Consider the following 230,686-nt stretch of genomic DNA (forward strand, 5'->3'; position numbering starts at 1 on the left):
CTGCGGCTGTGTTGCTCGCCATTTGTAATAACTGGAACGGGGTATTCCTGTAATCGATAATAGGCGTGTAATGCTATGCGAGCAGCGCAATTCGTCTATGATATCGTAGTTCTCCCGTTGGCTCAGCGCTTCTCCTTTACTAGATTTGGATACCGCTTTTTTAAATAATCCACCTGTGCTTGAAGGTAGTCACGTTCTTCTTCTACACTGCTAAAGGCAGTACGGGGACGTCCTTTCATTGGATTCGGAACATTGTTTTTTCGCTCATCGAACGCTTCCCCGTTTTTCCACTTTTTCACCCACACCTTCAGTTGTGAACAGTTTCGAATTCCTTCGCGTTCAGCTACCACTTTATAACTTGAAGACCCTTCGACATAGGATCTAACCGCATTCAATTTAAATTCTTCGGTATACGTCTGAAATGTTTGTCCTTTTTTTGCCATAAAAATATCCCCTCCAAGTGTCACTTGAAAAAACCCTCATGATAACATGAAGGTTTTTTCAAGTGTCTACTTAAAGGGGATAATACCATGATTAGCGGCTTTTTGTTATCCATGGAAGTGGACGCGTAGTCTATTTCATTGGAGTGTTATTAGAGCTTTGCACAGAACGTACACGATTGACCAAATAAATGCCGACCGATACAAACAACAATGCAGCCAGATTCTTCAGTTCCAGAATCGTTTCCCCCAGGAATAATGCTGATAATAAAGCTCCAAACACAGGGATTAGAAAGTTATAAACAGACACTCTTCCGACCTTGTTGTACTTGAGAAGCATATTCCATAGACAAAATGCGACGGATGACAGTAAGGCCAAGTAGATCAAGTTACTGGTGGATTCCAAGGTGAAATGAGTAACCCGACCGCCGAGTGATAGACCTAACAGCGTAAGTACCAGTCCCCCAACCAACAGGCTGACGCCTGTTATGATCAGAACATCGATCGTAGCGGTGAGACGTTTTGCATAGAGGGCTGTAACGGAAAAAACAAGTGCTGCTATAATCACGAACCCTTCACCTGTGAATGAAAAGGAAAAAGCAAGCAGATCCGTATGGAAGTTTACGATGATTACGCCAACGAATCCGAGCAAGCAGCCAACGATTTTATTTCTGCTTAATTTGTCGTTTTTATAGATGAAATGGGCCAGAACAACACTGAAAAAGGTTGTCGTTGCGTTCATAATGGAGCCTTTGACACCCGTCGTATTGGCTACGCCAACGTAGAAAAACATATATTGCAAACCGGTTTGCAATATACCTAACATGATGAGACCTGTCCACTGAGGTCTGGTTAATTGGAGCTTCTGTTTTCTAACGATACGAGACAGGAGCAAGAGCAGCAAGCCCGCCAGTGTAAATCGATATCCTGCAAATACATACTTGGAAGCAATATCTTCCGGCAGAATGTTAAATGCGATATATCCAAGTTTGATGGATGGGTACGCACTTCCCCATAATAAGCAACACAGGCTTGCCACGAGCATGACAAAAATGGGATCACTAAATTTACTCGGTTTCTCAAGGGTATTTCTCTCTATCACTTTCGATCTTCTCCTCACATTTCATGCACATATGTATGTATGAATCTATTAATATCCTCCCTGACCATATCACATATCGCCAATGTTTTGTAATGAAAATTAATGATATTCCCGGTAGGAAAAAAAAATGAAGCCTTTGCGCAATATTTCATAGGAGATTGCTGATTTTTATGTTGATCTGGGTGCCATCGCTCTGAGTTTTAATCGAGTGGTGGCTTCTTTACGTCTATGAAGTATCGACCTCCCTTACAGGTGAAATCTATGATATAGATGGATTCCACTGCACATTCATATATACTTGGAGAAATTTCCAGATTGAAAACGCTTGTCAAACAGAAAAGAATATGATAATTTAATGTCTGTAACCGGTTACACATAGAGGAGAGCAACTTATGACAACAATTAAAGATGTAGCTCAACTGGCTGGCGTATCTGTTGCCACCGTATCCAGGGTCATTAACGATAGAGGTTATGTTCATGCGGACACACGCAAGAAAGTGGAAGATGCCGTGAAGGCACTTAACTTTTCGCCGAATGAAGTGGCCCGCTCATTATATAAGCGCAAGTCCAAACTGATTGGCCTGTTGTTGCCGGATATCGCCAACCCTTACTTTCCACAATTGGCCCGCGGCGTAGAGGACCGGATGCAGGAACAGGATTACAGACTGATATTCGGAAATAGTGATGAGGATGAACGGAAGGAGCAGGATTACATCCAGACGTTTATCCAGAACAACGTGGTCGGTGTGATCTCTTCAACGAACTATCCTCATTCTTCAATATATGAAAAACTGAAGATTCCCGTTGTGTTTCTGGATAGAACATCATTGGATCGTCCATCCGTGTATGCGGATGGCAGGGAAGGTGGAAGACTAGCTGCAAGGGAGATCATCAAACGCGGCAGTCGCCGGATCACAGTTATGCAGGGACCGTCACAGATCAGACCCGCTCAAGATCGTTTTGAAGGAGCGATTGAAGTCATCCGTGATGCTGGGTTAGACTACAAGGTAATCCAGACGACCTCATTTTCAATTAACGAGGCAGGTGTATGGGCTGAAGAATTATTCAGAAAGTATGCGGACACAGACGGGGTCATTGCCAGCAACGACATCGCAGCCATGGCCGTACTGCATGAGGCATCACGAATCGGAAGAAAGGTTCCTGATGACGTACAAGTGATTGGTTTCGATGACATTCCGATGAGCAGACTGTTATCGCCGGCATTGTCCACCATCCATCAGCCAGCATACGAGATGGGAAGAGAAGCGGCGGGATTACTTATCCAGCTTGTGGAACAAGCTGCAATAGAGAATAAAAACATACAGTTGCCCGTAAGCTTCATCGAACGGGGCACTACGAGAAAGGTGAGATCAGATGGCTAAAATATGTGTAATAGGAAGCAGTTCGATGGATCTGGTTGTTACTTCGTCAAGACGGCCGGGAGCGGGGGAAACCGTTCTTGGCGATAGCTTCAAAACGGTTCCTGGTGGCAAAGGAGCCAATCAGGCTGTTGCTGCTGCACGACTGGGTGCCGAGGTTGCGATGATCGGCCGGGTAGGCGACGATGTTTTTGGCAAAGATATTTTAGAGAACTTTAGAACAAATGCTGTAAATACGCAAAATGTGAAACCGGTTACACATTTAGAAAGTGGAACGGCTCATATCATTCTGGCAGAAGGTGATAATAGTATCGTAGTGGTTGAAGCGGCCAATCGAGAAGTCACTCCTGCATATGTCGATGAAGCAGCTGAAGTGATCCGCGATGCAGATATCGTACTAATTCAGCAGGAAATTCCGGAGGAAACGGTTGTGCATGTAAGTACATTATGTGCAGAATTCGGAACACCGCTGCTGCTTAATCCCGCACCGGCGAGAACATTACCGCAAGAAGTGATCGACAATGCAGCATATATCACGCCGAACGAGCATGAATGCGAGATTTTATTTCAGGGTATGAGTCCTGCACAGGCGTTGCGTCAATATCCAAACAAGTTGTTCATCACGGAGGGCAGTAAAGGTGTACGTTACTTTGATGGTACTGAGGAAATTTTAGTCCCAACTTATAAAGTTGAGGCTGTCGATACTACTGGGGCAGGGGATACGTTCAACGCCGCATTTGCAGTTGCTTTGGCTGAAGGAAAAGCATTGCAAGAGAGTATACGCTTCGCCAATCGGGCTGCATCGTTGTCCGTCACCAAGTTCGGAGCGCAGGGCGGCATGCCGACGCGTGATGAAGTAGAGGAGAGCTTGTAATGAAAAGAAATGGCATGTTGAATAGTCACATTTCCAAGATTTTGTCTGACTTGGGCCATACGGACATGATTGCGATTGCGGATGCAGGTCTGCCGGTACCGGACGGGGTAGTCAAAATCGATCTGGCTCTCAAACTGGGAACACCAAGTTTTCGCGAAGTGGTGGAAGCGATCACTGAAGATATGATCATTGAGAAAGTCATTGTGGCTGAAGAGATTTGCGAAGGCAATCCCGTAGCTATGCAATTCATCACAGAGAAATTCGGGGTAGAAGCAATTGATGCTTCCGTCAGCCATGAACAATTCAAAGCATTAACTCGGCAGGTGAAAGCGGTCATCCGCACAGGTGAAGCCACACCCTATGCCAATTGCATTTTACAATCGGGAGTCCATTTCGGTTAAAAGGAGGTTGCGTAATGCACATTCAGATGCAAGACATTCATAAAGCGTTTGGAACGAATCAGGTGCTGAGCGGAGTGGATTTTGAACTAAAGGATGGTGAAGTTCATGCCCTGATGGGGGAGAATGGAGCCGGCAAATCCACACTGATGAATATTCTGATTGGTCTTCATCAGCGTGATCAGGGAACCATTACCATAGACGGAGAAGAAAACTATTTTGCAAGTCCGAAGGAAGCCGAGAAACTGGGTCTCACATTCATACATCAGGAGCTGAATGTATGGCCTGAAATGACGGTGCTGGATAATCTCTTTATTGGTAAGGAACTGACATCATCGTTCGGATTGCTCAATACAAGACAAATGAAAGCGCTTGCCAAAGAACAGTTCGCCAAGCTTTCCGTAGACATACCACTGGAACGTCCTGCGGGAGAGTGCTCTGTCGGGCAGCAACAGATGATCGAGATTGCCAAAGCGCTAATGACAGATGCCAAGGTCATCATTATGGATGAGCCAACAGCAGCACTTACGGAGCGTGAGATCCAGAAGCTGTTTGGTGTAATCAGCTCGCTGAAGAAGGAAGGCGTATCCATCGTCTATATTTCTCACCGAATGGAGGAGATATTCACGATCTGTGACCGGATTACCATCATGCGTGACGGAAGAACGGTAGACACACAAGCTATTCCGCAGACAAGCTTTGATGAAGTGGTGCGGAAAATGGTAGGTCGTGAACTTACCGAGCGTTATCCTGTCCGGAATCCTTCTTATGGTGAAGTTGTCCTCGAAGTAAGGAATGCAAGTAGCAAAGGTCTATTCGAGAATATTAACTTCACCGTGAGAGCGGGGGAAATACTCGGTTTTTCAGGACTGATGGGTTCTGGACGAACAGAGATCATGAGAACCATCTTTGGTTTGGATACGTTGGATAGCGGTGAAATCTTCATCCGCGGCAAAAAAGCGAACATTCGTAAACCGGCAGATGCAGTGAAACATGGAATCGGGTTTATTACAGAAGACCGCAAGGATGAAGGGCTGGTATTAGACTTCTCTATTCGCGAGAATATGGCGTTGCCAAATCTGTTCAGTTTCTCAAGCAAAGGTTTCATCTCAACTTCAAAAGAACAAGACTTCGTAGATACACTGATTAAACGTCTACAGATCAAAACGCAATCCTCCGAGACGGCGGCAAGGAATCTATCCGGGGGTAACCAGCAGAAGGTGGTTATCGCGAAATGGGTTGGTATCGGACCAAGCGTACTTATCCTGGATGAACCTACCCGCGGAGTGGATGTCGGGGCGAAGCGCGAAATCTATGAATTGATGAATGAACTGACTGACCGCGGCGTTGCAATCATCATGGTATCGTCGGAGCTGCCTGAAGTGCTTGGCATGAGCGACCGGATCGCGGTTGTGCATGAGGGACACATCAGTGGCGAGGTTGCAAGGGAAGTAGCAACACAAGAACACATTATGACATTGGCCACAGGGGGACAGTGATATGACAACAATGCAGGAAAACAAAACGGCTAAAAGCGGATTCCGTTTCTCAAACGTGATACAAAAATTGGGACCGCTGCTTGGCTTAATCATTCTTATTCTCATCGTATCGGTGTTGAATCCAAGTTTCTTGGAACCGCTCAATATCTTGAATTTATTGCGTCAAGTCTCGATTAATGCGCTGATTGCCTTTGGTATGACGTTTGTTATCCTGACGGGTGGAATTGATCTGTCGGTCGGCTCAATCCTGGCTTTATCCAGTGCTTTTGTAGCAAACATGATGTTGTCTGGTCTCGATCCGATCTTGTCCATCATTATTGGTGTAGCACTCGGTGGTGTCATGGGTATGGTGAACGGACTGATGATTACCAAAGGTAAAATGGCTCCGTTTATCGCTACATTGGCTACCATGACCATATTCAGGGGACTGACATTGGTGTACACCAATGGTAATCCAATTACAGGGCTCGGGGATAACCTGTTGTTCCAACTGTTTGGCCGCGGTTACCTGCTGGGCATTCCGGTACCTGCAATCACGATGCTGATTACCTTCATGATTCTGTGGATTGTTTTGCATAAAACGGCTTTTGGTCGTAAAACGTACGCCATCGGCGGTAATGAGAAAGCTTCCATTATCTCGGGTATCAAAGTTAATCGCGTGAAAATTATGATCTACTCCCTGACAGGTATGCTCGCTGCTCTGGCAGGTGCAATTCTGACATCGCGTTTGAATTCAGCGCAACCAACGGCAGGTACATCCTACGAGCTGGATGCAATCGCAGCAGTTGTATTGGGTGGTACAAGTCTTGCTGGAGGACGCGGACGCATCGTTGGTACACTGATCGGTGTTCTGATTATCGGCGTGTTGAATAATGGATTGAACTTGCTTGAAGTAAACTCATTTTATCAAATGGTTGTAAAAGGTATCGTCATTGCCATTGCCGTCCTGCTGGACCGCAAAAAAACAGCATAAGGAGAGAAGCGAATATGAAAAAGTGGACTGTAACACTCATAAGTATGCTGATGATCATCGTTCTGGCCGGGTGCTCTCTGGAGCCACCGGAATGGGCGAAACCTAACCCAAACAAAAGTAACGGACAGAAGAAAATAGGTTTGTCGATATCTACACTAAACAATCCATTCTTTGTATCACTGAAGGATGGGGTCATGGCTGAAGCCAAAAAACAGGGAATACAGGTCATCGTGGTGGATGCGCAGAACGATTCGGCCAAACAAACCAATGATGTGGATGATCTCATTCAGCAAGGTGTTAGTGCACTTCTGATTAACCCCGCGGACTCTGCAGCGATCTCCACAGCGGTTCAATCCGCTAATAGTGTGGGCATTCCTGTGATCACGCTGGATCGCTCCGCAGATAAAGGCGAAGTGGCGGCACTAGTGGCATCGGATAACGTTAAAGGTGGACGCATGGCAGCTGAATACTTTGTTGAACAACTTGGTGAGGGAGCAAAAGTCATTGAACTTGAGGGTGTACCTGGCGCTTCCGCAACAAGAGAACGGGGTAAAGGTTTCCACGAAGTGGCTGACAAGCAACTCGATGTGGTTTCCAAACAATCTGCTGATTTCGATCGGTCCAAAGGATTAAATGTCATGGAGAATCTGCTTCAGGGTAATCCTGACGTGCAGGCAGTATTTGCCCATAATGATGAGATGGCACTTGGTGCAATTGAAGCGATTCAAAGCTCAGGTAAAGACATTCCGGTCATCGGATTCGACGGCAATGATGATGCAATCAAATCCATTCAGGATGGGAAATTGACGGCAACAGTCGCTCAGCAGCCTATACTGATTGGCCAACTGGCGCTGCAAGCAGCTCTGGATGTATTAAGTGGCAAGCAGGTGGAGTCATCGATTCCTGCTGAATTGAAGCTGGTAACCAAGGAAAATGTGAACGAGTAAATCATCATAAAACATGTATCTTCTTGGACATGAACATAGAACTAAACCAAGCCGCTAATTTAGCGGCTTTTTTCATTTTGGAAGAAGCGTGTGGGCATCACATCAATCAGATTATTGAAAAGCATATTACAGAGGTGCCCCAATTGAATAATGTCCACTTTGTCGTTTTGGACTGCTCAAAAAGAGCATTTTTGGATATGTATATCCAATCCATGCGTTGCTATACTAGCATGACGTTCCACACAGTCTTCACAATACATAAGGAGGAGCTAATCTCAATTATTCATTCCCGTTTGGAATAGAAAGAAGGTGGCTGACATGAAACATATAGTAGAAGAAAATCTTCAAACTGTAAGACAGCAGATGGCATTGGCCTGCCAGGCTTCAGGTCGCAACATCGAGGACATCAAGTTGTTGCTCGCGACCAAAACGGTACCGCTTGAGAAATTACAAATAGCTATTCAAGCAGGTGAGGTCCTGTTTGGAGAAAACAAAGCTCAAGAACTCCGAGACAAATTCCCACTCATGGAACAAAGCAAGCAGGTGGAATGGCATTTTATCGGACATCTGCAAACAAATAAAGTAAAGGACGTTGTTAAATATGTTACTCTCATCCATTCCGTAGATCGTCTGAAACTGGGTCAAGCGTTACATAACCAGCTTCTCAAAGAGAATAAGACCTTAGATATTCTTGTGCAAATTAATACGTCCTACGAAGAAAGTAAATTTGGTGCCTCTCCAGAAACAGCCGTTGAGCTTGTAGAACAGTTGTCTCAATTCGAGACATTGAATGTGAAAGGTTTAATGACGATTGGAAAACTGAATGCGACAAACGAAGAAACACGACATTGTTTTCGATTGTTAAATCAGATCCGTACGCAGATTAAAGAGAAAATTATTCCACGCGTAGAAATGGATATTTTATCGATGGGTATGTCTGGAGACTTCCAAGTCGCCATTGAAGAAGGAGCTACAATGATACGTGTAGGAACAAGTGTATTTGGTCAACGCTACTTACCGGACGAGTATTACTGGAATGAAAACACACGCATCGATGATTAAGTGAGAGGTAGTGTTAAATATGAAGACAGCATCCCCTTCGTTACGTGGCCGTGATTTGATATCGCCGGTGATCGCCGCTTTAATATCCGTAATTGTTAATTACGGGGGTACGTTTATCCTTGTTTTTCAAGCTGCAAAAGTGGCTGGTTTAAGCCCGGAAATGACTGCTTCCTGGATTTGGTCCATCTCGATTGGGGTAGGAGTAACAGGAATTTGGCTCAGTTATCGATATAAGGAACCGATTATTACAGCCTGGTCTACACCGGGTGTGGCGTTTCTCGTTTCAGCATTAGCGGTAACCCCTTATCCAGAAGCAATTGGCGCTTACATGATTTCAGCAGTCGGATTTATTATTTTAGGTTTGTCAGGCATGTTTGAACGTTTCGTTCGACTTATTCCCCCAGGCATCGCTTCCGGATTGTTAGCTGGTATTTTACTACAGTTTGGTATTTCGGCCTTTGGAGGGGCGAAGGTAGATCCTTTGCTTGTGATTGTACTGTTTGCAGGCTATATCGTGCTAAGAAGGTTTACTTCTCGTTACGCCATTGTTGGCATATTGGCAATCGGTTTGATTTATTTGATATGTATGGGGAAAACAGACTTCAGTACGATCCAATTGGCTGTCGCATCGCCTGTATTTGTTGTTCCGGCATTTTCGTTAAATGCTTTACTTGGCGTTGCGCTACCGCTGTTCATTATTACCTTGACAGGGCAGTATATGCCCGGAATGCTTGTTCTGCGTAATGATGGATTCAAGACAAGTGCCAATCCTATTTTGGCTGTAACAGGTTTGGGTTCGCTTCTTGCAGCCCCATTCGGATCACATGCTTTTAATGTGGCAGCTATTACAGCAGCGATTTGTACAGGAAAGGATGCACATGAGGATTCAACCAAACGTTATATTGCAGGTATTGCTTGTGGTGTTTTTTATATTTTTGTCGGCATTTTTGGCGTAACATTGGCTGCTCTGTTTTTGATTCTTCCTGCTACCTTTATTGCAACACTAGCGGGATTGGCCTTACTTGGAACCATCGGTGGCAGTCTTGCCAATGCATTAACGGACCCTAAGGGACGTGAAACTGCATTGATTACGTTTTTGGCGACAGCGGCGAATGTGACTTTGCTTGGTGTGGGTGGTGCATTTTGGGGACTGTTTGCAGGAATGATGGCACATCTACTGATGAATAGTAAATTTCCCAAAAAACAAATTGGAACGAATAAATAACCGTAATATTGAGAGGAAGATGTTCATGAAACATTTGGAGAAGCAAGATAAAGTAATAGGAATGGCTGTCCAGCAAGAGCTTGGAAGGCAGCGGGATACGATAGAACTGATTGCATCAGAGAATTTTGTGAGTCAAGCTGTGATGGAAGCAACAGGTTCGGTGTTGACCAATAAATATGCAGAGGGGTATCCGGGCAGAAGATATTATGGCGGATGTGAGCATGTCGATACAGTCGAAGAGATAGCAAATAGCCGCCTTAAAGCCCTTTTTGGCGCTGAACATGCGAATGTGCAGCCTCACTCCGGTTCTCAGGCCAACATGGCAGTATATTTTGCCTCGGTTGAGATTGGTGACACAATACTTGGCATGAATTTATCCCAAGGAGGTCATCTAACACACGGAAGCCTTGTTAATTTTTCAGGTAGGTTTTACAATTTTGTTTCATATGGTGTCGATGCACAGACGGGCCGCATTGACTTTGACGAAGTACGTAAACTTGCTTATAAGCATCGTCCACGCATGATTGTTGCAGGTGGAAGTGCATACCCGCGGACCATTGAGTTTGAATTATTTGCCCAGATTGCCGCCGAAGTGGGAGCTCTTTTCTTTGTAGATATGGCGCATATAGCAGGAATTGTTGCGGCAGGTTTGCATCCTAACCCCGTACCACTTGCCCATTTTGTTTCAACTACCACACACAAGACCTTACGAGGACCACGAGGGGGAGCCATTTTGTGTCGGGAGTCCTGGGCAAAGGCGATCGACAAAGCTGTATTCCCGGGGACTCAGGGCGGGCCATTCATGCACGTTATCGCGGGGAAAGCAGTGGCATTAGGCGAGGCATTGCAATCCGAGTTCACAACATATATTGAAGGTGTTCTGAATAACGCCAACGTATTGGCAGAAACTTTAACGAATGAAGGACTCACCCTTGTATCGGGTGGGACAGATAATCACATCGTGTTGGTTGACTTACGAACTATGGGCCTTACAGGCAAAGAAGCCGAAGCTTTACTGGATGAAGTAGGGATTACCGCGAATAAAAATGCAATCCCTCACGATACTGCAAGCCCGTTGATCACGAGCGGTATTCGTTTTGGAACGCCGGCTATGACGTCCAGAGGACTGGGAGCCAGGGAAATGAAAGAAATTGCTCAGCTGATAGGGCTTGCTTTTAAAAATCCAAAGAACTCGGATGTAAAAAATCAAATATTAGGTAGTGTCCGCGAAATTACTTCGCAATTCCCTTTATATGAAGGGCTTAAATAGCTCAACAGCAGACACAAATAGAGCCTGCAATTGTTCCTGATGGCTAACAATTGCAGGCTCTTTGATTTTCCATGCCTATATTGAAACTTACTTTTTTGACGAAGAGATATACCTCAATTGAGATATAGGAGACGCCCTAGTAGGCTATACCTACACGAGACTGTACATACTCATCAGACATTAATTGCTGATAAGCAAACTCCGCAGTATCGATTACAGATATAGAAGTTCCACCGTCAGGCAAATAGTCGCGCTCAACCCGGTACTTACCGAGAGATTCTCCATCAAATAAGTAGGTAGGACACACGATGGTCCATTCTAACTTTGAAGCTTTGAGAATGTTGTACATCTCCAGATGCTCTTCAGCTGCTCGCGTGGACTTACGTTTAGACTCAGGGGATTGAAAACGAAGCAAGCCAGGATCCGTTCGACTTTCCAATATTCCTGCGGTACCAATGGTAATGATTCTTTTGATACGCTCCTGAGCCATAGCCTCAACGATATGTCCCATGGATTGCGATAATGTAGTCGTTCCATCGGTACTTAAGGAACTAACAACGAGATCCACACCCTGTATGGCATGATGAATATCCTCTTTGACTAAAGCGTTTCCTTGATGCAGAACGAAATTGTCATTGTTGATTTGTACCTTTTCCAGGCTTCTAACCAGTGCAGTTACATGATGATTGGAACGTAGGGCATTGGAGACGAAATGACCTCCAACCCGTCCGGTGGCTCCTAACACTAAAATTTTCATTACAAAAAACATCCTTTCGAATCCGATTGGAGAGCATGTTCTCCATCATAATACAATCTTTGCAAGCCGATGTATGCCTTCCTCAATCTGCTCCTCATCCACTTTTGCAAAACCTAATATCCATCCTTTTCGATGACTCTCCAAGCAATATCTACTAAGCGGATACACGCGTACACCTTGATCAAGGGCGGCATTCGTCAGCGCTTCTTCGTCAAATGACGTTTCAGATTCTAGAAGCATATGTAATCCCGTTTCCACACCACTTAATGTAAATCGCGAGCCTAGGCCAGAAGCAACAATGGCTTTGGTCATGACTTCGTGTCTGCGTCGATATATGTTCCGAACTCTTCTCATATGGCGCATAAAATGACCACGCTCAATAAAATGAGTTAGCGTTAATTGTTCCATAATCGGCAGATGACGATAGGTTAATTCATGAACTTGAGTAAGGCGATCGATGGCTATTTTGGGGCCGATGATAGCCGATAGACGAATGCCTGGTGCAACCATTTTGGAAAAACTCATCATATAAAGCGTATTCTGAGGTTGCTGACTGAATATAGTTGGAAGCGGATCTCCACGGTACCTAAATTCGCTATCGTAGTCATCCTCAACAATCCAATATCGATGATGAGCTGCCAAGTGCATCAATTGTTGCCTGCGAGGCTCCGACATAATAACGCCAACTGCGCATTGATGAGAAGGTGTGACAAATACGAGTTTCGTCTGTGGGTGAATATGATCTACACATAATCCATACTCATCGACTGGAACGGGATCGACTTGCATCCGGCGGTATTTCATCGCCATCCAAGCAGCAGGGAAGCCGGGATCTTCTACGGAAACTCTGTCTCCCTCACTTAAAAGTGCCTGGGCAATTAAATCAATGCTATGTTGTGCACCTGAGGTTAACAAGATTTGATCAACATCGATATGAATGCCTCGTTCAAGTGACAAATAACGCTGAATCTGTTCTCTTAACGCCAGTAAACCTCTGGCATCGCCATAAGCCCAAAGATCCAGATTGGGTTCAGTGGAAGCTTGCAAAAAGGATTGCCTCCAGGCTTTTGTAAAACTCTCATCTAAATAAGGCTCGTGGGGATTAAAATCAATTTCTATTTTGCGATTGTCCCTATTGCCAAACCAACTATGCAGATGACCAATCGATTCGTTCAGTGCAGGCAGTTCGGGCGGAATAGGCCCTTGCATCGTGACGCCTTCTGATGAATGAGGTGCATATGTCCAATCACTAACCCTTGTACCGGCCCGACGGGAAGTTACCGTATACCCTCGACTGAATAATTCCTCGTACACAATCTGTATGGTTGACCGTGAAACACCAATTAATTGAGCAAGTTCGCGTGATGGAAGCAGCAATTCGCCTGGTTGCCATTTCCCGGTTGTGATATTATGAATCGCTTGATCCAAAAGTTGCTGCCAGATCGGGCGATGGTCATTCCGATTAACTTTTAGCATTGCTTCAACTCCATTACTCATGCTGAATTATGGATTGCATTTATTTATGTACTTGGTCATGTTATTGGCACTCCATTGATTGATATACCATTATAGCAAAAGTTTAATTTGCAAACAAAACAAAGCTGGACTACAGCGATTTTTACTGTGTGTCCAACCTATTTGGGTTGATCCTGCTTGGTTCATACTCGATTCATATTCAAGCCACAGACAGTTCATCTTCTTCGGTTACACTACGGGAGTACGAACACAGAGATTTCTAATCCATAGACTAGACAGGAGAAGATGAGATTGACACGAAAGAAACGAACGTCTATCGCCGCCATAACTTTGGTGTTTGCAATGATGTCCCCAATGTCGGCCATGGCCACACCCGCTACCAGTAACGGTAGTAGCCCTACGTATGATCTAACTAAAAAGGCAGTAAGCGCAAAGGCCAAGGTACTCACTGAATCATACGCTACGACAAGTGTGCAGTACGCACTGATGGATGAGGGCGAGATTGTGATCTCCGGTCAGGCAGGCAAAAATGATCTGAAAAACAATATTCCCCTTTCTTCAGACACCATGTATGGCATAGGTTCAACCAGCAAGATGATGCTCACAACCGCCGTAATGAAGCTAGTGGACCAAGGCAAAATCGATCTTGATGAGCCTGTCGTGAAGTATATTTCAGATTTTAAAATGAAAGACAAGCGTTACCAACAGATTACACCACGTATGCTACTGAATCATTCATCCGGACTTCTCGGAACGTCAAGTAACAGTGCAATACTGTTTGGAGATAATGATACCTATGCGCATGATACGTTACTGGAACAATTGGCGACGCAACATCTGAAGGCCGATCCTGGCGCATACTCGGTGTATAGTAATGACGGTTTTACATTAGCTGAAATTTTGGTTGAGCGGGTCAGCGGCATGAGCTTCACAACTTTCATGCACCGGTACATAACCGAACCTCTTGGTATGGCGCATACCAAAACACCGCAAGATATTGTGGACTTTAGCCAGATGGCAGCAACATACGCCCCTTCGCATGAGGAACAACTCCCGTTAGAGACTACAAATATGATTGCCTCGGGAGGCATCTATTCCACCGCTGAAGATCTGGTTCAGTTCTCGAAAATCTTTACAGGTGAGGTTGAAGGTGTTCTTTCGGAGGAGTCCGTAGAGGCCATGGAGCAAGAAGAATACAAGAGAGGCATGTGGCCGGAAGAAGGCGATTCGTCTATTGGTTACGGCCTCGGCTGGGACAGCGTGAACTTGTTTCCTTTTAATGATTACGGCATCCAGGCAGTAAGCAAAGGTGGCAATACAATAACCTATCATTCCTCCTTAATTGTGTTACCGGATTATAATATGGCTGCTGCCGTAACCTCTTCGGGTGGTCATAGCTCAACGGATCAATTGCTGGCAACTGAGCTGTTGCTTGGTGCGCTTGAGCAGAAGAATATCATTCCTGAGCGTAAACCGGAGAAGTCACATGATGCACCAGTGAAAACAAACATGCCGAAGGAACTTACACAGCACACAGGCATGTACGCGGGTGGGGCAAACATGTTAATGAAGATGGACGTAACAGATGATGGGCAATTAACGCTATCTAATCTGTCGTCTCCTAACAGTCCTGATCAGACCTATACGTACACCGCTGATGGCTCATTTGTTAATGATGCGGCTACGGAAAAGCTGAAGTTCGTTCAGGAAATCAACGGGAACACATATTTGTGGTCTCGCTCGTATCAGTCTGTTCCTGGGCTTGGGCAAGTTGCTTCCTCTGAATATAAGGCAGAAAAGCTTGAAACCAATGAATTGTCGGAAGAAGTAAAGGCCGCATGGCTGAAACGGGAAGGCAAAGCCTACGTGTTGGTCAATGAAAAATACACATCAACACTGTACAACGCAGCGATGCCGATGATTCCCATTCATACTTTTAATGAGCTACCGGGTTATGTCTACACGAATAAAATCGTTGGAGCTAACCAAGCTGTGAACCAATTGCAAATTCCTGGATTAGCAGGGCGTGACACGATGGAGTTTAATTTCTATGAGGAAAATGGCGTGGAATATGTTACAGCTGGAGGCAACGTTTATGCTGCTCAAGACGTCATCAAACCGATCTATGCAGGAAAACAATCGAAGACAACGATTCAGGCGAATGGTCATGCCACATGGTATTCGATTCCAGCATCAGCTGCAGGTAAGAAAATGAAGGTCAAGATGTCTGCAAACAGCGCATTTGCTGTATATAACCAAGCTGGCATAGGCATTAATCATACAGTGGTCAGTGGACAAAACGAAATTGTGTTGCCTGAGAACGGAACTATTGTATTCGCGGGTGAAGCTGGTTCGAAGTTCGAGATTGTATTGACAACCAGAGCAAATTAATAGATTATAAAAAACTGTACAATAAAAAGTCGCGGAAATCGCGGCTTTTTTTGAGTCTTAAATTTTAAATAATACGTTTTAAAGTAAATGTACCTTTTTTCAGATTCACAATGTAATATTGGGTTTCGCGAAGCTTACCTAAAGGGTAAGTATTAAAAGGGCTTTTACTGGTTGGAAAAAATGATGGAGGAAAATGTTGCAAGTGTAAAGGCAAAGCATTGATTGTTAATATACAGTAAATAATAACAATCAAATGGGCAGAAGATCGACAAAAAGCATAACCGTAATACCGATTCCAAAGAAAATAATGATTATTCGGACAATACCGAGACGGGGAGGACACATGAAAACAACGAAGATCTCATTTTTTATACTTTCACTGATGCTGCTCCTGGTGAGCGGTCTATCAGGATGGGTAGGGAACGCTGCTGCAGCGTCCGATTCCGGTAAAACCTATGTTATCGGAACTGATGTCACATTTGCTCCATTCGAATATGAAGATGAGAATGGTGATTTTGTTGGTATCGACATGGATTTGCTGGATGCCATTGCCAAAGATCAAAATTTCAAGTATCAAATCAAATCCCTGGGATTTAACGCAGCTGTACAGGCACTTGAGGCGAATCAAGTCGATGGTGTAATCGCAGGGATGAGTATTACGGATGAGCGAAAAGCAAAATTTGACTTCTCAGAGCCATATTATGATTCAGGCGTTGTTATGGGGATTAGTTCCAATAATGATACCATTAAAAGTTACGAAGATCTTCGTGGTAAAAAGGTGGCTGTAAAAACGGGAACAGAAGGGTACAGCTTTGCTGAGTCCATCGCCTCAAAATATGGCTTTACCGTTGTCCCATTCGATGAATCATATCAAATGTATGATGATGTGAAGACCGGTAATTCGGTGGCCTGTTTTGAAGATGAACCCGTTCTAAGGTATGGGGTAAAGCAGAATAATGGTTTAAAAATCGTTACTGCCAAAGAAGACGGGGCTTCCTACGGATTTGCGGTAAGTAAGGGTAAAAATCAGGAACTCCTGGAGATGTTCAATGCTGGTCTTGTGAATATCAAAGCTAACGGTGAGTACAAGCGCATTATCGAAGAATATGTTGGAGAGAATGCCCAAGTCGCAAATCTGGGGCGTTGGGAACTAATTCAGAAATCTCTTCCTGCACTTTTTAAAGGTCTGGGAAAAACACTTTTATACACGATTGTGTCCCTGTTCTTCGCGTTTATCATCGGTCTGATTTTCGGATTTATGAAGGTGGGACAGAACAAATTCCTTCGTGGTGTTGCCACCGTATTTGTGGATATCTTCCGCGGTATTCCGCTGATTGTCCTGGCATTCTTTATCTATTTCGGGATTCCACAGGCGATGGGCTTCACGATGCCATTGTTCCTGGCGGCCATTCTGACACTTAGTCTGAATGCAGGGGCGTACGTAACCGAGATTATCCGAGGCGGGATTCAATCGATTGATCGTGGTCAGATGGAAGCTGCCCGTTCATTGGGCCTTCCTTATCGCAAAGCGATGATAAAGATCGTTATTCCGCAGGCGGTACGTGTTATGATTCCTTCTTTCATTAACCAGATGGTTATCACGTTGAAGGATACGTCAATCTTGTCCGTTATTGGTCTCGTAGAGTTGACACAATCGGGTAAAATTGTTATTGCAAGAACGTTCTCCTCTTTTGACATTTGGTTAACGGTTGCGGTTATGTATCTGATTGTTATCATCACATTGACCAAAATTGCTGATTATCTGGAGGTGAAGGTTCGTCGTGGCTAAAATAAAAGTTGAAGGTTTGAAGAAAAGTTTCGGCTCGAATCAGGTCCTAAAGGGAATTGATGTGGCGGTCAACGAAGGAGAAGTTGTCTGTGTCATCGGGCCTTCCGGTTCGGGAAAAAGTACATTCTTGCGCTGTATCAACCAATTGGAAGATATCACAGCTGGTCGAGTTATTGTAGATAATCAGGATCTCAATGATCCTAAAACCAACATTAATAAAGCGCGTGAAAATATTGGCATGGTATTTCAACATTTTAACTTATTCCCTCATTTTAACGTATTGAAAAATATAATGTTTGCGCCAAGAGAATTAGGGGTTTTAAACGCAGAAGAGGCTCGAAAAACAGGTCTTAGCCTTCTGGATCGTGTCGGGTTGTCTGATAAAGCGGCTAGTTTTCCCAGTCAACTCTCGGGGGGGCAAAAACAACGGGTTGCTATCGCTCGTGCGCTTGCTATGAACCCGGATGTGATGTTATTTGATGAACCGACTTCGGCGCTTGACCCAGAGATGGTAGGCGAAGTTCTGGGTGTAATGAAAGATCTTGCGAGCGAGGGTATGACGATGATCATTGTTACCCATGAGATGGGTTTTGCCCGTGAAGTAGCTGATCGTGTGATCTTCATGGACGGGGGTTATATTGTCGAGCAGGGCACTCCTGAAGAGATATTTGGAAATCCGAAGAATGAACGGACGATCAGCTTTTTGGAGAAGGTACTCTAGAACTGAATCGAGAATGAACACATTAAAAGTCGCTATTTGAGCGGCTTTTTTTGTTATATTTATGAGGTGATTTAATAGAAAGTCCGATCAAACTAAGCCTAGAAAGCGAGGTCAGTACTCCATGGGAAATGTGTCACAAGAAGATCAACTGCAATCCATCAAAGCTTTTCAATCAACCATCCGAAAATCGGAAAATGCCTTAGTGAATATGACTCAGAAAAGTAATAACACGACATTGCTACAGAAACGTCTCCAAGCTCTATACATCGGCCTAGCAGTTCTGGAAAAACACTGGAACCAGAAGCCTCATCAATACTCCAAGGAAGATATAACAGAAGCCGGCCTTGTCTTGATTGGATTGTTTCCATCCCTTGAGAACATGTATGCCAAGTCCAAAGAAGGTAGCCCGCAAAAGACTCTTCTGGAAAGAAGAATTAAAGCATTTCATCTGGCCGTTCAAGCCATGGATACATACTGAAATGCTTATGCAATGCATTTTTAATGACTTGAAATGAGAGAGAGGTCTGTCTAATGAACGACAGACCTCTCTTTTTCTTTGGCAAGCCTAGGAAAACTGATAGAGACGCACACCATGCGCAGGTACAGTAGTAACTAAGGAATTCTCTGTTAATTGAGCTGCTTCTTGGCTCCACAATTCGGTGCCTTCGGTAATGCTGGACAATCCAACCTCATCAATGGACAGATCCACAGGTAGAGTTTTCTCACCGATGTTAAATACAGCGACGTAAGAGGAGCCATCCGCATGCTGGGCAGTCCACACAATAAGATCGTCTTTGCGTAAGGCTTCTCTGGCTCCGTAACTCTCGCGATGCATTCGCAGAACCTCACGATTGGTCAACAGGGATAGTGTCCAGTCATCGTTATCTCGCAGTTCACCACCAAAGATGAGCGGGGAACGGAAGATGCTCCACAGTGACATCATCGTCAACTGCTCGTCAGGTGTGAACCGAGTCCAGCGATCTGCTCCACCACCGTCCACAGAACGGATACCGATATGACCCAAAGGCAACATATCACAGTCTGGCCAGCAGCCTGCTTGGGGAACGCCCTGCCACGTCCGGCAGCGGTCGAACATATCCAATAACAGCGGCCACAGATCCCAGAAATCGTCCGTGACACGCCACATGTTGGCATGTTCAGCCAAGAATTCTGAGTATTCCACCGGAGCAGGGCCAGGAGAGAGACTTAGTACCATGGGCCGACCAGAGCGCTCAATCGCTTTGGATATCATTGCGATCTCTGGCTGATGGGTGTCATAGAGCCTTGAAGCAGCAATATCGTCTACCTTGACCAAGTCAACGCCCCATTGTGCATACAGTTCAAACAGCGAATCGTAGTAGTCCTGAGCACCTTCTTTTGAGCTATCGACACCATACATATCTGTATTCCACGGACAGATGGAATTCGGATGAGCAATATCGCGCGCAGTGGCGGTTGTGCCCAGGATCGGAGTAGCGGCATGTGCAGCTTGACGTGGAATACCGCGCATGATGTGAATGCCAAATTGCAGCCCAAGACTATGAACGTAGTCGGCTAATGGCTTAAATCCCTGTCCACCTGCAGCGGAGGGAAACCGATTCTCGGCAGGCATAAGCCGCGAATATTCATCCATGATGAGTGGAACGAACGGACGATATTGCGAAGAATTGGCCAAAGGCTCGTACCATTGAATGTCGACCGTAATGTAACTCCAGCCGAAGTCTTTAAGATGTTCTGCCATGTACTCGGCGTTGCCACGAATTTCGTCTTCCGTAACGGCCGCGCCGTAACAATCCCAGCTGTTCCAGCCAAGCGGTGGAGTTGATGCTGCAAGCGTATGATTCATGGGAATGCTCCTTTATGGATTAATTATTGCTCTCGCTCAATTCATCATAATAAAGGATTTTATTAATATCTACAGTAATGTTGAGTGTGGAATAGCAAAATATTGCGGTTAGTCGAAGAACAATTTACGGTACACAAGGCTTTCTCCGCCACTACGAAATTCACCTGGCGTAACGCCGGTTATGCTGCGAAAGGCTTTGATAAAATAACTTCCGCTGGAATACCCGACTTGCTCGGCGATGACTTCAATGCTAAGCGTAGTTCCGCGCAGCAGTTCCATTGCTTTTTCTGTACGTACACGAGTCAGATAAGCACCTGGGGTCAAACCTGTACTGGAGGAAAAGCGACGTATAAAGTGATATTTGGAAAGGGAAACATGCTCCGCAAGGTGATCGATACTGATCATTTTGGAGTAGTTGTTTTCTATGTATTCAACGGCTATTTGAATGTTTTCAGACCAATTCTCCCTGTTGCGCAATGTCGTTTTCTGTAATCGAGTCAACTCTGTCATGAACTGATATACGCTGGATGATGCGATCAGAGGATCAGTGATTCTGCCTGCTGCCGCATCTGTCACGATCATCCGCAACAGTCGAACGGGTGTACAATCAGCGGGTAAATAGGGCACTTCTCCAGCTTCCCGAAGAAATTTTCGCCAATGGGGCAGAATAAGAGTGGGCCTGAACAGCAGGAACAGAAACTCCCAAGGTTCTTTTGATGCTGAATGGTAGTAATAGCGATGTGGCCCTGGAATTTCGGCCAAAAAAGCTTGTCCTGCGGTAACATGATGAATGCGATTATTCGACTCAAACACACCTTCACCCGAGATTGTATATTGGAATAACAAGAGAGGCCCGTCCGAACGTTCGAGTCCGTCCCAATGATAAGAAGGATCGGTTATTGAATCACATCCTGCCGCATACAGTACACACAGTTGGAGCTCCTTGTCTTCCGCGAATCGAAACCCATAGGTTCCTCTAGGGATATTCATGTCAGCTCTCCTTGTTGCCCTGAATTTTGCACATTTATGCATTATACCAATACATTGGTTGCTCCTCGATCTTATCAAAACAAAGCTTGTTTGCCATATGTAATGATTCAATGTTATCGGCGTGACAGCACCAGTTCGGTACTAATCCTTTGTTTATACACTCTTCAATGAACCGAACGCCGACAGCTGTAGCCAATCCCTGCATCTTATGTTCCTCAAGTGTGATGATATCGATCTCCGCATAACCACCACCTACATATGGGGAAGAGCAGACGCTAACAATTTCACTATCTCGAGTAATAAAATGCGCAATACCATTAGCAATAAAGTGCGGTACAGAGTCCCATACAATTGAATAGTAGGAGTAAAAATCCTTAATGTACTTCGTTGCGATGGATGGATTTAATTCTACGAGTTTAAAGTGTTTACCTAAAGTGAGAGTATCTCCTTGGTATCTCTCGGTAAACTTCATCTTATTGAACGAAAAATATGTGCGTTTGATTTTCTTTGCGTTCGGTAATTCATAGTTATCAAGTAAATCGATCCAATCTTCCGAAAATAGTGCCAGTGCATAAAAATCTATTATATGATTCTTTTTGTTTATTAAAAATCGAATGACGTCATCATTAAATTTTGGATTGCTAGCCGTCCCCAGTAGACAGTAAAAACCACCACAGCTTGTGATCAGGGCTGAAGTTATGTTGTGCTTGTTGTTTACGTATACAGTTCCTTGTTGTTTTTGCTCAAGTACGGAATACACAAATACAGCTTTATTCTTGATCTCTATGAGAAGAGGAAGTATCAAGTGAATCTCTTGCCATGTTAGAATTTCCAAAACTACACCTTCCTTTGCGCTTATCATGCTTATATAAGGTAGAATTTCTCGTCTCGAGCAGAATGCATAAAGCGATTGATCAATTAAAGATGTAAACTAACCACTAATACATAATCAGTTCAGTTTTACTGCGCTCCGTGAATGAAAATATCTACTAGCTTCTGGCCTAGCGAAAAGTTGGAACCATATTTATGCAGGTTATCTTCCCGATTACCCATTAACATCAATGTCGAGAAGGTCTCTGCCAGGAAAAATGGATCGTCCGTTCGCAGTCTGTTTTTATCCATTGCCCGTTGGAAATGGGAGGCTAACACTTCGTGAATCTGATGCTCCGCGTTGCGTATATCCTGAATTTGAGCTGGTTCAAGAAAAGGCTCAGCTTCTCTGAGCATGGTTTCAATCTCCGCATGTGGATTGCCCAGTCTGGCCTCTGCCAATCGCACAAGCCCCGACTCCAGATTCTCGGCCTGATCAAGGATATGCGAGGTTAAACGGCTCACATTGTGTAACATCGTTGTAAAGGCAACCTTAAAAAGCTCTGGTTTGCTGGTGAAATGATAATAAATGGTTGGTTTTGATACACTACATGTTTTGCCAATCTGCTGAAGCGTGACTGTTTCGTAGCCATACTCCATGAATAACTGTGAAGCAGTTTGAATAATGGTTTGCTGAATTGAGATATCGTCGTTGCCATGTTTGGGTCTTCCAGGCAATCGTTTGGGTGATTTTTCTGTCATTGAACTTCCCTCCATGAATATTTTATGACAAATAACGATAGTAAGCAAAATCATCTTGTAATTATATTTACCGGTAAGTATAATTATGAGAGTTAAAAAAGACATATCATTATCCTCATACTAAGGTGGTTTTAAGGTTGAAAACAGCACAACGTACTAACAAATGGAAGAAAATAATTATGTGGACCATCTTGTCCATTGTTATCATCGTGGCCGGCGTTTACGTATATCTCAAATCGGTTACGTATAGTCCGACTGAGCGAGCTGAAACGGCGATGACAAGTGATGCTCAGGTTATTGTCGCCAAGATTAAGGACGGTTACCGATTTGAACCCGTGGGTACAGAGATAACCAAACCGAATATTATTTTTTATCCAGGTGGTCTGGTTGAACCTGAAAGTTATTCTCCACTTGCCAGAGAAATGGCAGAACAGGGTCACCGCGTATATATCGCGAACATGCCAATAAACTTGGCGATTTTCGGTCAGAACAAGGCTGATTCCTTTATCGAGGAACATCCTGACGAAGCGTTTGTAATTGGTGGCCATTCGTTGGGAGGGTCATTTGCATCACGGTATGCTGCGGAGCACAATGAGAAGTTGGAAGGCGTCTTTTTCTTGGCTTCTTATGCAGATGAAGGAGGGAGCGTGAAGAATACGGACTTGTCTATCTTACAGATTACAGGTTCGGATGACGGAGTGCTTAACTGGGAAGACTGGGAGAACTCCAAAGCAAATCTTCCGGAAGACACGACATATGTGAGTATTGAGGGTGGAAATCACGGCCAATTTGGCTCATACGGCATGCAAAAAGGAGATAATCAACCTGCCATTACGGAAGATAAGCAGTTGGAAGAGGTTGTTGTAGCCCTAGAGAACTGGATGGGTACATTAAATTAAACTATTAAATGAATGTGTTGAATGGTAATGATCGTCGTACGATTAAAGTCGCTATTTTAGCGGCTTTTTTTGTTGTAGAATAAAAATAATGCTTCAATGGAGCAAGGCAACAGCTTTAATTGATTGAATTTCAACTCCATAATAGGCTTACAGAATTGCTTTAATTACCACAAATCGTTAACATTAGAAGCATTGTCATCGAAATAGCACCAAAACGGAAGACAGCAAGAGCAAGAACATCAAAAGGAGAAAAGATTATGTTTTTCAGAAAATTTGCTTACACGTTAGTGATCATCCTCGCTGCATTATTGTTCTCAGGTTGTACGTCAGAGTCTTTGCGTGATCTCGGATCACCTCAAGTTTCGGAGGATATGGGATTTGATGAGGTTGCCAATTATATCTCGGAACACAATGAACTCCCACCAAATTACATTACCAAGAAAGAGGCCAGAGATCTGGGATGGGAACCAAGCGAAGGTAACCTGCGAGAAGTTGCTCCAGGCAAAAGCATCGGCGGCGACGTGTTCAGGAACCGGGAAGGATTACTCCCCAACAAAAAAGGCCGGATCTGGTACGAAGCCGATATAAATTACTCTGGAGGACGGCGCGGAAGCGACCGAATTCTATACTCCAATGACGGTCTAATCTACCAGACGACAGATCATTACAAGTCATTTGAACAGTTAAAATAAATGGAGGAAATGATATGAGCATCATTCAGATTAACGGAAACGACTTTCACAGCAAGGAAGAGTTTCATCAAATTTTGCAGAACCAGCTGGAGTTAGACGAGAGCTATGGAGGCAATTTGGACGCTCTATGGGATGTCTTGACTGGGGCTGTAAGCATGCCGATTACTTTTCAATGGATTGGGTTCGAGAAAAGCAAAGAGATTCTTGGAGAGTACGCTGATCAAGTCATGGAATTGTTGCGGGAAGTTGAAGCAGAAATCCAAGGATTTACGTTGGAATTATATTATTGAAAAGTAGTTTGGCTTTATGAGGCGATGGGCAACTATCGCTTTTTTGGTCTTCACATTTTTACTGAGACACATGTCTATATCATGCTATTTTCATGGCTTAATAATCAAGGTTGGGGTGATTAGACTTCCTTATACTTTAAACATGGAATAGGGTAGGCAGGGTTGTAGTCGTTTACTAACGGTTGAATATGTAAGCGTATACTATTTCAAAGCGAACCATCGTATTGTCTGGATTGGTTATTACAACTAACATCATTTAGGGGGCAAAAAAATAATGAGAGCCGTATCAAAAGTGCTAGGAGCATGTCTCGTAACAAGTGTTATGTTAGTTTCCGCCGGTTGCGGAAATGCTGCAGAGAATTCCGAATCAAATACGAGTGACCCCAACAGCCCAATCACATTTACCTTCTTCGGCGCAGATGCAAGTCCCAACTGGAACAAAATGCAGGATGCTGTAGGGAAAAAAATTACGGAAGAAACCGGTGTAAGCATCGATGCAGAATTCGATATTTCAAGCGGAGGCGGAAACGACCGCATTTCCCTGATGGCTGCCAGCGGCGATTATCCGGATTTGATTTTCCCCAAAGGTAACTTGACCAGACTCGTTGATGCCGGGGCAATGATTGATCTGACGGATCTGATCGAAGAACACGCCCCCAACTTGAAAAAGATCTACGGTGAGCACTTCAATCGGTTGAAATACAGTAATGACGACCCTTCAATCTATTGGATTCCAACGAATGGTGCGATTGATCAGGTCAGCTTTGATGCGACGAATGGTACTGCCATTCAACATCGTGTAGTCAAGGAACTCGGGTATCCTGAGATCAAAACCTTAAACGATTTCGAAAAAGTGCTACGTGAATATTACGAGAAACATCCGACCACAGATGATGGCCAACCCACAATTCCGCTGACGCTTAGTGCAGATGGATGGCGACGAATGATCACGGTTACTGATCCTGCTGTCATGTCTACTGGAGGACCTGGAGATGGTGAATATTTCATCAATCCGGATACCTACGAAGCTGTTCTGCATTACAAACGTCCCGAGGAGAAGGAATATTTCCGGTGGTTGAACAAGATGTACAATGAAGGATTGCTGGACAAGGACAGTTTTGTTCAGAAGGATGACCAGTATAAGTCCAAAATCGCCAGTGGTCGCGTGTTATCCTTGCTCGACCCAAGCTGGGGATTCAGTGATGCGGAAAATGCTTTGAAAAGTGCAGGAAAAGATGATATGACCTACGGATTCTATCCGGTAACGCTAGATGACAGTTTTCAGCGGAAAGACTTCCAGAATATCGGCTTTGATGGTTATGGCATTGGTATAACGGTAGATTGTGAAGATCCTGTCCGTGCCATCAAATTTTTGGATTGGATGTCTTCTGAAGAAGGGCAAGTATTGAGAAACTGGGGCGTTGAAGGCGAGCAATATAATGTGGAAGACGGTGTTCGCACCATCCCGGCCGATGTACAGGAACGTAAAAACAAAGACAATAACACATTCACCAAAGAAACCGGAGTAGGCTTGTATTACATTTTTGGTGCTCACTATGGGGATGGTGTCAAAGATTCAACAGATAACTACTATACAACGAATTATCCTGAACAGATTCAGCAAAGTTATTCCGATGAGGAGAAAGAAGCTTTGAAAGGTTATGGCATCACCACATGGAAGGACTTGTTCCCTTCCGAAGAGGAGTTTCCGGTGAAAGAGTGGGGCGCTGCATACAATATGCCGATTCCTTCGGATAGCGGGGATTATAACGTTGTGTATCAGAAAACGCAGGATATTATTCAGAAACGGATCGCCGAAGCGATTACCTCCTCTCCGAGTGCCTTTGAAGGCATATATGACAATATGATTACCGAACTTGACAATGCAGGTGCAGTAGCCATGGAACAGCAGTATACGGAGTGGATTAAAGATCGCGTTCGATTGTGGACGGGTAAAGAGATCAATTAACTGGCGTATAATTACAATAAAATTGTTTGCAGATCCGAAGTATATCCAAAACTAAAAAACATCGAGCCATGTTGGATGGTTTGATGTTTTTTAGTTTACATTGAATGAGCTCATCATTATCTTGGCATTGCTTCAATTGCATCACGTCTTTGTTTGATATATCTACCAGGGGAGATGCCGACCATTTTGGTGAAACTGCGAATAAAATTGGCATAGTCACTAAAGCCCGATTGAAAGCATGCATCCGTAATACTCATTCCTTCAGACAGGTGAAATTTGGCCCGTTCAATACGACGACCCAAAATGTAGGAACGGATGGTCAATCCAGTATGCTTTTTGAACTGGCGGCTGATATAAGTACTGTTCATGTAGAACACTTCGGTAAGTTTGCGAAGCGTAATATCTTGATTTAGATGTGTTTCAATATAATCCATGGTTTCACGAACCAGTTCAGGCATAATGTCATTGGGAACAAAGGAATTGTTATGAAACCAGACGTTAATCATGACCAACAATTGGGCTACGGCTGCATTTATTTTGATATCGGTGCCATAAGCATCGGAAGCAAGCAATCCTTCCAGTTCGTTCGTACATTGCAGCATCTGCTTCAAGTTATAGTCGTCTAAATGTACGATGTTGCCTGTTCCTTTGGGGCGATGATCAAAACATGACGATAGATTGGTTGATGGTGTGGAAAGCTGAAACAGATATGTTTTTTTGAGATTGATTGTAATTCGCTCATACTCAGATTCATCCAGAATAAAGGCTCGGTGCATCTCCTCGGGTGACATCACAAGCAGATCACCAGGCTGTACATGGTAACATCGATTATCTACATAAAAGTGAACGTTGCCACGAAGAAACAGGTAGATCTCGTATGCATTATGGCGATGATAGATCGTTTCCAGCTTATACGTCGTTACGCTATGTAGATATAAGAGCTCAGGCTGGATGGGATCATAAAAACACTCAGAGGATCCACTCATGAAGTACCTCCCGTCATTTCACGCAATAAATAGAGCGGTTAACGCAATGAAATTGTACTCAGCTTACCTTAAAATGTAATCATCCTATCATGATACCTTTTGTATTGCAAACGCTTTCTCGGAAAAAGGCATAACTAAAAACAATTATAGGGGGATTCTTTTGATGAATCATCATTCTACACCACAAGCTGGTGAGCAAAAGCAAGATCAAGCTGCCAATCTGGAGCGTATTCCAGGGGAGATTGGAAAGCTTCGTCCCAACGGTAACCCTCTGGTGGCCCACAAATTCGGAGCCGATCCCTATGCTTTGGTATTTAACAATCGAGTCTACTTATATATGACTAGTGATAAGCTGGAATATGATAAGGACGGTCTTCCTCAGAAAAACAGCTACAGTTCAATCAACCGGATTACGGTCATTTCTTCGGATGACTTAATCAACTGGACCGATCATGGGGAGATCAGAGTTGCTGGACCTCAAGGCGCAGCAACATGGGCTTCGCAATCCTGGGCCCCGGCAGCTGCTCATCGAATCTTGGATGGCAAGGACTGTTTCTTTCTTTATTTCGCCAACAATGCCAGTGGAATAGGTGTACTGTCTGCACCCACACCTGTAGGTCCGTGGATAGACCCTATAGGAAAAGCACTTATTACAAGAGAGACTCCGGGAGTGGAGGAAGTAACCTGGCTATTCGATCCGGCTGTCATTGTAGATGATGATCATCAGGCCTACATTTATTTTGGTGGTGGTATTCCCCAGGGGAAAGCAGAAAGACCGGATACGGCAAGAGTTATGCGATTGGGAGACGATATGATCAGCGTTGTTGGCAAAGCGAAGGTTATTCAGGCGCCTTATATGTTTGAAGATTCAGGGATACATAAATATAATAATAGTTACTACTTTACGTATTGTTCCAATTTTATTGAGGGTGATCGGCCAGAGGGCAGCCCACCACCTGGTGAGATTGCATATATGACCAGTGTTCAGCCAATGGGGCCATGGACATATCAGGGTACGCTACTCCAGAATCCAGGACACTTTTTTGATATTGGCGGCAACAATCACCATGCTATATTTCAACTATCGGATCAGTGGTACATTGCCTATCATGCCCAGACATTATGCCAAGCCATGAATATCCCCGAAGGTTACCGTTCAACACATCTGAATCGAGTCGAGCATGATGAGGCCACGGGTAAGATCAAGAAGGTACAGGCAGATTATCAGGGCGTAGATCAAATCAAATGCTTCGATCCCTATGGGCGGGTAAGCGGATCGACGATTGGATGGAGTAGCGAAGTATCAACAGAGCAATATCCTGACTCTGGTGAGATGTCTGCATCAGATTCGAATACGATTTCCGCTAAACTGCAAAATGACAGCTGGATAGCTATATCGAAGGTGGACTTTGAAAGTGAAGGACTCACAACCTTCACAGCAACGATTGCGAATCAAGCAACCGAAGGTACGTTGGAACTTCGACTTGAACGTGCAGACGGACCGTTAATTGGTGAAATCATTGTTCCGCCTGCGACAGAATCTCTTCAATGGATGGAACTAACAACTAATGTTACGGGTGCGAAAGGTGTGCAAGACTTGTATATTAAGCTTAAAAGTTCAACAGACAGCTCAATCATCCTTTTGAGAGAATGGAAGTTTAACAGAAAAAAATGAGGTGTAAATGAAGCATGTATCCGAATCCGATTATTTGGGCCGATTACCCGGATCTTGACGTTATTCGTGTAGAGGACACATATTATATGGTCAGTACAACCATGCACATGATGCCGGGATGTGTCATCCTGCGCTCATATGACCTGATCCATTGGGAAGTAGCCACATATGTATACGACACATTGGACGATACACCTGCCCAACGGCTGATGGATGGTCATCACGTTTATAGTAAAGGCATGTGGGCTGCATCACTCCGCTATCATCAAGGGATGTTCTATGTGATCTTTGTTGCGAATGATACCCGTAAGACATACTTGTATACGTCGACCTCCATCTCGGGAGTGTGGAAGAAGCAGATCGTGGAAGGGTTTTATCATGATTGCTCCATATTTTTTGACGATGATGAACGAGTCTATCTCGTATACGGTAATACCGAGATCTATCTGACCGAATTAAGCTCTGATCTGTCCGGGCCCAAACCTGGTGGAGTGCATCGCTTGATTGTAAAAGACGAGCAGCCTCATCACCTTGGTTATGAAGGGGCACATTTTTACAAGATCAATGGTAAATATATTGTGTTCCTGATTCATATCACGAAAGCTTCCGGACGGAGAACACAGGCGTTTTATATGGCAGACTCTCTGGAAGATGTCTTCACTGGTGGAGAAGTATTTAATGACGATATGGATTATTTCAATTCAGGTGTTGCTCAGGGCGGTATCGTGGATACGCCGGATGGAGACTGGTATGCAATGCTGTTTCAGGATCATGGGGCTGTTGGCCGGGTTCCTGTTTTGGTTCCGCTACACTTTGATCAAGGTATACCGGTCTTTGCAAGCAAAGCGCCGAAGCAGATTAATATCCCAAGCACGAGACCAGAGCACCGTTATAACCCGTTAGTGGGTAGCGACAGTTTCAATTATGAACCCGAAGAAGATGGAAACATCCGCCTCCGTGATTTTTGGCAATGGAATCATACACCTAATCATGAACTTTGGTCCGTTACAGAGAAACCGGGAGTGTATCGTGTTCGAACGGGACAGATCAGCCCAAATCTGACGTTTGCGGTCAACACACTAACCCAGCGTTCAATGGGGCCCGCTTGCGAAGTAATAGTTACGCTTGACGGCAGTCGTCTGAATGATGGGGATTATGCCGGGTTGTGCTTTTTGATCGGTTCGTACGGTATGATCGCTCTCACGAAGCAGGATAGCAAGTTTTACTTGGTCATGCATGCCAGAGATAGTGAGGATTCCACCATATTTGGCAATCTGATCGACCAGAAGCCAGCCACTGAACATGAACGTATCCCGGTATCAGATCCAGTAGTTAAACTAAAAGCATTCGGAAATTTTGAGAACAATCTGGATGAGTGCTCTTTTGCCTATTTCGATGGGGTTGAATGGAGAGATATAGGGATTGTCCACAAAATGATATATAAACTGGATCATTTTATGGGTTGCCGAACGGGGTTGTTTGTATATTCAACTGAAATAGCTGGAGGAACAGCTGACTTTTCGAATTTCGAATATCGCGTAATTAATCCTGATGAGAAACAATGAAAATACGTAAAAGCCGCCCAACGGCGGCTTTTCGTATTCAATGAGTACAAGTTGTTGTACAATGATATGGATTAAAGTTGACAGAGAGAAGAGAGTTGTTCAAACCGAACTGGGGGCATGTCGTCATGTATAAGAGATGTCTGGACATAACAAGATGGACCTTCATTCTGTTCCTTGCTGTATCCATACCAGCAGGTCATACCGAAGGTAATACCAAACAACATCATCCGCAGCAAGATGGGCAGCAGATTCAACTTCCCGCTACGTTTGAGAGGTATTCTCCTCCCATCGTGGTCTCTTTTGTCAGGGAAACTGGAGATGACCTTGAGCGCATGATTAGTCAGTTACCTGGTGAGACGATACTGGATAATCGCTGGACTCGTTTGTACGAAAAAGAGCTAGGTATTCAAATTCACTATGACTGGACTGCTAATGGGGATGTATACAATCAGAAGTTGGGTGTATCCCTTGCTGCAGGACGTTTTCCAGATGTAGTGAAAGTTAATCCATATCAACTTAGACAACTGAGCAACGCTGGAATGATCGAAGATTTAACCCATGTGTACCAAGAGTATGCTTCCCCACTTACAAAGAGTATATTGGAGGCGGAGGGAAGAGGCGCATTTGATGCGGCAACCATTGATGGCAAACTCATGGCTATTCCCGAATCATCTTCCTCCATTGAGACAGCGCAGTACCTGTGGATTAGAACCGACTGGTTGGAGCAACTGGGGCTACGGCCGCCTGAAACGCTGGAAGAGCTTCTTCAGGTTTCGAAAGCGTTTACAGAGGGGGACCCCGACGGGAACGGAGAGCATGATACGTACGGACTTGCGCTAACGAACCATCTATGGGATCCAGTTATGGGAGCTGCAGGGTTCATGTCCGGCTACGGTGCCTACCCTAATATATGGGTTAAAGATGCAGAAGGAAACCTCACTTATGGAGGTATACAGCCTGAAGTTCGGGAGGCTCTGAAAGTACTGCAAACGTTGTATCGTGAAGGCCAACTTGATCCGGATTTCGCTTATAAAAGTGGAAACAAGGCGTTTCGTCTAGTTCAAGATGGAAAAATAGGGATGCTTTACGGCGAACAGTGGACATCCTTTATGCTTCAGAGCACCCGTGATACAGATACAGATATAGATGTAGAATGGCAGGCATATCCGATTGTTGCCAAGTCGGACCGGAGCCTGTTCGTACCGCTACGTTCCAACACTGGGCAATACTTTGCTGTAAAAAAGGGATTCTCTAATCCGGAAGTTGTTGTAAAGCTCATGAATCTGCATCTGGACATCAACTGGGGGGATCAGGCACAGTATGAAACATACTATAATGACGACTCCCGTGCTGTGTGGATGCTTTCACCGGTAACTCCTTTTCCCGGTAATAAAAATATAGATGCATACAAACAAATTCGGGATGCCAGAAGTACAGGAGACTTCTCGGCTCTGCAGAATGAAGCTCTCGCCATTCACAAACGCATTGTGGCCTATGAATTGGAAGATGTAGAGAGCGGCTGGGGCTGGAAACAAACCTATGGGCCTTCGGGTGCTTTTAGCATTGCAGATTCTTACGAGAAGAACGGCCAACTTCTCTATGATCAATTCACGGGTGGAATTACGGACACAATGGTTGATCGACAAATTATTCTTCGGGATCTTCAGCTTGAAGCCTATATGAACATTATTCTAGGCAGGTCGATAGATGAGTTTGATCAATTCGTTGAGAACTGGCGCAAGCTGGGGGGAGATCAGATCACATCGGAGGTTAACGCGTGGTTTCGCACCAGCAAGCCAAAGGAGCACTAATGTTCACTTTATTCATACAAGGAACCCACTCAGCCTTTGGCATTGGAGGTGAATGCATTGATCAAGATCCCTGCTAAATCATGGTTTAACAGTATATTTGCGCGATTAATAATCACCTATCTGGTATTTGTGCTTCCCCTTATTCTTCTTGGCGTGTATCTGTATCATTGGAGTTATGACAATGCAAGCCAGGAGATATCGTTGTCAACGGAAAGACGGTTGAACCAATATGTGGTGGAATTGAACAGAGAGATAGAATGGATGGAATTACAGCAGTTTGATATCGTTGAGGATCGAAAACTCAATCGTCTGGCGATTCTCTGGGACATGATGGATCAGGTTGAGCGGCGTGATACATTAAATTACCTGACTGAACGACTCGCTTCATTCAAGAATAGCACTGCTTATATCAAAAACGTTCATGTACATATCCCTTCTGTTGGCAAGAGTATATCCGCGATCCAAGGCATCGATGATTTCGATAAAAGTTCATATCTATATTTCAGTTCAGGCATGCAAGGAAAAGGTACACGTTTCACGGTGAAAGAGGACGCCTTGAACTTAAGTGCCGTCAGGCTGACAGGTACGAGAGGAGAACCCCCGCTTTTTGTCATTCAGGTGGAGCTGGATACATACCATTTTCAGAATGAACTCACACGGCTTAATTTGTACCCGGAGAGTTCAACTTTTCTGATTGAGGACAAAACGGGGCATGCCATCACAGATAAACATCAAGCTAGTGTTATTCTCGCGAATTACCGTGAGCACAGTGTAAAGGGTACACTTGATGGCTTTCGGATGAAGGTGGGTGACACCATGTACCATGTTAGTCAGTTGCATATGGACTCCCTGGGCTTATCCGTAGCTACATATCTACCCGAGGCAATTGTTACCAAGCCACTTAGCAAGTTCTATCATTGGGCTTGGCTGTTTGCAATTACATCATTTGTTGCCATCACGGCATATCTCTATTCAAGTTACAAGTTGATTCATATCCCGTTGCTGTTGTTGGTGAAAAGATTCAAAAAAATGGAGGGAGGCATGCTTGATGTCCCCATTGCGCATAACCGAAAGGATGAATTCGGCTTCCTCTATACCCGTTTCAATCTAATGATTGAAAATCTTCAATCCCTTATCGATCGAGATTTTAAGAAAACATTGATGATGCAGCGGGCCGAGTTGAAACAGCTTCAATCGCAGATTAATCCTCATTTTCTGTACAATAGCTTCTTTATTCTGAATTCACTGGCAAGGACAGGAGAAACCGAACGTATAGAGCAATTTACGAACATGCTTGGTGAGTATTTCAGGTTCATTACCCGGAATGAAACAGATCATGTGAAGTTGAAAGTGGAAGTTGAGCATTCACGAATCTATACAGAGATTCAACAATTACGATTCTCCAGACGAATCAAAGTTGATTTTGGGTCACTACCTACTGAGATGGAACATATTAAAGTTCCCAGACTCATTATTCAACCTATTATTGAGAATGCCTACGAACACAGCCTTGAAAAGAATACGGACTCCGGTCTTCTAATTATTGGGTTTAATATGGAAGGTGCATATGCCGAGATCACCGTAGAGGATAATGGAAATGAGCTGGAAGAGCAACACATTCAAACTCTTCAACAACGCTTGCATAAGGACGGAGGTACAGACGAAATGACCGCGTTAATAAATATTCATCGACGTCTGGTCCTGACGTATGGAGAAGGAAGTGGGCTTTTTCTATCCAGAAGTGAACTGCAAGGGTTAAAAGTCACAATTCGAATCCAGTGGAAAGAGGGGGAAAACGAATGTATCGACTTTTGATTGTAGATGACGAGGAGATTATTACGGATAGTCTCTATGAAACGTTCGCCAGACATATACCCGAACAGCTTGATGTATGTAAGGCCTACTCTGCAACAGAAGCATTGTCCTGGATGCAACGTTCGAGAATTGACATTGTTCTAACGGACATCCGTATGCCGGGTATGAGTGGGTTGGAACTGACAGAGCGGATTCAAGCCAGTTGGCCGAATTGTCGCGTCATTTTTCTGACAGGACATAGCGATTTTGATTATGCATATCAAGCTTTTCAGATGGCTAATGTGCGTTATTTGCTCAAAACGGAAGGTTATGACAAGGTGATGTCTGTTGTAGAAGATGTGATGGAAGAGATCCGGCAAAGTCACAGCATGGTTGAGTTGTTGGAACATTCTCATAAAGTTAATTCGCAGCTTGCACTGATACAGCAAAAAGAGTATTTACGGAAGTTACTTCAAGACTGTACAGCGGTTATAGATTCTACTATGCATATGCAGGACGAATTATCCAAACGAGATATAAGATTACAGATCAACTCGCCTGTTTATCTAATACTGGGTCGGTTCAATAATCTGCCAGAAAAAGGTTCGGACCTCACACAAGTTCAAGAATCTGTGCGCATTATCGGCTCTTCTCTGATGAATGAGCGTACAGTGTGCGCAAGTGTAACGGACCATTATGGGGATACGATCTGGCTGCTTCAGCCGAAGCAGGAGGAAGAGATGACAAATGATAAACTTGTGCGATTTCTAGAAGGTACACTGGAACTGGTACAGGAAGCATGCATGGTATCACTCGGCGTATCCATTGCTTTTTCATTAAGTAGTCGAAGCTGCAATTGGTCCGAGTTAACCAAACAATATGAACGTCTGAGATTACTCCAGTGGATGAAAATTGGGGATGGTGTATCCATGGTACTCACGGATCATCGTAATGATCTCTCATCTGATGTACCCAAAGAATCCATGCGGATCTCAAACCGGATCGAGATTATGTCAGGATATTTGGAAACGGGAAGAATTCAGCCATTTTACGATATATTTGAGGAGCTTGCAGGCGAACTGCTGCAAGAGGATATTACGATGGAACGTGCCATGGAGACATACTACAATCTGGCCTTATTATTGCATTCAACGATCAATCGTTGGGGTCTTCAACAGAAGATCCCGGATCAACGAAGCTTGCTGCACTTAGGGGAGTATACATGCATGAAGGATGCAGTACAATTTCTATATCGTGCTGCCGATGAATTAGTACGCTACAAAAGATCAAATGAACAGGAACGTGCTAATGTTGTCATTCATTCCTTATGCAGTTACGTCAAGGAGAACCTGGAGAAAGATCTCTCTCTGGTGAGACTGGCAGAACTCCATCATTTTAATCCATCCTATCTGTCGCGATTCTTTAAGCAGGAAATGGGAATAAACGTGTCAGAGTTCATTGACGACTGCCGAATACGGAAAGCCAAAGAATTGCTTCAGAACACAAATCTTATGGTGCGTGAGGTCGCACTTCAAGTGGGGTACGAAGCTGCCCATTCATTTACCCGACTTTTTAAGAAAATAACGGGAATGACTCCCCAAGAATACCGGGAATCCCTTTTGGTACGTCAACGGTGAATACTCTGGAATTGACCAAACCCAAATAACCACAAAAAAACGCAGGAAGAAGAATACATCCTGCGTTTTTTTGTGGTTATTATCTAATTGATAAACAAACCGATTCGGCAATTCAGCTTTAGGCCGTGTGGATTTTTTGTCTTCTATAAGCATTTGGACTCGATCCGGCATACGCTTTGAACTTTTTATAGAACCAGTCAATATCCTTATAGCCTACCTCAATAGCAATCTCATATATTCGCAAATTCGTGGAAGACAACAACTGCTGTGCCTTTTCCATACGTTGCTGGAGCATATAATCATTGAAAGACATCTTCTCTTCCAGCTTGAACTTCTGTCCAAGGTACGCACAGTTAAAATGAAGCATGTCAGAGATCTTCTTCAGCGTGATTTCATCACTCAGATGATCCCGTACATAGGCCTTAACGATACGAATAACATGACTGGAGTGCATGGGTTTACCATTCATTTGAACGGGTGTTTTGAAAAACGACGACGTTTTGTGTGCCGGGTCGGTTTCAAGATGGGATCTAAGTCCATGCAGACTGTTAAGTAAAGAAGAAGGACTAACAGGATACGGGAGATAATCATTTACCTGATACGTCAGGGCTTTGCGTACGAACCTGAAGTGATCTCTTCCACCCATCAGGAGGATAGGTATCTGACTTTTTTTTCGAATGTCGTTGCATAACCAGAGCCCCGCGGTATCAAACCTCTCTGTATGTACCATAACAAGGGAAAAGTCTCGTTCTGACAATGCGGTCAAAGCCTCGGCCGATGAGAACACACAATTTGCGATAGTATATTGAGCTTTGCTCCGTAGCAACATCTGTTGCAACTCTCCGCACAAACGACGGCTGAAATCCACAAGTAAAATATCATACATGAAGCAATACCTCACCTTCTGCTGAATTGTAATGCGCTAGATTAACTGAAATTTGACTTAATTTCATTATGGTAATAAAAGAAAGCGCATACAATGTGCATATTTTTGTAGACAGTGCATTTCTTTACCAATTAAAACCTATAATGCAATTTGCTTGAGCAAAATTACGAAAATCTATATTCAGCCCGGGTAAACATCTGTATTCTGGCAGGTTGTTTGCGCTTTCATTTGGACGATACACTGTGATAGCAAACGACAATCAGGGGGGAAGACGATGAGAAAACACAAGTTCATGCTACTGAGCCTGGTATTTGCGGTCTTGTTGGTGATTGCTGCATGCAGTTCTGCACCTACCGCTCAACCCGAGCCGGAAAAGACCACACCACAGGAGGAACAAAAACCCGCGGAAACCGAACCCAAGAATGAAAACTCCACGCCAGAAATGGATTTTGACATGGGCGGCAGAACCATCAAGGTTGTTGCTTGGTGGGACATGGAAATACAGGGGAACAACCCGGACAACATTCAACGCCTTGAGAATCTCGAAGCGCTGAAGAAAAAACACAACTTTAATATTGAATATGTTTCCATCGATTTTGGTGAATATCAGGAAAAAGTAGTTGCTTCCCTGATGGCCGGTGAACCGCTTGGCGATCTGGTGAGACTGGGCAAAAACTATGCCATTCCGGCATTGACCAAACAGGATCTGTTATGGCCGGTGGATGATTATATTAAAAACGACAAGGTATTCAACCAGAAAACAACCAAGGAATACATGCAGTATGAAGGCAAAGGTTACGGCTTTACCGAGGACCAGTCCTCGTTTATCAACGGAATTTTCTATAATCGCACACTCATGCAAGAGCTCGGCTTGAAGCCACTTCAGGAGTATGTAGATGCCGATGAATGGAACTGGGATACGTTCATCAGTGTTGCCAAGCAAGCGAACAAGGATCGAAACAATGATGGCAAGCTGGACACTTGGGGACTCGCTCAAACAGGCTTGCTGGAACCGATTCTGTATTCCAACGAGGCTTCTTTAACCAAAGAGGATAAGCAAAACCTGGAAGATCCAAAAACAAAAGAAGCGTTGAACTTCCTGTCCAAACTGGCTACCGAGAAGGTCGGCAGAGCTTCTGAGGGCGGCGATTGGACAGAGCCATCCACGTTCTTCCGTCAAGGCAACACCTTGATGTATTCAGGTGCCATGTACGAAGTCGAAGGTATTATGACGGATATGCAGGATTACGATATTGGTTTTGTACCGTTTCCAAAAGGTCCAAGTGCAACAGCGTATCACTCCGGTGAGTCACGTTACCAAGCTATAACGATTCCAAAAGCGGTAGAGAATCCGGAACAACTGATGTACATCTGGGAGAAAATTAATGAGATCGAATCGATCTATGAGTATCCGGGACAATCCACACTGGAGACACATCTGACCGATGAAGCGGATATCAACAACGCCAGAGAGGTTGCGGAAGGTATGTTGGTTCTCGACCATAACACATTCCCGTCCTTGCCGTTCTGGGATTTTGATGGGGAACTCAAAGAAGGGGTATCCGTATCTACGCTGATCGAGAAATACAAGGCTCCTTTCCAGGCTGCGATTGATGAGGTTTACAAATAAGTATCACGTTACACGGGCAGAACGCACCAGTGAAGGTGCGGTCTGTCCGGGTTAGTCAATCGTCCAGTTCTCTCAACGCTTACAGGAAAGGGGATACATTCAAACATGCGGTCACGTAAGAAAAAGGGACTAATCCTGGTGCTTGTCCTGGCCTTGGTGCTCTCCATATGGACACTATATCCATCGCGGGATCGTAATCCGGGAACGGTACATGCGCTTGAGGACTTTGAGGCGGTATCGGGAACCGAGGATTCATTCAGTTATGAGCATTATCTGACTGCTCATGACAATACGGCCAAACCGGATGAAATTGTACGCATCGAAGGCGAATCTTATGTTCAGGCAGAGGATGGGGAATTTGAGGTTGTGCAAGGGTACGCCGGATTAGACGGAAATGCCGTAATTACGCCGGAAACTGGAACCATTCGCTGGGATGTTCCCGTTCAAGTGAGCGGTTTGTACAACATTCGCATTCACTATTATCCCGTAGAAGGTAAAAGCTCCGGGATCGAACGCAGGCTTGAGCTTAACGGTAAGGTCCCGTTCAGAGGGGCCGATATTCTTCTGTTTGACAGGGTATGGGGGAATCGTGAGGATAACGTCCGGCAGGACGATCGTGGCAACGAGCTTAGACCCAGACAAGTGGAACAGCCCGAATGGCAGTTGACTTCCTTCAAGGACAGCGCAGGGTACTTTGAGGAACCGTTTCAGTTTTATTTTGAAAAAGGCAGTCAGAAGTTATCGCTCACTTCATTAAGGGAAAGTATGGCAATCGATTATATTGAGCTATATCAAGAAAGCGAAGTTCCTTCCTATGCAGAGCTGGAGCAAACGTATGCCTCACTCGGCTTGAAACAATCGGCTCCTGTCATGTTGAAAGTTCAGGGGGAGGAAGCTGTTAGCAAATCATCTCCTACACTGGCACCAATCTCGGACCGATCAAGTCCTTCACTCGAGCCTTATAATGTATCGAAAATTCGGATGAACGCCATCGGGGGCATTAACTGGAAACTGCCGGGCGAATGGATTGAATGGGAAATTGATGTGCCTGAAGACGGACTGTATCAACTGGCGCTTAAGGTGAAACAGGATCAATTGCGTGGCATTTATGCCACCCGCAGTCTGACGATTAACGGCGAAGTTCCGTTTAAGGAACTGAAACGCATTCGATTTAACTACAGCCCGGCTTGGCAAACTCAGGTGTTGGGTTCGGGAGAGGATAAGCCATATCAGTTTCATCTGGAAAAAGGGAAACACCGAATCCGAATGACAGTTACACTTGGCGACATCGCTCCGCTGCTTCGGACCGTGGAATCCAGCGTGCTGGAACTGAATGAGATGTATCGCAAAATATTAATGATCACCTCCAACAGTCCGGACCCACTGCGGGATTACCAACTGGAACGGCGTATTCCGGAGATGACGGAGGTGTTTGAACGACAAGCTGACACCTTGCGCTCCGTTGCAGATTACCTGGAAAAAGCCACGGGTGAGCAAAGTGACAAAGTGGCCGTACTGCACGCCATGGTATTGCAGCTTGAAGATATGGCCGCCAGACCAGAGACGGTTCCCAAACGGCTGGATACGTTCAAAATTAACGTAGGTGGTCTCGGCACATGGATTCTATCGGTACGTGAACAGCCGATTACGTTGGATTACCTTGTCGTATCTCCGCCGGGTGAATCGCTGCCAAAAGCGGAAGCGAGCACCGTCCAGCAGGTGAAGCACGAACTGGGCGCATATGTTGCCTCGTATACCGAAGATTACGACAGCATTGGCAACGTGGAACAAAAGAAGGATGCCATTACTGTATGGATCACGACCGGACGAGATCAGGCCCAAGTACTGAAAGGCATGATCGACGATTCGTTTACCCCGGATACGGATGTGTCCGTGCAGTTACGTCTCGTTCCGCCTAATATTTTGCTGCCCGCAACACTCTCGGGGGAAGGCCCAGATGTAGCCATGCAGATGGGCGAAGACATTCCGGTGAACTATGCGATGAGGAATGCAACGGCGGATCTGAGCCAGTTCCCTGATTTCGAGGAAATTTCGGGCAGGTTCCGTGAAAGCGGATTGACGCCATACCGCTACAACGACGGGGTATATGCCCTTCCGGAGCAGCAGCATTTTCCAATGCTCTTTTACCGCAAAGATATTCTGAATGAACTGGGCCTCGAACCGCCAAAAACGTGGCAGGACGTATATAACGCCATCGCCGTGCTGCAGAAGCATAACATGGAGTTTTATCTGCCGATTGAGGATACGCTGAACAATGCCAACCTGGTTCCGAATTCAACCTTTGCGATGTTGTTATATCAGAATGACGGAACGTTCTACACCGAAGACCAGAAGAAAAGTGCACTGGATTCGGAGATTTCAATGGACGCGTTCAAACGCTGGACGCAATTTTATACCAATTACAAGTTTCCGCTCAAAGCCGATTTTCCGAACCGCTTCCGTACCGGGGAAATGCCGATCGGAATTGCTGATTACACCACGTATAACATGCTGACGGTTATGGCTCCGGAAATCCGCAATCTCTGGGACTTTACGATTGTTCCGGGTACACAGCTTCCGGATGGGTCCATACGGCATGAAGTGGCCAGCGCTACGAGCGCGGTAATGATGCTCGAAAATGCCGACAACAAGGAAGCGGCGTGGAAGTTCATGAAGTGGTGGACTGATGATCAGACCCAGATTGAATACGGGAGAGAAATGGAAGGTCTTATGGGAGCGGCTGCCCGTTACCCAACGGCCAATATCGAAGCCTTGAAGCAATTGCCTTGGCCTGTGAAGGATTATCAAAATCTCGAGAAACAATGGGAATGGGTACAGGGAATCCCGCAGCTTCCTGGAGGTTACTTCACGGGACGACATCTGGACAACGCCTTCCGCAAGGTGGTCAATGCAAATGAAAATCCGCGTGAAGCCTTATCGGACTATGTGTTGTACATTGATGATGAAATTGAGTTGAAACGCAAGGAATTTAATCTGAAATAGAGGAAAGGGAGGGTAACGGTTGCAAGCTAAAACTACCAAGACAGCCGCCGCTCCTGCCGTCCATACCCGCCAGGTCGGCTGGTGGTCCCTATTGAAGCGGGATCTGTATCTCAGCAGGCATTATTATGTATTGATGGCACCGTTTATGCTGATTTTTTTCATGTTTACTGTCATTCCGGTCGGCATTTCACTCGGGCTCAGCTTTTTTCACTTCAATATGCTGGAGCTGCCGCGATTTGTCGGCTGGCAGAACTATTCCCGGCTTTTCCTGAACGATGACGTATTTCTGATCGCGCTCAAAAACACGCTGCTTTTTGCCGTAATTACAGGCCCACTCAGTTATATTGCCTGCTTTTTGTTTGCGTGGATCATCAATGAGCTGTCTCCTAAAATTCGGGCGGTCATGACGCTGGTTTTCTATGCCCCATCCATATCGGGCAACGTCTTTTTCATCTGGCTGATCATCTTCTCGGGTGACAGCTACGGGTATATGAACGGCTTCCTGATGCGCCTTGGTGTCGTACTGGAACCGATCCAATGGCTCGCAGACGAGAAGTATGTACTGGCAATCGTCATTATTGTACAGCTGTGGTTGAGCCTGGGAACCAGCTTCCTGGCTTTTATTGCAGGGCTGCAAACCATTGATCGTTCTCTGGTTGAAGCAGGAACCGTAGACGGGATCAAAAACCGCTGGCAGGAGCTCTGGTACATCACCTTGCCTTCGATGAGACCGCAGCTGATGTTTGGTGCGGTAATGCAGATTACCGCTTCCTTCGCCGTAGCTGAGATTTCCATCGCACTGGCAGGTTTCCCGAGCGTAAACTATGCGGCACACACCGTTGTCACGCATCTGATGGACTTCGGAACCATTCGTTTCGAGATGGGGTATGCCTCGGCCATCGCAACGGTTCTGTTTGCCCTGATGCTGGGTACAAACGTTTTCACGCAAAAAATGCTTAGAAAGATAGGTGAATGACGATGACCAGCAAAGTACGTGCCGTGTTTGGCATGCCAAAAAGGCTTAATCGGTCATTTACCGTCAGCCTGATGTTATTTGCACTGCTGGGCGTGTTCGGCTCCTTTATGGTGCTTCCGCTCATCTATGCAGTCAACAATGCATTCAAGCCGCTGGATGAGCTGTTTATTTTCCCGCCGCGCTTCTGGGTGAACAATCCGACAACGGAGAATTTTGCCGATCTGATCAACCTCATGGGCAATTCGTGGGTGCCGTTATCCCGCTATATTGCCAACACATTGCTCATTACGATACTTGGCACAGCGGGGCATATCCTGCTTGCATCTGCAGCGGCTTATCCGCTGGCGAAATATCGTTTTCCGGGTTCCAAAGTGTTGTTCACCATTGTCATTCTGTCCCTGATGTTCTCGCCGCATGTTACGGCGATTCCGAACTACATGGTGATGTCCTGGCTTGGCTGGATTAACACTCATGCGTCCATTATTGTGCCATCACTTGCGTTCTCGCTGGGACTTTTCCTGATGAAACAGTTCATGGAGCAGATTCCCGATGCTTTGCTGGAGGCAGCCAAAATCGACGGAGCCAATGAATACCGGATATTCTGGAGCATCGTGATGCCCAATGTGAAGCCGGCATGGCTCACGCTCATGATTCTGCAGTTTCCAGCGTTATGGGGAACGGATGGCGGGAGTTTCATTTACAGTGAAAATCTCAAAACACTGCATTATGCGCTCAGTCAGATTGTGCAGGGAGGGATTGCAAGAGCTGGTGTAGGTGCGGCTGTTGCCTTGCTGTTGATGATCGTACCGATCACTCTATTTATCATCTCTCAGAGCAGTGTTATGCAGACGATGGCCACTTCGGGCATGAAAGAATAGAAAGGAGGCAGCGAGGTGCGGAGAAGCACATGGAAAAAACGTAAATCGATCATCATGGGCATGATCTGCCTCCTGTTGTTCGTTCAAGAGGCGCCCTACGTGAGTGCAGACGGTAAAACGGATGCGTACCATTATTCCTTCTGGGGTGACGCAGTTCCTTCGCCGGCGGCATATGAGGCAACAACGATTATCACCGGCAAGAAGCTGAACACAACTCCTATGAAAGAGCCAAGCGACATGCATGTTACCGCCAATCAGCACGTCTTTGTGCTCGATTCGGGCAATGGCCGCATCATTGAGATGGATCCCAACTTCAAGCTAGTACGGACGATTGATTCATTTGAGCAGGAAGGCAAGGAAGATCATTTTAAAAATCCACAGGGATTGTACGTCACGGAAAAAGGCCATCTGCTGGTTGCTGATTCGGATAATCACCGGGTGGTGCATTTGGATGAACAAGGGAAGCTGGTCAAGATCGTGTCTGAACCAAAATCGGATCTGCTAAAAGCAGACTTCCAGTTTAAACCGATGCGGATTGTTATGGACAAAGGGGAGCGTATCTACGTCATGGCCGAAGGCGTATTTGATGGATTCATGGAGTTCAGCGCCGATGGTACGTTCTCTTCCTTCATTGGAGCGAACAGAGTTCAGGTGGACCCGGTGGAGTATCTGTGGAAACGGTTTGCAACACGTGAGCAGCGGAGCCAGATGGTGATGTTCACTCCAACGGAATTTACCAATCTGGATATGGATGAAGAGGGCTTCATCTATGCCACTAGCGGGGATCGCGGCAAAGATCCGGTCAAGAAGCTGAATGCCCAGGGTACAGACATTTTGCGCAGAGAAGGCTATCAGACTCCGCAGGGTGATTTGCTTTATACCCAGGAAGCAGGGCCATCCCGCCTGATTGATGTGGATGTGGGTGACAGTGACATGTATTCCGTACTGGATTCCAGCAAGGGCCGAATCTTCACCTACAATGGAGACGGATACCTGCTCCATATTTATGGCGGCATCGGGAACCGGCTGGGCCAATTTAATACACCTGTTGCCCTGGAACGTGCGGGAGACCGGATGTTAGTTCTGGATAAAGCGCTGGGTGAAATCACCGTCTTTCAAACAACTGAATACGGACGTACACTCCACGAAGCGGTGCGCAGCTACTATAACGGTGATGAAGATCAATCTTCGGTGCTGTTTGCCCAAGCTGCCGAGATGAACGCTAACTTGGAATATGCGTATGCGGGAATTGGCAAAGCATTGCTTCGTCAGAAGGAATACGCCGAGTCTGCGAAATATTTCAAGCGCAGCATGGAGCCCAAAGGGTATTCCAAGGCTTTTCTTTTGTACCGCAAAGAGCTGATGCGTGAGCATTTTTCATGGATGATGTCCGGTATATTCCTGGCTGTCGCTGCGATTGTCACCGTCATCATCGTTCGCAGGCAGAAAAGGAGGACTACGAATGCAGGCATCAAGTAAGCAACTATACCAGTACCCGCTGCATCTGATTTTTCATCCGTTTGACGGATACTGGGAATTGAAGTATGAACGGAACCAGAGAAACTCACTGCTGATTGCTTTCATGATCCTGGTGCTTCTGGTCATCACCAAAATTTTGCATGCCCAGTACAGCGGTTTTCTCATTAATCTCAGTAATCCAAAGTACCTGAACAGTCTACTCGAAATGTTATATGTCATTATACCGGTACTGTTTTGGTGTGTGGCTAACTGGTCGTTAACCACATTGATGGACGGGGAAGGCAAGTTCTCCGAAATATTCATGTCAACGTGTTTTGCACTGGTACCGTTGTTACTCATTCATTTTCCATGGATCTGGCTGAGTCTTGTGATCTCTGCGCAGGAAACTGCCTTTTATTATTTCTCCAATGCACTCGCTGTTGCATGGACGGTATACCTGTTATTTGTGGGGAATATGACGGTTCATCAGTACACACCAGCCAAAACGGTGCTCACGATGCTGCTGACACTTGTAGCGATGGCGTTTATGGCATTTCTGTGCCTGTTATTCTTCAGTCTTGTACAGCAGATTGTATCGTTTGTCGTAACCATCTATCAGGAATTAGTGCTTCGGGGCTAAGGGAGGAGGAAATTGTTATGAATTATACCGTAGCCAAAAAAATAACAGGAATGCTGCTCGCGGGCAGTCTGCTACTTGGCGGTTGTCAATTCTCGCCAACACCGCTCGCTCACGAGACAGTGACTGCCGCTGATCCGACGGACTTTCCCTCCCTGCCTCCCGGAGAGAAACTGAAATCATCGTTCAGCGATGTCCGCCTTCCCGGCATGGTAGGCATTGCGCAGAATGCTGCGCTGCAGTTGTTCATTAACGAAGAGACTGCCGAGATTGCAGTGATTCACACGCAGAGCGGCCAGATCTGGCGCAGCAATCCTGCAGATCGTGAGCAGGATGGGGTTGTAGCCGGGATAAACAAAGACCTTTTGTCATCACAAACGAAGCTCAGCTTTTTCAACAGCCTCGGACAGAGCAGCACCGTGAATTCCTTCACGGATAGTGTTGCACACAAGCAGATAAGCTACGAGGTGCTGCCAGGCGGCGTGCGGGTCAACTACCAGTTTGGAAGCACTGAGCGATCCATAGAAGACTTGCCGATGAAGATCAGTAAGGAGCGATTTGAACAAAGGCTGCTTGCACAGCTAGACAAGGCCGGGCAGCGGGCCTTGAAGGTCGGTTATGCGGAAGACAAGGATGAAGGCGCTTACGTCCGGATTGATAAGGCGATGCAAGGATTGCAATTGTCCCGGGCCTTGAAGGCTTTTGACACAGCCGGTTACACATCGGAGGATCTGGCTCATGATCATGCCGAGTTTGGCATTGAAGAGGAACGAAGTGGACCACGGCTGTTTATGCTTACGATGGAATATGAGCTGGATGGAGAGGATCTGCTTGTACGTGTTCCGTCCTCAGGCATTCATTTTCCGGAGGAATATCCGATCAACAGCATATCTGTAATGGATTACTTCGGGGCCGGGGGTTCAGAAGAAGAGGGCTCCATACTGGTTCCGGACGGTTCGGGAGCGCTGATCCATTTTAACAATGGCAAGCTGCAGTATCCTGCCTATCAACAAGATATATACGGACCGGATATGACCATGAAACTGCGGGAAGCAAGTTCGAATGAAGCCAGAGCCAGGTTGCCGGTATTTGGACTGATTCGGAAAGAGGGAGCTTTCCTGGGCATTATTGAAGAAGGGGATGCCGTTGCAGTTGTGAATGCCGATATCAGCGGTAAACTGAACAGTTACAACAACGTATATCCCAGCTTCTATGTGGTGAACAAGAGCGATGTGACGCTTCAGGCAAGTGATATGGTTCGTACACTTCCGAAATTCCAGAAGAAACCGACTGTGTCCGACTTCGTCGTTCGATATGCTTTTGTGGGGGCGGATAAAGCCTCGTACTCAGGGCTTGCATCTCTCTATCGGGATTATCTGAAGCAAAACGGCGGACTTCCCGAGTTAAACGCCAGCAAAGAGCAGAGTAACGTTCCCTTTTATCTGCAACTGTTCGGTGGCATGACAACAAGGCAGCATATGCTGGGCATACCGTATGATTCAACAGAGGCTTTGACCACGTTTGATGAAGCCAAAAACATTCTCTCCGCCTTGACGGAGAAGAAGGTATCCAATATTCAGGTGCGCTATGCGGGATGGCTTAACGGCGGACTTCATCATCGACTGCCGGATTCCATCCAAGTAGATGGCGCGGTAGGCGGGAAAAAGGGATTGCGGGATTTCAGCACATACACACAAGAAGCGGGCATCGGCTTCTATCCCGATATCGCTCTGCTGAATGTGCAATCCAAAAAAGGGTTTAAACCGTCCAAAGAAGCTTCACGCACATTAACTCAGGAACCGGCGGTCTTGTATCCGATGAACCAGGCCATCCAGCGGCGGGACCGGGATCGTTCACCATCCTATGTGCTTTCGCCCAACATGCTGGAGGACGTGACGGCAGACATGTTAGATGAGCTGAGGTCCCTTCAAAAGGATGGACTGTCACTAAGCCTGAATGATCTGGCAGCTCAGTTAAACAGCGATATGAATCCGAAAAAGCTGGTGGACCGAACACAAGCGCTTGGCTCCGTAAAGAAGGCACTTGAACAGATCGGGCAGCAGGCTGGCTCGCTTGTCGCTGAAGGCGGGAACGCTTATGCCCTGCCGTATGTAACTGGTCTGACAGATGCGCCGATGACCAGCAGTCGTTTCAAGCTGGAGGATGAAGAGATTCCGTTCTATCAGCTCGTTGTACACGGCAGCATCGGTTATACGGGTACGCCATACAATCTCTCCACATTTACCAATGCAAGGCAATATGTGCTGAAGCTGATTGAATATGGAGCCAGTCCTTACTTTGCATGGTTCAATGCGCCAAACCATGTTGTGAAAGAAACGGATTATGATGATCTCTACGCGGCGAATTATGAACAATGGATCGATCTGGCTGCCGAGATCTACAACGAGGTGAACCAGGTGAACCAACCATTTTCCGGACGTTCCATGATATCCCATGAATCCCTGGAGGAGGGCGTCTTCCGGACAACATATGAAGGTGGCGGGTTCGTAATCGTCAATTATAACGACTTCCCTGTAGAAGTTGACAACGATACAGTGGAAGCCCAAAGCTATGTGACTGGTGGTGAGCAGCTCTGAAGACGCTCCTGAAATGGAAATGGGGAAGTCGTACGTATGCTCAGCAGAAAGCCATGTGGGGCGTAATCTACGTGCTTCCCTGGCTCATTGGTTTTGTGTTGTTTTTCTTCATTCCGCTGTTAGCCTCTCTGCGATACAGCATGAGTACAATTCAAGCTAACGCGGAAGGCATAGCGATTCAATTCAACGGGGTTGCCAATTACATTCAGGCGCTCACCGTCAATACAAGCTTTAACCGTGCGTTAATTGAGGCGATCACAGACGTGCTCATCAACGTACCGCTTATCGTTATATTCAGTCTGTTCCTTGCCGTCATCCTGAATCAGAAGTTCAGGGGCCGGGCTGTAGCGCGGTCGATCTTTTTCCTGCCCGTTATTCTGGCATCGGGAGTGATTATGACACTGGAGAGCACCAGCCTGATTGAAGCGGTTAATCAGAGCAGCACAGGTGGAAGCTCACTCGGGACATTTGAACTCGAAAATCTGATGGTTAACGCCGGAGTGAGCGATTGGATCGTTACGTATCTGAGCAGCGCCGTAGATCGGATCTATCAGATCGTCAGTCAATCCGGTGTACAGATTTTGATCTTTTTGGCAGGGATCCAGACGATTTCCCCTCAACTGTATGAGGCTTCGAAGATGGAAGGGGCAACGGGTTATGAAGCCTTTTGGAAAATTACGTTCCCAATGGTCAGCCCGCTTATTTTTGTCAATGCGATCTATACAATCATTGATTCGTTTGCCAATAATGCCATGACGGAACTGATCCGGGATACCGGCTTCGTCAAATTTGACTTTGGATTAAGTTCTGCCATGGCATGGGTCTACTTTCTGGCCATTGCCATCATTCTGGTTATCGTAAACATCATTTTCTCGAAGCGAGTCTTCTATCAAGATTAGAAAGGAGGGTGTCCCACGTGACAACATCACGATTATTATCGCTGGAGCATTGGAAAGGCTGGCTGTGGGCCATGATCCGATTCGTTCTGATTACCGGGCTTTCCTTCGTTATCCTGTTTCCCATATTTCAGAAGGTTTCCACATCCATCAAAGCTAAAGGTGATCTGTATTCGGCAGTGGTGGTGTGGATTCCACAGAACTTCTCCATCGACAATTTTAAAGAGGCGATACGCGTAATGGATTACTGGGCAACGCTGTTTAATACGTTTGCCCTGTCTGCAACGACTACACTGCTGACTACAGCATCCTGTGCACTTGCAGGATACGGATTCGCCAGACTGAAATTCAGGGGAAGCAACTGGCTGTTTGCCGGTGTAATTCTGACGATTCTTGTACCACCAACGACCATTCTCATTCCGGTATACCTGAATCTGAAAAGCTTTGATCTCATGGGGCTTATGACGCTTATAGCCGGCAAACCTGTTAATTTGCTTAATACCTATTGGCCGTTTATTCTGACGGCGATTACGGCCAATTCACTTAAGGCCGGTTTGTACATCTTTATCTTCCGGCAATTTTTCAGAGGTATTCCGAAGGAAGTGGAGGAGGCGGCCTATGTGGACGGCGCGGGCATCGGACGAACATTTTCAAGAATCATGCTGCCCAATGCCATTCCGTCCATGGTAACAGTCATGCTGTTTTCCTTCGTATGGCAGTGGAACGACAGCTTCTATACAACGACTTATCTGACTTCAAGTAAAGTCATGTCGACTCAGTTATCGTCCCTTCCGTATAATCTGGCCCAGCAGGTTACTGACGGTGCAGCTTCCCAAGCCGATCCGTTCTATCTGAGTATGATCCAGGATACAGGAATTCTTCTTGCCATTCTGCCTTTGATCATCATCTATTTGTTTGTGCAACGATATTTCGTAGAGAGTGTAGAGCGTACGGGAATCGTCGGTTAAGTTAAGTTCTTCTGTACGTTTGGAGTGGGATCAGACTGGAAGAGGGAGGAGGAACTTCATGCAACATTCCATCTGTGAAAAGGGGGCATGTAACGATCTCATGAACGTCTGCTCACAGCAGAACCGCGATCCTTCCCTGCGCAGGATCCCCCTGCTGGTGTGGAACGGGCTGCGGGAGCGGGCGCCGACCTGAGCGATCTGCTTGATCAGAGATACTCTGACGGAGCTTACCTCGCATTATTGCAAGGCAATATATCAGATCAGGAGGAATTAAAGTGAAGAAGTTCATGACATCTTGTAAACTTGTACTCATTCTGGCTTTATTGATCACAATTGCTCCATGGGGAGGCAGCCGTGCCGAAGCATGGGTGGGCATGCCGATGGGCAAGCTTCACGTAAACGGCAAAAACCTGGTGAACAGCAACAACCAGCCTGTGCTACTGAACGGTTGGCATCAACCCTCAGGTGCCTACTGGACATATCAGGACAGCAATTATTATCTCAATCTGCACGGCAATAACCGTCATGCAGCTACACTGGCTTATCTGAAAGACATTACCGATACTTTTGCTGACACCAGCGCGAAATACGGAAGCAATCATGGCTGGAATATGAATCAGGTACGTCTGTTCATCGATCGCCAAGACATGGGAGATGTGGCTGCTGGTACATATAACTTTGCCGGTGTGCAGACCGTTACGCAAAATGTAATTATTCCGTACATTCAATATGCCAAAACAAAAGGTGTCTATGTTGTCCTGGGACTGGACTTCACATTGAAGGATGATCAGGCAACAACACCTGCAAACCTGCAAAAATTCAACGAAATCTGGGGTTATCTCGCTTCACGCCCGGAGATCAAAAGTGCAGACAACGTTCACTTCGAACTGATCAACGAACCGGTGAAATCCTATGCCAATGGACATTGGGGTGGATACAACGGGGAAAATGACTTTGTGGATCACTGGAATGACTTGCGTAATTTCCAAAATTCCATGATTTCAACAATTCGCAGCAAAGGTGCGGACAATGTCATCTGGGCGGCAGGTCTCGGATACAACCAATTTTACAGCTTGACGGCAAGCCATCCATTGACTGATCCGCTCAATAACTATGGATATGCGGTTCACTGGTACCCTGGTTATGGCGCATATGACAACTTCTCTATCCTGCAAGATCAGTGGAATACCAACGTGAAGGCAGCAGCTGACAAATATCCGATTAATATTACCGAGGTAACCTGGTTCAAAAACAAACCTGGCGATTCGGCCTATTGGAACTTGTTTAATGGCAGCAATGAAGGGTTTGGCACCAATACCAAAACGATCTTCAACGCAGCAGGCAATGTCAGCATTGCAGCTCATATGAACGGATTCATTCTAAGTGAAGGACCACGAAGCTCCTTTGCCGACCCAACGGCTGGGCTGAAATGGGATGGAGATGCTTCACGGAGTGCCATGGGACGATTCCTGTTCAACTGGTACCATGAACGTGCCCAGACTTATCCGGGCAGTGGACAAGGTGGCGGACCGACAACGGGTCTTGTATCCGGTGCAACTTATAAAATCGTAGCCCGGCATTCCAACAAAGTTGTTGATGTACCTGGTGGTCAAAATGAAAATAATCTTCAGCTCCAGCAGTGGAGCGATCTGGGCGGTAACCCTCAGAAGTGGGTTCTGACTTCGATCGGAAACGGCAACTATACACTGACAAGTGTGAACTCGCCGGACAAAGTCATCGACATTCGCAACGGTACCAACACCAATGGGGAAGCGGTTCAACTCATGAGCAATCTGAACACAACCGCTCAGCATTTTAAGGTCAACGATCTTGGTAACGGGTACTGGAGTATCATTAACGTGAACAGCAATAAAGCGATTGAAGTGGCAAACGCTTCCACTTCGGATGGAGCCAAGCTGCAGCAGAACACCTACACGGGTGCTACAAACCAACAATGGAAATTTGTAGCCGTTAGTAACTAATAGCACAACGTTAAACAAAACCTCCCCAAGTCATTTCATGTCTTGGGGAGGTTTTTTGCGTTTATTTTTGATACTTTGGGATGGATGTCATGCGAAGGTAAAATACAACTATATTTGTGCGCTAACCCGCAGACCGACAATTATTTTCATGTAAGCATTGTACACCGCAGTATGTAAATGTACCATAAGGAAGAAGTTGTACCTTCACCAGGAAGAAATGCCCGGTGTATCATTGAACAGCTACCTTATCACAGAGAAATGTAAGCGCTTGATAAAAAAGGGAGGGTACATATGCAGCTCCTATGGTCCAAATTTTCACCCGTGTTCCGCCGATTCCTCATTTCGTATCTTGTCATTCTGATGATTCCTCAAATTGCGGGATATGCCTCTTACCGAGCTTCTATTGAAGCGGCCCGTTCCAGCTCCATTGAAAACAGCTTGAAGTCGCTGAGTCTCGGGAAAGAGATCATTGAGCGTAACCTTCTTCAAGTTGAAGCCTTTACCAGGCAGCTTGCCGTCAATCCCGATTTGCAAAATTTAATTGCTGGGCCAAAGCCGCATGATCTCTACAATGTCTACGGTATGAACCGTATGCAGCGGAGCCTCTCCATGTACAGCAGTACCAATGATTACTTGTCCCATTTCTTCATTCACATTCCAAACTACAATGCCATCATCACACCAAGAACTGTGTATTATCGTCCAGAGCATTATTATGCTGCCAATCAGCTGGACGGTATGTCGTTTGAACAGTGGCATGACCAAATTCTCAAACAACCACACTTTAATGAAATCATACCGCTTCGAAACTATAAACGTGAAATACTCGGCACTGTGCTTGCAGACGTTCCCGCCATTACGTTTCTGCAATCTCTGCCTTTGAACAGCTTCAACAAACCGCAAGCGACGATTGGTGTCATGATTGATCAGGATCAGATGGCCAGCCTTACTCAAAATATTGTGGATCAATATGGCGGCTGGACTCTCGTCACCGATGCGGAAGGACAGATCATTTTCTCCCATGGCATTGAACAAGCCGAAGCTGAGCAAATGGCACAGAGTCGCCAGAGAGAAGGTAACGCTGCGGAAACGGAGCTGAACGTGCAGAATGTACAGCCTGGAAGTGATGGTCGGCTGCTGATATCGATGCAGTCCAGTCAAAATGGATGGAATTACATGGCAGGGATTCCGGAGAAAGCACTCATGACAAAAGCGGACCAAATCAAACAAGTCACGCTGGTCTTTACTTTGGCAACCATTGCCCTAGGACTGTTATTCGGGCTGGTTCTGGCCTATCGGAATAGTGCACCCGTTTACAGATTGTTGGCCTCTTTTCGGGAACAAATCACCGATTCCCCAGGCAGACGGGGCAATGAATATGATTTTTTGGCAAGCCATATTAACAATCTTATTGCTAATAATGACTCACTTAAAAACGCCATGAATGAGCAGATTCCGTTATTGAGAGACGGTTTTATCAAACGTTTGTTAACCGGAGAAGTCTATACCTCACTTGAGTTGGAGGTTATCTCATCCCAGGCGCACATTTCCCTTCATAGCAGCAAGGGCTTGGCAGGCTTAGTGAAGGTAAACGGATATGCCAATCCGGACAGTGAAGAAACTATCCATGAACTGGGTGTCGCAAGGCTGCTCATCAAACAGGTACTTACAGAGTGGAATGCGCAGCTGCTGATCACGGATTGGGGAACAGACCAGATCGCTTTTGCCTGTCCATTGGATGAGAACCAACTGAATGAAGCTATAGGGAGATGTGAAAAAGAGCTGAACACCTTGATGGAAGTGATCTACCGGGAGCATCGGATATCCACAACAATTGGTACAGGTGCAGCTTACGAGGTTTGGAATGATGCAGGGCGTTCCTTTGACGAAGCCAAACAAGCTCTGGATTATGCCATTCATATGGGAACAGATCATCTGGTGAGATTTGAAGATACGATGAAGGAAAATGAAATGTTCTATTATCCGATTGAGTCTGAACAGCGCCTGCTGAACACGATCAAAGTCGGTGAGCATGAAGAGGCGATACGTATTCTGGAGCAATTGTTTCTTCGTAATTTAGAGGAGCGGGAACTTTCCTACGAGATGACACAGCAGTTCATCATGGAGCTGAAGGGGACTTTTCTGAAGCTGGACGAACCCAAATTCAAGCTGGATGCCTCCCTGCTGGAGGAATATAAAACTCGTGTGACATCTATTCAGATGACAGAAACGATTACTTCGCTGCGTGCAAAATTCAAACGGTTAACGGAAGACATCTGTGGTGATTTCCAGAGAAGAAGAACAGGAGCACATGGGGATACTGTAAACGAAATGATTTGTTTTATCCAACAACATTATGGGGATGCAAACTTGACGATCTATCGGATTGCGGAGCACATGAGCAAGTCCGAGAAGTTTATATCTCAACTGTTCAAAGAACATACGGGAGAGAATCTTTCCGATTATGTAGAAAGGGTACGCATTGATGCTGCCTCGAACTTGTTGCACTCTACCGGTCAGACCATTGACGAGATAGCGGAGGCCACCGGGTATAACAGTGCACATTCATTCCGCCGAGCTTTCAAGCGGGTACGCGGCATTTCTCCGAGTGTGTTTCGGAAAATGGACGTTCATAGCGGTTAATGTAGGTTGTTTCTCGGGAACTATATTCGCTTTTTGTACTTTCTCAGCGCAACTGTACCTTTACGCATCCCCAGCGCAATCTTATGATTACTCAAAAAGTAAGCGCTACCAAGTTGGGCTGAAGTTCAGCACGATTTGGAGCCAAGAATGGGGGGATGATTCTGAGAACCACAGTGACCAGTGAATCAAAGTCCGTGGAGAAACCAAGTAAACCGTTTGCCTTGAAGCAAGCATTATCCAGAAGTTGGAGGCGACATTGGCAGTTATATCTGCTGATCCTGCCACCGATTGCTTACTTTATTATTTTCAAGTATGTACCCATGGTGAATGCGGTCCTAGCATTTAAAGATTACAACGTCATCAAGGGGATCTGGGGCAGTCAGTGGGCCGGAACCAAGTATTTCGAATTACTTTTCAAAAATCCGGCGTTTGTCATGCTGATCAAGAACACACTCTACATTTCGTTTTACAGCCTGATCGTTGGTTTCCCGATTCCTATATTACTGGCGCTCGCGCTGAACGAAATCAAAAACATACGATTCAAAAAAACAGTACAAATGGTGACGTATGCTCCATATTTCATCTCTACCGTTGTTATGGTCTCCATCATTATGCTCTTTCTGTCTCCTAGGCTGGGTATTGTCAACACGATTGCAGGCGCCCTTGGTTTCGAAGCAGTGAATTTTCTCGGTGAGCCTGGACTGTTTCGATCCATCTACGTATTCTCCGATGTGTGGCAGGGAATGGGGTACTCCGCTGTGATATATCTGGCTGCTCTGGCAGGTGTTGATCCATCCCTATATGAAGCCGCCAAAGTGGACGGAGCCAACCGAATACAGAAAATCATTAATGTTGATCTGCCTGGACTACTTCCGGCAGCCGTCATCATTCTGATCCTGAGTGTAGGGAATATCATGGCTGTTGGGTTCGAAAAAATATATTTGCTGCAAAATCCGCTCAACCTGTCTGCTTCGGAGATCATCTCCACGTATGTCTATAAAATAGGATTGCTGAATGCCAATTATAGCTTCGCTACTGCGGTTGGCCTGTTCAACTCGGTGATTAACCTGATTCTGCTATTAATCGTAAACGCGGTCGCCAAGCGACTGTCCAATACAAGCTTATGGTAACGGGAGCGAAAGGAGGAGAACCAACTCATGCCTAACACACAGATTAATGCAGGTCGTTCGCGGATCAAGAGCAGCAGTACGATTCGTGAATCCTGGGGAGACCGCGTATTTATAACGGTTGTTTACTTCATGCTGACTGTGGTGCTGATTGCCGTGCTATATCCCTTGATATATATTGTGAGTTCTTCGCTCAGCAGCCCTGCTGCCGTCTCCTCGGGAAAAGTCTGGTTGTGGCCCATTGACCTGACGTTTGACGGTTACAAGTCTGTATTGCGGAATGATCAAGTCCTTATCGGGTATGCCAATTCCCTTTTTTATACAGCCTGCGGCACCTTCATCAGCGTGGCACTGACCATTATGATTGCTTATCCATTATCCAAAAAAACGTTTGTTGGTCGCAGCTCGTTAATGATGTTTATTACCTTCACCATGCTGTTCTCAGGCGGTTTGATCCCTACCTATCTGGTGGTCAAAACCATGGGACTGATTGATACCCGCTGGGCGTTGCTGATTCCCAATGCCGTCTGGGTATGGCAAGTCATCATTGCCCGTACCTTTTTTCAGAACTCGATACCGGAAGAATTGTCCGAAGCAGCAGACATCGATGGCTGCAGTGACATCCGGTTTATCTTCAGTATTATCCTGCCACTCGCCAAACCGATTATCGCCGTGTTGTCACTTATGTACGCTGTCGGTCAGTGGAATGCATACTTTGACGCCCTCATCTATCTGAAATCACAGTCGCTCTATCCGCTACAGCTGATATTGCGCAGTATTCTTATTCTGAACAGCAGTACGGGGAGCATGGATGCATCGGAAATGATTAAACAGCAGCAAATGGCTGAACTCATGAAGTACTCGTTAATTGTGATGGCCAGCTTGCCGGTGCTAATCATCTATCCTTTTGTTCAACGGTATTTCGTGCAAGGTATGTTGATTGGCTCAGTTAAAGGATAAGTTCATTTTTTCTATTATTCATGAAGGAGAGGATTATATTGAAAAAAGCGGGATTCATCATTCTTGCCTGTATGCTGTTTACCTCGTTGGTACTTGCCGGATGTTCAAGCTCTGATAAGGGGAACGGGGAAGGCAGCGATCCATCAGGCAAGACGGCCATTAATGTGTTTGCTCACCAGGGTTCGGATACCAACCTGTCCACTAACAAATTCACGAAGAAAATGGAAGAAAAGTTTGATATTCAGTTCAACTGGACCACGGTTCCATTCGACGGTGCAGCGGAGAAAAGACAGATTTCACTGGCTTCTGGTGATTATCCGGACTTGTATCTGCTCATCCCTTGGGTAGATCGTTTCTCCCAGACAGACTTGTTGAAGTTTGGTCAACAGGGGGTTATTTTGCCGCTGAATGATCTGATTGAGCAGCATGCTCCCAATATTAAAAAAGTGCTTGAGAGCAATGACTATTATCGGGCCATGAACACTGCTCCCGACGGAAATATCTATGGTCTGACGGGTCTGAATGAATGTTTTCACTGTTCATACCCAAACAAGATGTGGGTCAACACCAAATGGATGGAAGAACTGGGCCTGACCGAACCCACGACGACAGAAGAATTTAAAGAAATGCTTCGGGCATTTAAAACGAAAGACCCAAACGGGAACGGCAAAGCCGACGAAGTACCGCTAAGCGGTTCGACTGAAAATTTCGGTGTGCACATTATTCCGTACTTGATGAACGGTTTTATCTATGACGACGATCGGAATTATCTCATTGTCAATCAGGGGAAAGTGGAGACCGTAGTGAACAAACCGGAGTGGAAAGAAGGGCTTGCCTATATTAAATCCCTGTACGATGAAGGGTTGATTGATCCAGGGGCATTTACCCAAAACGTCGGGGCCTTCAAAAAAATTGGAGATAACGCTGATGCACAGCTTCTCGGCGCGGGAGCAGCGATGCATCCATCATTATTCGTAACCACTGCCGAAGGTTCTCCTTACGGGAATGATTACAATCCCATCCCTCCATTGAAGGGACCCCATGCTGCTTATGCTACGTACAACTATCCGATTGATCCCGGAGCGTCTTTTGTACTGACAAACAAAGCCAGTGAGGAAACGCAGATCGCGGCCATAAAGCTGCTGGATTATCTCTATACCCAGGAAGGAACCATGGCATCATATCTGGGCGAAGAGGGCGTAAGCTGGCGCAAACCACAAGAAGGAGAAGTGGCGCTCAATGATCAGATTGAGCCGTTATATAAAGCCATTCCGCTTCCTTCTGGAGAAGAACCTCGTAATGACAGTTGGGCTGCATTGAGTCAGTACAATCATTATCAGGCATATCGGGACTCCGAAGTACAGGGGACAGACATCTATGCCAATGATGGTGGTGAGCGACGTCTCTATGAGGCGACATTGTTAATGGAAGGCAAGGAACCGAAAGAGATTTTCCCTCATTGGGCATTGTGGGTAGATCCGTCCCAAGCTGATGAAGCCAGCATGATGCAGACCAATCTCAAGGATTACATCGATCAGAACGCCCTGCAATTTATTACAGGCGCCAAAAGTCTGGATAAGGATTGGGATGAATATGTGAAAGGCCTGGAGGGACTGAACATTAATCGATATCTGGAGATTATGCAGTCTTCCTATGATACTTCTTCTGTTTCCAAATAATTAAAGTATCTGAATCATACAGAGCGGGAAAAGTTACTGCCTGTATTTGCACAACCAAACGTTCCCGGTTCGCAGTCAACATATGCGAGCCGGGAACGTTTTTTATTGATATAGATTAAATCGTAATATCATTGCATCCTACTTAGAATTGAGATTGAACCTGTCCTGCAAGCCAAACGTTCACAGGACAGGTATAACGGCTCATGCACATTCCCTTAGTTTAGTACATGCGATATCTTCCGCTTAGAGCGAGCATGCTGAAAAAATACAGGCAATTGTCGTAATAACGTCGCTCTCCCTGACGCAAAGGTGTGTTCCAGAACTTGCGAACGAATGTGTCAGCATGTGGACCGTCTGCAGCCAGTGAAGCCATGGCATTGGTAGCCAGCAAACCTACAGGATGCAGTGAATGTTCGTCGAAAGGTTCACCTTCTATTGTATAACGACGATAATCGGACATTTCAATATCACTGAAGAAGGACTGAATCCGATTGGATTGTTCGATCTGCCAGTGATCCTTGCGGAACCATTCCCAGTCCAGCGCTATATTCGCAGCAACACGGTAGGCATCACTGTAGAAATGTCTGAAATCACCATGCGGCTGTATTGGAGCCGGGGAGCCATCATAGTTCGCATATTCAGGTGATAGTCCGGTTACGGGATGGCAGGCTGTATGAAGGTAAGCACGACTAGCGGCCGCCGCTTCTTTCCAGAAGCTCTGATCTTCTTCATTCGCATATTTCGAGAATAGTTCATAAAAATGAGGCAGATGGTAGGATGGGTCGCTAAACGGTGTTTCTGGTATGAATTTGATCAGTTTTGTTTCCGGGTCCCACATGGGATCGCCTTCGCCGTCTTCGCCCTGATGTATACATGCACGAAGGATCTTGCGGGCTTGTGCCTTGTAATCATAAGGTTCAGCGCCATCGCCCCAGCGGTTGGAGGCAAAAAAAAGTGCCATGGCAAAAAACTCCTCACCATCAGGAGCAGGACCTTGTGAGAGTTGGGTTCCGTCAGGCTTGCAATGCCAGGCAAAATAATCTTTATAACGTCCCGCTTTATGTTGCATAAACGTGTGCGAGAAATTCCAGAGTCGATCAAATTCTTCCTTTTTGTTCATCTGAACAGCCATCATCATGCCATAGGACATGCCCTCGGAGCGAATATCGAGATTACCAGTGTCCAGCAAATAACCCTTGTCCTCACCCAAAGGGTAATATATTCGAGTATTATCATCGCCATAAAACAGCTCGTTCCATGTTTCTTCCAATCTGTTCGTGATCTCATTCTCATCGTAGCCTAACTTCAGAAACAGATTTGTATATGTACCCGTATCCCACGCGCCTTGACCCGTGCTATTCATAAGTATCCTCCTTCATCAATGCGGTTTTTCAAAATTATAACATGGAAATAGTATACAAATTAAAGCGTTTACATGAAAAATTATAGGTGTTCTGATCTGCATGTAATTCTACTCAAATTAAAATGATATATTGGTTAAAATCCTATACTTTGTCAGGTTGTTGTAAAATTATGTAAGGGATACACTTTGGGAGAAGGATCACATCTGATCTAATAATAATACAAGCTGTGATCCTTTAAATGTTGTTTGAGGATGGTCAGAATCTAACCGGAAGGATGTGATGATGATTTATGCTCCAGGATTCAGGAGATGCAGGTGAAAACACGGAATTCACTGCACCGCGCGATCCAGTTGGAGTGACAGCGTCGGCAGTCAAACCCGCAATTGATTTTGAGTCACATAGATATCGCGACATGATTGGCCGATCTCTTCTGAACAAAGGAAATAATGTCAGATTAAAACGAGCCATGGAGAAGGCAAAAAACGGCGAACCTGTCGTTATCGCTTATATTGGAGGCTCCATTACCCATGGTGCTGGTGCAGTACCTATTCATCTCCAAAGTTACGCTTATCGATCGTATGAGTCGTTCAAGTTTATGTTTGCGCTTTCAAAAGATAGTCCCATTCATCTGATTAAAGCAGGTGTGGGTGGAACTCCTTCCGAACTGGGGATTGTACGTTATGATCGTGATGTGCTGAGGGGAGGTGCCGTTCAGCCGGATATTGTCGTAATCGAATTCGCAGTCAATGACGCAAATGATGAAACCCAAGGTAAATGTTACGAGAGTCTGGTGCTCAAAGCACTTACTGCCGATAACAAGCCAGCGGTCATCTTGTTATTCAGTGTATTTGAAAATGACTGGAATCTACAGGATCGTCTCGCTCCGGTAGGCTGGCATTATGATCTGCCAATGGTAAGTGTGAAAGATGCTGTCGTAGATCAGTTCAACAAGACAAAAGGTGAAGGAAACGTTATTTCCAAAAAGCAATTTTTCCATGATATATATCATCCAACTAATATAGGGCATCGAATTATGGCCGATTGTTTGGAATATTTGTTCGACGTGACGAATCGTTCTGAGTGGGATGAGAAAGATCATGATATTGAAAAAGCTCCGCTAATTGGAAATGAATTTGTTAATGTGAAGCTGTTGGATCGGAAAAACGGCAATCATATTGCCAGAATCGATGCAGGCTCTTTTTGTAAAACGGACACGGATCTGCAGATGGCTGAGATGGATGCTCATGACTATGGTACACCTCAATTCCCCAACAACTGGATGCGTACAGGAGAGGGAAAAGAGAATCAGAGCAGCTTTCGGATAAGTTTGCAGTGCAAACGCCTCATTCTAATCTTCAAGGATTCGGGTAACGACGAATTCGGAACTGCAGATATCAGGGTAGATGGGGTATTCGTCCAAAAAGTCGATCCGCGTCAAGTGAACTGGACCCATTGCCATGCCACACTTCTGCTCAACGAAGAGCAAGTGGGGGAGCACTCCATCGAGATTGAAATGGCGGAAGGCCATGAACATAAATGCTTCACCATTCTGGGTTTTGGCTATGTGGATTAACTGAAGACTGATAGTCACTCATATGTTCGGAGGAAAAGAGAATGGAATTGATCTCATCAGCAGTAATGGGATATGACCAGTATCGGGAGAATATACCACGTGGAGTCATGGAGACGGTAGAATATCCTTCCACCACGGTTGGCAATTCCCGTAAAGCGATGGTGTACACCCCACCAGAATTTTCTTCGACAACGATGTATCCTGTACTTTTTCTTTTGCATGGTATTGGTGGAGACGAAACCGAATGGCATACTCATGGTTCTCCGCAAATTATTCTAGATAATCTGTACAATGATAACTTACTTGAGCCGATGGTTATTGTTTTCCCCAATGGTCGCGCAATGTCGAATGACCGAGCCGAAGGAGACCTGTTTGAACCTGAGAAAATCAAAGCATTTAAACGGTTCGAATCCGATCTGCTCAACGATTTGATACCTTACATGGAGTCGAACTACCCTTTGTATAAAAGCCGGGATAAAAGGGCGATTGCTGGTTTATCCATGGGCGGAGGTCAATCCTTAAATATCGGATTAAGTAATCTAGACCATTTTGCATGGATCGGTGCTTTCTCCGCAGCCCCAAACACCAGAAGTCCGGAGCTACTTGTCCCTGATCTTTCGAAAGCGCCTTCATTACTCTCGCTGTTATGGATCTCTTGCGGTGAACAGGACAATCTTATAGAGATTAGTCATGGGGTTCACCAATATTTGGCGCAACACGGAGTACCTCACATTTGGAATGAGGAAAGTGGAGGACATGATTGGCCCGTGTGGAAGAACGATCTGTATCTGTTTTCGCAACGTCTTTTCAAGTGAATTTGCTGAAGAACATTCATATCGGATTGTAGCATCAACCAAATCTATTAAAATATCAGGAGGTATAATCTATGTTTAAATTTAGCAAAAAATTGTTAACCGTTGTTCTCGCATCTGCCATGAGTTTTGGTGTCTTCGCAGCCACATCGAGCGCAGCAACAGATTATTGGCAAAATTGGACAGATGGAGGAGGAACGGTCAACGCCGTGAATGGATCGGGCGGGAATTACAGCGTGAATTGGCAAAATACCGGGAACTTTGTTGTCGGGAAAGGGTGGACATACGGTACGCCTAATCGAGTGGTCAATTATAATGCCGGCGTATTCTCTCCTTCAGGTAACGGCTATCTCACCTTCTATGGTTGGACTAGAAACGCTCTAATTGAATATTACGTGGTGGATAGCTGGGGAACGTATCGTCCTACCGGAACGTATAAGGGCTCGATGACTAGTGATGGCGGCACATATGACATCTATACAACGATGAGATACAATGCACCTTCCATTGATGGTACTCAGACTTTCCCTCAGTATTGGAGTGTTAGACAGTCCAAGAAACCAATCGGAGTCAATTCTACCATCACGTTCAGTAATCATGTGAATGCATGGGCGAGCAAAGGGATGTACTTAGGTAACAGCTGGTCCTATCAGGTGATGGCAACGGAAGGTTATCAAAGCAGCGGAAGCGCAAACGTGACGGTTTGGTAAAAATGATGTGATGCAGTTTAACTTCTGCACCTGTATTTGAATTCAATTTTCCGGTAGCGTTGAGTAACGTTATTCTCCAGACTAACGGACCTCGACGTTGCCGGATTTAAGCTTAGTAAAGGAGAATAATGGAATGAGGAAACTGGTATGGTTAACTTTAATCGCCATAGTTGTTAGTCTAAGTGCTTGTTCAACAAGTAATACCACAGTAAACGATGACTTGGTATTTGTCGAAGGAGGAGCCTTCAAGAGCAGTAAGCCAAGTCAGATTGATAGGAATGAAACGCTCGATTCCTTCTATATTGGTAAATACGAAGTAACTCAAAAAGAATGGATGGAGGTTATGGGGGAAAACCCTTCTGGCTTCAAGGGAGACGACCTGCCTGTTGAAATGGTCAGCTGGTATGACGCAGTGGAATACTGTAATCAAAAAAGTATAAAAGAAAACCTGAAACCTTATTACAATATAGACAAAGACAACCAGGACACGAATAATCACAATGAAAACGACACTATAAAATGGAATGTAACGATCAACGAGGACGCCAACGGTTACCGTTTACCCACAGAGGCAGAATGGGAATACGCTGCAAGCGGAGGTCAAAAGAGCTTAAATTACACATACAGCGGAAGTAACAATCCTGATGAAGTTGCCTGGTACTGGGTAAATGCCGGCGAGAACATTCTGACGGGTGACTGGAGCTGGCCCGCTATTGAGAGCAATCGTAATCAAACCAAAAAAGTCGGAACTCAGAAGGCGAATGAGTTAGGAATCTATGATATGTCTGGGAATGTGAGAGAATGGTGCTGGGACTGGTACAGTGATTCGGAGAGTCCCAATCAATCCTGGCGAGTTGTGAAAGGCGGAGGCTGGATTGGCGGTGTCAATAACAATGAAATATCATTTCGAGGCAAATTTGATGCAAATGGTTTTGGTCCCGATCAAGGATTCCGTATTGTGCGTGGAGAATGAAAAATCTTTCTCCTGACAAAGATTACTTCTGAGCTAAACCTATACTTTGTCGGGTGAAAACCTATAGTTTAACAGGTTGTTGTACCAAAATGTAAGCGTTACACTTGAATTGTTCTCCCGGCGCTTCGCTACAATCGGAGCGTTCTTATAGTACGGTCCGATGGAACCATGTTCTATGTTATTGATTAATGAACGATGAGGCTGGTAGAAATTTTGTTCTCCAAGTTGTGCGAGCAGACAACAATCCTGCTGTTGTTCTGCTGTTTAGCGTTTTCAGAACAACTGGAATCTGCCTATTGATATAGATAAAATACATGCAGCTGATCAAGGATAAAAGAGAGGTGAGCTAATGTACAAGGTCATTGTCGCGGATGATGAGCCGTTTATGCTAGAAGGATGGAGAACAATGATTGACTGGCGAACTTGTGGATACGAACTCTGCGGAACGGCAACGGATGGGGAGGAAGCACTTGCTTTATTCAACTCGGTTGAACCGGATCTTGTCGTCACTGATATTCAAATGCCTGTTATGGATGGTCTTGGTTTGATTCATACCTTGCGAGAAGATCTCGCCTATACCTCTAAAATCGTTATCGTTACAGGATACTCGGATTTTAATTACGCGAAGCAAGCCATACGGTATCAGGTTGATCAGTATGTGCTTAAACCTCTTGTTCCCGAGGAAATTCATCAAATCCTTATGGAAATGATTGAACCTCTGGACAAACGCAGAAATGAGCAAAAACAGCAAAATGGAGTCATGGTTACAGATGAAGCCTATGACAATCATCTTAATGAATATCGGATAAGCGAAGAATATAATTTAGAGCAAATGATGAACATCTCCAAAGAGATCTTGGCGTTGATTGAAGCAGAAAACACCTATTCCATCGATATTGCAGTGAGTGCACTGCTAGAGAAGAGTGAGAAAGCAGAGGTATCGCTGGAATGGATACATCATGTCATCCGATATATCCATGGGGAATTGCTACGAAAATATGGAAAAAGAGAGGGTTGCAGAGAAATACTATGTGAAAAAGAATGGCATGCGGCTGCGAGCTGGTCTTCCGGCACATTGCAAGACCTGTGTGCTCGACTGTCCAAGCAACTTTCCCAGTCTGAATTGAAGCAAAAGACGGGTACGGGAGTGCTGGTTTCAGAAGCAGTGAATGAATTGAAGCAGCACTATCGAAGTAAAATTAAATTACAAGATGTAGCTAATCGAATTCACGTGAATTCTGCCTACCTGGGTCAACAGTTCAAGCGGGAGATGGGGGTCAGTTTCAGTGACTATGTGCACCAGCTTCGTGTTGAGGAGGCCCGTAAACTCCTGCGACGTACCAATATGAAGATCACTGACATTGCATTCAGGCTAGGATATCATGATGCTGAATATTTCACCCAAAAGTTCAGAGAGCATACAGGGGAGCTTCCGTCAGTCTATAAAAACAAAAACCAAGGGTGATCATATGCGTCATAAATTCTGGATGTTCCGTAAGGTTAATGATATTCCTCTCCGATCCAAATTTCTGCTTATTTATGTACTTAGTATTCTCCTTCCTGTAATAACGATTAATATCTTCTTTTATCAACGAACCTCTGCGGATATCAAGATTAGAGAACAGGAGAATCTGCGTAAATCCATCGACAGGGCTGCGGGGGAACTGCTTGGCATGATAGATGAGAGCGTTGCTCTGAGCCGAATTATTGCAGCAGACGATTCGCTCTATGAGGCACTGGATCGGACCTATCACTCCCCCGTTGATTATTACAACGTGTACCATGCATTCCTGCGAGATAAATTAACACGGTATATGTCAGCGAATATTCTGGAGGTGCGTATCTATACGGATAACGATACCATTCAGACGGGCAGTCATTACATCGTGATGAAAGACAAGAATGTACTCCCTGGATTGAAACAGCTGAAATCCACCAGTGGAGGCATTCTTGTCGTTGATTATATTGAGCCATCCGGATTTAACGCGGGAAGAAGAATCAGTGTGATTGGCAAAATGGATACGTATACCTCGTATGCGAATTATGCGAAGTATTCCAAGATTGATCTGGAACTTAGCCGGGTGTATAGCATTTTAAATCGTGAATCAGACAGTCTTCAGCTGCGTCTGGTGGACAGCAACAATCGAACTGTCGTTTCAAGTGGGGAATTCAGCGAAACCGACTTATCCCCCCTTGATAATGAATCAATGCTCGAGGAATCTGGAGATTCTGCTTACACGCTCGAAAAATCGTTGGGGAATCTAGCCTACCTAAAGGGTTGGAAATTGATTGGAGTTGCCGATACGCGTCACCTTGACCACCTGCTGCAAGAAGCCTTTAAGTCAATTCTGGGGTTGCTTGCATTAAGTATCGTGGTCCCCTCTGTATTGATCTATATTATTTTGCGTTCCTACCACTATCGGATTCGCAAGTTATCCAGACATATGGAGAAGGTTCGTAACGAACGATTCGATCTGATTGAAATTCACGAAGGCCGCGACGAAATTGGCGGGCTTATTCGTACATTTAACATCATGATTGGTAAAATTCATACGCTGATTAATGACGTATATAAACTGGAAATCCGTCAAAAAGATCTGGAGCTGGATCAAGTGAGGACTGAATTGTCCATGCTCCAGAGTCAGATGAATCCCCATTTTTTATTTAACACATTGAATGCCTTGCTGGTCGTTAGTACAAAGAATGGATATACAGAAGTAATTGAGATTATCAAAAGTCTGTCCAAGTTGATGAGACAGTTGCTCAGTCATTCTGACAATCTGATTCCTTTGCAAGAAGAGCTGCAATTTACGAATCTTTATCTCCAGATTGAGAAGTTTCGCTTTGGTGAGCTGTTCGATTACACCTTCGAGGTTGATCCTGATGCAGCTTCGTTGCTCATTCCCCGTATGAGTATTCAACCTCTCGTCGAGAATGCTTGCAAACACGGCTTGCAGGCGCGAAAAAATGGAAGAGAGATCAAGATAACAGCGAGACGAAACGCTTCCGAACTGGTTATTCAGGTAATCGATAATGGAATCGGTATGGATGCAGGGAGACTAACCGAGCTCCTGCGAGATATTCGTTCTGAAAGACCCCGGAACGGCGAGCATGTAGGACTCCGTAATGTCTACCGAAGGTTGGAACTCTTTTATGAAGGAAATGCGATATTTGATCTAAGCAGTGTACCTGGAAAGGAAACCATTGCAGGGTACCGTATACCAATCTCCAAGCTGGAACAGAGGAAATAGGAGGTAAACTCTCATGTACAAAGTACTGTTAGTCGATGATGAACCATATGCCATTGAAGGTTTACAGCTTCTGATCAATTGGGAAAAGTATGGTTTTGAAATCAAAGGCGTGTGCGCCAACGGTGAGGAAGCCATTCGGATGATGGAACAAGATCGACCTGATCTCGTGGTGACAGACATTCGTATGCCCGTGATGAATGGGCTGGAACTTGTAGAAGAAGCACGACGATTGGAACATGAGTCTGTGCTGTTTGTCATCACGAGTGGATACAGTGACTTTAATTATGCCAGACAAGCTATTCGATTAGGTGTCTCCAATTATTTAACCAAACCGGTTGACAGTACAGAAGCAGAGGATATGTTGGTCCGTCTCCGTATGCAATTGCAGGAGCGTGAAACCCTGGAGCGTATAAGAGAACATGCAACCGAGCAAAGGATCAAAGCGTTTTTGACTGCACTGATTAAGGATAAGCAAAATATATCGGAGGAGGAGATGTCGGAGTTCCTTCCTCGTTTAAACAAGTCCCATTGGGCATACCTGCGGATAGCCTTTCAGGGAGATATTCAGGAAGTCTGTTCAGTAGTTGAACAAACGGCTGAAGAAACAACTTGCTGTTATGTGATAGACAGAACAAGAGACTCATTGGGAGTTGTATGGGGGGAGGAAACGAATGATAAAAATGAGACATTTGAAGCAATTAAAGTTTTTACCCAGCGTTTGATGAACAACATGCAACATAACGGCTGCGAAGATATTCATATCGCGGTTGGATTAACGGTCAACAAACTGGAGCATTTATCTGAATCCTTCCGCTCTGCTCAGGAAGTTGGGCGTTATTTGTTTTTTAATCAAGAGCGTCTTTTGTTTGCCGAAGATATCCAGCTGGAGAATTGGCAGTTTGATCCGGAAACGCTATCAGAAGTGGACCATATTTGCGATTTGCTTGAAAACGGTTCTGTAGAGGAACTCTCGTCTGCAATTCGGAGTGCTTTTGAACTGTTTGTACAGATGAAGGCTGCGCCAGAGATTGTACATATTTTCTCTACCCACATTATATTCCGCGGACTGTCCCTGTGTAGAGAACTAGGAGGAGAACCTAATGCTCTAATGAACGAATTGGCGAGTGGAATTCTGGAGAAGGGCCATCGAAATATAGAAGAGGTTGCTAACAATCTGGAACATTTCTGTTTGCAATGCAAGTCAGAACTGGCTGTTTTCCGGGAGAGGCAAATGGGTGGCATACAGGCGACGGTTGCTGAATATGTGCAGATGCATTACAGGGAGACATTTACGATCCAGGAGCTCGCAGAACGATTCTACGTGAATCCTGTCCATTTAGGGCAATCCTTTTTGCGAAAGTATGGTAAGGGTGTAATTGAGGTAGTACATGATCTAAGAATGGAAGAAGCGAAGCGTCTGCTCCAGCAGACGAATCAAACATCAAGTGCGATTGCAGAGCAGGTAGGGTACCGCAGTTACCAGCATTTTCTCAGACACTTCGAAAAACGAACAGCCATGAAACCTGTAGAATACAGGCAAAAGTATGCCAATTGATCCATGAAAAAGAAGAACCCCTCCTGAATAAGACCTACAATTACAGGGGGGTAGACCTTAAATGTATATATTTTGTAACCGCATACATTTCTTCATACTAAAAACAGTAAGACATACCACTTCCAAGGAGGGCAAGTACATGGGGGGACTTAAGAAAAAGAAGCTTTGGGGTTCCGTATCACTCGTTCTGGCTTTGAGTTTGGCACTTGCAGGATGCAGCGGTGACAATGAGAAAGCGACTACAAAGGATGGGAAAGAGGTACTGAACATCACGGCCTTTATCGGAACGCCAAATCAGGCGCCAGCTAAAGATAACCGAATCTACAAGAAGATCCAGGATGAACTCGGCGTCAATCTTGAGATGGAGTTTCTTGTGGGTGATCTTCAACAGAAGCTCGGCGTTATGATTGCCGGTGGCGATTTCCCTGACTTGATCACAGCAGATACCAAATTGGTATCAGCCGGTGCGGTTATTCCACTCGAAGATCTCATTGAAGAGCATGCACCTAATCTGAAGAAACATTTCGGTAAAGACTGGAACCGGATGAAAGACTCCAGTGACGGACATATTTACTGGTTGCCTAACTATGGAGTGTATACAGGGGAGTTCATTAGTAACTATTATTCTGGTCCTGCATTCTGGATTCAAAAATCCATACTGAAGGATGCCGGATACCCGACTCCTAAAACGTTGGATGATTTCACAAAGTTGGTCCGTGATTATGCAGCCAAGAATCCAACGATTGATGGTCAACCGACAATTGGTTTCACTACATTGGCTTCAGACTGGCGGACGTTCCCTTTGCTTAACCCACCTGAACATCTTACGGGTCACCCCAATGACGGGGGTGTAGTCGTAGATGATAGTGGAGTCGCAACCGTTTTTGCCGACAAAGATATCTCCAAACGGTATTATAAAGAACTAAACAATCTGTACAACGAGGGATTGCTGGATAAAGAAGCCTTTGTTCAGAACTACGATCAATATCTGGCCAAAATTTCTTCGGGACGTGTGCTTAGTATGTTCGACCAGCACTGGAATTTCCAAGCTGGTGAAGACCCACTCGTCGCACAGGGGAAAATTGGTCAGACATACGTAGGCTTCCCGGTAGTCTATGATACAAGTATCACAGATCATTATCTGGATCGTCCGGTCATTAACTTGAACAATGGTTTTGGTATCAGTAAAGATGCTGAAGATCCTGTAGCACTCATCAAATTCCTCGATAAGCTTATGGACGAGAAGTACCAGAAGCTCTTGTCATGGGGTGAAGAGGGTGTAGACTATCAAGTGAATGAAGAGGGAAGATTCTATCGTACACCAGAGCAACGGACAGAGCAGGATGATCCTGCATGGAGATTGGTTAACAAAGCTGAAGGTTTCTACGCTGCTGCACCGAAGCTCGAAGGAACATTTGAAGATGGCAATGCGATTGGAGCGATCAACCAACCTGAGGAATTCTATGACAACCTCAAACCGGAAGACAAAGAACTTCTGGATGCTTATGGCTTCAAAACGTGGAGTGACTTCTTCTCTCCTGCACCAGAAAATCCAGTGTACTATCCAGCATGGCAGGTCGATCTGAAAGAAGGCTCTGATGCTGCAGTAGCGAACAAACAAATGACAGACACTTCATTGAAATTCTTGCCTAAAGCAATCATGTCAAAACCGAATGAGTTCGATAACATTTGGACTGAATACGTAGACGCTTACAAGAAGATCGATGTTAAATCCTATGAAGATCGGATTAATGAACAACTGAAATGGAGAATCGAGAACTGGTCTGTTAAATAAAAAAATGCGGCAATGATTCTCTCGGAAGGTATCAACCAAAGGATTACTCAGGCGAGTGCCTTCCGAGACATCATGTTAAAGTCGCTGCAAGCCAATAGGAGGAGTGAAAGATGGCGAACACGCCTGGAGCCATACCAGAGCAAACCACCCGTACAGTCGTTCCCAAAGCACCACTGTTAAAACGATTGCGCGGACAAAGACAACTCATGTTCATGTCATTGCCCATCGTTGCGTACATTCTCGTATTCTCGTATTATCCCATTTGGGGCTGGGTTATGGCCTTTCAGAATTACAGTCCTGCGAAGAGTTTCACGCAGCAGGAATGGGTCGGGCTCAAACACTTTAAGTTTTTGCTAACAGACGATGCATTTCTTAACGTGCTTCGTAATACCATTGCGATGAGCGTCATCAATATGGTGCTCGGATTTGCGACAGCAATTATATTTGCCATTTTACTTAATGAGATCAAACATAAGTTTTATAAACGAACCATTCAAACAATTTCGTATTTACCTCACTTTCTCTCATGGATTATTGTGACAGGTATCGTTGCAAGTTCACTATCTGTTGATGGTGGGATTGTGAATGTGGTGCTCATGAAGCTGCATATCATTCAAGAACCTATCATGTGGCTTAGCGTTCCGGAATACTTCTGGGGCATTGTAGGCGCATCCCATGTATGGAAAGAAGTTGGCTGGAATGCCATTATTTATTTGGCGGCCATCACGTCTATCGATCCTTCCCTCTATGAAGCGGCAGAGATTGATGGTGCGAACCGATATAAGAAAATGCTGTATGTGACCTTACCCGGAATCAAATCCATTGTTATCATTTTGCTGATCATGAATATGGGCTGGATTTTGGAAGCTGGATTCGAGGTTCAGTATCTGTTAGGTAATGGTGTGGTTGTCGACTGGTCACAGACGATAGATATATTTGTCCTGAAATACGGACTACAGATCGGGAACTATTCTTTGGCTACTGCGGCAGGTATCTTCAAAACAGTAGTTAGTATCACGCTGATCTTTGCGGCGAATTCAATTTCCAAACGGCTCGGGGAAGACCGATTAATATAAGGGGGACTAGAGATGGGAATCAATAAATCTCGGCTTGAACCGATTGTCTTCCATACGTTAAATGGTATACTGATGATCGCAATCGCGATTGTTACCCTGTATCCGTTTGTGAATACACTCGCCGTATCATTCAATGCCGGTAATGACACCATCCGGGGTGGGATTTATCTGTGGCCTCGGGTATGGACAGATCAAAACTACAGAGCAGTATTTGCAGGAGGGACCATCTTCAGCGCCTTTGGTATATCTGTGGCGAGAACGGTTTTGGGGACAGTTTTAAGTCTCTTCTTAACCTCCATGCTGGCTTACACACTAAGCCGAAAAGATTATATATTACGAAAGCCCATTACCATTACAGTTGTTCTTACGATGTATTTTAGTGCAGGTCTTATTCCAACTTACTTCCTAATGAAAGATTTGCATTTGTTAAACAACTTCCTGGTGTACATTATTCCTGGGCTGATCAGTGCCTTTAATATGATTGTTATTCGAACTTATATCCAGACACTACCGGAGGGATTGATCGAATCCGCCAAAATTGATGGTGCTGGAGATTTCAGAACATTCATTTCCATTATTCTACCGCTGTGCCAACCTGTTCTCGCTACTGTTGCACTGTTCATTGCAGTCGGTCAATGGAACTCTTGGTTTGATACGTTTCTGTATGCATCTTCCAAACAAAACCTGAGCACGCTGCAATATGAGTTGATGAAACTATTATCATCTTCTATGAATTCCAACAGCAGTGCAGCCGTGGCCAATGGTGCAGATCTTGGCGCTGCGCGTAACATGGTCACACCTGTATCTATTCGGGCAGCGATTACGATTGTTGCCGCATTACCGATCTTAGTCGTATATCCATTTTTGCAGAAGTATTTCGTTCATGGCTTGCAGCTTGGAGGGGTAAAAGAGTAAACTTAATGCAGTTCCAGATAACCGATAAAAACGGTCACTAGGTGACCGTTTTTTTCATGTTTTTTTAACGACGGGTGGTAGTATGTCAATTGCACACGAATCTAATTTATTCAATAATGTTGTTGACAATTAAATTAAAGTTACTATAATTTATATTTACTTGATTCACCAGTCAGTCTCTTTTCAGGGTGCCACTGCGCGCGAAAGCCCTATATCAAGAACTGTCCACAGCGCCTGACCATCCCGAGCTCTTACCATTTTATCAAGGAGACTGAAGAGAAAATGAAAGTATTAATTGTAGAAGACTCCATTTTCGTACAGAAATTGCTTACAAAGCTGATTGTTGATCATATTCCAGAATGCGAGATTCAGATTGCTAACAATGGAGAGCAAGGATACAACCTATTTAAGGAATTTCAACCTGATTTTATAACCACCGACCTGCTGATGCCTGGTTTGAACGGACAAGAAATGCTTCGTATGATTCGAGAAACGGATAGCAATGTCAAAATTATTATCTTATCTGCAGATATTCAGAAGACAACTAGGGATGAAGTTGAAATGTTAGGCATTTCTGGTTTTTTGAATAAACCGTTAACCGCAGAGAAGGCAACGACCATGATTCAACTGATTCAGGCGGCCTATCATGCTGAATGATTTACAGAAGGATTTGCTTACTGAACTAGTGAACGTTTACGTGGGACAAGCGGCTAACATGTTGTCAGAGATAGTAGACAAGCGTATCGTTTTGAACATTCCGGAAGTGGAACTGATCTCTATATCCGATGTTGATCCTGGAGATCGAAGATACAACATTTTCTTCAGTGAAGGTCACCTGTTTAGGTCATCCTTACAGTTTGGATACGAATTTCAGGGAAAAGCATTTCTGATGTTTCCTGTTGAGCAGGCTAAAGTATTGGCAAACATCTGTCTTGGAGAACTGGGTGAGAGCGTTATACCGAACGATCCGAACCTGATGGATACGGATTTGGACGTTTTGAAGGAAGTTAGCAATGTCCTGCTTAACGCCATTATTGGAGAATTCGGTAATTTCCTGGAGATCAAACTGGAATACGTCCTGCCTGATATTGAACTGATCTATGTCACCAATTCCGATCAGCAAATATTGCTTCAGAATGAAGTCTATGTCCTGGTTTTACATACCTCGTTTTTACTTGCCGATACGGATGTGACAGGTATCATTGTCATAGCATTAAGTATGAACTCCATATCAAGCCTGCTGGCCAAAATGGACGCTTTGTTGGAGGCGGACAATGGATAATCTTATTTCACAAGCTTTGAACAAAGCCCATATGGGAATAATGATCGTGGACAGGCATTTAAAAATTGTTGTCTGGAATGCCTGGTTGGAGCGCTTTACTGGCAAGAATGTAGAAGAGGTACTAGGCTTGAATCTGCTTGAGGTCTGCCCACGGTTTAAGTCAAATATCTATCTAAATATCTTGCAAAATGCGCTGTATCATGGACAGAGCAGATTTTGCTCAAGCGCGTTACATAAGGCATTCATTCTTCCTAATGAAGGAGAGGATGAACAATTATTCAGACAAAATATGCATGTTGAACCGCTCTATCATGAAGATCGGAGTTATGCCCTCATTCAGATTACTGACATGACACACACCAATACCAGGGTATTTAAACTTAAAAATCTGATCAAAGAACTGGAGACGGAGTACGCCAAAATCAAAATCTCCGAAAAAATCAGCAAGCATTTGTCTTTGCATGATCCACTTACAGGTCTGCCTAATCGTCTTGCTTATAATGACCGTCTTGCCTGGGCTATCAGTAATGCCAAAAGAAACCATAGCAAACTAGCTGTCATGTTTGTCGATGCTGATGGGTTTAAACAAGTGAATGATACATATGGACACCATGTTGGCGATCAAGTGTTGCTGGAAATGGCAAAGCGATTAAGCGAAACAATTCCAAGTGCGGACACGGTAGCTCGGCTTGGCGGGGACGAATTCATCATTTTAAGCCATCTGAAAGATGATCACGATGCTGAAGTCATTGCCAAAAGATTGGAAGCTGCATTTAGTACCCATTTCAAAATTGCCGGAAACTATATCAACCTTTCGATGAGTATTGGTATCAGCCTATTTCCCAAGCATGGACAGGAGCCTTCCGAACTTCTGAGACATGCGGATGGAGCCATGTACAAGATTAAAAAGAATGGCAAGAATGGTTACGGAATTTATGAGCCTGAAAATGTTTAAGAAATCTAAAAATGTCTTTTAATAAAGTTGCTACAATAGCAACTTTATTTGTCTATAAAGAGAAGTCTGAAAGAGGCGATAGTCAGAACAGTACCAAAAGCAAGGGAAAAAAAAAGAAGAAAAACATATCTCCCCCCTTTAACAAAGATGTAATATGGAAGCCTAGTTTAAATTGCTTAGCCGTATTCTTTGCCGAAGTCCTCCATCTTTTCAAGGATCGGTAGTAACTTCATTCCCTTGTCTGTTAACGAATACTCAACTCGCGGAGGAACTTCCGGATATACATCACGTTGAATAACACCATCATTCTCCAACTCTTTAAGCTGCTTTGTGAGGGAGCCTTGAGACAGATCTCCAAGGAATTTTTTGATATCCGTATATCGACGTGTTTCGTCTTTTAGGTACCATAAAATGAAATATTTCCAACGCCCAGAAAGGACATTCTGAGTAAAAGCTATGGCGTACATATCACTTTTTCCATCTATAAACTCTTGTTCAAATCCTTCATTGCAAACTCTCATTCATATCACTCCTGATCCAAAGGTACAAAAAGATGTACTATGTTCATTTAAATTGCCCTCTTTGCAAACAAAACAAATACACCTATGATGGTGTCAACACCAAAACAATTTTAGTTTACCTAAAATGCGAAAGAATAATAATGTTATCTCGATTGAATAGTTAGCAAGCTAAATAAAATATATCATAGAAATGAGTGACTTATAAGGGCTGGAGACAAATCAATATTCAATCATACTGTAAATATTAACAAGGGAGATGTTTAACAATGAGTAAAAAAATTCGTACAGGTATCATAGGAGCATCCATTAATAACGGGTGGGCGAGTGGTACACATATTCCAGCTATTCAGCATTTGGATGAATTCGAGCTTACAGCGGTTGGGACAAGTAATATGGTGAGTGCAAAGAAAAGCGCAGAAGCTTTTCGGGCAGATCATGGCTTTGATAATATGGAGGAGTTGGCTCAGCACCCTGATGTGGATATGGTTGTTGTCAGTATTAACGTCAAGGAACATTATAATGCAGTCAAAGCCATCGCTCCTGCTGGCAAACCAATCTATTGTGAATGGCCACTGGGTTCTAATACAGAGGAAGCGCTTGAAATGCAGGAATGGGTAGCGTCCGCGCAACTGCCAAATGCGATTGGATTACAGGCTAGACAAGCCCCGGCCGTTCAATACGTAAAAGATTTATTGGCAGACGGTTATGTGGGTAAAGTGTTGTCTGCCAACCTGAAGATCGCTATAGATGGCATGGGTGGCGTAGGTGACAAGTCGACTGCGTACTTGTATGACCGGAAAGTTGGAGGGAACTTGCTGACCATTGTAGGGGGCCATAATCTGGATGCCTTCACTTTCATGCTTGGGGACTTTACAGAATTGTCTGCCACCACAGCTCAACAGTTTCCAGAAGTTGAATTGGTTGATATTCAGAAAGTCATCAAGAAAACAACGGATGATCAGATCATGATTACAGGAAAATTGACTAATGGGGCAGCAGCCAGTGTCCATATTCAAGGTGGAGTTAAACATCAGACAGGACTCACACTTGAAATCTTCGGAGACAACGGCACAATTGTGCTGAGCGCTCCTGCATCCATTCAATTCGGATCGCACCAATTACGCGGTGCAGGATCTACGGACAACGAGCTTCGTGAACTAACCATTCCCGATGTCTATTTCTCGGCTCCAAATTCTCTATATAACGACTCCGGATTTGTTCTAAACATGGCTCAGGCTTATCGCAAGTTTGCCAAAGATATTCAAGAAGGCACTACCTTAGCACCTACTTTCGCGGATGCGGTGAAACTTCATCAGTTACTGGATGCCGTCGAGAAATCAGCCCAGACCGGTGAACGTCAATACCTATAACCCTCCCTGAATGGAACAAAATCGGATCCATCCATATACTTAGCATGCTAAATATATTCGCGCTATAGTAAGGGCACACATTGTGCCTTTCCAGAACGAAGGAGAAAATCGTTATGAAAAAAAGAAGTGAAATGCAACTGGCTTTACAGATGGTTTCGGGTTATGGAGCCGAATTTAGCGCATGGAGAATGCCTGGCACGGATCCTGCAGCTTACACCAATATGGATAGTTATGTAGAACGGGCTAAATTAGCTGAACAAGGAAAATTTCAAATGATTTTCATTGCTGATACTCCAGCATTATCCAATAATTTAGGTCCACAGACGCCTATGTTTCCTATGGACCCCATGTTGGCACTTATGGCAGTAGCAAGAGAGACACAACACATCGGGCTTGTTGCTACCCTCTCTACAACATTTAATTATCCCTACAACATTGCACGTCAGTTCAAAGCACTGGATGTTATCAGTCATGGACGTGTGGGCTGGAATGCGGTTACCACATCCGACCCCCTAGCGGCGGCTAATTTCGGTGCCCGGGTTGAAAATCGCCAAGAACGCTATGACAAGGCACATGAAAGCATACAAATTGTTCAGGCCTTGTGGGGGAGTTGGGAACCAGACGCTTGGACGTTAGATGTAGAAGGAGGGGAATTTGCTGATATGGACAAAATCCAGCCTATAAACCTTCAGGGTCAGTATTATGCATCTCGTGGTCCTTTGCCCATTCCCCCCTCTGAGCAAGGGCAGCCAGTGATTTTCCAGGCAGGGGGAGGAGGAGAAGGATTAGAATTAGCTGGGAAATATGCTTCCGGAGTGTACGCCAATCCTTATGATATTACGTCTGCCCGTGAACACAGACAAGCCATAAGGCAAAGTGCTGCCCGTTTCGGTCGAAACCCCGATGATATCAAAATGTTTGCAGGGTTTATGTTTTCTCTGGCTTCAACGGAGGAAGAAGCTCTGGATCGTCGGAAACAGCTTATGAGCTTCAATCCTCAGGAAATCCCCAGCAGGGTAAGTTACCTCGGATCCATGGTTGGTTTACCATTGTCGGTAAACTCAGTAGATATAGATCAACCTTTAGCGGCAGACTTGTTAAAAAATGCTTATGCCAACCCCATGGACCCCCGTTCTCCGAGAGCTTTAAAGTTATTAAAAGATGGACTCTCTGTAAGGGATGTTCTCGCTCACGGGGTCATCAACTATCATCCGGTTGTTGCAGGCACCCCGACACAGGTTGCTGACTTCTTAGAAGAATGGTTTTTGGCTGAAGCATGTGACGGATTCTCAGTTGTGCCCGATGTATCTTTTGATGGCGTTGCAGATTTTGTGAATCAGGTAGTACCTATCTTGCAGGAACGCGGTTTGTTCCATAAGGAATATGAAGGAAAAACACTACGCGAGAATATGGGCGTTCCCTACGAATACGGATTGCAGGAACATGGAATCAACGAATAAAGGAGAGCTTTTTAATGAATAACACACTCGAATTGCTTCATAACCATACATCGTTTCGTTCTTACACATCTCAACCCCTAACTGAGGAACAAATAGATGCAATATTTCAGGCAGCAAATCAAACTTCATCGTTCAGTCTTCTGCAGGCGGTATCCATTATACGCATCACAGATCCAGTACTTCGAAAAAAACTCAGACATCTCTGTGTCGATCAACCCTATATTGAAGAAGCGGCAGAATTCTGGATCTTCTGTGCAGATTTCAACCGAAATCATGAAATCGCTCCAGATGTGGATATTGAATATATTGAATTTCTGTTGATTGGTTCATTCGATGCTGGCCTGATGGCACAAAATGCGTTAACCGCGGCTGAATCGCTGGGACTTGGCGGAGTATTCATTGGTGGGGTCAGAGCCAATATTAGCGAACTATCTGACGTATTGAATTTACCAAAATATGTTATCCCTCTGGTGGGATTATGTATCGGTAATCCAGCTGGAGATAAGCCGGAACTGAAACCTCGGCTCCCTCAATCCATGATATTGCTTGATAATCAATACCAACCAATGGATCAAGAGAAATTAGCAATCTATGATGAGACCATGCTGAAGTATTATGAAAATCGTCCGACGAGAGCTCCTTTCACCGTAAAAAAAGTAAAAGGATGGAGTGACCATATCCAAGATCACCTCGAGAGAAGTATTCAACCGCAAATGATGACCTATTTGAACAAGCAAGGTTTTGCCAAAAAATAAGCTTTACGATAAAATGCAATCTTTGTTGTGAAAATTGGATAGGAAGAGGCCCTTATAACGACACTAAGGTGAATTGACACTTAAATATCCCCATGATACATTTAGTCTGCTAAATATAATTCGGATGTTAGGGAGGGATCGTTCATGACAGATGCAGTAGATTGTGATATTCGACAGTCCTTAGATCGAATTTCCTCCCAAATGCGTCGAAACTATAGTGAATCTCTCCGGGAACTAAATCTCTATGTAGGACAAGATAATTTGTTGTATCGGCTGTGGTTGGGTGATGGGGTAACACAGATGCAACTAAGTGAACATATGAAATGCGAACCACCAACGGTTACAAACATGGTCAAATCACTGGAGCAGAATGGATTTATATATCGCAAACGTGATGAACAGGATGCAAGGATCATGCGTATTTTTCTAACCGATAAGGGGAAAGAATTAGAAAAACCGGTTGAGGATAAATGGAGAGAGCAGCAAGAGAAACTACTTCAATCCATTTCTTCGGAAGATCGGCTGATATTGAGGCAATTCATGCAACAAATGGAGCGAAATATTTTATAACTTAAGCTTCACGTAAGCTAAATCAAATGAACGAAGCAGAGCCGCTAATTATAGCGGCTTTTTTTATTGCCAATAGCTATACTTCCTTGTCCAGAACAAGAATTTGTACTGTCCGTTTCGGAATTTAGGATTATACCTCTAATGCTGGGATAAGATTGTGATAATTCAAGTTAATTTTGTTCATTTAGATGCTGAAGAGATTACAGTACACTGAAAGGACATACAAACGGAACACACTAAACAAGAAAAATGTGAGGAATATAATTCGTTGGAGGTTTTAACGTGAAGACCAAAAATATCTGGTTTAATCAACCTGCTGGAACATGGGAAGAGGCATTGCCTATCGGAAATGGAACTCTTGGAGGCATGATTTTTGGGAAAACACAGATTGAGAGAATTCAGCTTAATGAAGATAGTCTGTGGTATGGTGGTCCGATGCAGCGGAATAATCCTCAAGCACTTGAATCTTTATCTCAGATCAGAAGCCTGATTTTTGACGGTAAGATTAGGGAAGCAGAAGAACTCGCAGCAGATACTCTGGTAGGTGTTCCTGACGGGCAAAGACATTATGAGCCATTGGGGGACTTCTATATCGCTATGGACCACAGTGAACATGAACCGAATGAATATCAAAGACATCTCGATCTGGAACATGGCAAGGTAAACGTGAATTATACCGCAGATCAATCCATTTACAGCCGTGATTATTTTGCCAGCTACCCGGATCAAGTGCTCGTTGCTCATCTCAAATCTAGCGTACCTGGAAAGTTATCTTTCTCCACTATTTTTGGCAGGGGAACCATTCTGCAATCAACATCCTATTCAGATATTCTTAAGCATCCTGTTGGTTTCCAATCCTATCTGGACCGGATCGAGAAGCGTGGAACGAATGACTTGATCATCCGGGGAAGAAGTGGGGGAGAAGCAGGAATTCGATTTTGTTGCGCGATTCGCCTTATATCTGAAGGGGGGCAGGTTCATTATTCAAGCGGTCAGCTTTCTCTGAAGGATGGTAATTCAGCAACTATTCTAATCACGGCTTGCACGGATTACCGAGTACCCAAGGAACAACTCGAAGTGGAGTGTCTCCGAAGAATTGAAGCCGCTTCCGCAAAACCATATAGCGAACTGCTCACCGATCATGTCTCGGACTATCAATCCTTATTCAAGCGGATGGATATACATCTCGAAGATGAACATAAAGATGTGATATGTTCCGAACTTCCAATCGATCAGCGCCTTGAGCGGCTTAGAGCTGGTAAGCATGATCCGGAACTGTTGAGTCTATACTTTCAATTTGGTCGCTATCTGCTTATCTCAAGCAGTCGTCCAGGTTCTTTACCTGCAAACCTTCAAGGGATATGGAATAAAGACATGCTTCCTGTATGGGATAGCAAATATACGATTAATATTAATACACAGATGAACTATTGGCCTGCAGAAAGCTGCAATCTGTCTGAATGTCACATTCCATTGTTTGATTTTATAGATCGACTGCAAGTCCGGGGAAAGGAAACCGCTAGAACCATGTATGGATGCAAGGGGTTCGTTGCTCATCACAATTCGGATATCTGGGCAGACACTGCTCCGCAGGATGTATGCATGACATCGACGTTTTGGACTATGGGAGGAGCATGGCTTTCATTACATCTATGGGACCACTACGAATACAATAAGGATGTTCAATTTCTAGAAAAAGTTTACTCCACGATGAAAGATGCGGCTATGTTTATTCTGGATTATCTAATAGAGGATCCTTCCGGCAATTGGGTGATATGTCCTTCGTCCTCACCGGAAAATCGCTATATATTAGATAATGGAGAGTCGGGGGCTTTATGTTTTGGTGCTTCAATGGACAATCAGATTATTAGAGAACTCTTCACGCGTTGCATTGAAAGTACCCGAATATTGCAAGAGGATCAGGAATTTGGAGAATTACTCCGTGGTGCTTTAACCAAAATACCGGAGACCTCCATTGGCAAACATGGGCAGATCCAAGAGTGGAGTAACGATTATGATGAATTGGAACCTGGTCACAGACATATTTCCCATTTATTCGCTTTGCATCCTGGAACGCAAATTACGTTGCAATCAACACCTGACCTGGCCAAGGCAGCTCGTGTAACACTCGACAGAAGACTGGAACACGGTGGTGGACACACAGGATGGAGCCGGGCGTGGATTCTCAACATGTGGGCACGATTAGAGGAGTCGGAACTTGCACACGATAACATCGTGGAACTTCTACGTTCCTCCACGTTACCCAATCTGTTTTGTGACCATCCTCCATTTCAAATTGATGGGAACTTTGGAGGTACTGCAGGGATAGCAGAGATGCTTCTCCAGAGTCATAACGAAGTAATCAGATTGTTACCTGCTTTACCAGCAGCGTGGCCAAAAGGATATATTCGTGGTATTCGGGCTCGTGGCGGATTTGAAATAGATCTGGAATGGGAAAATGGTCGTCTGTTCAATACCAGAATTCGCTCTATTGCAGAATCAAAAGTAACCCTATCCTATCTGGACCAAAAGATAGAATTAACCTTCCCTGGCCCCAATGCCATGATTGAATTAAAAGGGGATAAATGGAATAACAAATAAGCACTTACCGATTACCTGAGCGAATACCGGCTGACAAAATTGCCGGGCGAATTCGCTCTTTTTTTTTTGTGAAATAAGATATAGGCAAAAGTTGGCGTGTTTTTGTTCAATGCAAATAAAATTTATCAAACAGGTATTCTGAGGTCTCATTCATTCAGATATATGACCTCCTTATCGTTTCGCGCAATAAATATAGCCGTTTGTGCAATGAAATTGCAGACGTGAACCTATAAAATGTAACCATCCTAACATGATGGATACGGTTGTCAGACCTATAATCGTTATGATCAAGAATTCGGCTATGGCAAAAAAGGATGGATATCTGAACGCTTCTGTCATTCGGAAGGACTGGTCATGGATCGATCATCGAACTACAACAGTCACCATATTAGATTCCGCCGATAGAGAGAGATGCTACCGGCGGTTTATTTTCGTTGGAGGAAAGGGGACACACGGATGTTAAAAGTATTACTGGTAGATGACGAGATGTATGTACGAAAGGGGCTGTATGAACTCATAGATTGGATGGATCTTAATATGGAGATTATCGGAGAGGCAGGGAACGGTGCAGAGGCATTAAATCTGATTGAAAGCCTGCAACCAGACGTGATTATAACAGATATCCGCATGCCAATCCTGGATGGATTGGAACTGATACGTGCCGTAGAGAAAATGCCACATCTGGAACCTGTGTTCATTATCATCAGTGGTTATCATGACTTCAAATATGCACAGCAGGCAATCAGGTACGGCGTTCATGACTATATCCTGAAGCCTATTGATGATGAAGAACTGACGGCAACGTTGCAGAAGTCGGCTAATCTGATTTGCAATAAAAGAAAACATATTCTTTTGGCTGAGGGACAGGCCAGTAACATCATGCTGGAGGATGTGATCAAAGGCCATGTACAGAAGGAAGATGAACATCGATATGCCGAGATGCTCGGGATCAATCGTAACTCCAGTCTGCTCATGACTTTGATTGAACTTCAGACCGGATTAGATGCAATTAAAATTACGATTGAACAGCTTCGTGAAGCAGTACATTCTCTGGAGAGTAATTTATGCAAAATGTTCATCAGTGAGCAACAACGTGGCATGTTTACTTTATTACTGTTGTGGCCTGATCATCATCAAGGGGGCTCGGCGTTACAGGATAAACTGCATAATATTCAGATAACACTGAGCAAAAGGTTTAACCTGGATATCGGTCTTTACGCAGGAACACTCGTCAAAGAAATTGGTGATGTCCCACAATCCCTTATGGCGGCTGAAGAAGCTGCCAAGCATAAATATGCTGAAACTGGTGGTGTCGTGCGTTATACGGAGATCAAGGACAAACCGCTGTTTGTTTTCAATGTATACCAGGACGAGGTGGATCACTTAATTTTGAGCCTGGAAGAGGGGAATAGGCCTGCGTACCACAAGATTGTAGAAGAGAGATTCAAATTGTTTCATATGAATCGATTTTCTCCTCAAGCTGTATCGGGTTCTCTTTTGCGTTATATAACGGGTATTCTCGCTGTGGTCAACGAAATGGGTGGTAATGATGAAGGGTTAGAGCAGCTGAAGGAGCTGGCACAACAAAGTCATGAAGGTTGGAATTTACGACTATTGCAGCATGCATTTCTCATCGCGCTGGAGGAGGCCGAGGATTATGTCTCGCATTTGCGAATGGAACGATCCAAAGGGGATATCAGCAAGATCAAACGATATATTGATGCAAATTATACCGAGAACATCAATCTCAAAAGCATTGCTGCACTCTTCTATATGAATCCCGTTTATCTTGGGCGATTATTCCGCAAAAGCTACAATCAATATTTCAATGACTATCTGCTGAACCTGCGGATTCATGAGGCGAAGAAGTTACTGCGCCAAACGGATCTGAGAATGTACGAGGTCGCTGCACGCGTAGGATTTCAGAATGCGGATTATTTTGTAACCCAGTTTGAGAAACTGGTTAAGTTATCGCCTACAGAATATCGAAATCTCCTTATGGGAAATGAGCAGCGAGGTGCACAATGCCAAGATGGAACCTGAACTACATGAAGCTTCGAGATAAGCTATTGCTGATGTATGTCCTGTCCGTGTTTATCCCCATCGTTGTTACCAATGTGGTGTTCTACAATGTCACATCCGCCAATATTCGCAGTCAGAAAACTCGTGATGCCGGCATGGCACTGAACAATCTGAAGAATGACCTGCGGGTAACCATTGATCAAGGCGTCGGCCTCTCTTATTCGTTATATACTGACCCTGTATTCAATGACACCATCTCCCGTTCATTTCAAAGTCATTTTGAGTACATTGACGCTTATAATTCCTATCTAAAAGGGCAATTCTCCGGTCAAATGAATCAGGGAATTCGCTGGTATCAAGTGTATACCGATAACTCTACCATTTTATCTTCCGGTTATATTGATCGTTTAACTGACGATGTCCGCAACTCGGACTGGTACGTTCAATTTCAGGCATACTCCGCCCCTTATCCGGCACTGATCTCATCGGATCAGATGTTAAGTCTGGTTCAAAGGCTCGACAATCTGGACACTGGGGGGAGAGAGCAGTTACTTAAAATTGATCTGAATATGGATATGATCAAGCAGTATTTTCACAACAGCGGATTTGATGGAAAAGTGTATCTTCTTGATCCGGGAGGACACATCCAATTTTCAAATGATCCCACAGCAGAAGAAGCTCAGACAGGGAAACGTTACAGTGAGATCCAGTTTCCGAACAAAATGATTCCCTTTGAACTTACGTATACAGGTATTAACTATCTGGAAGGATGGTCCCTGCATGGAGTGATGGATGAAGAAATTGTGTTGAAGGAGGTGCGGAAGTCCCGTTCCTTCGTCGTATGGCTGGCTTGCATTAATTTTGTCCTGCCTTCTATTATCATTGCGGCTATGTCCAGATCCATCCATGTCAGGCTGGTGCGTATTCTAAAACATATGAAAAAAGTAAAAACACAGAATTTCCAGACGATTCCGCCTGAAGATGCAAGAGATGAAATAGGTCAACTCACGATGGAATTTAATCGAATGACCGAGACGATCCATAACCTGATTCATGAGGTATATCTCGCCGACATCCAAAAGAAAGACCTGGAGTTGAAGCAGCAGGAAGCACAACTTCATGCGCTCCATAGTCAGATCAACCCACATTTTTTGTTTAATACGCTGGAGTCGGTACGTATGCGGAGCCTCATCAAAGGCGAGAAAGAGACTGCCAAAATCGTGCATAACATGGCCAAGATGTTTCGCAAGTCGATTAGTTGGAATCAGAATAATGTGACAGTACAAGAAGAATTGGAACTCATCGAGAGTTTTTTGCAAATTCAGAAATATCGCTTTGGAGAAAAACTCCAATATACCATTGAGGCAGGTCCTGCGGTACTGATGTACCGCATCCCCAAGATGGTTATCCTTCCCTTTGTTGAGAATGCAAGTATTCATGGAATTGAGTCATCTCCGGGTGTAGGCATCATTCAACTCTTCGTTTCAATGGAAAATGACCAGCTCCATATCAGACTAACGGATAACGGTATAGGGATGTCACAAGCTAAATTGGAAGAGTTGTTAAGTTACCTGGATCAAAACACCGATATGGGAGAGCATGTTGGCATGAAAAATGCGTATAGCCGCTTAAAACTTTGTTATAAAAATCACTTTACATTCGACATCCAGACATGGGAAGGAGAAGGAACACGTATCCAAATTAAGCTTCCACTTGATCCATCAGCAATGCCAGGCGACTAAATATGAGGGATATACTTTTCAAAGTAGGAAGTACACTTTCATGGGTAACTTTGAAAGCGCTATCTTGATATATTGAGAAGGCTTAAAGACACAAACAATACTTTAAGGGGGCATTTGCTACATGTTTAGAAAAAGAAACATTATAACAGGTCTGGCCATTTTACTGGCTGTAACCCTGGCAGGTTGTAATAAAGCCAACCCGGAAGCCTCTTATCCTGACAGTAATGACAATACCCCGGTCACCTTTAAATATTTCACGTTTGGCGGTGGCAAGAAGGACATTCTGGCAAGCAGCACGACCATTGGCAAGAAGCTACAGGAACAAGCTGGCGTTGACTGGAAGATGGAATATCTGGTCGGTGACGGTGCAACCAAGGCAGGAGTGATGATTGCGAGTGGGGATTACCCCGACATCATCGACTCCAGTGGTGAAATGGCTAAATTGATGGATGCAGGATCTTTTATCCCGTTGGATGAACTGATCGATCAATACGGGCCTAACATTAAGCGGGTATACGGGCCTTATATGGACAAATTCAGACAGGAGGATGGAAAGATCTATTTCTTGCCATACACTGCCAACATCGGTTATGTGTCAGAGCCTAATTTTCAGACCGGCTTCTATATTCAGCGTGCTGTGTTAAAAGAGTTTAACTACCCCAAGATCAAAACGCTGGACGAATATTTTGACTTGATTGAGCAATACAAGCAAAAGCATCCGCAGATCGATGGAAAAGAAACCATCGGCTTCGCTACACTTGCGGGTGAATCGGGCAGCTTTTTCACCCTGCTAAATCCAGCTATGCATCTCGCAGGTTATCCAAACGATGGCAGTGTGATGGTGGATATGCAGAGTCATGAAGCCAAACTGGTAGCCGGATCTGATTATCAGAAACAATGGATTCAGAAGCTAAGCGAGGTTAACGCACAGGGGATGTTTGATCCAGAATCGTTCACAATGAACCAGGATCAGTATCTCGCCAAGTTGACATCCGGTCGGGTGCTGGGATATTTCAGTTACTCCTGGCAGGTTGGAGACGCAACGAACAATCTCAAGAAGGCTGGTATAGACGATAAACGTTACGTATCTCTACCGATCGTATTTGATGACAGTGTCAAAGACCAGTATGTGGACCCGCCAGGTTTTGTGAACAACTATGGTGTCGGAATTACCGTAAATGCCAAAGATCCCGTGCGAATTATTAAATATTTTGATAATTTGCTTAAGGAAGAAAACCAGATTCTGGTTCAATGGGGGATTGAGAACGAGACGTATAGTGTTAATGATGAGGGCCGCTTTTACTTTGAAAATGATGACCAACGCAAGGCACATGAAGATCCGGAATTAAGTCGTAAATTCGGCTTTGACTACTTTAATTACAGCTGGCCTCGTTACGGCAATAACTCCGTATTGGAGGACGGAAACGCCTATGGGCCGGGCAATCAACCAGAAGTGGCTACCTTTAGCTACACGGACGGAGACAAGCTTTTGTTAGAGAAATACGGTGTGGAGACATTTACAGAATTATTCAGCACACCGGATGAGCGTCCTTGGTCTCCTGCTTGGTCCATTGCATTGGAGCAGGGCTCTCCTGAACAGATTTTCATCACCAAGGCAGAAGACCTTCAGAAGAAATATTTACCCAAAATGATTATGGACTCACCTTCCACTTTCGAGAACACATGGAATGAATATAGGAGTCAATTGAATCAACTCGACAAGAAAACATACGAAGCTACGATAACACAGGCAGTTAAGGATCGTGTAGCTGGCAAATGGTGAGTGTAATCCATATGAGAAAACACGGAACGGGGGAATATTCACATGTTAAAACCAAAATTTAGAACAGCGGGTTTAGCCATATTACTAACAGCTTTGCTGGCTGGGTGCAGTCAGAACAACTCGTCATCATCACCTTCAGCCACAGGTGATGATGAGAACAGCCCAGTCACGTTCTCGTATTACATGTTCTCTCCAGGCAAGAAGGATGCTCTGGCAAGCGAAACAACCATCGGTAAAGCGTTGCAAGAGCAGACGGGTGTGGACTGGAAGTTGGAATATCTGGTAGGTGATAGTGCTACCAAAGCCGGTGTCATGATTGCCAGTGGAGACTACCCTGATGTCATTAGCTCCAGTGGTGAGATGTCCAAGTTACTGGATGCCGGTGCCTATATTCCGCTGGATGATCTAATTGAGGAATACGGCCCTAATATCAAAAGGGTGTATGGACCATATTTCGATAAAATGAAAAATGCCGAAGACGGAAAAATCTATGCGCTGCCTTATACAGCTAATCAGGGTGAGTATTCAGGTAGTCCAAATGTGGGCGGAGGAGCTTTCTGGATTCAACGCTCTGTGCTCAAAGAGTTTGATTATCCCAAGATCACTACACTGGATGAATATTTTGATCTGATCCAGGATTATAAGGAAAAACATCCAACTGTCGACGGTGCAGAGACCATCGGATTTGTGTCACTTGCGGGTGTGGCCAATAACTTCTTCACACTGCAAAATCCAGCGATGCATCTTGCCGGTTATCCGAACGATGGCAGTGTCATGGTGGACATGAGTACCCATGAGGCAAAAGTCGTCGCCGGAACAGATGCTCAGAAAAAATGGATTCAGAAGTTGAATGAAATCAATGCTCAAGGCATGCTTGATCCGGAATCCTTTACGATGAACAAAGACCAGTACTTGGCCAAGCTGACTTCGGGTCGTGTGTTAGGATACTTCAATTATGGCTGGCAGGTTGGAGACGCGTCGAAAAACCTGCTCTCGGCAGGCATTGATGAGAAACGTTATGCACCACTTCCGATTGTGTTTGATGAAGGAATTAAGGATCAGTACGTTGATCCTCCCGGCTTTGTCAACAACTATGCAACAGGTATATCGGTGAATGCCAAAGACCCTGTTCGTATCATTAAATATTTCGATAATTTGCTGAAGGAAGAGAATCAGGTTCTGGTGCAATGGGGAATCAAGGACGAGACGTACAGTGTGGATGAAAAGGGACGATTCTATTTTGCAAATGAGGATCAACGCAAAGCCCATGATGATCTGGAGCTGAGCCGTAAATTCGGGTTCACTTACTTCGGATCAGACTGGCCGCGATATGGCGGTGAATCTACACTTACCGATGGTAATGCTTATAGCCCTGGCAACCAGCCAGAAGTAGCCGCTGCATCTTACACCGAGGGAGACAACAAGTTCCTTGAAGCCTACGGTATCCAAACCTTTAGTGAATTATTTAACAAACCGGAAGAGCGGCCATGGTTCCCCGCATGGTCCATCGCCCTTGAGCAAGGATCACCTGAACAGATCTTCACCACCAAATCGGATGATCTGCAACGTAAATACTTACCGGAAATGATCTTGGGAGCACCATCGAATTTTGATAAGCTGTGGGATGCCTACATGGCTGAATTGAACAAATTGGACAAAGCTGGTTATGAAGCGACCATTACCAAAGTTGTGAAGGATCGTGTAGCAGGAAAATGGTAATACGAACACTTTAAAACAAACTGTTACATGCGCAGGAGAAGACGAAAGAGCATAAACTCCGGCTTCTTCTCGCATGAATAACAGCACAGGAAAGGAGCAGGTTCACCGTGGAGAAACCTAATGTCTCCCTTAACTCGATGCCTCCAGCCTCGAGTCCAAAGGGAACCAGAGCACACTCGTTTTTTAAGCGACTTGTGCAGCAACGAACGCTTGCCTGGATGTGTATTCCTTTTGTCATCTGGGCTTTTATCTTCAAGTACCTGCCGTTATGGGGATGGACCATGGCTTTTCAGAATTTCAAACCGGCGAGGTCCTTCTCCGATCAGCAGTGGGTAGGCTGGCATCATTTTAGTATCTTGTTTGAGGACAATACCTTCTACCGGGTGCTGCGAAATACACTCGTTATGAGTTCCATTAAACTGGTGTTAGGATTTGTGACAGCAATTACACTGGCCCTCTTGTTGAATGAGCTGAAAAATGTCATATTTAAGCGTTTTGTGCAAACCGTCAGTTATCTGCCTCACTTTATCTCGTGGGTTGTTGCTTCCAGCATTGTATTAACAGTCCTCTCACCAGACGGAATTATCAATCTGCTGCTGATGAAGCTTCACCTGATTGACAGTCCGGTATTATGGATGGGGAAAGGTGAATACTTCTGGGGTATTCTAGGGGCAACTGAGGTCTGGAAAGATGTCGGTTGGAACACCATTATCTATCTGGCAGCGATTACGGCAATTGATCCGGCGCAATATGAGGCTGCCGAGATTGATGGAGCCAGTCGCTTCAAACGGATGTTATATATCACCCTGCCTGGCTTGAAACCGGTTATTGTGATCTTGTTGATCATGAACATGGGAAGTATTCTTGAATCCGGATTCGAACCCCAATATCTGCTGGGTAACGGGATGAATATGGACTATTCGGAGAATCTGGACATCTTTGTATTGAAATATGGATTAGGGATGGGGAACTTTTCCTTAGGTACAGCAGGCGGCATATTCAAAACTGTGGTCAGCTTCATCTTCCTTTTCTCCGCGAACTATATAGCAAAAAAAATGGGAGAGAGCAGACTATTCTAAAAGGAGGCCTAAGCCATGCGTAAAGGAAACACATCCCGCTTTCGGAATAGCAGCACCGGGGATCGAGCGTTTGACACCATTAACATCGTCTTCATGGTATGTCTGATGATTGTGACGATTTATCCCTTTGTTAATATGATTGCTGTATCCTTCAATAATGCAAATGATGCCATTCGGGGTGGAATATATCTATGGCCTCGTGTATGGACACTGGACAACTACAAATACATTTTTGGCGAATCCGATATCTATCACGCAACTCTGATCTCGGCGCTGCGTACGGTCATTGGAACCGTGGTGTCCGTCTTCTGTACAGCCATGCTCGCGTATACGGTTAGTCGTCAGGAATTTGTGCTTCGCAAGTTTGTTACGATGTTTTTTGTCTTCACCATGTACTTCAGCGGGGGGTTGATCCCCGGTTATCTGCTGATTCGAGACCTTGGATTGATTGGTTCCTTCTGGGTATATATCATTCCGGGTGTAATCGGTGTCTTCAATATGATTGTCATCCGTTCATTTATTGAAGGTCTTCCTGAAGGCATTCTGGAGTCAGCACGCATTGACGGGGCAGGGGAGTTCACGACATTTATCCGCGTTGTCCTGCCGCTAACGATTCCCGCAATGGCAACCGTATCACTCTTTGTAGCCGTGGGACAATGGAATTCCTGGTTCGATGTATTCTTGTACAACTCTTCCAATAAAGAATTAAGCACATTGCAATACGAGTTGATGAAGATTCTGCAAACTTCGACGACCTCAGCGACATCATCAGCTAGTGATGCTTATCAGTCTGCCGAGAGTAATGCAACGGCTGTCACACCAACCTCGATTCGGGCGACCATGACCATTATTGCAAGTGTTCCTATTCTGATGGTGTATCCGTTCTTACAGAAATACTTTGTACAGGGCATGACGATTGGAGGCGTGAAGGGATAGTCAATTCCCTGAATATAATTTCATAGAAGTATGAAAACGCAACAAACTGTACCGTAGTAGCGTCTATTCATCCATAGAATACAACAGGAGTGAAACAAATGCATGTAAAATGGAAGACGATTATTGGTGCTGTTGTCGGCTCTATGCTTATAGGGGTGGGAACGGCAGCTGCGGAAGAAACGTTTGTTGATCTAAAGTATTCCAAGTGGGCAGAGGATGGCATCACGTATATGGCGAAACGGGGAACAGTAGCCGGATATGGCAATGGGATCTTCAAGCCAGAGGCACTTGTGACAAGAGCACAAGCTGTCACTTTTATGGTGCGGGAGCTTTATCCAGATCAACTTCAAAGAGCAGTGGAAGGCACAACCTATTCGGATGTGCCAACTACACACCCGTTCCATCGAGAAATCATGATAGCTGCTAAAAATGGACTTGCAAGTGGTTTTCCTAACGGAACCTTCCGTCCGGACGCACCGCTTAGCCGCGCAGAGACTGCGGCCTTCCTTACACGGGCTTATTCACTAGCGGAAGGTAAGAATCCTGCTAAATGGACTGATACGGACAGGCATTGGGCTGCAGCACCGATTCTTATTATGAGTTCAAACGGCTTGGTCGGCGGTTATTCAGATGCCACCTTCCGTCCGAATCAAGCTGTCACGCGTGCTGAATATGCCGTATTTATGGCGAGAGTAATTCGCTTCGAACGTGAAGCGGCCATTCGGACACAAGATTGGGATAAGCTGATATCCTATATGACGGTAAGCGAGCAAGTTGGTCAGATGCTTATGCCCGACATTAGGCAATGGAATGGTAAAGCGACGACGACCGTGAATGAAGGACTGAAACGCACGATCCATGATCAGGACTTGGGCGGACTTATTCTTTTTGACAAAAATATTGTAGACGTGACGCAGCTTACAACGTTCACACATGATATCCAAAGAGAAGCAGGTGACATTCCTCTATTTCTTAGCATCGACCAAGAAGGAGGCGTTATTAAGCGAATACCAGGAGGCACGAACCTTCCCGGGCAGATGGCGCTTGGCGCAACTGGAGATGCAACGCTAGCCGAAGCAGCTGGTCAGCTGACAGGGGAGGAGCTGAAGGCATTAGGATTGCAGATCAATTTTGCGCCAGTGCTGGACATCAACAGTAATCCAGATAACCCCATCATTGGTATACGTTCGTTTGGCTCGGATGCGGATTTGGTGACACGGCTTGGTCTGGCAACGATAAAAGGGCTACAGCAATCAGGGGTGATGGCGGCAGTTAAGCATTTTCCGGGACATGGAGATACAACGGTAGATTCCCATCTTGGTATGCCTGTGCTTGCCCATAACCGAGAACGGCTTGATGCGGTAGAATTAAAACCGTTTCGGGCTGCGATTAAAAATGGGGTAGAGATGATTATGACCGCGCATATTGCTTTCCCTGCCATAGACAACGAACATGTCACTTCGCTCAAAGACGGTGAACGTGTGCCGATTCCTGCCACCTTATCGAAAAAGGTACTGACAGGACTTCTTCGAGGAGAGTTGGGATACAAAGGTCTCATCGTGTCGGATGCCTTTACCATGAATGCAATTGCGGAGCATTTTGGGGAGAATCAATCAGTAGAACGCGCCGTTTCCGCAGGTGTTGATATCATCCTTATGCCAAAAGATTCAGCAGCGGCCCATCAAACGCTGGTGAACGCGGTGAACAATGAAACGATCAAGGATGAAACCATACATGCATCTGTGAAACGAATCTTGGAGATGAAAGCGAAATATGGTTTATTTGAACGCAGTCAAACTCTCGCGCAAAAGCTAACTAAACTTAACGGTATCATCGGATCGAAGGCGCACCGAGCAGTGGAGCAGACAATCGCAGAGCGGGCGGTCACTGTACTCAGCAGTCGCGAAGGTGTGCTTCCTGATCCAATGAAGCAAGGCGACCGGGTTGTTATTGTCGCAGCCGAGCAGGAACAGGCGAAACAGCTTGAGAAGCAACTGTTGCAGGCCGCTAATAATCTGTCGTTAAAAACTGAAATTGTACTTGTTGGTCAAGGCAACATGAATGAAACGCTCCAAGCAATTGGCAAAGCCAATTATGTCATTCTTGTTTCTTACCAGTTCCGCAATGTGGCCAGCCAGTTCGGTTGGGGTGATTATCAAACCTTGATTAATGCGATGAACAAGAGTAATCAGCGATATACGCTGTTCTCACTCGGTAACCCTTACGAGATGATCTATTTACAGAACGTGCGCTCAGGGCTTGCTGTGTATGGAAAGCAGGAGCCAAATACGTCTGCCGGGATCAAAGTATTGCTTGGTCAACTGAAAGCTGGAGGACAGTTGCCGGTACTAACGGATTAAATGATACTTTATAGAACATTAATGTAACCCAGTGAAAAAGAGAAACTGGGTTGTCTCGAAAAAACTCCCTTAAAGTCGCTTTTATAGCGGCTTTTTTTTTGATTTACAGGTCATTATTCTTAGGTAGAAGAACTTGACCCGATCTCAGATGGCATACTAGAACGTATTGCACCCCTGATGTTAAAAAAAGATTGCTCAATTTTAACCGCAATTGAAAGCGAATACATATTCTCATCATAATTGTACGTATAGGAGGTATGATTTAAGCAATCTATATACACCAGAAGTCAATAAAATAACGAATGTAACCGCTTATTTGAAAACGAACGTTCAAAAAATGCTGTGGTTAATAACCGACTAGAGGTGAAGTGATATGGATTATAAAGAACTGTCCAAACAAATCGTGAAAAACATTGGTGGAGAGAAGAATGTAACTTCTTTGATGCACTGTGCAACACGGTTAAGATTCGTTTTGAAGGACCCGGACAAGGCAAACAAAAACAAATTGATGGAGCTAGACGGGGTGATTCAGGCCTTGGAGGCAACTGGTCAGTATCACGTCGTCATCGGTAGTCAAGTATCAAAGGTCTTTGATGACATACAGCGTCTTTATTCATTTAACAGTGATTCCGGAGACGACGAAGAAGTAACATCCACGCCGCAGGAAAAGCAATCAGATGAAGTTAAACCTGCAAAAAGGAAAAATCCGATCAGTAAACTGCTGGAGACGGTCATCAGCATTATGGGACCTTTGATTGGAGTTATGGCAGCAACTGGTATTGTCAAAGGATTCTTGGCGTTGTTCCTGTCACTAGGATGGATTATGGATTCGAGTGGAACTTACAAAGTACTCTATGTCGTCGCGGACGTAATCTTCTACTTTATGCCAGTCTTTGTTGGCTTCTCCGCAGCTAAACGTTTCAAAATGAACGAACTGGTAGGTATGGCGATCGGTGCAGCATTATTCTATCCAACACTGGCAGAATTGCTTAAGGCTGACCCGATCAGCGTACTAATGTCAGGCTCCCTACTGGAAGCCCCCGTTTATACGACATTTGCGGGAATCCCTGTTTTGTTAGCCAGTTATTCAGCGACAATTATTCCTGCAATTCTGGCCGTGTATTTTGCTTCCAAGGTCGAGCATGTAGCTAAAAAATATATACCTTCGGTTATCTCAAGCTTCGGAGTTCCACTGGTGGTTCTGTTAATCTCTATTCCAGTTACATTGATTGTAATTGGACCACTAGCCATGCTGTTAAGCCAGATGATCGCTAAAGGTATTCTCAGTGTGTACGGCTTGAGTCCAACATTAATTAGCGCGCTTTTAGGTGGATTGTGGATTCCAATGGTTGCTGTGGGTTTGCATGGTGCTATTGTACCGATCGCCCTGACGAACTTCTTCACTAACGGTTATGATGTCATCTTCCCAATGATTACAGGTCATTCGTTTGCGATTGCTGGTGCAATTGTGGCTATGGGCATGAAAAATACCAACAAAAAGCAAAAAGGACTTGCTTATTCCGCCGGATTTAACTCGGGGCTTATGGGAGTCATTGAACCAGCCTTGTATGGCTTCCTGCTTGCTGAGAGAAAGATTTTAACGATGGTTTGTATTGTTTCCGGTATTGGTGGGGGAGCCATTGGATATTTCGGAGCCAAACTTTTGCAACTAACGCCGAGTGGAATCTTCGCTCTGCCAGGATTTATTGATACTCAAAACACTGGAACACAGGTAGGGTTTATCGTTGTACTGGTTGTTATGATCCTGTCATTCGTTATACCTTTTGCTCTTACATTACTGATGTATCGTGGTAAAAAAGAAAATATTTCAAACAAATAGATTCAATAGGGAGAGAGAAACCATGATGAAAAAAGATTTTTTATGGGGTGCAGCGATGTGTGCGACTCAGAGTGAGGGCGGCTATCTCGAAGGTGGAAAGGGTCTCACGCTAGCTGATCTTTTCCCCGCAATCAGCGAAGGTCGTTGGGATGCGATCTATAATATCGAAAAGGCGATGAACACAAAATACGATTACTATCCAAGTCATAACGCGATCGATTTCTATCATCGTTACCCGGAAGATATCAAGTTGCTGGCGGAGCTGGGGATTAATTTTCTTCGTACTTCAATTAACTGGGCTAGAATTTTCCCGAACGGGGACGATCCTGAGCCAAATGAAGAAGGGTTGGCTTTCTACGATCGATTATTCGCAGAATGTGCGAAGTATGGAATCACTCCTGTAGTTACATTAAACCACTTCGATACTCCGCTTGCTCTGATTCACAAAGGCGGTTGGAAAAACAAGAAGGTCATTGATTACTTCGTCACCTATTGTGAAACGGTATTCCGAAGATATAAAAATCACGTCAAGTATTGGATCACATTCAATGAAATCAATATGGTCCTGGGTATTCCAGCAGTTGGTGGTTTGATCGATCCTAATAAGGAAGAGAACATTCTGGAAGCCAAATTCCAAGCCGCTCACAATCAGCTTGTATCTGGAGCACTCGCTACAAAGGTTGGACATGAGATCAATCCTGATTTTGAGATCGGATGCATGATCGGAGCAGGTAAGAACTATGCCTACACATGTAACCCAGAGGATGTCTGGGCAGCTTATCAAGCGGATCAGAATGAGTTCTCACTAGTAGACGTACAAGCCAAAGGGAAATATTCCGACTATATGCTGAGTTACTTTAGAAGAAACGAGATCGATTTGAAAGCTACTGAAGAAGAAATGGACATTCTGCGTAAATATACCAGTGATTTCGTAGCGTTGAGCTACTATTCTACGCGGCTCGTATCCTCGGATAAAGAAGACAAAGAGAAGACTGGCGGCAACATTAATGGTACATTGAAAAACCCATATCTGGAGGCTAACGAATGGGGCTGGCAGATCGATCCGACAGGATTTAGAATCACGTTGAATGAGCTGTATGACCGATATGACCAGCCGCTCTTTATTGTCGAGAATGGTTTCGCAGTTAGAGAAACTCCGGACGAGAATAACTATCTGGAAGACGATTACCGTATTGCCTATTTCCGTTCCCATATCAAGGCAATGCAAGACGCCATGTCCGACGGAGTCGATATCATAGGCTATACCACGTGGGGGACGATAGATATCGTTAGTGCCAGCAGCGGAGAAATGAGCAAGCGATATGGCTTGGTCTATGTCGATCTGGATGATAAAGGGCAAGGAACGGGTGACCGCTTCAAAAAGAAATCTTTCGACTGGTACCAAGAGGTTGTTAGGTCAAACGGTGAAAACTTGTAAGTAAGGTTCTGTAACTAAATCTCATGAGGTCGGCTCGTCTAACGAGTGGCCTCTTTGATGTATGGTCTCTGATCCAAAGAAAAGAAACAAACGATATTTTGCATCTAAGATGAATGTATCAGGAGATGCCAGACGGGGAAAAGTATCGGAAAGACTAGACGAAAGTCTCGTATCCTGTATCAGATTTGCAAGATGAAAGCCGCCGGCAAACCTGTTGTAGCAATTCTAATGAATGGTTTTCGCCTGGCATAGGTATGGAAACGCTGAAAAATTGACGTATTGTTAGAAACATGGCATCTTGGTAGTTAGATAACAAACAACCACTTGAGTATGGTGCGTATAATTACTAAATGAATCTAAAGAAGAATTAAAGGTAGCCATGAACGCGAAATGTTTTTGCGTTTATGGCTTTTTTGGAGGCTTGTTATGAAACTTGTAAACCCGTGGGAAAATATCGCGATTCAACAAATCATCCCTGGAAGCAGCATCCATAATTTTGATGGGAAAGTTCATATCCTTTATGTGTTGAAGGGCTCTATCGAAGTTGAAAGTGAAGAGGAATCGATCAAGGTCGAGTCGCCAGGGTTTTATATTTTACCGAGATCCGACTCCTTTCAGTTGACGTCAACACAGACTCTTTCCTACGATATCGCACTCTATTATAACTATGATAAGAATCAGGGAGACAACGGATACCAGTTCGAGTTTCGTGGCGATTCGAGAAAAGGCGGGAATGGTAGTGACGAGGAGATGAGTCATCTTGCCAATAAGCTACTGTCCGGATTTTACTTGGAGAAAAACAGCATGTCTGACGTCGAGGTATTTAACCTCTACTTCTCAATGTTGAGCTTGCTGGAGAGAAAGTATTATAAGGAAGTTCCCATTCGCAGTAATAAAAATATGCGCAGCCGAATTGAAGAGATTAAATTCTACCTGGGTAACAACTTCGAGAAAGATATCAAGTTGAAGGAAATCGCCAAGAAGTTCTTCGTATCAGAACAGTATTTGTCACGAATATTCTCTGAAATCGTTGGACAATCGTTAAGCGACTATCTGCTGGGGCATCGAATGCGCAACGTGGAAAGACAACTGCTCGAGACAAACGATCCGGTAACCTCTATTGGATACGAGGCGGGGTTTACGAATATCAATTCCTTCAACAGACTTTTCAAAAAGAAACATGGCATAAGTCCGAGCACATTCCGTAAAACGAAGACGCCTAATCCGGTTATTCGGAATATTGAATCAGAGGAATGCGATCAAAAAGAATTAGAAGCCGTTCTGCAGCATGTGAATCAGGAGAAGAAGCGTAAAATTCGAATAGAAGCTCAGAATAGCGAAGATATAAGGATCTCGTCCGCAATCTTGAATGTAGGACAAGCTTCAAAACTGCTGATGACTGAGTTGAACGATCAACTTGCTGTATTTGAAAAGTACAAGATATTTGAATTCTCAAGAGTAAGTGGACTCCTGAACAGAAACATGCTTCGCGTAGAAGGAAATACTCCTGATTACGCACTGGTTGCAAAAGCGATCGGAAAGCTTGTGGCCAGAGGCTGGAAGCCGTTTATTGTACTTAATCCTCCCGAAGCTGCCGAAGTCGTTACGAGTGTTGGTCATAACCATAGAACATACTCCTTGGAAAACTGGCTAAAGGAAATTCAAGAATTGTTCCGTCTGTTACTTAATCAATACGGAAAATCAGCGTTGGTCCAATGGAAAATCGAAGTGGTCAGACCTAGCCCATGGCATTATGAGACGGGTATTAATCATGGTTGTGAACGTTTCAAGGGAAAACTTCGCAGTTATGACTTATCCCTGGATGAAGAATTTGTTAAGTACTACGATGAAGTACGGAAATTACTCAAAAAGGTGGAACCCGGTTTACAGGTTGGGATCGGAGGCATTGTGTTAGAGAATAAGGAGACTCATCAGCATGGCTTTCTGGCTCATCTTGTGCATGAGGGTATCGAACCAGACTTCTGTGGAATTTCCGCACTGCCGTATTCCAAAAAGAACAGTACCACTAACGGTAAATCTGCAATCGTCAAGTCAACCAAAGAAAACTATTTATTGATGATGACCCAAAGCCTGATTACGTATCTGGAGGATAATCTGAACGTACCAGACCTCTATCTCACCGAATTCAACATTACGTCATCGAGTCGCGATCAGTTGAACGATATGGCATTCAAAGGATTATATATATTTCACCAACATCTGGGTCTCACTGACCTCTACAAAGGCATTGGATATTGGTTGGTGTCAGATTTTGCTTACCCAAATGAAATTGCGGAGGAAACCATTGAGTTTAGTGGTGGTCCCGGACTTCTAACCGTGAGTGGCATTCCCAAAATCGGCTTTTATGCCTATGAATTCCTGAACAAACTTGGAAATACATTGCTTTTTCGGGATTCATCCTTGTTCATCACCAAAAACGAAGATGAGGATATTACAATTTTGGCTTATTTATACGCTCCGGTAGACCCATCATATTTTAGCTCGTTCGAAAAATACGATATGAACAGTAACAAATTCATCTTTCACAATCCTGCATCCAAAAATATGATATTACAACTATATAACCTGCCTGCAGACTGCCGTAACTACAGAGCTGTCGTAAAAAAAATAAGCTTCAACGATGGAAATGCGTTAGATGAGGCTTTAAAGATGACCAGTCTGAATTCATTCGACATGGAGACTATAGATTACTTAAAAGTCCGGAGTACCCCGGTAACTTACTTGAGACATATCCAGGCTCGTGGGGGAACTCTGGAAATGGATATTAAGATTGAGCCTCAACAGATACTCTGTATTACGTTGGAGCGAATGTATTGAGAACTATATTTTCTAATCATTAGGTTGTATGTATATAAGTAATTGCTCTAAATTAACCATCAAGTCTTAGAGAAATTAACATCATCAAGATTGTAGGAGTAATTAGTAGGTAAAATGCAATCTTTGTTATGAAAAAGTAACTAAAATATGATATGTAATCGGTTACTTCAGTCCAAAAAATCGGATAAACCCCATGTTGAGATTACAAGTATAAGTTATTAAATTATTAACATGGGGTACGAAGTGAAACAGGAGGAATGGCTTTTGTTTAAGAAAATGAGTGCATTATTTAGAACTGAGAAACAACCACAAGAGCAACAAAGTACAACAGTTGTTGCAGATGAAGTTCAACCATCTATTTCTGACGAAATACTGCTTAGTCCTATGATCGGGCAATTAATTCCATTGAGTGATGTAAAAGATCCTGCTTTTGCTATGGGGGCTATGGGGGCTATGGGGGATGGAATCGCTATTGAACCCATGGAAGGAAAGGTTTTATCACCAGTAGATGGTGTTATTATGAATACGCCTAAATCCAAACATTCATTATTTATCAATAGTAAGAATGGCGCAGAAATATTAATTCATGTTGGGATAGATACGGTTAAGCTTAAAGGAGAGCATTTCAATGTTCTGGTTCATGTAGGACAACAGATAAAAGCTGGAGATTTACTTATTGAATTTGATTTAAACATGATAAAGCAGAGTGGGTATGAAGTAACTACACCGATAATTATTACGAATAGTTCGAACTACTCTCAGATTGAAAAAAACGAATATAAAAAAGTAATTATCGGCGAACAAATCCTGCAACTACATGCCGAAGTTTAAATTTACTAATATAGAGTGCAATAGCATATCCCATATAAAGCCGCTGTCATAGCGGTTTTTTTGGTATGTACATAAGTTCGTTTACTCTTGAGTGCACCAACCCGAAGGCAGAAAAGATGCAAAAGACTGATCCATCTGCTGGAATCAGTCTTTTGCACTTTCTGGATATGCCGTCACTCATGTATTTCCTCGCTACAGACAAAATGGAGCAGCATCTTCACAAACTGCTCCCTGATCCGTGTATCCATTTCATCGGATTTGGACGGATCGATCTTAACGATCCTCTGTAGCATACCCATCATCGTTGTGAAGATGAATTGAGCAAGCTCGAGTGGGGGGGACGGATTCTTGATACTGCCGTCAGCAACGCCTGTAGTTAAAGCATGCAAGAGGAAATGGTCTTCTTTCCCGTGCTGGTTGAACTTATCATACTTTTCTCTTAATTCAGGACTAAAATCATACATCTCATAGTTGATATCAAATAATTGAATAAACCGGATGTAGTCTGGATGATCCTGGGCAAACACAACCCATACATTCAACATGACCTTAAGTTGTTCTCGCCCGTTCATGTCCTTCGTTGATGTACGACTAATCTCATCTGTTAAATGTTCGATCAGTTGCATCTGAATGGCTAGAAGAAGCTCAGCCATAGACTGAAAATGTTTATAAAAGGTCACTCTACTAAGTTCAGCTTTCGTACATACATCCTTAATCTTCACCTGGAGCAATCCATATTTCAAAAAAAGCTCCTTACCTGCTGCAATCAAATCATCACGATGTTTATTTCCCAATTGTTGATGCCAGTTTTCATTCACTTGTATACAATTGTCCTTTCTTCGAACGAAATGCGTTCAAGGTCAGTCCGAGAGAAGCGAGCAGCATAATTGCACCAAAAATATACGGGAAGTTTATGTTTTTGTCAAACAATAGTCCTGCGATCAGCGGCCCAATCACCGTTCCGAGACTGGAAAATGTGGTGTTCAGACCGGATGCATAACCTTGCCGATCTCCCGCATTCTTGGATATTAACGTGCTGACCGAAGGTCGCAAAAACGAATTAAAGGCAAAGAATAACGCAGAAGCGAACAACAGAAACACAAGGTTGACTTTAATTAACATTAACAATAAAGCTATAGGTGTGATTATCAAGGAGAGACGGATCAACTTAATTTCACCGATTCTCTGTACGAACCAATCCAAAAGCCAGATCTGAACAACGATACCGATAATCGCGCCCAAGGTAATAATGATGGAGATTGTTGCAGCATCAAATCCATATTTTTGCTCTGCAAAAAGAGCGAATACCGTCTCATAACTCATGAGGCCAAAGGTCATGACAAGCAATACAATCAAATATTTGAAATAGGGGACTTTAAAAGAACTCCAGATTTTTTTGCCCAAGTGATCTCCTTTTTGAAGACGGATGGAGACCGTTCTTTTCTCCGGGGGAAGTGTCTCAGGCAATAGCAACGTCATTAGGGCCGCAATCAGTCCCAGCCCCGCTGCGAAGAAATAGGGCATGCGAATGCCCATCTCGGCGATGAGACCGCCCAGACCAGGTCCCAGAACCATCCCCAAGTTCATAGCTGCGCCGAAATAGCCCATGCCTTTTGCACGTGTTTCTGGCGTTGTAATATCGGCGACATATGCGAGGTTGGCAGGAACCATTAAACCAAGACTGATTCCACCGATAAAGCGTGCGACATAGAGGAACGGTAATGACGTCGACAGCGCAAATATGATATCTGAGATGACAGACAGAAACATACCTGCGATGATCAACTTTTTGCGTCCAAATCGATCAGACAGTTGTCCCCCGAGAGGTGAAAAGAAGAATTGAGCCGCACCAAAGGCGGCAACTAAAAATCCTGCTACTGTGCCTCCCGCATGAAAAAGCTTCAAATACTCTGGCAATATGGGGATGATCATGCCTTGCCCCAATAAAGCGATAAACAGATTTAACATCAGAATGAACAGTGGAAAGCGAACTGATTTTGGTAATGTACTCATGTACGTCATTAACCCCTTCGTTTACAACTTGTTAACCTTTACATCGTGTAAACCATTTTAAATGATTTGAAGGAAATATGTAAATCTTTTTTTTAATGAAGCAGTCTGATGAGTAGAGTTATAATTGGATTCATATGGAGGTGGGAACACGTGAAATTAGAGGAATTGTTTACGGTACATGTGAACATCGAAGAATCATTTGATTTGCAGAATAGCGAAGATGATTCGGTTGTCATGATTACTTTTACAGGCAGCGTAACCGGAAAGTACTTTGAAGGAATCGTGCTGGGTGGAGGAGTGGATACGCAGATCATCGGGAAGAATGGTGGTCCGCATACTCTATCGGCAAGATACATGCTCCAAGGCAAGGACTACACAGGGCATACATGCAAAATTTATATCGAAAATAACGGAATCATCGATAAAACGCTGAAAACTGCTTTATTTCGTACTTCCCCCAAGATGATTACAGACAGCAAAGCCTTATCCTTCTTGAATCGTGAGACACTTGTTGGAGAAGGTCATCCGACGGAGTCAGGGATAGATATAAAAATATATAGAAAACCGCTGTAATGCGGGATAAATAGCAATTATTTGTTTATTGTATGGCAGAGAAGATAGCTTTTTATAACGAAAAGTCAGAGTCGCTAAATAAAGCGGCTCTTTTTGTCGTATGAGACTTTACGTCAATTTTTATATGTATTCTTTTACAATCAATTAACATAGGATGGATACTGCGCAGACACTTCTCACCTATAGTATGATGAGCGAAAATAAAACTAATACGAGCATATCAAGGGAGAAAACGATTCAATATGATGATCAAAAAAATCGGGATTTCAGTAGCATCACTCGCCATGTTAACGTCTGTAAGTGTGTTTGACGTATATGGTGCAGGCTCCAAACGCATGATCGAAGTGTCTGAACAATCGGCTAATGTGGTCGTGAACGGACAAAGGGTGGAAGGAGAGTCGTTTCTCTACAATGGAGTTACTTATGTACCGGCAAGAGCTGTTGGAGAGGCCCTGGGGCAAGAGGTAGACTGGGATAACAACACCCAATCGGTATTTGTTGGAGCAAAAATGAACGATCAGCAGGGATACCGCGGCACCAAAACGCCATATCCTTTTAAGGCAACAAGTTATACAAAAGCTCCTAATGGATATGAACCCGTATTTATTAACTACATAGGGAGACACGGTTCCAGACATCTATCCAGTTCCAAGTACGACAAGACGCTCTTTGAACTGCTTGACATCGCTGAGAAGGATGGGCAGATCACTAATCTGGGCAAAGAGCTGAAGAAGGAAATTGGCAATCTGATGAAGGTTGAAAAAGACCACTATGGATTGTTATCCACTACGGGTGGAGAAGAACTGAAAGGAATAGGAACCAGAGTCGGGCAGAATTTCAGAGAACTATTTACATCAGATAAAAAAGTAATTGCTCAGGCCACCTTCAAAGATCGAACGCCCCAGAGCAGAGATCAGTTTATTGACGGGTTAGAGGAAAGCTTGGGAGATAACAAGGTAGACATCCTGGCTTCAGCCTTTGAAGAAGGGAAAGACCCCTATCTACGGCCCTACGACCTGGCTACGAAGTATAACGAGTACTTAGAAGATGGAGACTGGGTTAAATTATACGAGGATTATGTCACACAGAGGACTGGAACGCGGTATGCAAAAGAGGTCCTTTTGCAATTTTTCTCTGAAGACTTTTATCAACGGCTGAACGCTGGAGAGTTTGAACTGAAAGATGAGAAGGGAAAAGTGAAGCTCAGCAACCCAACCGAGGCTGCTTCTAATTTATACGAACTCTACATCATATCTTCGAATATTAAAGGAGAAGGTGACTTCGAATTCGGGCGGTATTTCACGGCTAATCAGTTGAAATGGTACGAGAGCATTGACAATATCAATGATTTCTATGAAAAAGGTCCATCTTTAACGTCAACGGATCTGCCGCAGAATATCATTGCACCTCTGGTCAAAGAGTTGATCGTGTCTACCGAACAGTCCATTCAGCAGAAAGACACGGCTGGTATATTTCGTTTTGCTCACGCAGAAACCATCATTCCATTATCTTCATTCCTGGATATCGCCGGAGCTAATGTGAGCATTGATAAACCGCAGGACGTGACCCAAAACTGGAATGGCTCGGTTATCTCACCGATGGGGGCAAATATCCAATGGATTCTGTATTCCAATGGTAAGGATATTCTCGTAAAAATGCTTAGAAATGAAGGAGAGATTGCCTTCCCGATTGAAACAAAGACCTATCCGTACTATAAATGGGAAGATGTGAAGACATATTACGAAAACAAACTGCAGAAGGTAGGCGTAAGCTTGGACAGCAGTTTGGAAGACAATATCGAGCTTTTACAGAAAGAATTCTAGTTGGTGAACCCATATCAAATGTGGATGAACATGAAGAAAGCAACTCCTAAACGGGGCTGCTTTCTTTTTTTATTTGGAACGAAAAGAATGAACGCAAAAAAATCCTAAAACAAAATGTGACCAAATGCCGTCCGTAAGAGTGTTAGAGGTATAAAGGAGGGCATACAACCATGCAGCGATCAGTGCCCCAGCTGGGCGATCATGTGATGAAAGTCTATGAGACATACGCGGATACGCTGTTCCGGATTGCCATGGTGCACCTCGGCAGACGAGAAGACGCGGAGGAAGCCACTCAGGATACCTTCATCAAACTAATAGAAAAAGCACCTACATTCAACGATGCGGAGCATCAGAAAGCATGGTTGATTCGGGTCATCACCAATCATTGCAAATCCTTATTAGGCAGAGGCTGGCGTAAACGGGAGGTTAAGCTGGAGGGAGTCGATCCCCTTACAACAGACAACCCTGAAGATCACGCGCTGATCGAACTTGTGCTGTCACTGCCCGTCAAGTATAGATCGGTGGTTCATCTGTATTATTACGAAGATTATCCGATCCGAGAAATCAGCGAGATCCTGGAGATTAGCGAATCAGCAGTGAAAATGAGATTAAAACGAGGCAGACAGCTGTTAAAACTGGAGCTGGAAGGAGAGGAACTGTAATGAACGAAGAACAATTCAAACAAAACTATAAGAAAGCGGTGGATCATATGAAAGCAAACGAACAAATGAAGAAACGGGTAGAGCAATCCTTAAACACGCAACATCAGGGACCAAAACGTCAACGTAAACCATTATACATTGCAGCAAGTGTCGTTATCGCTGCCAGTATTGGCTTGGCTGCGCCAAGTGTATGGCAACAATTCAATGGACCAGCCGCACCAACACCACAGGTGGCAGCGGTGACTCCAGGCACGTCGTTCGATCCGATCGTGATTCCGAAGATGGAGTTGCCGGATTCACAGGTCAAAGGCGCGATGGCTGATATGGTGCAATTGGTCGTGTATGGAGGAAACGTCTATACACAGTCCCCAACATTGCTTGAAGGCGCCAATGCACTCAACCTGCGGGGGGATAAACTGGGGACCACCACTGGCGGCATTGATGAGCTGAGCGGCCAGGATAAATACTCGGAACTTGCTTCCAACATTGGCGAAGCTGACATCTATGCGGTCAATGGCTACGATAAGGACTTCCGCATCATGTCTTACACCGAGATCGATGGTCAGGTGTATGCTCAACTATTTGACAAGAACAACGGGATCACCATTGGTACTGGTGCCGATCTGATCGGCAAGCTACATCTCGAAGGCAACATCACTTCTGCGCAATGGGAAACGTTTGACAGCTGGAATAACGGATTGCAGCAGCTTCAACCGTTAGCAGCGGATGAAGCACTGGACAGCTTTATCTCGGCGTTATCTGCTGCCAAACCAATCGCAACGAGCCCGGAATTGGAAGAGAACCTCTACGGCAAGGAAGATCGCAAGATCATCTATCTCACATTGGAAGATAAAACGCAGGTCCCACTGGTTCTATTCGGTGAAGGTCTGGTTCGTTACGGTAATGTTCCGGCATTCCTGGAAGTGGAGAAAGGCACATTTCAATCATTCTGGAACAGCTTGGGTGAGTAACGCGAAGACAGTAATATGGATTCATGAAGAAGAGCGAACATGGCACGCAAGTGCTTTGTTCGCTCTTTTGATTATCGGTGGGGTTAGATTAATTAGAATTTTTGTAATACACCAAGTGATCGGTCCATTCATTATTTTCGTGTATAAACCCTTTACGTAGACATTCAAATTCCATACCAACACTCTCTGCTAGTTTCATGGAAGGGGTATTATCCACATTGATATGAGCTTCTATGCGGTGGAATTTCAGATGTTCGAATGCAATATGAAGTGCTTCATTCACTGCTTCTTTCCCATAACCTTTTCGCCAATACTGATTATGGATCGTGTATCCGAAGCTTCCCCATTGAAAATCATCTCTTGCCAAGGTCGCAATATCAATCATACCCAGATGTGTACCATCATGCTTTCTAAACACACCAAATACATAAACGGCATCTGTACGCGCTAACTCTTGATGTCGATCTACCAGATCATGAAACCAATCCAGTGTACATTCACTCATATCCATTTTCCCTTTATCATGACGGTGTTGGGAGGGCAAGCGGTTTTCGAATTCAAATAACCAATTTTCATAGTCGTCTTTCTGTAATGGTCGGATGACTAGCCGTTCTGTCTCTGAAATATGATCAAATTTTTCTGCTTTTAATATCAAAATGACCTCTCCTCTGTATTGAATGTATGCTCATGGCATAGCACTGAAGTAGTCCATAACCACGCTGCGAAACTCTAAAGCGGCTTTTGAAATATACCTGTTTTTGTGCGAAAGTAGAGCGATTTCCCGAACGAGCTTGTGTTCCTCTACCTGAAGATATCTAATGCGCTCATGCGGATTTCTGGCTGTGCTAGGTATAAACGCGAGACCGATCTCCGCTTCAACAAGGGCTGTTAATCTTGCAGGCTCATCACCTTCATATACATACTTCGGTACAAAACCAACGGATTGACATACGGAATCTACCATATCACGAACCCCATACCCTTGCTTCACCCCAACAAACCGCTCGTCCTTAAGCTCGGTTAATTGAATGCTGCTTCGATCTGCATATCGATGACCCATAGGAACAGCGACTACAATCGGATCGTCATATAAGATCTGACATTCTATATCGTCACCATGAATCGGAGGGGAGGAGAGACAAAAGTCCACCTCGCCCCGATGTAGAAGTCTGGACATGTTTTCTAACGAAACCATTTGCACATGAAATTGAATGTCCGGTTTGTTTTTCCGGAATTCCCGTAGTATACCTGGCAAAGTACTTGCCGTAGTCACCGCCAATTGCAGTGTACCCTGATCCGGGTTGGAGAGGTCAGCGATTTCCCGCTTTCCTTGTTCCAATTCAAATAAGGCTTTTTCAGTTCGCTGAAGAAATGTTTTTCCAAAGTCGTTTAATCGCAGCTTTCTCCCGATTCGATCAAATAAAGGGACTCCGAGGTCATCCTCTAATCGTTGTATCGTTTTGCTCAGGGAGGATTGCGTGACATGCAGCTTTCCCGCAGCTTCCGTAACATGTTCGCATCGGGCCACCGTCAGGAAATATTTTAGTTGAAGAAGTTCCATTTGCACCATTCCTTCATTCCTTCTAGTTCATCAAATCATAACATATAATGCGTTGGAATAAATGAATGTTTTCAAGTAAGATGACAGCAGAAGAAGGAGTGATGCACCGATGAACGTTCGAAATAAAGGATTGATGTTAGCTGTTGGACTCGGAATTATGTTGAATCCGTTGAATTCCTCCATGATTTCGGTGGCTATTTCAAGATTACAACAAGTGTATCAACTTAATTTTACAGCCGTTTCGTGGATTATTTTATCATTTTACATTGCCAGTGCTGTCGCTCAACCCGTCATGGGCAAATGTAGTGATTTGTTTGGCCGCAGGAAGATATTCCTCATGGGTCTTATTATTGTTTTTATATCATCCATGCTAGCTCCGTGGTCTCCCAGTTTTTCGTGGCTCATCGTATTCCGAATCATTCAATCGATTGGCACAAGCATGATGGTGGCCGTCGGAATGGCGATTGTCAGAATTAACGTGACTGACAAGCAAGCCTCCGCCTTGTCCACCTTGGCTATATTCCTTTCTGGAGCGGCTGCGATCGGGCCCTTTATTGGTGGAGTATTGATTCATTGGTGGGATTGGCATAGCATATTCATCGTTAATATTCCGTTTGTCTTGGCAAGTTTTTGGTTCGCCTGGAAAACAATCCCGAAGGACGAGCAATCCCCGTCTATCTCTGGTCACATGTCCATTCGGAAATGGCTTGCGTTAATTGACGCACCAGGCATCCTGATGTTTACGGTAGCCTTGGTAACTCTGCTCATCGGTTTACTTTCAGTAAATCCCACAGGAGATATTTCAACATGGCATCTGCTGACAGGAGCGATCGGGTTAATCGCACTCGTTATGTTCATTCGACATGAATTAAAAGCAGACACGCCTTTCATCCCTCTGCGAACCTTTGCCACATATCCCGAGATGACTTGGGTGAATGTGCAATACATGCTGGTAAATATCCTGTTTTACGCACTATTTTTTGGAGTTCCTACGTATTTGAAGCAGATACGACATCTCAATGAAGTTCATACAGGAATGAGTATGCTAGCTTTGGGGTTATGTTCAGTCATTATTGCTCCGATTGCAGGGCGCTGGATTGACAGATCAGGATCACGGCCAGCGCTGATCGTATCCGCTTCTTTAATGACATTGGGCTCTATATTGATCGTTGTTATGAATGAAACTTCTCCAATCTTCATAATCATTGTTGCCTTAGCTTTATTTGGAATAAGTAACGGCCTAAACGCGGTTGGCATGCAAGCAGCACTGTTCAAAAGCACACCCAAAGAAATGATTGGAGTCGCATCGGGTATTTTTAATACATCACGCTACCTGGGGACCATCTTATCGTCGTTATTCATTGGAATTGTTATGGGAGATACATTTAATGTGACAGGATTTCACATGCTTGGCATCATCCTTACGGTATTAGCTGCATCATTGATCATCATGAGCGTACGTCGCGAGGCAGGTGCGGTGAGTCCGGAGCAAGTAAGCAAGTAAATAGCGAATCTGCCGTGCAATAGCACGTTTACACCCAATGAATCAATAGCTCCATTGGGTGTATTTTTTGTTTTTCACCAAGTTGTCAGAAAGAGTTGATCCTTTCTTGAACGTTTAGGGTAGAAGACGTGTCTTTGATTGAATTAGGTAAAAATAAAGATATAATAATTTTGATTAATAGGCTTGGTCAGTACTTGAAGTGCATCAATATCAGGTTTTCATAGGCATCCAGCGCTTGTTATAATCGGGAGCCAACAGGAGTAAACGCATTAAAGGTGTGGCAAGAGATCGTCGTACCTAACTTTGTGAAATATTTCGCAACTATGCATTGAGCTTGGCCGAAGCTGATATTGAATGTTTCAAAATTGAACAGAGTTTGAAGGGAGGCATTATAACGAATGGTTATTGATACGGTGTTATGGAGCAGGCTGGTGACTGGTTTGACGCTCGGGTTCCACGTGATTTTTGCAACACTTGGTGTCGGTGTACCTTTGATGATCGCTATTGCAGAATTCATCGGCATTCGGAAGAAAGATCACCATTACATACTTATGGCGAAGAGATGGTCACGAGGGTTTGTTATTTCTGTCGCAGTTGGTGTCGTGACAGGCACAGCGATATCGCTGCAATTGGCCCTGGTATGGCCGAATTTTATGAAGCTGGCCGGGAATGTCATTGCACTGCCACTATTTATGGAAGTATTCGCGTTCTTTTTTGAAGCCATCTTCCTGGGCATTTACCTGTACACGTGGGATCGGTTCAAAAATCCGTATATCCACTGGTTGCTGACCATTCCAATTGTCGCCGGGGCAGGTATGTCTGCTGTTTTTATTACTACAGTGAACGGGTTCATGAACCAGCCTGAAGGCTTTGTCATGGAAGCAGGCCAATTCATGGCAGTGAACCCAGTGCAAGCGATGCTGAATACGGCGACGTTCTCCAAAGTGTTCCATGTATTAAGCTCGGCTTATCTGACAGGAGCTGCCCTGTTAGCAGGAATAGCAGCCTTTGCGATGCTGAGAAAAGGAGTGTCCGCGTACCACAAAAAAGGCTTGAATCTCATGATGGCCGTTGTGCTGGTATTCAGTTTATTAAATTCCTTAGCTGGAGATGTATCTGCCAAGTTTTTGGCTGAGCATCAACCGGAGAAGCTCGCAGCTGCCGAGTGGCATTTCGAGACGGAAAGCGGAGCGGATTTGATTTTTTTGGGATGGCTGAATGCAGAACATGAAATTATAGGCGCTCTTCATTTGCCGAAACTGCTCAGTTTCCTTGCCTTTGGAGACTTTAACGCCGAGGTAACCGGGCTGAACGAATTTCCACCAGATGAACACCCGCCCTTACTTGTGCATTATTTGTTTGATCTAATGGCTGGTATTGGATTCGCTCTGCTTGCTATATCAAGTCTGTACTTCCTGTTTGTATTCTGGAAGAAACGTAATCAGTTTAACAAGTGGATGCTTCGTATGGTTGCACTCAGTGCACCGCTTGCTTTTCTAGCCGTTGAGATGGGTTGGTTCTATGCAGAGATCGGGCGGCAGCCATGGATCATCCGAGGTTATATGCGGGTAGAAGAGGCCGCTACTTCTTCACCGAGTGTGAGAATTTTATTTTTCGTCTTCTTGCTTCTCTACATCCTGCTAGGCGTTATGTGTGTCGTCGTACTGAGACGGTTGTTCAATAATAATCCTGCTGAACTCGAGATGGAGAAATGGTTGAAGGAGAAGCATGATCAATCAGCCAAGAAAGGGGGCCAGGCATAATGAGTTATGAATTAATTGGTATTTCGGTACTCTGGCTGTTCTTGTACGGCTATCTTATTGTAGCTTCCATCGATTTTGGAGCAGGTTTCTTTGCCTTTTACGCACGCTTGACAAAGCAGGATCATCTGATTAATCGTCTGATCTCCCGTTATCTATCACCGGTCTGGGAGATCACCAATGTATTTTTTGTCTTTTTCTATATTGGTATCGTCGGATTTTTCCCGGACACGGCCTATTATTATGGCTCCGCGCTGCTTGTTCCAGGAAGTATTGCCGTCATTCTACTTGCCATTCGTGGGTCGTTCTATGCTTTCGAAAATTATGGTTCCAAAAAAAGTATCGTGTATTTGTTCTTATATGGAGCTACGGGTCTACTTATTCCGGCGTCATTGTCAGTGGCACTGACCCTTTCTGAAGGTGGCTTTATTTTGAAGCAGGGAGATACCGTTTCCCTGGATTACTGGGCACTATTTACAAATCCATTATCGTGGAGCATCGTTGGACTGGCCATCGTGTCGGTATTGTTCATTAGCGGGTCATTTCTCACATTTTACGCTTCTCGGGCAGAGGATCATTCGGCATTGAAGCTCATGCGGAACTATGCTTTGTTCTGGAGCACACCGACCATTATTCTCGCGCTGACTGCATTTATATATTTGGGTCAACACAATGAGCGTCATTTTCAAAATATGATGGATTTATGGTGGCTGCTGGCGCTTTCTGTTGCGTTTTTCATGATTGCCATGTGGCTGTTATATAACGGACGGCGTTACGGTTTAGCTTTTATATGTATCATGCTGCAATTTCTCACAGCCTTTTTCGCTTACGGGATTGGGCAATATCCTTACATTCTCGATCCATACATCACCATTCAGAGCAGCGCCACATCACCTGCAATGGGCTTTGCACTCGTCGTTGTGTTTATCGGTGGTCTGTGCTTGTTAATTCCTTCTCTAATCCTGGTCTTCAAACTGTTCCTGTTTGATGCGGATTATGTGAAAGGGAAAAAATAAAGGAGGAGCGTTCAATGAAGAGGAGAGGCAAATCCAATCTGATCTCGCAGCAAATGTCTTTACAACGAAAAAACAGACTTCTCCTTGCCATCATTTCGCTGGCCCTTGGTGTAGCTATTATAAGCCAGGCCACCTTGGTGGCTGAAGCAGTCCAGCGAATCTTTGTAGAGAAAGCTTCCTTTTCATCAGTGATCCTGTTACTTGTCCTATTATTGGCTGTTATGGCCGCACGTTCACTGTTGTCGTATGGTAATGGGAAAGTGGGCTTGCATATGGCAGCACGCGCCAAGACAAATATGCGAGCATCTGTGTTGCAGAACCTGACCCGCGCTTCCATGCCTTCAACCCTGAGTGGACAGACGGGAGGAAAGGTCAGTGTTGCTTTGGATGCTGTGGATGAGGCCGACAGTTATTTCAGTCAGTACATGCCGCGTATGATGGAAGCTGCGATGATCCCGATTCTGATTCTGGTTGTTACGTTTACGCAGCACTCTAACACAGGCTGGATTATGCTGTTTACGGCACCGTTTATCCCGCTGTTCATGATCTTGGTTGGGCTCAAGACAAAGAACAAATCAGAAGAAAAATACGCGCAACTGGCTGAGTTTTCCGGTACGTTTCTGGATTCGCTTCAAGGGCTGGTTACGTTAAAAATATTCGGACGGGCTAAACGTCAGCAGCAGGAAATTGAACGCAGCAGTCTGGGGTATCGTGATGCCACCATGGGCATTTTGAAGATTGCATTTACAAATACGTTTATGCTGGAATCGATCGTGATGTTAAGCATTGGTATTGTCGCGCTTGAACTGGCTATTCAATTACTGGTTTTCAAATCGATGAGCTTCCACACAGCCTTTCTCGTGTTGTTACTCGTCCCTGAGTTTTACAGTCTGTTGAAGAATACAGGAACGGCTTTTCACAGCGGTCGAACCAGTATGGGGGCCATTCGTAAGGTGGAACAAATGCTTGAGGAAACAAGTATCAAGAGCACACAAACGGAGCCTGAAGAAGGATCGGATCAAAGCGAATTAACCGATGTCGATGCAATTGCAAAGACGGAAGAGCTTCGTACAGCTCGTGCCGAGTTGATTCCAATGCCACCAACCATTGAACTGAACGATGTCCGATTCCAGTACACACCTGATTCCTTTGGACTTGAGACAGGACAGATCTCGATTGGACCGGGAGAACAGATTGCTATTGTAGGCAAAAGCGGCTCAGGTAAAACCACGCTGCTTCATCTCATTGCCGGTTTACTGAAACCAGATTCGGGAGCGGTTCTGGTTAAAGGAAGCCAGCTTTCGCAGCATGATGAGGCTGCATGGTTTGAACGTGTTAGCTATATTACACAGCATCCGTATATTTTTGCAGGTACATTTGCCGAAAATATCGCGATTGGCGCGGGTCGGAACGTCTCCAGAGCTGAAATTGAGCAGGCGGCAGAAGAAGCAGGGCTTGCTGGCGTTGTTGCACAATTGGAGCAGGGCTTGGATACGTTTGTTGGTGAAGGGGGCAGAGGGCTGTCTGGTGGGGAAAAGCAAAGACTTGCCTTGGCACGTGCTTTTCTGAAGCGACCAGCTGTCATTTTGTTCGATGAACCCACCGTAGGATTGGATCTGCACACCGAGCGGGTTATGCAACAATCCATTGCGGCATTAGCCAAAACGGCAACGATGATTACGGTGGCACACCGTTTATATACAATTCAACATGCGGACAACATTTTGTTTATGGACAATGGGGTGTTAGTGGATTCAGGACATCATGAAGCGCTTCTGGCGCGCCTGCCTCAATATGCGGAGATGGTGGATGTGCAACGGAAAGGAGGGTTAGCATGAATGAGCTGACGATTCTGTCAAAAGTGATGATTCAGGAGCGCAAAGATATTTTGCTTTCGATATTGGGCGGATTTATCGCCGGCATAGCAGGGGTAGCTCTTTTTTCCGCGAGTGGCTATATGATATCGCAAACGGTATTCGCGCCACCGCTGTACACCTTAATTGTACTCACTTCCATGGTCAAACTGCTCGGTTTCCTTCGAGCGGCAAGTCGTTATGGAGAACGCTTGTATTCCCACAGGGCGACATTCTCCATGCTGAGCCGCTTGCGGACGTCCTTTTTTGCCAAACTGATCCCGGTAACGCCAGGTATATTGAACAAAAACCGAAGCGGGGATCTGCTTGCACGGATTGTAGGTGATGTGGAAAGCTTGCAAAATTACTTTTTGCGGGTCGCGTATCCACCCATCATGGTCATTATGGTGTTTTTGGCTACCATGCTGTTCACTTCGGCCTTTTCGATCTGGATTGCGTGTTTGTTAGTCCTAGGTATGTTGATTACGGCATTTGTTGTACCAGGTATTGTCTTGTTAGGTCAGCGAAAAATACACGGACGTGTCCGTCAGCAACGGGCCTTGCTGTCCACGGAAGTAACCGAAGTGTTGTATGGTTTCAGGGATTTGAAAGTATACGGCCAATTGGAACAGCGTGAGCAACAGCTTCAGCAGGCTTCTGCTGCATTGGCAACAGAACAGAAACAAGCCGCTTCGCACCTGCTGCGTGGGCAATCCATGCACGTTTTTGTGACGTATCTCGTTACATGGGGTGTGCTAGCACTCAGTGCCTTCTTAATTGTGAATGGAGCGTTTGCCGGTGTATTCCTTGCCATGCTGATCCTGGCCACGCAGACCGTATTCGAAGAAGCTGCCGCAATGGCTATATTACCTCTATATAAGCAGGATAGTGAACACGCTGCTCAGCGACTGGCGGAAACGGTGCAGACCTCTGATGTGCAACCTGTTCAGCCAAGCGGTGACGTGTCAGCCGATCAGGCGGTTTCGATTGAACTATCCGGTGTTAGCTTTCAATATGAAGGGGAATGGAGACCGGCGCTGAGAGATCTCTCCCTGCAACTTGCAGCAGGCTCCAAAACAGCGATTGTCGGGCCGAGCGGGTCAGGTAAGTCAACGATTATCGATTTGTTACTCAAGCTGCGTGTACCAACATCTGGCGATATACGGTTAAACGATGTTCCGGTGCAGGAACTGAATGAGGAGAGTATTTGGCAAAGGGCAAATGTTGTGTTGCAGCAAAGCCATTTCTTCCGGGGAACCATCCGGGACAACCTGTTGCTGAATGGAGAAGAACATTCAGATGAACAACTGTCGGCTGTGCTGGATAAAGTCCAACTGCCGAATAAGTTGTTGACCGACATGGTATATGAAAAAGGGGAGAACCTGTCGGATGGTGAGAAGCAGCGGCTGGCTCTCGCACGGGCCATGCTGCGCAAAGGACGGTTGTGGCTTCTAGACGAACCGACTTCTTCGCTGGATTACGTCACAGAGAAACGTGTATTGCAGCATCTTCTGGCACAGGCATCCGAAGATACACTTCTCCTGATCTGCCATCGGTTGACGGGATTGGAAGAGATGGATCGGATTGTGGTCATGGACCAAGGCAAGATTGTGGAATCAGGTTCTTTCTCCGAGCTGATGGAGCAAAAAGGTTATTTCTATGAGATGAAACAAATTGAACGACAAATGATTGGAGACGCCGGGGCGTGAAAGAAATTTCAGTCTACTCAAGGTGTCGATAGTACTTTCATAAAAGACTAAAGAACGTTACTGATGTTATCATCAATTAGTCGTTCTTTAGTCTTTTTGTCTATCTATTGAGAAAACTTGTTAAGTGGCAATGTTAATTTAGCTTTACATAATAGCAGATGATTCAGCCGTTTTAATTTTCTTGGTAAGCGGCTTTTTCCTTAGTGTCCTATCATACAAATATGGCTTTCCGTGATAATCCCGTGCATGCTGTTGTTTCTGCTTTTTATGTATATCAACCTTGATCTCCAGATTGGCAACGTTATTCTGGAATTCAGAAGCAACTCGTTTGCACCATTTCAATCCACTTTCTTCAGATGCACTGAAATGAACACGTAATAGATATCCGTTCACCGTTAATTCAAACTTGTATAAATTCATGATATGTATCCTTTCCAGGTGGGCATGTTATGTTACACCAAATACGATAACCTGATTATAACAGGAACGTATGTTCTGTAAAAGTGTTATTTATGATACCCGCAATTCAATAAGGTTCGCTAGACATCTTTGCAAGAGTCCGTTTAATGGTAAAATATCTAAAAATGGTTCATGTTGGGGGATACGCATGTATAAACTGATGATCGTAGATGATGAATTGCTCATGCGGGTTGGAATTCGTTCCATGCTGAATTGGGAAGAGTACAATTTCTATGTTGTTGGTGAGGCGGGAAATGGAAAAGAGGCATTAAGCCTTGCGCTTGAAGTGATGCCTGATCTAATTATTACAGATATCAAGATGCCGATTATGGATGGGCTACAGCTTATACAAGAGGCCTCCTGCGTACTGAAAACCTGTAAGTATGTCATCCTGAGTAATTTTGACGAATTTCATTATGTGAAAGAGGCGCTAAAACTTGGCGCTTCAGATTACTTGATTAAAAGTGAGATCACCGAATCCTCCCTTATTGACCTCCTGAGCACGGTTGGACAGAAACTGCAAAGTGAACATGTTCACCCAACCAACACACCCTCTATAACACAGGACTATTCCAAGAGCCTAAGATATCTAAAGGATAGTTTCTTCCAAGATATTGTAAGCGGATTCATTAGTGAGGAGGATATCATCACCAAAGCGGAAGAACTACATTTTCGTATACGTTCGGACCAGTTGGTTGTCATGAAGTTCATCGTGAATTATTACGAGGATGCAAAGCGGAAATATGTAGAGAAAGGGGAAAAGCTGCTCCGATTTTCGATTCTTAATATTATGGAAGAGATTATTCCTTCGAAGTGGGAGAAAGAGATTTTTGTTGAAAGTTCCTCTGAATATTGGGTGATCGTCAATGTACTTCCTGAGAGCCAATCTGTACATGCCGACTTGAATAAACTATGTAATAAATTGCTGTCTTCAATCAAGGATTTTATGAATCTATCGCTCACGGCTGGGGTGAGTAGAATGACTTCCGGTTTTCTTCACATCAGGAAGGCCTGCCAAGAGGCAGAAACGGCTCTCCAACAGAGTTTCTTCACAGGAAGCAACCAGGTGTTGCATTACGATGATATGGTTCAATCCCCAGATCGACATGAAGTTAAGGGGGCTTTAAGCCCGCAACAAGAACGAGATTTGTTGAAGTTATGGGTAAGCAAAGACAACAAAATGGCGGAAGAGTTCCTTGAAGGAATCCGATCCAACCTGGAACAGCTACGAGCGGATGAGAATAGCATTCGCAAGCAATATATCATGGTAATGGAAACGATACATTCCCATTTATCCCGCGCTACGGAAAGAGGTGCTCCTTCTTTAACAGAAAAATCACCCTATGAAATCGTTCTAAAGGGGGAGTATTGGGAGGATATCCACCAAGATATGCTTGCTCATATTGCATATTACTTCCAAACCGATTCCCAAATCAAACAGGAAAGCACGTACACCGATCTCGCCACTGAATTGATCGACAAGTATTATGCGGAAGATATCTCACTGCAAAGTATCGCTAGCCAAATCAGTGTGAATCCGTCGTATCTCAGCCGTGTGTTCAAACAGGAACGAGGAGAGAACTTTATCACGTACTTGACCCGAGTTCGAATTGAACATGCGAAGGCGTATCTATTGAGCAGAGGAATGAGAGTGTATGAAATCGCAGAAAAGGTGGGCTACCATAATTACACGTACTTCAGTAAAATTTTCAAAAAATCGGTAGGGGTCACTCCGGAGGAATATCGAGAATTACAGCAGGGATGAATGTAATCGGTGAATAGAGGTGCAGCATATGAAGCATGTTCGGCCCTTCCGAATCAAGTACAAAATTATGGTGATCTGTATGACGGTCATTATCCTTCCGGTATTGGTGATGACCATCAATTCGTATTACTCCTCAGAGCGGTTATTGGCACAGAACTATACAACGTTGCTAAACGATCTGGCCAAACAAACGAATATCCGCATTGACGAGTTCCTCAAGGAGATTGAGAAAATTTCGCTGCTAGCCAGCAATGGCCTTAGTGACAATCTGTCTGCGACTCATGAAGGGAGTTTCCCTATACAGGATTTCCTGCGAGAGGGTGATGAACATCATGAGATTGCCGCATACAATATTCTGATGAATTATATCATGATGAAAGATCGCGTATTCTCCATCTACCTCTACAATATGAACGGGGGGCAAGACCTTTTTGTCAGTCCACATCAACCCATTGATCCAAACTTCAAAGTAGCAAACGAATTGTGGTTTAAAAAGTTCATGCATGATAAGGATCGAACCATTACCCTCACAACACGAATCGACGAGCAATTGGAGAATAAAATACTGGCAGTGTCACACGCACGCAAAATTCATGATGTGACTAGTGGAAAACTGCTTGGCGTGATCGTTGTCAGCATTGATATCAAATTCATTGAAATCGTCAACCGCAACTTGCAGGAAGGGCTGCGCTCCAGATTCATGATTGTTGATGAGGATGACAAGATCGTATATAACGTGAACGAACGATTAATCGGGACACTGTTCCGTGACAACGTTCGTCCGCCTGAATCACTAAATGTCGTGGTGACCAGTCCCCTTAGTCAGCAAAAATGGACAACTTACTTATATATGCCTTTGGATGAACTGACTGCTGATGGCAAAATATTGGGCCGTAATCTGGTGACGCTTGCCATCGTTATTGTTCTTTTTGCTGCCGTCATATCCATCTTTTTATCTCACGTGATCACAACTCCCATTAAAAAATTGCTGCGGAATATTGCTCTAGTGGAGAAAGGTCAGTTCGAACAAGTTGTACCTATTGGCTCCAGAGATGAGATTGGCCATTTATCCATTCGGTTCAACAGAATGTCACACGAATTGAAACGGTTGGTCGAACGGATGCAGCAGGAAGAGATAGATAAAGCCAAGGCCGAGATGCGTGCGCTCCATGACCAGATCAAGCCTCATTTTCTGTATAACACCCTTGGGTCGGTGAAATGGATTGCCTCGATGCAGCAGGCTGATAAAATCGTGGAAATGACCGATGCACTAATCTCGATGCTCCGCTATGCAACAAAATCTGATGGAACTCTCGTAACCATTTGTGAAGAACTCGATAATATAGCGAATTACGTAACGATTCAGAATGTCAGGTACTATGGTTGTATTCAGATGAGATATGAGGTTGAGGATAGACTGCTGAATTATCGCATGCCCAAAATGATCCTGCAGCCGATTGTGGAGAATGCGATTTTTCATGGTCTGGCCGAACTGGAAGAAGACGGAATCATCACTATTCGGATTCAATCACAGCTGGATGAAGTTGTGATCGAAATCTGTGATAATGGCGTGGGGATGGATCATCAAACGATGCAGAATCTATTGGAAGAGAAGTCCGGTGCACGTACGGGAACGAATGGGATTGGATTGCATAATGTGCAGCGGCGAATTCAACTTCATTTTGGGAAACCCTATGGAATACAGGTGGAGAGTAAAATGGGTGAAGGTACCATTTTCTCCATTCTGCTGCCTGCCATCCTAGAAGCCAAATAGTCATTCATGCTTTCATTTATGCATCTCATAATGCAGTACAGCGATCATAAAAATAAGTTTAGATATAAACAAAGGGCTCGCAGTATGAACTGCAAGCCCTTTTGTTCACCCTTTGACGCTACCTAACACCAAACCTTTGGTGAAATATTTCTGTAAGAATGGATACACAAGCAAAATCGGAATGGCACCCAGGAACATCTGAGCGGCGCGCCCCGTCCTGGCGTTCATCATGGACAACAGCTGCGTATAATCTGACCCAGATTTCAGCATGATTTGCTCAAAACTTTGCAGAAGGGTCTGGAGGTAACTTTGTAATGGATAATTGTCTGGATTGTTCATATAGATAATGCCATCGAACCACGAATTCCAGTGAGCAACGATACTGAACAAACCAACCGTAGCCAGAGCGGGCTTGAGAAGTGGGAGTAGAATACGAAGCAATACCTGTACAGGCCCAGCACCATCGATAATGGCTGATTCTTCAATCTCCTCGGGCAGCCCCCGAATGAAATTCATGAGGATAATCATACTGAATACGGGGAGGGCCCCAGGCAGGATCAGAGACCATATGGAATCGATCAGTCCCATTTTGACGACTACCAGATAGGTTGGAATTAGACCTCCACTGAATAACATGGTTACGATGAAAAATCCCATATAGATATTACGCCCCATCAATTTTTGTTTTGATTTGGAGAGGGGATAAGCCGTGAGTACGATCAGAACCAGATTCACCAACGTTCCGATAACGGTTCGTTGAATGGCTACCCAGAGAGAGGAGAAAAATGATCCTCCAGTTAATGCAAATTCATAGGCTTTTGTCGTAAATTCCACAGGCCAGAACGTAACACTCCCCGCAGATACAGCCGCGCTGCTGCTGAATGAAACAGCCAGCAGGTTGATAAACGGCAGGATACATAGGAGAGAGATTAGAAGCAATATGGTGTAGTTTATGATAAGAAATACACGTCTGCTCATACTTTTATCATAGATCATAATGTAAGTTCCTCCTTCTTAGAAGATACGATAGCCAGCCACTCTGTAAGCCAGGATGTACGATACAGCAACGAGAACACTGGAAATGATCGATTTGAATAACCCGACAGCGGTACCAATTGAATACTGTGCTTGTTGAATTCCTAAACGGTAGACATAGGTATCAATAATATCACCGGTCTGATAAACAACAGGGGAGTAGAGATTATAGATTTGGTCAAAGCCAGCATTGAGTACGTTCCCAAGTGAAAGTACGGTCATTAAAACAATGGTTGGCATGAGGAGAGGCAACGTGATGTAGACGGTCTGCTTCCACCGTTTCGCTCCGTCGATCACTGCGGCCTCATAAAGTCCCGGATCAATACTGGTCAGAGCTGCCAAATAAACAACCGTGCCAAATCCGAAGCCTTTCCATATGTCACTCACAATCATCGTCCAAGGAAAAATAGAGGGTGTGCCAAGGAAGGAGATCGGTGCAATCCCAAATACACTTAGAAATGTATTGATAATACCGTCGGAGCTAAGGATATCCAGCATGATGCCAGCCATAATGACCCAAGAGAGGAAGTTCGGAATGTAGACAAGTGTTTGAAATGTACGTTTAATTCCACTGTGTAGTACCTCGTTAAGCAATAATGCGAAAATTACGGGTACGATTATACCACCGATAATCTTAAAGACAGACATGTACAATGTATTCCAGATCGTTCTTACGAAGTTCGGCTGATTAAATATGTGGGTAAAATTATCCCACCCTACCCATGGCGAGTTGAAGCCGAGACCCGGATTGTACTTCTGAAACGCAATAATAAGTCCGTAGAAAGGGATGTAACAAAAGATGAAGACCAAGACCAGGCTTGGGATCAACATGAGATGGTAAGGACTCTGCTGCTTCCATTTTCTCAACATACATATTCCTCCGTTCCTTGTACGCCAAATGTAATCGCTATCAAATAAAGGGGAGAGATCACCCTCATCCCCTCTTTGTGACAAACGAGATTATTTCTTCCCGTAGGCTTCATTAACTGCCTGAGTTGCGTCATCGCCCCCAGCTGCACGCCAATTTTGGACAATAACATCGAAATAATCGATACTTTCGCTACCCATAATGATCTTGGTGAAACCTTCGGTCAGGATATCATCCAAGGTTGTGCCGTAGCTTGAAAGTATTTCTGGCGTAACACCCCATAAGGCCGTCTTTGTATAGTTCTCGCTGTCCAGTACTTTCTTGGCAAGACCATACGCGTTCTTTGGAGCCCCTTGTTGCAAATAATCACCAACTGCTCCTGGGGTTGCATTCTCTATGAATTCCACACTGTTGTTATATTTTTGCCACATACCCGAAGTCGTGAGTCCACTGGTATCCTTGGATTGAAGGGCAGCGGAGACCGCCTCAAATTGCTCGTAATCGGAATTCGGATTAAGTACACGGAACGCTCCAACAACATGGGCAATATCGTTGTCCAGCAAGGCGGATAACGTTTCTGTGGATTCCTTGCCATTGCCTTCATCCACAATATAAGCATAGTCGTTCAAAATTTTGATCACTTCTTCAGGACTTTTAAATCCCTTTTTCATGACGATATAATTGTTGTTAGCGAAAAAGATGGATTGTTTGGCTTCTTTCCCATCAACGGTAGGGATGATATAAGGGTAGAAGATGGCGTCCTTACCCAGATTGGATACCGTATCGACACCCGGATTATAACCCCACCATTGGTAATAAGGCTGCATTCCCACTTTGCCGGCTACGATATCCGCGTTCATCGCATTAAAGTCTTTGATTGCAAATTCCGGATCAATGATGCCTCGCTTGTACCATTCTGACCACTCAGCCAGCGCATTTTTCATCTCAGGCTGCACGGAGCCGTACACGAGTTTTCCAGTGCTATCCTCCATCCACATATCCGGATGCGCATTCCATGCAATGGCAAGCAGGTTGAGGTAATCCAACGATTGGTCTACCGCTATACCATAACCACTGTGCTTTTCCATGAATTTTAGTGCAATATTTTTGATGTCTTCCACAGATTTTGGATCTGGGACTCCCAATTCTTCTTTCCAGTCGTTCCGGATCCAGATGAAGTCTGGTTGTTCAATTAATCCCCAGTGCATCTGTGGTATCCCGTATAGCTTACCGTCTTTCTTTCCAGACTCGTAACTGTCCGCATCTGCTTCCATGTAACCTTTGAGACGATCTGAAGCGTGTTGATCAAATACCTCGGTAAGGTCCATGACCATATCTGCTTCGACTAACTGTCTCAGTTGTGATGGATTAACTCTGAATACGTCAGGAAGATCGTTCGATGCGATAGCCAAATTGAGTTTTGTATCGTACTCATCGCTAACCCAGTCTGTTTTGACATCAATATTAAACTTCTCTTTGTATCGCTTAATCCAAACATTGTTGGTGATATCGTCGCCCTTTGGATATTTTGCAGAGGAGTATTCTGATGTTACGGTATGAATGGTTGTCGTTCCAGCCTCGTTGGAATCCGTGTCCGTCGTTGAACCTTTATCAGCACCGTTTCCATTGCTACAGGCTGCGAGTAATAAGGTTGACATGCACACAGACAAGACTAAGGCTTTCGTTTTCTTGTTCATTTCTTTTCCCCCTTATCAGTCATATTTCAATAACGCTTTCTTGAAAATATTCTAAACGAGAAAGGGGGAACGGGATATAAAGGTTATTGACGAGAACTGGTATCTTTTTTTACTTTTGAGTTGTAGCGGAGAAAAGAATAATGAGCTTTGTGCACTTTTTTTACTTTGTACTCCTTCTTTTTTTACTCATGTCTCCAAAAATTGCTTTAGATGACGATCGATAACGAGTGAATCCTCTTCGTTTGCTCCGATTCCAAAGCAGTGTCCCCACTTGGACTGTATAGGTTGATACACCGCGTTTGGCATATGCTGAGCATCATACGCACTGTCTTCTGGCGTGAAGAACAAGTCACTTGATCCTGGCATAACGAGTGCAGGAGAGGTGATCTTGCTTAACGCCTGTTCGAAGTTGCCGTCATCTACGGGATTATCGCTAATGTCTCCATAGATTCCTGTACGCAGCATGGTAATCAAGTCGTTAGCATCGAAGGGAAGAAATACCTGATCCCAGTAATCTTCTACATAAGATTGCAAGGAGTCGTAACCCTCAGATTGATACAATTTCTCCAAATAGTACGCCTGCGAAAACCCCCATGGAGCATAAGCTCTTCCCATCGCTGCGAGACCAGCAACCGGAGGGCGTTCATATCTACCATTTTTATAATTCGAATCTGCCTGTAACGCCGCGATCATTGCTTCGAATACCAACTGTGTATGGGGTCTGCTCTTTGCCGTTCCGCCAAAGGGGGCAATACGCTCGACCATCTCAGGATAACTGGTTCCCCATTGATAAACCTGCATGGCTCCCAGAGACCAGCCCACAACAAGTTTGATTTTGGAGATACCGAATTTTTGAGTGATGAGTTGATGTTGGGCACGTACATTGTCATACATGGAGATGAGAGGGAAGTTGTTCTTATCATATGGGGCAGGGGTATTACTAGGAGAAGACGATAACCCGTTACCCAACATATTGGGCACAACGATAAAATAACGACTGGGGTCCAGTGCCTTGTCCGTTCCAATTAACCATTCATTATCTGTGTGAATTCCAGCAAACCATGTTGGGACAACAATAACATTGTCCTTTGCCGCGTTTAAGTTTCCATAGGTCTTGTAAGCGATAAAGGCTTGAGGGAGCTGTTGTCCCGATCGAAGTAATGTATCTCCAAGGTTATATGTTTCATAATCGTTCATAGATTGATTCTCCTTATAAAATAGTAATAACTTGATTTCACTCTACAATACGTCTATTATCAATTCAACGAAACGTTATCGAACATATCATTCATTTTTTTTGAACTTGGGAGGTACGTGACTCATGGAAATACGCCAGCTAAAAACCTTTTGGACACTTGCATCGACCTGCAGCTTTAGTCAAACTGCTGAATTATTGAGCTATGTACCCTCTACCATAACCATGCAAATCAAATCGCTGGAAGAAGAGCTTGGTGTAAAATTGCTGGATCGATTAGGCAAAAAGGTCGTGTTAACGGATGCTGGCCAACAGTTTCTGCCTTACGCCACTAAGATTTTAAACGATGTAGAGGAAGCAAAGTGCATATCCAGTCAGCACGGAGAATTGGCGGGAACGGTTGTGATCGGAGCAGACGAAGTGCTGTGTGCATATCTTCTTCCAGCCTTGTTCAAACGCTTTCGAGCAGACTATCCTGGTGTGCGGTTATTGTTCCGCCCCTTGTCTGGGCAAGAGCTTAAATCGAGTCTGAGAGAAGGGCATGCCGATGTCGTTTTTGTATTGGATGAGCCTATTAATTCCAAAGACCTTCAATCAGAGTTTTTAAAGGATGAGACCTTTCAAATGGTGGTTTCTCCCGATCATATGTTAGCATCGCGTTCCGAGTTGGTCATTGATGACTTCCACAAACAGCATTTTTTGCTGACCGAAAAGAACTGTTCGTATCGCACTCATTTTGATCAATCCATAACAAAGAAAGGTGTGGATGCTCTGACAGAGCTGGAGTTTCATAGTGTAGAAGCCATTAAACAATGTGTTGTGGCTGGCCTAGGGATCGCTTTATTACCTGAAATGGCTTTGAAGAAAGAGTTGAGCGAAGGGGAAGTGGTTGCTCTGCCGTGGGATTTATCAGATGTATCCTTTTCTGCGCAAATGCTCTGGCATCGGGAAAAATGGATCTCTCCGTCCATGGCTGCTTTCATGGAGGTCGCCAAGAGTGAGTTGATTTGATTGTTCAGAATTTGTTTAGATGTATGTGTTAAGATATTCTTCATGGAGATCGTGATGTTAAATGGAATCAACCTTCAGCAACATGATACAGATATATATGGGGGATTAGCAATGGAGAGAAAGATTAGAAATTCTGCAAAAGCATTGATCATTAAAGACGGGAGAATGCTTGCAATGAAGCAGGATGATAATGATGAAGTCATCTACATCCTGCCTGGTGGGAGCCAGAATGCAGGTGAAACCTTGACGGATGCTGTGAAGCGTGAAGTTGCGGAAGAAATCGGAATAGATGTAGAACCGTTATCACTGGAATTTGTCATTGAAGGGGTATACGGTGAAGCTCTTCATCGTGTAGATTTTGTTTTTTTATGCGAGTACATAGGATTGATAGACCAAGATAGTTCTATTCTGCCAATTGACGAAAATCAAGTGGAATATGAATGGCTCGAAATTAAAAATATAAACGAACTACCTTTATTTCCTTCAAAATTACGAAAGCAGATCATTAGATTGGTTGAGGGAGAAAAAACGGTTATGTATTTAGGAAATGAGGAAGATGACGACCTGAATAGTTAGATGTGTACACGTCGTAAACAAGCGGTCGTCTTGTATTTATAAAGGTAAGGCTATTTCAAAGGACATGATGGTCCAGTGAAATAGCCTTTTTGCCGTTGAACAAAGTGTACAGAGTGATTCAAAAATGAAGATCTAAACTTAGGGGTTACATAAGGCCAGATGTTATATATCTTGTTGCTTCACGCCTGCTTTCATATTTTTCTGACCCCACAATACCATGGATTCAATTAAAGGAACCAATTCCTTGCCTGATTCTGTGAGCGAATACTCCACTCTCGGTGGCACCTCGTTATATTGCTCCCGATGCACGATGCCGGAATGAATCAAATCCTTCAAACAGTTCGTTAACATCGTTCCGGTAATGCCAGGCAGTCTTCTTTTTAATTCATTGTAACGTATACAGTCATTTTCACTGAGGATTGCCAGGATCGGAAGATTCCACTTGCCTCCAATGACCTGAAATGCATAAGTCGCTGGACATAACTGATCAAAATTAAACTCGTATTTCACTTGATACCCTCCAATAGTATACTTTTTGATACTAAGTCAGAAAAAGAATCGTACTTGTTCAGAAGATTGTAGACATTATAATCAAACTAACACAGGAAAATCAATTCATAAGACAATATAAAGGCGGGATAACGTGAGTAACGAATCAATGATGTGTGATCTGGAAACAGGCGTATGTGGTGTGAATGAGGAAGAGGCGATGCAAGAAATCAATCTGAATCACGTTGAGAAAAGGATAACTCTTTATTACGCAACAGATCCGATCTGCTCTCACTGCTGGGCGCTTGAGCCTGTGCTTCATCGGTTTATTGAGGAATACGGCCATTATTTTACGCTGCAAATCAAAATGGGTGGGCTATTGGCTAACTGGAATGGTTTCTCGGATGGTGCTAACGGGATTCAGAAACCTTCGGACGTTGCAGCGCATTGGAAGGAAGTGGGTGAACATTCACGCATGCCCATCGACGGTTCCTTATGGCATGATAATCCAATACTTTCTTCCTATCCGCCATCTCGCGTATTTAAGGTCATTCAGAATACGCAGCCTGGGAAAGAACAGGACTTTTTAAGACGTGCGCGTGAAGCCGTGTTTGCATTTAATCGAAATATTGGAGAAGATGATGTGCTGACCGATATCGTCAATCAACTGGGCTTGAATGGTAAAGAAGTGGTTGAGGCGGCTGCACAGCAATCTGCACAAGAGTTATTAGAGGAAGACTTTGAGAGTGTGGCTAGTTTGGGAGTGAGAGGTTTCCCATCAATTATCATTGTGAATGAAGAGAATCAAGGGTTGAAAATCGTCGGAGCGCGTTCTCTTGAAACATATGTGCAAGCACTTCAGCAGGTGCTTGGTGGTGATCTGAAACCCAAACAGATAACCTCGTTGGAGCAGAAAATCAATGAGGGACACCTTCTTTTTTCTAAAGAAATTGAGGTCTTGTACAATATCGAAAAGAGTGATATTGAATCATATGTGAAATCTGAATTGGCAGAGCACACATATCGTATGGGTCATATTTTGAATGAGATGTATATTGAGCATATCTGAGGCAGGAAAATACAAGAAATCAAATCCAAAGCAGGTCAGCGAGATGACTTGCTTTTTTTGTACATCTGCGAAAAAAACTGATTTGAATTGAAAACGAGGCTTGACCTTGGGTCTGACCTAAGGTTTATGCTATGTACACGAAGAACAGCGAAGGTGGAGATGACAGTGAATGCTGAAATTACAATTAGCGAATTGGCCAAGCTGATGCACGTATCGGTACATCAAATTCGTTATTTTGAGGAAAAGGGAGTGTTGCATCCGGCTTACACAGGTGATAATCAGTACCGGATGTATGGCATAGATGAAGTGTACAGGCTTGCCCATATTTTATTGCTGCGTAAGATGGGGCTGTCCGTTCAAGTGATCAAAGAATGTCTTACACGTCTGACTCCCGAAGAGATCACACGACTCTTTCATCAGGCACTGATCGATACCGAAGCCGAGATTAAGAAACTTCAGGAGACCAAGCATTTTATGGAGAAGTTATTGGAGGAAAAAGTACATCTTGCCGATCCGATGGAGACAGCATATAACATCATTCAGCGCGAAGCCACGCCGCTATCGCTTTGGTTTGAGATGGAGGCTACTGCCACTCTGAATGCGCAGACACTTGTACAGCACAAAGGCAAGATCACCAATCTGTTTGAAGCAGATCTCCATTATGTCTACGATTCGTCCGGCATCGTAGGCATGTACACTCCCACTCAGGAAGGGATGCATCATCTGATGCTGCCAGCGGGTACGTACCTGTCCTGTCATCTATATGTGGAAAATGAAGAACAACTGACTGCTCACATTCAGCATTTTTATGCTAACGCCGAAGAGGTGGGGTATGTCTGTCAGGGGCCGCTTCTCATGGTGGAAAAATCGTATTTATCGTTGTTCACACCCGACAAGCTTCATTATGAATTACTGTCACAGATTATAACAGAACAGGAGGTTTCCTTATGACACATCTCGTTCAGATTGAACACCTCCAGCCTGATCGTTACAAAATAGCCAGCGAACTGATGGCTTATGGATTTGGACATAAATTCCAGAGATCCACTGCAATGTCCTTGTCAGATCTGGCTACAGCCTTTGAGCAGATGCTGCATCATGTTCTCCGAGATACTGGAAATCTGCGCGTGGTCGCACGAGAAGACGATGTCATTGTGGGCACGATGTCGTTGAAGTGGAAACCCGGCTCTCATGAACAGAGCTCTGGAAAGGTGAAGGGTTCCCAGGTGTGGGACGCTTGCAATCACATCAGCGCTTGGAGACGCCTCCTACTGTTAACCGGAATTCATTTGCTGAAACACGAACCTGTGACGCAGGAATGTTACATCGAGGATATCGTTGTGCATCCACAACATCAGCGCAAGGGAATCGGCAGACAATTACTCGCTTGGGCGCAGCAATACATGCTGCAATCCCCGCAGATGTCGTATCTCAGTCTGCATGTGGCAAGTTACAACCTGAAAGCCATTCAGATGTACGAACGTTTGCAGTTTCACACACAAAACAGTACAAAAAGCTGGATGACCGGCATGCTTCTCGGTGAACAACAATGGAATTATATGACCCGCAAAGGAGAATATCATGCTTCAACGTAAAGGAATCTGGATTTCACTAGTCGTCTTCATTTTATTAATTGTTGGTACAGGAACGTACATTATTGTGCAACAGGACTACAGTATAGTCGAACAACACATCGAAATTCAAACCCCACAAGGCAAACTGACAGGTACACTGTCTCTGCCTGAGAACGAATCAGGCAAGCTGGGACTCGTGCTTTTCATCCATGGTGATGGTCCGATTGATTCGGCACATAGTGATGGATATAAGCCATTGTGGGAGCGCCTTGCTTCCTTAGGATACGCTTCGTTGTCGCTGGACAAACGCGGCATAGGTGGTTCCGAAGGCAACTGGCTGAATCAAAGCATCGATGATCGGGTAGTTGAAGCCGAGCACGCTATCGCTTGGGCGAAAGAGCAGCCGATGATTGATGGTTCCAAAATTGGTGTATGGGGAGCAAGTCAGGCGGGGTGGGTCATTCCCAAGCTTGCAGGCAAGGAAAATCTTGCATTTAGTATTCTCGTTTCTCCAGCGATCAATTGGCTGAGACAGGGGGAATACAACACAAGGAGTCAAATGGCCAAGGATGGATTTTCGGCGGCTGAGATACAAGCACAGGTGGATTACAATAACAAGATCAATGATGTGTTGAAACGTCATGGTTCTTATGAGGAATACATTAGGCTTGCACGTCAAGGTGAGGAGCAGATGAATAAGGATCGTTGGAACTTTGTGAGTAAAAACTTCACAGTGGATGCAACGGAGGATTTGCACAATTTCAAAACACCAGTCCTGCTATTGCTTGGAGAAGATGACGTCAATGTCGATATCAAGGATACCGAGCGTGCATATCGTCAGGAAGTCAAGCCGTCGTATTTGCTTCACGAGAAGATTTTCCAAAACACAGAGCATTCGATGCTTCCTACATCCATTGCAGGCTCGGAATGGAGAATGGGGCTGAGATTCCTGTTTGCTCCAAGAAGTATTACCACCGCTGAGTATATGGACGAGATTGAACAATTCCTGACCAAATTGGCGTTATAAAGAGAACAGGTTGAGCACCGATTTTATATCGATTCGTATTAGAAGGTATAATAAAGTTCTGGAGGTGAACGAGATGCTGGAATTAGAGTTTACTACTATAGAGGAGTGGGATGAAGCAATGTGGGCACGGATGGAGCGGATCTATCATGAGGCCTTTCAAAGCGGTGCGAAGACAAAAGTGATTCTGCGCAGTATGCTGGACCGAGGGGTTGGTTATTTACACACGGGTGTGCATCAGGGAAAAGTGGTTGCGATGGCTGTTACTGGACTAGAGGGGAAGGCTGTGGACTGCATTCTGATCATTGACTACCTCGCAGTTGATCAGAAGCTGCGCGGATTGGGCATAGGAACCTGGATGCTGGAGCAGCTCAGAGCCTGGGCGTTAAGGGAACATAAGATCAAAGGGATACTTATCGAGGCGGAGTCCGGGACAACGGGGGCTCATCAGGAACGCATTCAGTTCTGGCAACGCAACGGGTTCATCCTGACCTCCTATATCCATCAATATAGAATGGTGCCAGAACCATATCAGGCAATGATGCTGCCACTGGATAGAAGCGCGCATGTGCCTGATGATGGTGAGGCACTGTTTCGTTATATCAATGCTTTTCACAAGGTTGCTTACCGGAAGAGCTAGACCCCCAAACGATTTTACTTTATCCAATGAAGCGCTGGTCATTTTTCAATTTCGGCACACGGATGTACTATCGCACAGGCAAGTCGTCCACCCATTGCGTAGACTGAAGTAGATCAAGTCAAGTGAGGTGAATTCCATGGCTAAGACCAATGAAATACACGTCCGGGTGAAACGGCTCAAGGATCGCCCAGTCTGCGTGACTCTTCATAATGGTGAAACGTACGTCGGGTACATCTCTGGCGTTAACAGCGAAGGCGTAGTGCTTACCGGGGGCGGAAAGCTTACTCAGGCTGCAATCACAGCAACCTCATCTGAAGGCAGTGCTCGCAAAACCAAACCTAAAGCAGGGGTGAAGAGAAAAACAGCCTCCTCTCGGAACCGTAAACGGGTGAACAGCACTTGTAAGTCGCAGGTGCGATCACGGTCGATGTCTCGTTCATCGTCTCGGTCAGCTCAGGTATCCTCTTTCATGCCTATGCTAGGCTCGTTGTTAGGTGGCTTCGGCGGAGTTGGCGGTGCAGGCTCAATTGGAGGTATGTTAGGCGGTGGTATGCGGTTGTTTGGCATGATCCAGCGGTTTACACCTGTGGTCAAAATGGGGTATGGCATGATTAAGCAGATTCAGCCATTTATGGGGGCAGTTCAAGGGCTGATGACTCCAGCAAGCCAGGCAGCTCAGGCTGAAACCGAAGGTGAAGAGGAAGCACAACAAGGATAATACTTGAAATGAAAATCGTGAAATAGAATACAACCTTCTTTTCATTTGGGAAGGAAGTATTGCTAGTATGTTGGGTGATCTGATTTCTTTCTGATCTGGTCTGTTCCTTATCTTCTCCGCTAGATGCTTAATTGCAAGCTGCTCTCCGTAAGCCAAACGGAGGGTGGCTTATTTGCTTATGCTGTATATGAGGTTCGAACCAGCTCAATATAGTATGCTTGCTCAGCGCTAACGAACTTCAGAAACCTTATTCGGGTCAATATCAAGCCGTTAAAATTCTAACGAACAAGACACACCCTATTTGCTGCAAAATGTAGGTGAAAAGGGGCTGATTCTGCATCATAACTTCTCCTGTGTTCGTTAAATTCCTTCGTTGCGAGGAATGAAAACTGAGGTTTCAAATACTCGTCTAACATCTAAATTTGATACCATGTAGTTCGACCGACCATTGTCATACAGCAAAAAGCACCGCGCGCTGGGAGCTGCACGCGGTGCGAAAAGCATTGCTGTTGTTGCAGAGTGGAAACCGATTCTATTCCGCTGTTATTAAGCCTTTAAGCCTGTTTGGTTTTCAGACGAATGACGTTCCATGATGCTTTGTTCAAGACTGCTTGCACTTTACCTTGATCAACCGTTGTATATCCGCCGTTGTGAGGAACAACGTTACGTGGGTTTTCTTTGGTATTGGTGGCTTTCAAGTCGTTGTTCTCCAATACGATATGTTCCACAAATGTCGTTTCTCCGAAGGAGCGCAGATCCACATTCAGTTCCAACTTCTCATCCAGATGTCTGTTCACCGCAAAGATCGTGATCGTGCCGTTTTCTTCATCATGCACACTGATTGCTTCGAGATAAGGCACATCTGTAAAGTCTTTGGAATCATATTTAGGTGAAGTTGTGATGGATCGCAACACCGTACCACGACCGAAGTTGGATGCATGCATGAACGGGAAATAGGTCGTCTGGAACCAGATCGCTCCGTTATTTTCCGTCATGATTGGTGCAATGGTGTTAATCAACTGAGCAAGGCAAGCCATTTTTACACGGTCGGCGTGTTTAAGTATGGTAATCAGATAACAACCCACAGCTAGTGCATCTTCATGTGTATACACATCTTCAAACTCTGGAGGCGCAATCTGCCAACGTTCTTCCATACGGCTTGTGCCGATGGATTTCCAGACATTCCATTCATCCAGAGACAGCATTAATTTCTTTTTGCTGCGTTTCTTGGCTTGTACAAAATCACAGATTGAAGCCACACTATCAATAAATTGATCCAGATCCAGCGATGTCGCCAGGAAGTCATACGTGTTCTCTTTATTGTTGTTGTAATACTGATGCAGGGATAAGTAGTCCACATTTTCATAGGTGAGATCCAGCACGGTTGCTTCCCAATCTGCAAATGTACTCATGTCACGGCTGGAACTGCCGCAAGCCACAAGCTCGATATCCGGGTCTACCCATTTCATCGCTTTAGCCGTCTCATTGGCAATACGCCCATATTCATATGCAGTCATTGCACCAATCTGCCAAGGGCCGTCCATTTCGTTGCCTAGACACCAGGTTTTGAATTTATGCGGGTCCTTGTAACCGTGAGAGATACGCAGATCACTCCAGTATGTGCCAGATGGGTGGTTGCAGTATTCGATCAGGTTTCTGGCCGCATCAATACCGCGAGTACCCAGATTTACAGCCATCATCACTTCGGTTCCAACGAGTTTGGCCCAATCTGCAAATTCGTTTGTTCCAACTGCATTCGTTTCAATCGTCCACCAAGCGAGTTCAAGTCTGCGTTTGCGCTCCGCTACCGGGCCCACACCGTCTTCCCAGTTGTAACCGGATACGAAATTGCCACCAGGGTAACGAACGACGGGTACGTTCAAAGCTTTAATCGCTTCAATGGCATCCTGACGGAACCCTTGAGCATCTGCAGTAGGATGACCTGGATCATAAATACCGCCGTATACGGCCCGTCCCAGATGTTCTATAAATGAACCATAGACACGCGGATCTACTTCAGCAATCTGAAAGTCTTTATCGATAAGCATTTTGGATGTAAGCATGGTAAGTACCTCCATTGGATGAATTCATATTCTTGAAAGAAGTAACAGCGATATTGAATTCGCTTAAAAGCAAAATCAATTCATTGATTTGTTATCTAATATGTATCATAATGCTTATATATTGAGCAAGTTCATTTTGATGAGTTCGCTAAATAACGAATTCTGAGATTGAAATAGATCGATTTTACTCAAAAAGGAAGTGAACATCATGATGCTTGGGACAGATGCAGCTTCATTGCTAATTTACGAGGCACTGGGAAGTGAAGCCCGTTTAAACATTGTGCGCCTGCTGCTACAAAACAGAGAAATGCATATCAATGCGCTTGCCCAAGAGCTTTTTCTGAGCAAAGCTATTGTAAGTACACATGTCAGCAAGCTGCAAAAAGCCGGAATTGTCGGCAGCCGAATGAAACGGGAGAACGGCGGAACCTATAAGTACTGTTTTATCGTACGAGAGTTCATGACTATTAACCTGTCACCAGAACCTGTTGACGCTCCTTACCATGAAATATCCATACCGGTAGGTCAATATACAGATTACGAAGCATCGCCGACCTGCGGGATTGCGACAACTACGCAGATGATTGGACAGTACGACACACCTGCCTGCTTTATGGACCCGGATCGGGTGAACGCGGGAATCCTTTGGATGGCACGAGGTTTTCTTGAATATAAGATTCCCAATTATCTGAATAAAGAACAGCATCTTCGGGAGATTGAAATTTCCCTTGAACTAAGCTCGGAAGCGCCAAAGGTGAACGAAAACTGGCCGTCTGATATTCGCTTTACCCTTAACGGCAATGACCTCGGGATTTGGACAAGCCCTGGCGATTTCGGGGATCGGAAAGGTAAACATACACCACTATGGTGGAAATTGGACGTCAACCAGTATGGTGTATTGAAAATGCTGCGTATTAACGGGGAAGGCACGTTTATGGATGGTCAGCGCATCTCGGACGTGCGTGTTCAAGACCTGAATCTTGGTGCATCCACCTATTGGACCTTTGGATTGAAGCCAGAAGAGGGAGTAGCTGGCCGAGGCGGACTTACCCTGTTTGGCAAAGGTTTTGGCAACTATGATCAGGATATTCTGATTCGATACTATTATGATGCTCGGGAAAACAAGACTCCAGATGAATAGGTTATTCGTTTTGATGTCAGTTTATAGAGGGAAAGTTCCACGATGAACCACCTGCAGAACAATTCCAGAGTAATGGTATTGACAACGATTACATAGCTGATATAATATACAGCTATATAAGGAGTGTCACTGATTCGATCAGGCACCACCAAAGTCTGGATTCCACAAGTTTGTTTATTACTTGTGAATTGGACATTGGTGGTGCTTTTTGCATACTGGGGGTGATTGCATCATGAGGTTTAAAAAATCGTTAAATAACAACATCGCACTGGCGGAAGACGCCGAAGGCTACGAAGTCATTGTCATCGGAACGGGTGTTGGCTTCAAAAAAGTAAAGGGACAGCCGATTGAGCAGAGCCAGATCCAGAAAATGTTCCGAATTGGCTCGAATGATAAATATCAGCGAGTTGAACAATTTCTCAGTGATATCCCACTGCAAGTCATCGATATTACGGATCAGATTATTGAAGAAGGCAAGACGATAATCGGAAAAAAGCTGAATGACTCGATCCTGTTAACACTTGCGGACCATATTCATTTTGCGCTGGATCGTTTCAAAAAAGGCGTGGATGTGCAAAATCCGCTTCATTGGGACATTCGCCATCTATATCCTGCCGAATACCGTGCCGGAGAATGGGCAGTTCGAAAAATCAATGATGCTTTTCAAGTCTCATTGCCATCTGGTGAATCAAGCTCTATTGCCCTTCATTTCGTGAACTCACAATTCGACTCGGGCAGTATGAACCAAACGATTAAAATTACACAGATGATTAATGACATTTTAGGTATCATGACAGAACATTTTGGAATGGCACTGAATCAGGAATCTGCTGATTTTTCCAGGTTCATCACCCATCTGAGATACTTTATTGTTCGTCAGTTGAACCGGGAAGTGCTCTCGTTTAAAGATCAGCAATTTCTATATGATGTATTGTCGGAGCGATATCCTGTCAGTTTCCAATGCGCACTCAAAATAAAGGAGGCGATGGAGCAGCAACGCGGATTCGTGATTACTCCCGATGAGATGGTATATCTCATGATCCACATCGAGAGAGTGACATCCCGTACCGCTACGGATTGATCTCCATACAACCTGTTTGAAGTTATACCATCATCAATATGAATTGAATATGGAGTGTTACTGATTCGATCAGGCACCACCAAATGTTTCCGACTCCGCATCTGCGGCGGGCCGGTATTACATTTGGTTTTTTTTTCGCCAAAAAAGGAGGAAGCAGCATGAATCATCGGGAGTTGTCCAAAGAAATTATCCAGTTAACAGGAGGACAAGAGAATATTACCCAAGCCTGGCATTGCATCACACGGCTTCGTTTCAACGTTCGAGAGCAAAACAAAGTTCAATTGGAACAGATCAAAGCACTCGATGGTGTGCTCGGCGCACAGTTTCAAAACGATCAGTTTCAGGTGGTCATTGGCAACCAGGTTGCAGCCGTATATGAGCAGATCGAGGATCAGATGAAGCAGAGTGGCATATCGAAGCCCGAAACAGACGCGCCACGCTCTAAAGGGATTAATGCTGTTTTGGATACGATCTCCGGCATTTTCACTCCGATTCTGCCTGCCATCGTAGGTACCGGGATGTTAAAGGGGATTCTGGCATTGCTCGTTACACTTGGAGCGATACAGGAGAACAGTGGTGAGTATCAAGTTCTGTCTTCCATCGCAAACGCGGCCTTTTATTTCTTGCCTTTTCTTCTGGCTCTATCATCTGCCCGCAAGTTCAAAGTGAATGAATATATCGCCCTGACGCTTGCAGGAACGTTATTGTATCCTACGATGCTGAATGCGTATCTGGCAAACCAGCTTGAACCGATCCGTTTTCTCTCGCTGCCCGTGTCCATTGTGAATTACACCCAGTCCGTTATTCCCATTATTCTGGGCGTGTGGCTTCTGAGTTATGTACATCGCTGGGTGGATCGTTTTATTCCCGGTCCGGTCAAAGTCATCTTTACCTCGATGATTGTACTAGTCATCACGGTGCCGATTCTATTAATTGCGATTGGCCCCCTAGGGAATTACATGGGCATCTATCTGGAAATGGGCACTTCCTGGCTCTTTGCCCATTCGGGTCCGTTAACCGGCATTATTCTTGGCGGCTTCATGCCTCTGATTGTTATGACGGGAATGCATTATGCGTTCTTCCCAGGCACATTGCAGAATCTGAGCAAACTCGGATATGACGTACTTTTGCTGCCGATCAACCTGATAACCAATATGAGCCAGGCTGGTGCAGTCACGGCTGTTTTCCTCAAGACCAAAGATAAAAGAATGAAATCCATTGCTTTATCCAGTGGTATATCTGCCTTGCTTGGCATTACTGAACCCGCACTGTACGGTGTCACCTTGAAGCTGAAAAAACCATTTTACGCTTCACTCATCGGTGGAGCAGCAGGGGGTGGCTTTATTACCGCAGTGGGTCTGAAATGCTTCGGTTTTGCTGTACCAGGATTGCTTTCACTTCCGTTATACATTGGGCCGAATGGTGGCATGTCCAACTTCTGGTATGCATTAATCGGAATAGGCATCAGCTTTAGCGTTTCCTTCGTGGTGACTTTGCTGCTCAAATGGGATGAGCCAAATACACGCAATTCCGCCATGTCCGACTCAACACAAACATTAACCAAACAGGATCAGGAGACAACCACTGCCTTTTCTCAAGAAATGGTGACATCTGTAACAGTACATTCCATTGAGGAAAAGAAAGGGGAGGTTTTCAGCCCGCTCATTGGTGAATTGGTGCCGCTATCAGAGCTTCCGGATCAAACGTTTGCCGAGGAATTGACCGGGAAAGGTATTGCCATTCGTCCGCAGGATGGACGTGTTACAGCTCCTTTTGACGGAACCGTCACGTTGGTTGCCAAAAGTAAACATGCGATTATGCTGACCTCATCCAGTGGAATCGACATTCTCATTCATGTTGGACTAAACAGTGTGTCGCTCAAAGGGAAATATTTTGACGTGAAGGTTGCTGCCGGACAAGAAGTGAAGAAGGGTGATTTGCTTCTAGAATTTGATATGGATGGCATTCAGGGTGCGGGTATTGATCTTGTGACACCAGTCATCGTAACCAATACGCCGGATTACCTCGATGTAGTACCAGTTCAGGTGAAGGGGGTGATTCCAATGAATGAATTGCTTCTCCTCACCGTTCGTTGACAGCTTCATGAATACCACATACAAAAAAGGAGAGAAACAATATGACAAAAACGATTAAACACTCATTTCCCGAAGGATTTTTATGGGGCGGAGCTACTGCTGCCAATCAGCTCGAAGGTGCATATGACGCAGACGGCAAAGGACTCTCTACCTCAGACATGGCTCCATTCGTTCCTCATGAGGAGCGCAATGGCAAGGATTTCACCTTCGACGTCGATTCTGTTCAATTGGAAGAATACCTGAGCGGTAACACAGACGTATATTTCCCGAAACGGAACGGCGTGGATTTCTACCACCGCTACAAAGAAGACATTGCCTTGTTTGCGGAGATGGGTTTCAAAGTGTTTCGTCTTTCGATCGCGTGGACACGGATCTTCCCGACAGGAGAAGAAGCAGTTCCCAATCAAGCTGGTCTTGCCTTCTATGATAACGTGCTCGATGAACTCTTGAAATACGGCATTGAGCCGCTCGTAACGATCTCTCACTACGAGATGCCCGTAGAGTTAACCCGCAAATACAACGGCTGGGAAAGCCGCGAGATGATCGATCTGTATCTGAAATTTGCCAATACGCTGTTTGACCGTTACAAAGACAAAGTGAAATACTGGATTACCTTCAATGAAATGAATATGATGCTGACAAGTCTGTATACTGGCGGCGGCATTCTGGAAGATAAAATTAAGGGTACACCGGAGCAGGTAGCCTATCAGGCAACGCATCATCAATTTGTAGCAAGCTCACTGGCTGTCAAAAGTGGTAAAGAGAAGATGCCCAATGCTCAGATTGGCTGCATGATCTGCCGTCTGGAAACGTATGCTGCTTCTAGTAAACCGGAAGATGTGTTGCAGACGATGAAGGAAGATCAGATGAACCTGTTCTACCCAGAGGTACAGGCACGGGGCGAATACCCATCCTATATGCAAAGATATTTTGAGGAAAATGGCATTGAACTGGTTAAAGCTCCTGAGGATGATGCCATTATCCGGGACAATACCGTGGACTTTATTGCTTTCAGTTATTACATGACGTATATCGGAAAATATGACCCAAATGACAACAGCAACTCAGGTATGCTGGTAAGTCAGATCAAAAACCCTCATCTGAAAGCTACTGAATGGGGATGGCCTATCGATCCGATTGGTCTTCGCGTCGCGCTGAACCGATTGTATGATCGTTACCGGATGCCGCTCTTCATCGTTGAGAACGGGATGGGAGCTATCGACACACCGGAAGAGGACGGGGCAGTGCATGACCCTTATCGCATCAATTACTTGCGCAGCCACATCGAACAGATGAAAGAAGCTGTCGCTGACGGCGTTGAATTGATGGGTTTCACTAGCTGGGGACCTATCGATATCATTAGCTGCTCCACTTCTGAAATGGGCAAACGTTATGGTTTCATTTATGTAGATCAAGACAATGCCGGCAATGGTTCATTAGAAAGAACCCGCAAGGATTCCTTCTACTGGTACAAACAAGTTATCGAGTCCAATGGAGAGATTCTTTAATTATACAAAATTCTTACACGCCGCCCGTATGGGCGGTTCTTTATTTTATACTAGTCAAATCAGGGATAATTATGTAAACTTGTGATATTCAAACAAGAGGAGTGAATTCAATGTCTAACAAGGTGATTGTGCTTTAGGTTCACAGAAGGATATTTGCATTACAGAGATTCCTTTTGTGGACATTTCAGTGCGGGAAACCGTCCAAACAATGTTTACTGGAGGAGATTATTATTAATTTTAACGAAGCTGTTAACATCAGCAATACACATGTACTGACGCTGGTACCCGAGCTGTTTCATCTAGTGGGTTACGATATTCAGCTTATTCCGCCTCATGAGGGTGGACGTAATGTCGTTTACACTTGCGAGCAAAAGGGGCGTAAATCGCTAATTCTACGGGTGTCTTTTTTGCCTGACAGAAAGCGGGCAGATTACATGGCCGAACTGGAGTATGTCAGGTATCTGTTTGAGCACGGTGCAAGTGTCTCGAATGTAGTCAGCTCGAAAAAGGGCCATCTTCTGGAAGAGATCACTTATGATGAGCATACGTTCTTTGTCTGTATGTTTGTAAAAGCCAAGGGGAAGTTGCTGGTAGAAAACCATTATCAGTACCGTGAAGGGGTTCCACTTAGCGAATACTATTATAATAGCGGAAAAGTTCTGGGCAGGATGCATCAACTATCGAAAGGGTACACTCCCGTCCATCGCCGGCATCATTTGATTGACAATTACAGCGGTGAATATATCGATAACCTGGTACCTGAATCATTTCCTCTGCTTAAGGAGAAGATGGTTGAGCTTCTAAATACCTTACAAGGTTTGGATGCAAATAAGGAAACATTCGGCATGATCCATTTTGATTATAACGATGGGAATTACTCGATTGATTTTGATACCGGTCAGATCACCGTGTATGATTTTGATAATTCATGCTTCGGTTGGTATATGTATGATCTGGCAGATCTATGGACACACGGCGTCGGCTGGATTCAATTTGAGCCGAATGCGGATAAACGCAAACAGTTCATGGATGACTATTTCCAAACCGCCCTCGCTGGATATACTTCCGAGACCAAGATCGAAGATTCGATGCTGGAGAAGCTGCCTTTATTTATTCAAGTCACTCTCTTGGAGAATATTCTAGGTCAATTTGAGGAAATGCAGCGTGCTGGCGAAGAACTGGAAGCTAACGAAGAACTGTTGTATCTCATTAAATGTCTGGAAGAGGATATACCGTATAAAGGATTTTTCCATGAGATGTATTCCAATGAAGCTCCTTTTGAGTACGAGGGACGCTGAAGGGACCTGTATGTAAACTAAACCCTGAATAACCAAGGATTCATCAAGTGCGGAGGCAGCCGGATCGACCGGTTGCCTCTTTGTTTGTCTGCTGTATTTTATTCGAATTTGGAAGGGGGCACGTTGTAGAATTTTTTGAATGCTTTGGAGAAAGTAAAGGGGTCGGGATAACCCAGAAATCCGGCAATTTGCTGAATCGTATATTTTTTTTCGTACAGATAGTCTCTGGCCCGGTTCATTTTGATCTGATTGATGTATTGTCCCGGTGTAATACCCAGAATTTTCTTGAACAAAGAAATAAAATATTTCTCAGAGACGCCGGCAATATCTGCAAGCTCGTTAACTCGGATGGCACGATGCAGATTCGCATCCACGTAGGGGAAGACATTCTGCAGAACTTCCAGACTTCCTTCGATCTTCCTCGGTTTTCGGTCTTTCAGAAACTCACCGTGATATAGGCCTTGCCTATGTAATTCCAAAATTTTGGCGATGACAAGAAGTAGAGAGGCTTTCAAATAAAGTGGACTGGCGGAAGCGCCGCTACTCTGCTTGAATCTTCGATAGGACGAGGTGAATAGTGTTGATTCCTCTTGAATCAGATTGCCAGTTACGATGCCCGGGAGTTGAAACTCGCCGAGAATCCGCTTTTGCTCAGCGATGCTGAAATCAAAATGCATGTATACGAATCGGCACAACTCTCCGGTCGTGGAAGCCATATAGGGCATATCCGGATAAAAAAACACCACGTCACCCGGTTCTGCCATATGCTCGATTCCATTGATTGTAATCTGGACGGAGCCAGCTGTAATGAACCACAGATCATAATCGGAATGAGACTTGTGCTCCGTCCAATTACTGTCGTGTGTTTGTTCCAAATAAGAGCTCATGCGAAGTGTGATATACTCCGAAAGTTCGTCGATTATACTCATATTTACAGTTCCTGTGTGCATCTAATCCAACCTAATCCTCTCTACTTTATGACATCCTTTATATTTCACTATCATAACAAAGGATTTATCTCTTGTTAACTAGCGTACGATATGACATGTTTTGAAAACTATCACACATTCCGATTCCAGCCCACTCACCTATAATGAACTTATATCGTTATGAGGAGGGGTTATTGATGAATGCTACAAGTACTCAGCATCCAAAGGTAGTTGTTATTGGGGCGGGCAGCCTGTTTTTTGGTCGTCAGTCCATCTGGCAGATGGTACACTCCCCATATTTGAATCAGGGAACGCTGGCTTTGGTGGATACGGACGAGGAACGGCTTTCGAAAATGGTGAAACTAGCGGAAATGGTCGCCAAGGAGAACAACGTATCCCTCAAGATTGAGGGTTCAGTGGACCGAAGACAGGTACTTCAGGGAGCCGACTTCGTTGTGCTCAGTTTTGCGGAACAATCGGTTAAATATCGGGGCATCGACTGCCAGGTTTCTCTAAAGTATGGGATTCGGATGTGTTCTGGCGATACGATTGGCCCGGGCGGAATCTTTCGTGCGATGCGGGAACTGCCGGTTATTATGGAATGTGCTAAAGACATTGAGGAATTGTGTCCGGATGCTTGGGTGATCAATTATATTAACCCGTCTACCGTTCATGGCATCGCATTACATCGATATGCACCCAGTCTCAAATCATTTGCGCTGTGCGATAGTCATCATATGCCGCATAAAAAAGCCTATTATGCTGTACGAGCCGGAATCATTGAAAATACAAGCCAGTTCACCGAAGAGATCAACCAGAAATTCGATTTTCGTATCGCGGGTGTTAATCATTTCACTTGGCTGCTCAAAGCCGAGTATGAAGGAAAAAATGTGATGCCCACAATTGCAGAAGCCATGCGCAAGCTGGCAGGTGATGAGAATAACGGCGGTGATCGCGGCGCAAAAGCTCTTTTTAACGATGCGATTACCTATGAACTATATGATATTTTCGGAATCATTCCCACTTGTACGGCGCATACGAAGGAATACGTGCGGTATTGGCAGGGTCTTGGCAAAACTGCGGATACCATTCCTCCATTATCGATCTGGGAGACAGAGGACAGATATGAGCGTCACGATGAAATGTGGCAGCAAGTCGATGACTTCCTTACAGGAAACATCCCGATTGCCGATTATATGAGCACCTTTGGACCGGATCATGCGACCGACATCATTGAGAATATGGTGGGGAACTTGGGCAAAAAATTCTTCATCAATACGCTCAATCAAGGCGCCGTAACCAATATGAATAACGATTCGTTCCTGGAACTCCTGTGCGATGTAGATATGGATGGAGTGAAGCCACTCCATGTAGGCGAGATGCCGCGTGGGATAAGAGGCATGCAAGAACTTGTACTGGATACGCATGAGCTTACGGTTGAAGCTGTTCTGGAACAGAGCTACGAGAAGCTGAGAAGGGCGATGCTCACCGACCCGCTCGTGAATTCCATCAGTGACGCGGACAAGATCATCCATGAATTGTTGGAATTGGAGCGTAAGATGATTCCTGACGTTTGGTACAAGGACAGATTGCAGTATAGCTAAGCTAAGATAATGATAAAGACCACGTTGGCTCCTTCAAAGGGCTAAGGTGGTCTTTGCTTTCTACTATTTTCAAAATAAATCCTACTCCACTTTAAACAAGCCAGCATGGTCTTCATAATACGAAGTAATAAAATCACGAAATTCCCTTACAGCAGGAGATAACCATTTTTGTTTGACCCAGGAGAGGCTAATGGGATATATCGCTGAATCATCAGCAATTTTTACATAGTGTAACCCCAGTGTTCTACATACGGAGATCGGAAGTAATGCAACACCCTGATTAAGCCTGATAATTTCGAGCAGGGTATGAGAATCGACCTCAAATGCATGATTGGGCAGGAAACCTGCTTTTTCACAGAGCATGGTGGTAAATCGGCTGTACTCCTTATTATCTGCAAGGGCAATAAAAGGCTCATTTGCAACAATACTTAATGAAATTCTTGTCTCTCCGCCGTATTGATGATTTGTTGGCACAACCAGAACAATATCCTCTTCAACAAGGACAACACTCTCAATCTCCTCATCCTGAATCGGATGCCCGGTAATGCCCAGATGCATGTCACCTTTCTTCAAACCTGTAATAATTTCACTGCGGGTCCCAATACCCTGATGAAGCTTGGTTTCGGGGGAACCGTTGATATAGTCACTAATGAGACCAGTGAGAAATCGGGTATTCGTAATCGAGATCCGGATTATATTGGATATTTGCTGTTCCTCCGCTTTAATCTCCATCTCTGCATTTTCAATTTCAATAAAAATCCTGTTCACATGTTTCAATAAAATTTCACCTGAGGAATTCAATTGAATGTTTCGTCCTCTCCTATGGAATAAGGGGGTACCCAGTTCATCCTCAAGTCTTTTAATCGTTAAGCTTAGGGAAGGTTGAGCGATATTCAATTGCGCAGCTGCCTTGGAGATGTGTTCAGTATAGGCAACAGTCTGAAAGTATTTAAGTTGAAGTAATTCCATTTATCTGCACTCCTTATTTATTTTGATAAATATATATAGTACTTATTATGTATTATATTAAATTTAAATATTGATGTAGAATTTTTTTATGAGATACAGATCAAATTTAAAATACCAAAAAACTGACTATATAAGTTGAACTACTCATTTACACAATAACGGAGAGGACAGAAAAAACCTGAAAAAGCGAAGCGTTCGCCTTTATCCCCGGATTTTCCCCTTTAGAAAGGGAATCGAAAAATCTGGGGATAACAGCGATTGGAAGGTTGTTCTGTCATCGTAGTGTCAGTGTGAATAATCTTGAGTTCAACTTATATAGAACCAAAACATAAGGTAGGTGTCTTTGATGAAAATCGATGTGAATAACATAGCTAAAAATCTGAATACACCCCTAACGGCTCCGGCATACCCGATGCCACCGTACAAATTCGTGAATCGTGAATACTTGAATATTATTTACCGAACTGATGAAAAAGCGTTGCGGGCAGCCGTACCAGAACCTCTCGAAATTACGGAACCACTGGTTAAATTCGAAGTGATGTGGATGCCAGATGTTTCTGGACTGGGTGCTTATACAGAAGCTGGACAAGTTATCCCTGTACAATTCAATGGGGAGGAAGGCGATTATGTGCATTCGATGTACGTAGACAATTTCCCCGCGATAGCGAGTGGTCGAGAGCTCACCGCCTATCCGAAAAAGCTGGGTGCGCCCAAGTTGTATACCGATTCAGATACACTTGTTGGCACACTAGATTATGGGACGCTGCGTGTAGCCACGGCAACGATGGGCTATAAACATGTGGAGATGGATAAGGAGTTCGCCAAACGTGAAATATGCCGACCTAATTTTATGATTAAGATTGCTACGGACTATACCGGGAATTTAAGAATATGTGATCTGATCCGTACTCAAATTACGGACATCGAAGTGAAGGAAGCTTGGACAGGACCTGCCCGACTTCAACTGTTCGAACATGCGCTTGCACCTCTTGCAGATCTGCCTGTGTTGGAAGTGGTGTCCGCTTCTCATATCCTTACCAACCTAACCTTAAACGCAGCACAACCTGTATATAACTATCTGGAAGAAAAATAAGGAGGAAATTAAAATGAGAATTGCAATTGTAGGCGCAGGATCTTTGGGAACCATCGTCGGGGCATACCTTGCGGATGGGGGACTGGACGTTGAGTTAATTGATGCATATCAGGAACATGTAAATGCTTTAAATCAGACAGGTGCTAGAGTAACAGGTACTACAGAGTTTCAGGCCAAAGTAAACGCAATTACTCCTGATCAAAAATCAGGACAGTATGACCTCGTTTTACTATTAACCAAACAACTTTATAACGATTCAATTCTTCAGGAATTACTTCCATTTTTGAAAGAAGACAGTATGGTGTGTTCCTTGCAGAACGGGATTCCGGAAGAAAAAGTGGCGTCCATCGTGGGTGAAAAACGTGTCATTGCAGGCTCCGTTGAATTTGGCGCTACGTTCATTGAACCAGGTGTATCAAGTCTGACTACCGAGTACACTCAATTTAAGCAGTATGCTTTTCAGATTGGCGAATTAAATGGTGAAATCACCGAACGAATTCAACGTGTGAAATCGGTGTTGGATCTTGTGGGTGGAACACATATTTCCGATAACCTGGTTGGAACCAAATGGTCCAAATTGTTGATTAACAATGCATTCAGTGGTTTGTCCGCTGCATTGAATGGGGAATACGGAGACATTATCGATCATGAAGCCGGCATTGTGATTGCAGCTCATATTGCGGACGAGACGATTAAAGTTGCTCGCGCCAATGGGGTTACCTTGGTTAAAATGAATGGATTCGACATCGCTTCACTCGAACTGAACAGCAAAGAAGATATCCCTGAAAGGGTGAAAACATTACGTTACGTGATGGAGCCCTCCAGACTGCTCAAAGCAAGCATGCTTCAAGATCTGGAGAAAAACCGCAAAACGGAGATTGATTATATTAACGGGGTTGTTTCAAGCAGGGCAGAAGGTACTGGAATTGCGACACCTTATAATGATTTAGTTGTACAACTGGTCAAATCTGCTGAAGAAACTAAAACCGTTCCTCATTTTGACACGAATATTAAAGCTTTTGAAGAACTATTAAGTGCACAATAATAAATTCAAATATTTCAATTGAAAGTCGCTAATTTAGCGGCTTTTTTTGTTGTATCAGTAAATCATGTAAGGTTTGAATTTACGACGGATAGAATATTCTTTGTAATTTTTGTTTCCTAATATTATACAAAAAGGGGGATTAAATTTGATATAATGTAGACTTGCTGGTTATTTTTCTATTCGAAGGAGATTCATTATGAGGTACTCTTGGTGGGAATTCGGGTTTTATTTGGTTGTATTAATGTTTGTCTTGTTTATGCAAATAAACGAATATCCTCTATTTCTGATTGTGGGGGTTGTAGTCGTTACCATTCTTATCGCGTTTATTAAGCATGTTTTTTATCCTTTAGTATTTGATAAGCGTATAGATCGTTTAGAGTCCTTTTTATCCAAGCAACAAAATACACCTGGGACATACATTATTTATGTTCTTGCAAACAGACTTGATGATGAGGTAGAACTAGTTATGGAGCAAATTATGCAGAAATATAAGAGAAGAACAACACAAGCACAGTTCAAGGCAGCTCACGGATTATATCGCAAGGATATGTTTGCCATTCGGCAAGCTGTACCTCATATCGGCTTATCGGACTACCGTACATATTACGAAACCATTCTACTCTTGGAAGACGGGAAAAGTGAAGTAGCGCTTGAAAGACTTCAATCCATTAAAAAACAGTGGATGCGATCAACATTGCTCGCGGGTATTGAACTCAAAGCAGAAAACCGTGATACCGCTATTCAGCACGCGCATGAAGCACTTAACTCTTCCAGAGGTGTTAATCGTTATGTTTTATATAAGGAATACGAAAGAGTATTACCAGAGGTTGTTGAACACATATCGTAAGATGGTGAAAATGTTTTGAAAAAATAAACCGTGCTTCACGGTTTATTTTTTCCATTTGCTAGTACAGGTGCCAGTCCTTCCTTAGCAAAAATAGAGGGGAGAACCGTCAGTAACCTCTCACGCGTAAGAGGATCATCGTAATTCCAGCCAGCTTCTACTACAAATACATTACCGGGTGCCAACATGCCAACCAAACTTTGGAGTGGAGAAGGAATATTTAAATGCATCTCCTCCTGAGGTATCATCACGAAGTTTCGGTCTCCAGCGTATTGTGTGATTTTATTGTGATCGATTTGTATCCAAGGTCTGCCATTAATGATCAGTTGATTTACGGATTCAGTGGGTCGAAAGCCAAGTGATTCATACACGGTAGCAGCAAATCCCGTCTGTCCCATAACATATATGTTTCTGCCCAGCACCAGATAAACAGTTGCTCGTTCTCCTGCAATATAATCATCCGCCAATTGTCGCCGTATCCTCCTGACACTCTCCTCATAGCGGTCGATCCACTGTTCAGCCGTTCTGCTTCGACCGAAAAGATCCGCAATATAACGAAGACGCTCAAAAGTGCTGGTTGATTCGTGATAAACGATGGTAGGGGCAATGGCATCCAGTCGAGGTAACTGCTGCTCACTATAGTTGCCTAACAGTATAAGATCAGGGTTCAGTAGGGAGACTTGTTCCGGTACGCCTTGCAGTCCAATATCCGGGATCTGATGCAGTTTGTTTCGATATATGACTTGTGATTTCATTGTAGTTATACCCGCGCCGACTGGACGGATACCGATAGCAAGCAACTCACCAAGGGTATTGGTACCTGTGGCCACGATTCGTATAGCCGCATCTGGGAGGGAAATCTGCCTGCCGAGGGAATCGGTTATCGTTCTTTGCCTGGTACGTCTTAGTATATTGGCGTATTCCCGGGGAGGGTGTCCTGTGAGCTGATGAAAGCGTCGACTGAAATAATACTCATCCTTAAAACCGACTTGTCGGGATATTTCACGTAAGGTCTCGGTAGAACGGGACAGTAGTCTTTTAGCGTGCTGGACCCTAATCTCTGTCAGGTAGTCCGTCGGCTTCTTGCCAGTCATCACCTTAAACAATTTGCTATATTGCCATCGTACCATGCCGGCCATTTCGGCCAAAAGCTCTACGGTAAGATCTTCGTTGTAGTGCTGCTCCATATAGCTGAGTGTACGCTGTACCGCTTGATCATTTTGCACTGGCGGAGCAGCGCTTTCTAGCTGAGCCATCAGGCTAAGTATCAGTTGCAGCCGGACCTGAGTAACTGCTGATTTTGAATGATGCGTAGGCGTAAATTTCTTCTCCTGCAACCGATTTTGCTTGTTTGATTGCAAAGGCAGCGGAGAGATCCAGTCCTCTCCTGTCAACGCCAATTTTATAGTAGAAAGAGACAGCCTGTAAGGAAAGCCCAGAATAAGAGGAGGGCAAGCCGGAAGCAGAGTCAACTGATCCACTTGAAAAGCAAGAAAGGTAAACCGAGCTATATGCGCTTGCTCTTTTATCGTTTTGACAATGTATGATTGCTGAGTAGGGAGCAGAATACAACTGCCTTGGCTCAGATCTTGGGAGATGTTGTTTGTTAACAGCCGAATTCCATGATCCAGAGCAATAAGCAATGTATATTCATTGGCAGCCTTGCTCTTGGTTGATGGATTATGATGATTGGTTTCCTGCAGTGGTGTGAGCTGAAGCAGATCATGCTGCTGCAGTTGGATGTAAAGGGAAGCCATTTGCATTCTGGAGCACTCCGATCTAGTGATAATAATTCTCAATTACTAGTTTACCACATTTTACACGTTAGAGAATGTTTCGTTACAGACCTTATTACACGCAGTAAAAGTTTACAAAATCCAAAAATCCTCCATAACCCAAAGGGGTTGGAGGATTTTTGACGTTATCTATGCGATATTATTGATTCATCCATTTCGGTAGTTCATCAAGCAATTGCTCCAGTGCCAGCAGGTTGTCGGTATTCCAATCGGCTGATGCTGTGTAAACGTGTCCTTGCTGAACGGCCGGCAATGTTTTCCATAGTGTGCTCTGTAACAACCGATCAGATTCAGCTCGACTTTCGTCATTATCCAGCGTTAGGACAAAGAGATGATCTCCTGCATAGTCCGGCATTAGTTCTTCCGAAAGTTCGACGAATGTTAGCTCCTTGTCGATAATGTTTTGCTGGATTGCTGGTGGAATTGCAAATCCGTGCTCTTGATACAAGACTACACCCAATGAACGATTGCCCATCGCATAGAGCTGTTTACCCAACTGCAAGAAGATGGTCGCTGTCTCGCCCTCTGCCACATTCAGCTTGTCCCACATCGCTTCCGCTTTTGTATCAAATCTGCTGATCCATTGCTCTGCCTCATCCTGTTTGCCAAAAATGTTGCCAAGTTCGCGGACGCGTTCCGTAAATGGTAACGCCGAGTTGAACGGAATGGTAGGCGCAATCTTCGAAAAAGCGGTGTTTCGGTCAGCATCTTGGTTATAACCATTCAAAATCAAGTCAGGCTGCAAGGCTGTTATTGCCTCCAAATCACCAGGATTTCCGACATCCTCAATACCTTCTAATCGGTCTACAATATAGCTTTCGGAAGCATGAATCAGATTGGCTCCAACGACGGGAATATCCATGGCGAGGAGATCTCCAAGTGTTGAACCAAGATAGATCACCCGTTGCGGCTGAGTGGGTATTTCAATCACTTCGCCTGTTTGGGTTGTATAGCTTTTTGTCGTTTGTTCGTTGGTCTTCACAGCTTCTTGTGAAGGAGCGCTTTCCGAACGGCTGCATGCTGCAAGGACGGATAGAAGAAGGAAGCATGCTCCCCATATGAATAGGTGTTTCTTAATTGTACTGTTCATCATTGTTTCCCCCTAAGTTCTCTTTTTCTCATTGATAACCATTATCAATTACAACGTAATTATAGGTGCCTTTTCAGCGGCTTACAATGAAAAAAACGCAGTGAATTTATTTGTACAAATGTCAATGCGTGTATCTATTTGTTCGTTGCTTTATTTTCAATCCGCAGGTGTGTTGTCATCGGAGTATGCGTGATCAAAAACAGCTTGCTGTATAAGGAATTAATAACCTTTGGATAATAATTACATTGACAACTGCAGGTTTTTCCAAAATAATAGGATGTAATTGAATACTGGTACCTTTAATTCAGTCCAGAGAGGCTGGCAAGGGCAGCGGATTTCATAATCACGCGAGAATCAGGGCTTATCCCGTCATGGGATGCTCTGTGTCTTCGCGCGGGTTATGATGCAAAAAGGGCTACTTGTCAGTGTATAACTTGACGAGTAGCCTCTTTTTTCTGCTTTTTTTGGTATCAGATACACTTTATGTTGGGGGTATTCTGATGAGCAAACAAGATCAAGAATTTTCATGGCAAGCGGTGCCGAAAGCACAAAGAAACCAATTTTGGAAGATGTTATCCGTCATGCTCGGTTTCACATTTTTCTCAGCAAGCATGCTGGCAGGAGGGACATTGGGCGTCAGCTTGACGTTCATGGAGTTTATGGGTATCGTGCTCGCAGGCAATCTTGTGCTCGGTATTTATACAGGGGCACTGGCACATATCGCTGCCAAAACGGGCCTGTCCACACATTTGCTCGCTAAATATGCGTTCGGTGCAAAAGGGTCGTATCTGCCCTCGTTCCTGTTAGGCTTCACTCAGGTTGGATGGTTCGGAGTAGGTGTAGCCATGTTCGCAATCCCGGTTGCCAAAGCCATGGACTGGAACGTGTACCTGCTCATCATCGTGTTCGGACTTGCCATGACAGCATCAGCCATCTTCGGTATGAAGTCACTTGTCATTCTCGGATATATCGCGGTTCCTGCGATTGCCATTCTCGGTGGTTACTCCATGTTCGAAGGGGCAGGTTCGCTGGGTGGTCTGCAAGGGTTGCTTGAATACACGCCGACTCAGTCGCTTACCACGGCGGCAGCATTAACGATCTGTATCGGATCATTTATAAGCGGCGGAACACTGACACCCGATTTTGCGCGGTTTTCCCGGACATCGAAACAGGCAGTTACCGCAACAGTGATTGCATTCTTCCTGGGTAACTCACTCATGTTTCTGTTCGGTGCAGTTGGTGCGATGGCCTATAACCTGGCCGATATCTCAGAGGTGATGTTCCTGCAAGGGTTAATGATCCCGGCAATTATTGTTCTGGGCCTGAATATCTGGACAACGAATGATAATGCACTGTACGCTTCGGGTCTTGGTTTTGCCAACATCACCAAAATCTCAAAGAAATTCTTCGTCATCGTTAACGGCATCGTGGGTACCGTATTCGCCATGTGGATGTACAACAACTTCGTCAGTTTCCTGAACGTACTGGGCGCGGCGGTACCGTCCATCGGGGCTATTATTATCGCAGATTACTTCATTGTGAAACGTAGAAACTATAAGCCATTTGCCGACATGTCATTCAAAAATGTAAACTGGGTAGCGATGGTGGCTTGGGCCATCGGCGTGGCATTCGCCCAACTGGCTCCTGGCGTAACACCATTGAACGCACTGCTTGGTACAGCAGTGGCCTATATCGTCTTGATGCTGATTGTTCCTGCGAAAGAATCTAAAGAAATGGGGAAAATAAATGATTATACAGAACGCAAAATTGCGGGGTAAAGAAGGACTATGGAATATCGTTGTGAAAGACGGAAAGTTTGAACGAATCACACAATCGTTGGAAGTGACTGAAAATGAGGAAATCCTGGATGTCAACGGATCGCTTGTCCTGCCACCTTTCATTGAGCCACATATTCATCTCGATACAACGCTCACCGCAGGCGAGCCAGAGTGGAATCTAAGCGGAACGCTGTTCGAAGGCATCCAGCGCTGGTCAGAGCGCAAGGCTTTCTTAACACATGAGGATGTGAAAACACGTTCCAAAACGGCACTCAAGTGGCAATTGGCACAGGGCATCCAGCATGTACGAACACATGTCGACGTTACCGATCCAAGCTTGATTGCTGTTAAAGCAATGCTTGAAGTAAAAGAAGAGATGGCTCCATATATGGACATCCAGCTTGTTGCTTTTCCACAGGAAGGCATTCACTCTTATCCAAACGGGGCAGAATTACTGGAAGAGTCACTGAAAATGGGCGTTGACGTGGTCGGCGGCATTCCACATTTCGAATTCACACGGGAATACGGCGTTGATTCGATGAAAGTTGCCTTTGATCTGGCTGAAAAATACGACCGTCTGATTGATATCCATTGTGATGAAATCGATGACGAGCAATCCCGTTTTGTTGAAGTTGTTGCCAAGGAAGCCTTCGAACGTGGACTGGGTTCACGCACAACGGCAAGTCATACAACCGCGATGGGGTCATATAATGACGCTTATACGTACAAGTTGTTCCGTTTGCTGAAGATGGCTGATTTGAACTTTGTCTCCAATCCACTGGTTAACATTCATCTGCAAGGACGCTTCGATACGTATCCGAAAAGAAGAGGGTTGACGCGGGTTAAAGAGCTGCAGGAAGCAGGTCTGAATGTGTGCTTTGGTCACGATGACATCTTCGATCCTTGGTATCCGCTCGGTACAGGCAACATGCTGCAAGTACTGCACATGGGGATTCATGCTTCGCAGTTGCTTGGTTACGACCAGATCGTGAATTCAATTGACCTCATTACGAAAAACAGCGCTAGAACGTTACACATTGAGGATGTATACGGTATTGAAGAGGGTAAACCTGCTAACTTCATCGTACTTGAAGCAGAGAATGAATATGAGGCTGTTCGCAAACAAGCCGGCGTACTTTATTCCTACAGAGGCGGTCGTAAAATTGCGGAATCGAAGCCGCGAGACACATCCATCATTTTTGAGGGCGGTACAGAGAAGGTTAATTTCAATAAATAATGAAGAAGAACGAATCCCATTAAAAGTCGCTATTTAAGCGGCTTTTTTTCTTTTTCACCTGTTATACTGCCTGACCTATACGATGTATTTTATAAGGAACATGAAAGGTATCAACAGACAAATTGAAAAACCTCCCTATGTTTATAGAGGAGGTCTTTGTGTACTCATATTTTTGCCACAGTTGAGTAGAGTACTGCTTGTTTTTTTTTACAACAATCCTGCCCATTTCAGACCATGCCAGATCCCGTCCTGCTCCGCACTTGCTGTAACATGAGACGCCAGTTGTTGTAGAGAATGCGGGGAGTTGCCCATGGCAATGCTACAGCCTGCATAACGGAACATCTCCAGATCATTGAAGTTATCGCCAAAAGCATACACCTGTTCAGGGGAGAATCCCAAGCGGTCTGCGAGTCGGGAAACCCCTTCGGCTTTGGAGCCTCCCGCGGGTAGAACGTCCATGGACAACGGATGCCAGCGTACAAAGTGGAGATCACGAAACCTTTCACGGTATACCGTTTCCTCTTCTGGTGAGCAGAATAACATCGTCTGATAGATGAGTCTATTTGTACAAAAGCTTTTGCTAAACCCAGGATACGTGACACCAAGCGAAGTTAGACAAAGGTCTACATGCGGATGATATTCCTGACTGCAGCTCATCTGTGAATGATCCAGATAAACGAGAGGATGTCCCGACAACTCAGCAAATGCAGACAATTGCTCCAAAGCTTCCGAACAGATGGGATTACTGTGAATGAGTTCTCCTTGATGCATCACATATTGTCCATTGAAACTAACATAAGACTCCAGCTCCAGTTCAAGCCGAACCTGTTCCAACATAAACGGAGATCGACCTGAAGCTAAAGCGACCACATGTCCGTCTTTCTTTAATGCAAGAACGGCTTGTTTCGCGGAAGCGGGAATTCGATTATGGCGGTCGAGCAGCGTACCATCAATGTCAAAAAAAATCAGTTTTGGGCTTTGAGTCATAACGTCACACTCCTTCACCGCCGACGGAAGAAAGACTCAAACTTACTTGTTCATTCAGGGCGAAAGGAAGAGGGGAGATGACTTCCCAACGTTTCGTATCACTACGAATATCATAGTGAAATTCTTTCCCTTGAAACTGAACATTGGCGATCTCGCCCATTATTCCAGCTTCACTGGAAGGTTGTAAATGGAACTCATCGGGTCTAACGGGATACAAACCGTTGGATTTAAAATAGTGTGCAACATGCTTGCCAGGCCAAGCAATATTCGTACCGCCTTCAGGGACGAACATATCTGCATCCCAGTGACCTTTGACCAAATTCGACTTCGATACAAACCTCGCCACGAATTCGGTCTCTGGCCGCAAATAAATCTCCTGCGGCGTGCCAGCCTGTTCAATACGACCATCCTTCATCACGATAATTCGGTCAGCCATGGCAAGGGCTTCTCCCTGATCATGCGTAACATAAACTACGTCTGATTTCGTATTCCGATGTACTTGTTGAATCTCACGCCGCATATCCATGCGAAGCATGGCATCCAGACTGCTGAGTGGTTCATCCATCAGCAGCAATGAGGGCTGGGGAGCGATGGCGCGTGCAATAGCGACGCGTTGTTTTTGCCCTCCGGATAGCTCATGCGGCATACGTTCGGCCAGATGGGACAGTCCAGACATATTCAGGACTTCCTGAATGCGGTTCTGCTCGTTATTTTTAATATGAGGAGGTGTTGATTTATGTGTTCTAATGGGAAAACGGACATGTTCGGATACATTCATATGCGGCCAAAGTGCGAAGGACTGGAACACCATGCCAATTCTCCGTTTCTCCGGAGGTAGCAATGTCCCTGAACCTGCAACTACCTTGCCATCCATCAGAACATTACCGCTGCTTGGCTGCTCAAATCCGGCAAGGATGCGCAGCAATGTGGTTTTTCCACAGCCTGACGGTCCAAGAATCGCCACGAATTCGCCATCCTTAATCGTTAAATCAATGGAATGAAGAGCCTGGTAACTTCCGAAAGATTTGCTAACCTGTTGAATCTGGATACTCATGACTTCACTCCCTTACGAGTTGCCCAACGTTGAGCGATGAGCAAAATTACGCCGCCTGTCGCAATAAGTGCGACAATCAGACTGGACAATGCAGTTGAATAGAGGGTATCTCCTGCCTGTTCAAAACTAAATATGGTAACACCAATAGTCTGTGAACCTGATGAATATAACAATGCTGATACAGTAAGCTCGGTCAAGGCAGTCAGGAAGACCAACATGCCTCCGGTCAGAATACCCGGCAGCAATAAAGGCAGCAGAACAGCAGTCCACTTACGCCAGAAACCGGCTCCGGATATCCGCGCGGCTTCTTCCATGGATGCATCCAACTGCATGAATGAAGTGACACTTGAACGGATCTGAAGAATGAGGAATCGGCAGATGTAGGCAATAAACAAAATGGTCATGGTGCCATAGATGCCAGGGTTCCAACCGGGAACCGGCTCCATCCATACCAGAATCATGGACAGTGCGAACACAATGCCGGGTAATGTATAGGGAACAGCAGTGGCCAGTTCGGCTATTTTATTGAATTGATTAGGTTTGAGAACTCGTATATAAGCAAATCCTGAACCAATAATCAGACAAGCCAGCATCGTGACAAGAGAAAGGACCAAGCTGTTTTGGATCGCCTGCCATACACGCTCATTCTCGAAGAGAATATATCTATAATTGTCCAGGGTCATATTGGCACGAGTCAGACCGAGACCATACGCTCTTTTTAAAGACATCGAGATCATCGAAGACAACGGAATAATTGTAATCAGTGCGAGACCTGCCCATATAGCGAAGGTCAGTGGCTTGCGCATGCGACCCAAATTATACCTTGGGGTAAGATCAGGTTGCATCGTATCCGAAGCATGACTTTTACGTAAAAGAATCCATTGCAACAGACTGCCGACTACCGCAGCAGCACCGAGTAGTACAGATAACGATGCACCACGGGCAAATGCCGAAGGGCCGAATCCAATAATCTCTTCATATATAAGTGTACTGAGAACGGAAATATTCACAGGTGTGCCAAGGAAAGCAGGTATTCCGAAATTGTCCAGCGAAGCCAGGAAAACCAGCAATCCGCCCGCCGTAAGACCCGGAAGAACAAGCGGCAGTGTAATACGACGGAAGACCTCGATCCTGCTGGCACCACCGGCTCTGGCTGCCCACTCCAGATCACGCGGGATTTTGCGGAGTACATCCAAAGTGAACATATACACCAACGGAAAATGATGAATACCCATCACAAACACGATGCCGCCCATACTGTACATACTCCAAGGAGCCAGATCGGGATGAATCCATTGCAGAAGATGTGCGAGCCAGCTCTGTGACCCGGTAAATGAAGACCAGGACAACGTGAGAACATAAGAGGGAAGAATAAAACAAAGCATGATTCCCATATGAAGGGCCGATTTGTGTCGTATATCCGTATAGGCGACGACCCAGGCCAGTGCAGTTCCAATCACGAGTGAGAACACAGTTGAACCGATGACGATATATACAGTATTGCGTAATGTGGACCAGAAGCGCTCCTGCTGAAGCAATTCGTTATAATGTGATAACGTTAACCCTTGCTCACCCTGAAAGCTGAGAAGAACCAGCTTCAGGATGGGGTATACAAAGAATAATAGAACAGCTATAGCACCCAACAGGGCGATCAATCGATTCCAACGAAACAGGCTGGGGAGGGAGAAAACGGACTTGCGCCCGTTATCTTGCCCCCTAAGAATGATCATGTTTCTCTTCAATTTCTCCATTCAGACAGCTCCAATCCTTACTCGCCAAACACATTAATGAATTGCTGTTTATCTGTTTCACGATCCGCTGCAAGTTTGGCCGCATCGCCAGGCAAAATCTTCATTTCTGTTACACCTTTCAATCCTTCAGGTGGGGCAATACCTTCACGAATAGGGGAGTAACCGATCTCGGCAGACAACTTCTGGCCCTCTTCAGAGAGAATGAAATCTACAAAGGCTTGAGAAGCCGGTACGTTGGCAGCTTCTTTCATAATCCCGATCGGTTCTGTAATGATGGGAACACCTTCTTCTGGATAGATCAGTTCAACTGGAGAACCTTTCGCTTTTTCACGTGCGACGAGGTAATCAACAACGACGCCATATGATTTTTCACCGCTGGCTACAGCTTTCATAACAGCACCATTTCCTTTAATTACGGCCATGCCATTCATCTTGGTTTCCTGTAGAAAATCCCATCCAAACCCATCTGTTCGACTAAACACACCGATGTTGTATGCTGCTGCACCAGAGTATAAGGGACTCGGCATAATACTTGCGTCCTTACTGTCCGGCAGGGTCAGCACTTGCCAAGATGTCGGTTGAGTAGTGACTTTTTGGGTGTTGGTAGCGAGTACCGTTGCCATAACCTTCGTACCGGCGTACATACCGTCCGAATCAACCAGATCTGTCGGGATTTCACTTAGCTCTGGGGACTTGTACGATTGCAGAAGGTCATCTTTTTTCAGATTTTCAAAGGTAACGGCATCGGCCAGCAGGAGTACATCCGCCTGTGTTTTACCCGCTTGACGCTCTGCCTGAAGCTTGGCAGTGACTTCTTCGGTTCCGGAACGGAAGATGCTGACTTGAACATCAGGATATTTATCGTTAAACGCCTTTACCAGTTTGCCTGCATCTTCTTCTGGTTGGGATGTATAGAATGAAAGCTTACCTGAGACTGTGCTCGAAGCTGCGCCTGAACTATCTTGATCTGTCGTGGCTTGTCCCTGTGCAGAACAACCGCTGAATACAATCATGCCTGCCAAAAGGGGCAGTAATAACGACTTTTTGAATGGAATCACAGATAATCTCTCCTTTGGTGTCTAGCTGATAGATTAGAGTAAGAACGTATGGATTGCCTGTGCAACGCCATCTTCAGCGTTGCTGGCAGTGACAACATTAGCGATTTCCTTCACATGAAGCTCTGCATTTCCCATGGCGATTCCTAATCCTGCCCATTGCAGCATGTCCAGATCATTATCATAGTCTCCGGCTGCAGCTACCTGCTCGCGTTCGATCTGATGTGCATGACATAAACGTTCCAGTGCGCCTCGTTTACTGACTCCGGCTGAATTAACATCAAACCGCAAACTTCCTGTTCGTGTACATTGGAATAACCCTGATTCTTCAAGGGTACGAAATAGGTTTTCGCGTGAGTCGTGATCTGTACAGATCACGGCTGCTTTGAACAGCATGCCTGGCATCTGGTTTACAAAGGTTCTGAAATCCTTTCCGACTTCAACGAAGCGAATAAGATCAGCCTCTATAGCATCAAGTTCATCACGTTCTTCGAAAGAATCCAATTCCGGTCTGTTGACCCTATTATTGATGGCCCAGTTCCTATTGATATCATTAATCTCTTGAACATAGAGGACATTGTATCCATAGAAATGGATGTAGGCTTCTTCTTGCTGGATGATATCCAACATGAACAGCATATCTTCTATTTTCAGCGCAACGCCATCAAGCAGTTGTCCTGTCAAGGGATCTACCGTTACGGCACCGTTTAGTGCTACCAGTGGGAAATTCATGGAGACTTCCTTAGCATGTGACCATACGGAAGCGGGAAATCGTCCAGATGCAATCGTGACATTCACTTCCGCTGAGATTAATTGTTGAATGGAACTTCGTGTCATAGGTGTTATCATTTTATCTGGATTGAGCATCGTACCGTCCAGATCAAGGGCTAACAATCTGTACATGAACATATTCCTCCCGGATCGATTAACTTACACAACATACATACGAAGTGGTTCGGGGATATCCACAGGCCCTTGGAAAGAGCGACTTGCTTCATCCCGCATGAACTCCAGATCGCCATCTCCGGGAAGATGGACAAGGACGAGCTGCTTGACGTTAGCCTGACCAGCAATCATGCCTGCCTGAAGTGCATTCATATGTCCTTGGCCAGTTGTATGTACACTGCCTTCACAGATGGTAGCCTCACATAGAAAGATGTCTGCATCACGAGCAAGTTCGATAAGAGAATCACAGTACGAGGTATCACCGGAATACACCAGCACCTTGCCTTGATATGTGATTTTAACGGCATAACATGTAATGGTATGCTGCACCTGTACAAATTCGATTTCTGCGCCAGCAAGCTGAATTTTGGATGAAGGATCAATCGAGATGATCTCGGTATGTTCACCATATAGACCATTCAGAATATCCACTGGATTATCCGGTGCATACAGCTTCAGTTTATTCAACATGCGACCATTGCGGATCGCACCCGCTGCAGCATATTGAAGGACTCCCAGATCGGCGATATGATCATGGTGCAAGTGAGACAAAATAACACCTGATAGATCTTCCACGCATGTCTCACTGGGGAGTTTACTCATAACGCCGCTGCCACAGTCCAACAAAATCTGCCCTTCATCTGTGGTTACAAGGTATCCCGCGGTTGCTCCGCCAGAGGCGGGATAACCACCCCAGTAACCTAATATCTTCACATTCATCTTTGCACCTCTGTCTGTCTTGATCTACATTCTTTACAAATGTTCCGTACAGTTACAATTGTAAAAAGGGTTTGTTTCTCTCGTGTCAACCGAAAGTCAATCTTTTGTAAAACTGCTTTTGGCAAAGTTATCCTGGCTTGACTCCGCCGCGAATCCCATTTTATAGTGGGAAATGTGTTAGAAGGGAAATTTAAACGTCAAAGGCGGACTTATATGTGAATATAGACGAACGCAAAAATATGATAAGAGTCTGTAAGATGTATTATTATGAATCCTGGACACAGGAGAAGATTGCGGAGAAGTTAGGTGTATCCAGGCCAGTCATCTCCAAGATGCTGCAACGTGCGAAGGAAGAGGGCATTATTGAGATTGTCATTCATGATGATGATTACGAAACGTCCAAATTGGAGAAAAAACTGGAAGACATATTTAACCTCAAACAGGTGTTGGTCGTCCCAACCAAGGATCTGAATAAAGAGTTGTTGTCGAGTGCTGTAGGCAAGGCTGCCGCTCAATTTGTCCAAAAATTGATTAAAAACGGTGACCGTGTAGGTGTCTCATGGGGCAATACGCTCTATCATATGGTGCGAGAGTTCCCTTTGGAGAAAAAAGAGAATGTCAAAATTATTCCACTGGTGGGTGGAACAGGGAATTCGCGCAATGAAATGCACTCTAATCAGATCGCCTATGAGTTATCCAAAAAAATGGGCGTAACCTGTGATACGTTATATGCTCCGGCCGTTGTGGAAACAGAAGAGTTAAGGGAGCAGATTGTTGGCATGCCTAATATTTCGGCCGTTCTTAAAGAGGGGGAGAATATCAATCTAGCGCTGGTGGGGATCGGAAATCCGTATTCCATGTCAACGATGGAACGATCGGGTTATCTTAATGAGCAAGTGTTAACTGAATTAAAGGCACTTCACACGGTAGCGGATATTAATTCTGTGTTTATTACTCGTGAAGGTACAATCACCGAGCATCCCATTAATCATAGAGTCATTGGCCTTGGACTGGAGCAGTTAAAGAAGACTAAAACGGTGGTAGGCATGGCCTTTGGTTTGCACAAAATAGACTGCATACTGGCTGCTTTGCGGGGTGGATATATTAATATGCTCATTACGGATGAAGCCACAGCAAGTCATATTACGAAAATTTGATGTTCGAGAAACATCCTTTCGTTTGGCTAATGAAACAAGTTGAAGCCGAGACTAAATGTATATTCATGAAGCCAGGAGAACGACAAGGTTCTCCTGTGCACCTATAAGAAGGACTAACCATTTAGCCTACCTTTATGGCTTCACTAGAAGCCTGCTTCCCACCTTTTTTACGAACAAAACTAATGATCAGCAGTAGCAGTGGTAACAAGCCAAATAAAAAAATGGAGATATTGCCAAGAAAATCACCTAAAGCTAATGTTTCCTCCAGGTTTTTTGGCAAGTAAGCAATTACATATAAGACTGGCAACATCGCGAATTGTATGCTCGTAATATTTTTGAGACGAAACAAATCTCGGATCCCGATTGCCGCAAAATAGTGTTTAAAAGCATACGTTGCAAAGATCTGCATCAGCCAAAATACAATAAACAGTGATTCATAACGCTCAAAAAGAAACCCCTCAATTTCAAAACTTCGAACCATATCGAACGTTGGCCACATCCGTGTTTGAATTCCTGGCAAAGATAAATTCCCTACAACGGTGACAATCGTGATCAAATAGATAATCGTGCAAATAAGTATGCTGTATATAGCAGCTTTATTGCTCGCTTTCACGTCCACCATGTAAGCTGTGATGATGAGTAAAACTTCATATCCAGAATAGGAGAGACACGAAGGTTTAAGACCCTTCAACACAGGCATGAATCCATCGCCCAGAAGTGGTCTGAGGTTATTAAGTTCAAACATCTTGCTGCTTAAAAGGAAAACCAGTGCTAGCAACACAAGCGTAACGGGCAACACAATGGAAAAAACTCGGATGATGATTTTTAGACCACCTGTTAACATATAGATACCAATCCATAAACTAACCATGATGGTAACCCAACTAGGCGTGCGCTCAAGGATGTACATACTTGTAATTTCGGCCATGACTCTGACTTCGAATGAACAAAGAACAACAAAATACACGATAATTAAAAGTCCCAATAGATAAGCAATCCATTGACCTGTGATTTCGGGTATAAATTCGAACACCGTTTTACCGGGGAATCTACGACACAAGGTTACAAGGAGAATGCTGATTGTGGTTACAATTAATCCTGATAAAATAACAGCAATCCATACATCTGGTGTTCCTACTGCTTTACTAATTGTGCGAGGGAGTGTTAGAATTCCAGCTCCGAGTATTGAATTGATAACTACAATAATGACCTCGGAGGTATTAATATTAGTTGTGGATTGCTTCATTGGACTTCGCTCCAAACCGGAGAATATATTTCTAGGTAGTATCGCCCAACGCAGTTGTTTTATGTAAAAATGCTGTACTGATATAATGTAGTGATATCCAATAATGAATTGAAGATGAGGATGTAGGTTATGCCAAAGAACGATAATATGTTAGCCATTCTATGGATGCTGAATTCAGGCAGCAAGGTAACTGCAAAACAGATGTCCGAAAAGTTAGAAATCAATATAAGAACCGTATATCGATATATTGATGCATTATGCACCAGTGGAGTACCGATTATTTCCGATACAGGTCACAACGGCGGGTATAGCTTGCTGAATCAGCATATCAAAGCACCTCTGTTATTTGATATTGAAGAAAAAAAGGCACTTCTCCAAGCTGCTGTGTTTGCAAAAGAAGCTGGATACCCTTTGAGTGAGGCATTGGACAATGCAACATCCAAATTGAGAATGTATTCAAATCAGGATCAGGAAAACACACTTCGTCGTCATTTAGCAGGGTTTAACGTTATCAATCGCATGGGAGATCCATCCGTTCAGCCGATCTTGGCGGAATTGGAGCAAGCCGTGGCTAATGATTGCTCTGTCGAAATTGATTATCGCAGAAGCCGTGATGAACAACCCAAGAATAGAGTAATAGACCCTTATGGAATGGTTTACTGGAATAATAAATGGTATACCATTGCGTTTTGCCACTTGAGAAATGAGTTCCGCAGCTTTCGGGCAGATCGGATTCTGCGAATCAACCCTACTCCGCTCCGCTTTAAGCGTTCGGAATCTTTTTCTGCTCGTGAATTATTTATGCAAAATTTATTACCTGATGTAGTGGGCAAAGAGGGGGTAATTTCCTTGGTTATCGAAGGCCGATCAGAGGCATTGGATGACTTGGGGCTGCATTGGTTTATGGGACATTATCTGAAAGAGCGGACTTCTAATCAAGCCATCTTTTTATTTGATGAAAAATCAATTGATACATACGTCCCCTATTTTCTCCTATCCTATGGGAAATCCATTCAAGTCATCGAACCACAGCGTGTGAAGGACAGACTTGTTGCTGTTGTATCCGAGTTAATGGAATACTATCAACTTTAACAACTTCACTGACAGTATTTGAACTTATCGGATTTTGATCTGTGAACTTGATAAAAAAGTTGCGAAGCTTTGCTGCTTTGGATATGATTATCTAATGTTCGATTAAAAAAATACTTATGTAATCAATTAATGATAAAAGATAGTGAGGTAAGAAAAAATGATCGCAAAAACAGAAGAAGATTTTAATGGCTTGAAGGAAATTGGCAAAATTGTAGCTTCTATTAGAGATGAATTGGTTCAAAGAACCATCCCAGGGATAACCACTAAAGAACTTGATGATTTGGCAGGAGAGCTTTTTGAGAAAGCTGGCGCAGTTTCTGCTCCAAAAAGTGAATATAATTTCCCGGGATTTACTTGTATTAGTGTTAATGAAGAAGTGGCACATGGTATTCCGGGAGATCGGGTTATTCAAGAAGGGGACATCGTCAATATTGATGTGTCTGGCTCCAAGAACAGTTATTTTGCAGATACGGGAATCTCGTTTGTCGTAGGCAAAGGTGAAGAAGTGTTAACGAAAATATGCGACGTTGTTAAACTGGCATTTGAAGCAGGTCTTAAAAAGGCAAAACCAGGCTCCAAAAAAAGCGGAATCGGGAAAGCCGTATTCCAAACTGCCAGACAGCATGAATTAACGGTTATTAAAAACCTTACAGGACATGGTGTTGGACGTGGAATACACGAAGCACCTGACCACATCTATAATTATAATGATCCATCGGATGATGAATTGTTAAAAGAAGGCATGGTTATTGCTTTCGAGCCATTTATCTCAACTTCAGAAGAAGAAGTAGTTCAAACTGGAGATGGCTGGACCTTTGTTACTAAAAACAGCTATGTAGCTCAAATAGAACATACCATTATACTTACTAAAAATGGTCCGATTATTGTCACTCTTTAAGGTGTTCAAACTGAAAGTCGCTAAATTAGCGACTTTTTTTGTTTTTGTTTTATTGGTACGTCAAAGCTAATCAAAATATAAACGTTCACTTATTAATTTATGTTGAAATTATGGAAGGATTTAACGTATATTTAGATCTGATCTTTATGTTATAGACAGAGGTGATTGATTGAGCACATCAAAAAAGCGCGTTCAAGTCATTGATGGACTGCGCGGATTCAGTCTGGCAGGCATTGTGCTGGCGAATATGCTGGCTTTCCAATATGGAATGTATGGCCAGAGCAAACCCCAACTATTCGGGATCGGTGGAGCAGATCAGGCTTTCCTCTCGTTTCTGCTGATCACTGTGGTGGGCAGTTTTATGCCGATTTTTGCATTTATGTTTGGCTTTGGAATGGTTAAGCTCTCGGAAAGCCTAAAATCACGAGATTTACGACCAAAGTGTCATCTGGCACGCCGTTTTCTACTACTGTTTGGAATCGGATTACTACACATCATCTATCTGTGGGAAGGGGATATCCTGGCTTTTTATGGCGTACTCGGTTTCTTCCTGCTCATGTTCCTTAATCGGAAGCCTATAACGCTGCTCATTTGGGCGGTACTGCTACTCATGGGAGCGGGGATACTTGGTCTCCCGGCATCTAATCCGATGAACCCGCTGGCGATTGAGTCCATTCATATGGAGAACTACATCATTCAAAGTCAGGATGTATACGGTAGCGGCAGCTACACGGAGATAAGGAATTTCAGTAATAACGGCGATCCATTCGGCGGAGAGATGGAGGTGTCATTCGCCCTATTGATCCTGCTATTAGCCCCACTCATGACAGTACCAATGTTCCTGCTCGGCATGCACGCTGCCAGAATCGGCACGTTTAGCGATCCCCAAACGATGCGGACTATGTATCTTCGCCGGGCATCATTATTGATTCCGGTAGGTTTGATACTCAAAGCATACGGTGTATTGGCGCCACAATTGGGTGCGGAAGGTTGGCTCGGTATCGGTATCGGGGGAACGCTTGGAGGATCGTTGCTTGCGCTGGGATACATATACGCATTTGCGCTGTTGTATGCTGGATACCGCCGTTCCAGCCTGATGGACAGGTTCGAGGCGGTCGGCCGTCTCTCGTTGACGAATTACCTGATGCAGAGCGTAATCTGTACGACAATTTTCTATGGATATGGCCTGGGACTGTTTGGAAGTGTTGGCGTGTTTATCGGAGCGATTATTGCATTTGCAGTCTACGGCATTCAATTGTGGCTCAGTCCGCTATATCTTAAGAAATTTAGCACTGGGCCTGTCGAGTACCTGCTACGGATTTGGACATATCTGTCCTGGAAAGGGCAGCCAAGAAAGAAGAAAAGATCGAACTTAACTACGAATGAAAACGCTCCTGGTGTTCAGTAAGCATAAAGTGTTATCGTGAAACGCAAAAAGAAGCTCGTTCCACCAAAAGAAAGGGCTTCTTTATGCCGTAATGATCATCTTCCTAATGTTTCCTGTTATAATTAGTAATTATTTATAGATTCAACTATTAACCCTAATACATAAGCTAACTATTATGGTGCAGACAGTGGAAGGTAATGCGAAATGAAAGATGAAAGCATATACATTCAACTGTTTCCACTCAGGCTTGAAAGGATCATTATTGTGCTAAAAATAATTAATTTTCTTCTTTTCTTGCTGATCATTTGGGTAGTCATCTTTTATCCTTTTCGTTTTGCTTGGTTTGAAGGTTTGAAACAGATTCCTCCAGATCTTCATGGTGTTTATTTACTATTCTTGTTCTTTGGATATCTGATCTGTTCATCGGCTATGGGACTTATGGTAGGCAAGATGTTTTTTAAACGAAAAGGAAAAGGACAGTAATAGGACAGTAGTTACGAATTGGAGTAAAATTTCGTGCAGACTAAGAGGAGCCCCGTTCAATTGCAATGTGGGTAAGAGTATTCAAGTGGGGGAAGATTTTCTGACCCCATTACAACGTACAATTCTTGATGTTGATAAAGCATCATTCAAAGTCGCTATAGTAGCGGCTTTTTTTGTTTTGAGTGGGGGAGAGCGCGTACTGTACGCAAGTTACTTTTCATTTCGGTAAACCGAAACCACGTTTGTTAGAATCTCCCCTTTAACAAACGTGGTCGAGAGGGCGGCTAGATAAGACGCTAAGAGCTTGAGTTTGTCCTTTCCGCCAGTTTAATAATCAACTCGATATCTTGTTCGGTTAATTGTTCAAAAAAATGTTTGCGTATTGCCTTGGAGAGGAAGGGACGGGCATCATCTAACATTGATTTTCCAGAAGAAGTGATACTGACTTGTACTCCACGATCGTTGTCTAATGGTTTTTTCATCACGAGTCCACGTTTTTCCATACGCTTCAGATGATGAGATAACCGACTTTTATCCCAGTCCATAGAGTCAGCTAATTCCTGTTGGCGAAGGCTACCGTCCCCAAAAAGGACTAATCGGTCCAATACTCCAAAATCACCCTCTGACAATCCTGAGTGATCGGCCATATCTTTGACGATGCGACCGAAGATGGTCTGAAAGGAACCTTTCCACATATGCCATATTCGCATTTCTTCTTCGTTAAGTTCATTTTTATCCATAGGAGCATAATAACATGGTTGACGTGTCAACTTCAATGTGCTAAATTTGATCCAAGGTTGACGCGTCAACTTGATTCATATGAACCCACCAATCACAAAAAAAGGTGATTATAACTATGCAAAATAAACCCGTTGCTCTGGTCACTGGGGCTAATAAAGGTATCGGCCTTCAAATTGCGAAGGATCTTACGGAACACGGCTTCACCGTGCTCGTTGGATCTCGCAGCCTCGAGAATGGAGAAACTGCCTCAAAAAGCATCGGTTTGAATTCACACGCTCTCCAGCTCGACGTTACAGATGAAACCTCCATCGCTGCTGCTGCAGAACGTATTCGGAACGAATTTGGTCGTCTCGATGTACTCGTGAACAATGCGGGGATCTCGCACGCAGGCAGATCGGGTGAACCATTTCCGAACGGTGGAGCAGCGAGTGGTCTTTTGACCGTTGCTTCGCTTGAAGATATTCGTACAGTTTATGAGACTAATGTTTTTGGTGTTATTGCTGTCACGCAGGCGATGTTGCCACTTTTGCGGGAGGCCCCGGCAGCACGTATCGTCAACATAGGCAGTACCGGCGGCTCCCTTAGCTGGAACTCTATTCCGGAAAACTCGCATCGTGCGATGTTTGGTGCCTATTCGGCATCCAAATCGGCTGTTCATGCGGTGACACTTGCCTTTGCATTTGCGCTTGAACCAACAAACATCAAGGTCAATGCGGCATGTCCAGGCTTCACATCAACTGCGCTTAATAATTTTGCTGGTACTCGTAGTGTTAAACAAGGGGCTCGTGAAGCGGTCCGGCTGGCGATGATTGGAGCTGGTGGTCCAACAGGAACATTCTCAGATGAGGATGGACCCATTGCTTGGTGATCATAGTTATACAATGAGGGTGAGCAACTTAAGGAGGATTTCATGATGCGCGTTTTCGTAACAGGAGCAACAGGCTACATTGGTTCCGCTGTCACCCGTGAACTTATTGAAAGGGGGCATCAGGTCATCGGTCTCGTGCGTTCAGACAGTAGTGCTGCGAAACTAGAAGAGTCCGGGGCCGAAGTACACCGCGGTGACATCAACGATCTTGACAGCCTCCGTAGTGGTGCAGCTGCTGCGGATGGCGTCATTCATCTGGCATTCCATCACGACTTCTCGAACTTCGCTGGAGCACTCACAACAGATCTGCATGCCGTAGAAGCGATGGGGGCGGCACTTGAAGGATCGGGCAAGCCGTTCGTAATCACCACGCATGTGAATGGAGTGGCAACGGAGAACATGGTGTTAGCGCTGGCAGGGCGTGGAGTGCGTACATCGATTGTAGAGCTTTGTCCATCGGTACACGGTGAGGGTGACACAGGATTTGTGCCGAGTCTGATCAATATTGCCAAGACTAAGGGCTTCTCAGCCTATGTGGAAGAGGGGAACAACCGTTGGCCGGCTGTACATCGCCTTGACGCCGCGCATCTATATTGCCTAGCGTTAGAAAAGGCACCTGCTGGTTCACGACTAGATGGGGTCGCAGATGAAGGAGTGCCATTTTGCGACATCGCGAGTGCTATTGGTGAGCAGCTGAACGTACCTGTAGTCAGTATTTCACGCGAAGAGGCAGATGCCCATTTTGGCTTTCTCAGCACACTCGCAGCGCTCGATCTCCCAAGATCAAGCGTTGCAACACAGGAACTTATGGGATGGCGGCCAGTGCAACCTGCACTGATTCCCGACCTTAAACAGTCTCATTACTTCAACAACTGATTGGAATTTTAACGCCTTTTTAAAAAATAACAACCATTAATAGAAGCCACTCCATTCATCAGGGGTGGCTTCTTCTTTTGCTAATGTATTCTTAAGACATGGGAAAAATAGGTTCTTGAATTTCTTTCCCGATGTACAGCCGAATCCGAGATTGTGATAGGCTGTATCTACAAAAGAATTAAACGATTAAATGGAAGGGGATGATTCACCTGGATCAGGAACTTGCGACCACGATTGCTATCGAATTTAAGAACAATCAGAAAGTGTTGAATGCGATCGGAGACGAAACCCGGCAAGCCATCCTCATAGCCTTAATTCAAGGGCCACAAAAACCCGGCATGCGCGTAGGAGAGATCAGGATGAAGACTCACCTCTCCCGACCGACCGTATCACATCATCTGAAAATATTGAAAGAATCACAGATAATAAGTGTTCGTAAAGAAGGAACTCTCAACTATTACAGCCTTGACTCCGGTAGCAAGTTGAAATTGTTGAAAAACCTGGTGAACGAGATAGAAAAGTTGCTAGCCCAATGCGAAGAACAAGCATCGGAACAACAAATAGGAAACACGGGGAGGGGGAGTTGCGAATGAATCAGACAGTCGCAGCGGCAAACGGAGTGGGCATTCCTCAACTCGGGTTCGGCCTATATAAGATCAAAGACGGGGGGACCTTCGAGAGGACTGTCGAGGAGGCTATTCGAATGGGTTATCGCCATTTCGATACGGCCAAAATTTACGGTAATGAAGCGGTGTTAGGTCGAGTCATCCAAAACAGCGGCATTCCCAGGGAGGAGTTCTTCATTACCTCCAAGGTATGGACGACAGACCTGGGGTACAGCGCGACGAAAAAGGCGTTCGAGCAGACTTGCCAGAAGCTGAAGGTGACATATCTCGATATGTATTTGATTCATTTTGCCGGTCCTCAATACGTGAATGCCTGGAAGGCGATGGAAGAGTTATACGACGCAGGTAAAATCAAAGTTATAGGTGTAGCCAATTTCGAGATCCGGCATCTGGAGTATCTGAAGAAGCATTCCCGGATTTCGCCGATGGTAAATCAGATCGAGACCCATCCGGAATTTCCGCAACATGAATTGCATGATTATATGGTTCGGCATCGGATTCTGCATGAGGCTTGGGGACCGTTGGGACAGGGAAGCAAAGCGCTGTTGGAGCATCCGGAGCTAGCGGCAATTGCCCTTTGCCATCAGAAGTCGGTTGCGCAAGTCATTTTGCGCTGGCATCTGCAACGCGGAATTATTGTCATCCCCAAATCATCGAATCCTCAAAGGATAAAAGAGAATAACGAAATATTCGACTTTGAGTTGAATGAGAAGGAAATGGAACAAATACGACGATTGGATACGGGTAAGAGATATTCCGTAAGTCCAAATGGCTACATGGTCAACCCGATTTATATCAATTTGATGAAGTTATTTATTCGCTCTCATTGATGGATCATATTTCTCCGGTACTGGTAGGGCGTAACTCCATATTCCACTTTGAACAACTGGATAAAATATTGATTTTTTCGGTAACCAACCATCTGGGCTATATCGGCTACACGGAGTTCCGAATCTTGAAGCAATTGAGAAGCCTTCTCCAACCTCTTCCTGGAAATGTAGTTTGACACATTTTCTCCTGTCTCCTGTTTAAACAGTTTGGAAAAGTAGACGGGATGGAGATGTGCAACTTTCCCCAGTTCATCCAGGCTAAGGCCATGTGACAGATGCTCTTCGATATACGTTTGTACTTTGTCAACGATGGTTTGAATGGACATCTGTTTGTTGTTTCTGATTTGACTGACCCGATCCATGAGAGTTGAGGATAGTTCATCAGGATGTCGTAACTGGTTGAATATCCACTCCACGGTTTCAGAGGGATCGCGATCCTTGTCCGTCAGATATACATATAGAATGGTCTCCATGAGAAAGATTATTTTTTGTTTATGGAGATGGATTTGATCATATTTTTTAATGATATTTCCGGCCGACTCCCAATCACCGCATGACGGAGAATGGTTGAATATCCCGCTGAAGTCTTCTGAGTGTACGTCCTCATTAAGGAAGAATCTGTAGAACATCTGTCGGATCGCATTTCGATCAGTCAACAGAAATGGAGGAGACACGACCGATTGCTCCAGTTTGATGGTCAGTTCTGCAGCAGCTTCTTCCGGAACAAGACCGAACAGTCCCGTTCCCGCATTCCAAACGAGACGATCCAGTTTGTCTCTGACAGCATGTTTTATAGCAATCTCATGTTCCTGTGTGAAACCCTCCAGCTTGAAGCAGCAAAAACGGCGTTCCCCTAAAAATTCAGTATACGCATCATAATCCTTCCTTAATGTCTCGTTATGACCAAGAAGTGAAAGTAGATACCCCAAGCCATTGAATTTCTCCCATGCGACAGATTGAGAGGGCCGTGTCTTTGTAATATGGTTGATGGCTTTGGACATGGCTTTCTCCACATCATCTTTGTCTACAGGTTTGAGTAAATAGTCGAGCGCACCTAAACGGATTCCTTGTTGCGCGTATTCGAACTCAGAGTAGCCGGAAAGGATGATCACTTTGGTTGGCAAGTTATGTTGGTGGATATGTTGAAGCAGATCAATACCCGACACCTCAGGCATTCGGATGTCAGTGATTAGAATATCGATATGATTTTGAGTCAACATGTCTCGAGCTTCAATCGAATTGGTCATCGTCTCGATCTGATCAATGCCAAAGGTGTTCCAATCGAGTAAATGCTTCATATATTCAACGACATAATGTCCGTCATCCACAATTAATAATCGCATTAGTTATCTCCTTTCACCTCGGGAATGCTGATGAGCAACAGGACGGACAAGCCGCCCCAATCATTAGTAGTAAAATGTAACCCGCTACGTTCGCCGTACGTATTTTTCAGACGTTGATTTACATTCCAGAGACCTACGCCTTTAATTCCTTCAGGCGGGGTATCACTCTCAAGCCGAGCCTCCAGGCTGCGGATATCATCCAGTGAAAGACCTTTGCCGTCATCGGAGACCTTGATCGTTATCGCAGTCTCTGTCTGTTTTACATCAATCGTCACCCGACGGGCACCTTGTTGTCCTTCAATTCCATGTTGAATCGCATTTTCAACCACTGGCTGGATGATCAGCGGCATGAGGGGAAGGGAGGACAGTTCTGGCGGCAGATCAATGCTGTACTCCATTTTTTTGCTAAGAGCCATAATAATCAGGAAATGTTCCGCAAACTGAAGCTCGCTTTCCAGCGTGACTTCATGCCGGTCCAACTTGGTTAAATAACGATAATATTCAGCTAGATGTTTGCTCATGCGCATGACAGAATCAGGTGAAAATTGAGCCACCGACATAATGAAAAACAAACTGTTGTACAAAAAATGAGGATTGATCTGAGCCTGGAGTTGTTGAAGTTCCGCACTTCGTCTTAGTTCCGTTTCAGTCTTCAAGGATACGAACAGATCCTGGATCTCGGTAACCATATGATTAAAACTTCTGAACAGGCTGTAAAACTCTCTATCCGTATTTTCGGTAATACGAGTATTATGATTGCCTTGTTCGACCTGTGAAAACTTCCGCTCCAACAAACGAATATTACGGTAATAGTTCCGGTAAAACGTAAAGATCACAACCAGACCAAGCGTGAAAACGGCTAAAATGCTGGCAAAAAAAACTTTACGGTTGCGGTCAATCGGTTGTAGAAAATCATTCGTCTGTGTATATGTAATCAGGTAGGCGTCGATTGATTCAATATATCGGGAAAGAACATAATAGTCGTCTGAATTGGTGTGATAATCATATTTCAAAGTGATCTCCGGCTGTGGATAAAGTATTTCAGTAACCGCTTTCAACAGATCGTTATCGACTTCTTTCTCACTCCATAACTGATGGGAATTAAACCAAAAAAAAGCGTTTGAGCTGTCGTTGTTCACAGCCTTTTTCAGCAGATTTTTCAAATAATCGGTATTCAGCTTTACACCAACCACGTACTGAGTCGGTTCATTTTGTCCGGATTTTTGGATGTAAGGGTAGAGGGCAAAGTAATACAAGCTATTGCCGACGATTTGCCATCCCCGTTGATTAACATCCTTGAACGGAAGTCTCGTCTCCGGCGTACTGTTGGTGGACAGAAATGTTTCTTCAGACTTCCAATAAATGCCGATTGATTCAATCGATCGACTGGATAGGAGCGTTTGCCGCAAGCGATCAACGATATCGTTTTTCTTCATTTGGGAATCGTAATTGCTCAGCTCGATAACATGCCTCTGATAAAACCGGACATCACTGTCTGCCGCATACTGAACCCCGTACATATTAGCCTCGTATATAATCCCGTCCAGAATGCCTTTCACATAATCAAGCTGGTTTTTGGAAGCACCTATTAGATTTTCTTCAAGTGTCTTGGAGCTCAATCGGTTCATTACGAAAAACAAACTTAACGTCAGCAGCAGAAAAAAAACAAAGAAATAGATAAATCGCTTCATATACATTTTTCTGATCATATGTGTTTCCTTTCATATCGCAAACGCAGAAGTTTAAAAATCCATATCGGATTAACTTTAATATAAGCCAAACCTTCGAAAAGCGGAAGGGCAGCATCTGCTATAAATGAAAGCGTTTTAAAATTGATTCAGGATGAGGTGATGATCTTGAAATTTTGGCATTTTGGAGTGAGAGCGCTTTTGTTAAGCTTAATTGCGAGGATTACTTTCGAAGAGCCAACATAGAGGAGGTATGCAACATTAACGAGACTGTGCCCGTCGGATCTGCAAAAAAAACACAACCAAAGATTCCCCGCCGAACTTCATTCAAAAAGGAAATCAAGAAAAGCTGGCCTTTGTACGTACTGTGTATTCCCGCATTTGTGTTTGTCTGCATCTTTTCTTATGGCCCGATGGTAGGTTTGCTCATGGCATTCCAGGACTACAAACCATGGCTGGGCATCACAGGTTCACGGTGGATCGGGTTAGATAATTTCGAACGAATTTTCCAGTACAAAGAAGCCACACAAGCGATTGTTAATACGTTAATTATCGCTGTTTCTAAAATTATCGTTGGTATCATCGTTCCGATCGTCATGGCTATCCTGCTGAGTGAGATCCGAAATATGGGCATTAAGAAAAGTGTACAGACTCTGGTGTATCTGCCGCATTTCTTGTCCTGGGTCACGGTCGCGGGGTTAATGATCGACATTCTCGGATTAGACGGGGGAATCAACCACATCTTAACAAGGGTTTTCGGCAACGATCCCATTTACTTCTTGGGTGATCCTGATCTGTTTCGGTTCACGGTTGTGGTCAGTGATGTGTGGAAGAGCTTTGGCTTTGGCATGATTGTTTATCTGGCGACCATTGCGGGAATTAATCCTTCTTATTACGAAGCGGCCGAGATTGATGGTGCCACACGCCGGCAGCAAATTCGATACGTCACCTTGCCTAGCATGTTGCCTATGATTATCGTCATTTCTACGCTGAGTCTGGGCAATATTCTGGACGCGGGCTTTGATCAGGTTTTCAATCTGTACAATCCGCTAGTCTACAGTACGGGAGATATCATTGACACCTATGTCTACCGTTCATCCTTGTTAAACGGGCAATACGGCTTCGGAACCGCTGTAGGACTGTTCAAATCGGGGATTAGCTTGATCTTGATCGTTATGTCTTACAGGCTGGCCTATAAGTATGCCAATTACAAAATATTCTAACAAGGAGGGAGATGAATCATGTACCATAAGACGACAGGTTATAGAGTATTCTCATATTTTAATTACGCGTTCATGATACTGGCGGGTCTGGCGTGTTTTCTTCCACTACTTCATCTATTGGCACAATCGCTCAGCAGCAAAGCGGCCATTAGCGGTAATATGGTTTCATTTTGGCCGGTCGGGTTCAATGTGGATGCCTATATCAAAACGTTCAACAATTCTAATTTCAACGGTGCCATGCTGACATCCATCACTCGAACCGTATTGGGTACAACCATCAGCATGTTTATTCTTACCTGTGCAGGATATGCCCTGTCCAAGGAATTCCGGGGACGCAACGTGCTCATGTGGTTTTTTATCTTTACCATGCTCTTCTCGGGGGGATTGATACCTTCTTACATATTGATCACAGCCCTTGGATTAAAGGATACCATCTGGGCTCTTGTGTTACCGGGCGCTTTTGGTGCTTATAATCTGATTCTTCTCGTCAATTTTTTCAAAACGATTCCCAAAGCCTTGGAAGAAGCAGCTTTCATTGACGGAGCTTCCTTTTTCGTAATTCTCAGCAAAATATATTTACCATTATCTCTGCCTGGCATAGCGACCGTATCCTTGTTCATTATGGTGGGGCACTGGAACTCCTGGTTTGACGGGATATTGTACATGTCGGATGCAAGTAAGTATCCGCTGGCTTCGTTCTTACAGACCGTTGTTGTGCAGAGCAATATGCAGAATATGGCGATGAGCCAGTCTGAAGTGGCAGCCATGTCTGAACAGAGCATTAAGGCAGCGCAAATTTTTGTCAGTACGCTGCCGATCATTTTGGTCTATCCTTTTTTACAACGATATTTCGTGAAGGGTATTGTACTAGGAGCCGTAAAAGAATAGTTAGGATGACGAAAAATTGGATCGCTATATAAGTTCAACTAAAATTTACACGATAACGGAGAGGACAGAAGAGACCTGAAGAAGCGGAGCGTTCGCCTAAAAGCTTTCTGAAAGAAAGCTGCATCGGAAGCATACGCTATTACCAGAATTTCACCTTTGTAAAAGTGAATCAAAAATTCTGGGAATAACAGCGATCGGAAGGTTGTTCTGTCATCGGAGTGCCAGTGTAATATGCAATTAGTTGAACTTATATAGAAAACAAATTGAGTATGAGTGAAGGGGGCATCTTTCCATGAAGAAAAGAACTAATTTATGGAAAATGGTAAGTATGGTTATGCTGTCGGCTATTCTTGTGGCTGGTTGTAGCAAAGGGGAGAGTGCTTCCGAGACCGCACCGGCATCGGTGCTTAAGGACGGAAAATATGATCCACCGTTTACGATCACCATCGCCAAACAACAGGATGAAAATGCTGGAAAGTACATCAACGGTGAGACGTTGAATGACAATGTATTGACCCGCTGGGGCGAACAAAATCTGGGTATCAAAATACAAACCACCCTGCTGGGAGGTGACGCTTCACAATATAATACCAAGCTGCGGCTGGCACTGACGGGTTCAGAGAAACTACCAGACGTTCTGCCTGTCTATGACACCATGCTGGTCAATGATCTGATCGATTCGGGACAGGTCAAGGAGATTACAGAAGACATCTCAACTTACATGCCTGACCGGATTAAAGACATATACAAACAATACCCAACAACCTTCAATCCAGTGGTTAGGGAGGGCAAGGTCTACGGGATGGCGATCGCACCGAATCTGACGGAAGGCGAAGTCATGTTGATCCGCCAGGATTGGTTGGACAGATTGGATTTGGAAGCGCCAACAACGATTGAAGAGTTTGAGCAAGTCATCGCGGCGTTCACCAATGAGGACCCGGATGGGAACGGGAAGAAAGACACATACGGCTTTACTTTTTCAGGTAAAGATTCCTACAATACGGGCTGGGTTAGCGACCCGGTCATGATTTTCAGCGCATACACGGGCAAGCACCTTCCAAGACAATGGCATAACGACAACGGCAAACTCACCTATGGATCTGTGGCTCCTGGCAACAAAGAGGCACTGGCCAAGTTACGTGATTGGTATGCAAAAGGGTACTTGAACAAAGAACTGGCCACCCAAGGGGCCTGGGATGCACTGTCTGATTTTACGGAGGGGAAAGCTGGTATCATCATTGGTCGTCCTTGGCTGTACGACAGTGTGAAGGACGTAGAGAAAAATGTGGATGGTGCAAAAATTAGTGCTTATCCGACCATTCAAGGCGTGAACGGTGATAAGACCTACCAATCCGCCCAGTTGAACGACGGTGTGTTCATGTTTAACAAGGACTTTCAGAACATGGAAGCTTTCTTCCTGTACTACGATAAAATGTACGACGCAGCGTTCAGCACGGGAGAGTTCAAATACGGCTACGCTCAAGGATACGATTACGATATCGTTAACGATGAAGTCACTTTTGATCCAACGAAATTCAATAAGCCATTAGAAGCCGTGCAAGGCGTTGGAAAAATGGCATTTACCAAAAATACACCGAGTGTTGATGGTCCCGGCCAATCCTACTACGATCTGGCGAATGGAGTTAAAGCCGACACGGGTGTCCTCATTCAGAGCGCCTCGAAGGATCAAACAACGCAGGACGGATACCGGATTTCGTATGAAAACAGAGATGTTTTACTGCCAAATGAGTTTAACGGCCCACCAACGCCAACGATGCAAAATGTGTGGGAACAGTTGACCACCATGGAACAAGAGACGTTTACCAAAATCATATATGGTAATGAGCCGCTTGAAGCATTTGATACCTTTGTGAAACAGTGGCATGAAAAAGGCGGAGACACCGTGATCGAAGAAGTTAACGAATGGTACAACCAAGCCAGTGAGACGGATGTAATGACACTGATGAATTTGAAATAAAGTCTAGTTTCACCTGAACCAGCCTTCCGGCAACAGGAAGGTTGGTCTTCTAAAAAAGGAGATGATGAGACATGATCAAAGGTAAATCGTGGATGGCTATCGTCATTGCATTGATGTTGTTAACAGTTCATTTATCGTCCTCAGCTCAAACTATTCACGCTGCTGGTGAAGAGACCAAGATCGCTGCAACACTGTTTGTATTGAAGAACGAATCCGAAGTATCCAACGCCAAAATCCATTGGGCACCTGTAACGGGAGCTACAGCATACGAGTTGTACAGATCTGAGAACAATTTGCCTTATACGTTATTACAGACCCTAACCGGTATAACGACGGACGATTATGACCTCAACATAGGTAGCACGTACAAATACCAAGTAAAGGCATATGCCGGAACTTCCTTAATTACCTCCGCTGTCTCAACAGAATATATCCCATACAGCCTTCCAGAGAACCTCACGACTTTTGATAACACAACGCAATCAACGCTTATGCTCCCGAATGAACTTAAAGTTGGAGGCACCTACTACAGATTTAATTTCGTGCAAAAGTCATCAGGCGGTTTTGGCGAAATGATTCAACAGACATCAACGGATGACATCACATACGGTAACGACAAAGTGGTCCTGTCCTACACGGATCATCCAGATCTGGCGAATTCAAAATTTGAGGGGATCAATATCCTCTACCATGCGCCAACGAACAAGTTTGTTTTTTGGGCTCACTATGAAAACAGTACAGACTACACGCTTGCCAGAGTATCGGTGGCTTCAGCCACGCCTGGAGAAGACTTTACATTTCACAAAAGCTTTCGGCCGGAAGGGAACCAATCCCGGGATATCTCCATTTTCAAAGATGATGATGATTCGGCGTATCTGATCTCTACGGCCAATAATAATTCGGACACGATTTTGTATAAATTGACTTCTGATTGGCTGGATGTGGATCATCAAGTTTCTGTTATTTATCAAAGTCAACACAGGGAACTGCCCAAGATGATCAAAAAAGATGGCATTTATTATTTGTTCTCTTCCCAAGCGGCAGGCTGGTATCCGAGCATACCCTTGTATTCTTCAGCAACAAGCATAGACGGAGATTGGTCTGAATTACGGACGATTGGTAACACGTCAACCTTCTCGGCGCAGTCGGGTTCCGTCATGCGGGTGAAGCCAGATACGGGTAACAACGTGGTTATGGTTGCATATCGCTGGATGTTTGGCTGGGCAGGCACGCAAAATGGAACAACGGAGGAACGACTGCTTCCCGTTTGGTTCTCCGATGGTTACGCATTTTATGATTATTTTGATCAAGTCCTGTACAACACAAGTGATGATGTTGTCGTTCCCGTTCAGAATGGAAAACTGCTGTCACAAGGTAAACCGGCAACAGCCCAAACGGCTACTGGAACGAACCCGGAAAATTATGCTAATGATGGTAACTACCAAACCGAATGGGTCGGCACAGGCAGTTCCTGGCCACATTGGTGGAAAGTCGACCTCGGCTCTGTTCAACAATTGAATAATGTGCAAATCTCCTGGTGGATGCAAAAAGGCTCCGAAGGTTTTTATAAATACAAAATCGAGACCAGTACGGATAATGTAAACTGGACCGTGGCTTTGGATCGAACCAATAATACATCTTACGGTTTCACATCAGATACTATATCAAGCACTGCTGCCAGATATGTACGAATTAATATGCAAAATGCGGCACTTCATAACAACCCTAACAATTGGTACACGCCAAGACTTTGGGAAGTGAAGGTATTTGGATCGGAGACCAATTAACGATGTTCCTAAAAGAAGAGAGGTAACGGTGTGAATAATCAATTAACCAATGGTGGCATCTGGAATGATTCAAGCGGTAATCCAATCCATGCTCATGGTGGACATATGTTATTCCATGACGACTATTATTACTGGTATGGCGAAGATCGGAGAGACGATATATATGTGAGTTGTTACCGTTCCAAAGATCTATTCAACTGGGAGTTTCGAAATCATATTTTGACCACCTCTACGCCAGCTGCACCCATTCGAGTTCGGACAAATCTGTCATTAGTGAACGACAAAGGTGGAAAGGTAAATCTCGAACGACCTAAAGTGCTGTTCAACGCGGTGACCAAAAAGTTTGTACTCTGGGCTCACTATGAGAATGGTAACAATTACAACGATGCCGCATGCGCCATTGCCACATCGGATTCTCCGGATAGTCATTTCGTGTATCATGGCAGCTTTAATCCCTACGGGTATATGTCGCGTGACTGCACACTCTTTCAGGACGATGACGGGAAGGCATATTTTATTTCGGCTGCCAGAGACAATGCGGACCTGCACATCTATCGTCTGCAGGAGGATTACCTTAATGTCGAAAGTCTTGTCGGAAAGCTGTGGCAAGGGGAATATCGGGAGGCACCAGCTGTCTTCAAACGAAAAGGGAAGTATTATATGGTGACCTCATTTTGCACGGGCTGGGCTCCCAATCAAGGGAAATACGCGATGGCTGATACGATGGATGGTTCGTGGGGGATGCTAAGCGATTTTGGCGATGAAACGACGTTTCAAACGCAACCAGCGTTTGTGCTGAAACGATCCGCTGAGGAGTACCTGTATTTTGCAGATCGCTGGAACGGGTCGGATTACTTTCAATCCAGCTATGTGGTCCTACCCATTGAATTCAATGGGGACATTCCGATTCTACATGAGTATTCCACGTTATCTTTGCGAGAGGACGCACATCTGATTCATTTTGAACGATAATTTGAACGATAAAACGACTGATGAGAAAAGACTTTGTTCCTACAGCGAATGCAGGTTCAAAGTCTTTTTGAATGAATTTTATAATTTCAAATCCAACGAATAACGATCGCGAAGTACTGAACAATGGTGGAGCTCATGTCCTGCCATAACAAATGCAATCGATCGAGCTGAAGCAGGATTATCACTCACGATCCCTCTACAGAGCCATGCTTCCGGGGTGAGGCGACGAAGCATAAGAATGGTTGAGCGACGTGTGACGGCATATTCTTCGCTCAAATCGGCCAGGTTATACGAATCGAAAGGGTGGGTCTGCATAAGCACGTCCTGATCGTAGCCGGGATGATTCGCTTGGTCACCTCTGGCGATGCGAAGCAATCGGCTGCTCATGATGCGTTCATTATCCAAAAGGTGTCCGATGACCTCTTTCACACTCCATTTGCCTTCGGCGTAACGATAATTTGCTTGCTCTTCTGTTAATGAAGAAAGCAAATTTTGTACGATGTGGGCCTGCTGCTCCAACATTTCAATGATGTTTCCTTCAGGAACAAGCCGGATATACCCGTCATAATAAGCTGCATATTCATCTGTATTTGGTCTTTCAACCATGGTAATACCTCCTTTGGGGTTCGTAGATCTGGAATATATTGTAGCATAAATCTTACTACCAGCATCGAAATTGGCCCTTCCGCTTGATAGGTGGAAGGGCTGCTTCATGTAATTGGAACAGTCTTATAGCGTTTGGGTGTACCACTTCTAATCCGTACGTTGTATCCTTTTATTTTGCACAAATTTCTCCAAAACCGCAAAATCCTCCGTCACTTTTTTGAACGGCAACGTGTCCAGCACCTGTTCCCGGTAACTTTTTTTAGCCGCTTCGCTGAGACGGGAGTCAAGTATGCTGAGTATGCCAAGGTCGGTTTCACTACGAATCAAGCGTCCCGTTCCTTGCCGCAACCGAAGAAGCATGTCCGGTACAAACACCTCCATAAACGGATTCTCCGTTACAGATGACTTATATTCATAAACAGGATCCGATGGAACAGGGAAGGGCAGCCGGAAAATAATGACCTGCGACAGGTCAGACCCCTCGATATTCACACCTTCCCAGAATACACCGGTACCCAGCAGTACACCTTTGCTTTTCCTGAATTCGGCGATGACACTGTCCTGTGATGAACCCTCTTTCTGAACATGGACTGCCCATGTGTATTCATTAGCCCTTGAGATCAACTTTTTGTGAATGTACTTCATGTCTTCTTTTGCTGAAAACAGGACGATTGTTCTTCCTTGAGTTAGATTACAGAGTTGAACCAATTCCTTATAAGCTGCTTCAAGATAGTTTTCGCGCTGCTCATGGTGGTAATAGGGAACTTTGTTCGAAATATACATCATGGCGTGGTTAGTGTAGTCAAAAGGGGAGGGTTGGCGCTCTAGGAAATCTCCCTTATAACCAAGGGAGTGCGTCATATAAGAATATTGTTCCTCCAGCGTATCCCCGCCTTGGCACAGCGTTGCTGATGTTAGGATTACAGGTACCTTGCCATTAAATAAAGCGTATTTCAGAAATTGGCTTATATCTTTGGGACAGATGCTGATTGTGGGTACTCCAAGGGGACTGCTTGCCCATAAAAGATAGTTGTCCTCCATTTCAGATAAGACACGAATGAGGGTAATAAGCCCGTTGATGGCTTCAAAAGCGTCATCTATTTCCCGTTCGTGGCGAGAGGTCAAAATGGAAAGGCGTAGGCTGAGATCTTTTAAATCGTTTAAGACTTGGTTTAACGGTATTCCTTTGATTTCCGACACTTTGATTCGGTCGTTATCCTGCTTGGCATGGTGGAGCAGATCCGCATTTACCTGTTGGAATATACGCTGGGCACATTTTTTTATAAAATTGGATTGTGAGAAGAGACTTTTATCCCCGGACTGCTTCGTTAGAAGCTGCACCGTGGTATCCAGAATGCGGCAAATTCCACGATAAGTGAACTCAAGTGTTCTGGCATCCCGAACTTTTGCTTCCAGATTATGCGCTTCATCAATGACGATCAGAGCAGGCTGTTCTGAGATGATGCTCTTGGTTCCTTCTTTTTTCTTCATCAAATCCCGTATGAGCAAGTCCTGGTTCACGATAATAAAATCAATCTCGTGAGCCTTTGCATTTAATTTCGCTCTCATATCGTAAAACAAACATGCAGTTTTATGATGACAACGTTCAAATTTGCAATCATTCACGGAAACGTGGGACCATTCGGCATCACTAACTCCAGCTTTAATATCGGCTCTTTCATCAATTTCATAATCTAATATGCGCTGTGCGAGGGTAGATACGGAGGAGTTTGCATCATCAAGATTGATCCATTCCGCTGCTCTACTTCGACAGGCGTACTGACCCATGCCTTTCCCCACCACGGATCGAACCGTTGAGAATCCCAACCGACTACCAATGATCCTTAAATCTTTATGTATCTGTTCCGAGAGCTGAATGGAGGATGTAGCTATAATGACTGGTTTCTGAGACATTTGATTCGTGAGCAGACTTGGGATCAGGTACGCAAAAGACTTACCGATTCCGACACCAGCTTCAATCATGGCGTTATGCCCATGGATATAAGCATCGGCGATATCGAGGGACATTTCTTGTTGTCCGATTCGTTCTCTAAGGCCGATTCGGGGGAACCGGTCATAAATTCGGAAGATGGCGTTCACCAAAGAACGTTCGATTTCCTTGTCCGGTTCTTGCTTATTTATTTTATAAAGTTCATTTAACCAATTCATAACGATCGCCCCTCTTCCGAATGATGATCTTCTTGTACTACATTTTGGAGACGATTTACCTCACAATGCAGTTGTAACGGCATTTTTTAATCTGGATACGCCTTCCTGTAATTGTTCATCTGACAAATGTGCAAAAGATAAATAGATACCATACTTCATACCAACAGCCGTTGAACTGCTGACTTCTGAGTATACCACACCTTGTGACCGAGCTGATTCCCGAAAGGCCTCATAAGTGGACACATTACCTCGCCACCAGCCAAACACGTGGAGACCCGCTTCATTCTCCACCCAATCAAACCATGTAGAGAGTTGCTTGTTCAAAAGTTTGAGTAACAGATGGAATTTGCGACTGTATAATCGATTCATTCTGCGCAGGTGACGCTCATATTGACCACTTGTCATGAATGCAGCTAATGCCCGTTGTTCGATCAGATTGACAGGTCTTGGCTCGTATAATGCCTGTGCCTTTCTAAAAGTATCAGCCAAGGTTGGGGGAAGAACCACATAACCAAGTCGTACTTCTAAAGGCAAGGTTTTTGTGAAGCTGCCCAGGTAGATTACGCGTCCTGCTTTATCAAGTGTTTTCAGTGGTTCAACATGCATTCCGCGATATCGGAATTCACTATCATAATCATCCTCAACAATCATGGCATCATTTCGCTGTGCCCAGTCCAGCAGGGTTTGTCTGCGTTCCAGGCTGAGCATTTCACCAGTAGGAAATTGTCGTGACGGCGTGACAAACAACATACGTGCTTCCCAGTCTTGGGGTACAACGCCCTGACCATCGAGGTTAGCTTCAATCAACTTTGCACCCGCAGCCAATATGGCTTTAGAAATCCCGACATAACAAGGACTCTCTGTCACGACATAATCCCCAGGATCTGCAAGTAATTGAGTGAGTAAAGCTATAGCTTGCATGGAGCCTGCAGTTACTGCAATATGATCCGGATCGACTTGAATGCCCCGCATCCTCCGAAGATAGGCAGCAATGGCTTCTCTCAATTTTGGATCCCCGGTTGAACTAACCATGGCAGAGGTTGTTTTCAGGTGATGCTCACGCTGCCTTATCTCTGCATACAATCGATTATTCCATTCATCGTAAGGAAACTTGGAGAAATCAGGTTGATATTTGCTAAAGTCGATCACTTCGTCGCTATTCATTCTGGAATCATGTGTATGAGCATTGGCTGGTGTATTTCTTTGAATCGACGGCTGTTCAAACTGCTGAATACGATTCCCCCAGGCGGATAAGTGATGCGTACAAGCTTTCTCGGTGGACGCATTATTGTTCAAATCCAACTGGTAAGCAACAAAGGTTCCTCTTCCATGCTCTGAATGAATGTAACCTTGCGCAGTCAACGTATCATAGACCTGATTCACGGTTCCTCTGGAAATGTGATACGTCGCAGCTAACTCTCTTGTAGAGGGTAATTTCTCGCCATGTATAAGATTACCTTCATGAATTGCATCACGAATGGCATGATAGAGAGCCTTCATCTTGGTATATTTTCGGTTCAAATATGAACTGTAAGCTACATGAAATTGCATAGGACCTCCAGAGTTATCATTAAAGTGGTACAATAAAAATCAAAATTATTGGATCTTTTTATATGACCATTCTCATTCTATACTAAATCATAGATTAGAGCGATGCCTTTATTGAAAACCACCCAAAAGTTACTTAGGAGGAATACAATCATGCAAACAGGTACAGATCGTGTAAAAAGAGGAATGGCTGAAATGCAAAAAGGTGGCGTCATCATGGACGTTATGAATGCAGAGCAAGCTAAAATCGCTGAGGCGGCAGGGGCAACAGCTGTTATGGCTCTTGAACGGGTACCTTCCGATATTCGCGCAGCTGGCGGTGTAGCTCGTATGGCAGATCCAACCATCGTTGAAGAGGTTATGAAGGTTGTTTCTATTCCAGTTATGGCTAAGGCACGTATCGGTCATTACATAGAAGCCAAAGTGCTTGAATCCCTAGGTGTGGACTATCTCGATGAAAGTGAAGTTCTTACTCCTGCAGACGAAGTGTTCCATATCGATAAACATGAGTTTACTGTACCATTTGTATGTGGAGCCAAAGATTTGGGAGAAGCTCTTCGCCGGATTGGTGAGGGTGCATCGATGATTCGTACAAAAGGTGAGCCTGGAACGGGCAACATTGTTGAGGCAGTTCGTCATATGCGTCTGATTAACAGCCAGCTCCGTAAAGTGCAAAACATGTCCAAGGACGAGCTGTACGCTGAAGCCAAAAATCTGGGTGTAGCTTATGAGTTGCTTCGCGAAGTTCATGAAAATGGAAAACTTCCTGTCGTTAACTTTGCAGCAGGCGGTGTAGCTACTCCGGCGGACGCAGCATTAATGATGCACCTGGGAGCAGACGGTGTGTTTGTAGGATCAGGTATTTTCAAATCCGATAGCCCTGAGAAATTCGCTCGTGCAATCGTTGAAGCTACAACACATTACACCGATTACAAACTGATTGCTGAAGTATCCAAAAACTTGGGCGCCCCGATGAAAGGGATCGAAATTTCCAAATTGGCTCCAGAAGAGCGCATGTCCAACCGCGGTTGGTAAGATAACAGGGCATTTAGTTGAATAGGTAGTTTGAACTTTTATATAGAATAGCCGATCAATTGAACCTTAATTGATCGGCTTTTTTGTTATTCTTGGCGAAAGTAAAAGCAAAGAAGGCAAGGAAAATATCCATTTCCATATCAATTGAGAATGATTATAATTATCATTTACGAGATTCGACATTTACTGTATACTGACAATAGTTATTTTACATATGGGTTTAAATGACAAGAGAGAATTCAAAAGGGAGAGATTATTTACATGTTGGTATCCGTTAAAAAAGGGATGTTTCTTTGTTTGATTACTGCAATGATTCTGGTGCTCGCAGCGTGTTCAGGCAACAATGGTGGCAGCGAAGATGCAAATGGCAGTTCACAGCAAGCTGCGGAGAGCAGCGCCACGAATGCAACAACAAATGGGAAACAAACCGACGCTGACGCTTCAGCACCTGCCGAAACAACTTACCCGGTAACCGTTTTAAACTATACAACAAAGAACAGCACATGGGTGAAGAAGGATCAAACGTTTGACAAGGCACCTGAACGAGTAGTTGCCAATACCCAAGGTGCAGCCGAGCTGATGATTCGCCTTGGTTTGACAGACAAACTTGTAGGTGTAGCTGCGTTGTTTGGTAGTGTACCTGAAGATATTGCGGACGAGTTTAAACAAATTCCTGTGCTAGCTGAAGGCTATGTAGGCAAGGAAGTGACAATAGGGGCTACGCCTGAACTGGTTGTTGGTCGTGGTGGATTGTTTGAGGATGCGGACTGGGGTGTTGGTACAGTAAGCAGCTTGAATGATATGGGGATCAAAACATATGTACAAAGCACCAGTGTTCCTGATGCATCGTTAGATAGTCTGTATCAGGATATTACTGAATTAGGTGAGATATTCAACGTACAAGCCAATGCAGCGGGATATATTGAGACGCTTAAAGCACGCGAGAATGCCTTGTCGGCCCGAGCTAGCGCTGAGACGATCAATTATGCATCATTTTCGGATAATGGTGATGGAACCATTGGCATTTACAACGGAAATGGTGATACGTTTATTGAAAGTGCAATGTCATTAATCAATATGCATAATATGCTGATTAATGAAACCGGCACACTCAGTCTGGAGAAGTTAATCGAGATTAATCCGGATGTGATGATTATTTCGAGATATGCAGGTGGTATTGATCCTGAGCAGACGATTGAAAAGCTGCTTGCCAACAAGCAGGTACAAAACATTAACGCAGTTAAAAATAAAAAAATCTACATTATTGATTTCAACAACTTCTGGGGATACGGAGATTCCATCTTCACAGGCGTTGAAGGACTTGCTGATGATCTAGGCTTGTAATGGAAATTTCGGCTTAGTGACCATTCGTGCCTCAAGATCGTTTCATGGGCCAAGAGCATAGTACCAATGAAAGTCGCTATTTTAGCGGCTTTTTTTGTTATAAAAGAACCAAATTCCTGTCTAAAGCTGATCAAACTTTTATTGGAACATAACGTTACTATTGTAAGATTAAAAATTACATGAAGTGGGTGAATCGCTGTGAGAATGAAGCACTTGAAAAAAGTAGTTGTCGTTGCATTAGTGATGTCGGTGTTATTACCATTGGGGGCGCAAAAATCTGAAGCAGCATCCAAATATGTTGATTTGGAAATTCAGTGGGCAGACGGTCGTATTAACCATGTTCAGACGTTAATCAAGGATGGAGTCACTTATGGAAGTTTTTTCTCACTGGGTATTAAGGCAGGCCTAGTGTGGGGGATGGAAGATGATAATACAGCCGTACTGAAGAACAGTCAGAAGCATATTGTTGTGCACTTGGGAAGCAGCATTGCCGAGGTAGATGGTCAAAAAGTAGATATGGGCACAGAACCTGTGTCGTATATTAGTCACCTTTATGTGCCCATTAGATTTCTTGCATCTGCTTTGGACGGGGAAGTGACTCATCGAGATACGAAGACGAATAAGATAACTGTGACTGGGCTGAGCAATTATACCGATACTTTTTATGGTAGCGACATGGGTTACACCTATGTCATTCGCACTGCAAAAGGAGACCTTGAGATTACGAATGCTTCTACTGGACAAAAGAGTTTGATACCCTTAGGGATCAAGGACATGAATGTGAATACTCATGATCTTAAGATAAATTTCAAGAGGAGCCCCCAAAATCTACTTATTGTCATCATTGAACACACTAATCGTAAAACGGAAGACTACGATCTGTACACCTTGGTATTCAAAAATAAAGGTCTGATTCGCAAATCCATTGCTCACGGGGTAACGGACCAGCAGGAAATTTTGAATTCAGATAGTACCATTCAACTCATCGATGACAACAGTATACGTATTATTGAAGATGGAAGTGGTAAAGTACTTGAAGTCCTTTCTCGTTGAATAGATATCTGATCCGATATTCATGAATTTCATCCCTCACCAACTGATTTTAATACAAACATCTCAAAGAGCCGCTGATCAGAGTGATCAGCGGCTCTTGCATATTTCTTCCCGAATCTTTTCAAAACCAAAAATAGTTAGGCTATCTTTTTGTAAATCTGAATACAGTGGTTTTAAATTTTTATAATGATATTAAACTAACAAGATAGCTTGACTTGTGAATGAATTATCAGTATAGTGTGAATCAGTTCACACTATACATTAAGGAGTAGTCTATGCCAAAAAATACTTTCTTTCGTTTAGACGAAGCAAGGCGCGAGGAAATATCGAATAGCGCTATGCATCTTTTTGTTGATAATCTTTACGAGGATATAACTATGAAGATGGTTTTGGATAGTTTGTCCATGCACCCCGGAACATTTTATCGGTATTTTGAAGACAAAGATGACCTTTATTGTCACTTAATACGTAATGTGACCCAGAAAAGAGCTGCATACTTCAGTAACAGTAATGAAGATTCCCTTTACAGCTATTTCCTTACTGGCTTATTTGGTAACGTTAATGGCATGGTGACCGAGCCACTGAATGAGTTGGAAATCAAACTGACTAAAACATTTTCATATATTCCTGAGGACATTTTGCTGAAAGTATATGTGAATGTGTTGAAGGGCGAGTCATTCCCCATGATCAAGGACATTTTACGCCGAATGAGGGTTGATGGATATCTTCGACCGGATGTTGACGACGACCTGATTTCTTTTATGTTTGAGTCAATGCAGCTTAATTTAATCTTGTTTTTTAGGGAATTCGATATTAAGGACTCTAATCTGCAACATAAGATCAGCAAGTACTTTGCTGAATTTATGGGTCATGGACTGCTTGAAGATCATAAATATTTTGAAATGGTTAGCGATCTCAAGGGGGAAAAAAATGAAAACCTATGACGTATTTCCAGAACCAATTGGCGCCTATACTGTCGGTCGAACCCAGATGGATTTTGAGTACACGGCATCAGATTACTCCAAAAGAGAACTGACCGCTTTTGTGTACTATCCGTCCGACAGTAGCGAAGGTAAGACTACATCAACGTACATGTTTCCTGAAGTCTACGAGATGTTTAATGAGCAGCCACTTGTCACTGCGTTGAAGGATGTTTTCTCTATAGATATCAAGACCCAGTGTTACGATGACCTTGCTCTCTCCGGGAAGGAAAAGCGCTATCCAGTGTTATTCTATGTTTGCGGCGGGGGCGGTTCTCCAGAATGGGGTACAGTGCTCTGTACAGACTTGGCAAGCATGGGGTATGTTGTGGTAAGCATCGGCCATCAGAATAGCACGATGTATAAACGTAAAGATGGGCGCCTGTTTAATGTATCCAAGGATTTTTCGGATGTCATTACAGGGTTTGGTGAAGATCCGAAGATGCTGGCGTTGGCTGGTAAGATGGAGATGCGGCCTGACGATGAAACTGCCATTGAGATGTGCCGTAACGTGCTTGCACTGCCGATCCTTTCCAAGATAACAGAGTATAGTGAATCACAGGCAGAAGATGTAAGGTATGTAGCCGATTATCTTTACAAACTGGACTCTGGAGAGCTGAATTCCATCTTTAAGGGCAGATTGCTGCTTGACATCGGCATGGGCATAGTCGGACATTCTTATGGAGGGCCTACCACGGCGATGGTTTGCCGGAATGACGACCGGTTCGCCTGCGGGATTGGCTTGGATAGCGGTGCGTTTGGCCTTCTTGACAGCGATCTTAAGAAACCCTTCTTGCTACTGTTTTGTGAACCTAACTATAATATGAATGCGATTATTGGCGTTAACAATAGCATGGGAACCTATTATTTCTCAGTTGATCGTGTTGCACATTTGGATTACTGTGACATCGTGTTTACCAGTGTTAATGAGGAACTCAGAGGTGAACGGGATGCTATGGAGATGCGAAATCTTGTTACAGACTATGCAAAGAACTTTTTTGATCATTACATACTGCAGAAGGCGACAAGTGTGGAAAGTCTGGCATACGATGGTGTGGAATTGATCAGGAAGACCAGCAACAAGTGACATAACCGAGAGATTGCTGATTAATGCATGTCAATTAATGCATGTCGACGAAGAGCTAGCCGTACAGACGCAGAGCCGATAACCCTATTACGGGGTTATCGGCTCTCTGACTCTGATATTACAAATTGACATCCTGGTTCCAATAACTGATGCTTATTCGGCCTTAGTCCCGCCAGTGTTTACTTCGCTTCCAGGTTCCATCAACATGATATGACATTCCTTTTCGGCGGAAGGCTTGATCTCGACTCCCTTGGGGACAATATACATCTCTCCCTTGGAAATCTTCACTTGCCCATCACGAAAATCAATTATCATTTCCCCTTCAAGCACAAAAAATAACTTGTCGGTCTCCTCATGAACATGCCACTCAAAATCTCCAGCAATCTTAACGATCTTAAATTGATAGTCATTCATTTCACCAATGAGTTTCGGAGACCAAAGATCGTTTAATTTCGAAAATTCCTCATTTAATTGAATAGCTTGATAGTGCATCGTCATTCCTCCTGTGTATTAATCCTATATGTTCAGTATACTGATCTAAGCTTTGGTATAACATGGATGCCTATTGAAATCAGGATGGATTATTGATGAACTTCAGACGATACTCCGTAGGAGAAATACCACATTGTTTCTTAAACACTCTGCTAAAATAAAAGGGGTCAGCAATGCCAACGGTCTCAGCAATCTGTTGTACCGACACATCACTTGCCAATAACATTTGCTGTGCCATGTTTATACGATATTTCAATACATATTCTGCTGGACCCATACCTGCATGTCTTCTAAACACATAGGAAAGTCGATTTCGATTAACATTATTTTGTTCTGCAAGCGATGCGACAGTCAGACTTTGATCATAGTATTCTTGGATATAGGTAGAGACCCGTTTGAATAAAACATCTGTTTCACAACTGTTTTGCCTATGATCAACACATATTAAGGTCTCGTTCAGTACATCGCGAAACAGCATCTCGGTCTGAAACTTTGAAATACCTCCGTGCTGATTATAAACATGCCAAAGACGCGTGATTAATTCGATCAGACGTGGGGACTGACCCGTTGATAATTCAAAATGCTGATGGGAAAAACTTGTCTCTTCGAGGTCCGAACTACATATCCGGTATAAAACGAGGATGTATTCCCAGTCCGTTCTATGAAACACGGTTTGATCCAGTTTCATTTTCGCGCCCCCATGTACAACTTTTCCTGGTGAAAAGATATAGGGCGTACCATCAAATTGAAATTGTATTTTTCCTGTAAGAGGAAATACAAATCCAGGAAAAGAATCGGTATAGTCAGCCTGGGGAACCCCTGGATTTCTAGCATATCGATATACTCCTTCGACTTGAAAAGGAATGTGTGCAAAATGCGCTGCTAACTGATTAACGTCTACTTTCACATTACGTACCTCATTTCAAAAGTGTTTGCCGGTCATTCTAAGATAAATCGTTGTGCACCTTACTCCAACATTATTGATAACGATTATCACTGTCAACATATATAATGAAAAGGTTGCTTTCGGCTAAATAAAAAAAAGCGTTCCATATGGGCAATAGAATCCATCTTGTGTTAACATGTGCACTAACTAATCCAATTGCTTGTTTGAGAAGGGGAACCCATGTCAATTCGAATAAAAATGCTGCTGTCCTTCACGGGCATGCTTGTTATAAGTCTACTGTTCATCCTGCTTACGGCAAGTCTGTATACGATTGCGGCTACAGGGGATCTACAGAGTTTCCGTGATATTTACAAGGTACATTATCAGATCAACCCCCTGACTGAGCAGGGAGAATCGATCTTTCAAGAGATGAAGTTTCTGGCCAAAAATGACCCGGATGACCTGCAGAACAAGGTTTTGCTGCGTGAATATGATATGAAGCTTCGAGCTGAGAAGTCAGGGCTCTACATCAGACGGGAGAATAGTCAGATCTTCGAATCACTGACCTTCAACCAGCCGGAACTGAAGCAAGCACTGCCTGCCTATGATCTTAACAATTATCAGATTCGGAGCACCTTCAATATTGGTGAGCGATTTTATGCGTATGCAAAATTTGATTTTCAATATTCAGATGGGGAACGGGGGAGTATCTTTGTCATTCGTGAGAGAAGCCCCTTTGCGGAGCTTACTCGCAAGTTGCTGCCTGTGATGTCATTCCTGCTTATTGGCGTCCTCATCATTGCAAATCTGCTCTTGTTCCGCTGGATCACTCGCAGCTTCATTAAACCCTTGAATCAACTACGAAGTTCAGCCGAACATATTAAGGATGGCAATCTATCCTTTAAACTTCAGCTAAACTCCAATGACGAGGTTGGTCAACTCAGCGAAGCGTTTGAGAGCATGCGGAATCAATTACAGCGCTCTTATGCGTTACGTCAGCAGGACGAAGTGAACCGCAAAGAGCTTATCTCCAACATTTCGCATGATCTCCGTACGCCGATTACCAATATCAAAGGGTACATTGAGGGTATTCGTGACGGCGTGGCTAATACTCCGGAGAAAATGGAGAGTTACGTTAATATCATTCACTCCAAAGCAGTTAGCATGGATAAGCTGGTGGATGAACTGTTTTTGTATTCGAAGCTCGACTTGAACCAAGAGCCTTTCCTGTTCGAGACAGTTGATCTCGCTGATTTCCTTGAAGATAGCATTGAAGAGCTGAGATACGATCTGGAGGATAAAGGTGTTGCCCTGGATTGGAATAACCAGGTGGATGGTCCCGCCATGGCTGCTGTGGATCCGGAGAAGCTAAAACGTACCGTTGTCAATGTGGTGGATAATGCACTCAAATACATGGAGAATGAACACAAACGATTCGAGATTACACTTCAAGCGGATGAGAAATGGATTACGATGGCCTTTAAAGATAATGGCAGGGGAATACCCGAAGAGGCACTGCCTTATATATTTGAACGCTTCTATCGTGCAGAACAATCCCGCAATTCCTCAACGGGCGGAAGTGGACTTGGACTGGCAATTGCCCGCCAAATCATTGATGGACATGGGGGCTTCATCTGGGCTGAAAGCCAGCCCAATGATGGCACGAGCATATATATCAAGCTGAAACGGCTGAATGAAGAGAGGGACTAATAAGTAATGGCAAACATTTTGATCATTGAAGATGAAACAACGATTGCGGAACTGGAACGTGATTATTTTGAGCTCAACGGATTTTCCGTGGATCTCTGCCATACTGGAGATGAAGGTCTGAAGCAGGCACTGGAGGGGGACTATAATCTGATCATTGTTGATCTGATGCTTCCGGGACTCGACGGCTTCGAATGTTGCAGGCGCATTCGCGAAGTGAAGGAAGTTCCCATCCTTGTCGTTTCAGCGAAAAAGGAAGAAATCGATAAGATCAGGACATTCAATCTGGGAGTCGATGACTTTATTACAAAACCGTTCAGCCCAAGTGAATTGGTTGCGCGGGCAAAGGCTCATTTGACCCGATACGAGAGACTACTTGGCAAAAACAAACCGGCCCAGCAGGATGAAATCCACATTCGTGGGCTTCACATTGACAAAGGATCACGCCGCGTTTTCGTTAATGGAGAAGAGGTGGCGATTACAACCAAGGAATTCGAGTTACTTGTATTTCTTGCGAGTCATCCCAATCGTGTATTCAGCAAATCCGATCTGTTCGAGCGCATCTGGGGCATGGATTCCACCGGAGACATTGCAACGGTAACCGTCCATATTCGCAAACTGCGTGGGAAGCTGGAGACAGACCCCAAAAATCCGGAGTATATCGAAACCGTCTGGGGCGCGGGTTACCGGTTTACTGCATAAGTTTCGTGAAAATTTAGAGCCAGTTTATATTTTGTTAATAACTTTGTCCTTGGGAGTTTCTTTTTGTCCTCTATTCTATAGATACAGGCAACTACAACCTATAGAGGAGGAATTCAACCATGAATTCTACAACCCGCAAAATCGCTACATTTCTAACCATAACTGCATTAGGTACAGCAGTGTTCCCGTTAACTGCGAATCAAGTACATGCAGCTACATACGTTGCTAACATTGCGGCAACAACCACACAGCTTACCCAACAACAGATTGAAGCTGCTATCAAGGATCTGAATAGCTTGGGGATCATGAACGGATATGCAGATCAATCCATGGGTGAACATAGAGCGATTACCCGTGCTGAACTAGCTTCATTGATTTTCAAAACGTTTAATTTGGAGAGCAAGACAGGAGAAATCGTAGAATTGACGGACGTGAATCCGAACGCGTGGTATGCACCTTATGCATCAAAGCTCGTTGAACTTGGCATCATGCAGGTTAACGATGGACAATTCAATCCGCAGACTCAAGTGTCGGATGCTGAACTCGAACAGGTCGTATCCAAAGTGATGCAACGTGATGTAAAGTCCGTTCACCATTGGATGAGCGAGTTTTACTCCGAGAACGGTTCAGCAACGCGTGGCGAAACAGCGGTGTTGTTGCAAACGGCACACCAAGCTATTCCTTCGGAGCAAGCTCAAATCAAGAGCGTTAGATCATTGAATGCCATTACGTTAATCGTCACATTGGACAAGCCGTTGACAGCAGCGAATGAAGCTTTTGCCAAGGCACAAACTGACTTTGCGTTTAGTGGTGGGCTGACGTTAACTAATATGCCCCGCTTGAAAACAGGGTCAATTGCGACTTACATCGTTCCAACGTCCGTACAAGATGCTGGTGAAGTGTACAACCTGACTTACAAAGCTCAAGACGCTGGTTCCTTTGAAGGCAGTGCCACGAAAATAAACATGACAACGGCTAGTCAAGTAACGAATGATACATTCGAGATTGAATCACTGCAAGTGAACGGTGTCGTGGATTATGGTTACATCATTTCGGCTTACAGCGGGGGTCGAGGAGCTAATGCATTTGTCCTAAATGATCAAGAGCAAGCAGGAGGCAAAACATATCAAGTTATCTCCTCCATGCAGGCAAGACAAGTTGTAATTACGCCAGAAGGTGGCGAGCCTATCGTTGCCAGATATGTTCCGTTCACGCAATCTACAGATGGCAAACAAGAACCGAAGTTCCGTTTGCCTGAAGGACAAACGCTGAAATCAGGTGTCACATATACGGTTACTTCGGATTGGGCCAACATCGAAAATGCTTCATTTACGGCGAAATCGTTTGATGCACTTGTGGTTGCAAGTGCTCAATCAGTGAGCGAAACCTCCATTGAAGTTACGCTTGACCAGGATCCTGGGGATGAACTGTTCTCTGGTCGAAGTGTAACGTTAACTTCACCTAGCGGGGATGTTCTGACGGCCACTTATAAATATTCAAGTCGAAAAGGCGCGACGGGTATATTCGACCTAACAAATGATGGGAAGTTGACTCCGGGTACTGCGTATACAATAAACCCAGTGGGGGCTTGGAGTATGGCTTCTTCGGTCACCTTGACACTGGAGTAAAGGAGGCAGTATGAGTAAATCGCTGATCATCGTTGTCCTGATAAGCAGTATGTTGATCGTCCAAGGCTGCGTGCCTGAAATGAAAAACGACTCCAACGTGGAGGGAAAGGCCATGACTTCAGCAGATGTACAGCTGTTCAAGGCAGTAGAGGACAGCGATATTAATCGCATCCAACAATGGATTCAAGCAGGCGCCAATATCAATGCTCAAGATCAGAGTGGACAAACGGCTACAATGATTGCAACCTACAATAATGATCTAACATCGGCTAAAGTGTTAATTGAAGCGGGGGCAGATGTGAATATACAGGACGATATGAAAAATACCCCGTTTCTGTATGCTGGCGCTGAAGGATACTTGGATATTTTGAAGCTGACGATCGAGGCCGGAGCGGACCCGGCGATAACGAATCGATATGGAGGGACAGCACTTATTCCAGCTTCGGAGCATGGATATGTGGATGTAGTGCAAGAACTACTGACTCAAACTTCGGTGGATGTGGACCATGTGAATCAATTGGGATGGACAGCACTACTCGAAGCGATCATTCTTAACGATGGCAATGCTCAGCAGCAGGAGACGATACAAATACTCATTGATCACGGAGCAGACATGAACATACCTGATCATGATGGGGTATCACCACTCAGTCATGCGAAGAATAAAGGCTTTAAGGAAATTGAAGACATTTTGGTACGAGCTGGGGCGAAATAGAACCGTTTTAGGGTGAATACATTAACCAACATGTTGAGATATATGTAAAATGGTTTTCATGGAGCGCCTGATTCCTTCTATGCTGAAGGGCAGGCGCTTCATTCAATCTATCTTACGTGTATGAAACTGGCATAGTCTTAACATGACATGATTAGATACAATAACGAGGATCTTAAAAATTGAATATCTCTGCTTTGAAGTTTGCTATAGTGTACCACTCTGCTTCCAGATAAAATGGACATACCGACCATGTAAGCGTTATCTATTATGGCGATGCTTGTACATGTTGGAATCATTCATGGAGGTGTGTGATGAAGAGGAAGTCTTGGTATACTTTGGCGGTAACAGGTATTGTTTCTTTATTCTTTTCCGTAAGCGCTTTCGCCGGTTATGTTTTCTGGGAACCTCTAACCTATTTTAACGCAAGCACGTGGCAAAAAGCGGATGGGTATTCCAATGGGAGCATGTTTAACTGTACGTGGAGGGCTAACAATGTTAATTTTACAAGTGACGGCAAGCTTAAGCTTGGTTTGACCAGCTCTGCACAGAACAAGTTTGATTGCGGAGAGTATCGCACCACAAATACGTATGGGTACGGCTTGTATGAAGTCAGTATGAAACCTGCCAAGAACACAGGTGTAGTTTCGTCTTTTTTCACATACACAGGCCCTTCACATGGCACCCAATGGGATGAGATTGATATCGAATTTTTAGGAAAAGACACAACCAAAGTGCAGTTTAATTATTATACCAATGGGGTTGGTAATCATGAGAAGATTATCAATCTAGGTTTTGATGCATCCCAAGGCTTCCATACGTACGCATTTGACTGGCAGCCGGGACATATCAAATGGTATGTAGATGGTGTATTGAAGCACACGGCAACCAGCAATATTCCTAAAACACCCGGAAAAATCATGATGAACCTGTGGAATGGAACAGGTGTAGATAGCTGGCTCGGTCCTTATAACGGTGCCAATCCACTCTATGCGGAATATGACTGGGTTAAATATACGAGTAATTAAGCAGACTGAAGCAGCCATTAGCGGCTGCTTTTTTCTATATTCAGGCATTGTATTTATTCAATTTATGTATTCAATATCCAATATCCTAAATTAATGCAATAAATGTTGCAATATTAGTATGGGCATAAATATCAATCATTCATTATGATTAACCTGTAAGCAACATTACATAGACTGGGGGAACGAAGTTGGACACAAGTAAAAAGAGACGAGTAGGCAGTTTGGTCATGATCGGTGTATTGGCCCTATCTGCAGCCTTGAGTGGGTGTAGTAACGGGAACGAAAAGAAAACTGAATCAAGTACACCAGCGACAACGTTGGAGCTCAAAAATGGGAAGTATGATCCACCAGTATCCATTACGTATTTACGACCATGGGGTCCAGACGTGAAGTTTAAGTCAGGCGAGGATCAGGATAACAACGTCCATACCAAATGGGCTAAGGAGAAACTCGGAATTGAGTTGAAAAACCAGTGGATATCTCCATCCACCAATAATGCATTTGAGACAAAACTGCGCCTGTCACTGGCTTCCAATGCAGACATGCCAGACATTATTTCGTATCGCGGCGAATTCAATCTGGTGCGTGAATTGATTGAGTCCGGAAAATTTGTCGATGCGGGCGAGTTGTTTGACAAATATGCCAGCGACACATGGAAAGCAGCCGTAAACGAAGATCCTTCCGTATGGTATCCATACATGCAAGATGGCAAAAAGATCGGTATTCCGATTCTGGACTATTCCTATAATGGTGATCCTGTCATGTGGATCCGTGAAGACTGGATGAAGAAATTCAATCTGGAAGCCCCTAAAACTATAGATGATCTTGAAATCATTTTGGAAACGTTTACGAATCAAGATCCGGATGGCAATGGGAAGCAGGACACTTACGGACTCACCATTGGCTTCAAGAACTGGCTGAACACATGGATGTCTGAAGCTGGGTGGGTATTTGGCGCTTATGGTACAATGCCAAACCAATGGAATCTGACGGCAGATGGAAAACTTGAATACGGTTCCGTTACACCTGGTGCAAAACAGGCTTTGGCCAAATTACAGAGCTGGATGAGCAAAGGGTATATCCCGGAAGAAGCCGGCGTGTATGACGAGACAAAAGCTGCTGAAGAATTTACTGCCGGAAAAGCAGGTATTGTGGTTGGTCCTCACTGGATGCCCTCCTGGCCGCTGGAGGATGTGAAGAAAAACAATCCTGAGGCTGAATACAAGGCGTATCCAATTCCTTCCGGTCCAAATGGTCAAGCAGGAAGACATGGTACGTCAAACGGAAATGGCGTAGTTCTAATTAACAAAGACATGAAAAATCCGGAAGCCTTTTTCACCTATCAGAACTATCTCTTTGATCACTATGCGAATCCTAAAGAGGGCGATGAGTTTGAGCATGGATTTGCGGAAGGATACGATTGGGTTATGGTAGATGGGAAACCATCAACTGATGCAAGTCTTACGGGGGGTTATGCTCCCGAGAAGTACACGTTGACTTTTGATGGAGCGCGTATTCCCAATCTAAGTATGACAACACTTGCCAAGCTGGCAAGCGGTGAAGAAGCAACTACACCGTTTGAGAAAAAAATCAAATCAGGTGTACCAGTACCTATGCTTGATGCAGCCAAGATTGTTTTGGATCAAAAAGATATCGTGTTCAATCAAATGTTTACCGGTGCACCTTCAATGACGATGCAGATGAACAATGACATTTTGACAAAGATGGAGAAAGACACCTTCTCTCAAATTGTATATGGCAAAACCTCTGTTGATGCGTTCGACTCATTTGTTGAGAAATGGAAGTCTTCAGGTGGAGATCAGATTACGAAAGAAGTTAACGAGTGGTATGATTCCGTGAAAAGCGCAAAATAGGATGACGCATTCTGACTGAATTGATTCATCGCGGCCACATAAGCACCAAAAAGGCATTGCAGGAGAAGATCTCCGGCAATGCCTCTTTGTACTTGATATGGAGAAGGGGAAACCGGAGAGATTACCAGAACGTCAAGTCTGGCCTGAGTATCTTAAACCGGCAGATTTTCCCGATATTCTTGCGGTGTAAGATCATAAAATTTCTTGAAAACTCGAATGAAATATGCGGTATTGTTGTAACCGACAAGTTCTGCAATCTCAAACACTTTGGCGGTTGATGTTCGCAAATGATAGGCTGCTTTCTCCATTCTTAACCGGTACACATAGGCAGTAAGTGCTTCACCGGTCTCCGCCTTGTATACCTTGGATAAGTACACTGGATGCAGATGCACATGGTCAGCAATTGCAGGCAGCGATACATCTCCAGCCAGATGAAGGTCGACGAAACTTTTGACACTGCGCACAATGGTGCTGTGATTGTCTCTAAGCTCTTGTTCAGCATCATCTCGTATGTAATGAAGTGTACGCACGGACCAGTCCTGTAGCTGTTGCGCAGTAGAATAGCTGGGAGCTTGAAAGTAACGATAGGACTCTGCTGGAATCAAAGAAGAGATTTGTTTGCCATTTTTATGAATGATGTACGCAAACGCACCCGCAATGGCAAAATACACCTCAAAGGTTGACTCCGCAATATCATGATGTTCATTGGAATGCAGCAGTTCCTCAAAAATGTGTTCGATTTTCTGTTCCACATCCTCAAAGCGACCAGCTTCGAGCAGGCTAATCAACGTTGGTGGCTGATAAAGCGACCTAATCGTATGTAGAGGATTGGCATCCGTTTCATCGGAAGCGGTGACAAACAAACCTTGCACCTGACCCATCCGTTTACGCATGGACATAACTGTTCGCTCATAGAGTTCTCCAATTTCGTGGGGAAACTTGCCCCAACTGGAGACGGAAATGGAGATTGCACCTTTCAGGTATAACTGAACATTGGTTTGAATCTGGGCAGCGTACTGCTCAAGCAATGTCTGAGGCGTCTCGCTCCTGCTGTAACTCATCGTTGGCGGATGCTTCATGCTAACCAGAACAACAATGTAATCGTGAACGTCACGTGTATGCCAGATATGAAAATGATTATGCATCACTTCACTAATGATATTACATATTGCATATTCCATTAGGGCCAGGTCGCCGTGCGCCATATCGGATAGATGTTTCTCCATACGGATAATCAGCATGCCGAGATCCTCTCCTAAGGAGTAGGGAAGTTCCAGCAGATCAAGCTTGTCTGCCAGCGTCTTCTGATCATAGACTTTTCCAGTCAGCAACTCATGCAGCATCGTGGATTGAAGCAATGGCAGATGATCCTGAAAGGCGTGTAAGGCTCTTTGATGTGATGCTGCTGTTTCCCACTTTTCTTTAATTCGATGAACAAGACGTTGCACGGATTCGATCAGATCTTCATCACTAACAGGTTTCAGCAAGTAATCAAAGCTTTCCTGCGCAATAGCCTGTTTCGCATATTCAAAGTCTGCGTGACCTGATAACAGAATCGTCTGCACATGCGGCCACTTTTCATGAATCGCTGTAATCAGTGCAATGCCTGACATTTCGGGCATACGTATATCCGTAATTACAATGTCAATGTCGTGGTTGTCCATAATTTCCAGCGCTACTGCACCAGATAAGGCTTCATGAACTGTACCGATCCCGCAGCTTTCCCACGGAATGGTCTCTGCCAACGTTTCCACGACGGAACGTTCATCGTCAACTAATAATATTTGCAGCATGGGTCGTTCACCTACTTGTCTGTATTGTCGTGCCACGTGATGTTAACTTTAATCCCACCCATTGAAGAATGATCATAAGATAGTCCAGATCCTTCACCGTACAGAAAAGATAAACGCTGATGGACATTCCATGTACCACATCCCATATTCTCATCCAGCGGTTTAAGAAGATTATCTCTCAGATGATCAAGCTGTTTCTCAGACATACCAAGCCCGCTGTCCTCCACGATAATTGTGTACACATCATTCTTGCAGTCCGCATAGATTTTAATCTCACCATCTACCGATTTGGGCTCCAGACCATGAATAATAGCGTTCTCAATAATAGGCTGGAGGGTTAGTCTGGGAACTGTTTTATCTAAAATATCATGGGGCACGTCGATTGTAAAATGCATTCGTTCCAGACGAAGTGACTGGATTTCCAGATAATTTTTGACCATTGTCAGCTCTTCACGAAGCGTGGCTTGATCCTTTTCGGACCTGGTTATGTATCGGTAATACTCTCCCAGATTCAGTGCCATAGCTACCACGGCCTTTTCATTTTTCATTCGGGCCATGTTCTTGATATAGAACAGGCAGTTATATAGAAAATGCGGATTAATCTGCGATTGCAACTGTTTGAGCGTGGCTTCCCGACTTCTTAATTTCTCCTCATATACATTCTCGATTAATTCTTGAATTCGTTGAGCCATGATGTTGAAACGTGCAAATAACAAGCTGAACTCATTGCGTGCAGAATGATGAAGCCGAACGGAAAAGTCCCCGGTGGACAAGCGATTTGTCCCTTTCACCAACTGTAAGAGTGGAAGCTGCACACTTCGGTAGAGTGTATATAATACAACAACGCTCATCACGATCAGAACGGCAATTGAAGCGTAAAAAAGATTCCGGCTACTCGTAATCGGTTTCAAAATTTGCTGCATAGGCACATAGTCAATATAATACCAGCCGAGGCTCTTGGATTGAATGTAGGAGACGTAATATTCCGTTTTGTTCAACGTTGTACTGAAGCCACCGCTGGCCTGCAGTTTTGCTTCTTTCAGGGAAGGCAGGATTGCGTTCAAGGTCTCCTTTCCAGAACTATTGCTGATTAATCCATAATCGGGATGGAACATGAACGGGTCACCTTTATTATTTAACTTGTTTTGATTAAGAAGTGCAGTTAAGTGATGAACTGGAAAACTGATTTTGGTAATCAATCTGGCTTTGCCAGGTCTCGCCATCGCTGTCGTTGGATCGGTAGTGTACCAGATAAACTGATTGTCGGCATAGGTCCAGGACTGCGAGAGAGGCTCCTTAAATTCATCATCCCTGTACGGAATGTAAGCATAATAATCCGTTGATATCACTTTTTGCATCCTTGGAAAGTATAGTGTGATGGTCGAATGCCATTTGCTTGCTGCGTTGTACAGATTCATTTTCTCCAGAATGGCGCTTCCAACTTTCACACGTTCATAGGGAATGTCCTTGTAGTCGGGACGTTGATATTCCTGAATACTCGAATCTTGCCCAATAGACATTCCATACAATGACAATTGGTAAATATTGGATTCTACTGAATCAGCAAATGTCGAGAGATGATTCATCGTATTGTTCTGAATCTCGTGTTCGATAACACGCACGCTTTCCCGGTTAGAGTATGTATAGAGAAACAGCACCAGAATAAGCAGCATCACAAACAACAGTGTAATTTTGGTAAAGACATTCAAGCGTGTGAACAAAGTCCAACCTCCTTAATCTTATTAAAATATTGATATCGTTGTTGCAATATTAGGATATAGATCACAAATTTCCATTGCTATAATTTTAATATACAAGTTCACGATGACTTGTAAAATACAAAATTTAGAACATGGGGGATGCAGGAGTGAAGGAACATACGTTAGAAACGCCGCATAAACGGCGCTCCACCAGGGTTAAACAGCGCTGGAATATGCAACGGAACTGGACCTTGCATATGATGCTCATTCCAGCTGTATTGCTGGCACTGGTGTTTCAGTACATACCGATGGGTGGCATTGTAATTGCTTTTCAGGATTTCAAACCATACTTGGGATTTTCTGAATCCAAATGGGTGGGTTGGGACAATTTCCGATATTTATTCTTATATCCGGACGTCGGTCAGGTGATCTGGAATACGCTGGTCATTGCATTTTTCAAAATCATCGCAGGACTATTCGCTCCATTCCTGTTTGCCATTTTGCTCAATGAAGTGCGCTTGACGGCATTCAAGAGAGTAAGTCAAACGCTTGTGTATCTACCGCATTTCCTATCATGGGTTATTCTCGGTGGTATTCTGCTCGATATCCTGTCTCCACAGGGCGGCATGGTGAACCAACTTGTCGAAGCCTTTGGCGGAGAACCGATCTTTTTCCTTGGAGATGGTACATGGTTCCGGATAACACTGATCGTCAGTGATGTGTGGAAAGAATTTGGTTTTGGTACGATCGTATTTCTGGCTTCTCTCTCAGGGATCAATCCAGCGCTTTACGAGGCTGCGGAGGTGGATGGGGCCAACCGATTTAAACAGACGCTGCACATTACGATTCCGGCATTAATGCCGATTACAATCGTACTGATGACACTCTCTATCGGTAATATCCTGAACGCCGGTTTTGATCAGGTGTTCAACTTGTATAATCCACTTGTGTATGACAAAGGCGACATCATTGACACGTTTGTATATCGACTCGGGATTCTGAACGGGAAGATGAGTTTTGCCACAGCAGTAGGGTTGTTCAAATCTGTGGTTGCTACCATTTTGATTGTTATATCTTACAGAATGGCTTACAAACTAGCTAATTATCGAGTTTTCTAGAGAGGAGAAAAGGGCTTGTATTATAAAACAAAAGGATACCGCATATTCAGCATCGCTAACTATACTTTTCTTGGGATATTATCGATACTCTGCATTTTACCAATTATTCATATATTGGCTGTTTCATTCAGCAGTATGGCGCCAGCATCATCAAACCTGGTTACCTTCTGGCCCATCGGGTTCACAACCGACGCATATGTGAAAACATTCGGGAATTCAAACTTCATCAACTCCTTGATCGTATCACTTAAACGGACTGTAATTGCGACGATCATTGGTATAGTCATCATGCTCTTAACCGCATTTCCGTTGTCGAAGGAAGATATCAGTTTTAAAGGTCGCTCCTTATATACGTGGTTTTTCGTATTTACCATTTTGTTCAGCGGCGGTTTGATTCCAAGTTACATTCTGATCCAGAAGCTTGGCTTGATGAATACAATCTGGGCACTTATTCTGCCTGGCGCACTGTCCGTGTGGAACGTTATTCTCATGATGAACTTCTTCCGCGGACTGCCCAAAGAACTTGAGGAAGCAGCTTATTTGGATGGAGCAGGTCATATCAAAACGTTGATTCTGGTCTACGTACCACTGTCGCTTCCAGCTATCGCAACCTTGTCCTTATTTACGATGGTGTATCAGTGGAACTCCTGGTTCGACGGTATGATCTATATGTCTGATATTAAAAATTATCCACTTGCTTCTCTGCTACAAACTATTATCGTTCAGCAAGATCTCAGCAAAATCAACGTCGATCCTTCCATGTTGGAGAATATCTCGCAGCGAACTGTACGCGCAGCACAGATCTTTATCGGCGCGCTTCCGATCCTGATGGTATACCCGTTTTTACAACGTTTCTTCGTTAAGGGGATCGTTATTGGAGCAGTCAAGGAATAGGCTATGCAAATGCAAGGATAACTGAGCTGAGGGAGGAAGAAGGATGAGAAAAGGACTGGCCTGTATGATGGCATGGAGTTTAATGGCTTCTCTCGTTTATCCAGCAACTGCTGGAGCAGAAAGTGTACAGGGTCAAGCGGAGGTGGGAAATGTGCAGGCGAAAAGCCTGCACTTCTCTGTTCCCTATACAGACCTGACCGGGCATTGGTCACAATCTGCAGTTACACGTTTGCAAGACTTGAATCTATTGAAAGGTTATACGGACGGTACATTCAAGCCCAGTCAGGTCATTAGCCGAGCTGAATTCGTTATGATTCTGGATCGGGCCTTTGGTTTCACCGGTAATGCAGCGACTGGCCCATATGTGGATATGACTTCAGACGATTGGTACTATGACGTCATGGTACGAGCGAATGGTTCTGACATCATCGAAGGAACAGACCGTGAACATCTGTCACCACAACAACCGATTACACGTCAAGATGCAGCGGTTATGGTAGATCGAGCTTTTCAACTTTCAGCGGCTACCAATGAAGATAGTGAACAATTGAAATTTCAGGATGCAGATGAGATCTCCGGTTATGCAAAGAAAGCGCTTACCTATCTGGTGGACGAAAATATTCTTAAAGGTTTCCAAGGCAAATTAAATCCCAAAGCCCCGATTACACGAGCGGAGACGGCAACAATGTTGTCGGCGATGATTGCAGATGTGAAAAGTGCTCCTGGTATATATGAGTCCCGAGTGGATGGCAACTTGATTATTAATTCAACGGATGTCACGTTAAAAAATATGATTGTTAATGGAAATCTGCTGCTGGCCGAAGGCATTGGCGAGGGATCTGTTGTTCTTCAGGGCGTAACGGTTACAGGAAGTGTCATTATTAAAGGCGGAGGCAGCCATTCCATCAACATTAACAACTCCAAGCTAAATCGAGTAGTCGTTGACAAACGTGGGGAACCCGTCAGAATCTCCATTACGGAAGAAAGCAACATTCAGGAGATGCATGTAAAGCAAAAATCCATTCTGGAGATCTCTTCAAACAGCCTGATTGATTCCATGAATATTCATGCAGAAGCGAGTCAGACTCAAGTGGATACCAAAGGTACAATCCAAAAATTGAGTGTAGATGCCGATGATGTTGTGATCAACGGAGAGAAAGTAAAACAAGGATTGCGCACATCCATGGTGGGTGAAGCCCAACAACCTGTTTCTTCGCAGCCTGGCGGTTCAACAAATGTGACAAGCACATCCACACCATCTTCTCCAGACGGGCAATCACCGTCTACACCATCGACACCAAGTAATCCTGCGGGTGAAAAACCGGTTCCAGCAACAACAATTCCGCATGATCAATGGGAGCTGGTCTGGAATGATGAGTTTAACGGGCCTGCGATTGATTCTTCCAAATGGACCGTGCAGGATACAGGACTCGTTTATAACAATGAAATGCAATATTACAGCCCGGATAACACTCGCATTACGAAAGATCAGAATCGTAGCGTGTTGCAGATTGAAGCGAAAAAGGGGCCGAAAAATGGTAAGGATTACAGCTCTGGCAAACTGATCTCCATGGGAAAAGGCGACTGGACCTACGGTAAAGTGGTGGTACGTGCGAAGCTTCCTATAGAAAAAGGCATGTGGCCTGCCATATGGATGATGCCAACAGATGAAGCGCATTATGGAGGATGGCCTGCCTCTGGAGAAATCGATATTATGGAGCTAATTGGTGGCAAAGAGAGTAATAACAAGGTATATAGCACATTGCATTATGACAGTGTGAAGCCTGACGGTTCCCATGGACATGATCAGGGAAGCCTTACTCTTCAGAAAGGAGAAACTTTCGCTGACGATTATCATGATTTCCAGGTAGAATGGTTGCCGGGTATGATTCGTTTCTATGTGGATGGAAAGCTGCATCATGAAGTGACCAACTGGCAAACGAAGGCCGCGGGCCAACCCGAGTATTATACGTTCCCTGCACCATTTGATCGTCCATTCTATCTGATTCTGAATCTGGCAGTTGGAGGAGACTGGCCGGGGGCACCTGAAAGCAACTTCACTTCCGAAAAGATGAATGTTGATTTTGTGCGAGTATATTCTTACAAAAATCTAGACACATGGCCTGATGTAACAACAAATCCCATCGAGCCTGCGCAACAGCGTGACCCACAAGCCGATGGCAATCAAATCTACAATGATCGTTTTTCGGAAGGGTCTGCAGACAATGGAGTGCCTCTGCAGTGGAAATTCATCACAAATGCTGATGGAGCTGGCAGTGTCAAAGTTGTAACGGATGAGCAGAAAGGGAAAGCAGCAGAAGTTACCATTGATGCATCGGGTACTGAAAACTACTCGGTTCAACTCACTCAGATGCCGATGTACATTAAGAAAAACAAAAAGTACAAAATACAGTTTGATGCGAAGGCATCTGCTGACCGTACAATCATGTCCAAAGTGAACCAATTCGAAAAAAGCTGGACCAATTATTCGGGCGATAACACCTTTGCACTCACGACAGATTGGCAATCCTATGACTATACCTTCAATATGCGGGATGGCACGGATAACAATGCCAGATTCGAATTTAATCTGGGGTTGGATGATACAACCGTTTGGTTTGCCAATGTCAGACTGATCGAGGTGGGTGAAGCTGATCCGTTAACTGTCGAACGAAACGCGCTACCTGATGGCAACTTTATTTACAATGGCACATTCGATCAAGGCAAGGAGCGTCTGGGATTCTGGTCAAGCAGCATTCAGGACAGTGCGGCAGCCAATATAAGTGTAAATAACTTTTCGAAATTCCCAATTATGGAGCGTCAGCTGGTTGTTGATGTTACTCAAACGAATGGAGACCCACAGCAAGTTTCGGTGAACCAACCGGATTTGAAGCTGGAAGCGAATACAACGTATGGTTTCTCCTTAGATGCCAAGGCAGACACACCGCGAAGTATCGACATAGATGTTGTCAGCAGTAATGGGCATACGGTACAGGTTCATCAAGGGCAAAACCTCTCCTTGAACCAAGAAATGAAAACATTCACTGGAGAAATCATCATTGGAGATGGAGCATCAATCGCACAATCCGAGCTAAGACTGTTATTTGGCAGTTCTAAAGGTAAGGTATACGTGGACAATGTTCGTCTGACGAAACGCGGAAAACCTCTGTCAGTGAATGGCTACGCACATGTACCTGCAACCGAAGCCTGGATGATGCAGGGCTTACAACTGGAGGACTCCGTAGAAGGAGGAAAACATGTCAGTTACATGGACCAGGGAGATCTGCTGCAATATAAAATCGATGTAGCTCACGACGGAGTATATGTTCTGTCTGCCCGAATGGCCAGTGGAAAGAGTGATTCCAAGGTTCAGTTCAGCATTCAGGATGAACAAGGTACAACCGTTGCACAATCAGACCTGAGTCTTGGAGACACGGGTGGATGGCAAGCATATCAAACGGTGTATTTTCCAGGCGTCAACTTAACAGCAGGCAAACCCTATTATGTGAATTTTGAAGGAGCAGATTATAATACACGTTGGGTGGATATTTCACAAAACAAAATTCAGAACAGTGAGCTAACAGCTGATCTGAATCATTGGGAGCTAACTCCTAATGATCTGACAGCCTCACATGACGAGGGCGCAGGATTAACGATCCACTTGCCTGGTACAAGTGAACATTGGTGGGATGCTTTGTTACAACAAGGTCAGGTCAAACTGGATGCAAACAAAACGTACCGACTTACCTTCGAGGCATCTGCTTCAAGTCCTAAATCCATGCAAGCGGTTCTTTCTCAGAATGCAGGGGATTTTGTGAAGTATTTTGAAGAAGAAGTGGAATTAACCGCGGATCAAAAGTCGTATACTTATACCTTCACCATGGGAGATACCTCCGATTCGGCAGCCATGCTTGCATTTGGATTAGGATATCCGCTATCTACAGGTGAACACTCGATTCACATCAAAAACGTTCAATTATATGAAGTTAATCCAAATGCAGATCAAGGAGGGCAGCCAGCTCATGTTAATCTTATCCCCAATGGCGACTTCTCCAAAGGTGAGGAAGGTTGGTTTACCCACGCGGATGGTAATGCAGCGGACCTTGAGATGCAAGTTAGCAATCAACAGCTTCAAGCCAAGATTGGTCATGCAGGACAGCATCCATGGGATCGTCAAGTCATCAATGAAGGATTTGGCATACAGCAAGGTTTTAAATATAAATTGACGTTTAAAGCCAGAGCGGAGAAGTCCAGGAAATTGGGTTTGGGGATTGGATGGGTCGACGCAGCTGCCAACTATGAATGGCATGGTTTCTTTGGGGCACGAGTTGATTTGACTCCAGAAAAACAGGAGTTCACGTTTACATTTGATGCAACAGAAGACAGCTATGCGAATACTCGAATCTCATTTGATCTGGGTAACATTGATGGTGTGCAAGATGGCAACACAACCGTCTCATTATCCGAGGTCAGCTTGATTAATCTGGGTCCTGCCAATTAACTTCTGAATTCTCTATATTATTGAGGCTACAATAAATGAAGAATCCGATTCCGTGATGCCGGAATCGGATTTTTTGATCTCTCCGTGAAGAGAAAGGACTAGATTGTTATCGGATAGATGGGATTAAATATCTAGTTTGCGAGTACTAATCCATTTGACCATTTCAGGATCATTATGGGAGAAGAAAAGGCTCTGTTTGGTATCTAGCGCAGTAATCGACTCAATATCTGCTTGGCTTAATTCAAAATCAAAAATATTGAAGTTCTCAATAATTCTTTCTTTACGCACCGATTTTGGAATAACCACGACTTCACGTTGGGTCAACCAACGCAAAACCACTTGAGCAACCGATTTGTTGTACTTTTCACCTATAGATACCAATACCTCATTCTGGAACAAGTCATTTTTCCCTTCAGCAAAAGGTGCCCAAGATTCGATCTGAACATTATTTTCTTTCATGAATTGTCCAGTTAAGATCTGCTGGTTGAAAGGATGTGTTTCGACCTGGTTTACAGCAGGGGTTACTTCGTTTTGCAGAATCAAATCGATCAGACGATCCGGCTGGAAGTTACTTACTCCGATTGCACGTATTTTTCCTTCACGATACAACTCCTCCATTGCACGCCAAGAACCATGTACGTCTCCAAAAGGTTGATGAATTAAATATAGATCCAAATAGTCCAATTGCAATCGTTCCAAAGATTTTTCAAATGCTTGTTTGGTACGTTCATAACCCGTATCCTGAACCCAAAGTTTTGTCGTGACAAATAATTCTTCTCTGGCCACACCACTACGTTTGATCGCTCTGCCCACGGCTTCCTCGTTTAGATAAGAGGCAGCAGTATCAATGAGACGATACCCAGCCGATATGGCATCCATAACACTTTGTTCACATTCGTTTGCATCTGCAATCTGAAACACACCAAAGCCTAGAACAGGCATCTCAACACCATTATTTAAAATTACTTTTTGCATATATTAACCTCCAGTTGTGGCATGTCTATATTATTGCATTCCTGCTCTAAAAACCGATATCTAATTTGTCTTATATGCTTGCCTAATTCTCTTATTACCTATGCATGCAGAATAAAGTTGTCCAGAAATGACATCATAAAGAAGTAGTATACATCTCAGTTTCCAGAGGAGGATATCTTGTATGGCTGACCAGAAGAAACGCAAAGAAGCTGCCTGGAAGTCACGTAAGCAAGAACAGCATCCCCATGGCAAAATCAAATCGCTTAAAGAATTATCCAGCGAATATGAAGAGAAACCTACTACGAATTAAGCAAAAGACTGTCAGTGAATATTGCTGGCAGTCTTTCTTCATATATTGCAGACATTGAGCCATACGTCTATATACTCTATTGTAAAAACGAATGAACACAAGATATAATGTCTGAATAGTTCGTAAATAACTGTGAACAAATCGTTAATTCATTGACATTGCATGTGATTTTAATTAGAATACGAAATGGACTTCAGGTTGATAACAGATATGAGTATCTTTATGTTTAGTTTAGAGCTTAGCTGTTGAATCTTTAAATCCTAACAACGAATATAGGAGCGACAATATTACAATCCTATATGAAGATTAGGATTTTTTGTTTTTAGCTTTGGAGTATAATTTGAAAGTTGGAGGCTGGCTTTACCATGGACAAATGGTTCAAACTTAAAGAACGAGGCACGACCATCCCCACAGAAATTATCGCAGGGGTTACAACATTTTTCACAATGGTATACATAGTTATCGTAAACCCAGGAATCCTCAGCAGCACAGGCATGGACTTTAACGGAGTATTCATAGCAACGGTACTGGCAAGTATTGTGGGAACTCTGATTATGGGAATATGGTCCAATTATCCAATCGTCATCGCGCCGGGTATGGGCCTGAATGCATTCTTTGCCTATAGCGTAGTTGCCGGATATGGCGTGTCTTGGCAGGTTGCACTGGGAGCCGTATTTATAGCAGGGATTTTGTTTATTATTTTATCACTGACTTCATTCCGTTACATGTTGCTTGATGCAATTCCTGCTAGCTTAAAACATGCCATAACCGCAGGGATCGGATTGTTTATTACAACGGTAGGTTTGCAAAATGCCGGGATTATTGCCGATTCAGAATCGAATTTGATTACGATCGGAAACTTGGCTGAGCCAATGGCTTATCTGACCATTATCGGATTGATTATTACCGTTGTGTTGATGGCTTACAATGTGAAAGGTTACCTATTCATCGGAATGGTGGTAACAGCGATACTTGCCTGGATCATGGGACTATTCCAAATGCCGGAATCGATTGTATCCATGCCTCAAGGCCTCGCGTCAACGGCTTTGCAACTGGATCTGGCAGGTGTATTCTCGAATGGTTTGTATACGATCATATTTACGTTCCTGCTGATCACACTGTTTGATACGACAGGCACGATGCTCGGCGTTGCTGAACAAGCTGGATTGCTTAAGGATGGTAAATTTCCACGCTCGCGTGGCGCATTATTGGCAGATGCCGTAGGGACAACCAGTGGCGCTTTGCTCGGAACAAGTCCAACATCAGCTTATATCGAGTCCAGCACAGGGGTAGCCGCAGGAGGAAGAACGGGACTGACAGCGGTAACGGTAAGTGTGCTGCTTGCGCTGACCTTGTTCTTCACTCCGATCGTAAGTGTAATATCAAGCATTCCGGCGATCACTTCTCCGGCACTGATCATTGTTGGATACTTTATGATTAACGTCATCAGCAAAATCAAATGGGATGATCTCGAAGAAGCATTTCCTGCCTTCCTGATCATCATCCTTACTCCATTGACACACAGTATTGCGACAGGCATCGGCGTAGGTTTCATCTTTTATCCGGTACTTAAGCTGCTTCGTGGAAAAGGTAAAGATGTTCATCCAATCTTCTACATTTTTGCGGTATTGTTCTTCATTCAGCTTGTGTTCCTGGACCACTAAGAAACTGTTTTATCCTAAGGAGAACTGCTTGTGTAATGGCAGTTCTCCTTTTTTTGTATCAAAAAAACGCTTACTCAAAGAAAAAGTGAATACATTCCGACTCTACTTTGTCTATATTATATCCTAACAAGAAAGGAGTGCCGGAAGTGACCGAGCATGAACTATTCCATACTTACAACAAAGACGTGTATCGCACATGTCTGTATATGCTCAAAAACGTGCAGGATGCAGAAGATGTATGCCATGATGTTTTTGTTGTCGTGTTCCGCCAAGACTGGAGAAATGTGTCACATCTAAGGACCTGGATCATGCGAATTGCCATGAATCAATGTCTGAACATTATTAGAAGAAACAAAGTTAAGGGCGAGAAGCAAAACAAAATGCAGTTACAGCATAAACAAGAAGTGTTATCTAATGATCCGGTTGACACTACTGTTATGGCTAAGCTTTCCTTTGCTGAACTGGAGCAGCAGCTCCAAAAATTGCCGGACAAGCTTCTTAGTGTTGTGACTCTCCGATATATTGGTGATCTATCCGTAGCTGAGATTGCAGAGACTTTAAACATTCGACAAGGGACAGTGCGAACGAGATTATACAAAGCTCTAAAGTTAATGCGAAAAAAAATTGAATTCTACGAAAAGGTTAACATGAGAGGAGATAACACTTATGAAGTCAGTAGAATACAAGGTTAAAAATCATTTGATTCACTCAGAACAGGTGGAGTATCCAGACTTTGAAAAGATGTTCAATAGCATTCAAACGGGAGAATTGCGAGTAGTTAATGATGTTCATAACAGACCCCAAAGGCAGAAAACGAAGGCAGCTGTTGTCCTGGGTATTTCCTTAGCCGTCATGGCCACTCCTGTATACGCAGCCTTACAATATGATTGGAGCGATGTCTTGTCCAATAAATCAGGGATTGAGTCGGCCCTTAAAGCTGGTTATGGCCAGCTCATTGAACAAAGCATAACAGCCCACGGAGTTACCTTAACGGTGCATAATGCATTTGTGGATGACAACCGGACCGTTTTACTATACACAGTCAAGCCAGAATTGGAAACTGAGAAACAAGAAATCAGATATAATCAAATGCTCTTAAAAGACAGTAATGGGCAACCTATTGAAGGGCACTATTATCAGAAATGGAATGCTGCACAAGGCGTTTTTCAGGGATATTTTGAGACAGACTGGGTTATGCAAGAGAAACAATCAGATCTTCAGTTCTCCATTTCTGATGTTCTTTACTTAGAAGACCTTGAGCAAGAGATTCGTCTTGATCCTAAAGATTCAAGTACGCAGCAGTTTAATATACAAAAGAATGGGATCGACAAAATAGAAGTACAGTCATTCAAATATGCTAAAGGCGAAATCATGATTAATTCTAAGGTTACCTTCTCTGATTCAGAGGCGAAGGAACAATCTTGGGCTGGCATCAGAGCTTATGATACTCAACAAGAGGTTATTAAAGAAACGGAGAATCCTGAGTATGGCATGGAGGGAGTATCCGGTGACTATTTCAGCAGACAAATGTATAACGAGCAGCAGTTCAAAGAGGGGGATCGCTTCACCTTCACATACACTCATGAAAAACAACGGACAGAAGGCACATGGAACCTGAATTTACTCTTATCTCGTCAAGAAATGGAAACGGGCACCTTTAAAAAAGAACTGAATATTCCAATACATTCTTTAGCTGATGCGGCAAGTATAAGTAGCATGGTAGTAACACCAACACAAATTCGCTTAACGATCGATCATGATGAAGAATATTTCAGATTGCCGTACCGGACTTATCAACTTGAAGTGGACGGCAAGGTCATGGATGGCTTGATATCGCTTGATGGAACAATGAATGCAAATCAAACAGAATTGCGCTTTGAACAATCCAATTTTCTTATGGATGTTAAGTCATTAGTAGACAAACCAATGACTTTAATCGCAAAGAAAAGGGTAGATGAACATGCAGGTAGTCGTGCATCCATTCATTTAACTGATATATCCACTGAACCGAAAACTATTGCGAGCGATTACGAAGGTTTTCCTATCATCTGGACCTATTATATCAAGGACGATAATCTGTACGTAGAGTCAGAAAGCCCGGATAATACATTTGGAGGGCTTAACCAAACCTACTTCCTTGAAGGAGAAGAAAAACATTACTTAGTACCCCACTTTTTCTCAGAGTTAGGGAACAAACATATGGACGTGTATAAAGATTTTAAGAAATCAGATTTAGAGCTATACGTTTGGAACTATACAACCAGGTCACAGGAGAAGGAACTCCGAGTATCACTTACTGGAAAATCGTTATGAAATCATGAAATGTGTTATGTACAGTAGTCTATGCGCCTCAACATAATTTTTGCTTGTTCATACTCCGTTCATATTCCCGTCACGAAGGGGACATCTTCCATGGTTACACTATACCTATGTCGCAAGAGCGGCTCTACAGATATAAAGGACAGGAGAAGATGGATATGGCAGAAACAGTGGATGTAACAACAACGGGGACTAAGGGCCGTAAAAAACGGAACTTATGGTTAAAAATAATAGGTGGTATTGTCGGCGCGCTGGTGCTGTTCATGGGCATCACGTTTGTCGTTCATACGATAAGTAATGGGGCAGAGAAAAAGAAAATCGAATCGTACGGCCAATATGTCAATGTCGACGGAAAAAATATGAATGTATCCATTCAAGGCAGCGGCGAACAAAGCATCGTGCTACTTCCCGGACAAGGGACCCCGTCGCCAGTGCTTGATTTCAAATTGTTAATCGATGAATTGACACCTGATTACAAAGTTGTGGCGATTGAGCCTTTCGGTTATGGATTAAGCGACCAGACCGAAAAGGAGAGAACCACCGAGAATATTGTTAGTGAAATTCATGAAGCTGTACAGCAGCTCGGTATAGATCGTTATATTCTGATGGGGCATTCCATCACGGGACTGTACGCGGCGACTTATGTGAACACGTATCCGGATGAAGTCTCTGCTTTTGTCGGGATCGATAGCAGTGTTCCGAATCAACCTGGCATGGATGTTAAATTACCTTTGAACTTAATGAAATTCCTTCAAAAATCAGGCTTAATGAGAGTACTCAATAAAGTAAGTGGTGATTCATATGCATCACTTGACTATGATGAACATACCAAAGAACAGATGAAGTTGATTTCGAATCAAGTCTCGACAAATCCTACATTAGTAGACGAGCTTAAACACCTGGGTTCCAATTTCAAAAATGGAGAAAAACTCACGTATCCTCGTGATCTGCCAGTGCTTCTCTTTGTTCTTTCCAATAACGAGAAAAACCCGCAGTGGATTCCGCTGCATGAGGAGCAAGTGAAACAATCCGCGCAAGGAAAAATGATTCCAATGGAAGGTTCACATTACCTGCATCATACGAAATACAAAGAAATCGCCGAGGAATTCAAATCTTACATGAAACAAATCCAATAAGATGATCGATCATTGAACAGCGGTGTTGCAATAGTTGAAGGCAGGATTGAGGGGATACCCTTATCCTGCCTTCTTTCGTTTTTTTGGATAACTACTGTACCAAATGTTCCAGATCCGGCTGCAATTTGGTCCGCAAAGCATATAACATGATGGCCCCAACTAGGAACGCGACGGCATCAGCAATAACAAGTGACCAGATCACTCCATGAAAGCCGTTCATCTGATTAGCGACATACAATACAGGAATTAGTGTAATCCCTTGAATTATGGACATTACAAACGCGGCGGTTCCTTGGGCTGTTGCTTGGAAGATACCCATAAACAAAGAAGTCATTCCTGTAATGAACAAGGATAAAAAGGTTACATGAAGAATATAGCTACCCATTTCAATTAATTGCGGGTCAGTCGTAAATAAACCAATCAAGTGGTCAGAGATCAGATAAACGATAATACCGAACAGGACGGCTAAGCCCAAAATAGCTTTGATCGTAAATCCAATCGTTTGTTTCATGCGTAATTTGTTCGCTGTGAATGAGAAGGCAATCAACGGCACAACTCCCTCGCACAAGCCCATCAGAATAAACTCAGGAAATTGCAATAAACGTGATGAGATTCCATACCCCGCAACGGCCTGATCCCCATATTCGACAAGAAAAAGGTTAAGAATAAGCGACATTGCTCCCAAGAAGACACTCATAACAAAGACGGGAACACCAATTTTGAACACATTGCTCAGGATGTCCTTCGTCACCTTGAACCATTTTAGGGAGACGGTTAAGAATGGACTCTTATAACTCATATGGTAAGCGTAAAATGCACTCGCAACCAAGTTGGAGATGACGGTAGCAGATGCAACGCCAATCACACCCCAATGGAAGACAAAAATGAATAGTGCATCAAGGATAATATTTATAACAACACTGAGAATCATACCTGTCATAGAAGTGATTGCTGAACCTTCTGAGCGCACGATATTCTCCAGCGTGAAGAATAAGATGACGAAGGGTGAACCAATAAGCATAATCGTGACATACTCTTTCGTAAATCCGAAGGACTCTTTCGTTGCCCCCAGCCCATGAACGATTGGTTCAATCAGAGGGAGCCCAACGGCCATCACGATAATTCCGAGAACTAAACTACTGTAAAAGGCAAATGAAGAAACATGCTTCAGATCATCTACTTTTTTCTCTCCCAGCAAACGAGAGATGAATGTACCGCTACCTATACCAATTAAATTACCAAGGGCCATGATGACCGCGAATAAAGGTAAAGTTAGTGCGAGTGCGGTTAACATTGCCGTATTACCCAGTGTGCCAAGGAAATAGGCATTCAAGAGGGAGTAAATAACACTCATTGACGTGCCTAGCATCATTGGGACAGCAAAATGAGCTACGGCTTTGGCGATTGGTGCTTTTTCAAAGTAATGGAGGTTTTCTGCATCCATGTGGGTCACTACTTTCTTCGTTAATATTGATCTAATCTAACACCGTTAGATTGAACCTTACAGTGTTAGATGTTATCATGAACGTATGAACCTGTAAAGCATAAACTTACACTGTTAGATAAAAGGGCGGATAGCGATGAAAAAACAACAGCCTCAGATTTCGGAAGATAAGATTTTGGAATTCTCGTGGGAGCTTCTCGGAGAAGAGGGCATCGAGAAATTCAGCATGAGACGCTTGGCAGACAAGTTGGGGATTCAGGCTCCATCTCTATACTGGTACTTTAAGAGCAAGCAGACGCTCTACCAGCGTCTGGCTAACCAGATATCGAAAATTATTCTGGACGAGTTTCACACTGAAGGGGACTGGAAGGAACAGATGGAGGGGCTTGCGGTGACGGTGCGAAGTGTACTCAGCCGGTACCCGTGCTCTACACAACTCATGATGATGACGCTGCCTCACGAGCCGGACATGATTCGCTTCACCAATCGCATGTTGCTCTGCATGGAATCAACGCCACTAGAGCAAGAGCAGAAATTACAGGCCGTTCTTACACTTGTCAATTATGTATTCTATTTCGTACTGGACGATTATCAGCATCAGCGTAATATATCTGCTGCCATTAAAGAGCAGGAAGTACTTCAAGGTGAAGAGATGGTTAGCCTTCTGGATTCTATGAGCGAGAAGGAAGTTGGTCTGTTCAGCAGGATGTATAAAAACGGTATGTTTGAGGTGATGGGAACGGACAGTGCGTTTGAGTTCGGGTTGAAGATTATTTTGCTCGGGATCGAACAAGTGGTTAAGGAACATGAGAAGTAGAACGCCACGATTCGCATAAAGTAAATTTAATCACATAGCAGACATTAGTTCTTCATAGAACTGATTGATGTTTTGATAAGAAAGAAACCCACCGAGTTAAGCTCCGGAGGGTTTCTTCTTATCATCCGATCACAGAACCGTTGGGTAGCTCGAGATCAGGTTTCAATAAAACAACATCTTCCTGTTGTTCGGTCAGCCCGCCAAGCACCAACACATCTGAATTGAATCCTAATATACGACGCGGAGGGAAATTAACCACAACTATAATCTGCTTTCCGATCTTTCTTTATTATCCTAATTTCCTGATTCGATTGGAACGAAGGAATTTGGGCAGTTGGATATTGTAGGATTTCAGGGCAAAGTACATCAGCATTCCTGACAACGTAATTAAACCGCCTACAAATTGAAAAGCAGAGATGGTTTCTCCCAAAAGAAGATAAGCCAGCATAATGGCCAAAACGGGTTCACCGATAATGCCTACTGAAACCGTTGTTGCACCAATGGATTTGAGCAGCAGATTGAAAATATACTGACCAAAAATAGTGGGTATGATCGCAAGTAGGAGGAAATACAGCCAATCGGATGATTCGTAATTGGTCAAGGTAAAGTTATTCAATAAACTGTAGACCAGCAGGACACTTCCACCAATCATAAAGACAACAACACTGTATATATTCGCGTCGATTTTTCGACTTACTTTCTGTCCCACCAGCATATACGCCGACACCAGAATGGTTCCTACCAGTGACATCGCGTCACCGATCAGAGCCTCTCTTGAAATGCCTATATCTCCCCAGGCGATAATCACCGAACCGAATAGGGCGGTAATTAAACATAGAACGGTAGGTATACTTGCTCTTTCCTTAAACATAAAGTATGACCCGACCATCACAAACAAAGGTTGCAGCGCCAGAATGACCATGGAACTAGCGACTGAGGTATACACCAGCGATTCCATCCAGAACAAGAAATATAGACCAAGAAGCAGGCCAGCCAGAAAAACGGTGCTCCAATCCTTTGAATTCAGTTTTAAGAAACGAATCGTTTTCCAGGGGATAAAAGGAAGCATAATAATGGCCGATATATATAGCCTGTACATACCGGCTATAGCGGTCGGAGTATCCGAAGACTTGATCATGATTGAAGAGACGGATACCGACAAAATGGCGATAAAAAGTAATACATAAGGATGAAAAAGTAGCGATGGTTTAGTTTCTTTCACATATAAGCCTCCAAAAGTTCTTATCCGGTCGTCTGTGCACAGGCTCTTGTGATAAGTCAAAGATTTGATATAATAATATCATTATTTTTGTGGATTTCGTGCAATTAAATCGCTGTATAATATAGATATATCGTCAAAGAAAGGAACATCATAAAATGGCGAAGCAACTTTATGAGGATATTCTGTATTCCGATCATTCGTTTCCCTATATCATGTACACACATACACGTCATACAAGTATCCCCGAAGGCAGAGGGTTCAACGATCTGCATTGGCACGAAGAGCTACAGATCACTTTAGTCACAAAAGGCAAGCTGGTTATTCAGATTAACGGAATTGATTATACATTGGAAACAGGTCAAGCGATCCTGATCAACAAGAGAATTCTTCACATCACAACTGAGCTAAGCCATGACGGTCAATATGTTAGTTTTAATTTTCCAGAAAAGCTATTAGCTTTTCATATAGATAGTGCAATGGAAAAAAATTATGTACTGCCTTATACCAATTCTTCTTTGGTTTCACTTGTGATTACAAAAGATTCGGAGTGGGAAACGCAGATATTAGACATGCTTTGGGGAATGAGGGAGACGTTCAATTCAGAGAAAACATGGGGATGGGAATATGAAATTTCAATTAAAACAGTACAACTATGGTTTGTGTTGATATCCAACATTTCGATTCCTTCCGAGGAAACCCCGAGAAGCGAGAAGCGTCAGCAGGAAAGACTACAGTTAATGCTCAGCTTCATCCATCAAAATTACGCTCATCCGGTTACCCTTCGTGAGATTGCTGATGTCGCGCATTTGAGCATTTCAGAGTGCACGAGATGTTTTAAGAAAACGGCTCATTTGACGCCATACGAGTATCTAATCAAATATCGGATTAAGAAGAGTAAGGATCTCTTAATATCAACAAATGATACAATAACCGAGATCGCTCAGAAAGTAGGCTTTAATCACGTGAATCACTTTATCCAGTCTTTCAAAAAGCACGAAGAAAGAACACCGAAAGAGTTTCGGTGCTCTCCATACCCTGTATAAATGCTAAACGAATATTCTTTTACGTTTTTAGTGAATCTTAAAATTTTGCCTGAATTTCTTTTAAAAACAATTCCGCAGCGGTCGAAAAGACTTGATGTTTTTTCCAAACCATACTTAAACCAGATTCAAGTCTTGGCTCCAGGGGTCTGAAACAAAGGTCGCTTTCACTGGATGTGTTCACTATTTTATCAAGTGTTAATGCATAACCAATGCCTTCTTCAACCATAATGGCAGCATTATATGCAAGATTGTATGTAGTAACGACGTTTAATTTGTCAAAATCTTCACCAAACCAGTCCGCAAACTCATTTTTCGAAAATGTCTGCTTCATTGACTGTCGTGAACAGATCAGTGGAACATGTAATATATCTGTAGGTCGAATCGTATCTTTGGAGGCGAGTGGACTTTCTTTTCTCATAACCACTCCCCAAACATCCTTGTCGGAGAAATTGATATAGTTATATTTGGAAACATCCGCTGGCTGGATTAGAATTCCGAAGTCAAGGAGTCCCTTGTCAAGCCGCTCAGTTACATCATCTTCGTTACCGCTGTATAGGTGATAGCGTATATTGGGATATTTATTCTGCACGTCTTTTGCCACTCTTGCAATCTGTTTCATGGCTTCTGTTTCTCCACCGCCTATATAAATATCACCACTTATGGTTTCTTCCATGGATTGAAATTCCGCCTCTAATTTATCGACCATACCCACAATTTCTTCAGCTCTATTTCTTAAAAGCATACCTTCATCTGTGAGAATAATTCGGTAACTACTGCGAATAAATAATTTCTTTCCCAACTCTTGTTCAAGGTCTTTTAATTGTCTGGACAAGGTTGGCTGCGTAACGTGCAGGAAATCAGCAGCACGTGTAATGCTTCCTTCTCTGGCGACCGTAAGAAAATAACGCAATACTCTAATCTCCATCGTAACTCCTCCTTTATCCTTTATATTCTACAATAAACCTTGCAGAAATGCCTTTCAAGCATAACTTGTTATAAGATATGAGTATTTGCTATGTGGTGTATAAACGCTAAACTAAAAAGCAAGGCAACTGGAGAAGAAATGGAAAGGAATGAATGATATGGATAAGACAAAAGTATGGTTTATCACTGGCTCTGGTCGAGGTATGGGCACAACTATTGCTAAGGCTGCTTTAACTGCTGGACACAAGGTTGTGGCTACCGGCCGGAATCCGGATGCGGTGGTTCGTGCGATCGGTGATTCCGAGAATGTAATGGTTGTGCCATTAGATGTTTGCGAGCCTGCTGATGCACATGCCGCAGTTAAGGCGGCAATTGAACGGTTCGGGGTGATCGATGTACTCGTAAATAATGCGGCACATTTCTGTGGAGGGTATTTTGAGGAACTGACCCCTGACCAGATTGAGCATCAGCTACAGGTGGCGTTGGTGGGTTCCATGCATGTAACCCGTGCCATATTACCTGTGATGCGCAACCAGCGTTCAGGACATGTGATCTCGATCTCTTCGGGCGCTGGCCTTTCAGGATTTGAGTTTAATTCGGCATACAGTGCTGCGAAATTTGCGCTTGAGGGATGGATGGAGGCACTGGCTCCTGAGCTAGTTCCTTTCGGTATTCATACGACTATAGTCAATCCCGGATTTTTCCGAACAGAATTTCTTACGAACGCATCGTCAACTTTCGCTAAGCCCTCGATTGAAGATTATGATGACCGGAGAGCTGGTCATATGGAATTTTTCAAGAATCAGAACGGGCAGCAGCCTGGAGATCCAAAAAAACTTGCGAATGCTCTCCTTCAAATTGCAAACGAGGCCCAACCGCCGAGACGTTTTATTGCAGGAGCCGACGCGATAGGCATTGCAGAGCAGAAAATTGCCAACCTTCAGACAGAGATCTATGCTTACCGGGATCTCTCTAAATCCATGGCATATGACAACTAAACGAAATCACCTGCTTGTATTCATTCTGACCTTTGGTGTATTCAGTATTTTAAATACGGAGATGGGCGTAATCGGAATCTTGCCTTTGATTGCAGACCATTACCAGGTCAGTATCTCAACCGCTGGTTTGATTGTGAGTCTTTTTGCGCTTGCTGTTGCTGTATCTGGTCCGATTTTACCCTTATTATTTTCGGGCATGAACCGGAAGCATGTCATGTTGTTTGTACTTGGCATTTTTATTGTGGGCAGCCTGGTCTCCGCCATCACATCAAACTTTACGGTATTGGTCATTGCACGTGTCGTTCCGGCTTTTTTCCATCCTGTCTATTGCTCATTGGCATTTACGGTGGCAGCGGCGTCAGTCCCCAAGGAAGAGGCGCCGAAGGCAGTGGCTAAAGTATTTGTAGGCGTCTCGGCAGGCATGGTACTCGGAGTCCCCCTTTCGAGCTTGATTGCTACCAGCACATCGTTGTTCTATGCAATGTTGTTCTTTGCCGCCGTAACGATCATCGCATTTGTAGCAACACTTCTTTTTGTGCCCTCCATGCCAGTTACGAAAAGAATCTCTATGGGTACTCATCTGTATGTATTGAGAAGATCGGTGATGTGGCTATCCATTGCTGGCGTGATTTTCATGAACGGAGCTGTATTTGGGGTCTATAGTTACCTTGCCGAGTTTCTGAAAACCGTGACAAGATATGACTGGAACACCGTCAGTGTGTTGTTATTTCTATATGGCTTGGCCAATATGGTTGGAAACATGATAGCAGGGAAACTGCTCGCTAATTTCCCTTTAAGAACGATCAAGATGTATCCCATTGTATTAATAACGGTATACATCTTGTTGTTCACCTTCGGACAATTCAGTGTGCCAACGGCCTTCCTTATTTTCATTTGGGGGATCATAGGAGGCATAGGGGGCAATATCACTCAATATTGGGTGGTATCTGCAGCACCAGAGGCACCCGAATTGTCGAATGGGATCTTTCTGACCTCTTCCAACCTGGGAACAACACTTGGTGCTAGTGTATGTGGACTAATCGTAACTGGAATAAGTACACAATATATTGTAGTTGGAGGAATCGCATTTCTACTATTTAGTATCGTAACGAACTACTTCAGAATCTCCATGACTGGCCAATTGAAGGGTTCAAATGTTGAAAGATAAGAGGCGGACGTGGTGATAAGCGTTATACATTACCGTTTCGGCATTTTGCTCTCATCCATGTAGAGCAGATTCCAGCGGTGACCGTCCAGGTCAGCAAATCCTGCACCATACATCCAGCCATCTATCTCACCCGGCTTGCCAAAGATGGTTCCTCCAGCTAACTCGACTTTTTTAATAAAAACATCAACTTCTTCTCTGCTGTCAGCACCAATGGAAAATATCACTTCTGCGCTATGGGATGTATCTGCGGTTTTGGCACCTGTAAATTTCTCAAATGTTGCATCCGGAAAAAGCAGAATCGTTGTTGAGCCTATGACAAGTTGGGCTCTCTCGTTACCAACATTCTCCCCATGGAATCCGATCTCATTGAAAAAAGCAGTGGATTTCACAACATCTTTCACCGGCAGGTTCATCCAGATTTTTTGTGACATGGCTGTAGCCTCCTTGAGTATATTTTCAACACTCTTACTATACTCTACCTCAATTCAAAATTACATAATCGGGTACATACGATTATGAAGGAGTTAAAAATAACTGGTATAATGAAGGATGATTTAGAGAAATCCGAATCGTTCTAGTCAATTCAAAATCCAAATTAAAAGAGCAATCTCCAATGAGGTTGCTCTTTTGGTTATGGCTTATTTTGCCAAACAGTGTACACACAGTTTCTTCCTCCGGCCAGAATGTATTCTCCACGTTCAATATGAACATTATCGCCTAGAACCGTTTTGAATAAATGTAACTCATTCTTGCATAACCCGGTACATACCGCGGCCGCTTCACAGATCGGACAATGTTTCTCAATGAGTAGGAGACTACCATCATTCTGCTCCTTAACCTCGGCCATATAACCTTCATTGGTACGAATTTCGGCCAATTTCTCCAATCTCTCTCTGACTCCTGATGAATCACCAAGATGCTGAAGATATTGTTCTTGCATATTTTTATTTCGAACATCCAGCAGCTTGTCCAGCCCTTCAGTACCAAAAGCTTCTTTCATCGAATGGATGAGACTGACGGATAAATCGGAATATCCACTTGGGAAAAAACGATTAGCCGCGGGAGTTAATATCCATAACTTGGTGGGTCGACCCATAGGACGGGACTCTTCCACAGTGGTAACCAATCCTTCTCCTTTTAGCGCATTCAGATGTTGACGAATAGCCATTCCGGATAACGAAAACTGAGAGGAGAGAGTGACAACATCCATTCCCCCGCGCTCTTTTAACAGATTAATAATTGCTCTCCGGGTACTGGTCGAGACATCCTTTTTGGTTTGATTTCCGCTCATGGTTTACCTCCTTGTGACGCAACTGAATCTACATGACTAACTACATTTTAAACAAAAATGTTGACAAAGTCAAAGCCGAACTGTAGCTTAGACATTATAAACAAAAATGTTTACTAAGTATCCGGATACGATGTATACATACCAATTTTCTTGGAGGTCATATTTCATGCCATGGGTTTCCATCTCTTGTTGATCGTCACGAGTATCATTGCCAGCACTCGGATCTCACCACGAAGATGAATAAGGAAGTGGGTGTACAGACCATTGTTCACTGAAGATCCGAATAAACTATTTACAGCTTATCGTATCATCGGAACGAAATGGACGATCCATATTTTATGTGTTCTGTCTCAAGGCCCGAAGAGATTTGGTGAAATATTCGAAAGCATTCCTTCCATTTCCGAAATGATCCTCTCCAGACGTTTAAAGGGTCTTCAAGATGATCATTTGATCAAAAGAACAATACGGACACGCCCTACACAAATTATTTATGAACTTACGCCAAAAGGAGCTGCTCTTGCAGCATTCATACCCTGTCTAATGGACTGGGATACCAAATTTCAAAATGATACCACCGGGAGGAATAAAAATGATCATTGAGGTCAGTGATACAGCATCGGACAAAATCGTTGAGATCCTATTAAGTGCGGATATCCAAAATGCCTTCCTTAGAGTAGGCGTTGATGAAGGGGGATGCAGTGGTTTATCTTATACCCTTATCGTGGATGAACAGCAGGCAGAAGAAGACATTGTGTTAAATAAAAAGCAATTTAAGATATTGGTACACACAAACAGTATTCCATATATTGATGGTCTTGAGATTGACTATGAAGATAGCGGAATGTTAGGCGGATTCCCCATGAATAATCCAAATGCCAAAGTTTCGTGTGGATGCGGGGCCAGTTTCAGAATGGCCAATTATCGTGGCGAAGTGAAAAAATGTGACTGAACTGAAGGAAGGAGTGCAGAGCAATGATCTCATTTGTAATATCTGACCAAGCAATTGATTCATTTAAGAATGAATGGGAATTGGAAGAGGACCAATATGTAAGGATTTACGCAAAATATGTCGGAGGAGGCTCCGATGCTTTTACCATTGGCATAAATGCGAGTGCTACACCGGTCGATCCCGCATTGGTTCAATTCATTGGAGGATTTCATTTCTTTGTTGAAAAAACAGATGTCTGGATTCTGGAGGATGAACTTCTCCAAATTGACTGTAATGAACATGGCATATTTTCAAGCAAAATCTCCTATTAAACATGGGAATTATATTCTAGATCATGATCTTACTTTTTAAACATTTAACTTTACAAAGTATAACGCTTCATGTATATTCAGGGAGTAAAAAGGTTTATTTTACCATAATATCCATCAAATAATGGAGGTGTGGAAGACAAACAACAATCAGATTGGGATTTTTGATGCTCAGTACAGGGCGCCTACAATTGGGATTATGCTGGTTCTGTCAACCGTAGCTTTCGAAGGACTGGCTATCACAACGATTGCCGCGAAAATGGCACAAAGTTTAGAGGGCATTCATTTATACGGTTGGATCTTCAGCGCATTTTTGTTATCTCAGCTTATTGGAACCTTGGTTATGGGTCAGCAGATTGACAAGCGCGGCGTTTTTACATCCATGCTGATATCTTTTAGTGTTTTTGTGTTAGGAACTGTGGTCTCCGCTATTTCTTTCGATATGCACATGCTTATTGCCGGAAGAGCCCTTCAAGGTTTTGGAGCAGGGGCCCTGATCACATGTGTTTATACCTGTGTGACGTTACATTATCCAGATACACTTCGTACTCAAATCCTGGCCGCATTCTCCATGGCATTTGTCCTGCCTACCTTAATCGGACCTTATGCAGCAGGCCTTATAGCTTCCTACATCTCGTGGCGATATGTTTTCTGGATCGTTTTACCCTTGATTGGAATAGCGTTGAGTCTCACATTCCGTTCTTTCCGTAAATTGCAGCTTCAGCAAGATCTGACAGGTCCAGCGCGAGCAACCGACTCAAAGATTATGTATGCGATTCTGCTTGCCGTTGGAACGGGGCTGTTACTCACAGGACTTGGTATGATAACCGATTGGAAAGGCATAGTACTCACTTTGGCTGGATTAGTCATCATGATCACACCAATGCGTAAATTGCTGCCAGTAGGGACTTTTTCGGTAAAAAAAGGATTACCTGCTACTTTGGTTTCGAGAGGGCTATATGTTGCTTGTTATTTTACAACGGAAAGTTTTGTGATCTTGGCACTAACCGAAGTGAAGGGGTTATCAGCTGACCTTGCTGGCCTCATCGTAGCAGCAGGTTCTCTGAGCTGGTCCGCCGCAGCGTGGTTACAAGCCAAGCTTGATGCACGAGATCAAGGTCGTGCCCGAAAGGGTAGGGTCATGACGGGCATTGGGATTATGATCGTTGGAACTGCACTTGTGATCCTGGCTCTTATTTTGACGGACGGCGGGATTATACTCATCCTTCTCTCACAAATGATTACAGGGTTTGGTGTTGGTTTGGCCAACCCTACAACGGCAGCCATTGCTTTACAACATGCCATGCCCAGGAAAGAGGGCGAAATGTCCGCGAATCTGCAATTCGTGGATTCCTTCTATATGGGAGTAAGCATTGGCGTTGGTGGCGCTCTGATTGCCTTGTCCGAAACGTTACAGTGGGGCATATCGACAGGTGTTTTGATCGTGTTAACACTCCAATTATTATGGGTCTTGTTAAGTTTCTTGGCATCACTACGAATTACCAAACTCGTTCATCAAGAACATCATCCAATCAGCCCAGTGAAGGATAACATCTCCATGTAATGGATGAAGACCTCGTCGTTAAATACATCATGAAGAACGGGGGGACTAATTGCATTGGGAGGTGGATAAGATGGCACGTGTATTAGTAGTCATTACTCCAGCTGAAGGACATGTGAATCCGTCGTTAGGATTAGTTACTCAGTTGATAGACAATGGTGAGGAAGTCATCTATGTGTGCACGGAGGAGTATCGTTCCCGCATTGAACAAACCGGTGCCCAGATACTTACCTATCCGTTTCCACAAGATGCCTTCTCTCATGATCCGGTGTTGAAACCTCAGGAGTACACGCATTCTTATCAGTTCATTTATATGATGGTAAGCGGTATTATTCGGAGGATCATCCCCAATGTGCTGCGAGTCATTGAGGATCAAAAGTTCGATTATATGATCTTTGATTCCCTGATGGGATGGGGAGGGACTATTCTTGCAGAAAAACTGGGAATTCCTGCGGTGTGCTCGATTGCGTCCTTTGCTTTTGTGGAGCCTCTGGGGTCTAGCTCAGTTCTGAATGATACAAAGACGAAGGAGCTTTATAAGGCTACGATGAAGATCACAACGGAGTTAGCCGAAGAGTTTCAAGTGAGTATTCCAGCCATAGAAGAGATTCCAGCACATGCAGGTCAGTTAAAGCTCGTGTACACCAGCCGTTATTTTCAGCCGCAGGCAGAAAAGCTGGATGATCGTTTTATTTTCACGGGTCCTTCGATCATAACACGGCAAGATGCACCGGGCTTCTCGTTTGAGTTGCTTCGTGAACGATACCCGCAAACCGTGTACATTGCTATGGGTACGATTTTAAATAAAAACTTGGATTTCTATCAGCTTTGCTTTGAAGCATTAGGGGATTTACCCGTGAATGTTGTTTTATCTTCAGGAAAATACACGGATATGGAACCGCTGGCTGATCAAATACCTCCTAATTTTATCGTCAAGCCATACATTGCCCAGTTGGACATGCTGCAGCATACCGATGTTTTTATTACACATGCTGGAATGAACAGTACAAGTGAGGCGTTATATTACAACGTTCCGATGGTGATGATTCCATTAACATCGGATCAGCCTCTTGTCGCCAATCGGGTACAGGAGTTGGGCGCGGGTATTACTTTAAATAAACATAACCTCAGTGCAACTGATTTGAGAGAGGCATTAACAGAAGTACTTCACAATTCGCAATATAAACGGCAGGCTTACCTGATTGGTGAATCTTTAAGGCAGGCTGGCGGTTACAAGCGAGCTGCCGAAATGATCATGAGTCATATGGGTTCAGGGGTAGAACTTTATGAATTTTGATAAAGTAGGCAGTGAAAATAGACGATCCTGTTAATCCAGGGTCGTCTATTTTTTAACGTTGATTAATCTTCTGTGAACTTATAACCAAGTTATACGAAATATATGATGTCTGTGATCCATGATCAGTGAGTCTAGTTTGACACCTCGGGCTTTTTAATTGGTAGTAAACGACTTGTTGCAAATACGACTATTACTACCATAAGAACTGTTATCCCGTTTAAAAGTTGGATATTGCCTATAGGAAACAAAAAACTTCCAATTAGTGGAGCTGCAGCCATACCAAGATAACGAACAAAGTTATAGACACCCATTGCCGTAGCGCGCTCTTCAACAAACTCTGAGGACAAGAGGGTTGGCATCACTGGTGTTGCAAGTCCCAACACGAATCCAGTAAGCATCAGAGAGATAAGCAAACCAATTAGAGAGTGATCTGCAGCAAAAATAAAAATCACAAGACTCAAAATGGTCATTATACCGGTCCAAAAGAGTGTGCGTACTGAGCCTATTCGGGTTTGTAAACTTCCACTCATTTTACTTCCAACAAGATTGAATATCATGAGAGCAAGAGAGAATAATCCAATGCTTGCAGCGCCTAAAGCATACTTAGTTTGTAATATTGTAGGTAGAAATACAATGAATGTGTAAAAGACATCATACATGATGAAACCACTCAAAAGAACTACAACGCCGGTTTTGTTGCTCAGAATTTTCCCGAATGCTTTTAAACCTAGTCTTGTTCCCGCTGGTTTTATGTTGACTGGTTTTGTCTCAGGTAACATAAATATGGCTGCTATCAAGATTAGAAGAGCACTGACTGCTGCAAAACCAAATGTACCCGTGTAACCGAATTTACTACCGATAATACCACCGATGAGCGGACCAATAGCTGGTGAAATTCCAAGAATCATCTGATATGTAGCCATACTTTCTGCACGCTCTTTACCCTCAAAAACATCTCCGATCATTGTAGCAGCTACTAACGGAACAGTTGATGCGCCTATTCCTTGAATGACTCGAAAAATGAGTAACATTTCTATAGAACCTGAAAACATGCATCCTATAGTAGCAATTACATAAATAATTATACCCGGGACTAGGATTTTCTTACGTCCATTACGATCAACAATGGGGCCAAGTATGATCTGCATGGTTGCCATGGCCACAGTGAATAAAGTAACCGTTAGATTAACTAAATGTAATGACGTATTTAGATCTTGTTGCAGATCAGGTAGCAAAGGAATGTACAGGCTTTGAGCAAGAGATACAATAGCGGCAGAAATTCCCAAGATAAAGAGTAATCGTCGTTTGTTCATAAAAAACCTCCAAATTATATTGACTGACTGTCAGTCATTATTGTATATTGAGCTTATAACATTGACTGACAGTTAGTCAAGTTGTACATTTAAACTAATATAAAGGAGTGACAAAGGAGATCTGACAATGGCACGAGTAAGCAAGAACCCCCAGGAACGAAAAAATGAAATACTTACTGTGGCTATGGAATTATTCAACTCCAAGGGCTACGAAAATACATCCGTCAGTGAAATTGTAAGAAAAGTTGGTGTTTCACAAGGAACTTTCTACAATTATTTTCAATCTAAAGAAGATGTACTTCATGCTGCTTGTGAACGAACATTAGCATCTCGTTTGGAAGCCATAAATCAGTTAGTTGAAAATCGCGATCTCAACGCGAGAGAAAAACTTATTCGTATTTTTATGGATGCAACCCCTAACGAAGAGGATCAAGATGTATTTGAATATCTTCATAAGGAAAGTAACAGTACCTTGCATCAAAAATGGATTGTGATCGAAATTAATGCATTGATTCCCTACATCAAAAAAATCGTTCAGCAGGGAGCAGAAGAGGGAGAATTTCTTGTTCAACAACCGGAGCTCAAAGCGGAGTTTCTTTTGGTAGGTGTTGCATTTTGGCTTGATCGTGGTGTATTTACCTGGAATGAACAAGATTATCTGGAGAGAAAAAATGCTTTGAACGGGATCATTGATCAGCTACTTGCTGTTAATAAGCAATGATTTGCATCGTTCAACGACTATAGAAAGAAGGAATACGAGAATGAATTTAATAACAAAAGATTTTAGTGAGGTTTTACATGGCCGTCGTACGATAAAAAAATACGATCCGAATTATAAAATTAGTCGGGAAGAAATCACTGAAATGCTCGAAGATGCTGCTTTGGCTCCGTCAGCATTCAATTTACAGCCTTGGCGATTTGTCGTTATTGACAGTAACAAAGGTAAGGAAGACCTACTCGAAATTGCGCCTTTCAACTTTTCACAAATTAATACTTCGTCAGCAGTTATCGCCGTCTTTGGTGATCTTAATTTTGTTGACAGTGCAGAAGAAATTTACAAGGAAACCGCTGATCTTGGCTATATAACGCAGGAGATTAAAGATAAGATG

Annotated in this window: 191 protein-coding genes and 1 pseudogene (1 of these 192 cut by a window edge); 140 read left to right on the plus strand and 52 right to left on the minus strand. The window is 44.2% G+C overall.

Features of this window, described 5'->3' with window-relative positions:
* Nucleotides 1–122: 122 nt before the first annotated feature.
* Entirely contained in the window at nucleotides 123–443 is a 321-nt protein-coding gene (locus ACE04G_RS26135; protein WP_373865008.1) for a transposase, read from the minus strand.
* 130 nt (nucleotides 444–573) lie between these two features.
* Complete coding sequence (locus ACE04G_RS26140) at nucleotides 574–1,542, minus strand: DMT family transporter (protein WP_339308439.1); 969 nt, start codon at nucleotides 1,540–1,542, stop codon at nucleotides 574–576.
* A 392-nt stretch (nucleotides 1,543–1,934) separates the two neighbouring features.
* Between ACE04G_RS26140 and ACE04G_RS26145 the strand changes: the two genes are divergently transcribed.
* The 9 genes from ACE04G_RS26145 to glyA all read left to right on the plus strand — a co-directional run bounded on the left by ACE04G_RS26145 (nucleotide 1,935) and on the right by glyA (nucleotide 11,169).
* Nucleotides 1,935–2,924 (plus strand): LacI family DNA-binding transcriptional regulator, encoded by a 990-nt coding sequence (locus tag ACE04G_RS26145; RefSeq protein ID WP_221821046.1) that lies wholly within the window; start codon nucleotides 1,935–1,937, stop codon nucleotides 2,922–2,924.
* The gene (gene rbsK / locus ACE04G_RS26150) at nucleotides 2,917–3,795 is read left to right on the plus strand and encodes a ribokinase (RefSeq protein WP_339308441.1); all 879 of its coding nucleotides are present in this window, start codon (nucleotides 2,917–2,919) and stop codon (nucleotides 3,793–3,795) included. Before ACE04G_RS26145 ends, rbsK begins: the two co-directional genes overlap by 8 nt.
* Nucleotides 3,795–4,196: a D-ribose pyranase gene (gene rbsD / locus ACE04G_RS26155; RefSeq protein ID WP_339308443.1), complete on the plus strand. Its 402-nt coding sequence runs from the start codon at nucleotides 3,795–3,797 to the stop codon at nucleotides 4,194–4,196. The genes rbsK and rbsD overlap by 1 nt, the downstream gene beginning before the upstream one ends.
* A gap of 14 nt (nucleotides 4,197–4,210) precedes the next feature.
* The gene (locus tag ACE04G_RS26160) at nucleotides 4,211–5,692 is read left to right on the plus strand and encodes a sugar ABC transporter ATP-binding protein (RefSeq protein WP_036615975.1); all 1,482 of its coding nucleotides are present in this window, start codon (nucleotides 4,211–4,213) and stop codon (nucleotides 5,690–5,692) included.
* A gap of 10 nt (nucleotides 5,693–5,702) precedes the next feature.
* Nucleotides 5,703–6,665 carry an ABC transporter permease subunit gene (locus ACE04G_RS26165; protein WP_370511443.1) on the plus strand — a complete coding sequence of 321 codons (963 nt, stop codon included), beginning with the start codon at nucleotides 5,703–5,705 and terminating at the stop codon, nucleotides 6,663–6,665.
* 14 nt (nucleotides 6,666–6,679) lie between these two features.
* The gene (rbsB, locus tag ACE04G_RS26170; protein ID WP_036615972.1) at nucleotides 6,680–7,612 is read left to right on the plus strand and encodes a ribose ABC transporter substrate-binding protein RbsB; all 933 of its coding nucleotides are present in this window, start codon (nucleotides 6,680–6,682) and stop codon (nucleotides 7,610–7,612) included.
* 318 nt (nucleotides 7,613–7,930) lie between these two features.
* Nucleotides 7,931–8,674 carry a YggS family pyridoxal phosphate-dependent enzyme gene (locus tag ACE04G_RS26175; protein ID WP_221821051.1) on the plus strand — a complete coding sequence of 248 codons (744 nt, stop codon included), beginning with the start codon at nucleotides 7,931–7,933 and terminating at the stop codon, nucleotides 8,672–8,674.
* Between the two features lie 19 nt (nucleotides 8,675–8,693).
* The gene (locus ACE04G_RS26180; protein ID WP_221821053.1) at nucleotides 8,694–9,899 is read left to right on the plus strand and encodes a benzoate/H(+) symporter BenE family transporter; all 1,206 of its coding nucleotides are present in this window, start codon (nucleotides 8,694–8,696) and stop codon (nucleotides 9,897–9,899) included.
* Nucleotides 9,900–9,924: 25 nt separating this feature from the next.
* Complete coding sequence (gene glyA, locus ACE04G_RS26185) at nucleotides 9,925–11,169, plus strand: serine hydroxymethyltransferase (RefSeq protein ID WP_221821055.1); 1,245 nt, start codon at nucleotides 9,925–9,927, stop codon at nucleotides 11,167–11,169.
* A 136-nt stretch (nucleotides 11,170–11,305) separates the two neighbouring features.
* Here the strand turns inward: glyA and ACE04G_RS26190 are convergent, their stop codons facing one another.
* Both ACE04G_RS26190 and pdxR (ACE04G_RS26195) read right to left on the minus strand, forming a co-directional pair.
* Nucleotides 11,306–11,926 carry an NAD(P)-dependent oxidoreductase gene (locus ACE04G_RS26190; protein ID WP_449004743.1) on the minus strand — a complete coding sequence of 207 codons (621 nt, stop codon included), beginning with the start codon at nucleotides 11,924–11,926 and terminating at the stop codon, nucleotides 11,306–11,308.
* Nucleotides 11,927–11,971: 45 nt separating this feature from the next.
* Nucleotides 11,972–13,402, minus strand: a complete 1,431-nt coding sequence (gene pdxR / locus ACE04G_RS26195; protein WP_449004744.1) for a MocR-like pyridoxine biosynthesis transcription factor PdxR — start codon at nucleotides 13,400–13,402, stop codon at nucleotides 11,972–11,974.
* Nucleotides 13,403–13,687: 285 nt separating this feature from the next.
* Here pdxR (ACE04G_RS26195) and ACE04G_RS26200 point away from each other — a divergent pair, with 285 nt between their 5' ends.
* From ACE04G_RS26200 to ACE04G_RS26215, 4 genes are all read left to right on the plus strand, one after another.
* On the plus strand, nucleotides 13,688–15,793 hold the full coding sequence (locus tag ACE04G_RS26200) for a serine hydrolase domain-containing protein (protein ID WP_449004745.1): 2,106 nt from the start codon (nucleotides 13,688–13,690) through the stop codon (nucleotides 15,791–15,793).
* Between the two features lie 343 nt (nucleotides 15,794–16,136).
* On the plus strand, nucleotides 16,137–17,582 hold the full coding sequence (locus ACE04G_RS26205; protein WP_221821064.1) for an amino acid ABC transporter substrate-binding protein/permease: 1,446 nt from the start codon (nucleotides 16,137–16,139) through the stop codon (nucleotides 17,580–17,582).
* Complete coding sequence (locus ACE04G_RS26210; RefSeq protein WP_221821066.1) at nucleotides 17,575–18,303, plus strand: amino acid ABC transporter ATP-binding protein; 729 nt, start codon at nucleotides 17,575–17,577, stop codon at nucleotides 18,301–18,303. Before ACE04G_RS26205 ends, ACE04G_RS26210 begins: the two co-directional genes overlap by 8 nt.
* Before the next feature lie 121 nt (nucleotides 18,304–18,424).
* Nucleotides 18,425–18,781 (plus strand): hypothetical protein, encoded by a 357-nt coding sequence (locus tag ACE04G_RS26215; RefSeq protein ID WP_221821067.1) that lies wholly within the window; start codon nucleotides 18,425–18,427, stop codon nucleotides 18,779–18,781.
* A gap of 87 nt (nucleotides 18,782–18,868) precedes the next feature.
* Here the strand turns inward: ACE04G_RS26215 and ACE04G_RS26220 are convergent, their stop codons facing one another.
* The 4 genes from ACE04G_RS26220 to ACE04G_RS26235 form a co-directional block, all read right to left on the minus strand.
* On the minus strand, nucleotides 18,869–20,149 hold the full coding sequence (locus ACE04G_RS26220) for a glycoside hydrolase family 27 protein (protein ID WP_339308452.1): 1,281 nt from the start codon (nucleotides 20,147–20,149) through the stop codon (nucleotides 18,869–18,871).
* A gap of 108 nt (nucleotides 20,150–20,257) precedes the next feature.
* Nucleotides 20,258–21,139, minus strand: coding sequence for an AraC family transcriptional regulator (locus ACE04G_RS26225; RefSeq protein WP_405132308.1), 882 nt, complete (start codon nucleotides 21,137–21,139; stop codon nucleotides 20,258–20,260).
* Between the two features lie 34 nt (nucleotides 21,140–21,173).
* Nucleotides 21,174–21,974, minus strand: a complete 801-nt coding sequence (locus tag ACE04G_RS26230; RefSeq protein WP_405132309.1) for a GNAT family N-acetyltransferase — start codon at nucleotides 21,972–21,974, stop codon at nucleotides 21,174–21,176.
* A 125-nt stretch (nucleotides 21,975–22,099) separates the two neighbouring features.
* The gene (locus ACE04G_RS26235) at nucleotides 22,100–22,711 is read right to left on the minus strand and encodes a TetR/AcrR family transcriptional regulator (RefSeq protein WP_405132310.1); all 612 of its coding nucleotides are present in this window, start codon (nucleotides 22,709–22,711) and stop codon (nucleotides 22,100–22,102) included.
* 137 nt (nucleotides 22,712–22,848) lie between these two features.
* On the opposite strand from ACE04G_RS26235, the gene ACE04G_RS26240 reads away from it, so the two are divergent.
* The 4 genes from ACE04G_RS26240 (at nucleotide 22,849) to ACE04G_RS26255 (ending at nucleotide 26,561) form a co-directional block, all read left to right on the plus strand.
* Nucleotides 22,849–23,610: an alpha/beta hydrolase gene (locus ACE04G_RS26240; RefSeq protein ID WP_405132311.1), complete on the plus strand. Its 762-nt coding sequence runs from the start codon at nucleotides 22,849–22,851 to the stop codon at nucleotides 23,608–23,610.
* A gap of 257 nt (nucleotides 23,611–23,867) precedes the next feature.
* Nucleotides 23,868–24,302, plus strand: coding sequence for a ribonuclease domain-containing protein (locus ACE04G_RS26245; RefSeq protein ID WP_101313754.1), 435 nt, complete (start codon nucleotides 23,868–23,870; stop codon nucleotides 24,300–24,302).
* Nucleotides 24,303–24,316: 14 nt separating this feature from the next.
* Nucleotides 24,317–24,592, plus strand: a complete 276-nt coding sequence (locus tag ACE04G_RS26250) for a barstar family protein (protein ID WP_405132312.1) — start codon at nucleotides 24,317–24,319, stop codon at nucleotides 24,590–24,592.
* A 274-nt stretch (nucleotides 24,593–24,866) separates the two neighbouring features.
* Nucleotides 24,867–26,561: an ABC transporter substrate-binding protein gene (locus ACE04G_RS26255; protein ID WP_405132313.1), complete on the plus strand. Its 1,695-nt coding sequence runs from the start codon at nucleotides 24,867–24,869 to the stop codon at nucleotides 26,559–26,561.
* 116 nt (nucleotides 26,562–26,677) lie between these two features.
* Here ACE04G_RS26255 and ACE04G_RS26260 read toward each other — a convergent pair whose 3' ends face one another.
* Nucleotides 26,678–27,547 (minus strand): helix-turn-helix domain-containing protein, encoded by an 870-nt coding sequence (locus ACE04G_RS26260; RefSeq protein WP_405132314.1) that lies wholly within the window; start codon nucleotides 27,545–27,547, stop codon nucleotides 26,678–26,680.
* Between the two features lie 163 nt (nucleotides 27,548–27,710).
* Between ACE04G_RS26260 and ACE04G_RS26265 the strand changes: the two genes are divergently transcribed.
* The 5 genes from ACE04G_RS26265 to ACE04G_RS26285 all read left to right on the plus strand — a co-directional run bounded on the left by ACE04G_RS26265 (nucleotide 27,711) and on the right by ACE04G_RS26285 (nucleotide 36,029).
* Entirely contained in the window at nucleotides 27,711–29,222 is a 1,512-nt protein-coding gene (locus tag ACE04G_RS26265; RefSeq protein WP_405132315.1) for a glycoside hydrolase family 43 protein, read from the plus strand.
* A 14-nt stretch (nucleotides 29,223–29,236) separates the two neighbouring features.
* The gene (locus ACE04G_RS26270) at nucleotides 29,237–30,787 is read left to right on the plus strand and encodes a glycoside hydrolase family 43 protein (protein ID WP_221821083.1); all 1,551 of its coding nucleotides are present in this window, start codon (nucleotides 29,237–29,239) and stop codon (nucleotides 30,785–30,787) included.
* A 125-nt stretch (nucleotides 30,788–30,912) separates the two neighbouring features.
* Complete coding sequence (locus ACE04G_RS26275) at nucleotides 30,913–32,598, plus strand: extracellular solute-binding protein (RefSeq protein ID WP_221821085.1); 1,686 nt, start codon at nucleotides 30,913–30,915, stop codon at nucleotides 32,596–32,598.
* A 48-nt stretch (nucleotides 32,599–32,646) separates the two neighbouring features.
* Nucleotides 32,647–34,413 (plus strand): sensor histidine kinase, encoded by a 1,767-nt coding sequence (locus ACE04G_RS26280; RefSeq protein ID WP_397376260.1) that lies wholly within the window; start codon nucleotides 32,647–32,649, stop codon nucleotides 34,411–34,413.
* On the plus strand, nucleotides 34,398–36,029 hold the full coding sequence (locus ACE04G_RS26285; RefSeq protein ID WP_449004746.1) for a response regulator transcription factor: 1,632 nt from the start codon (nucleotides 34,398–34,400) through the stop codon (nucleotides 36,027–36,029). The genes ACE04G_RS26280 and ACE04G_RS26285 overlap by 16 nt, the downstream gene beginning before the upstream one ends.
* Before the next feature lie 118 nt (nucleotides 36,030–36,147).
* Here ACE04G_RS26285 and ACE04G_RS26290 read toward each other — a convergent pair whose 3' ends face one another.
* Complete coding sequence (locus ACE04G_RS26290) at nucleotides 36,148–36,915, minus strand: helix-turn-helix domain-containing protein (RefSeq protein WP_047842955.1); 768 nt, start codon at nucleotides 36,913–36,915, stop codon at nucleotides 36,148–36,150.
* Between the two features lie 274 nt (nucleotides 36,916–37,189).
* On the opposite strand from ACE04G_RS26290, the gene ACE04G_RS26295 reads away from it, so the two are divergent.
* From ACE04G_RS26295 to ACE04G_RS26365, 15 genes are all read left to right on the plus strand, one after another.
* Complete coding sequence (locus tag ACE04G_RS26295) at nucleotides 37,190–38,545, plus strand: extracellular solute-binding protein (protein WP_076317898.1); 1,356 nt, start codon at nucleotides 37,190–37,192, stop codon at nucleotides 38,543–38,545.
* 105 nt (nucleotides 38,546–38,650) lie between these two features.
* Nucleotides 38,651–41,548: an extracellular solute-binding protein gene (locus tag ACE04G_RS26300; RefSeq protein ID WP_100526244.1), complete on the plus strand. Its 2,898-nt coding sequence runs from the start codon at nucleotides 38,651–38,653 to the stop codon at nucleotides 41,546–41,548.
* A 19-nt stretch (nucleotides 41,549–41,567) separates the two neighbouring features.
* The gene (locus tag ACE04G_RS26305) at nucleotides 41,568–42,524 is read left to right on the plus strand and encodes a carbohydrate ABC transporter permease (protein ID WP_036615906.1); all 957 of its coding nucleotides are present in this window, start codon (nucleotides 41,568–41,570) and stop codon (nucleotides 42,522–42,524) included.
* A 2-nt stretch (nucleotides 42,525–42,526) separates the two neighbouring features.
* The gene (locus tag ACE04G_RS26310; protein ID WP_026081082.1) at nucleotides 42,527–43,402 is read left to right on the plus strand and encodes a carbohydrate ABC transporter permease; all 876 of its coding nucleotides are present in this window, start codon (nucleotides 42,527–42,529) and stop codon (nucleotides 43,400–43,402) included.
* A 15-nt stretch (nucleotides 43,403–43,417) separates the two neighbouring features.
* Complete coding sequence (locus tag ACE04G_RS26315; RefSeq protein ID WP_449004747.1) at nucleotides 43,418–44,881, plus strand: hypothetical protein; 1,464 nt, start codon at nucleotides 43,418–43,420, stop codon at nucleotides 44,879–44,881.
* A complete protein-coding gene (locus ACE04G_RS26320) occupies nucleotides 44,865–45,500 on the plus strand; it encodes a YIP1 family protein (protein ID WP_036670948.1) in 636 nt (211 codons plus the stop codon). The genes ACE04G_RS26315 and ACE04G_RS26320 overlap by 17 nt, the downstream gene beginning before the upstream one ends.
* Before the next feature lie 17 nt (nucleotides 45,501–45,517).
* Nucleotides 45,518–48,094 (plus strand): DUF5696 domain-containing protein, encoded by a 2,577-nt coding sequence (locus ACE04G_RS26325; protein ID WP_449004748.1) that lies wholly within the window; start codon nucleotides 45,518–45,520, stop codon nucleotides 48,092–48,094.
* 53 nt (nucleotides 48,095–48,147) lie between these two features.
* Entirely contained in the window at nucleotides 48,148–48,993 is an 846-nt protein-coding gene (locus ACE04G_RS26330; RefSeq protein WP_082219083.1) for a carbohydrate ABC transporter permease, read from the plus strand.
* Between the two features lie 17 nt (nucleotides 48,994–49,010).
* Nucleotides 49,011–49,958 (plus strand): carbohydrate ABC transporter permease, encoded by a 948-nt coding sequence (locus ACE04G_RS26335; RefSeq protein ID WP_036615897.1) that lies wholly within the window; start codon nucleotides 49,011–49,013, stop codon nucleotides 49,956–49,958.
* A 58-nt stretch (nucleotides 49,959–50,016) separates the two neighbouring features.
* Nucleotides 50,017–50,151, plus strand: coding sequence for a hypothetical protein (locus ACE04G_RS26340; protein ID WP_256704251.1), 135 nt, complete (start codon nucleotides 50,017–50,019; stop codon nucleotides 50,149–50,151).
* An 82-nt stretch (nucleotides 50,152–50,233) separates the two neighbouring features.
* Nucleotides 50,234–51,940 carry an RICIN domain-containing protein gene (locus ACE04G_RS26345; RefSeq protein ID WP_449004749.1) on the plus strand — a complete coding sequence of 569 codons (1,707 nt, stop codon included), beginning with the start codon at nucleotides 50,234–50,236 and terminating at the stop codon, nucleotides 51,938–51,940.
* A 291-nt stretch (nucleotides 51,941–52,231) separates the two neighbouring features.
* Nucleotides 52,232–54,583, plus strand: coding sequence for a helix-turn-helix domain-containing protein (locus tag ACE04G_RS26350; RefSeq protein ID WP_221821097.1), 2,352 nt, complete (start codon nucleotides 52,232–52,234; stop codon nucleotides 54,581–54,583).
* A 275-nt stretch (nucleotides 54,584–54,858) separates the two neighbouring features.
* Nucleotides 54,859–55,713: an ABC transporter permease gene (locus ACE04G_RS26355; protein WP_339308695.1), complete on the plus strand. Its 855-nt coding sequence runs from the start codon at nucleotides 54,859–54,861 to the stop codon at nucleotides 55,711–55,713.
* 27 nt (nucleotides 55,714–55,740) lie between these two features.
* A complete protein-coding gene (locus ACE04G_RS26360) occupies nucleotides 55,741–56,670 on the plus strand; it encodes a carbohydrate ABC transporter permease (RefSeq protein ID WP_221821098.1) in 930 nt (309 codons plus the stop codon).
* A 20-nt stretch (nucleotides 56,671–56,690) separates the two neighbouring features.
* Nucleotides 56,691–58,349, plus strand: coding sequence for an ABC transporter substrate-binding protein (locus ACE04G_RS26365; RefSeq protein WP_449004750.1), 1,659 nt, complete (start codon nucleotides 56,691–56,693; stop codon nucleotides 58,347–58,349).
* A 220-nt stretch (nucleotides 58,350–58,569) separates the two neighbouring features.
* On the opposite strand, the gene ACE04G_RS26370 is transcribed toward ACE04G_RS26365, so the two are convergent.
* A complete protein-coding gene (locus tag ACE04G_RS26370) occupies nucleotides 58,570–59,712 on the minus strand; it encodes a family 8 glycosyl hydrolase (protein ID WP_221821100.1) in 1,143 nt (380 codons plus the stop codon).
* Nucleotides 59,713–60,002: 290 nt separating this feature from the next.
* Between ACE04G_RS26370 and ACE04G_RS26375 the strand changes: the two genes are divergently transcribed.
* From ACE04G_RS26375 to ACE04G_RS26435, 13 genes are all read left to right on the plus strand, one after another.
* Nucleotides 60,003–61,286 (plus strand): SGNH/GDSL hydrolase family protein, encoded by a 1,284-nt coding sequence (locus ACE04G_RS26375; RefSeq protein WP_449004751.1) that lies wholly within the window; start codon nucleotides 60,003–60,005, stop codon nucleotides 61,284–61,286.
* 41 nt (nucleotides 61,287–61,327) lie between these two features.
* On the plus strand, nucleotides 61,328–62,101 hold the full coding sequence (locus ACE04G_RS26380; RefSeq protein ID WP_221821103.1) for an alpha/beta hydrolase: 774 nt from the start codon (nucleotides 61,328–61,330) through the stop codon (nucleotides 62,099–62,101).
* A gap of 71 nt (nucleotides 62,102–62,172) precedes the next feature.
* Nucleotides 62,173–62,808, plus strand: a complete 636-nt coding sequence (locus ACE04G_RS26385; RefSeq protein ID WP_221821105.1) for a glycoside hydrolase family 11 protein — start codon at nucleotides 62,173–62,175, stop codon at nucleotides 62,806–62,808.
* A gap of 133 nt (nucleotides 62,809–62,941) precedes the next feature.
* Entirely contained in the window at nucleotides 62,942–63,781 is an 840-nt protein-coding gene (locus tag ACE04G_RS26390; RefSeq protein ID WP_449004752.1) for a formylglycine-generating enzyme family protein, read from the plus strand.
* A gap of 349 nt (nucleotides 63,782–64,130) precedes the next feature.
* On the plus strand, nucleotides 64,131–65,246 hold the full coding sequence (locus tag ACE04G_RS26395) for a response regulator transcription factor (protein ID WP_449004753.1): 1,116 nt from the start codon (nucleotides 64,131–64,133) through the stop codon (nucleotides 65,244–65,246).
* 4 nt (nucleotides 65,247–65,250) lie between these two features.
* Entirely contained in the window at nucleotides 65,251–67,032 is a 1,782-nt protein-coding gene (locus ACE04G_RS26400) for a sensor histidine kinase (protein ID WP_449004754.1), read from the plus strand.
* A 13-nt stretch (nucleotides 67,033–67,045) separates the two neighbouring features.
* Entirely contained in the window at nucleotides 67,046–68,587 is a 1,542-nt protein-coding gene (locus ACE04G_RS26405; RefSeq protein WP_449004755.1) for a response regulator transcription factor, read from the plus strand.
* 139 nt (nucleotides 68,588–68,726) lie between these two features.
* On the plus strand, nucleotides 68,727–70,382 hold the full coding sequence (locus tag ACE04G_RS26410; protein WP_449004756.1) for a type 2 periplasmic-binding domain-containing protein: 1,656 nt from the start codon (nucleotides 68,727–68,729) through the stop codon (nucleotides 70,380–70,382).
* A 110-nt stretch (nucleotides 70,383–70,492) separates the two neighbouring features.
* The gene (locus tag ACE04G_RS26415) at nucleotides 70,493–71,458 is read left to right on the plus strand and encodes an ABC transporter permease (protein ID WP_083657036.1); all 966 of its coding nucleotides are present in this window, start codon (nucleotides 70,493–70,495) and stop codon (nucleotides 71,456–71,458) included.
* 12 nt (nucleotides 71,459–71,470) lie between these two features.
* A complete protein-coding gene (locus tag ACE04G_RS26420; protein ID WP_017688457.1) occupies nucleotides 71,471–72,373 on the plus strand; it encodes a carbohydrate ABC transporter permease in 903 nt (300 codons plus the stop codon).
* A gap of 282 nt (nucleotides 72,374–72,655) precedes the next feature.
* Nucleotides 72,656–73,030, plus strand: coding sequence for a response regulator transcription factor (locus ACE04G_RS26425; protein ID WP_036615858.1), 375 nt, complete (start codon nucleotides 72,656–72,658; stop codon nucleotides 73,028–73,030).
* A complete protein-coding gene (locus tag ACE04G_RS26430) occupies nucleotides 73,020–73,655 on the plus strand; it encodes a hypothetical protein (protein ID WP_017688455.1) in 636 nt (211 codons plus the stop codon). Before ACE04G_RS26425 ends, ACE04G_RS26430 begins: the two co-directional genes overlap by 11 nt.
* Nucleotides 73,648–74,610, plus strand: coding sequence for a diguanylate cyclase domain-containing protein (locus ACE04G_RS26435; protein ID WP_449004757.1), 963 nt, complete (start codon nucleotides 73,648–73,650; stop codon nucleotides 74,608–74,610). Before ACE04G_RS26430 ends, ACE04G_RS26435 begins: the two co-directional genes overlap by 8 nt.
* A gap of 176 nt (nucleotides 74,611–74,786) precedes the next feature.
* Here the strand turns inward: ACE04G_RS26435 and ACE04G_RS26440 are convergent, their stop codons facing one another.
* Complete coding sequence (locus ACE04G_RS26440) at nucleotides 74,787–75,131, minus strand: winged helix-turn-helix transcriptional regulator (RefSeq protein ID WP_074095086.1); 345 nt, start codon at nucleotides 75,129–75,131, stop codon at nucleotides 74,787–74,789.
* Nucleotides 75,132–75,397: 266 nt separating this feature from the next.
* Here ACE04G_RS26440 and ACE04G_RS26445 point away from each other — a divergent pair, with 266 nt between their 5' ends.
* The 16 genes from ACE04G_RS26445 (at nucleotide 75,398) to ACE04G_RS26520 (ending at nucleotide 100,475) form a co-directional block, all read left to right on the plus strand.
* Nucleotides 75,398–76,501, plus strand: a complete 1,104-nt coding sequence (locus ACE04G_RS26445) for a Gfo/Idh/MocA family protein (protein ID WP_221821116.1) — start codon at nucleotides 75,398–75,400, stop codon at nucleotides 76,499–76,501.
* A gap of 113 nt (nucleotides 76,502–76,614) precedes the next feature.
* Complete coding sequence (locus tag ACE04G_RS26450) at nucleotides 76,615–77,961, plus strand: NtaA/DmoA family FMN-dependent monooxygenase (protein ID WP_221821118.1); 1,347 nt, start codon at nucleotides 76,615–76,617, stop codon at nucleotides 77,959–77,961.
* A 14-nt stretch (nucleotides 77,962–77,975) separates the two neighbouring features.
* Nucleotides 77,976–78,716, plus strand: a complete 741-nt coding sequence (gene nfsA / locus ACE04G_RS26455) for an oxygen-insensitive NADPH nitroreductase (protein WP_221821120.1) — start codon at nucleotides 77,976–77,978, stop codon at nucleotides 78,714–78,716.
* A 144-nt stretch (nucleotides 78,717–78,860) separates the two neighbouring features.
* On the plus strand, nucleotides 78,861–79,286 hold the full coding sequence (locus tag ACE04G_RS26460; protein ID WP_221821121.1) for a MarR family winged helix-turn-helix transcriptional regulator: 426 nt from the start codon (nucleotides 78,861–78,863) through the stop codon (nucleotides 79,284–79,286).
* Between the two features lie 282 nt (nucleotides 79,287–79,568).
* On the plus strand, nucleotides 79,569–81,887 hold the full coding sequence (locus tag ACE04G_RS26465) for a glycoside hydrolase family 95 protein (RefSeq protein ID WP_221821122.1): 2,319 nt from the start codon (nucleotides 79,569–79,571) through the stop codon (nucleotides 81,885–81,887).
* Between the two features lie 456 nt (nucleotides 81,888–82,343).
* The gene (locus ACE04G_RS26470; RefSeq protein ID WP_221821123.1) at nucleotides 82,344–83,930 is read left to right on the plus strand and encodes a response regulator; all 1,587 of its coding nucleotides are present in this window, start codon (nucleotides 82,344–82,346) and stop codon (nucleotides 83,928–83,930) included.
* Complete coding sequence (locus ACE04G_RS26475; protein WP_221821124.1) at nucleotides 83,912–85,651, plus strand: sensor histidine kinase; 1,740 nt, start codon at nucleotides 83,912–83,914, stop codon at nucleotides 85,649–85,651. The genes ACE04G_RS26470 and ACE04G_RS26475 overlap by 19 nt, the downstream gene beginning before the upstream one ends.
* Nucleotides 85,652–85,772: 121 nt before the next feature.
* The gene (locus ACE04G_RS26480; RefSeq protein ID WP_221821125.1) at nucleotides 85,773–87,434 is read left to right on the plus strand and encodes an ABC transporter substrate-binding protein; all 1,662 of its coding nucleotides are present in this window, start codon (nucleotides 85,773–85,775) and stop codon (nucleotides 87,432–87,434) included.
* A 42-nt stretch (nucleotides 87,435–87,476) separates the two neighbouring features.
* Nucleotides 87,477–89,153, plus strand: coding sequence for an ABC transporter substrate-binding protein (locus tag ACE04G_RS26485; protein WP_221821126.1), 1,677 nt, complete (start codon nucleotides 87,477–87,479; stop codon nucleotides 89,151–89,153).
* 137 nt (nucleotides 89,154–89,290) lie between these two features.
* Nucleotides 89,291–90,232: an ABC transporter permease gene (locus ACE04G_RS26490; protein WP_076210914.1), complete on the plus strand. Its 942-nt coding sequence runs from the start codon at nucleotides 89,291–89,293 to the stop codon at nucleotides 90,230–90,232.
* Nucleotides 90,233–90,247: 15 nt separating this feature from the next.
* Nucleotides 90,248–91,168, plus strand: a complete 921-nt coding sequence (locus ACE04G_RS26495; RefSeq protein WP_076210798.1) for a carbohydrate ABC transporter permease — start codon at nucleotides 90,248–90,250, stop codon at nucleotides 91,166–91,168.
* A gap of 98 nt (nucleotides 91,169–91,266) precedes the next feature.
* On the plus strand, nucleotides 91,267–93,528 hold the full coding sequence (locus tag ACE04G_RS26500; protein ID WP_076210796.1) for a glycoside hydrolase family 3 N-terminal domain-containing protein: 2,262 nt from the start codon (nucleotides 91,267–91,269) through the stop codon (nucleotides 93,526–93,528).
* A gap of 373 nt (nucleotides 93,529–93,901) precedes the next feature.
* A complete protein-coding gene (locus tag ACE04G_RS26505; protein WP_076210794.1) occupies nucleotides 93,902–95,368 on the plus strand; it encodes a PTS transporter subunit EIIC in 1,467 nt (488 codons plus the stop codon).
* 22 nt (nucleotides 95,369–95,390) lie between these two features.
* The gene (locus ACE04G_RS26510; RefSeq protein ID WP_218639188.1) at nucleotides 95,391–96,806 is read left to right on the plus strand and encodes a glycoside hydrolase family 1 protein; all 1,416 of its coding nucleotides are present in this window, start codon (nucleotides 95,391–95,393) and stop codon (nucleotides 96,804–96,806) included.
* 426 nt (nucleotides 96,807–97,232) lie between these two features.
* Nucleotides 97,233–99,644: a helix-turn-helix domain-containing protein gene (locus ACE04G_RS26515; RefSeq protein ID WP_076210792.1), complete on the plus strand. Its 2,412-nt coding sequence runs from the start codon at nucleotides 97,233–97,235 to the stop codon at nucleotides 99,642–99,644.
* Nucleotides 99,645–99,908: 264 nt separating this feature from the next.
* Nucleotides 99,909–100,475: a PTS sugar transporter subunit IIA gene (locus ACE04G_RS26520; RefSeq protein WP_449004758.1), complete on the plus strand. Its 567-nt coding sequence runs from the start codon at nucleotides 99,909–99,911 to the stop codon at nucleotides 100,473–100,475.
* 173 nt (nucleotides 100,476–100,648) lie between these two features.
* Here ACE04G_RS26520 and ACE04G_RS26525 read toward each other — a convergent pair whose 3' ends face one another.
* A complete protein-coding gene (locus tag ACE04G_RS26525; protein ID WP_076210789.1) occupies nucleotides 100,649–101,293 on the minus strand; it encodes a TetR/AcrR family transcriptional regulator in 645 nt (214 codons plus the stop codon).
* Nucleotides 101,286–102,488, minus strand: a complete 1,203-nt coding sequence (locus ACE04G_RS26530; protein WP_076210787.1) for an MFS transporter — start codon at nucleotides 102,486–102,488, stop codon at nucleotides 101,286–101,288. The genes ACE04G_RS26525 and ACE04G_RS26530 overlap by 8 nt, the downstream gene beginning before the upstream one ends.
* A 150-nt stretch (nucleotides 102,489–102,638) precedes the next feature.
* Between ACE04G_RS26530 and ACE04G_RS26535 the strand changes: the two genes are divergently transcribed.
* The 4 genes from ACE04G_RS26535 to ACE04G_RS26550 all read left to right on the plus strand — a co-directional run bounded on the left by ACE04G_RS26535 (nucleotide 102,639) and on the right by ACE04G_RS26550 (nucleotide 106,517).
* Nucleotides 102,639–103,061, plus strand: coding sequence for a DUF3237 domain-containing protein (locus tag ACE04G_RS26535; protein WP_221821127.1), 423 nt, complete (start codon nucleotides 102,639–102,641; stop codon nucleotides 103,059–103,061).
* A gap of 242 nt (nucleotides 103,062–103,303) precedes the next feature.
* Nucleotides 103,304–104,884 (plus strand): histidine-type phosphatase, encoded by a 1,581-nt coding sequence (locus ACE04G_RS26540; RefSeq protein WP_221821128.1) that lies wholly within the window; start codon nucleotides 103,304–103,306, stop codon nucleotides 104,882–104,884.
* A gap of 170 nt (nucleotides 104,885–105,054) precedes the next feature.
* Nucleotides 105,055–105,546, plus strand: a complete 492-nt coding sequence (locus tag ACE04G_RS26545) for an RNA polymerase sigma factor (protein ID WP_036615805.1) — start codon at nucleotides 105,055–105,057, stop codon at nucleotides 105,544–105,546.
* Complete coding sequence (locus ACE04G_RS26550) at nucleotides 105,546–106,517, plus strand: hypothetical protein (protein WP_449004759.1); 972 nt, start codon at nucleotides 105,546–105,548, stop codon at nucleotides 106,515–106,517. The genes ACE04G_RS26545 and ACE04G_RS26550 overlap by 1 nt, the downstream gene beginning before the upstream one ends.
* A gap of 88 nt (nucleotides 106,518–106,605) precedes the next feature.
* Here the strand turns inward: ACE04G_RS26550 and ACE04G_RS26555 are convergent, their stop codons facing one another.
* Nucleotides 106,606–107,172, minus strand: a complete 567-nt coding sequence (locus ACE04G_RS26555; RefSeq protein ID WP_237175349.1) for a GNAT family N-acetyltransferase — start codon at nucleotides 107,170–107,172, stop codon at nucleotides 106,606–106,608.
* A 30-nt stretch (nucleotides 107,173–107,202) separates the two neighbouring features.
* On the minus strand, nucleotides 107,203–108,078 hold the full coding sequence (locus ACE04G_RS26560) for a LysR family transcriptional regulator (RefSeq protein WP_449004814.1): 876 nt from the start codon (nucleotides 108,076–108,078) through the stop codon (nucleotides 107,203–107,205).
* 109 nt (nucleotides 108,079–108,187) lie between these two features.
* Here ACE04G_RS26560 and ACE04G_RS26565 point away from each other — a divergent pair, with 109 nt between their 5' ends.
* The 5 genes from ACE04G_RS26565 to cydC all read left to right on the plus strand — a co-directional run bounded on the left by ACE04G_RS26565 (nucleotide 108,188) and on the right by cydC (nucleotide 115,920).
* A complete protein-coding gene (locus tag ACE04G_RS26565; RefSeq protein WP_449004760.1) occupies nucleotides 108,188–109,582 on the plus strand; it encodes an MFS transporter in 1,395 nt (464 codons plus the stop codon).
* A gap of 398 nt (nucleotides 109,583–109,980) precedes the next feature.
* Nucleotides 109,981–111,345, plus strand: a complete 1,365-nt coding sequence (locus ACE04G_RS26570) for a cytochrome ubiquinol oxidase subunit I (protein WP_449004761.1) — start codon at nucleotides 109,981–109,983, stop codon at nucleotides 111,343–111,345.
* Entirely contained in the window at nucleotides 111,345–112,358 is a 1,014-nt protein-coding gene (locus tag ACE04G_RS26575) for a cytochrome d ubiquinol oxidase subunit II (protein WP_179086461.1), read from the plus strand. The genes ACE04G_RS26570 and ACE04G_RS26575 overlap by 1 nt, the downstream gene beginning before the upstream one ends.
* A gap of 14 nt (nucleotides 112,359–112,372) precedes the next feature.
* Nucleotides 112,373–114,196 (plus strand): thiol reductant ABC exporter subunit CydD, encoded by a 1,824-nt coding sequence (gene cydD / locus ACE04G_RS26580; protein ID WP_449004762.1) that lies wholly within the window; start codon nucleotides 112,373–112,375, stop codon nucleotides 114,194–114,196.
* The gene (gene cydC / locus ACE04G_RS26585; RefSeq protein WP_449004763.1) at nucleotides 114,193–115,920 is read left to right on the plus strand and encodes a thiol reductant ABC exporter subunit CydC; all 1,728 of its coding nucleotides are present in this window, start codon (nucleotides 114,193–114,195) and stop codon (nucleotides 115,918–115,920) included. Before cydD ends, cydC begins: the two co-directional genes overlap by 4 nt.
* A 144-nt stretch (nucleotides 115,921–116,064) precedes the next feature.
* On the opposite strand, the gene ACE04G_RS26590 is transcribed toward cydC, so the two are convergent.
* The gene (locus ACE04G_RS26590; RefSeq protein ID WP_221821136.1) at nucleotides 116,065–116,340 is read right to left on the minus strand and encodes a hypothetical protein; all 276 of its coding nucleotides are present in this window, start codon (nucleotides 116,338–116,340) and stop codon (nucleotides 116,065–116,067) included.
* A gap of 187 nt (nucleotides 116,341–116,527) precedes the next feature.
* Between ACE04G_RS26590 and ACE04G_RS26595 the strand changes: the two genes are divergently transcribed.
* Both ACE04G_RS26595 and ACE04G_RS26600 read left to right on the plus strand, forming a co-directional pair.
* Nucleotides 116,528–118,144 carry a helix-turn-helix domain-containing protein gene (locus ACE04G_RS26595; protein ID WP_221821137.1) on the plus strand — a complete coding sequence of 539 codons (1,617 nt, stop codon included), beginning with the start codon at nucleotides 116,528–116,530 and terminating at the stop codon, nucleotides 118,142–118,144.
* A 28-nt stretch (nucleotides 118,145–118,172) separates the two neighbouring features.
* Nucleotides 118,173–119,918 (plus strand): cache domain-containing sensor histidine kinase, encoded by a 1,746-nt coding sequence (locus ACE04G_RS26600; protein WP_221821138.1) that lies wholly within the window; start codon nucleotides 118,173–118,175, stop codon nucleotides 119,916–119,918.
* Between the two features lie 105 nt (nucleotides 119,919–120,023).
* Here the strand turns inward: ACE04G_RS26600 and ACE04G_RS26605 are convergent, their stop codons facing one another.
* The 4 genes from ACE04G_RS26605 to ACE04G_RS26620 all read right to left on the minus strand — a co-directional run bounded on the left by ACE04G_RS26605 (nucleotide 120,024) and on the right by ACE04G_RS26620 (nucleotide 124,715).
* Entirely contained in the window at nucleotides 120,024–120,914 is an 891-nt protein-coding gene (locus ACE04G_RS26605; RefSeq protein ID WP_307412710.1) for a carbohydrate ABC transporter permease, read from the minus strand.
* Between the two features lie 18 nt (nucleotides 120,915–120,932).
* The gene (locus ACE04G_RS26610) at nucleotides 120,933–121,823 is read right to left on the minus strand and encodes an ABC transporter permease (RefSeq protein WP_221821140.1); all 891 of its coding nucleotides are present in this window, start codon (nucleotides 121,821–121,823) and stop codon (nucleotides 120,933–120,935) included.
* A gap of 90 nt (nucleotides 121,824–121,913) precedes the next feature.
* A complete protein-coding gene (locus ACE04G_RS26615; RefSeq protein WP_339185163.1) occupies nucleotides 121,914–123,518 on the minus strand; it encodes a type 2 periplasmic-binding domain-containing protein in 1,605 nt (534 codons plus the stop codon).
* Nucleotides 123,519–123,704: 186 nt separating this feature from the next.
* Nucleotides 123,705–124,715, minus strand: coding sequence for an alpha/beta fold hydrolase (locus ACE04G_RS26620; protein WP_339185165.1), 1,011 nt, complete (start codon nucleotides 124,713–124,715; stop codon nucleotides 123,705–123,707).
* Nucleotides 124,716–124,839: 124 nt separating this feature from the next.
* Here ACE04G_RS26620 and ACE04G_RS26625 point away from each other — a divergent pair, with 124 nt between their 5' ends.
* Together ACE04G_RS26625 and ACE04G_RS26630 are read left to right on the plus strand one after the other, a co-directional pair.
* On the plus strand, nucleotides 124,840–125,724 hold the full coding sequence (locus ACE04G_RS26625) for a LysR family transcriptional regulator (RefSeq protein ID WP_339185167.1): 885 nt from the start codon (nucleotides 124,840–124,842) through the stop codon (nucleotides 125,722–125,724).
* Nucleotides 125,725–125,778: 54 nt separating this feature from the next.
* Entirely contained in the window at nucleotides 125,779–126,300 is a 522-nt protein-coding gene (locus ACE04G_RS26630) for an NUDIX domain-containing protein (protein ID WP_486095153.1), read from the plus strand.
* 162 nt (nucleotides 126,301–126,462) lie between these two features.
* On the opposite strand, the gene ACE04G_RS26635 is transcribed toward ACE04G_RS26630, so the two are convergent.
* Nucleotides 126,463–126,810 (minus strand): winged helix-turn-helix transcriptional regulator, encoded by a 348-nt coding sequence (locus tag ACE04G_RS26635; protein ID WP_449004764.1) that lies wholly within the window; start codon nucleotides 126,808–126,810, stop codon nucleotides 126,463–126,465.
* Between the two features lie 133 nt (nucleotides 126,811–126,943).
* Between ACE04G_RS26635 and ACE04G_RS26640 the strand changes: the two genes are divergently transcribed.
* The 6 genes from ACE04G_RS26640 (at nucleotide 126,944) to ACE04G_RS26665 (ending at nucleotide 131,814) form a co-directional block, all read left to right on the plus strand.
* Entirely contained in the window at nucleotides 126,944–127,858 is a 915-nt protein-coding gene (locus ACE04G_RS26640; RefSeq protein ID WP_237175337.1) for a DsbA family oxidoreductase, read from the plus strand.
* 165 nt (nucleotides 127,859–128,023) lie between these two features.
* The gene (locus ACE04G_RS26645; protein ID WP_449004765.1) at nucleotides 128,024–128,809 is read left to right on the plus strand and encodes a helix-turn-helix domain-containing protein; all 786 of its coding nucleotides are present in this window, start codon (nucleotides 128,024–128,026) and stop codon (nucleotides 128,807–128,809) included.
* On the plus strand, nucleotides 128,806–129,453 hold the full coding sequence (locus ACE04G_RS26650; RefSeq protein ID WP_449004766.1) for a GNAT family N-acetyltransferase: 648 nt from the start codon (nucleotides 128,806–128,808) through the stop codon (nucleotides 129,451–129,453). Before ACE04G_RS26645 ends, ACE04G_RS26650 begins: the two co-directional genes overlap by 4 nt.
* Entirely contained in the window at nucleotides 129,440–130,459 is a 1,020-nt protein-coding gene (locus ACE04G_RS26655) for an alpha/beta hydrolase family protein (RefSeq protein WP_449004767.1), read from the plus strand. The genes ACE04G_RS26650 and ACE04G_RS26655 overlap by 14 nt, the downstream gene beginning before the upstream one ends.
* Nucleotides 130,460–130,532: 73 nt before the next feature.
* Complete coding sequence (locus ACE04G_RS26660) at nucleotides 130,533–131,096, plus strand: GNAT family N-acetyltransferase (RefSeq protein WP_449004768.1); 564 nt, start codon at nucleotides 130,533–130,535, stop codon at nucleotides 131,094–131,096.
* 136 nt (nucleotides 131,097–131,232) lie between these two features.
* A complete protein-coding gene (locus ACE04G_RS26665) occupies nucleotides 131,233–131,814 on the plus strand; it encodes a hypothetical protein (protein ID WP_449004769.1) in 582 nt (193 codons plus the stop codon).
* 554 nt (nucleotides 131,815–132,368) lie between these two features.
* Here ACE04G_RS26665 and arfA read toward each other — a convergent pair.
* Entirely contained in the window at nucleotides 132,369–133,877 is a 1,509-nt protein-coding gene (gene arfA, locus ACE04G_RS26670) for an arabinosylfuranosidase ArfA (RefSeq protein ID WP_336757863.1), read from the minus strand.
* A gap of 208 nt (nucleotides 133,878–134,085) precedes the next feature.
* Here arfA and ACE04G_RS26675 point away from each other — a divergent pair, with 208 nt between their 5' ends.
* The 5 genes from ACE04G_RS26675 (at nucleotide 134,086) to ACE04G_RS26695 (ending at nucleotide 141,001) form a co-directional block, all read left to right on the plus strand.
* Entirely contained in the window at nucleotides 134,086–135,018 is a 933-nt protein-coding gene (locus ACE04G_RS26675) for an ArsR/SmtB family transcription factor (RefSeq protein WP_336757864.1), read from the plus strand.
* A gap of 232 nt (nucleotides 135,019–135,250) precedes the next feature.
* Nucleotides 135,251–136,099: a BglG family transcription antiterminator LicT gene (gene licT / locus ACE04G_RS26680; RefSeq protein WP_336757865.1), complete on the plus strand. Its 849-nt coding sequence runs from the start codon at nucleotides 135,251–135,253 to the stop codon at nucleotides 136,097–136,099.
* A gap of 158 nt (nucleotides 136,100–136,257) precedes the next feature.
* Nucleotides 136,258–138,195 (plus strand): beta-glucoside-specific PTS transporter subunit IIABC, encoded by a 1,938-nt coding sequence (locus ACE04G_RS26685; protein WP_449004770.1) that lies wholly within the window; start codon nucleotides 136,258–136,260, stop codon nucleotides 138,193–138,195.
* Between the two features lie 41 nt (nucleotides 138,196–138,236).
* On the plus strand, nucleotides 138,237–139,703 hold the full coding sequence (locus ACE04G_RS26690) for a glycoside hydrolase family 1 protein (RefSeq protein ID WP_339185195.1): 1,467 nt from the start codon (nucleotides 138,237–138,239) through the stop codon (nucleotides 139,701–139,703).
* Between the two features lie 173 nt (nucleotides 139,704–139,876).
* Nucleotides 139,877–141,001: a phosphotransferase enzyme family protein gene (locus ACE04G_RS26695; protein ID WP_449004771.1), complete on the plus strand. Its 1,125-nt coding sequence runs from the start codon at nucleotides 139,877–139,879 to the stop codon at nucleotides 140,999–141,001.
* Nucleotides 141,002–141,099: 98 nt separating this feature from the next.
* Here the strand turns inward: ACE04G_RS26695 and ACE04G_RS26700 are convergent, their stop codons facing one another.
* Nucleotides 141,100–141,951 (minus strand): AraC family transcriptional regulator, encoded by an 852-nt coding sequence (locus ACE04G_RS26700; protein ID WP_449004772.1) that lies wholly within the window; start codon nucleotides 141,949–141,951, stop codon nucleotides 141,100–141,102.
* A gap of 176 nt (nucleotides 141,952–142,127) precedes the next feature.
* On the opposite strand from ACE04G_RS26700, the gene ACE04G_RS26705 reads away from it, so the two are divergent.
* Entirely contained in the window at nucleotides 142,128–143,534 is a 1,407-nt protein-coding gene (locus ACE04G_RS26705; RefSeq protein WP_449004773.1) for a family 4 glycosyl hydrolase, read from the plus strand.
* A gap of 81 nt (nucleotides 143,535–143,615) precedes the next feature.
* On the opposite strand, the gene ACE04G_RS26710 is transcribed toward ACE04G_RS26705, so the two are convergent.
* Nucleotides 143,616–144,503: a LysR family transcriptional regulator gene (locus ACE04G_RS26710; RefSeq protein ID WP_405132364.1), complete on the minus strand. Its 888-nt coding sequence runs from the start codon at nucleotides 144,501–144,503 to the stop codon at nucleotides 143,616–143,618.
* A 346-nt stretch (nucleotides 144,504–144,849) separates the two neighbouring features.
* Here ACE04G_RS26710 and ACE04G_RS26715 point away from each other — a divergent pair, with 346 nt between their 5' ends.
* The 3 genes from ACE04G_RS26715 (at nucleotide 144,850) to ACE04G_RS26725 (ending at nucleotide 147,488) form a co-directional block, all read left to right on the plus strand.
* On the plus strand, nucleotides 144,850–145,596 hold the full coding sequence (locus ACE04G_RS26715) for an acetoacetate decarboxylase (protein WP_082704226.1): 747 nt from the start codon (nucleotides 144,850–144,852) through the stop codon (nucleotides 145,594–145,596).
* 13 nt (nucleotides 145,597–145,609) lie between these two features.
* A complete protein-coding gene (locus tag ACE04G_RS26720) occupies nucleotides 145,610–146,641 on the plus strand; it encodes a ketopantoate reductase family protein (protein WP_449004774.1) in 1,032 nt (343 codons plus the stop codon).
* A 196-nt stretch (nucleotides 146,642–146,837) separates the two neighbouring features.
* Entirely contained in the window at nucleotides 146,838–147,488 is a 651-nt protein-coding gene (locus tag ACE04G_RS26725; RefSeq protein ID WP_221821161.1) for a hypothetical protein, read from the plus strand.
* A 35-nt stretch (nucleotides 147,489–147,523) separates the two neighbouring features.
* Here ACE04G_RS26725 and ACE04G_RS26730 read toward each other — a convergent pair whose 3' ends face one another.
* Entirely contained in the window at nucleotides 147,524–149,248 is a 1,725-nt protein-coding gene (locus ACE04G_RS26730) for a helix-turn-helix domain-containing protein (protein ID WP_449004776.1), read from the minus strand.
* Nucleotides 149,249–149,420: 172 nt separating this feature from the next.
* The gene (locus ACE04G_RS26735) at nucleotides 149,421–150,374 is read right to left on the minus strand and encodes an ABC transporter substrate-binding protein (RefSeq protein ID WP_339185203.1); all 954 of its coding nucleotides are present in this window, start codon (nucleotides 150,372–150,374) and stop codon (nucleotides 149,421–149,423) included.
* Between the two features lie 497 nt (nucleotides 150,375–150,871).
* Between ACE04G_RS26735 and codB the strand changes: the two genes are divergently transcribed.
* Both codB and ACE04G_RS26745 read left to right on the plus strand, forming a co-directional pair.
* Nucleotides 150,872–152,149, plus strand: a complete 1,278-nt coding sequence (gene codB / locus ACE04G_RS26740; protein WP_449004777.1) for a cytosine permease — start codon at nucleotides 150,872–150,874, stop codon at nucleotides 152,147–152,149.
* Nucleotides 152,118–153,386, plus strand: a complete 1,269-nt coding sequence (locus ACE04G_RS26745) for a cytosine deaminase (RefSeq protein ID WP_221821165.1) — start codon at nucleotides 152,118–152,120, stop codon at nucleotides 153,384–153,386. The genes codB and ACE04G_RS26745 overlap by 32 nt, the downstream gene beginning before the upstream one ends.
* 207 nt (nucleotides 153,387–153,593) lie before the next feature.
* Here the strand turns inward: ACE04G_RS26745 and ACE04G_RS26750 are convergent, their stop codons facing one another.
* The 6 genes from ACE04G_RS26750 to ACE04G_RS26775 form a co-directional block, all read right to left on the minus strand.
* Nucleotides 153,594–154,373 (minus strand): Cof-type HAD-IIB family hydrolase, encoded by a 780-nt coding sequence (locus tag ACE04G_RS26750; RefSeq protein ID WP_221821166.1) that lies wholly within the window; start codon nucleotides 154,371–154,373, stop codon nucleotides 153,594–153,596.
* Nucleotides 154,374–154,377: 4 nt separating this feature from the next.
* Entirely contained in the window at nucleotides 154,378–155,427 is a 1,050-nt protein-coding gene (locus ACE04G_RS26755) for an ABC transporter ATP-binding protein (protein WP_405132366.1), read from the minus strand.
* Nucleotides 155,424–157,178 (minus strand): ABC transporter permease, encoded by a 1,755-nt coding sequence (locus ACE04G_RS26760; protein ID WP_405132367.1) that lies wholly within the window; start codon nucleotides 157,176–157,178, stop codon nucleotides 155,424–155,426. The genes ACE04G_RS26755 and ACE04G_RS26760 overlap by 4 nt, the downstream gene beginning before the upstream one ends.
* Before the next feature lie 17 nt (nucleotides 157,179–157,195).
* A complete protein-coding gene (locus tag ACE04G_RS26765) occupies nucleotides 157,196–158,191 on the minus strand; it encodes an ABC transporter substrate-binding protein (RefSeq protein WP_221821740.1) in 996 nt (331 codons plus the stop codon).
* A 78-nt stretch (nucleotides 158,192–158,269) separates the two neighbouring features.
* On the minus strand, nucleotides 158,270–159,136 hold the full coding sequence (locus tag ACE04G_RS26770) for a Cof-type HAD-IIB family hydrolase (protein WP_405132368.1): 867 nt from the start codon (nucleotides 159,134–159,136) through the stop codon (nucleotides 158,270–158,272).
* Between the two features lie 27 nt (nucleotides 159,137–159,163).
* A complete protein-coding gene (locus ACE04G_RS26775) occupies nucleotides 159,164–159,898 on the minus strand; it encodes an MBL fold metallo-hydrolase (RefSeq protein ID WP_221821170.1) in 735 nt (244 codons plus the stop codon).
* Between the two features lie 257 nt (nucleotides 159,899–160,155).
* Between ACE04G_RS26775 and ACE04G_RS26780 the strand changes: the two genes are divergently transcribed.
* Entirely contained in the window at nucleotides 160,156–161,055 is a 900-nt protein-coding gene (locus ACE04G_RS26780; protein WP_339185220.1) for a sugar-binding transcriptional regulator, read from the plus strand.
* A 121-nt stretch (nucleotides 161,056–161,176) separates the two neighbouring features.
* On the opposite strand, the gene ACE04G_RS26785 is transcribed toward ACE04G_RS26780, so the two are convergent.
* Nucleotides 161,177–162,301 (minus strand): GerAB/ArcD/ProY family transporter, encoded by a 1,125-nt coding sequence (locus ACE04G_RS26785; RefSeq protein ID WP_221821171.1) that lies wholly within the window; start codon nucleotides 162,299–162,301, stop codon nucleotides 161,177–161,179.
* 129 nt (nucleotides 162,302–162,430) lie between these two features.
* On the opposite strand from ACE04G_RS26785, the gene ACE04G_RS26790 reads away from it, so the two are divergent.
* From ACE04G_RS26790 to ACE04G_RS26805, 4 genes are all read left to right on the plus strand, one after another.
* Nucleotides 162,431–163,393 (plus strand): helix-turn-helix transcriptional regulator, encoded by a 963-nt coding sequence (locus ACE04G_RS26790; protein WP_221821172.1) that lies wholly within the window; start codon nucleotides 162,431–162,433, stop codon nucleotides 163,391–163,393.
* 157 nt (nucleotides 163,394–163,550) lie between these two features.
* Nucleotides 163,551–164,291, plus strand: a complete 741-nt coding sequence (gene map / locus ACE04G_RS26795) for a type I methionyl aminopeptidase (protein ID WP_221821173.1) — start codon at nucleotides 163,551–163,553, stop codon at nucleotides 164,289–164,291.
* Nucleotides 164,292–164,460: 169 nt separating this feature from the next.
* The gene (locus ACE04G_RS26800; RefSeq protein WP_221821174.1) at nucleotides 164,461–165,699 is read left to right on the plus strand and encodes a DUF418 domain-containing protein; all 1,239 of its coding nucleotides are present in this window, start codon (nucleotides 164,461–164,463) and stop codon (nucleotides 165,697–165,699) included.
* Between the two features lie 183 nt (nucleotides 165,700–165,882).
* Entirely contained in the window at nucleotides 165,883–166,161 is a 279-nt protein-coding gene (locus ACE04G_RS26805; protein WP_221821175.1) for a hypothetical protein, read from the plus strand.
* Between the two features lie 296 nt (nucleotides 166,162–166,457).
* Here the strand turns inward: ACE04G_RS26805 and ACE04G_RS26810 are convergent, their stop codons facing one another.
* Complete coding sequence (locus ACE04G_RS26810) at nucleotides 166,458–166,901, minus strand: MarR family winged helix-turn-helix transcriptional regulator (RefSeq protein WP_221821176.1); 444 nt, start codon at nucleotides 166,899–166,901, stop codon at nucleotides 166,458–166,460.
* Nucleotides 166,902–167,017: 116 nt separating this feature from the next.
* Between ACE04G_RS26810 and ACE04G_RS26815 the strand changes: the two genes are divergently transcribed.
* The 4 genes from ACE04G_RS26815 (at nucleotide 167,018) to ACE04G_RS26830 (ending at nucleotide 170,102) form a co-directional block, all read left to right on the plus strand.
* Nucleotides 167,018–167,770, plus strand: coding sequence for an SDR family NAD(P)-dependent oxidoreductase (locus ACE04G_RS26815; RefSeq protein WP_221821177.1), 753 nt, complete (start codon nucleotides 167,018–167,020; stop codon nucleotides 167,768–167,770).
* Nucleotides 167,771–167,815: 45 nt separating this feature from the next.
* Nucleotides 167,816–168,646, plus strand: coding sequence for an SDR family oxidoreductase (locus ACE04G_RS26820; RefSeq protein ID WP_221821742.1), 831 nt, complete (start codon nucleotides 167,816–167,818; stop codon nucleotides 168,644–168,646).
* Between the two features lie 200 nt (nucleotides 168,647–168,846).
* Complete coding sequence (locus ACE04G_RS26825; protein ID WP_449004778.1) at nucleotides 168,847–169,239, plus strand: ArsR/SmtB family transcription factor; 393 nt, start codon at nucleotides 168,847–168,849, stop codon at nucleotides 169,237–169,239.
* Nucleotides 169,236–170,102, plus strand: a complete 867-nt coding sequence (locus ACE04G_RS26830; protein WP_449004779.1) for an aldo/keto reductase — start codon at nucleotides 169,236–169,238, stop codon at nucleotides 170,100–170,102. The genes ACE04G_RS26825 and ACE04G_RS26830 overlap by 4 nt, the downstream gene beginning before the upstream one ends.
* On the opposite strand, the gene ACE04G_RS26835 is transcribed toward ACE04G_RS26830, so the two are convergent.
* On the minus strand, nucleotides 170,096–171,445 hold the full coding sequence (locus tag ACE04G_RS26835) for a response regulator transcription factor (RefSeq protein ID WP_449004780.1): 1,350 nt from the start codon (nucleotides 171,443–171,445) through the stop codon (nucleotides 170,096–170,098). The two genes, ACE04G_RS26830 and ACE04G_RS26835, sit on opposite strands and share 7 nt — an antisense overlap.
* Nucleotides 171,445–173,154 carry a sensor histidine kinase gene (locus ACE04G_RS26840; protein WP_486095170.1) on the minus strand — a complete coding sequence of 570 codons (1,710 nt, stop codon included), beginning with the start codon at nucleotides 173,152–173,154 and terminating at the stop codon, nucleotides 171,445–171,447. Before ACE04G_RS26840 ends, ACE04G_RS26835 begins: the two co-directional genes overlap by 1 nt.
* Before the next feature lie 317 nt (nucleotides 173,155–173,471).
* Here ACE04G_RS26840 and ACE04G_RS26845 point away from each other — a divergent pair, with 317 nt between their 5' ends.
* The 5 genes from ACE04G_RS26845 (at nucleotide 173,472) to ACE04G_RS26865 (ending at nucleotide 179,981) form a co-directional block, all read left to right on the plus strand.
* Complete coding sequence (locus ACE04G_RS26845; protein WP_449004815.1) at nucleotides 173,472–174,356, plus strand: ABC transporter permease; 885 nt, start codon at nucleotides 173,472–173,474, stop codon at nucleotides 174,354–174,356.
* Between the two features lie 18 nt (nucleotides 174,357–174,374).
* Entirely contained in the window at nucleotides 174,375–175,244 is an 870-nt protein-coding gene (locus ACE04G_RS26850) for a carbohydrate ABC transporter permease (protein WP_047843039.1), read from the plus strand.
* A gap of 292 nt (nucleotides 175,245–175,536) precedes the next feature.
* Entirely contained in the window at nucleotides 175,537–177,222 is a 1,686-nt protein-coding gene (locus tag ACE04G_RS26855; RefSeq protein WP_221821185.1) for a type 2 periplasmic-binding domain-containing protein, read from the plus strand.
* Nucleotides 177,223–177,293: 71 nt separating this feature from the next.
* Nucleotides 177,294–179,009: a discoidin domain-containing protein gene (locus tag ACE04G_RS26860; RefSeq protein ID WP_449004782.1), complete on the plus strand. Its 1,716-nt coding sequence runs from the start codon at nucleotides 177,294–177,296 to the stop codon at nucleotides 179,007–179,009.
* A gap of 30 nt (nucleotides 179,010–179,039) precedes the next feature.
* Entirely contained in the window at nucleotides 179,040–179,981 is a 942-nt protein-coding gene (locus ACE04G_RS26865; RefSeq protein WP_449004783.1) for a family 43 glycosylhydrolase, read from the plus strand.
* A 78-nt stretch (nucleotides 179,982–180,059) separates the two neighbouring features.
* Here ACE04G_RS26865 and ACE04G_RS26870 read toward each other — a convergent pair whose 3' ends face one another.
* The 3 genes from ACE04G_RS26870 to pdxR (ACE04G_RS26880) form a co-directional block, all read right to left on the minus strand.
* On the minus strand, nucleotides 180,060–180,587 hold the full coding sequence (locus ACE04G_RS26870; protein WP_221821188.1) for a DinB family protein: 528 nt from the start codon (nucleotides 180,585–180,587) through the stop codon (nucleotides 180,060–180,062).
* A gap of 147 nt (nucleotides 180,588–180,734) precedes the next feature.
* Entirely contained in the window at nucleotides 180,735–182,756 is a 2,022-nt protein-coding gene (locus tag ACE04G_RS26875) for an ATP-dependent DNA helicase (RefSeq protein WP_221821189.1), read from the minus strand.
* A 60-nt stretch (nucleotides 182,757–182,816) separates the two neighbouring features.
* Nucleotides 182,817–184,307, minus strand: coding sequence for a MocR-like pyridoxine biosynthesis transcription factor PdxR (pdxR, locus tag ACE04G_RS26880; RefSeq protein WP_449004784.1), 1,491 nt, complete (start codon nucleotides 184,305–184,307; stop codon nucleotides 182,817–182,819).
* 147 nt (nucleotides 184,308–184,454) lie between these two features.
* On the opposite strand from pdxR (ACE04G_RS26880), the gene pdxS reads away from it, so the two are divergent.
* From pdxS to ACE04G_RS26905, 5 genes are all read left to right on the plus strand, one after another.
* Entirely contained in the window at nucleotides 184,455–185,339 is an 885-nt protein-coding gene (gene pdxS, locus ACE04G_RS26885) for a pyridoxal 5'-phosphate synthase lyase subunit PdxS (RefSeq protein ID WP_200869424.1), read from the plus strand.
* A 261-nt stretch (nucleotides 185,340–185,600) separates the two neighbouring features.
* Nucleotides 185,601–186,683, plus strand: coding sequence for an ABC transporter substrate-binding protein (locus tag ACE04G_RS26890; RefSeq protein ID WP_449004785.1), 1,083 nt, complete (start codon nucleotides 185,601–185,603; stop codon nucleotides 186,681–186,683).
* Between the two features lie 204 nt (nucleotides 186,684–186,887).
* Nucleotides 186,888–187,736 (plus strand): stalk domain-containing protein, encoded by an 849-nt coding sequence (locus ACE04G_RS26895; RefSeq protein ID WP_253508591.1) that lies wholly within the window; start codon nucleotides 186,888–186,890, stop codon nucleotides 187,734–187,736.
* A 275-nt stretch (nucleotides 187,737–188,011) separates the two neighbouring features.
* The gene (locus ACE04G_RS26900; protein ID WP_221821194.1) at nucleotides 188,012–188,680 is read left to right on the plus strand and encodes a TetR/AcrR family transcriptional regulator; all 669 of its coding nucleotides are present in this window, start codon (nucleotides 188,012–188,014) and stop codon (nucleotides 188,678–188,680) included.
* On the plus strand, nucleotides 188,667–189,803 hold the full coding sequence (locus ACE04G_RS26905) for an alpha/beta hydrolase (RefSeq protein ID WP_221821195.1): 1,137 nt from the start codon (nucleotides 188,667–188,669) through the stop codon (nucleotides 189,801–189,803). The genes ACE04G_RS26900 and ACE04G_RS26905 overlap by 14 nt, the downstream gene beginning before the upstream one ends.
* Before the next feature lie 153 nt (nucleotides 189,804–189,956).
* On the opposite strand, the gene ACE04G_RS26910 is transcribed toward ACE04G_RS26905, so the two are convergent.
* Both ACE04G_RS26910 and ACE04G_RS26915 read right to left on the minus strand, forming a co-directional pair.
* Complete coding sequence (locus ACE04G_RS26910) at nucleotides 189,957–190,295, minus strand: cupin domain-containing protein (protein ID WP_047843047.1); 339 nt, start codon at nucleotides 190,293–190,295, stop codon at nucleotides 189,957–189,959.
* A gap of 79 nt (nucleotides 190,296–190,374) precedes the next feature.
* The gene (locus ACE04G_RS26915) at nucleotides 190,375–191,202 is read right to left on the minus strand and encodes a helix-turn-helix transcriptional regulator (protein WP_221821196.1); all 828 of its coding nucleotides are present in this window, start codon (nucleotides 191,200–191,202) and stop codon (nucleotides 190,375–190,377) included.
* A 219-nt stretch (nucleotides 191,203–191,421) separates the two neighbouring features.
* Between ACE04G_RS26915 and ACE04G_RS26920 the strand changes: the two genes are divergently transcribed.
* The 6 genes from ACE04G_RS26920 to ACE04G_RS26945 all read left to right on the plus strand — a co-directional run bounded on the left by ACE04G_RS26920 (nucleotide 191,422) and on the right by ACE04G_RS26945 (nucleotide 198,832).
* Nucleotides 191,422–192,891, plus strand: coding sequence for a sensor histidine kinase (locus ACE04G_RS26920; protein WP_221821197.1), 1,470 nt, complete (start codon nucleotides 191,422–191,424; stop codon nucleotides 192,889–192,891).
* A 6-nt stretch (nucleotides 192,892–192,897) separates the two neighbouring features.
* Nucleotides 192,898–193,590 (plus strand): response regulator transcription factor, encoded by a 693-nt coding sequence (locus ACE04G_RS26925; protein WP_145325518.1) that lies wholly within the window; start codon nucleotides 192,898–192,900, stop codon nucleotides 193,588–193,590.
* 119 nt (nucleotides 193,591–193,709) lie between these two features.
* On the plus strand, nucleotides 193,710–195,218 hold the full coding sequence (locus ACE04G_RS26930) for an S-layer homology domain-containing protein (protein WP_449004786.1): 1,509 nt from the start codon (nucleotides 193,710–193,712) through the stop codon (nucleotides 195,216–195,218).
* Between the two features lie 10 nt (nucleotides 195,219–195,228).
* Nucleotides 195,229–195,933 carry an ankyrin repeat domain-containing protein gene (locus tag ACE04G_RS26935; RefSeq protein WP_336757959.1) on the plus strand — a complete coding sequence of 235 codons (705 nt, stop codon included), beginning with the start codon at nucleotides 195,229–195,231 and terminating at the stop codon, nucleotides 195,931–195,933.
* 311 nt (nucleotides 195,934–196,244) lie between these two features.
* A complete protein-coding gene (bglS, locus tag ACE04G_RS26940) occupies nucleotides 196,245–196,958 on the plus strand; it encodes a beta-glucanase (protein ID WP_336757960.1) in 714 nt (237 codons plus the stop codon).
* 188 nt (nucleotides 196,959–197,146) lie between these two features.
* A complete protein-coding gene (locus ACE04G_RS26945) occupies nucleotides 197,147–198,832 on the plus strand; it encodes an extracellular solute-binding protein (RefSeq protein WP_449004787.1) in 1,686 nt (561 codons plus the stop codon).
* A 152-nt stretch (nucleotides 198,833–198,984) separates the two neighbouring features.
* Here the strand turns inward: ACE04G_RS26945 and ACE04G_RS26950 are convergent, their stop codons facing one another.
* Together ACE04G_RS26950 and ACE04G_RS26955 are read right to left on the minus strand one after the other, a co-directional pair.
* Entirely contained in the window at nucleotides 198,985–200,625 is a 1,641-nt protein-coding gene (locus ACE04G_RS26950; protein WP_449004788.1) for a response regulator transcription factor, read from the minus strand.
* An 11-nt stretch (nucleotides 200,626–200,636) separates the two neighbouring features.
* Nucleotides 200,637–202,346 carry a sensor histidine kinase gene (locus ACE04G_RS26955; RefSeq protein WP_405117551.1) on the minus strand — a complete coding sequence of 570 codons (1,710 nt, stop codon included), beginning with the start codon at nucleotides 202,344–202,346 and terminating at the stop codon, nucleotides 200,637–200,639.
* Nucleotides 202,347–202,492: 146 nt separating this feature from the next.
* On the opposite strand from ACE04G_RS26955, the gene ACE04G_RS26960 reads away from it, so the two are divergent.
* The 3 genes from ACE04G_RS26960 to ACE04G_RS26970 are packed head-to-tail and all read left to right on the plus strand — an operon-like array spanning nucleotide 202,493 to nucleotide 208,838.
* Nucleotides 202,493–203,443 (plus strand): ABC transporter permease, encoded by a 951-nt coding sequence (locus ACE04G_RS26960; protein ID WP_145325512.1) that lies wholly within the window; start codon nucleotides 202,493–202,495, stop codon nucleotides 203,441–203,443.
* Between the two features lie 15 nt (nucleotides 203,444–203,458).
* Nucleotides 203,459–204,337: a carbohydrate ABC transporter permease gene (locus ACE04G_RS26965; protein WP_221821204.1), complete on the plus strand. Its 879-nt coding sequence runs from the start codon at nucleotides 203,459–203,461 to the stop codon at nucleotides 204,335–204,337.
* Nucleotides 204,338–204,380: 43 nt separating this feature from the next.
* The gene (locus ACE04G_RS26970) at nucleotides 204,381–208,838 is read left to right on the plus strand and encodes a carbohydrate binding domain-containing protein (RefSeq protein WP_449004789.1); all 4,458 of its coding nucleotides are present in this window, start codon (nucleotides 204,381–204,383) and stop codon (nucleotides 208,836–208,838) included.
* Nucleotides 208,839–208,961: 123 nt separating this feature from the next.
* On the opposite strand, the gene ACE04G_RS26975 is transcribed toward ACE04G_RS26970, so the two are convergent.
* Nucleotides 208,962–209,813 (minus strand): aldo/keto reductase, encoded by an 852-nt coding sequence (locus ACE04G_RS26975; protein WP_221821208.1) that lies wholly within the window; start codon nucleotides 209,811–209,813, stop codon nucleotides 208,962–208,964.
* 181 nt (nucleotides 209,814–209,994) lie between these two features.
* Here ACE04G_RS26975 and ACE04G_RS26980 point away from each other — a divergent pair, with 181 nt between their 5' ends.
* The 5 genes from ACE04G_RS26980 (at nucleotide 209,995) to ACE04G_RS27000 (ending at nucleotide 215,242) form a co-directional block, all read left to right on the plus strand.
* The gene (locus ACE04G_RS26980; RefSeq protein ID WP_219845137.1) at nucleotides 209,995–210,123 is read left to right on the plus strand and encodes a DUF6254 family protein; all 129 of its coding nucleotides are present in this window, start codon (nucleotides 209,995–209,997) and stop codon (nucleotides 210,121–210,123) included.
* A gap of 365 nt (nucleotides 210,124–210,488) precedes the next feature.
* Nucleotides 210,489–211,787: an NCS2 family permease gene (locus ACE04G_RS26985; RefSeq protein ID WP_017688352.1), complete on the plus strand. Its 1,299-nt coding sequence runs from the start codon at nucleotides 210,489–210,491 to the stop codon at nucleotides 211,785–211,787.
* 146 nt (nucleotides 211,788–211,933) lie between these two features.
* The gene (locus tag ACE04G_RS26990) at nucleotides 211,934–212,479 is read left to right on the plus strand and encodes an RNA polymerase sigma factor (protein ID WP_405117553.1); all 546 of its coding nucleotides are present in this window, start codon (nucleotides 211,934–211,936) and stop codon (nucleotides 212,477–212,479) included.
* On the plus strand, nucleotides 212,454–214,100 hold the full coding sequence (locus ACE04G_RS26995; protein WP_237175281.1) for a DUF4179 domain-containing protein: 1,647 nt from the start codon (nucleotides 212,454–212,456) through the stop codon (nucleotides 214,098–214,100). Before ACE04G_RS26990 ends, ACE04G_RS26995 begins: the two co-directional genes overlap by 26 nt.
* Nucleotides 214,101–214,264: 164 nt before the next feature.
* Nucleotides 214,265–215,242 carry an alpha/beta hydrolase gene (locus ACE04G_RS27000; RefSeq protein ID WP_449004790.1) on the plus strand — a complete coding sequence of 326 codons (978 nt, stop codon included), beginning with the start codon at nucleotides 214,265–214,267 and terminating at the stop codon, nucleotides 215,240–215,242.
* Nucleotides 215,243–215,333: 91 nt separating this feature from the next.
* Here ACE04G_RS27000 and ACE04G_RS27005 read toward each other — a convergent pair whose 3' ends face one another.
* The gene (locus ACE04G_RS27005; protein WP_221821214.1) at nucleotides 215,334–216,686 is read right to left on the minus strand and encodes an MATE family efflux transporter; all 1,353 of its coding nucleotides are present in this window, start codon (nucleotides 216,684–216,686) and stop codon (nucleotides 215,334–215,336) included.
* A 136-nt stretch (nucleotides 216,687–216,822) separates the two neighbouring features.
* Here ACE04G_RS27005 and ACE04G_RS27010 point away from each other — a divergent pair, with 136 nt between their 5' ends.
* Nucleotides 216,823–217,503, plus strand: a complete 681-nt coding sequence (locus ACE04G_RS27010) for a TetR/AcrR family transcriptional regulator C-terminal domain-containing protein (protein WP_221821215.1) — start codon at nucleotides 216,823–216,825, stop codon at nucleotides 217,501–217,503.
* Nucleotides 217,504–217,624: 121 nt separating this feature from the next.
* On the opposite strand, the pseudogene ACE04G_RS27015 reads toward ACE04G_RS27010, so the two are convergent.
* Nucleotides 217,625–217,783 (minus strand): annotated as a pseudogene (locus tag ACE04G_RS27015) (tRNA-binding protein); the annotation flags it as partial.
* Nucleotides 217,784–217,792: 9 nt separating this feature from the next.
* Complete coding sequence (locus ACE04G_RS27020) at nucleotides 217,793–218,725, minus strand: DMT family transporter (RefSeq protein WP_449004791.1); 933 nt, start codon at nucleotides 218,723–218,725, stop codon at nucleotides 217,793–217,795.
* Nucleotides 218,726–218,880: 155 nt separating this feature from the next.
* On the opposite strand from ACE04G_RS27020, the gene ACE04G_RS27025 reads away from it, so the two are divergent.
* Complete coding sequence (locus ACE04G_RS27025) at nucleotides 218,881–219,768, plus strand: AraC family transcriptional regulator (protein WP_449004792.1); 888 nt, start codon at nucleotides 218,881–218,883, stop codon at nucleotides 219,766–219,768.
* 37 nt (nucleotides 219,769–219,805) lie between these two features.
* On the opposite strand, the gene ACE04G_RS27030 is transcribed toward ACE04G_RS27025, so the two are convergent.
* Entirely contained in the window at nucleotides 219,806–220,693 is an 888-nt protein-coding gene (locus tag ACE04G_RS27030; RefSeq protein WP_449004793.1) for a LysR family transcriptional regulator, read from the minus strand.
* A gap of 157 nt (nucleotides 220,694–220,850) precedes the next feature.
* Between ACE04G_RS27030 and ACE04G_RS27035 the strand changes: the two genes are divergently transcribed.
* Both ACE04G_RS27035 and ACE04G_RS27040 read left to right on the plus strand, forming a co-directional pair.
* Nucleotides 220,851–221,690: an SDR family NAD(P)-dependent oxidoreductase gene (locus tag ACE04G_RS27035; RefSeq protein ID WP_449004794.1), complete on the plus strand. Its 840-nt coding sequence runs from the start codon at nucleotides 220,851–220,853 to the stop codon at nucleotides 221,688–221,690.
* The gene (locus tag ACE04G_RS27040; RefSeq protein WP_449004795.1) at nucleotides 221,680–222,858 is read left to right on the plus strand and encodes an MFS transporter; all 1,179 of its coding nucleotides are present in this window, start codon (nucleotides 221,680–221,682) and stop codon (nucleotides 222,856–222,858) included. The genes ACE04G_RS27035 and ACE04G_RS27040 overlap by 11 nt, the downstream gene beginning before the upstream one ends.
* A 29-nt stretch (nucleotides 222,859–222,887) precedes the next feature.
* Here the strand turns inward: ACE04G_RS27040 and ACE04G_RS27045 are convergent, their stop codons facing one another.
* Entirely contained in the window at nucleotides 222,888–223,289 is a 402-nt protein-coding gene (locus ACE04G_RS27045) for a VOC family protein (RefSeq protein ID WP_449004796.1), read from the minus strand.
* A gap of 200 nt (nucleotides 223,290–223,489) precedes the next feature.
* A complete protein-coding gene (locus ACE04G_RS27050) occupies nucleotides 223,490–224,149 on the minus strand; it encodes a helix-turn-helix transcriptional regulator (protein WP_449004797.1) in 660 nt (219 codons plus the stop codon).
* A gap of 252 nt (nucleotides 224,150–224,401) precedes the next feature.
* On the opposite strand from ACE04G_RS27050, the gene ACE04G_RS27055 reads away from it, so the two are divergent.
* The 5 genes from ACE04G_RS27055 to ACE04G_RS27075 all read left to right on the plus strand — a co-directional run bounded on the left by ACE04G_RS27055 (nucleotide 224,402) and on the right by ACE04G_RS27075 (nucleotide 228,264).
* Entirely contained in the window at nucleotides 224,402–224,749 is a 348-nt protein-coding gene (locus ACE04G_RS27055; RefSeq protein WP_449004798.1) for a winged helix-turn-helix transcriptional regulator, read from the plus strand.
* On the plus strand, nucleotides 224,739–225,098 hold the full coding sequence (locus ACE04G_RS27060) for a HesB/IscA family protein (protein ID WP_449004799.1): 360 nt from the start codon (nucleotides 224,739–224,741) through the stop codon (nucleotides 225,096–225,098). The genes ACE04G_RS27055 and ACE04G_RS27060 overlap by 11 nt, the downstream gene beginning before the upstream one ends.
* A 23-nt stretch (nucleotides 225,099–225,121) precedes the next feature.
* Nucleotides 225,122–225,409 carry a HesB/YadR/YfhF family protein gene (locus ACE04G_RS27065; RefSeq protein WP_449004800.1) on the plus strand — a complete coding sequence of 96 codons (288 nt, stop codon included), beginning with the start codon at nucleotides 225,122–225,124 and terminating at the stop codon, nucleotides 225,407–225,409.
* A gap of 196 nt (nucleotides 225,410–225,605) precedes the next feature.
* The gene (locus tag ACE04G_RS27070) at nucleotides 225,606–226,970 is read left to right on the plus strand and encodes an MFS transporter (RefSeq protein ID WP_486095187.1); all 1,365 of its coding nucleotides are present in this window, start codon (nucleotides 225,606–225,608) and stop codon (nucleotides 226,968–226,970) included.
* 70 nt (nucleotides 226,971–227,040) lie between these two features.
* On the plus strand, nucleotides 227,041–228,264 hold the full coding sequence (locus tag ACE04G_RS27075; protein ID WP_449004802.1) for a macrolide family glycosyltransferase: 1,224 nt from the start codon (nucleotides 227,041–227,043) through the stop codon (nucleotides 228,262–228,264).
* A 131-nt stretch (nucleotides 228,265–228,395) separates the two neighbouring features.
* On the opposite strand, the gene ACE04G_RS27080 is transcribed toward ACE04G_RS27075, so the two are convergent.
* Nucleotides 228,396–229,577 carry an MFS transporter gene (locus ACE04G_RS27080; protein WP_449004803.1) on the minus strand — a complete coding sequence of 394 codons (1,182 nt, stop codon included), beginning with the start codon at nucleotides 229,575–229,577 and terminating at the stop codon, nucleotides 228,396–228,398.
* Between the two features lie 127 nt (nucleotides 229,578–229,704).
* On the opposite strand from ACE04G_RS27080, the gene ACE04G_RS27085 reads away from it, so the two are divergent.
* The gene (locus tag ACE04G_RS27085) at nucleotides 229,705–230,298 is read left to right on the plus strand and encodes a TetR/AcrR family transcriptional regulator (protein WP_449004804.1); all 594 of its coding nucleotides are present in this window, start codon (nucleotides 229,705–229,707) and stop codon (nucleotides 230,296–230,298) included.
* A 40-nt stretch (nucleotides 230,299–230,338) separates the two neighbouring features.
* Nucleotides 230,339–230,686: the 5' portion of a nitroreductase family protein gene (locus tag ACE04G_RS27090; RefSeq protein ID WP_449004805.1), read on the plus strand. 285 nt of this gene lie beyond the right edge of the window; 348 of the gene's 633 nt are visible here — the first part of the coding sequence; it begins with the start codon at nucleotides 230,339–230,341; its stop codon lies off the right edge, out of view.

It is taken from the genome of Paenibacillus sp. AGC31 (assembly GCF_057334655.1).

Bases quoted from the DNA above. Each gene is read 5' to 3' on its own strand.
- ACE04G_RS26975 (WP_221821208.1), bottom strand. From the start codon at position 209,813: ATGCAAAAAGTAATTTTAAATAATGGTGTTGAGATGCCTGTTCTAGGC.
- ACE04G_RS26350 (WP_221821097.1), top strand. From the start codon at position 52,232: ATGCAGCTCCTATGGTCCAAATTTTCACCCGTGTTCCGCCGATTCCTC.
- ACE04G_RS26825 (WP_449004778.1), top strand. From the start codon at position 168,847: ATGATTCACCTGGATCAGGAACTTGCGACCACGATTGCTATCGAATTT.
- ACE04G_RS26710 (WP_405132364.1), bottom strand. From the start codon at position 144,503: ATGGAATTACTTCAACTTAAATACTTTCAGACTGTTGCCTATACTGAA.
- glyA (WP_221821055.1), top strand. From the start codon at position 9,925: ATGAAACATTTGGAGAAGCAAGATAAAGTAATAGGAATGGCTGTCCAG.
- ACE04G_RS26860 (WP_449004782.1), top strand. From the start codon at position 177,294: ATGATCAAAGGTAAATCGTGGATGGCTATCGTCATTGCATTGATGTTG.
- ACE04G_RS26160 (WP_036615975.1), top strand. From the start codon at position 4,211: ATGCACATTCAGATGCAAGACATTCATAAAGCGTTTGGAACGAATCAG.
- ACE04G_RS26215 (WP_221821067.1), top strand. From the start codon at position 18,425: ATGGGAAATGTGTCACAAGAAGATCAACTGCAATCCATCAAAGCTTTT.
- ACE04G_RS26145 (WP_221821046.1), top strand. From the start codon at position 1,935: ATGACAACAATTAAAGATGTAGCTCAACTGGCTGGCGTATCTGTTGCC.
- ACE04G_RS27010 (WP_221821215.1), top strand. From the start codon at position 216,823: ATGAAAAAACAACAGCCTCAGATTTCGGAAGATAAGATTTTGGAATTC.
- ACE04G_RS26430 (WP_017688455.1), top strand. From the start codon at position 73,020: ATGCTGAATGATTTACAGAAGGATTTGCTTACTGAACTAGTGAACGTT.
- pdxR (WP_449004784.1), bottom strand. From the start codon at position 184,307: ATGCAATTTCATGTAGCTTACAGTTCATATTTGAACCGAAAATATACC.
- ACE04G_RS27065 (WP_449004800.1), top strand. From the start codon at position 225,122: ATGATCTCATTTGTAATATCTGACCAAGCAATTGATTCATTTAAGAAT.
- ACE04G_RS26905 (WP_221821195.1), top strand. From the start codon at position 188,667: ATGAAAACCTATGACGTATTTCCAGAACCAATTGGCGCCTATACTGTC.
- ACE04G_RS26385 (WP_221821105.1), top strand. From the start codon at position 62,173: ATGTTTAAATTTAGCAAAAAATTGTTAACCGTTGTTCTCGCATCTGCC.
- ACE04G_RS26655 (WP_449004767.1), top strand. From the start codon at position 129,440: ATGCTTCAACGTAAAGGAATCTGGATTTCACTAGTCGTCTTCATTTTA.
- ACE04G_RS26700 (WP_449004772.1), bottom strand. From the start codon at position 141,951: ATGCACACAGGAACTGTAAATATGAGTATAATCGACGAACTTTCGGAG.
- ACE04G_RS26205 (WP_221821064.1), top strand. From the start codon at position 16,137: ATGAAAACAACGAAGATCTCATTTTTTATACTTTCACTGATGCTGCTC.
- ACE04G_RS26175 (WP_221821051.1), top strand. From the start codon at position 7,931: ATGAAACATATAGTAGAAGAAAATCTTCAAACTGTAAGACAGCAGATG.
- ACE04G_RS26630 (WP_486095153.1), top strand. From the start codon at position 125,779: ATGTTAAATGGAATCAACCTTCAGCAACATGATACAGATATATATGGG.
- ACE04G_RS26165 (WP_370511443.1), top strand. From the start codon at position 5,703: ATGCAGGAAAACAAAACGGCTAAAAGCGGATTCCGTTTCTCAAACGTG.
- pdxR (WP_449004744.1), bottom strand. From the start codon at position 13,402: ATGCTAAAAGTTAATCGGAATGACCATCGCCCGATCTGGCAGCAACTT.
- ACE04G_RS27040 (WP_449004795.1), top strand. From the start codon at position 221,680: ATGACAACTAAACGAAATCACCTGCTTGTATTCATTCTGACCTTTGGT.
- ACE04G_RS26545 (WP_036615805.1), top strand. From the start codon at position 105,055: ATGCAGCGATCAGTGCCCCAGCTGGGCGATCATGTGATGAAAGTCTAT.
- ACE04G_RS26730 (WP_449004776.1), bottom strand. From the start codon at position 149,248: ATGCAAATGGCTTCCCTTTACATCCAACTGCAGCAGCATGATCTGCTT.
- ACE04G_RS26780 (WP_339185220.1), top strand. From the start codon at position 160,156: ATGTATTATTATGAATCCTGGACACAGGAGAAGATTGCGGAGAAGTTA.
- ACE04G_RS26265 (WP_405132315.1), top strand. From the start codon at position 27,711: ATGAATCATCATTCTACACCACAAGCTGGTGAGCAAAAGCAAGATCAA.
- ACE04G_RS26650 (WP_449004766.1), top strand. From the start codon at position 128,806: ATGACACATCTCGTTCAGATTGAACACCTCCAGCCTGATCGTTACAAA.
- ACE04G_RS26365 (WP_449004750.1), top strand. From the start codon at position 56,691: ATGAAGGAGAGGATTATATTGAAAAAAGCGGGATTCATCATTCTTGCC.
- ACE04G_RS26330 (WP_082219083.1), top strand. From the start codon at position 48,148: ATGTGGGGCGTAATCTACGTGCTTCCCTGGCTCATTGGTTTTGTGTTG.
- ACE04G_RS26225 (WP_405132308.1), bottom strand. From the start codon at position 21,139: ATGAATATCCCTAGAGGAACCTATGGGTTTCGATTCGCGGAAGACAAG.
- ACE04G_RS26600 (WP_221821138.1), top strand. From the start codon at position 118,173: ATGAAGCATGTTCGGCCCTTCCGAATCAAGTACAAAATTATGGTGATC.
- ACE04G_RS26375 (WP_449004751.1), top strand. From the start codon at position 60,003: ATGCTCCAGGATTCAGGAGATGCAGGTGAAAACACGGAATTCACTGCA.
- ACE04G_RS26405 (WP_449004755.1), top strand. From the start codon at position 67,046: ATGTACAAAGTACTGTTAGTCGATGATGAACCATATGCCATTGAAGGT.
- ACE04G_RS26565 (WP_449004760.1), top strand. From the start codon at position 108,188: ATGAACGTTCGAAATAAAGGATTGATGTTAGCTGTTGGACTCGGAATT.
- ACE04G_RS26765 (WP_221821740.1), bottom strand. From the start codon at position 158,191: ATGATTGTATTCAGCGGTTGTTCTGCACAGGGACAAGCCACGACAGAT.
- ACE04G_RS26715 (WP_082704226.1), top strand. From the start codon at position 144,850: ATGAAAATCGATGTGAATAACATAGCTAAAAATCTGAATACACCCCTA.
- rbsD (WP_339308443.1), top strand. From the start codon at position 3,795: ATGAAAAGAAATGGCATGTTGAATAGTCACATTTCCAAGATTTTGTCT.
- ACE04G_RS26935 (WP_336757959.1), top strand. From the start codon at position 195,229: ATGAGTAAATCGCTGATCATCGTTGTCCTGATAAGCAGTATGTTGATC.
- ACE04G_RS26540 (WP_221821128.1), top strand. From the start codon at position 103,304: ATGATGATCAAAAAAATCGGGATTTCAGTAGCATCACTCGCCATGTTA.
- ACE04G_RS26610 (WP_221821140.1), bottom strand. From the start codon at position 121,823: ATGTTGAGAAAATGGAAGCAGCAGAGTCCTTACCATCTCATGTTGATC.
- ACE04G_RS26820 (WP_221821742.1), top strand. From the start codon at position 167,816: ATGCGCGTTTTCGTAACAGGAGCAACAGGCTACATTGGTTCCGCTGTC.
- codB (WP_449004777.1), top strand. From the start codon at position 150,872: ATGAGCAAACAAGATCAAGAATTTTCATGGCAAGCGGTGCCGAAAGCA.
- nfsA (WP_221821120.1), top strand. From the start codon at position 77,976: ATGAATAACACACTCGAATTGCTTCATAACCATACATCGTTTCGTTCT.
- ACE04G_RS26920 (WP_221821197.1), top strand. From the start codon at position 191,422: ATGTCAATTCGAATAAAAATGCTGCTGTCCTTCACGGGCATGCTTGTT.
- ACE04G_RS26875 (WP_221821189.1), bottom strand. From the start codon at position 182,756: ATGAATTGGTTAAATGAACTTTATAAAATAAATAAGCAAGAACCGGAC.
- ACE04G_RS26135 (WP_373865008.1), bottom strand. From the start codon at position 443: ATGGCAAAAAAAGGACAAACATTTCAGACGTATACCGAAGAATTTAAA.
- ACE04G_RS26300 (WP_100526244.1), top strand. From the start codon at position 38,651: ATGCGGTCACGTAAGAAAAAGGGACTAATCCTGGTGCTTGTCCTGGCC.
- ACE04G_RS26325 (WP_449004748.1), top strand. From the start codon at position 45,518: ATGAATTATACCGTAGCCAAAAAAATAACAGGAATGCTGCTCGCGGGC.
- ACE04G_RS27075 (WP_449004802.1), top strand. From the start codon at position 227,041: ATGGCACGTGTATTAGTAGTCATTACTCCAGCTGAAGGACATGTGAAT.
- ACE04G_RS26705 (WP_449004773.1), top strand. From the start codon at position 142,128: ATGAATGCTACAAGTACTCAGCATCCAAAGGTAGTTGTTATTGGGGCG.
- ACE04G_RS26370 (WP_221821100.1), bottom strand. From the start codon at position 59,712: ATGAATAGCACGGGTCAAGGCGCGTGGGATACGGGTACATATACAAAT.
- ACE04G_RS26260 (WP_405132314.1), bottom strand. From the start codon at position 27,547: ATGAGTGGATCCTCTGAGTGTTTTTATGATCCCATCCAGCCTGAGCTC.
- ACE04G_RS26870 (WP_221821188.1), bottom strand. From the start codon at position 180,587: ATGGTTGAAAGACCAAATACAGATGAATATGCAGCTTATTATGACGGG.
- ACE04G_RS26445 (WP_221821116.1), top strand. From the start codon at position 75,398: ATGAGTAAAAAAATTCGTACAGGTATCATAGGAGCATCCATTAATAAC.
- ACE04G_RS27070 (WP_486095187.1), top strand. From the start codon at position 225,606: ATGCTGGTTCTGTCAACCGTAGCTTTCGAAGGACTGGCTATCACAACG.
- ACE04G_RS27005 (WP_221821214.1), bottom strand. From the start codon at position 216,686: ATGGATGCAGAAAACCTCCATTACTTTGAAAAAGCACCAATCGCCAAA.
- ACE04G_RS26840 (WP_486095170.1), bottom strand. From the start codon at position 173,154: ATGATCAGAAAAATGTATATGAAGCGATTTATCTATTTCTTTGTTTTT.
- ACE04G_RS26970 (WP_449004789.1), top strand. From the start codon at position 204,381: ATGAGAAAAGGACTGGCCTGTATGATGGCATGGAGTTTAATGGCTTCT.
- arfA (WP_336757863.1), bottom strand. From the start codon at position 133,877: ATGCTTACATCCAAAATGCTTATCGATAAAGACTTTCAGATTGCTGAA.
- ACE04G_RS26270 (WP_221821083.1), top strand. From the start codon at position 29,237: ATGTATCCGAATCCGATTATTTGGGCCGATTACCCGGATCTTGACGTT.
- ACE04G_RS26590 (WP_221821136.1), bottom strand. From the start codon at position 116,340: ATGAATTTATACAAGTTTGAATTAACGGTGAACGGATATCTATTACGT.
- ACE04G_RS27045 (WP_449004796.1), bottom strand. From the start codon at position 223,289: ATGTCACAAAAAATCTGGATGAACCTGCCGGTGAAAGATGTTGTGAAA.
- ACE04G_RS27085 (WP_449004804.1), top strand. From the start codon at position 229,705: ATGGCACGAGTAAGCAAGAACCCCCAGGAACGAAAAAATGAAATACTT.
- ACE04G_RS27025 (WP_449004792.1), top strand. From the start codon at position 218,881: ATGGCGAAGCAACTTTATGAGGATATTCTGTATTCCGATCATTCGTTT.
- ACE04G_RS26290 (WP_047842955.1), bottom strand. From the start codon at position 36,915: ATGTATGATATTTTACTTGTGGATTTCAGCCGTCGTTTGTGCGGAGAG.
- ACE04G_RS26285 (WP_449004746.1), top strand. From the start codon at position 34,398: ATGTATCGACTTTTGATTGTAGATGACGAGGAGATTATTACGGATAGT.
- ACE04G_RS26485 (WP_221821126.1), top strand. From the start codon at position 87,477: ATGTTAAAACCAAAATTTAGAACAGCGGGTTTAGCCATATTACTAACA.
- ACE04G_RS26395 (WP_449004753.1), top strand. From the start codon at position 64,131: ATGTACAAGGTCATTGTCGCGGATGATGAGCCGTTTATGCTAGAAGGA.
- ACE04G_RS26510 (WP_218639188.1), top strand. From the start codon at position 95,391: ATGATGAAAAAAGATTTTTTATGGGGTGCAGCGATGTGTGCGACTCAG.
- ACE04G_RS26500 (WP_076210796.1), top strand. From the start codon at position 91,267: ATGCATGTAAAATGGAAGACGATTATTGGTGCTGTTGTCGGCTCTATG.
- ACE04G_RS26360 (WP_221821098.1), top strand. From the start codon at position 55,741: ATGCCTAACACACAGATTAATGCAGGTCGTTCGCGGATCAAGAGCAGC.
- ACE04G_RS26735 (WP_339185203.1), bottom strand. From the start codon at position 150,374: ATGATGAACAGTACAATTAAGAAACACCTATTCATATGGGGAGCATGC.
- ACE04G_RS26660 (WP_449004768.1), top strand. From the start codon at position 130,533: ATGCTGGAATTAGAGTTTACTACTATAGAGGAGTGGGATGAAGCAATG.
- ACE04G_RS26855 (WP_221821185.1), top strand. From the start codon at position 175,537: ATGAAGAAAAGAACTAATTTATGGAAAATGGTAAGTATGGTTATGCTG.
- ACE04G_RS26595 (WP_221821137.1), top strand. From the start codon at position 116,528: ATGTATAAACTGATGATCGTAGATGATGAATTGCTCATGCGGGTTGGA.
- ACE04G_RS26815 (WP_221821177.1), top strand. From the start codon at position 167,018: ATGCAAAATAAACCCGTTGCTCTGGTCACTGGGGCTAATAAAGGTATC.
- ACE04G_RS26725 (WP_221821161.1), top strand. From the start codon at position 146,838: ATGAGGTACTCTTGGTGGGAATTCGGGTTTTATTTGGTTGTATTAATG.
- ACE04G_RS26690 (WP_339185195.1), top strand. From the start codon at position 138,237: ATGACAAAAACGATTAAACACTCATTTCCCGAAGGATTTTTATGGGGC.
- ACE04G_RS26475 (WP_221821124.1), top strand. From the start codon at position 83,912: ATGCCAAGATGGAACCTGAACTACATGAAGCTTCGAGATAAGCTATTG.
- ACE04G_RS26720 (WP_449004774.1), top strand. From the start codon at position 145,610: ATGAGAATTGCAATTGTAGGCGCAGGATCTTTGGGAACCATCGTCGGG.
- ACE04G_RS26925 (WP_145325518.1), top strand. From the start codon at position 192,898: ATGGCAAACATTTTGATCATTGAAGATGAAACAACGATTGCGGAACTG.
- ACE04G_RS26450 (WP_221821118.1), top strand. From the start codon at position 76,615: ATGAAAAAAAGAAGTGAAATGCAACTGGCTTTACAGATGGTTTCGGGT.
- ACE04G_RS26985 (WP_017688352.1), top strand. From the start codon at position 210,489: ATGGACAAATGGTTCAAACTTAAAGAACGAGGCACGACCATCCCCACA.
- map (WP_221821173.1), top strand. From the start codon at position 163,551: ATGATCGCAAAAACAGAAGAAGATTTTAATGGCTTGAAGGAAATTGGC.
- ACE04G_RS26495 (WP_076210798.1), top strand. From the start codon at position 90,248: ATGCGTAAAGGAAACACATCCCGCTTTCGGAATAGCAGCACCGGGGAT.
- ACE04G_RS26220 (WP_339308452.1), bottom strand. From the start codon at position 20,149: ATGAATCATACGCTTGCAGCATCAACTCCACCGCTTGGCTGGAACAGC.
- ACE04G_RS27030 (WP_449004793.1), bottom strand. From the start codon at position 220,693: ATGGAGATTAGAGTATTGCGTTATTTTCTTACGGTCGCCAGAGAAGGA.
- ACE04G_RS26310 (WP_026081082.1), top strand. From the start codon at position 42,527: ATGACCAGCAAAGTACGTGCCGTGTTTGGCATGCCAAAAAGGCTTAAT.
- rbsB (WP_036615972.1), top strand. From the start codon at position 6,680: ATGAAAAAGTGGACTGTAACACTCATAAGTATGCTGATGATCATCGTT.
- ACE04G_RS26785 (WP_221821171.1), bottom strand. From the start codon at position 162,301: ATGAAGCAATCCACAACTAATATTAATACCTCCGAGGTCATTATTGTA.
- ACE04G_RS26390 (WP_449004752.1), top strand. From the start codon at position 62,942: ATGAGGAAACTGGTATGGTTAACTTTAATCGCCATAGTTGTTAGTCTA.
- ACE04G_RS26750 (WP_221821166.1), bottom strand. From the start codon at position 154,373: ATGACTCAAAGCCCAAAACTGATTTTTTTTGACATTGATGGTACGCTG.
- ACE04G_RS26420 (WP_017688457.1), top strand. From the start codon at position 71,471: ATGGGAATCAATAAATCTCGGCTTGAACCGATTGTCTTCCATACGTTA.
- bglS (WP_336757960.1), top strand. From the start codon at position 196,245: ATGAAGAGGAAGTCTTGGTATACTTTGGCGGTAACAGGTATTGTTTCT.
- ACE04G_RS27000 (WP_449004790.1), top strand. From the start codon at position 214,265: ATGGCAGAAACAGTGGATGTAACAACAACGGGGACTAAGGGCCGTAAA.
- ACE04G_RS26605 (WP_307412710.1), bottom strand. From the start codon at position 120,914: ATGATCTATGATAAAAGTATGAGCAGACGTGTATTTCTTATCATAAAC.
- ACE04G_RS26625 (WP_339185167.1), top strand. From the start codon at position 124,840: ATGGAAATACGCCAGCTAAAAACCTTTTGGACACTTGCATCGACCTGC.
- ACE04G_RS26675 (WP_336757864.1), top strand. From the start codon at position 134,086: ATGATGCTTGGGACAGATGCAGCTTCATTGCTAATTTACGAGGCACTG.
- ACE04G_RS26910 (WP_047843047.1), bottom strand. From the start codon at position 190,295: ATGCACTATCAAGCTATTCAATTAAATGAGGAATTTTCGAAATTAAAC.
- ACE04G_RS26895 (WP_253508591.1), top strand. From the start codon at position 186,888: ATGAAGCACTTGAAAAAAGTAGTTGTCGTTGCATTAGTGATGTCGGTG.
- cydD (WP_449004762.1), top strand. From the start codon at position 112,373: ATGAAGAGGAGAGGCAAATCCAATCTGATCTCGCAGCAAATGTCTTTA.
- ACE04G_RS26400 (WP_449004754.1), top strand. From the start codon at position 65,251: ATGCGTCATAAATTCTGGATGTTCCGTAAGGTTAATGATATTCCTCTC.
- ACE04G_RS26575 (WP_179086461.1), top strand. From the start codon at position 111,345: ATGAGTTATGAATTAATTGGTATTTCGGTACTCTGGCTGTTCTTGTAC.
- ACE04G_RS26425 (WP_036615858.1), top strand. From the start codon at position 72,656: ATGAAAGTATTAATTGTAGAAGACTCCATTTTCGTACAGAAATTGCTT.
- ACE04G_RS26340 (WP_256704251.1), top strand. From the start codon at position 50,017: ATGCAACATTCCATCTGTGAAAAGGGGGCATGTAACGATCTCATGAAC.
- ACE04G_RS27080 (WP_449004803.1), bottom strand. From the start codon at position 229,577: ATGAACAAACGACGATTACTCTTTATCTTGGGAATTTCTGCCGCTATT.
- ACE04G_RS26560 (WP_449004814.1), bottom strand. From the start codon at position 108,078: ATGGAACTTCTTCAACTAAAATATTTCCTGACGGTGGCCCGATGCGAA.
- ACE04G_RS27035 (WP_449004794.1), top strand. From the start codon at position 220,851: ATGGATAAGACAAAAGTATGGTTTATCACTGGCTCTGGTCGAGGTATG.
- ACE04G_RS26995 (WP_237175281.1), top strand. From the start codon at position 212,454: ATGAAGTCAGTAGAATACAAGGTTAAAAATCATTTGATTCACTCAGAA.
- ACE04G_RS27050 (WP_449004797.1), bottom strand. From the start codon at position 224,149: ATGAGCGGAAATCAAACCAAAAAGGATGTCTCGACCAGTACCCGGAGA.
- ACE04G_RS26435 (WP_449004757.1), top strand. From the start codon at position 73,648: ATGGATAATCTTATTTCACAAGCTTTGAACAAAGCCCATATGGGAATA.
- cydC (WP_449004763.1), top strand. From the start codon at position 114,193: ATGAATGAGCTGACGATTCTGTCAAAAGTGATGATTCAGGAGCGCAAA.
- ACE04G_RS26255 (WP_405132313.1), top strand. From the start codon at position 24,867: ATGAGAGCCGTATCAAAAGTGCTAGGAGCATGTCTCGTAACAAGTGTT.
- ACE04G_RS26235 (WP_405132310.1), bottom strand. From the start codon at position 22,711: ATGACAGAAAAATCACCCAAACGATTGCCTGGAAGACCCAAACATGGC.
- ACE04G_RS26980 (WP_219845137.1), top strand. From the start codon at position 209,995: ATGGCTGACCAGAAGAAACGCAAAGAAGCTGCCTGGAAGTCACGTAAG.
- ACE04G_RS26480 (WP_221821125.1), top strand. From the start codon at position 85,773: ATGTTTAGAAAAAGAAACATTATAACAGGTCTGGCCATTTTACTGGCT.
- ACE04G_RS26770 (WP_405132368.1), bottom strand. From the start codon at position 159,136: ATGTACAGATTGTTAGCCCTTGATCTGGACGGTACGATGCTCAATCCA.
- ACE04G_RS26890 (WP_449004785.1), top strand. From the start codon at position 185,601: ATGTTGGTATCCGTTAAAAAAGGGATGTTTCTTTGTTTGATTACTGCA.
- ACE04G_RS26440 (WP_074095086.1), bottom strand. From the start codon at position 75,131: ATGAGAGTTTGCAATGAAGGATTTGAACAAGAGTTTATAGATGGAAAA.
- ACE04G_RS26760 (WP_405132367.1), bottom strand. From the start codon at position 157,178: ATGGAGAAATTGAAGAGAAACATGATCATTCTTAGGGGGCAAGATAAC.
- ACE04G_RS26245 (WP_101313754.1), top strand. From the start codon at position 23,868: ATGTTTTTCAGAAAATTTGCTTACACGTTAGTGATCATCCTCGCTGCA.
- ACE04G_RS26685 (WP_449004770.1), top strand. From the start codon at position 136,258: ATGAATCATCGGGAGTTGTCCAAAGAAATTATCCAGTTAACAGGAGGA.
- ACE04G_RS26275 (WP_221821085.1), top strand. From the start codon at position 30,913: ATGTATAAGAGATGTCTGGACATAACAAGATGGACCTTCATTCTGTTC.
- ACE04G_RS26515 (WP_076210792.1), top strand. From the start codon at position 97,233: ATGAAACTTGTAAACCCGTGGGAAAATATCGCGATTCAACAAATCATC.
- ACE04G_RS26615 (WP_339185163.1), bottom strand. From the start codon at position 123,518: ATGAACAAGAAAACGAAAGCCTTAGTCTTGTCTGTGTGCATGTCAACC.
- ACE04G_RS26250 (WP_405132312.1), top strand. From the start codon at position 24,317: ATGAGCATCATTCAGATTAACGGAAACGACTTTCACAGCAAGGAAGAG.
- ACE04G_RS26850 (WP_047843039.1), top strand. From the start codon at position 174,375: ATGTACCATAAGACGACAGGTTATAGAGTATTCTCATATTTTAATTAC.
- licT (WP_336757865.1), top strand. From the start codon at position 135,251: ATGAGGTTTAAAAAATCGTTAAATAACAACATCGCACTGGCGGAAGAC.
- ACE04G_RS26570 (WP_449004761.1), top strand. From the start codon at position 109,981: ATGGTTATTGATACGGTGTTATGGAGCAGGCTGGTGACTGGTTTGACG.
- ACE04G_RS26810 (WP_221821176.1), bottom strand. From the start codon at position 166,901: ATGGATAAAAATGAACTTAACGAAGAAGAAATGCGAATATGGCATATG.
- ACE04G_RS26505 (WP_076210794.1), top strand. From the start codon at position 93,902: ATGGATTATAAAGAACTGTCCAAACAAATCGTGAAAAACATTGGTGGA.
- ACE04G_RS26550 (WP_449004759.1), top strand. From the start codon at position 105,546: ATGAACGAAGAACAATTCAAACAAAACTATAAGAAAGCGGTGGATCAT.
- ACE04G_RS26805 (WP_221821175.1), top strand. From the start codon at position 165,883: ATGAAAGATGAAAGCATATACATTCAACTGTTTCCACTCAGGCTTGAA.
- ACE04G_RS26490 (WP_076210914.1), top strand. From the start codon at position 89,291: ATGCCTCCAGCCTCGAGTCCAAAGGGAACCAGAGCACACTCGTTTTTT.
- ACE04G_RS27060 (WP_449004799.1), top strand. From the start codon at position 224,739: ATGATCATTGAGGTCAGTGATACAGCATCGGACAAAATCGTTGAGATC.
- ACE04G_RS26830 (WP_449004779.1), top strand. From the start codon at position 169,236: ATGAATCAGACAGTCGCAGCGGCAAACGGAGTGGGCATTCCTCAACTC.
- ACE04G_RS26620 (WP_339185165.1), bottom strand. From the start codon at position 124,715: ATGAACGATTATGAAACATATAACCTTGGAGATACATTACTTCGATCG.
- ACE04G_RS26775 (WP_221821170.1), bottom strand. From the start codon at position 159,898: ATGAATGTGAAGATATTAGGTTACTGGGGTGGTTATCCCGCCTCTGGC.
- ACE04G_RS26415 (WP_083657036.1), top strand. From the start codon at position 70,493: ATGGCGAACACGCCTGGAGCCATACCAGAGCAAACCACCCGTACAGTC.
- ACE04G_RS26930 (WP_449004786.1), top strand. From the start codon at position 193,710: ATGAATTCTACAACCCGCAAAATCGCTACATTTCTAACCATAACTGCA.
- ACE04G_RS26410 (WP_449004756.1), top strand. From the start codon at position 68,727: ATGGGGGGACTTAAGAAAAAGAAGCTTTGGGGTTCCGTATCACTCGTT.
- ACE04G_RS26665 (WP_449004769.1), top strand. From the start codon at position 131,233: ATGGCTAAGACCAATGAAATACACGTCCGGGTGAAACGGCTCAAGGAT.
- ACE04G_RS26745 (WP_221821165.1), top strand. From the start codon at position 152,118: ATGATTATACAGAACGCAAAATTGCGGGGTAAAGAAGGACTATGGAAT.
- ACE04G_RS26790 (WP_221821172.1), top strand. From the start codon at position 162,431: ATGCCAAAGAACGATAATATGTTAGCCATTCTATGGATGCTGAATTCA.
- ACE04G_RS26755 (WP_405132366.1), bottom strand. From the start codon at position 155,427: ATGAGTATCCAGATTCAACAGGTTAGCAAATCTTTCGGAAGTTACCAG.
- ACE04G_RS26320 (WP_036670948.1), top strand. From the start codon at position 44,865: ATGCAGGCATCAAGTAAGCAACTATACCAGTACCCGCTGCATCTGATT.
- ACE04G_RS26835 (WP_449004780.1), bottom strand. From the start codon at position 171,445: ATGCGATTATTAATTGTGGATGACGGACATTATGTCGTTGAATATATG.
- ACE04G_RS26200 (WP_449004745.1), top strand. From the start codon at position 13,688: ATGAGATTGACACGAAAGAAACGAACGTCTATCGCCGCCATAACTTTG.
- ACE04G_RS26530 (WP_076210787.1), bottom strand. From the start codon at position 102,488: ATGAGTACATTACCAAAATCAGTTCGCTTTCCACTGTTCATTCTGATG.
- ACE04G_RS26295 (WP_076317898.1), top strand. From the start codon at position 37,190: ATGAGAAAACACAAGTTCATGCTACTGAGCCTGGTATTTGCGGTCTTG.
- ACE04G_RS26190 (WP_449004743.1), bottom strand. From the start codon at position 11,926: ATGAAAATTTTAGTGTTAGGAGCCACCGGACGGGTTGGAGGTCATTTC.
- ACE04G_RS26950 (WP_449004788.1), bottom strand. From the start codon at position 200,625: ATGCTGCAAATATTATTAGTTGACGATGAACGTTCCGTCGTGGAAACG.
- ACE04G_RS26380 (WP_221821103.1), top strand. From the start codon at position 61,328: ATGGAATTGATCTCATCAGCAGTAATGGGATATGACCAGTATCGGGAG.
- ACE04G_RS26900 (WP_221821194.1), top strand. From the start codon at position 188,012: ATGCCAAAAAATACTTTCTTTCGTTTAGACGAAGCAAGGCGCGAGGAA.
- ACE04G_RS26460 (WP_221821121.1), top strand. From the start codon at position 78,861: ATGACAGATGCAGTAGATTGTGATATTCGACAGTCCTTAGATCGAATT.
- ACE04G_RS26470 (WP_221821123.1), top strand. From the start codon at position 82,344: ATGTTAAAAGTATTACTGGTAGATGACGAGATGTATGTACGAAAGGGG.
- ACE04G_RS26180 (WP_221821053.1), top strand. From the start codon at position 8,694: ATGAAGACAGCATCCCCTTCGTTACGTGGCCGTGATTTGATATCGCCG.
- rbsK (WP_339308441.1), top strand. From the start codon at position 2,917: ATGGCTAAAATATGTGTAATAGGAAGCAGTTCGATGGATCTGGTTGTT.